The 230686-nt window shown below is 41.5% G+C and carries 264 protein-coding genes, 1 tRNA gene, 1 pseudogene, 4 riboswitches and 1 other annotated feature (2 of these 271 only partly in view); of the genes and pseudogenes, 224 read left to right on the top strand and 42 right to left on the bottom strand.

Going from position 1 to position 230686, the window contains the following annotated elements:
• On the top strand, window positions 1-81 hold the end of the coding sequence (locus NST39_RS12105) for a GNAT family N-acetyltransferase (RefSeq protein WP_065098407.1). Its footprint begins 465 nt before the window's first position; only the last 81 of its 546 coding nucleotides appear in the window; the start codon falls outside the window, past its left edge; the stop codon is at window positions 79-81.
• A gap of 55 nt (window positions 82-136) precedes the next feature.
• Here the strand turns inward: NST39_RS12105 and NST39_RS12100 are convergent, their stop codons facing one another.
• Entirely contained in the window at window positions 137-907 is a 771-nt protein-coding gene (locus tag NST39_RS12100) for a DUF1189 domain-containing protein (protein WP_003217320.1), read from the bottom strand.
• 143 nt (window positions 908-1050) lie between these two features.
• Here NST39_RS12100 and NST39_RS12095 point away from each other — a divergent pair, with 143 nt between their 5' ends.
• From NST39_RS12095 to pstB (NST39_RS12055), 9 genes are all read left to right on the top strand, one after another.
• A complete protein-coding gene (locus NST39_RS12095; RefSeq protein WP_003217408.1) occupies window positions 1051-1536 on the top strand; it encodes a DUF456 domain-containing protein in 486 nt (161 codons plus the stop codon).
• A gap of 187 nt (window positions 1537-1723) precedes the next feature.
• On the top strand, window positions 1724-2332 hold the full coding sequence (sodA, locus tag NST39_RS12090) for a superoxide dismutase SodA (protein WP_007501264.1): 609 nt from the start codon (window positions 1724-1726) through the stop codon (window positions 2330-2332).
• Window positions 2333-2454: 122 nt separating this feature from the next.
• A complete protein-coding gene (locus tag NST39_RS12085; protein WP_341028572.1) occupies window positions 2455-3741 on the top strand; it encodes an MFS transporter in 1287 nt (428 codons plus the stop codon).
• Between the two features lie 122 nt (window positions 3742-3863).
• A complete protein-coding gene (locus NST39_RS12080) occupies window positions 3864-5999 on the top strand; it encodes a peptidoglycan D,D-transpeptidase FtsI family protein (RefSeq protein ID WP_044140955.1) in 2136 nt (711 codons plus the stop codon).
• 214 nt (window positions 6000-6213) lie between these two features.
• On the top strand, window positions 6214-7131 hold the full coding sequence (locus tag NST39_RS12075; RefSeq protein WP_341028571.1) for a phosphate ABC transporter substrate-binding protein: 918 nt from the start codon (window positions 6214-6216) through the stop codon (window positions 7129-7131).
• A gap of 79 nt (window positions 7132-7210) precedes the next feature.
• Entirely contained in the window at window positions 7211-8137 is a 927-nt protein-coding gene (gene pstC / locus NST39_RS12070) for a phosphate ABC transporter permease subunit PstC (protein ID WP_003217329.1), read from the top strand.
• Complete coding sequence (gene pstA, locus NST39_RS12065) at window positions 8137-9021, top strand: phosphate ABC transporter permease PstA (protein ID WP_003217489.1); 885 nt, start codon at window positions 8137-8139, stop codon at window positions 9019-9021. Before pstC ends, pstA begins: the two co-directional genes overlap by 1 nt.
• A gap of 23 nt (window positions 9022-9044) precedes the next feature.
• Complete coding sequence (gene pstB / locus NST39_RS12060) at window positions 9045-9857, top strand: phosphate ABC transporter ATP-binding protein PstB (RefSeq protein ID WP_034661308.1); 813 nt, start codon at window positions 9045-9047, stop codon at window positions 9855-9857.
• 14 nt (window positions 9858-9871) lie between these two features.
• Window positions 9872-10654, top strand: a complete 783-nt coding sequence (gene pstB, locus NST39_RS12055) for a phosphate ABC transporter ATP-binding protein PstB (RefSeq protein WP_034620853.1) — start codon at window positions 9872-9874, stop codon at window positions 10652-10654.
• A gap of 43 nt (window positions 10655-10697) precedes the next feature.
• Here pstB (NST39_RS12055) and NST39_RS12050 read toward each other — a convergent pair whose 3' ends face one another.
• Together NST39_RS12050 and NST39_RS12045 are read right to left on the bottom strand one after the other, a co-directional pair.
• Window positions 10698-11198: an endolytic transglycosylase MltG gene (locus tag NST39_RS12050; protein WP_003217472.1), complete on the bottom strand. Its 501-nt coding sequence runs from the start codon at window positions 11196-11198 to the stop codon at window positions 10698-10700.
• Complete coding sequence (locus NST39_RS12045; protein ID WP_003217285.1) at window positions 11195-11542, bottom strand: hypothetical protein; 348 nt, start codon at window positions 11540-11542, stop codon at window positions 11195-11197. Before NST39_RS12045 ends, NST39_RS12050 begins: the two co-directional genes overlap by 4 nt.
• Before the next feature lie 420 nt (window positions 11543-11962).
• On the opposite strand from NST39_RS12045, the gene rpmG reads away from it, so the two are divergent.
• The 11 genes from rpmG (at window position 11963) to NST39_RS11990 (ending at window position 21539) form a co-directional block, all read left to right on the top strand.
• A complete protein-coding gene (gene rpmG, locus NST39_RS12040) occupies window positions 11963-12112 on the top strand; it encodes a 50S ribosomal protein L33 (protein WP_012010579.1) in 150 nt (49 codons plus the stop codon).
• A gap of 48 nt (window positions 12113-12160) precedes the next feature.
• Window positions 12161-12721 (top strand): 5-formyltetrahydrofolate cyclo-ligase, encoded by a 561-nt coding sequence (locus NST39_RS12035; RefSeq protein ID WP_341028569.1) that lies wholly within the window; start codon window positions 12161-12163, stop codon window positions 12719-12721.
• Between the two features lie 78 nt (window positions 12722-12799).
• The gene (locus NST39_RS12030) at window positions 12800-13264 is read left to right on the top strand and encodes a hypothetical protein (protein WP_341028567.1); all 465 of its coding nucleotides are present in this window, start codon (window positions 12800-12802) and stop codon (window positions 13262-13264) included.
• Window positions 13265-13353: 89 nt separating this feature from the next.
• A complete protein-coding gene (locus NST39_RS12025) occupies window positions 13354-13527 on the top strand; it encodes a hypothetical protein (protein WP_165840198.1) in 174 nt (57 codons plus the stop codon).
• Between the two features lie 86 nt (window positions 13528-13613).
• Complete coding sequence (locus NST39_RS12020; protein WP_341028565.1) at window positions 13614-15152, top strand: rhomboid family intramembrane serine protease; 1539 nt, start codon at window positions 13614-13616, stop codon at window positions 15150-15152.
• Between the two features lie 70 nt (window positions 15153-15222).
• Window positions 15223-15426: a YqgQ family protein gene (locus tag NST39_RS12015; protein ID WP_445662396.1), complete on the top strand. Its 204-nt coding sequence runs from the start codon at window positions 15223-15225 to the stop codon at window positions 15424-15426.
• A 13-nt stretch (window positions 15427-15439) separates the two neighbouring features.
• A complete protein-coding gene (locus NST39_RS12010; RefSeq protein ID WP_341028563.1) occupies window positions 15440-16393 on the top strand; it encodes an ROK family glucokinase in 954 nt (317 codons plus the stop codon).
• Between the two features lie 213 nt (window positions 16394-16606).
• Window positions 16607-18526 (top strand): LTA synthase family protein, encoded by a 1920-nt coding sequence (locus NST39_RS12005; protein WP_341028562.1) that lies wholly within the window; start codon window positions 16607-16609, stop codon window positions 18524-18526.
• A gap of 86 nt (window positions 18527-18612) precedes the next feature.
• A complete protein-coding gene (locus NST39_RS12000; protein WP_341028561.1) occupies window positions 18613-19737 on the top strand; it encodes a M14 family metallopeptidase in 1125 nt (374 codons plus the stop codon).
• 155 nt (window positions 19738-19892) lie between these two features.
• Entirely contained in the window at window positions 19893-21146 is a 1254-nt protein-coding gene (locus NST39_RS11995) for an MFS transporter (RefSeq protein ID WP_341028559.1), read from the top strand.
• A gap of 78 nt (window positions 21147-21224) precedes the next feature.
• Window positions 21225-21539, top strand: coding sequence for an MTH1187 family thiamine-binding protein (locus NST39_RS11990; RefSeq protein WP_034662003.1), 315 nt, complete (start codon window positions 21225-21227; stop codon window positions 21537-21539).
• Window positions 21540-21617: 78 nt separating this feature from the next.
• Here NST39_RS11990 and NST39_RS11985 read toward each other — a convergent pair whose 3' ends face one another.
• Window positions 21618-21791 carry a DUF2759 domain-containing protein gene (locus NST39_RS11985; protein ID WP_003217333.1) on the bottom strand — a complete coding sequence of 58 codons (174 nt, stop codon included), beginning with the start codon at window positions 21789-21791 and terminating at the stop codon, window positions 21618-21620.
• A 157-nt stretch (window positions 21792-21948) separates the two neighbouring features.
• Between NST39_RS11985 and NST39_RS11980 the strand changes: the two genes are divergently transcribed.
• Entirely contained in the window at window positions 21949-22587 is a 639-nt protein-coding gene (locus NST39_RS11980) for an MBL fold metallo-hydrolase (protein ID WP_003217463.1), read from the top strand.
• Window positions 22588-22631: 44 nt separating this feature from the next.
• Here NST39_RS11980 and NST39_RS11975 read toward each other — a convergent pair whose 3' ends face one another.
• Window positions 22632-22874: a DUF2626 domain-containing protein gene (locus tag NST39_RS11975; protein WP_003217440.1), complete on the bottom strand. Its 243-nt coding sequence runs from the start codon at window positions 22872-22874 to the stop codon at window positions 22632-22634.
• A 213-nt stretch (window positions 22875-23087) separates the two neighbouring features.
• On the opposite strand from NST39_RS11975, the gene NST39_RS11970 reads away from it, so the two are divergent.
• A complete protein-coding gene (locus tag NST39_RS11970; RefSeq protein WP_007501232.1) occupies window positions 23088-23468 on the top strand; it encodes a Spx/MgsR family RNA polymerase-binding regulatory protein in 381 nt (126 codons plus the stop codon).
• Between the two features lie 54 nt (window positions 23469-23522).
• Here NST39_RS11970 and NST39_RS11965 read toward each other — a convergent pair.
• A tRNA-Gln gene (locus NST39_RS11965) sits at window positions 23523-23593 on the bottom strand.
• Window positions 23594-23691: 98 nt separating this feature from the next.
• Here NST39_RS11965 and NST39_RS11960 point away from each other — a divergent pair.
• The 9 genes from NST39_RS11960 to NST39_RS11920 all read left to right on the top strand — a co-directional run bounded on the left by NST39_RS11960 (window position 23692) and on the right by NST39_RS11920 (window position 28956).
• Window positions 23692-24564: an STAS domain-containing protein gene (locus NST39_RS11960; protein ID WP_341028557.1), complete on the top strand. Its 873-nt coding sequence runs from the start codon at window positions 23692-23694 to the stop codon at window positions 24562-24564.
• A 177-nt stretch (window positions 24565-24741) separates the two neighbouring features.
• On the top strand, window positions 24742-25812 hold the full coding sequence (gene comGA / locus NST39_RS11955) for a competence type IV pilus ATPase ComGA (RefSeq protein ID WP_341028556.1): 1071 nt from the start codon (window positions 24742-24744) through the stop codon (window positions 25810-25812).
• Window positions 25754-26833, top strand: a complete 1080-nt coding sequence (gene comGB, locus NST39_RS11950) for a competence type IV pilus assembly protein ComGB (protein ID WP_341028555.1) — start codon at window positions 25754-25756, stop codon at window positions 26831-26833. The genes comGA and comGB overlap by 59 nt, the downstream gene beginning before the upstream one ends.
• Window positions 26834-26849: 16 nt before the next feature.
• Complete coding sequence (gene comGC, locus NST39_RS11945) at window positions 26850-27143, top strand: competence type IV pilus major pilin ComGC (protein WP_003217322.1); 294 nt, start codon at window positions 26850-26852, stop codon at window positions 27141-27143.
• A complete protein-coding gene (comGD, locus tag NST39_RS11940; RefSeq protein WP_341028554.1) occupies window positions 27136-27582 on the top strand; it encodes a competence type IV pilus minor pilin ComGD in 447 nt (148 codons plus the stop codon). Before comGC ends, comGD begins: the two co-directional genes overlap by 8 nt.
• Window positions 27566-27883, top strand: coding sequence for a competence type IV pilus minor pilin ComGE (gene comGE, locus NST39_RS11935; RefSeq protein ID WP_044140968.1), 318 nt, complete (start codon window positions 27566-27568; stop codon window positions 27881-27883). Before comGD ends, comGE begins: the two co-directional genes overlap by 17 nt.
• The gene (comGF, locus tag NST39_RS11930; RefSeq protein WP_044140971.1) at window positions 27822-28322 is read left to right on the top strand and encodes a competence type IV pilus minor pilin ComGF; all 501 of its coding nucleotides are present in this window, start codon (window positions 27822-27824) and stop codon (window positions 28320-28322) included. Before comGE ends, comGF begins: the two co-directional genes overlap by 62 nt.
• Window positions 28319-28702, top strand: coding sequence for a competence type IV pilus minor pilin ComGG (locus NST39_RS11925; RefSeq protein WP_341028553.1), 384 nt, complete (start codon window positions 28319-28321; stop codon window positions 28700-28702). The genes comGF and NST39_RS11925 overlap by 4 nt, the downstream gene beginning before the upstream one ends.
• Before the next feature lie 59 nt (window positions 28703-28761).
• Window positions 28762-28956 carry a YqzE family protein gene (locus NST39_RS11920; protein WP_044140973.1) on the top strand — a complete coding sequence of 65 codons (195 nt, stop codon included), beginning with the start codon at window positions 28762-28764 and terminating at the stop codon, window positions 28954-28956.
• 33 nt (window positions 28957-28989) lie between these two features.
• Here NST39_RS11920 and NST39_RS11915 read toward each other — a convergent pair whose 3' ends face one another.
• Window positions 28990-29268, bottom strand: coding sequence for a DUF3889 domain-containing protein (locus NST39_RS11915; protein WP_065098439.1), 279 nt, complete (start codon window positions 29266-29268; stop codon window positions 28990-28992).
• A gap of 299 nt (window positions 29269-29567) precedes the next feature.
• On the opposite strand from NST39_RS11915, the gene tapA reads away from it, so the two are divergent.
• From tapA to tasA, 3 genes are read left to right on the top strand one after another with little or no spacing between them, the layout of a single operon-like run.
• Entirely contained in the window at window positions 29568-30095 is a 528-nt protein-coding gene (gene tapA / locus NST39_RS11910) for an amyloid fiber anchoring/assembly protein TapA (protein WP_106065584.1), read from the top strand.
• A gap of 51 nt (window positions 30096-30146) precedes the next feature.
• Window positions 30147-30719, top strand: coding sequence for a signal peptidase I SipW (gene sipW, locus NST39_RS11905; RefSeq protein WP_341028552.1), 573 nt, complete (start codon window positions 30147-30149; stop codon window positions 30717-30719).
• A gap of 58 nt (window positions 30720-30777) precedes the next feature.
• Entirely contained in the window at window positions 30778-31578 is an 801-nt protein-coding gene (gene tasA, locus NST39_RS11900; RefSeq protein ID WP_341028551.1) for a biofilm matrix protein TasA, read from the top strand.
• Between the two features lie 67 nt (window positions 31579-31645).
• Here the strand turns inward: tasA and sinR are convergent, their stop codons facing one another.
• From sinR to NST39_RS11880, 4 genes are all read right to left on the bottom strand, one after another.
• A complete protein-coding gene (gene sinR / locus NST39_RS11895) occupies window positions 31646-31981 on the bottom strand; it encodes a transcriptional regulator SinR (RefSeq protein WP_106065581.1) in 336 nt (111 codons plus the stop codon).
• 33 nt (window positions 31982-32014) lie between these two features.
• Window positions 32015-32179, bottom strand: coding sequence for an anti-repressor SinI family protein (locus NST39_RS11890; RefSeq protein WP_003217357.1), 165 nt, complete (start codon window positions 32177-32179; stop codon window positions 32015-32017).
• A gap of 182 nt (window positions 32180-32361) precedes the next feature.
• On the bottom strand, window positions 32362-33159 hold the full coding sequence (locus NST39_RS11885) for a YqhG family protein (protein ID WP_341028548.1): 798 nt from the start codon (window positions 33157-33159) through the stop codon (window positions 32362-32364).
• A gap of 14 nt (window positions 33160-33173) precedes the next feature.
• Complete coding sequence (locus tag NST39_RS11880) at window positions 33174-34844, bottom strand: DEAD/DEAH box helicase (RefSeq protein ID WP_106065580.1); 1671 nt, start codon at window positions 34842-34844, stop codon at window positions 33174-33176.
• 250 nt (window positions 34845-35094) lie between these two features.
• Window positions 35095-35202, top strand: a riboswitch (glycine riboswitch).
• Window positions 35203-35205: 3 nt separating this feature from the next.
• Window positions 35206-35300, top strand: a riboswitch (glycine riboswitch).
• A 104-nt stretch (window positions 35301-35404) separates the two neighbouring features.
• Between NST39_RS11880 and gcvT the strand changes: the two genes are divergently transcribed.
• From gcvT to gcvPB, 3 genes are read left to right on the top strand one after another with little or no spacing between them, the layout of a single operon-like run.
• Window positions 35405-36502, top strand: coding sequence for a glycine cleavage system aminomethyltransferase GcvT (gene gcvT, locus NST39_RS11875; protein WP_003215703.1), 1098 nt, complete (start codon window positions 35405-35407; stop codon window positions 36500-36502).
• A gap of 16 nt (window positions 36503-36518) precedes the next feature.
• The gene (gene gcvPA / locus NST39_RS11870; protein WP_341028546.1) at window positions 36519-37865 is read left to right on the top strand and encodes an aminomethyl-transferring glycine dehydrogenase subunit GcvPA; all 1347 of its coding nucleotides are present in this window, start codon (window positions 36519-36521) and stop codon (window positions 37863-37865) included.
• Window positions 37858-39315 (top strand): aminomethyl-transferring glycine dehydrogenase subunit GcvPB, encoded by a 1458-nt coding sequence (gcvPB, locus tag NST39_RS11865; RefSeq protein WP_106065577.1) that lies wholly within the window; start codon window positions 37858-37860, stop codon window positions 39313-39315. The genes gcvPA and gcvPB overlap by 8 nt, the downstream gene beginning before the upstream one ends.
• A 43-nt stretch (window positions 39316-39358) precedes the next feature.
• Here gcvPB and NST39_RS11860 read toward each other — a convergent pair whose 3' ends face one another.
• Window positions 39359-39739 (bottom strand): rhodanese-like domain-containing protein, encoded by a 381-nt coding sequence (locus tag NST39_RS11860; protein WP_034620482.1) that lies wholly within the window; start codon window positions 39737-39739, stop codon window positions 39359-39361.
• 220 nt (window positions 39740-39959) lie between these two features.
• On the opposite strand from NST39_RS11860, the gene NST39_RS11855 reads away from it, so the two are divergent.
• From NST39_RS11855 to NST39_RS11845, 3 genes are all read left to right on the top strand, one after another.
• The gene (locus NST39_RS11855) at window positions 39960-40796 is read left to right on the top strand and encodes a lipoate--protein ligase family protein (RefSeq protein ID WP_341028544.1); all 837 of its coding nucleotides are present in this window, start codon (window positions 39960-39962) and stop codon (window positions 40794-40796) included.
• Between the two features lie 85 nt (window positions 40797-40881).
• Window positions 40882-41316, top strand: coding sequence for a transcriptional regulator MntR (gene mntR, locus NST39_RS11850; protein WP_003215946.1), 435 nt, complete (start codon window positions 40882-40884; stop codon window positions 41314-41316).
• Between the two features lie 103 nt (window positions 41317-41419).
• Window positions 41420-42295 carry a patatin-like phospholipase family protein gene (locus NST39_RS11845; RefSeq protein ID WP_044140985.1) on the top strand — a complete coding sequence of 292 codons (876 nt, stop codon included), beginning with the start codon at window positions 41420-41422 and terminating at the stop codon, window positions 42293-42295.
• Here the strand turns inward: NST39_RS11845 and NST39_RS11840 are convergent.
• Together NST39_RS11840 and NST39_RS11835 are read right to left on the bottom strand one after the other, a co-directional pair.
• A complete protein-coding gene (locus tag NST39_RS11840; protein WP_106065575.1) occupies window positions 42292-42687 on the bottom strand; it encodes an SA1362 family protein in 396 nt (131 codons plus the stop codon). The genes NST39_RS11845 and NST39_RS11840 overlap by 4 nt on opposite strands.
• A gap of 38 nt (window positions 42688-42725) precedes the next feature.
• Window positions 42726-43682, bottom strand: a complete 957-nt coding sequence (locus tag NST39_RS11835) for a DUF1385 domain-containing protein (protein WP_065098392.1) — start codon at window positions 43680-43682, stop codon at window positions 42726-42728.
• 222 nt (window positions 43683-43904) lie between these two features.
• On the opposite strand from NST39_RS11835, the gene NST39_RS11830 reads away from it, so the two are divergent.
• From NST39_RS11830 to NST39_RS11680, 31 genes are all read left to right on the top strand, one after another.
• Window positions 43905-44432: a YqhR family membrane protein gene (locus NST39_RS11830; protein WP_113767417.1), complete on the top strand. Its 528-nt coding sequence runs from the start codon at window positions 43905-43907 to the stop codon at window positions 44430-44432.
• Window positions 44433-44540: 108 nt separating this feature from the next.
• Window positions 44541-44984, top strand: coding sequence for a type II 3-dehydroquinate dehydratase (aroQ, locus tag NST39_RS11825; RefSeq protein ID WP_003215787.1), 444 nt, complete (start codon window positions 44541-44543; stop codon window positions 44982-44984).
• Window positions 44978-46042, top strand: a complete 1065-nt coding sequence (locus NST39_RS11820) for a M24 family metallopeptidase (RefSeq protein WP_170966016.1) — start codon at window positions 44978-44980, stop codon at window positions 46040-46042. Before aroQ ends, NST39_RS11820 begins: the two co-directional genes overlap by 7 nt.
• 25 nt (window positions 46043-46067) lie before the next feature.
• Window positions 46068-46625 carry an elongation factor P gene (gene efp, locus NST39_RS11815; protein ID WP_012010541.1) on the top strand — a complete coding sequence of 186 codons (558 nt, stop codon included), beginning with the start codon at window positions 46068-46070 and terminating at the stop codon, window positions 46623-46625.
• A gap of 177 nt (window positions 46626-46802) precedes the next feature.
• Window positions 46803-47084 carry a YqhV family protein gene (locus tag NST39_RS11810; RefSeq protein WP_050943774.1) on the top strand — a complete coding sequence of 94 codons (282 nt, stop codon included), beginning with the start codon at window positions 46803-46805 and terminating at the stop codon, window positions 47082-47084.
• A 66-nt stretch (window positions 47085-47150) separates the two neighbouring features.
• Complete coding sequence (gene spoIIIAA / locus NST39_RS11805) at window positions 47151-48074, top strand: stage III sporulation protein AA (RefSeq protein WP_265208164.1); 924 nt, start codon at window positions 47151-47153, stop codon at window positions 48072-48074.
• Complete coding sequence (gene spoIIIAB / locus NST39_RS11800) at window positions 48068-48583, top strand: stage III sporulation protein SpoIIIAB (protein WP_341028537.1); 516 nt, start codon at window positions 48068-48070, stop codon at window positions 48581-48583. The genes spoIIIAA and spoIIIAB overlap by 7 nt, the downstream gene beginning before the upstream one ends.
• Window positions 48584-48602: 19 nt before the next feature.
• Window positions 48603-48809 carry a stage III sporulation protein AC gene (spoIIIAC, locus tag NST39_RS11795; RefSeq protein ID WP_003153142.1) on the top strand — a complete coding sequence of 69 codons (207 nt, stop codon included), beginning with the start codon at window positions 48603-48605 and terminating at the stop codon, window positions 48807-48809.
• On the top strand, window positions 48806-49219 hold the full coding sequence (gene spoIIIAD / locus NST39_RS11790) for a stage III sporulation protein AD (protein ID WP_268507988.1): 414 nt from the start codon (window positions 48806-48808) through the stop codon (window positions 49217-49219). The genes spoIIIAC and spoIIIAD overlap by 4 nt, the downstream gene beginning before the upstream one ends.
• A gap of 19 nt (window positions 49220-49238) precedes the next feature.
• Window positions 49239-50432 carry a stage III sporulation protein AE gene (spoIIIAE, locus tag NST39_RS11785; RefSeq protein ID WP_341028536.1) on the top strand — a complete coding sequence of 398 codons (1194 nt, stop codon included), beginning with the start codon at window positions 49239-49241 and terminating at the stop codon, window positions 50430-50432.
• Window positions 50433-50445: 13 nt separating this feature from the next.
• On the top strand, window positions 50446-51078 hold the full coding sequence (gene spoIIIAF, locus NST39_RS11780; RefSeq protein WP_044140990.1) for a stage III sporulation protein AF: 633 nt from the start codon (window positions 50446-50448) through the stop codon (window positions 51076-51078).
• A complete protein-coding gene (spoIIIAG, locus tag NST39_RS11775; RefSeq protein ID WP_012010535.1) occupies window positions 51071-51742 on the top strand; it encodes a stage III sporulation protein AG in 672 nt (223 codons plus the stop codon). Before spoIIIAF ends, spoIIIAG begins: the two co-directional genes overlap by 8 nt.
• Window positions 51742-52386 carry a SpoIIIAH-like family protein gene (locus tag NST39_RS11770; RefSeq protein WP_185108582.1) on the top strand — a complete coding sequence of 215 codons (645 nt, stop codon included), beginning with the start codon at window positions 51742-51744 and terminating at the stop codon, window positions 52384-52386. Before spoIIIAG ends, NST39_RS11770 begins: the two co-directional genes overlap by 1 nt.
• Before the next feature lie 195 nt (window positions 52387-52581).
• Window positions 52582-53058 (top strand): acetyl-CoA carboxylase biotin carboxyl carrier protein, encoded by a 477-nt coding sequence (accB, locus tag NST39_RS11765; protein ID WP_044140993.1) that lies wholly within the window; start codon window positions 52582-52584, stop codon window positions 53056-53058.
• Between the two features lie 11 nt (window positions 53059-53069).
• A complete protein-coding gene (accC, locus tag NST39_RS11760; RefSeq protein ID WP_003215702.1) occupies window positions 53070-54419 on the top strand; it encodes an acetyl-CoA carboxylase biotin carboxylase subunit in 1350 nt (449 codons plus the stop codon).
• A 25-nt stretch (window positions 54420-54444) separates the two neighbouring features.
• Window positions 54445-54852, top strand: a complete 408-nt coding sequence (locus tag NST39_RS11755; RefSeq protein ID WP_065098385.1) for an Asp23/Gls24 family envelope stress response protein — start codon at window positions 54445-54447, stop codon at window positions 54850-54852.
• 211 nt (window positions 54853-55063) lie between these two features.
• Window positions 55064-55459: a transcription antitermination factor NusB gene (gene nusB, locus NST39_RS11750; RefSeq protein WP_003216031.1), complete on the top strand. Its 396-nt coding sequence runs from the start codon at window positions 55064-55066 to the stop codon at window positions 55457-55459.
• An 11-nt stretch (window positions 55460-55470) separates the two neighbouring features.
• Window positions 55471-56322 carry a bifunctional methylenetetrahydrofolate dehydrogenase/methenyltetrahydrofolate cyclohydrolase FolD gene (gene folD / locus NST39_RS11745; protein ID WP_065098384.1) on the top strand — a complete coding sequence of 284 codons (852 nt, stop codon included), beginning with the start codon at window positions 55471-55473 and terminating at the stop codon, window positions 56320-56322.
• 70 nt (window positions 56323-56392) lie between these two features.
• Window positions 56393-57739, top strand: coding sequence for an exodeoxyribonuclease VII large subunit (gene xseA / locus NST39_RS11740; protein WP_341028534.1), 1347 nt, complete (start codon window positions 56393-56395; stop codon window positions 57737-57739).
• Window positions 57736-57996: an exodeoxyribonuclease VII small subunit gene (locus NST39_RS11735; RefSeq protein ID WP_106029156.1), complete on the top strand. Its 261-nt coding sequence runs from the start codon at window positions 57736-57738 to the stop codon at window positions 57994-57996. The genes xseA and NST39_RS11735 overlap by 4 nt, the downstream gene beginning before the upstream one ends.
• Complete coding sequence (locus tag NST39_RS11730) at window positions 57980-58876, top strand: polyprenyl synthetase family protein (RefSeq protein ID WP_221450765.1); 897 nt, start codon at window positions 57980-57982, stop codon at window positions 58874-58876. The genes NST39_RS11735 and NST39_RS11730 overlap by 17 nt, the downstream gene beginning before the upstream one ends.
• Window positions 58877-59026: 150 nt before the next feature.
• Window positions 59027-60928 carry a 1-deoxy-D-xylulose-5-phosphate synthase gene (dxs, locus tag NST39_RS11725; protein ID WP_341028530.1) on the top strand — a complete coding sequence of 634 codons (1902 nt, stop codon included), beginning with the start codon at window positions 59027-59029 and terminating at the stop codon, window positions 60926-60928.
• Entirely contained in the window at window positions 60925-61779 is an 855-nt protein-coding gene (locus NST39_RS11720) for a TlyA family RNA methyltransferase (RefSeq protein ID WP_341028529.1), read from the top strand. The genes dxs and NST39_RS11720 overlap by 4 nt, the downstream gene beginning before the upstream one ends.
• 363 nt (window positions 61780-62142) lie before the next feature.
• Entirely contained in the window at window positions 62143-62592 is a 450-nt protein-coding gene (gene ahrC / locus NST39_RS11715) for a transcriptional regulator AhrC/ArgR (protein WP_012010523.1), read from the top strand.
• A gap of 33 nt (window positions 62593-62625) precedes the next feature.
• Window positions 62626-64362, top strand: coding sequence for a DNA repair protein RecN (gene recN, locus NST39_RS11710; RefSeq protein WP_341028528.1), 1737 nt, complete (start codon window positions 62626-62628; stop codon window positions 64360-64362).
• 198 nt (window positions 64363-64560) lie between these two features.
• Entirely contained in the window at window positions 64561-65838 is a 1278-nt protein-coding gene (spoIVB, locus tag NST39_RS11705; RefSeq protein WP_341028526.1) for a SpoIVB peptidase, read from the top strand.
• A gap of 285 nt (window positions 65839-66123) precedes the next feature.
• Window positions 66124-66927 carry a sporulation transcription factor Spo0A gene (spo0A, locus tag NST39_RS11700; RefSeq protein WP_003215740.1) on the top strand — a complete coding sequence of 268 codons (804 nt, stop codon included), beginning with the start codon at window positions 66124-66126 and terminating at the stop codon, window positions 66925-66927.
• Between the two features lie 229 nt (window positions 66928-67156).
• Window positions 67157-67921 carry a hypothetical protein gene (locus NST39_RS11695; protein ID WP_341028523.1) on the top strand — a complete coding sequence of 255 codons (765 nt, stop codon included), beginning with the start codon at window positions 67157-67159 and terminating at the stop codon, window positions 67919-67921.
• Between the two features lie 254 nt (window positions 67922-68175).
• Complete coding sequence (locus NST39_RS11690; protein WP_034661994.1) at window positions 68176-68373, top strand: hypothetical protein; 198 nt, start codon at window positions 68176-68178, stop codon at window positions 68371-68373.
• Window positions 68361-69461 (top strand): Rap family tetratricopeptide repeat protein, encoded by a 1101-nt coding sequence (locus NST39_RS11685; protein ID WP_044141003.1) that lies wholly within the window; start codon window positions 68361-68363, stop codon window positions 69459-69461. The genes NST39_RS11690 and NST39_RS11685 overlap by 13 nt, the downstream gene beginning before the upstream one ends.
• 225 nt (window positions 69462-69686) lie before the next feature.
• Window positions 69687-70424, top strand: coding sequence for a glycerophosphodiester phosphodiesterase (locus tag NST39_RS11680; RefSeq protein ID WP_044141004.1), 738 nt, complete (start codon window positions 69687-69689; stop codon window positions 70422-70424).
• 34 nt (window positions 70425-70458) lie between these two features.
• Here the strand turns inward: NST39_RS11680 and NST39_RS11675 are convergent, their stop codons facing one another.
• The gene (locus tag NST39_RS11675; protein ID WP_050943781.1) at window positions 70459-70695 is read right to left on the bottom strand and encodes a DUF2627 domain-containing protein; all 237 of its coding nucleotides are present in this window, start codon (window positions 70693-70695) and stop codon (window positions 70459-70461) included.
• A 149-nt stretch (window positions 70696-70844) separates the two neighbouring features.
• On the opposite strand from NST39_RS11675, the gene NST39_RS11670 reads away from it, so the two are divergent.
• From NST39_RS11670 to NST39_RS11630, 9 genes are all read left to right on the top strand, one after another.
• Entirely contained in the window at window positions 70845-72917 is a 2073-nt protein-coding gene (locus NST39_RS11670; protein ID WP_341028520.1) for a sigma-54-dependent Fis family transcriptional regulator, read from the top strand.
• Between the two features lie 42 nt (window positions 72918-72959).
• A complete protein-coding gene (gene yqiS, locus NST39_RS11665; RefSeq protein WP_341028518.1) occupies window positions 72960-73937 on the top strand; it encodes a phosphate butyryltransferase in 978 nt (325 codons plus the stop codon).
• A 25-nt stretch (window positions 73938-73962) separates the two neighbouring features.
• Window positions 73963-75057: a branched-chain amino acid dehydrogenase gene (bcd, locus tag NST39_RS11660; RefSeq protein ID WP_044141009.1), complete on the top strand. Its 1095-nt coding sequence runs from the start codon at window positions 73963-73965 to the stop codon at window positions 75055-75057.
• Window positions 75058-75090: 33 nt separating this feature from the next.
• On the top strand, window positions 75091-76212 hold the full coding sequence (buk, locus tag NST39_RS11655) for a butyrate kinase (protein ID WP_044141010.1): 1122 nt from the start codon (window positions 75091-75093) through the stop codon (window positions 76210-76212).
• On the top strand, window positions 76202-77626 hold the full coding sequence (gene lpdA, locus NST39_RS11650) for a dihydrolipoyl dehydrogenase (RefSeq protein WP_106065561.1): 1425 nt from the start codon (window positions 76202-76204) through the stop codon (window positions 77624-77626). Before buk ends, lpdA begins: the two co-directional genes overlap by 11 nt.
• 17 nt (window positions 77627-77643) lie before the next feature.
• Window positions 77644-78636: a thiamine pyrophosphate-dependent dehydrogenase E1 component subunit alpha gene (locus NST39_RS11645; protein WP_003215622.1), complete on the top strand. Its 993-nt coding sequence runs from the start codon at window positions 77644-77646 to the stop codon at window positions 78634-78636.
• A gap of 12 nt (window positions 78637-78648) precedes the next feature.
• Window positions 78649-79632 (top strand): alpha-ketoacid dehydrogenase subunit beta, encoded by a 984-nt coding sequence (locus NST39_RS11640; RefSeq protein WP_003215848.1) that lies wholly within the window; start codon window positions 78649-78651, stop codon window positions 79630-79632.
• Window positions 79633-79650: 18 nt separating this feature from the next.
• Window positions 79651-80907 carry a dihydrolipoamide acetyltransferase family protein gene (locus NST39_RS11635; RefSeq protein WP_341028515.1) on the top strand — a complete coding sequence of 419 codons (1257 nt, stop codon included), beginning with the start codon at window positions 79651-79653 and terminating at the stop codon, window positions 80905-80907.
• Between the two features lie 65 nt (window positions 80908-80972).
• A complete protein-coding gene (locus tag NST39_RS11630) occupies window positions 80973-81266 on the top strand; it encodes a YesK family protein (RefSeq protein ID WP_106029166.1) in 294 nt (97 codons plus the stop codon).
• 39 nt (window positions 81267-81305) lie between these two features.
• Here NST39_RS11630 and NST39_RS11625 read toward each other — a convergent pair.
• Together NST39_RS11625 and NST39_RS11620 are read right to left on the bottom strand one after the other, a co-directional pair.
• A protein-coding gene (locus NST39_RS11625) for an IS3 family transposase (RefSeq protein ID WP_341026768.1) occupies window positions 81306-82456 on the bottom strand; the annotation gives its coding sequence in 2 pieces (ribosomal slippage) (window positions 81306-82183 and window positions 82183-82456; 1152 coding nt in all).
• A 114-nt stretch (window positions 82457-82570) separates the two neighbouring features.
• Window positions 82571-83464 carry a YegS/Rv2252/BmrU family lipid kinase gene (locus NST39_RS11620; protein ID WP_065098370.1) on the bottom strand — a complete coding sequence of 298 codons (894 nt, stop codon included), beginning with the start codon at window positions 83462-83464 and terminating at the stop codon, window positions 82571-82573.
• Window positions 83465-83633: 169 nt separating this feature from the next.
• On the opposite strand from NST39_RS11620, the gene NST39_RS11615 reads away from it, so the two are divergent.
• The 6 genes from NST39_RS11615 to NST39_RS11590 all read left to right on the top strand — a co-directional run bounded on the left by NST39_RS11615 (window position 83634) and on the right by NST39_RS11590 (window position 88165).
• Complete coding sequence (locus NST39_RS11615) at window positions 83634-84071, top strand: BrxA/BrxB family bacilliredoxin (protein ID WP_003215907.1); 438 nt, start codon at window positions 83634-83636, stop codon at window positions 84069-84071.
• Window positions 84072-84266: 195 nt separating this feature from the next.
• Window positions 84267-85031, top strand: a complete 765-nt coding sequence (locus NST39_RS11610; RefSeq protein ID WP_012010505.1) for a transporter substrate-binding domain-containing protein — start codon at window positions 84267-84269, stop codon at window positions 85029-85031.
• A 126-nt stretch (window positions 85032-85157) separates the two neighbouring features.
• Complete coding sequence (locus NST39_RS11605) at window positions 85158-85814, top strand: amino acid ABC transporter permease (protein WP_003215691.1); 657 nt, start codon at window positions 85158-85160, stop codon at window positions 85812-85814.
• Window positions 85807-86529, top strand: a complete 723-nt coding sequence (locus NST39_RS11600) for an amino acid ABC transporter ATP-binding protein (protein WP_003215712.1) — start codon at window positions 85807-85809, stop codon at window positions 86527-86529. The genes NST39_RS11605 and NST39_RS11600 overlap by 8 nt, the downstream gene beginning before the upstream one ends.
• 120 nt (window positions 86530-86649) lie before the next feature.
• Window positions 86650-87603: an aromatic acid exporter family protein gene (locus tag NST39_RS11595; RefSeq protein ID WP_061408485.1), complete on the top strand. Its 954-nt coding sequence runs from the start codon at window positions 86650-86652 to the stop codon at window positions 87601-87603.
• Between the two features lie 52 nt (window positions 87604-87655).
• Window positions 87656-88165 (top strand): L,D-transpeptidase, encoded by a 510-nt coding sequence (locus NST39_RS11590; RefSeq protein WP_106065558.1) that lies wholly within the window; start codon window positions 87656-87658, stop codon window positions 88163-88165.
• A gap of 38 nt (window positions 88166-88203) precedes the next feature.
• Here the strand turns inward: NST39_RS11590 and NST39_RS11585 are convergent, their stop codons facing one another.
• The gene (locus tag NST39_RS11585; RefSeq protein WP_257736823.1) at window positions 88204-88284 is read right to left on the bottom strand and encodes a hypothetical protein; all 81 of its coding nucleotides are present in this window, start codon (window positions 88282-88284) and stop codon (window positions 88204-88206) included.
• Between the two features lie 114 nt (window positions 88285-88398).
• Here NST39_RS11585 and mce point away from each other — a divergent pair, with 114 nt between their 5' ends.
• The 4 genes from mce to NST39_RS11565 are packed head-to-tail and all read left to right on the top strand — an operon-like array spanning window position 88399 to window position 91894.
• Window positions 88399-88821: a methylmalonyl-CoA epimerase gene (gene mce / locus NST39_RS11580; protein ID WP_044141020.1), complete on the top strand. Its 423-nt coding sequence runs from the start codon at window positions 88399-88401 to the stop codon at window positions 88819-88821.
• On the top strand, window positions 88808-90277 hold the full coding sequence (locus NST39_RS11575) for an acyl-CoA carboxylase subunit beta (protein ID WP_341028510.1): 1470 nt from the start codon (window positions 88808-88810) through the stop codon (window positions 90275-90277). Before mce ends, NST39_RS11575 begins: the two co-directional genes overlap by 14 nt.
• Window positions 90278-90293: 16 nt before the next feature.
• On the top strand, window positions 90294-91415 hold the full coding sequence (locus NST39_RS11570; RefSeq protein WP_341028508.1) for a M20/M25/M40 family metallo-hydrolase: 1122 nt from the start codon (window positions 90294-90296) through the stop codon (window positions 91413-91415).
• Window positions 91416-91429: 14 nt separating this feature from the next.
• A complete protein-coding gene (locus tag NST39_RS11565; protein ID WP_341028507.1) occupies window positions 91430-91894 on the top strand; it encodes a chemotaxis protein CheW in 465 nt (154 codons plus the stop codon).
• Between the two features lie 239 nt (window positions 91895-92133).
• Here NST39_RS11565 and NST39_RS11560 read toward each other — a convergent pair whose 3' ends face one another.
• Together NST39_RS11560 and NST39_RS11555 are read right to left on the bottom strand one after the other, a co-directional pair.
• Window positions 92134-92952: a membrane protein insertase YidC gene (locus NST39_RS11560; protein ID WP_427847120.1), complete on the bottom strand. Its 819-nt coding sequence runs from the start codon at window positions 92950-92952 to the stop codon at window positions 92134-92136.
• 27 nt (window positions 92953-92979) lie between these two features.
• Window positions 92980-93261 (bottom strand): hypothetical protein, encoded by a 282-nt coding sequence (locus NST39_RS11555; RefSeq protein WP_003215677.1) that lies wholly within the window; start codon window positions 93259-93261, stop codon window positions 92980-92982.
• 180 nt (window positions 93262-93441) lie between these two features.
• Between NST39_RS11555 and NST39_RS11550 the strand changes: the two genes are divergently transcribed.
• The 10 genes from NST39_RS11550 to NST39_RS11505 all read left to right on the top strand — a co-directional run bounded on the left by NST39_RS11550 (window position 93442) and on the right by NST39_RS11505 (window position 103728).
• Entirely contained in the window at window positions 93442-94434 is a 993-nt protein-coding gene (locus tag NST39_RS11550) for a carbon-nitrogen hydrolase family protein (RefSeq protein ID WP_341028504.1), read from the top strand.
• A 348-nt stretch (window positions 94435-94782) separates the two neighbouring features.
• Entirely contained in the window at window positions 94783-96027 is a 1245-nt protein-coding gene (locus tag NST39_RS11545) for a DNA polymerase IV (protein ID WP_341028502.1), read from the top strand.
• A gap of 98 nt (window positions 96028-96125) precedes the next feature.
• Window positions 96126-97535, top strand: coding sequence for an NADP-dependent phosphogluconate dehydrogenase (gene gndA, locus NST39_RS11540; RefSeq protein WP_003215871.1), 1410 nt, complete (start codon window positions 96126-96128; stop codon window positions 97533-97535).
• A gap of 118 nt (window positions 97536-97653) precedes the next feature.
• Window positions 97654-98499: a GRP family sugar transporter gene (locus NST39_RS11535; RefSeq protein WP_185108580.1), complete on the top strand. Its 846-nt coding sequence runs from the start codon at window positions 97654-97656 to the stop codon at window positions 98497-98499.
• Window positions 98500-98511: 12 nt separating this feature from the next.
• Window positions 98512-99297, top strand: coding sequence for an SDR family oxidoreductase (locus NST39_RS11530; RefSeq protein WP_341028500.1), 786 nt, complete (start codon window positions 98512-98514; stop codon window positions 99295-99297).
• A gap of 144 nt (window positions 99298-99441) precedes the next feature.
• Window positions 99442-99753, top strand: a complete 312-nt coding sequence (locus tag NST39_RS11525; protein ID WP_044141029.1) for a PTS sugar transporter subunit IIB — start codon at window positions 99442-99444, stop codon at window positions 99751-99753.
• A gap of 3 nt (window positions 99754-99756) precedes the next feature.
• On the top strand, window positions 99757-100089 hold the full coding sequence (locus tag NST39_RS11520; RefSeq protein ID WP_341028498.1) for a PTS lactose/cellobiose transporter subunit IIA: 333 nt from the start codon (window positions 99757-99759) through the stop codon (window positions 100087-100089).
• A gap of 26 nt (window positions 100090-100115) precedes the next feature.
• A complete protein-coding gene (celB, locus tag NST39_RS11515; protein WP_341028496.1) occupies window positions 100116-101462 on the top strand; it encodes a PTS cellobiose transporter subunit IIC in 1347 nt (448 codons plus the stop codon).
• Window positions 101446-102852 (top strand): glycoside hydrolase family 1 protein, encoded by a 1407-nt coding sequence (locus tag NST39_RS11510; RefSeq protein WP_341028493.1) that lies wholly within the window; start codon window positions 101446-101448, stop codon window positions 102850-102852. Before celB ends, NST39_RS11510 begins: the two co-directional genes overlap by 17 nt.
• Window positions 102853-103005: 153 nt before the next feature.
• Window positions 103006-103728 (top strand): GntR family transcriptional regulator, encoded by a 723-nt coding sequence (locus NST39_RS11505; RefSeq protein ID WP_106067144.1) that lies wholly within the window; start codon window positions 103006-103008, stop codon window positions 103726-103728.
• Between the two features lie 46 nt (window positions 103729-103774).
• Here the strand turns inward: NST39_RS11505 and zwf are convergent, their stop codons facing one another.
• Window positions 103775-105250, bottom strand: coding sequence for a glucose-6-phosphate dehydrogenase (gene zwf, locus NST39_RS11500; protein ID WP_341028490.1), 1476 nt, complete (start codon window positions 105248-105250; stop codon window positions 103775-103777).
• 221 nt (window positions 105251-105471) lie between these two features.
• Here zwf and rnz point away from each other — a divergent pair, with 221 nt between their 5' ends.
• Window positions 105472-106401: a ribonuclease Z gene (gene rnz, locus NST39_RS11495; protein WP_137055003.1), complete on the top strand. Its 930-nt coding sequence runs from the start codon at window positions 105472-105474 to the stop codon at window positions 106399-106401.
• Between the two features lie 139 nt (window positions 106402-106540).
• Window positions 106541-107848, top strand: a complete 1308-nt coding sequence (locus NST39_RS11490; RefSeq protein ID WP_341028488.1) for an aminotransferase class I/II-fold pyridoxal phosphate-dependent enzyme — start codon at window positions 106541-106543, stop codon at window positions 107846-107848.
• A gap of 45 nt (window positions 107849-107893) precedes the next feature.
• Here NST39_RS11490 and NST39_RS11485 read toward each other — a convergent pair whose 3' ends face one another.
• Window positions 107894-108658: an alpha/beta fold hydrolase gene (locus NST39_RS11485; protein ID WP_284907026.1), complete on the bottom strand. Its 765-nt coding sequence runs from the start codon at window positions 108656-108658 to the stop codon at window positions 107894-107896.
• Between the two features lie 119 nt (window positions 108659-108777).
• Window positions 108778-109794 (bottom strand): NADPH dehydrogenase NamA, encoded by a 1017-nt coding sequence (namA, locus tag NST39_RS11480; RefSeq protein ID WP_310024690.1) that lies wholly within the window; start codon window positions 109792-109794, stop codon window positions 108778-108780.
• Between the two features lie 140 nt (window positions 109795-109934).
• Here namA and NST39_RS11475 point away from each other — a divergent pair, with 140 nt between their 5' ends.
• Complete coding sequence (locus NST39_RS11475; protein WP_341028486.1) at window positions 109935-111548, top strand: M20/M25/M40 family metallo-hydrolase; 1614 nt, start codon at window positions 109935-109937, stop codon at window positions 111546-111548.
• 158 nt (window positions 111549-111706) lie between these two features.
• Here the strand turns inward: NST39_RS11475 and NST39_RS11470 are convergent, their stop codons facing one another.
• Window positions 111707-111979, bottom strand: a complete 273-nt coding sequence (locus NST39_RS11470) for an antimicrobial peptide LCI (RefSeq protein WP_341028485.1) — start codon at window positions 111977-111979, stop codon at window positions 111707-111709.
• Window positions 111980-112131: 152 nt separating this feature from the next.
• Window positions 112132-112959, bottom strand: coding sequence for a pyrroline-5-carboxylate reductase (gene proC / locus NST39_RS11465; protein WP_058014745.1), 828 nt, complete (start codon window positions 112957-112959; stop codon window positions 112132-112134).
• A gap of 41 nt (window positions 112960-113000) precedes the next feature.
• Window positions 113001-113212, bottom strand: a binding site (T-box leader).
• 169 nt (window positions 113213-113381) lie between these two features.
• Between proC and NST39_RS11460 the strand changes: the two genes are divergently transcribed.
• Window positions 113382-114332, top strand: a complete 951-nt coding sequence (locus tag NST39_RS11460) for an MBL fold metallo-hydrolase (RefSeq protein WP_341028484.1) — start codon at window positions 113382-113384, stop codon at window positions 114330-114332.
• 12 nt (window positions 114333-114344) lie between these two features.
• The gene (locus NST39_RS11455; protein ID WP_137055009.1) at window positions 114345-115121 is read left to right on the top strand and encodes an SDR family NAD(P)-dependent oxidoreductase; all 777 of its coding nucleotides are present in this window, start codon (window positions 114345-114347) and stop codon (window positions 115119-115121) included.
• A gap of 66 nt (window positions 115122-115187) precedes the next feature.
• Here NST39_RS11455 and NST39_RS11450 read toward each other — a convergent pair whose 3' ends face one another.
• Window positions 115188-116516 carry a CoA-disulfide reductase gene (locus NST39_RS11450; protein WP_341028483.1) on the bottom strand — a complete coding sequence of 443 codons (1329 nt, stop codon included), beginning with the start codon at window positions 116514-116516 and terminating at the stop codon, window positions 115188-115190.
• Window positions 116517-116703: 187 nt separating this feature from the next.
• On the opposite strand from NST39_RS11450, the gene coaA reads away from it, so the two are divergent.
• On the top strand, window positions 116704-117663 hold the full coding sequence (gene coaA, locus NST39_RS11445; protein WP_034620396.1) for a type I pantothenate kinase: 960 nt from the start codon (window positions 116704-116706) through the stop codon (window positions 117661-117663).
• A gap of 30 nt (window positions 117664-117693) precedes the next feature.
• On the opposite strand, the gene NST39_RS11440 is transcribed toward coaA, so the two are convergent.
• The 4 genes from NST39_RS11440 to NST39_RS11425 all read right to left on the bottom strand — a co-directional run bounded on the left by NST39_RS11440 (window position 117694) and on the right by NST39_RS11425 (window position 121309).
• Window positions 117694-118929, bottom strand: coding sequence for an MDR family MFS transporter (locus NST39_RS11440; RefSeq protein WP_003215590.1), 1236 nt, complete (start codon window positions 118927-118929; stop codon window positions 117694-117696).
• 188 nt (window positions 118930-119117) lie between these two features.
• Window positions 119118-119462 (bottom strand): YolD-like family protein, encoded by a 345-nt coding sequence (locus NST39_RS11435; protein ID WP_003215746.1) that lies wholly within the window; start codon window positions 119460-119462, stop codon window positions 119118-119120.
• Between the two features lie 15 nt (window positions 119463-119477).
• The gene (locus tag NST39_RS11430) at window positions 119478-120710 is read right to left on the bottom strand and encodes a DNA polymerase IV (protein WP_341028480.1); all 1233 of its coding nucleotides are present in this window, start codon (window positions 120708-120710) and stop codon (window positions 119478-119480) included.
• A 149-nt stretch (window positions 120711-120859) separates the two neighbouring features.
• Complete coding sequence (locus NST39_RS11425; protein ID WP_061408447.1) at window positions 120860-121309, bottom strand: YfmQ family protein; 450 nt, start codon at window positions 121307-121309, stop codon at window positions 120860-120862.
• A 276-nt stretch (window positions 121310-121585) separates the two neighbouring features.
• Here NST39_RS11425 and NST39_RS11420 point away from each other — a divergent pair, with 276 nt between their 5' ends.
• Complete coding sequence (locus tag NST39_RS11420; protein ID WP_034661184.1) at window positions 121586-122065, top strand: GNAT family N-acetyltransferase; 480 nt, start codon at window positions 121586-121588, stop codon at window positions 122063-122065.
• Window positions 122062-123036 (top strand): bifunctional GNAT family N-acetyltransferase/GrpB family protein, encoded by a 975-nt coding sequence (locus tag NST39_RS11415; protein WP_065098345.1) that lies wholly within the window; start codon window positions 122062-122064, stop codon window positions 123034-123036. The genes NST39_RS11420 and NST39_RS11415 overlap by 4 nt, the downstream gene beginning before the upstream one ends.
• 17 nt (window positions 123037-123053) lie before the next feature.
• Here NST39_RS11415 and NST39_RS11410 read toward each other — a convergent pair whose 3' ends face one another.
• Complete coding sequence (locus NST39_RS11410; protein WP_044141052.1) at window positions 123054-123761, bottom strand: expansin EXLX1 family cellulose-binding protein; 708 nt, start codon at window positions 123759-123761, stop codon at window positions 123054-123056.
• 214 nt (window positions 123762-123975) lie between these two features.
• Here NST39_RS11410 and NST39_RS11405 point away from each other — a divergent pair, with 214 nt between their 5' ends.
• The 3 genes from NST39_RS11405 to NST39_RS11395 all read left to right on the top strand — a co-directional run bounded on the left by NST39_RS11405 (window position 123976) and on the right by NST39_RS11395 (window position 126122).
• A complete protein-coding gene (locus tag NST39_RS11405) occupies window positions 123976-124302 on the top strand; it encodes an iron-sulfur cluster biosynthesis family protein (RefSeq protein ID WP_044141053.1) in 327 nt (108 codons plus the stop codon).
• A gap of 12 nt (window positions 124303-124314) precedes the next feature.
• Window positions 124315-124554 carry a DUF2552 family protein gene (locus NST39_RS11400; RefSeq protein ID WP_106065538.1) on the top strand — a complete coding sequence of 80 codons (240 nt, stop codon included), beginning with the start codon at window positions 124315-124317 and terminating at the stop codon, window positions 124552-124554.
• Window positions 124555-124859: 305 nt separating this feature from the next.
• Window positions 124860-126122 (top strand): response regulator aspartate phosphatase, encoded by a 1263-nt coding sequence (locus tag NST39_RS11395; RefSeq protein WP_044141054.1) that lies wholly within the window; start codon window positions 124860-124862, stop codon window positions 126120-126122.
• Between the two features lie 26 nt (window positions 126123-126148).
• On the opposite strand, the gene NST39_RS11390 is transcribed toward NST39_RS11395, so the two are convergent.
• Window positions 126149-127081, bottom strand: coding sequence for an alpha/beta hydrolase (locus NST39_RS11390; protein WP_126741068.1), 933 nt, complete (start codon window positions 127079-127081; stop codon window positions 126149-126151).
• Between the two features lie 125 nt (window positions 127082-127206).
• Between NST39_RS11390 and NST39_RS11385 the strand changes: the two genes are divergently transcribed.
• On the top strand, window positions 127207-127428 hold the full coding sequence (locus tag NST39_RS11385) for a YqkE family protein (protein ID WP_044141056.1): 222 nt from the start codon (window positions 127207-127209) through the stop codon (window positions 127426-127428).
• A complete protein-coding gene (locus NST39_RS11380) occupies window positions 127391-127741 on the top strand; it encodes a hypothetical protein (protein WP_185108502.1) in 351 nt (116 codons plus the stop codon). Before NST39_RS11385 ends, NST39_RS11380 begins: the two co-directional genes overlap by 38 nt.
• Window positions 127742-127798: 57 nt before the next feature.
• Here NST39_RS11380 and NST39_RS11375 read toward each other — a convergent pair whose 3' ends face one another.
• Window positions 127799-128722 (bottom strand): aldo/keto reductase, encoded by a 924-nt coding sequence (locus NST39_RS11375; protein WP_111912929.1) that lies wholly within the window; start codon window positions 128720-128722, stop codon window positions 127799-127801.
• 167 nt (window positions 128723-128889) lie between these two features.
• Between NST39_RS11375 and NST39_RS11370 the strand changes: the two genes are divergently transcribed.
• The 23 genes from NST39_RS11370 to lysA all read left to right on the top strand — a co-directional run bounded on the left by NST39_RS11370 (window position 128890) and on the right by lysA (window position 147051).
• Window positions 128890-129447 (top strand): NUDIX hydrolase, encoded by a 558-nt coding sequence (locus NST39_RS11370; RefSeq protein ID WP_044141058.1) that lies wholly within the window; start codon window positions 128890-128892, stop codon window positions 129445-129447.
• Window positions 129444-130625 carry a TIGR00375 family protein gene (locus NST39_RS11365; RefSeq protein ID WP_278175542.1) on the top strand — a complete coding sequence of 394 codons (1182 nt, stop codon included), beginning with the start codon at window positions 129444-129446 and terminating at the stop codon, window positions 130623-130625. The genes NST39_RS11370 and NST39_RS11365 overlap by 4 nt, the downstream gene beginning before the upstream one ends.
• Window positions 130612-131064 carry a GNAT family N-acetyltransferase gene (locus tag NST39_RS11360; protein ID WP_106065532.1) on the top strand — a complete coding sequence of 151 codons (453 nt, stop codon included), beginning with the start codon at window positions 130612-130614 and terminating at the stop codon, window positions 131062-131064. Before NST39_RS11365 ends, NST39_RS11360 begins: the two co-directional genes overlap by 14 nt.
• Before the next feature lie 267 nt (window positions 131065-131331).
• Window positions 131332-131553: a hypothetical protein gene (locus NST39_RS11355; RefSeq protein ID WP_044141061.1), complete on the top strand. Its 222-nt coding sequence runs from the start codon at window positions 131332-131334 to the stop codon at window positions 131551-131553.
• A 109-nt stretch (window positions 131554-131662) separates the two neighbouring features.
• Window positions 131663-132793 (top strand): S8 family peptidase, encoded by a 1131-nt coding sequence (locus NST39_RS11350; RefSeq protein ID WP_341028474.1) that lies wholly within the window; start codon window positions 131663-131665, stop codon window positions 132791-132793.
• A gap of 116 nt (window positions 132794-132909) precedes the next feature.
• Window positions 132910-133557, top strand: coding sequence for a stage II sporulation protein M (spoIIM, locus tag NST39_RS11345; RefSeq protein ID WP_034661156.1), 648 nt, complete (start codon window positions 132910-132912; stop codon window positions 133555-133557).
• Window positions 133558-133675: 118 nt separating this feature from the next.
• Window positions 133676-134128, top strand: coding sequence for a ferric iron uptake transcriptional regulator (gene fur, locus NST39_RS11340; RefSeq protein WP_003215577.1), 453 nt, complete (start codon window positions 133676-133678; stop codon window positions 134126-134128).
• Between the two features lie 117 nt (window positions 134129-134245).
• A complete protein-coding gene (locus NST39_RS11335) occupies window positions 134246-134473 on the top strand; it encodes a YqzK family protein (protein WP_003215798.1) in 228 nt (75 codons plus the stop codon).
• 6 nt (window positions 134474-134479) lie between these two features.
• Window positions 134480-135370, top strand: coding sequence for a site-specific tyrosine recombinase XerD (xerD, locus tag NST39_RS11330; RefSeq protein ID WP_283923805.1), 891 nt, complete (start codon window positions 134480-134482; stop codon window positions 135368-135370).
• 151 nt (window positions 135371-135521) lie between these two features.
• Complete coding sequence (gene deoB / locus NST39_RS11325) at window positions 135522-136706, top strand: phosphopentomutase (protein WP_065098336.1); 1185 nt, start codon at window positions 135522-135524, stop codon at window positions 136704-136706.
• Between the two features lie 11 nt (window positions 136707-136717).
• A complete protein-coding gene (locus NST39_RS11320) occupies window positions 136718-137530 on the top strand; it encodes a purine-nucleoside phosphorylase (protein ID WP_065098335.1) in 813 nt (270 codons plus the stop codon).
• A 124-nt stretch (window positions 137531-137654) separates the two neighbouring features.
• The gene (locus NST39_RS11315; RefSeq protein ID WP_341028466.1) at window positions 137655-138842 is read left to right on the top strand and encodes a D-alanyl-D-alanine carboxypeptidase family protein; all 1188 of its coding nucleotides are present in this window, start codon (window positions 137655-137657) and stop codon (window positions 138840-138842) included.
• A 162-nt stretch (window positions 138843-139004) separates the two neighbouring features.
• On the top strand, window positions 139005-139358 hold the full coding sequence (gene spoIIAA, locus NST39_RS11310) for an anti-sigma F factor antagonist (RefSeq protein WP_012010448.1): 354 nt from the start codon (window positions 139005-139007) through the stop codon (window positions 139356-139358).
• A complete protein-coding gene (spoIIAB, locus tag NST39_RS11305) occupies window positions 139355-139795 on the top strand; it encodes an anti-sigma F factor (protein ID WP_012010447.1) in 441 nt (146 codons plus the stop codon). The genes spoIIAA and spoIIAB overlap by 4 nt, the downstream gene beginning before the upstream one ends.
• 13 nt (window positions 139796-139808) lie before the next feature.
• Complete coding sequence (gene sigF / locus NST39_RS11300; RefSeq protein WP_044141067.1) at window positions 139809-140576, top strand: RNA polymerase sporulation sigma factor SigF; 768 nt, start codon at window positions 139809-139811, stop codon at window positions 140574-140576.
• 114 nt (window positions 140577-140690) lie between these two features.
• Entirely contained in the window at window positions 140691-141311 is a 621-nt protein-coding gene (locus NST39_RS11295; RefSeq protein ID WP_034661143.1) for a stage V sporulation protein AA, read from the top strand.
• Window positions 141301-141717: a stage V sporulation protein AB gene (locus tag NST39_RS11290; protein ID WP_044141069.1), complete on the top strand. Its 417-nt coding sequence runs from the start codon at window positions 141301-141303 to the stop codon at window positions 141715-141717. Before NST39_RS11295 ends, NST39_RS11290 begins: the two co-directional genes overlap by 11 nt.
• 19 nt (window positions 141718-141736) lie before the next feature.
• Window positions 141737-142189, top strand: a complete 453-nt coding sequence (gene spoVAC, locus NST39_RS11285) for a stage V sporulation protein AC (RefSeq protein WP_065098331.1) — start codon at window positions 141737-141739, stop codon at window positions 142187-142189.
• A gap of 12 nt (window positions 142190-142201) precedes the next feature.
• Window positions 142202-143218 (top strand): stage V sporulation protein AD, encoded by a 1017-nt coding sequence (gene spoVAD / locus NST39_RS11280; protein WP_044141070.1) that lies wholly within the window; start codon window positions 142202-142204, stop codon window positions 143216-143218.
• Window positions 143218-143568 carry a stage V sporulation protein AE gene (gene spoVAE / locus NST39_RS11275; RefSeq protein WP_007501045.1) on the top strand — a complete coding sequence of 117 codons (351 nt, stop codon included), beginning with the start codon at window positions 143218-143220 and terminating at the stop codon, window positions 143566-143568. Before spoVAD ends, spoVAE begins: the two co-directional genes overlap by 1 nt.
• Window positions 143569-143574: 6 nt before the next feature.
• Complete coding sequence (locus NST39_RS11270) at window positions 143575-144183, top strand: stage V sporulation protein AE (RefSeq protein WP_341028462.1); 609 nt, start codon at window positions 143575-143577, stop codon at window positions 144181-144183.
• The gene (locus tag NST39_RS11265) at window positions 144137-145609 is read left to right on the top strand and encodes a spore germination protein (protein ID WP_341028461.1); all 1473 of its coding nucleotides are present in this window, start codon (window positions 144137-144139) and stop codon (window positions 145607-145609) included. The genes NST39_RS11270 and NST39_RS11265 overlap by 47 nt, the downstream gene beginning before the upstream one ends.
• 116 nt (window positions 145610-145725) lie before the next feature.
• Window positions 145726-147051, top strand: coding sequence for a diaminopimelate decarboxylase (gene lysA, locus NST39_RS11260; RefSeq protein ID WP_003215489.1), 1326 nt, complete (start codon window positions 145726-145728; stop codon window positions 147049-147051).
• 39 nt (window positions 147052-147090) lie between these two features.
• On the opposite strand, the gene NST39_RS11255 is transcribed toward lysA, so the two are convergent.
• Window positions 147091-147975, bottom strand: coding sequence for a DUF1002 domain-containing protein (locus NST39_RS11255; RefSeq protein ID WP_003215933.1), 885 nt, complete (start codon window positions 147973-147975; stop codon window positions 147091-147093).
• Between the two features lie 320 nt (window positions 147976-148295).
• On the opposite strand from NST39_RS11255, the gene NST39_RS11250 reads away from it, so the two are divergent.
• Window positions 148296-148733, top strand: a complete 438-nt coding sequence (locus NST39_RS11250; RefSeq protein WP_003215505.1) for a peptidylprolyl isomerase — start codon at window positions 148296-148298, stop codon at window positions 148731-148733.
• Between the two features lie 36 nt (window positions 148734-148769).
• Here NST39_RS11250 and NST39_RS11245 read toward each other — a convergent pair whose 3' ends face one another.
• Window positions 148770-150026: an MFS transporter gene (locus tag NST39_RS11245; protein ID WP_341028456.1), complete on the bottom strand. Its 1257-nt coding sequence runs from the start codon at window positions 150024-150026 to the stop codon at window positions 148770-148772.
• Between the two features lie 250 nt (window positions 150027-150276).
• Between NST39_RS11245 and NST39_RS11240 the strand changes: the two genes are divergently transcribed.
• The 7 genes and pseudogenes from NST39_RS11240 (at window position 150277) to NST39_RS11210 (ending at window position 154564) form a co-directional block, all read left to right on the top strand.
• Complete coding sequence (locus NST39_RS11240) at window positions 150277-150858, top strand: TetR/AcrR family transcriptional regulator (RefSeq protein ID WP_217012291.1); 582 nt, start codon at window positions 150277-150279, stop codon at window positions 150856-150858.
• Window positions 150859-151015: 157 nt separating this feature from the next.
• Complete coding sequence (locus NST39_RS11235; RefSeq protein ID WP_003215556.1) at window positions 151016-151249, top strand: DUF2164 domain-containing protein; 234 nt, start codon at window positions 151016-151018, stop codon at window positions 151247-151249.
• Between the two features lie 224 nt (window positions 151250-151473).
• Window positions 151474-151818: a hypothetical protein gene (locus NST39_RS11230; protein WP_003215701.1), complete on the top strand. Its 345-nt coding sequence runs from the start codon at window positions 151474-151476 to the stop codon at window positions 151816-151818.
• Window positions 151819-151921: 103 nt separating this feature from the next.
• Window positions 151922-152063: riboswitch (FMN riboswitch) on the top strand.
• A gap of 254 nt (window positions 152064-152317) precedes the next feature.
• Window positions 152318-152968, top strand: a complete 651-nt coding sequence (ribE, locus tag NST39_RS11225; RefSeq protein WP_113767377.1) for a riboflavin synthase — start codon at window positions 152318-152320, stop codon at window positions 152966-152968.
• Window positions 152969-152979: 11 nt separating this feature from the next.
• Window positions 152980-153585: pseudogene (gene ribB / locus NST39_RS11220) on the top strand (3,4-dihydroxy-2-butanone-4-phosphate synthase); the annotation flags it as partial.
• 47 nt (window positions 153586-153632) lie between these two features.
• On the top strand, window positions 153633-154097 hold the full coding sequence (gene ribH / locus NST39_RS11215) for a 6,7-dimethyl-8-ribityllumazine synthase (RefSeq protein WP_012010433.1): 465 nt from the start codon (window positions 153633-153635) through the stop codon (window positions 154095-154097).
• A gap of 113 nt (window positions 154098-154210) precedes the next feature.
• Window positions 154211-154564, top strand: a complete 354-nt coding sequence (locus tag NST39_RS11210; RefSeq protein ID WP_003215830.1) for a GNAT family N-acetyltransferase — start codon at window positions 154211-154213, stop codon at window positions 154562-154564.
• Window positions 154565-154588: 24 nt separating this feature from the next.
• Here NST39_RS11210 and NST39_RS11205 read toward each other — a convergent pair whose 3' ends face one another.
• Window positions 154589-155113, bottom strand: a complete 525-nt coding sequence (locus NST39_RS11205) for a DUF309 domain-containing protein (protein WP_044141077.1) — start codon at window positions 155111-155113, stop codon at window positions 154589-154591.
• An 87-nt stretch (window positions 155114-155200) separates the two neighbouring features.
• Entirely contained in the window at window positions 155201-155293 is a 93-nt protein-coding gene (locus tag NST39_RS11200) for a YjcZ family sporulation protein (protein ID WP_012010430.1), read from the bottom strand.
• A 208-nt stretch (window positions 155294-155501) separates the two neighbouring features.
• On the opposite strand from NST39_RS11200, the gene NST39_RS11195 reads away from it, so the two are divergent.
• From NST39_RS11195 to NST39_RS11125, 15 genes are all read left to right on the top strand, one after another.
• Complete coding sequence (locus NST39_RS11195) at window positions 155502-156260, top strand: segregation/condensation protein A (RefSeq protein WP_044141078.1); 759 nt, start codon at window positions 155502-155504, stop codon at window positions 156258-156260.
• Window positions 156250-156843, top strand: coding sequence for an SMC-Scp complex subunit ScpB (gene scpB / locus NST39_RS11190; protein WP_034661126.1), 594 nt, complete (start codon window positions 156250-156252; stop codon window positions 156841-156843). Before NST39_RS11195 ends, scpB begins: the two co-directional genes overlap by 11 nt.
• 113 nt (window positions 156844-156956) lie before the next feature.
• The gene (locus tag NST39_RS11185) at window positions 156957-157436 is read left to right on the top strand and encodes a YpuI family protein (protein WP_065098324.1); all 480 of its coding nucleotides are present in this window, start codon (window positions 156957-156959) and stop codon (window positions 157434-157436) included.
• Window positions 157437-157550: 114 nt separating this feature from the next.
• Complete coding sequence (locus NST39_RS11180; protein ID WP_044141080.1) at window positions 157551-158702, top strand: D-alanyl-D-alanine carboxypeptidase family protein; 1152 nt, start codon at window positions 157551-157553, stop codon at window positions 158700-158702.
• A complete protein-coding gene (locus NST39_RS11175) occupies window positions 158690-159277 on the top strand; it encodes a nucleoside recognition domain-containing protein (RefSeq protein ID WP_012010425.1) in 588 nt (195 codons plus the stop codon). The genes NST39_RS11180 and NST39_RS11175 overlap by 13 nt, the downstream gene beginning before the upstream one ends.
• 4 nt (window positions 159278-159281) lie before the next feature.
• Window positions 159282-159818 carry a spore maturation protein gene (locus NST39_RS11170; protein ID WP_003216139.1) on the top strand — a complete coding sequence of 179 codons (537 nt, stop codon included), beginning with the start codon at window positions 159282-159284 and terminating at the stop codon, window positions 159816-159818.
• 137 nt (window positions 159819-159955) lie between these two features.
• Entirely contained in the window at window positions 159956-160690 is a 735-nt protein-coding gene (gene rluB, locus NST39_RS11165; RefSeq protein ID WP_044141081.1) for a 23S rRNA pseudouridine(2605) synthase RluB, read from the top strand.
• A 90-nt stretch (window positions 160691-160780) separates the two neighbouring features.
• A complete protein-coding gene (gene resA, locus NST39_RS11160; RefSeq protein WP_044141082.1) occupies window positions 160781-161311 on the top strand; it encodes a thiol-disulfide oxidoreductase ResA in 531 nt (176 codons plus the stop codon).
• 1 nt (window position 161312) lies between these two features.
• Window positions 161313-162992, top strand: a complete 1680-nt coding sequence (gene resB, locus NST39_RS11155) for a cytochrome c biogenesis protein ResB (protein WP_340960821.1) — start codon at window positions 161313-161315, stop codon at window positions 162990-162992.
• The gene (ccsB, locus tag NST39_RS11150) at window positions 162976-164154 is read left to right on the top strand and encodes a c-type cytochrome biogenesis protein CcsB (protein WP_044141084.1); all 1179 of its coding nucleotides are present in this window, start codon (window positions 162976-162978) and stop codon (window positions 164152-164154) included. Before resB ends, ccsB begins: the two co-directional genes overlap by 17 nt.
• 87 nt (window positions 164155-164241) lie before the next feature.
• The gene (locus NST39_RS11145) at window positions 164242-164964 is read left to right on the top strand and encodes a response regulator transcription factor (protein ID WP_003215596.1); all 723 of its coding nucleotides are present in this window, start codon (window positions 164242-164244) and stop codon (window positions 164962-164964) included.
• Window positions 164961-166742: an ATP-binding protein gene (locus tag NST39_RS11140; RefSeq protein WP_003216141.1), complete on the top strand. Its 1782-nt coding sequence runs from the start codon at window positions 164961-164963 to the stop codon at window positions 166740-166742. The genes NST39_RS11145 and NST39_RS11140 overlap by 4 nt, the downstream gene beginning before the upstream one ends.
• A gap of 201 nt (window positions 166743-166943) precedes the next feature.
• The gene (gene sigX / locus NST39_RS11135) at window positions 166944-167552 is read left to right on the top strand and encodes an RNA polymerase sigma factor SigX (RefSeq protein ID WP_003215976.1); all 609 of its coding nucleotides are present in this window, start codon (window positions 166944-166946) and stop codon (window positions 167550-167552) included.
• Window positions 167464-168573, top strand: a complete 1110-nt coding sequence (locus NST39_RS11130; RefSeq protein WP_044141085.1) for a hypothetical protein — start codon at window positions 167464-167466, stop codon at window positions 168571-168573. The genes sigX and NST39_RS11130 overlap by 89 nt, the downstream gene beginning before the upstream one ends.
• Window positions 168574-168673: 100 nt before the next feature.
• The gene (locus tag NST39_RS11125) at window positions 168674-169318 is read left to right on the top strand and encodes a M23 family metallopeptidase (RefSeq protein WP_282061241.1); all 645 of its coding nucleotides are present in this window, start codon (window positions 168674-168676) and stop codon (window positions 169316-169318) included.
• Window positions 169319-169353: 35 nt separating this feature from the next.
• Here NST39_RS11125 and serA read toward each other — a convergent pair whose 3' ends face one another.
• Window positions 169354-170928 carry a phosphoglycerate dehydrogenase gene (gene serA / locus NST39_RS11120; protein WP_341028444.1) on the bottom strand — a complete coding sequence of 525 codons (1575 nt, stop codon included), beginning with the start codon at window positions 170926-170928 and terminating at the stop codon, window positions 169354-169356.
• A gap of 287 nt (window positions 170929-171215) precedes the next feature.
• A riboswitch (FMN riboswitch) is annotated at window positions 171216-171347 on the top strand.
• A gap of 144 nt (window positions 171348-171491) precedes the next feature.
• Here serA and NST39_RS11115 point away from each other — a divergent pair.
• A complete protein-coding gene (locus tag NST39_RS11115) occupies window positions 171492-172073 on the top strand; it encodes an ECF transporter S component (RefSeq protein WP_012010414.1) in 582 nt (193 codons plus the stop codon).
• Between the two features lie 34 nt (window positions 172074-172107).
• Here the strand turns inward: NST39_RS11115 and NST39_RS11110 are convergent, their stop codons facing one another.
• Entirely contained in the window at window positions 172108-172356 is a 249-nt protein-coding gene (locus NST39_RS11110) for a ferredoxin (protein ID WP_003215700.1), read from the bottom strand.
• A gap of 267 nt (window positions 172357-172623) precedes the next feature.
• Between NST39_RS11110 and NST39_RS11105 the strand changes: the two genes are divergently transcribed.
• From NST39_RS11105 to prsW, 10 genes are all read left to right on the top strand, one after another.
• A complete protein-coding gene (locus NST39_RS11105; protein WP_341028441.1) occupies window positions 172624-173676 on the top strand; it encodes a helix-turn-helix domain-containing protein in 1053 nt (350 codons plus the stop codon).
• On the top strand, window positions 173669-175177 hold the full coding sequence (locus tag NST39_RS11100; protein ID WP_341028440.1) for a RecQ family ATP-dependent DNA helicase: 1509 nt from the start codon (window positions 173669-173671) through the stop codon (window positions 175175-175177). The genes NST39_RS11105 and NST39_RS11100 overlap by 8 nt, the downstream gene beginning before the upstream one ends.
• Window positions 175174-175815, top strand: coding sequence for a CPBP family intramembrane glutamic endopeptidase (locus NST39_RS11095; RefSeq protein ID WP_044141090.1), 642 nt, complete (start codon window positions 175174-175176; stop codon window positions 175813-175815). Before NST39_RS11100 ends, NST39_RS11095 begins: the two co-directional genes overlap by 4 nt.
• Entirely contained in the window at window positions 175760-176521 is a 762-nt protein-coding gene (locus NST39_RS11090; RefSeq protein ID WP_341028439.1) for a LysM peptidoglycan-binding domain-containing protein, read from the top strand. Before NST39_RS11095 ends, NST39_RS11090 begins: the two co-directional genes overlap by 56 nt.
• A gap of 64 nt (window positions 176522-176585) precedes the next feature.
• Window positions 176586-177038, top strand: a complete 453-nt coding sequence (locus tag NST39_RS11085; protein WP_003215549.1) for a DUF2663 family protein — start codon at window positions 176586-176588, stop codon at window positions 177036-177038.
• Window positions 177039-177125: 87 nt separating this feature from the next.
• A complete protein-coding gene (locus NST39_RS11080; protein WP_050943977.1) occupies window positions 177126-177914 on the top strand; it encodes a metallophosphoesterase in 789 nt (262 codons plus the stop codon).
• Between the two features lie 165 nt (window positions 177915-178079).
• Window positions 178080-178661 carry a genetic competence negative regulator gene (locus NST39_RS11075; protein WP_341028436.1) on the top strand — a complete coding sequence of 194 codons (582 nt, stop codon included), beginning with the start codon at window positions 178080-178082 and terminating at the stop codon, window positions 178659-178661.
• 196 nt (window positions 178662-178857) lie between these two features.
• Window positions 178858-180132, top strand: a complete 1275-nt coding sequence (locus NST39_RS11070) for a Glu/Leu/Phe/Val family dehydrogenase (RefSeq protein WP_003215501.1) — start codon at window positions 178858-178860, stop codon at window positions 180130-180132.
• 124 nt (window positions 180133-180256) lie between these two features.
• The gene (locus NST39_RS11065; RefSeq protein ID WP_341028433.1) at window positions 180257-181228 is read left to right on the top strand and encodes a YpdA family putative bacillithiol disulfide reductase; all 972 of its coding nucleotides are present in this window, start codon (window positions 180257-180259) and stop codon (window positions 181226-181228) included.
• 155 nt (window positions 181229-181383) lie between these two features.
• Window positions 181384-182046 carry a glutamic-type intramembrane protease PrsW gene (gene prsW, locus NST39_RS11060; RefSeq protein ID WP_106067101.1) on the top strand — a complete coding sequence of 221 codons (663 nt, stop codon included), beginning with the start codon at window positions 181384-181386 and terminating at the stop codon, window positions 182044-182046.
• Between the two features lie 58 nt (window positions 182047-182104).
• Here the strand turns inward: prsW and NST39_RS11055 are convergent.
• A protein-coding gene (locus NST39_RS11055; RefSeq protein ID WP_341027986.1) for an IS3 family transposase occupies window positions 182105-183255 on the bottom strand; the annotation gives its coding sequence in 2 pieces (ribosomal slippage) (window positions 182105-182982 and window positions 182982-183255; 1152 coding nt in all).
• 208 nt (window positions 183256-183463) lie between these two features.
• On the opposite strand from NST39_RS11055, the gene sleB reads away from it, so the two are divergent.
• The 7 genes from sleB (at window position 183464) to fni (ending at window position 189943) form a co-directional block, all read left to right on the top strand.
• Window positions 183464-184375 (top strand): spore cortex-lytic enzyme, encoded by a 912-nt coding sequence (gene sleB / locus NST39_RS11050; protein WP_341028427.1) that lies wholly within the window; start codon window positions 183464-183466, stop codon window positions 184373-184375.
• Window positions 184376-184391: 16 nt separating this feature from the next.
• Entirely contained in the window at window positions 184392-185741 is a 1350-nt protein-coding gene (gene ypeB, locus NST39_RS11045) for a germination protein YpeB (RefSeq protein WP_044141095.1), read from the top strand.
• Between the two features lie 102 nt (window positions 185742-185843).
• The gene (locus NST39_RS11040) at window positions 185844-186491 is read left to right on the top strand and encodes a flagellar brake protein (RefSeq protein ID WP_341028424.1); all 648 of its coding nucleotides are present in this window, start codon (window positions 185844-185846) and stop codon (window positions 186489-186491) included.
• Between the two features lie 63 nt (window positions 186492-186554).
• Window positions 186555-186737, top strand: coding sequence for a YpfB family protein (locus tag NST39_RS11035; RefSeq protein WP_034661090.1), 183 nt, complete (start codon window positions 186555-186557; stop codon window positions 186735-186737).
• Window positions 186738-186808: 71 nt separating this feature from the next.
• Window positions 186809-187486, top strand: a complete 678-nt coding sequence (gene cmk, locus NST39_RS11030) for a (d)CMP kinase (RefSeq protein WP_341028421.1) — start codon at window positions 186809-186811, stop codon at window positions 187484-187486.
• Between the two features lie 223 nt (window positions 187487-187709).
• Window positions 187710-188861 (top strand): 30S ribosomal protein S1, encoded by a 1152-nt coding sequence (rpsA, locus tag NST39_RS11025; RefSeq protein WP_003215529.1) that lies wholly within the window; start codon window positions 187710-187712, stop codon window positions 188859-188861.
• A gap of 14 nt (window positions 188862-188875) precedes the next feature.
• Window positions 188876-189943 (top strand): type 2 isopentenyl-diphosphate Delta-isomerase, encoded by a 1068-nt coding sequence (gene fni, locus NST39_RS11020; protein WP_341028420.1) that lies wholly within the window; start codon window positions 188876-188878, stop codon window positions 189941-189943.
• Window positions 189944-189996: 53 nt separating this feature from the next.
• Here the strand turns inward: fni and NST39_RS11015 are convergent, their stop codons facing one another.
• On the bottom strand, window positions 189997-190128 hold the full coding sequence (locus NST39_RS11015) for a YpzI family protein (protein ID WP_003215762.1): 132 nt from the start codon (window positions 190126-190128) through the stop codon (window positions 189997-189999).
• 120 nt (window positions 190129-190248) lie between these two features.
• On the opposite strand from NST39_RS11015, the gene NST39_RS19995 reads away from it, so the two are divergent.
• The 36 genes from NST39_RS19995 (at window position 190249) to ypjB (ending at window position 222001) form a co-directional block, all read left to right on the top strand.
• On the top strand, window positions 190249-190851 hold the full coding sequence (locus NST39_RS19995; protein WP_236639003.1) for a YphA family membrane protein: 603 nt from the start codon (window positions 190249-190251) through the stop codon (window positions 190849-190851).
• Entirely contained in the window at window positions 190848-191732 is an 885-nt protein-coding gene (locus NST39_RS11005) for a YIEGIA family protein (protein WP_003215905.1), read from the top strand. Before NST39_RS19995 ends, NST39_RS11005 begins: the two co-directional genes overlap by 4 nt.
• A 6-nt stretch (window positions 191733-191738) precedes the next feature.
• On the top strand, window positions 191739-191933 hold the full coding sequence (locus tag NST39_RS11000) for a capping complex subunit for YIEGIA (RefSeq protein ID WP_003215794.1): 195 nt from the start codon (window positions 191739-191741) through the stop codon (window positions 191931-191933).
• A 159-nt stretch (window positions 191934-192092) separates the two neighbouring features.
• Window positions 192093-193403 carry a ribosome biogenesis GTPase Der gene (der, locus tag NST39_RS10995; protein WP_003215663.1) on the top strand — a complete coding sequence of 437 codons (1311 nt, stop codon included), beginning with the start codon at window positions 192093-192095 and terminating at the stop codon, window positions 193401-193403.
• Between the two features lie 14 nt (window positions 193404-193417).
• On the top strand, window positions 193418-194455 hold the full coding sequence (locus tag NST39_RS10990) for an NAD(P)H-dependent glycerol-3-phosphate dehydrogenase (RefSeq protein WP_003216041.1): 1038 nt from the start codon (window positions 193418-193420) through the stop codon (window positions 194453-194455).
• A 267-nt stretch (window positions 194456-194722) separates the two neighbouring features.
• The gene (locus tag NST39_RS10985) at window positions 194723-194926 is read left to right on the top strand and encodes a DUF2768 domain-containing protein (protein ID WP_034318888.1); all 204 of its coding nucleotides are present in this window, start codon (window positions 194723-194725) and stop codon (window positions 194924-194926) included.
• Between the two features lie 18 nt (window positions 194927-194944).
• Window positions 194945-195670 (top strand): hypothetical protein, encoded by a 726-nt coding sequence (locus tag NST39_RS10980; RefSeq protein WP_044141100.1) that lies wholly within the window; start codon window positions 194945-194947, stop codon window positions 195668-195670.
• 204 nt (window positions 195671-195874) lie between these two features.
• The gene (spoIVA, locus tag NST39_RS10975; protein WP_003215616.1) at window positions 195875-197353 is read left to right on the top strand and encodes a stage IV sporulation protein A; all 1479 of its coding nucleotides are present in this window, start codon (window positions 195875-195877) and stop codon (window positions 197351-197353) included.
• Window positions 197354-197727: 374 nt separating this feature from the next.
• On the top strand, window positions 197728-198006 hold the full coding sequence (hbs, locus tag NST39_RS10970; protein WP_003215863.1) for a non-specific DNA-binding protein Hbs: 279 nt from the start codon (window positions 197728-197730) through the stop codon (window positions 198004-198006).
• 190 nt (window positions 198007-198196) lie between these two features.
• Window positions 198197-198766, top strand: coding sequence for a GTP cyclohydrolase I FolE (folE, locus tag NST39_RS10965; protein WP_003215789.1), 570 nt, complete (start codon window positions 198197-198199; stop codon window positions 198764-198766).
• 24 nt (window positions 198767-198790) lie between these two features.
• Entirely contained in the window at window positions 198791-199021 is a 231-nt protein-coding gene (mtrB, locus tag NST39_RS10960; RefSeq protein ID WP_003216082.1) for a trp RNA-binding attenuation protein MtrB, read from the top strand.
• Between the two features lie 114 nt (window positions 199022-199135).
• Window positions 199136-199903 carry a heptaprenyl diphosphate synthase component 1 gene (locus tag NST39_RS10955; RefSeq protein WP_003215666.1) on the top strand — a complete coding sequence of 256 codons (768 nt, stop codon included), beginning with the start codon at window positions 199136-199138 and terminating at the stop codon, window positions 199901-199903.
• Window positions 199904-199906: 3 nt separating this feature from the next.
• Window positions 199907-200611, top strand: coding sequence for a demethylmenaquinone methyltransferase (locus tag NST39_RS10950; RefSeq protein WP_341028417.1), 705 nt, complete (start codon window positions 199907-199909; stop codon window positions 200609-200611).
• A gap of 24 nt (window positions 200612-200635) precedes the next feature.
• Window positions 200636-201598, top strand: coding sequence for a heptaprenyl diphosphate synthase component II (hepT, locus tag NST39_RS10945; RefSeq protein WP_282061285.1), 963 nt, complete (start codon window positions 200636-200638; stop codon window positions 201596-201598).
• A 130-nt stretch (window positions 201599-201728) separates the two neighbouring features.
• On the top strand, window positions 201729-202175 hold the full coding sequence (ndk, locus tag NST39_RS10940) for a nucleoside-diphosphate kinase (protein ID WP_003216015.1): 447 nt from the start codon (window positions 201729-201731) through the stop codon (window positions 202173-202175).
• Window positions 202176-202320: 145 nt separating this feature from the next.
• Complete coding sequence (locus NST39_RS10935; RefSeq protein WP_065098310.1) at window positions 202321-203100, top strand: CheR family methyltransferase; 780 nt, start codon at window positions 202321-202323, stop codon at window positions 203098-203100.
• Between the two features lie 73 nt (window positions 203101-203173).
• Window positions 203174-204346: a chorismate synthase gene (aroC, locus tag NST39_RS10930; RefSeq protein WP_012010383.1), complete on the top strand. Its 1173-nt coding sequence runs from the start codon at window positions 203174-203176 to the stop codon at window positions 204344-204346.
• Window positions 204346-205437 (top strand): 3-dehydroquinate synthase, encoded by a 1092-nt coding sequence (gene aroB / locus NST39_RS10925; protein ID WP_217012302.1) that lies wholly within the window; start codon window positions 204346-204348, stop codon window positions 205435-205437. Before aroC ends, aroB begins: the two co-directional genes overlap by 1 nt.
• Window positions 205434-205817, top strand: a complete 384-nt coding sequence (gene aroH, locus NST39_RS10920; RefSeq protein WP_034661065.1) for a chorismate mutase — start codon at window positions 205434-205436, stop codon at window positions 205815-205817. Before aroB ends, aroH begins: the two co-directional genes overlap by 4 nt.
• A gap of 231 nt (window positions 205818-206048) precedes the next feature.
• Complete coding sequence (gene trpE, locus NST39_RS10915; RefSeq protein ID WP_113767366.1) at window positions 206049-207596, top strand: anthranilate synthase component I; 1548 nt, start codon at window positions 206049-206051, stop codon at window positions 207594-207596.
• Entirely contained in the window at window positions 207568-208590 is a 1023-nt protein-coding gene (trpD, locus tag NST39_RS10910; protein WP_341028411.1) for an anthranilate phosphoribosyltransferase, read from the top strand. The genes trpE and trpD overlap by 29 nt, the downstream gene beginning before the upstream one ends.
• The gene (gene trpC / locus NST39_RS10905; RefSeq protein WP_268485814.1) at window positions 208583-209335 is read left to right on the top strand and encodes an indole-3-glycerol phosphate synthase TrpC; all 753 of its coding nucleotides are present in this window, start codon (window positions 208583-208585) and stop codon (window positions 209333-209335) included. The genes trpD and trpC overlap by 8 nt, the downstream gene beginning before the upstream one ends.
• Before the next feature lie 5 nt (window positions 209336-209340).
• Window positions 209341-210000, top strand: coding sequence for a phosphoribosylanthranilate isomerase (locus NST39_RS10900; protein WP_341028409.1), 660 nt, complete (start codon window positions 209341-209343; stop codon window positions 209998-210000).
• Window positions 209981-211180 (top strand): tryptophan synthase subunit beta, encoded by a 1200-nt coding sequence (gene trpB / locus NST39_RS10895; RefSeq protein ID WP_341028408.1) that lies wholly within the window; start codon window positions 209981-209983, stop codon window positions 211178-211180. Before NST39_RS10900 ends, trpB begins: the two co-directional genes overlap by 20 nt.
• On the top strand, window positions 211177-211980 hold the full coding sequence (gene trpA / locus NST39_RS10890; RefSeq protein WP_341028406.1) for a tryptophan synthase subunit alpha: 804 nt from the start codon (window positions 211177-211179) through the stop codon (window positions 211978-211980). Before trpB ends, trpA begins: the two co-directional genes overlap by 4 nt.
• Window positions 211981-211990: 10 nt before the next feature.
• The gene (hisC, locus tag NST39_RS10885; RefSeq protein ID WP_341028404.1) at window positions 211991-213088 is read left to right on the top strand and encodes a histidinol-phosphate transaminase; all 1098 of its coding nucleotides are present in this window, start codon (window positions 211991-211993) and stop codon (window positions 213086-213088) included.
• A gap of 113 nt (window positions 213089-213201) precedes the next feature.
• Entirely contained in the window at window positions 213202-214317 is a 1116-nt protein-coding gene (locus NST39_RS10880) for a prephenate dehydrogenase (RefSeq protein ID WP_341028403.1), read from the top strand.
• Window positions 214318-214327: 10 nt separating this feature from the next.
• The gene (gene aroA, locus NST39_RS10875) at window positions 214328-215614 is read left to right on the top strand and encodes a 3-phosphoshikimate 1-carboxyvinyltransferase (protein WP_341028402.1); all 1287 of its coding nucleotides are present in this window, start codon (window positions 214328-214330) and stop codon (window positions 215612-215614) included.
• A 291-nt stretch (window positions 215615-215905) separates the two neighbouring features.
• Window positions 215906-217177: a tetratricopeptide repeat protein gene (locus NST39_RS10870; RefSeq protein WP_341028401.1), complete on the top strand. Its 1272-nt coding sequence runs from the start codon at window positions 215906-215908 to the stop codon at window positions 217175-217177.
• A 75-nt stretch (window positions 217178-217252) separates the two neighbouring features.
• On the top strand, window positions 217253-217792 hold the full coding sequence (locus tag NST39_RS10865; protein ID WP_341028399.1) for a ReoY family proteolytic degradation factor: 540 nt from the start codon (window positions 217253-217255) through the stop codon (window positions 217790-217792).
• 61 nt (window positions 217793-217853) lie between these two features.
• A complete protein-coding gene (locus tag NST39_RS10860; RefSeq protein ID WP_044141115.1) occupies window positions 217854-218300 on the top strand; it encodes a YpiF family protein in 447 nt (148 codons plus the stop codon).
• Between the two features lie 144 nt (window positions 218301-218444).
• Window positions 218445-218951 (top strand): ubiquinol-cytochrome c reductase iron-sulfur subunit, encoded by a 507-nt coding sequence (locus NST39_RS10855; protein WP_007500911.1) that lies wholly within the window; start codon window positions 218445-218447, stop codon window positions 218949-218951.
• Between the two features lie 2 nt (window positions 218952-218953).
• The gene (gene qcrB, locus NST39_RS10850; RefSeq protein ID WP_003215804.1) at window positions 218954-219628 is read left to right on the top strand and encodes a menaquinol-cytochrome c reductase cytochrome b subunit; all 675 of its coding nucleotides are present in this window, start codon (window positions 218954-218956) and stop codon (window positions 219626-219628) included.
• Between the two features lie 42 nt (window positions 219629-219670).
• The gene (locus tag NST39_RS10845; protein ID WP_003215888.1) at window positions 219671-220438 is read left to right on the top strand and encodes a menaquinol-cytochrome c reductase cytochrome b/c subunit; all 768 of its coding nucleotides are present in this window, start codon (window positions 219671-219673) and stop codon (window positions 220436-220438) included.
• A gap of 100 nt (window positions 220439-220538) precedes the next feature.
• Window positions 220539-221132 carry a DUF1405 domain-containing protein gene (locus tag NST39_RS10840; RefSeq protein ID WP_058014824.1) on the top strand — a complete coding sequence of 198 codons (594 nt, stop codon included), beginning with the start codon at window positions 220539-220541 and terminating at the stop codon, window positions 221130-221132.
• Window positions 221133-221197: 65 nt separating this feature from the next.
• On the top strand, window positions 221198-222001 hold the full coding sequence (gene ypjB / locus NST39_RS10835; protein WP_106067089.1) for a sporulation protein YpjB: 804 nt from the start codon (window positions 221198-221200) through the stop codon (window positions 221999-222001).
• A 31-nt stretch (window positions 222002-222032) separates the two neighbouring features.
• Here the strand turns inward: ypjB and NST39_RS10830 are convergent, their stop codons facing one another.
• The gene (locus NST39_RS10830; protein WP_003215598.1) at window positions 222033-222905 is read right to left on the bottom strand and encodes a YitT family protein; all 873 of its coding nucleotides are present in this window, start codon (window positions 222903-222905) and stop codon (window positions 222033-222035) included.
• Window positions 222906-223042: 137 nt separating this feature from the next.
• On the opposite strand from NST39_RS10830, the gene NST39_RS10825 reads away from it, so the two are divergent.
• The 10 genes from NST39_RS10825 to panD all read left to right on the top strand — a co-directional run.
• A complete protein-coding gene (locus tag NST39_RS10825) occupies window positions 223043-223378 on the top strand; it encodes a nucleotide pyrophosphohydrolase (protein WP_003215805.1) in 336 nt (111 codons plus the stop codon).
• Between the two features lie 5 nt (window positions 223379-223383).
• Complete coding sequence (dapB, locus tag NST39_RS10820; RefSeq protein WP_058014826.1) at window positions 223384-224187, top strand: 4-hydroxy-tetrahydrodipicolinate reductase; 804 nt, start codon at window positions 223384-223386, stop codon at window positions 224185-224187.
• A 17-nt stretch (window positions 224188-224204) separates the two neighbouring features.
• The gene (gene mgsA, locus NST39_RS10815) at window positions 224205-224624 is read left to right on the top strand and encodes a methylglyoxal synthase (RefSeq protein ID WP_050943855.1); all 420 of its coding nucleotides are present in this window, start codon (window positions 224205-224207) and stop codon (window positions 224622-224624) included.
• The gene (bshB1, locus tag NST39_RS10810) at window positions 224611-225321 is read left to right on the top strand and encodes a bacillithiol biosynthesis deacetylase BshB1 (protein WP_341028395.1); all 711 of its coding nucleotides are present in this window, start codon (window positions 224611-224613) and stop codon (window positions 225319-225321) included. The genes mgsA and bshB1 overlap by 14 nt, the downstream gene beginning before the upstream one ends.
• On the top strand, window positions 225318-226463 hold the full coding sequence (bshA, locus tag NST39_RS10805; protein ID WP_341028394.1) for an N-acetyl-alpha-D-glucosaminyl L-malate synthase BshA: 1146 nt from the start codon (window positions 225318-225320) through the stop codon (window positions 226461-226463). Before bshB1 ends, bshA begins: the two co-directional genes overlap by 4 nt.
• Window positions 226456-227658 (top strand): CCA tRNA nucleotidyltransferase, encoded by a 1203-nt coding sequence (locus NST39_RS10800; RefSeq protein WP_341028393.1) that lies wholly within the window; start codon window positions 226456-226458, stop codon window positions 227656-227658. The genes bshA and NST39_RS10800 overlap by 8 nt, the downstream gene beginning before the upstream one ends.
• Window positions 227631-228614 (top strand): biotin--[acetyl-CoA-carboxylase] ligase, encoded by a 984-nt coding sequence (locus NST39_RS10795; protein ID WP_065098294.1) that lies wholly within the window; start codon window positions 227631-227633, stop codon window positions 228612-228614. Before NST39_RS10800 ends, NST39_RS10795 begins: the two co-directional genes overlap by 28 nt.
• Window positions 228615-228812: 198 nt before the next feature.
• Entirely contained in the window at window positions 228813-229652 is an 840-nt protein-coding gene (gene panB, locus NST39_RS10790) for a 3-methyl-2-oxobutanoate hydroxymethyltransferase (protein ID WP_341028392.1), read from the top strand.
• Window positions 229649-230515 (top strand): pantoate--beta-alanine ligase, encoded by an 867-nt coding sequence (gene panC, locus NST39_RS10785; RefSeq protein ID WP_106028768.1) that lies wholly within the window; start codon window positions 229649-229651, stop codon window positions 230513-230515. Before panB ends, panC begins: the two co-directional genes overlap by 4 nt.
• Window positions 230508-230686: the start of an aspartate 1-decarboxylase gene (gene panD, locus NST39_RS10780; protein WP_034620444.1), read on the top strand. Its footprint extends 205 nt past the window's final position; only the first 179 of its 384 coding nucleotides appear in the window; its start codon is at window positions 230508-230510; its stop codon lies off the right edge, out of view. Before panC ends, panD begins: the two co-directional genes overlap by 8 nt.

Here is a 230686-nt window from a genome sequence, read left to right as displayed (position 1 = left end):
CTCAATCGTAAAAAAGTGAAGATTAATGGCGTGTGGGAAGATCATTATTTGTTTGCGATCATTCATCCGGATGAATCATAGAGCACGCACATACATAAAAAGCTCCTCCAAGTTGGGGGAGCTTTCATATACTAAATTAATTTTTGACAAGTGGTTTATGTTTAGCGGGTATTTCCTTTACGACAAGGTATAAGAAGATAAAGTTAATGACCCAATTTAATAAAAATGAATTCGCAACAGGCGTGTTTAATGCACTCATGATGGCGAAAAAGACTGTTGTTAATGTGAGTGAGTAAGCAGAGAGCTTCCATAGCATTTGGAAGGACAGCTCTTTTTGCTGCATGCGTTTAATAAATGTACCAAGCATCGCAAGGAAAGTTGCGCTAATGAACATGAGAGCCGCAGTTGATAGATATAGCAGCACACAGATGACTGGGATAATAATCGCTTGATTCTGATTTGTAACGCGGGCGAGTTCGTCTTTTGTCAGCGTCCCACCAAGCAGCTGATACGGGATATCTGTCATTTGACCATCAATGGCAATCACAGCTTTTTCTTTTAATAATGCGATGGCTGTTTGCTTTGATTCAAGCTCACTTGCTTTTATTTTTTCAGCAGGATCAAAAATGATCGTAATGCCGTTTTCTTCTTTTTCTATCGGTTCACTTTGATCCGCTTGAAGCTTTCCTTTTTCGATTGAGAAATCAGGTAAATCTTTTTTGATCACATGCTGAAATCCTGACATCGCATTCGAGATCTCTTGACTCATATGATAACCCTGAGGAACTGCTGCGATGATCGAAAGGATAAAAATGAATAAAATCGCTTTGCCAATCCCTGTAAACCGTGCTTTAGCAATATCTTTTGGTGAATAAATGCCTTTTAACAATAGTTTAAATACGTTCAATCAATTCACTTCCTACATTCTTTTCTATTTCTCATATTGTATCAATGTCTATCTAACAAGTACAAGTATGGCCTTCATTGCTGGTTAAGATAGTGTGAATGAGGCATAATGTATACAGCAAATAAAAAGGAGGCGGCTGTGACTTGGACGTGCTGTATTGGATTCTGATCATTTGTGCATTTATCATTGCATTTGTTGGACTTGTTTATCCTATTATCCCTAGCGTGGTTTTTATGGTTCTCGGATTTATTCTATATGGTTTCTTTTTCAGCTTCGAGCCGCTGACACTGACGTTTTGGCTCATTCAAGCCGTATTTACCGCAGTATTATTTGCGGCAGATTATGTCTCAAACCTGATTGGGGTCAAGCGTTTTGGCGGCAGCCGTGCAGCTATTTGGGGAAGCACCATTGGGTTATTAGTCGGTCCTTTTGTGATTCCGATTGCAGGAATTATCATTGGTCCATTTATCGGAAGTGTTATAGCAGAGCTCCTTGTTCATCAAAAAGATGTGAAGACAAGTGTGAAAGTAGGATTAGGCTCGTTAATCGGATTCATATCAGGTGTATTTGCCAAAGGATTGATTCAAGCGCTGATGCTGGGCATCTTTTTATTTTATGTCCTTCGATAAATAGAAAAAGGGCGTTTAAAACTTTTTCTAAAGGGCTAAATACAAAATAAACACTGAAATGTTTCAGATCATGAGCAATAACATTGAAACAAGCCAATTCTTTTGATACTCTTTGAGTAGGGTGAATTGCTTGCTTACGACCTAAGGAAGCATTTCAGTACATACATTTCTAAGGAGGAATTTAACCATGGCTTTTAAACTTCCAGAATTACCATATGCTTACGATGCATTAGAACCACATATCGACAAGGAAACAATGACGATTCACCACACAAAACATCACAACACATACGTAACAAACTTAAACAAAGCAATCGAGGGTGTATCAGCTCTTGAAGATCAATCAATCGAAGAGCTAGTGGCTAACCTAAACTCTGTACCAGAAAACATCCGTACAGCTGTACGTAACAATGGCGGAGGACATGCTAACCACTCATTATTCTGGACGCTTCTTTCACCAAACGGTGGCGGCGCACCAACTGGTGAACTTGCAGATGCAATCGAAAAAGAATTAGGCGGATTTGAAAAATTCAAATCTGATTTCGCTGCAGCAGCTGCAGGACGCTTTGGTTCTGGTTGGGCATGGCTTGTTGTGAACAATGGCAAACTTGAAATCACAAGCACGCCAAACCAAGATTCTCCTTTAACTGAAGGAAAAACACCAATTCTAGGACTTGACGTTTGGGAGCATGCTTACTACCTAAACTACCAAAACCGTCGTCCTGATTACATTTCAGCTTTCTGGAATGTTGTGAACTGGGATGAAGTGGCTCGCCTTTACAGCGAAGCTAAATAAATTATTTGATTTGAAAAGACCTGCTCTTTAGAGAAGCAGGTCTTTTTATATTTTCCCTCCTTTTTTTACATATCTGCCTTTTGATGAGACAGACTATTGTGTAGAAAAGGAGAATGAAATATATGAGCAGATTAAAGAAAATGTTCGGGGACATGGATGTTACAAGAGATTTAATGCTCCTCCTCACGATTGGCGGATTATATGCACTTGCCATTGCGCTATCAAATACGTTTGTAAACGTGTATTTATGGAAACAGTCGGGGAAATTCACGGATCTTGCGATTTACAATCTGGCTATTGTTGTGCTTCAGCCCATTACATTTTTATTCGCAGGCCGGCTCGCTAAAAAAATAGACCGGGCGTTTGTCCTTCGTTTCGGCGTGATCTTCTTAGCCGCTTTTTACTTAATTGTCTTAATAGCAGGAGAGCACGCGGCCGCGCGGCTTGTTTTATTAGGGAGTGTCCTTGGGGTCGGCTATGGTTTTTACTGGCTTGCTTTTAACGTACTTACCTTTGAGATCACCGAGCCTGAAACAAGAGATTTCTTTAATGGATTTCTAGGAGTCCTCACCTCTACAGCTGGCATGATCGGTCCACTGATCGCGGGTATTGTCATTTCTCAATTAACAGATGATACGGGCTATACAGTGATTTTTACTTTATCGCTAATTTTGTTTTCATTAGCGGTTGTGATGAGTTTTTTCCTTAAGAGAAGGCAGTCAAAAGGAAAATTTATCATCAAGCAAATATGGAAAGAACGCCATGCCGACGAGAATTGGCGTAAGATTACAACAGCTCACTTTTTTCAAGGGCTTCGTGAAGGGGTCTTTGTCTTCTTAATCAGTGTCTTTGTGTTTATCGCAACAAACAGTGAACTTGCTCTTGGGACATTTGGTTTGGTGAACTCAGGTGTTGCCTTTTTCGCTTATTTCTTCGCTACGCGTTTGATTAAGAAAAAATGGCGTAAGAAAGCCATTATGCTTGGCGGGCTGATTTTATACGGTGCCTTGTTCTTAATCGTCTTTCACTTGTCCTATGTATCACTTCTCATGTATGCGGTAGCCATCGCGATAGGATATCCGCTTCTGCTTGTTCCATATGTATCCTTAACATACGATGTCATCGGTCATGCAAGGTATGCAAGGAAAGCCCGAATTGAATATATTGTGGTCAGAGAGCTGTTTTTAAATGCTGGCCGTATTTGTTCCATTGTGTTGTTTCTTCTGTCTGTCACTTTACTTGGTGATGAGCTCGGGATACCTGCATCTCTTGTTGTGCTTGGAGCGGGACATACCCTCATTTATTTCTTTGTAAAAGATATTCATTTGAAAGAAAAAACTGCTGATATGAAAGAGGCAGACGGTCAAAAGCCAGTTTCTCAGACGAACCTTATTAAGGGAGAAAGGTAAAATTTCTTACCAATGGAACATCAAATTTCTAGATAAATAATAGAAAAACCGCTAAAATGATGATGGCACCTTTTATACACAAAAAGGGGTGCCATTTCTTTCTTGATAGAAAAGGTGATGTGATGAGAAACAAGAAAAACAAAAAAGACGCGAAGGAAGGGCGCAAAACACTTCCAATCCGGCTGAATTTACTATTTTTAGCTGCGTTTATTATTTTTACAGGTGTTGTTGTAAGACTCGGATTTGTACAAATTGTCAATGGAGAAGATTATAAAAAGCAGGCAGAAAAACAAGAGGATGTAAATGTCAGCTCAGCTGCTCCGCGCGGGAAAATTTACGATCGAAACTATAATACGATTGTCAGCAATAAAGCGCTAAATGCCATTACATATACGAGAACCTCGACGACTTCACAAGAAGAGCGGCTCAAAGTGGCTACAAAATTAGCGGATATGATTCATGTGAGTACGAAAAAAATCACAGATCGTGACAAAAAAGATTTCTGGATCTTAACGCATCCGAACGAAGCGAAAAAGCTTGTTCAAAAGGAATCGGAATTAAAGGGTGACGATAAGATCGCTGATGATAAATTATATGAGCTTCAGCTGAAACGCATCACGGACAAGGAATTAAATCAACTGACGAAAAAAGACTTACAAGTGCTTGCGATTAAAAGACAAATGGATGCAGGCTATGCACTTACGCCTCAATTCATTAAAAATGATGATGTGAAGCCAAGCGAAATTGCTTACGTCTCTGAGCATTTGGACGAGCTGCCAGGTGTGGATGTGACAACAGACTGGTCACGCAGCTATCCTTATAAAGGACTGCTTCGCAGTATGCTCGGCAGTGTGTCCTCAAGTGATGAAGGACTTCCGCAGTCACTTCTTGAACATTATTTATCGCTCGGCTACAGCCGAAATGACCGTGTAGGAAAAAGCTATCTAGAATATCAATATGAAGATGTCCTGCAAGGCCAAAAGGAAAAAGAGCAGAGTACAACTGATAAAGAGGGCAATGTGACAAGCTCTAAAGTGCTAACAGAAGGAAAGAGCGGGAAAGACCTTGTGCTCACCATTGATATTCAGCTGCAAAAAGCGGTTGAAAAAATCATTGAAAAGAACTTGAGAAGTGCGAAACAAAGAGGCGGGACAGAGCTTCTCGATCGTGCCTTTGTTGTCATGATGGACCCGAGAAATGGAGAAGTTCTCTCCGTTTCGGGGAAACAGATTTCAAACAAAAACGGAAAATACAAATTTGATGACTATGCATTAGGAACAATGACATCATCCTATGCGATGGGCTCAGCCGTAAAAGGGGCCACTGTACTGACAGGCTATAAAACAGGCGTGATTCACATTGGAAGTACCCAGTACGATGAACCGCTATATATCGCGCAGTCACCGCCTAAGAAATCCTATCAAAATATGGGACTCATTAATGATTTAACGGCACTCGAGCGTTCATCTAACGTGTATATGTTTAAAACAGCGATTGCCGTTGGAAAAGGGGAGTATCGTAAGAACCAGCCGCTCCCAATCGATCCGAAAGCTTTTGATACATTCCGTTATAATTTTAGTAAATTTGGTCTTGGTGTCAAAACAGGGATTGACCTGCCAAACGAAGCGACAGGCTACCGGGGAACGTCTACACAATCTGGTCTCCTGCTTGACTATGCAATTGGACAGTATGATACGTTTACACCGCTGCAAATGGCGCAATACGTTTCAACGGTTGCAAATGGCGGATATCGTTTACGTCCGCAGCTTGTGAAAGAAGTGAGAGAGCCAGATCCGCAGCGCGGCATTGGTGCTGTAACAGAATCCGTCAAACCAGACGTATTGAATAAACTAGACATGACAAGTGATGAGATCAAGCGTGTTCAGCAAGGGTTCAAGCTTGTCATGCAGAACCCAAGAGGGACAGCCTACTCGAACTTTGGCAACAAAAAGTATAACCCAGCTGGCAAAACAGGAACCGCTCAATCATTCTATGACGGCCCAATTAAAAGCAAACGCGGCACACCAACATACAACACAACACTTGTGGCGTATGCGCCTGCTGATAATCCAGAAGTGGCTATTTCCGTCGTTGTACCATGGGTGTATCAAGACTACAATCAGCGCTATCCAATTACAAATGATATCGGTGAACAAGTATTAGACAAATACTTTGAGCTAAAATCAAAACAGGAAAGCAATGATACTCAAGCGAAGAACAAAAATAAAATTGAAAATGAAGCAGAAACAAATGACTAGACCTTTTCTAGGTAAAAACGCTCACTTTTTGTGGGCGTTTTTTTACGTTTTCTTCAAAATTTTCGAGATAAATTGACAAAATACATAAAAAACATCGCAAGATCTCTACAAAACTTCGACATTTACAAAACCTTAACATTCCATTTAAACGAAATTAATAAAGAACCTTTAATGTATTACTCGTAGGACAAATTATTCAGGGGGTATTCTTGAAATGAAAAAGAACAAATTATGGCTGCTTACTTTCCTTACTATCGCATTGTTAGCATTCGTCACAGCATGCGGAAACAGCAGCTCAAGCGGAGATTCAAAAGACAGTAAAGGAAATGCTTCAAACAAAGATGAGGCATCAGGTTCCATTACCATCTCAGGATCATCTGCGATGCAGCCTTTAGTTCTTGCGGCAGCAGAAAAATTCATGGATAAACATCCAAAAGCCGATATTCAAGTACAAGCCGGCGGTTCAGGAACAGGACTTTCTCAAGTGTCAGAAGGATCTGTACAAATTGGTAACTCAGATGTATTCGCAGAAGAGAAAGACGGAATCGACGCAAAAGCTTTAACAGACCACAAAGTAGCAGTTGTTGGAATGGCCGCAGCTGTAAACCCTGAAGTGGGTGTCAAAGACATCACAAAGGACGAATTGAAAAAAATCTTCACTGGTAAAACCAAAAACTGGAAAGAGCTTGGCGGGAAAGACCAAAAAATCACTCTTGTGAACAGACCTGACTCTTCAGGAACTCGTGCAACATTTGTGAAATATGCACTTGATGGTGCAACACCTGCAGAAGGAATCACAGAAGATTCTTCAAACACAGTGAAAAAACTGATTGCAGAAACACCAGGTGCGATTGGATACCTAGCATTCTCTTATTTAACAGATGACAAAATTACACCGCTTAGCATTGATGGTGTGAAACCGGAAGAAAGCAATGTAGAAAGCGGTAAATATACAATTTGGGCATACGAGCATTCTTATACAAAAGGTGAGCCAGATGGTCTAGCAAAACAATTCTTAGATTACCTTATGAGTGATGAAGTACAAAAAGAAATCGTCAAAGACCAAGGCTACATCTCAGTTTCTAATATGAAAGTAGAAAGAGACGCAACAGGCAAACAAACAGATAAGTAAGAGGTCTTGAATTGCTGATGAAGGAAAAGTGGAGCTTTTCACTTTTCCTTTTATGACATTCATAGGAGTGTAGAAAAAGATGAAGCAGATAGAACATACAGAAGCGAGCGATCGACTGATCAGCTCGAAGAAAAATAGGCAAATGGATGAAGTAAGAGGAAGTATTTTGGTGAGATTCTGCGCATTCTTAATGATTGCTGTATCAATCGCCATTACCATCTTCCTTGGCATTAAGGGTTTACAATCTTTCATTGTAAATGGTGTAAGCCCAATTGAGTTCTTAACCAGTATCAATTGGAACCCAACAGCAGAAAACCCGCAGTACGGCGCATTTCCTTTTATCTTCGGATCAATCGCCGTCACGCTCCTATCGGCACTCATTGCAGCGCCGCTAGGCATCGCAGGCGCAATCTTTATGACAGAAATTGCACCTGCTTGGGGACGTAAAATCCTCCAGCCAGTCATTGAATTGCTTGTAGGGATTCCATCCGTTGTTTACGGATTCATAGGTCTTACAGTATTGGTGCCGTTTATCGGACACTTCAAGTCAAGCGGCTCAGGGCATAGCGTGCTAGCAGGAACGATTGTCCTGTCTATTATGATCCTGCCAACCGTTACATCCATTGCGACTGATGCAATGGGTTCACTACCAAAAAGTTTACGTGAGGGATCGTACGCATTAGGCGCAACAAGATGGCAAACGATTAGACGTGTGCTTGTGCCAGCAGCACTGCCAACATTAATGACAGCGGTCGTTCTTGGCATGGCTAGAGCATTTGGAGAAGCCCTTGCTGTACAGATGGTCATTGGAAACACGCGTAATTTACCAGAGAGCATTATGGATACAGCTGGTACATTAACAACCATTATTACGTTAAACATGGGTCACACAACGTATGGAAGTGTTGAGAACAATACACTTTGGTCAATGGGACTTGTCCTTCTAGTTGTATCATTTATGTTCATACTCATTATCAGATACTTGTCGTCTAGGAGGAAAATTTAATGAATAGTAAAATGACCGATCGTTTTGCCACATTTATATTTGGATTATGTGCTGCCATTATTACGGCGATTCTCGTTGGTTTGTTTTCTTATATCATTTTCAACGGTGCAAAAGAATTAAATTTCGACTTTTTGACAACCCGCTCAAGTGCGATTGGCTCTGGCGGCGGCATCAGGGATCAGCTGTTTAACTCGTTTTATATTTTGTTTATTACGATGCTGATTACAGTACCGCTTGGCGTCGGCGGCGGAGTGTATATGGCAGAGTACGCACCTCAAAACAAAGTCACAGATTTTATTCGTACATGTATTGAAGTGCTGTCTTCACTTCCGTCTATCGTCATTGGTATGTTTGGTTTACTCATGTTTGTGAATTTAACAGGCTGGGGCTATACGATCATTGGAGGAGCTCTTGCGCTCACTGTGTTTAACTTGCCGGTGATGGTCAGGGTGACAGAAGATGCGCTGCGCTCTGTACCGAAGGATCAAAAGGAAGCATCACTAGCGCTTGGTGTAACGAAGTGGCACACAGTCAAAACGGTCCTTATTCCAGGTGCGCTTCCGTCTATTATCACTGGTGCGATTTTAGCATCAGGAAGAGTCTTTGGTGAGGCGGCTGCTCTTCTTTTTACAGCAGGTCTCTCCACACCGCGCCTTGATTTCACAAACTGGAGTCCTTTTTCTGATACGTCACCGCTGAATGTGTTTAGACCGGCAGAAACATTAGCCGTTCATATATGGAACGTCAATACACAAGGAATCATTCCAGATGCAGAAGCCATTGCAAATGGTGCATCAGCTGTACTTGTGCTTTCAGTCTTATTGTTCAATTTAGCAGCTAGATGGCTTGGTTCATTTATTCATAAAAAGCTTACGTCAAAATAATGTGAGAGAGGTGTGAAGGGGATATGGTTCAAATGCTAGCAGAAAAAAAAGAGATTGCAGCGAAAAAGGCTCCACTTCAAGCGGAACAGATTTTACAGGTGCAGGATTTAAGCATTTATTATGGTGAAAAAAGAGCGGTCAATCACATTTCATTCGAGATTGAGAAGAATGCGATCACCGCATTAATCGGTCCATCCGGCTGCGGGAAGTCTACCTTTTTACGCAGTATTAACCGTATGAACGACTTAATTCCAGGTGCGAGAAGTGAAGGGGCGATCATGTACGAAGGATTAAATATTTTGGATGACCGTATTAATGTGGTGAATTTAAGAAGAGAAATCGGCATGGTCTTCCAAAAACCAAATCCATTTCCTAAATCGATCTACAATAACATCACCCATGCGTTAAAGTATGCTGGGGAAAAAAGAAAATCTGTGCTTGATGATGCGGTTGAGGAAAGCTTAACAAAGGCGGCTCTATGGGATGAGGTCAAAGATCGTCTGCACCGATCTGCTTTGTCATTGTCAGGCGGTCAGCAGCAGCGCCTTTGTATTGCACGTACACTTGCGATGAAACCTAGTGTCTTGTTATTAGATGAACCGGCTTCTGCCCTAGACCCCATCTCAAATGCGAAAATTGAAGAGCTATTAGGCGAATTAAAAAATGATTATTCAATCGTCATTGTGACACACAACATGCAGCAAGCGCTCCGTGTATCAGATCGTACAGCCTTTTTCTTAAACGGAGATCTAGTAGAATATGATGCTACAGAACGTATCTTTACACGTCCTGCGCAGCAAAAAACAGAAGACTATATCAATGGTCGATTTGGATAAGGCGGGTGGATTTGATGAATGCAGTAGCAACTAAAGCAGCAAAAAAAGAAGTGTTTCGAGTGAATGATATGAATCTTTGGTATGGACAGCATCATGCATTGAAGCATATTGACTTAGCGATTAGAGAACATGAAGTCACAGCGATTATCGGCCCATCCGGCTGCGGGAAGTCAACGTTTATTAAAACGTTAAATCTTATGGTCAAAACAGTGCCAGGTGTGAAAATCACCGGGGATATGATGTATAAAGATGACAACATTTTAAAAGGCCGTGTTGATTTAGTGGAGTTGCGTAAAAATGTCGGCATGGTGTTTCAAAAAGGAAATCCATTCCCTCAGTCTATCTTTGATAATGTCGTTTACGGACCAAGAATTCACGGAGTAAAAAGCAAGCAGCAATTGAAAGAAATCGCGGAAAAAGCGCTTCGAGATGTTGCCCTATGGGATGAAGTGAAAGATCGATTAAGTGCTCCCGCTCTAGGCCTTTCCGGCGGTCAGCAGCAGCGTCTTTGTATCGCAAGAGCCATTGCTACAAGCCCAGACATCTTATTAATGGATGAACCAACATCAGCGCTTGATCCTGTCTCAACATTAAAGATTGAAGAATTGATTATGAAATTGAAAGAGAAATATACGATTGCCATTGTGACGCATAACATGCAGCAAGCGGCTCGGGTATCAGACCGAACGGCCTTCTTCTTAATGGGGGAGCTTGTTGAGGTCAATGATACGAATGTGATGTTTTCTGAGCCAAACGATCAAAGAACGAATGATTATATATCTGGTCGATTTGGATAAGAAAAACCCCCTGAAGGTCAGTGCCGTCAGGGGGTTTTTGTTGTTATTTTGTTAAGGCTTTGACAATCTGTTTGAACGTCATTCCTGTTTTTAAATTGAACTTGCCTGCACGAATTTCTTTATGGTAGCCGGCGTCAATTACGTAATCATTAAAGTCTTTAGACGAGTTGATAATGCCGTCCTTTTCAAGCATGTCTGAAACATCACTTGTACTCATACCGTTTTTAATCACAAATTTGATCGATTTGCCTTTAGGCTTGTCCTCTTTTTGTTGATCACTCTTAGAATCTCCGTCTTCATTTGCCTTCAGCGCTTTTTCCTTATAGTCAAGAAGCTGCTGGTACGTTTCGCGGCTGACAGTGACTTCTTTTTTGGAGTCTAAATAGTTTTTCACGTCAGTGTCTGTTACTTTCTGTGCGAGGGTTTCTTTTGTTGTTGTATCAGCTGCTGCCTCGTCTTTCCCAGTGAGGAAAAAGACAATCGCAAGAACCCCAGTTGCAAGAATCATACCTGCTGCAAACGTTTGGATGCTTTTTTTCGTCATACAAGCACCCTCTCGTTGTCTTTAATGATCATGTTGACATCTTCTACAGATACATGCTCAGCGCGCGCAATGGCCTCAGGAGACATGCCATTTTGGTGCTTTGAAATGATCTGTCTTGCGATGGATGGATCAATTTCTGAATGCTTGCGGACGACGATGTTTGTTTCAAGTAATTCTTCTTCAAGCACTTTCATTTTCTTTTTCAGTTTATAGATTTCTTGCATTGCAGATAGTTGAAGTGTTTCAAGTTCCTGCTCGACTTCTTTAATCGGCTCTCTTTGAAAATATGAGAATGCGATCAGTACAATACTGACAACAAGCAAACCGATAATTGCAATTTCCATGTTTCATCACCTTTTATTCATATTTTAATGCTGAAAGCCATAAAAGGCTTCCAAGATTGTTTCAGACAGTTTTCGACCCTTCTTTTTTATACCATAAAAAAGCTAGTTTCAAAAGGAATTGCTGAAGAAAATCACCTTTTTTTCATCTTTTTTCTTTTTATATGTAAAACGGGTATGAAAACCTTGCTTCGCTGTCAAAATAAATGAAAGCGGCGGGGAGAAGAGGAGTCTCATGTATACAGTACGACAAAGAATAAGGTTTTATAGGGGAGCAGACGATTTTTCATGACATAAGCATGCGATATGTAAGTGAATGCACTCAAATTGAAATTGGTGAAAAAACATTCTAGCATTCCTAAGCTAGAAGTGGTATTATAGTTAGGTCTGAATGTGAATTGATTTTAGTTTGGAGGGAAAAATATGCGCGTAAATATTACTCTAGCTTGCACTGAATGCGGTGAGCGTAACTATATTACTAAAAAGAATAAGCGAAACAATCCAGATCGCGTTGAATTCAAAAAGTATTGCTCACGTGATAAAAAACAAACTGTACATCGTGAAACAAAGTAAGCAGCAGGGAATTTTCCTGCTGTTTTTTTATGATGGGAGATGATCTGTATGAAAAAGGAGCTTCGCCTTCAAACATTAGCCAAGCTTGATCAAATAAGCGCTGAAGAATTTGAGCGCAGCACGGCTTTACTTCATGAACACTTATTGCAGCTGCCAGCATGGAAACAGGCGAAAACGATTGCTTTGACGATGTCTAGAGGAAAAGAGATACCGACAATGCCTCTAATTGAAAAAGCGTGGGAAGAAGGAAAAACAGTATGTATCCCTACCTGTTTTCCGAAAACAAAAGAGATGATGTTTTATGAATATACACTCGAAACAAAGATGACAACCAGCTACTTTGGGCTATTGGAACCAGACCCTCAAGTATCAACAGCTGTACATAAAGAAACCATTGATTTAATCATTGTGCCTGGGGTATGCTTCGATCAAAAAGGCTACCGGATTGGATTTGGGGGCGGCTATTATGACCGCTACTTAGCTGACTATCACGGGGTAACCATTGCACTTTGTCTGTCTTTACAGCAAATCAGGCATGTGCCGTCTGAAGCGCACGACATACCGGTGTCTATGATTGTCAGTGAAAAAGGCACGTTATATCAAAAGTAAAAGTCCGCTGATTGTCCAAAGAACGGGCTTTTTGTTGTTTCATAAGGTCATGGCATTTTAGCTGATAGGAGGTCCGTTTTGAAAAAATTTCGTGGAAAGAAAAGATACTTCCGTAATATGTGGGAGGAAGTGAATACTTGTGACCTAAAACTCGATCAGGATTCATGGTTTTATTTTTGGCATACACACCTTGATTTTTTTGGAGTCGGGGAAAATAGCTTGAAAATAAGAAGAGAGCATATCAAAGCTCATATTGCTTTATATCATAGGCTGCTAAAACAGCTTGAAGGCTTTGAAAAGCCATACCAAACATGGATTTGTATTCACGAACATGACTCTGGTTTAGACGCTGTATATGTTCATACACCAAATCCATATGACAGTTACTTCCCTCACAAGATGGAAGAGGTAGAGCGGAATTATAAGCTGCCTCATACGTTCAAGGATTTAATCGACCATCATCAATTTGACGTTTTTTATGATCAACCAGAGTGTGAAGAGGTCTATTATATTCAATCAAAAGAACAAGGGATTAGAGTGTGAAAGCAGAGAGTATTGTAAGCGATAAAAATGATGCTTCATGCATAAACACATCCTATTTAAGCCACGATACGAACATAGGAGGGAATATGATGAATAAAATGATTTGGAGCATTGTGTTCACATTGTTTGCATTCGTTCTCGTGCAAAATCGTTATCGGCTGATGAATTTGATCTTAGGTCAAAATCAAGTGCGTCACTTTTTTATTAAGTGGCTGATGAAAGTCCCGTATTTTCGGACGAAATTTATTCGCCAAGCATTCTAATCCCGCAGACGCCGGGATTTTTTTGTTCAGAAATGCGGATCAGAACAATTCTTGTTATAATAATGTAAAAAATGGAGCGCGAATGAATGAATGTCATAGATAGTTTATTTTGGCGAGTTGTTGATGAATTAAGACAAAAAGGGTACGAGATGATTCAAAGTCCGTATCCAGAAGATGAAATATTTTTTGAAGCACCACGAAACTCAGGGTATGATCTCATCCGTCTATATAGAAAAGATGTCAATTTTAAACAGGAGATCGTTCGAGAAATTGAAGAGCAGACGTATCGGATGGATCAGCTGAGAGAGGCCATGCGTAAACGTTCTCTTCATCTCTTGCAGCTCCAATTTACAGCTGACTACCCTGTAGATGATTGGGAGGACCTAAACGGTCAACCGCAAAAAAAGCAAAAGGTGACAGTTACACCTGTATTACTGAATGCAGACACTCTTCAACACGACGTTAACGAGTTGCAAAAATGGCTCAATACATCGCTGACAGTGGATGTAGAAGAGGCAAAAAGAGACACAGCTGAAGATGTCATCCAGCTTAAAGTGAGCGTACTTCAAGCATTTGATGATCAGGAAAAGCAGCGTGAACGAGAACGGGCCGTTTTTCAAAATGGCAGACCGATTTTCACCTACCTGTTCATCGCTGTTCAAGTGGTGATGTTTCTTTTACTTGAACTATTTGGCGGAAGTACCAATACGGCAACTTTGACAGCGTTTGGTGCTAAAAATAATGGGCTGATCTTAGATGGAGAATGGTGGCGCCTGATTACACCAATGTTTTTGCACATTGGCTTGACGCACTTACTCTTTAATACATTTGCTCTTTGGTCTGTCGGAGCGGCTGTTGAGAAAATTTATGGCTCATGGAGATTTTTGCTCATCTATTTCATTTCCGGCATTTTTGGTTCCATAGCGAGCTTTGTCTTTAATACGGCCATCGCAGCCGGTGCATCAGGCGCGATCTTTGGATGCTTAGGTGCACTATTATATTTGGCAATTTCCAACCGCAAGCTCTTCTTCCGGACGATGGGGACAAATATTATTGTGATCATCCTCATCAATTTAGGGATCGGCTTTACCGTATCAGGTATTGATAACGCAGGGCACCTTGGCGGTCTGGTTGGCGGTTTTTTAGCGGCTTTAGCTGTCCGGCTCCCTAAACAAGTGCAGCCTGTCAAAATGTTTCTTGCTAGTGTTGTTCTACTGTTGATTGGTGGTTTTGGATTGTATACAGGGTTTCATTCAGACGATCAAAAGGAAGCGGCAGCAGTAAGTGAGGCAGCAAGTTTATTTGATGACAAGAACTATAACGAAGCAAGTAAACGTTTAGAGGAATATGTACATCAAAAGGATGCATCAGCTGAGGCTCTCCATATATATGCTCTATCGGAAGCGCAGCTCGGCCACCTTGACAAAGCGATTGGATTTTTACAAAAGTCGCTTAAAAAAAATCCAGATGATCCAAATAAACTGTATCATTTATCGTTGTTGTACGTAGAAAAAGGAGAGACAGCGAAAGCAGAGGATCTAATAGAAAAAGGGTTAGACCAAGATCCAAAAAATGATCAATTTTTAAAGCTGAAACAATATATTGAAAACACGCAAACACATTGAATGACTTGACTGAAAGCGCATTTATGAATACGCTTATCCTATCTGTTGATGAGAAGAAATGGTGGAAACAATGAAAACGTTATATGATGTACAGCAGCTGCTCATGAGATTTGGAAATTATGTGTATTTCGGAGATCGTGAAGTGGAATTAGATTTTATGGCAGATGAACTGAAGGAAATGTATACATCGGGCATTATTGACCGGACACAATGGTCAAACGCAATGACGATTCTTCAAATGGAACTAGCCAAATTAAATCGAAAAACAATGTGAAGGTGGGGGGCATATGATCGGGGATTGGTTTGTAGGAGTTGATCTTGGCGGTACGACAATTAAGCTTGCGTTCATTAACTTATATGGTGAAATTCAGCATAAGTGGGAGATTCCTACGGATAAATCAGGGCAGACGATCACAGTCGATATTGCCAAATCAATTGACCACAAACTAGTCGAAATCAGTATGCCCAAATCAGCGCTGATTGGGATTGGAATGGGTGCACCTGGGCCTGTAGATAAAGTATCTGGGATTGTCTATAAAACAACGAATCTCGGCTGGACAAACTATCCACTCAAAGATCACCTAGAGGCAGAGACAGGACTTCCATCTGTCATCGAAAATGATGCGAATATTGCTGCACTCGGTGAAATGTGGAAGGGTGCAGGCGATGGGGCAAAAAACATCCTGATGGTCACACTTGGCACAGGTGTTGGCGGCGGCATTATTGTAAATGGTGAAGTTGTTCAAGGTGAGACAGGGGCTGGCGGAGAAATTGGCCATATTTGTGCCGTTCCATTCCAAGGAGCACCTTGTAATTGCGGGAGAACAGGCTGTATTGAAACCATTGCATCTGCGACTGGCATCGTCCGTCTTGCAAAGGATAAATTAGTAACAGACCAGCATACATCTTCACTTGGCACGCTCACTTCGCTGACTGCAAAGGATGTGTTTAAGGCTGCTGAAAGTGGAGATGATCTTGCCATGCGTGTCGTAGAAGAAGTGACGACTCATCTTGGGCTTGTGTTAGCGAATCTTGCCAGTGCGTTAAACCCAACAAAAATTGTGATTGGCGGTGGTGTTTCAAAAGCAGGTGAGCTCCTTCGCAGTAAAGTAGAACGCGTTGTTAAGCATCACGCATTTCCGCCTTGCGCTGATGATGTCGAAGTCGTGATTGCCTCTCTCGGAAACGATGCAGGAGTCATCGGCGGTGCATGGATGGCAAAAAACAAATGGTCGTCTTAAACAAAAAAGTCATCATGATGTCATTTTTATTAAAAAAAGCGATAGATGGGCATGAAATGAAATGTTTAGCATATTCATAAGTTTGTCATGAGGAAAAAGACATTGATTTTCCAGCACATACAGGATAAGATATAGTTTAGTTATTTTTGAAGAAGCACCAATAATTAGGGTGTATCCCTAGCTTGAGTGCTCGCTTAGCATAAGGAGGTTACAATGCGAAAGAAAAGATTAAAGGCGATTTCATTTTTACTGATTGCGACATTGCTCATGTGGGTCAAAACCTATGTTATCTATAAATCTAGCTTCAATATTAAAATAGAAAATTTCATGCAGGAGTTTATCCTGTTTATTAATCCACTTAGCTTTATCTTGTTTATCTTCGGTATCGGTTTATTTATGAAAGAAAAAAATCGCAATCGATATATCATCGTGACGAGTTTTATTCTGACATTTATTTTGTTAGCTAACATTGTGTTTTACCGATTCTATAGTGACTTTTTAACCATCCCCGTCCTATTTCAAACAAACAATATGGGTGACCTCGGGTCAAGTATTACCTCTTTAATTGAACCAGTCGATTTATTGATGTTCGTGGATATCATCATTTTAATGTGGCTCTATAAAAAGCAGCCTTCCTTTAGAACGGATATCACCATTTCACGAAAAGAACGAGTAGCCTATTATTTATTTGTGGCAGCGACTTTCTTCTTTAACCTTGGTTTGGCTGAAACAGAGAGACCAGAACTGCTCACTCGCTCTTTTGACCGTGAGATGCTGGTGAAAAATCTTAGCTTATATAATTTCCATATTTATGATGGAGTGCTGCAATCGAAACAGTCTGCTCAACGAGCCCTTGCTGACAGCAATAGCTTAACAGAAATTGAAAACTATGTAAGTGCAAATCAAACCGACCGTAATGAAAAGACGTTTGGTCAAGCAAAAGGACGAAATGTCATTCTTGTCTCACTTGAATCTACACAAAGTTTCGTGATCAATGAAAAACTAAACGGGAAAGAAATCACCCCGTTTTTAAACAAATTAATCAAGAAAAGCTACAACTTTACTAATTTCTATCATCAAACAGGTCAAGGGAAAACATCTGACTCAGAGTTTATTGTTGATAACTCTCTCTATCCACTTGGAAGAGGAGCTGTGTTCTTCACAAATCCAAGCAATGAGTTTACAGCCACACCTGAGCTGTTAAAGGATGAGGGGTACCATTCTTCTGTCATTCATGCGAATAACAAAAGTTTCTGGAACCGTGACCTGATCTACGATAGCTTTGGCTACGATAAGTTTTTTGATATTAAATCATTTGATGTAAATGAAGAAAATTCAGTTGGCTGGGGGCTGAAAGATGGTCCATTCTTCGAACAGTCAGCGGAATTGATGAAATCGATCCCGCAGCCTTTCTATACGAGATTGATTACATTAACGAATCACTTTCCTTTTGATCTAGATGAAGAAGATAAGCTCATTGATGAATATGATTCTAAGAGCAAAACGCTAAACAAGTTCTTTCCTACAGTGCGATATCAAGATGAGGCGCTGAAGATTTTCTTTGAAAAAATGAAGGAAACAGGTTTGTACGAAAATTCCATCTTTGTTTTATATGGGGATCACTATGGAATTTCAGAAAACCATAACGAAGCTATGGGGCAATTTTTAAATAAAGAGATTACGCCATTTGAAGAAGTACAGCTTCAAAAAGTCCCGTTTGTTGTACACATTCCAGGGATCACGGATCAACATCCAAAAGAAATTGATACGGTAGGTGGTCAGGTCGATCTCCGCCCAACTGTACTCAATCTATTAGGAATTGATACAAGTAAACAAATTCAATTTGGCCATGATCTTTTATCGAAAGATACGAATGATTTTACCGTGCTTCGTGATGGCAGTTTTATTACGAAGGACAGTGTTTTCACAGATGGTGTTTGCTACAATAAAAAAACGGGTGAGCCAAGAGATGATGAGACTGTGTGTCAGTCTTATGAAGAGAAGGCAAAGCAAGAGCTCCAATTCTCTGATCAAATCATCTATGGGGATCTCCTTAGATTTTATGGCCGGAATAGCCCGGACCATTCTCCATCCAAAAAAGAAGATGAAACGCAGCTGAAAAAGGCGTCCTAACATACGAGAAAACCTCTGTTATTTTTAAATGCAGAGGTTTTCTTTTTTTGTCTGCCGGCTCATATAGTATGAGAGGAGGGATGTAAATGAAGACAACGTCGTTTGGGAAAATTGAATGGCAGCTAGATGGAGAGGAAAAGGATCATGTAGCAAAGCAGTTAGGGATAGGAAATGCAGCTTTCCATTTATCCAATCAAATCAGCAATGAGTACCTCCTTTTACCGGGATATCGACTTCCGGAAGGTATCCATTCATTTTCTTCCATAGGTGAGCTGCAGAAATTTATTGCGCCTTACAGGCTGCAGCAATCCGATGATTGGATCAATGGAACCTTTGAATATGATAGTGCTCAATTAGAAGAAGAGCTGAGCCACTTGAAAGCCGCATTTCCTTTTCTTCAAATGAGCATCATAGGTCATTCAGTGCTTGATACACCTATTTATGAAATCCGAACAGAGCCTGTTCAGCATTTACATTCTATTCATTTGAATGCCTCTTTTCATGCAAATGAATGGATCACGACGTCTGTTTTAATAAAATGGCTGAAATCGCTGTGTTTGGCTGCATCTGACCCGGTGCAAGCAAGGCATCATGAAGCCGTTCATATTCTGCGAACCACAGCTCTCTCTATCGTACCAATGGTGAATCCAGATGGTGTGGACCTCGTACGAAATGGACCAGAGTCACTTGGTCTGAGCAGTGAAGAATTCACACCGCTATATGATGGATATGCTGATTATCAGGAGTGGAAAGCAAATATACGAGGGGTGGATTTGAACAATCAATTTCCTGCTTATTGGGAGATCGAATACTACCGTCATGAGACTAAGGCTCCGTCCAATCGAGGCTTTCCTGGGTATCAGCCGCTAACAGAACCAGAAGCGAAAGCGATGGCAAATCTAGCGTTACGAAAACGCTTTGACAGGCTTGTTGCTCTCCATACACAAGGAGAAGAGATATACTGGGGCTTTCTTGGTCATGAACCAGCCATCTCAAAAGAAACGGTCAAACGATTCGAACAAGTAAGCGGCTATAAACCGATTCAATATCTTGACAGCTATGCAGGCTATCGCGATTGGTTTATTTATCAATGTCACAATGAGGGCTATACAGTCGAGCTTGGCCTAGGAAAAAATCCTCTTTCCATGAATCAATTTGACACCATCTATGAGAAAACAAAGCGGTTGTTATGGGAAGCATGTAAGTGTTAAAAAGCACCTGTCAGGTGCTTTTTACATTTGAACATGAAGTAATTTCTTATTGTCAATAAAAATAATGTTAGGGCAATTGACGAAGGCCACCTTGTGAGCTATTGTGAAAGATATGGATGTAAAAAAAAGGATATGTTTTAGGGAGATGTCGATCATTGAGTGCTCAAAGCCTGTGGAAAAGGAATTTCACTTACTTATTTATTTCTAAAATGTGCAAAATAACAGCTGATAGTTTATCTTTCAACACCATCTTGTGGCTTTTAGTACTAGGCGGAAAAGGGGCAATTGGAACAGCCTTTTTTATTGCGGTCAGCTTTGTTCCGCAAGCCATTGTTGGGCCGCTAATTACCCCAATGATGAAGCCGCATCAATTGAAATTTTGGATGTGTTTTGCTGATTTAACAAGAGGAGCGATAATCCTTGTGATTGTGGTCAGTTACTTTTATGGTTTCACGCCATTAGCACTTGTTATTGGCTGTATGCTGCTTCATTCGGCAACTGGTGGCTCCTACGAACCGGCGTCTGTATCAATTATTCCAAAGCTTGTCCATGAGGACCTCATACAAAAAGCGAATGCAACTATTCAATCAGCAAGTCATGTAGTCAGGCTTGTGACGGTCACGGTTTGTGGTGTCATGATTGCGTTTGTAGGGGTAGGATATACAATGCTTGTGATTATTCCTCTTTATCTCTTGTCTGCTTTACTCGTATTAATCATTACATATGAAACAGAAATCATCATTGATAAAGCCAAAAAAGGGTTATCATACGGCAAAAGATTGATTCGGGGATTTTCACTTGTTAGAAGGCACCATATTTTGTTCCCATTGGCGATTTTTTGTGTTTGCTCGAACTTTGCTGCCGCACCATGGGAAGCATTGTCTGTTATTTATTTAACAGAGGATTTACATAGTGGACCAGTTATCTATTCATTTATTAAAGTCACAACGGCACTAGGTGCATTCTTGATGGGGTTTGTTTTGACAAAGGTAAAAGTGAACCGGTATGGGCTGCTGTTTATAGGTGCTGGGATTGTTGATGGAATCTCGTTCTTTATAACAGGCATGAACGCATTTTTACCACTTGTATTTATATCAGCTTTTGCATTAGGTGCCGCCATCAGTGCAGTCAACGTGCCTGAACATACAATGATTCAATTGTCAGTAAAAGCAGAGGATCAGCCGCAAGTGTATGCAATTATCAATATGATCTCCTTCTTCATGATCCCGTTAGGCGCTCTCATTGGCGGCTATATGGCAACACTATTTGGGTCAGGGTATGTCATTGCGGCTGGCGGCATCATTGAAGCTGTGTCAGGGATATGCCTGCTGCTATTCACAAAGATTGGGAAGGTAGAGAGGGCGGATTTGACGATAGAACGGGACAAACCTTCTTTAAATGCAACGTGAGCATGGCATGATGGATTGCGAATAGGTTACAATGAGGACGAGAAAACATGAGGATTTGAGTGGAAAGGGGCAATAAACATGGCCATAGCAGATGTCACTATCATTCCAATAGGCACGGAAACACCAAGTGTCAGTGCTTATGTAGCAGATGTACAAAGAATTTTAGAAGGCTTTCAAAAAGAAGGGAAAATTAATTATCAATTAACACCAATGAATACGTTAATTGAAGGTGAATTATCCGTTTTATTTGAAGTCATTCAGCGCATTCATGAAGCACCTTTTGAAAAGGGATTGCACCGCGTAGCGACCAATATTCGCATTGATGACAGGCGGGATCAAACCACAACGCTTACAAGCAAAATAGAAAGCGTGAATAAGCACTTGAATCAATAAAAAAAGAAGACAAAGGGCTAAAATCAAGATCATTTTAGCCCTTTGTCAATAATCTAAAAGCCTGCTAAATGCAGGCTTTTAATGTGCAGTTGGATAACCGCTATAGATGATGGTCATGACAGTAAACCAGCCAAAAACCAAAAATGTTGCGCCAGCAAAAGCGATGGCAAGTACGTTCACTTTTTTAAGTGAGCGATAGATCCCGAGTGCAGCTAAAATCGTGACTAGACCAAAAATAATGACGAGCATCATGTGAAAGTCCCCCTTTGTCATCAATCCCCTTGATTTCCTTTCTTTTCATTTTAACCGTTTTCATAAAGCTTGTCGAGTAGATTCCAGTTGACGATTGTTTGAATTTTTATTGTGTAGCCTTCATAATAAAAAAGAATGAATAAAGTAGGTGATGAAAATGAATTGGAGAAGAATGCCACTAGGCTATGTACAAGCGAATGCGTATATTTGGAAAAATGAGCACGGAGAATGTTTAATCTTTGATCCAGGCGGTGAAGCACAAAAGCTGATTTCCTATGTAAAAGAAAAACAGCTCACACCGCTTGCTGTCTTACTGACACATGCTCATTTTGATCATATCGGTGCCGCAGATGAGGTGCGCGCAGAGTGGGGAGTGCCACTCTATGTACACGAGAATGAAAAAGAATGGCTCACGAACGCTGAATTAAACGGTTCAGCTCGATTGATTGGAAATGGAATTACGGTCAAAGAAGCTGAAAAATTAATTACGTCAGAAGGAACTCTTCAAATTGGATCGTTTACATTAGAGATGTTCCACACTCCTGGGCATTCACCAGGCAGTGTATCTTACTATTCGGCGGAAGAAGGATTTGTGATTTCTGGTGACACGTTATTTGAAGGCGGCATCGGGAGAACAGATTTAGTAGGGGGCAGTCAAGAAGTGCTGCTTCAATCAATTCATAATAAATTATTGTCTTTACCAGAATCAACTCTTGTTTTAAGTGGACATGGCGGAGAAACCACTGTACTCACGGAGCAGGAACAAAATCCATTTATCAATGGCTTTTCTCTTTAAACGTATGAAAAAAGCATCTCTTTTTATTGAGATGCTTTTTTCAATTAATGTCCGGTACCGGGAACCATGATGAAAATCGAATAATATGTAAATCCGGCAAAGAAAATCGTCAAGTACGCTCCGAAAATGTAAATATACATTCTTTCGGATAAATTCAAGTAGGATAAAAATACAAAAAGAACGGTTTGACCGAAGAACAGCAACGATGCATCTTTCATATGCCCTAAATAGAACATGACAGCAAAAATACCCGTCCAAAAGCCAAGCACGCGGAACATGCGATTCATTTCTTTCCCTCCCCTTAAAAAAACCCCTTTGATTCATATTATAGCTGATCACCACTTGTTATGTAAACATTTACATTTTTGACAACGTGTGAACATTTATTTTACGAGTAGAAAAAATTTTTTTGAAAAAGTGATCAAAACGTGTTTATGCCGAAATACATGAGGGTACTTATTCCATAAGAGAAAAGGTTAACGACCTAAGGAGGAAGACTAATGAGTGACATTACTTTTTATTCGTACCCGAGCTGCACGTCTTGCCGAAAAACAAAACATTGGCTAAAGGCGAATCAAATTGATTTTAAAGAGCGTCACCTTTTCAGAGAAACGCCAACCCTAGATGAATTAAAAAAGATTCTTTCCTTAACAACAGAAGGAATGGATGAAATTTTAGCCACACGAAGCCAGGCTTTTAAAAGCTTAAATTTAAATATTAATGATTTAAAAGTAAACGAGGTTCTTCAGCTTCTTATTGAAAAACCAAAACTGCTCCGGAGACCAATTATCATTGATGGAAATAAATTAGTAGTAGGCTATAATCCCGGAGAACTCATGAAAATATCAAAAAAGAAAGCGATTCATCAATCAGTTTCCTAATAAAAACGAAGATCAGCTGAAACATGCTTCAGCCATCTTCGTTTTTGTGCTGAACTGGGCTAGCTGGGTTCGAACCAACGATCACGGAGTCAAAGTCCATTGCCTTACCACTTGGCTATAGCCCAATATCAAACGTGTAATGATATTGTTCACCATCTGCGGTCATTTATACATAAAAGTTGTATGTCACTAGTTTTAAGTGAAAAAGGAGCGGGAGAAGTAAATGAAAAATGAAAAATCGAAGCAATTATATGAATTTATCCTAAAAGAAGCCCCTGTCATGACCGAAGAATGGCTGAAAACAAGAACTGAAGAAGGCTCATTATATTCCAAACATGCTTCAGAGGAAACGGAAATGAAGCTGAAGGAACAGAACACAGCGTTTATTCAAACCATTGCAGCAACACTTGTGACACTGTCAGACAAAGTAGAAAATCATTTGAAAAAGTGGTCTGTTGATATCGCACGTGATCGAGCCGTTCACGAGGTGCCTTTATATGAAATCATTGGACAATTTAAGATATTTCGTCAGATTTTCTGTTCCAGAATCGAGAAATTCATACTAGAAACCGAGCTTGAAGTGACGCTCCAAGATGTATGCGGGTGGAATCAGCATTTTCATTCCACGTTTGATGATATGATCGAGCGTTTATCAGAAGAATACGACCGCGTGACACTGAGTCAGCTAAATGCACAAAGAGAGATGATTCAGGAACTGAGTGCTCCTGTTATTCCAGTTTCAAAGGAAATCGGAATTTTGCCGCTCATCGGAGAGATTGATACGTACCGGGCCAAAATTATTTTGGAATCCGTGCTAGAACAGGCTTCAAGACTGCGTCTAACGCATTTGTTTATTGATATATCAGGCGTACCGATCGTTGATACGATGGTTGCTTATCAGCTGTTTAAAGTGGTGGATAGTGCGAAGCTTCTAGGCATTGAGACGATTATTTCAGGCATCCGCCCAGAAATTGCTCAAACCGTTGTGAAACTCGGCATTGATTTCTCAAAAGTAAATACAGAACATAGCCTTGCAAAAGCCTTGGGGAAAAGAGGATTTCGTATTTTTGAAGAACAGCCGCAAGAAGCCACATGACCAAAAAACCTGCACTTGTAAAAGTCAGGTTTTTTTATATGCACTTTTTTAAAAAACCACGTTTTCCATCGCAAGCTGATGGTTTTTTCAATTGATTAGGCGTTAAAATGATAAATTGCTCTTTTGTCAGACAGGTTCCTCCGACTTACAATATAGTCAGAGAAGGGAGTGAACCATTTGTATGGGATTGAATATTTGGGACAAGAGCTGCTAGAAGAAGCATGCCGCATGAGAGCATCTGATGTGCACATTGTTCCAAAAGAAAAGGAAGCGTCGGTATCTTTCCGCGTAGACTCAGATTTAATTCAGCAGCGAACCATTGATAAAAAAAGCGGCGAGCGGCTCATTGCTCATTTTAAATTTTTATCATCCATGGATATTGGAGAAAAAAGGAGGCCGCAAAATGGGTCACTAGCTGTGATGCTAAGAAGCGGCCAGGTGTTTATTCGAATGTCTACCCTACCAACTGTAAATGATGAGAGTTTAGTGATTAGAATATTGCCGCAGGATCATGTTCCGAAAATAAAACATCTGTCACTATTTCCGAAAGCCTCCACCAGGTTATTATCATTTTTGAATCATTCGCATGGGCTCATTTTATTTACCGGTCCAACCAATTCAGGGAAAACAACAACCCTTTATTCATTGATCCAGTTTGCAAAAAAGAATTTCAACCGAAATATTATTACACTTGAAGATCCTGTGGAAACGAGAAATGAAGAAGTGCTGCAGGTTCAAGTAAATGAAAAAGCCGGCATCACATATGCCGCAGGATTACGCGCTATTTTAAGACATGATCCAGATATGATTGTGCTAGGAGAAATAAGAGATGCTGAAACGGCCCGAACGGCAATTAGAGCAGCACTAACAGGCCATTTAGTGATGAGTACACTCCATGCGAAAAATGCAAAAGGAGCCCTTTATCGTATGCTTGAATTTGGTGTCACGATGAATGAACTCGAACAAACGATGGTGGCGATTGCTGCGCAGCGATTAATCGAGCTCACCTGTCCTTTTTGCGGAGAAATATGCCAGCTTTACTGTAAATTAAATCGACCGGTCAGACGAACAAATGTATTTGAACTGCTGTTCGGAAAGGAGCTTGGTGAGTGTATCAAGGAGGCTAAAGGAGAATATGCTCACTCGTCATATGAAACACTGCAAAGATTAATTCGTAAAGGAGTGGCACTTGGCTATTTATCGAAAAACACCTATCATCGCTGGGTTTATGAAGAAGCAAGCCTCTAAAGTGTGGTCTAAAAAGGATCAAGCGGAATGTCTATCAAAACTTGCTCAATTGATTCAGGCTGGATATACATTGATTGAGGCATTAACGATGGTGAATATCCAGTTGTCGAATAAGCAGCAGCAACAATTGACACCAGGCATTCAGTGGCTGCTCGAAGGGGAGCCTTTTTATGTGGTGCTAGAAAGACTCCATTTTCAGCGGGAAGTCATTGCCATTTTAAGTTTCTCCGAAAAGCATGGAAGTCTAGCAAAAGCACTTGAACAAAGCGCACGGTTTTTAGAGAAAAAAATTAAACAGGTAGATACGTTTAAACGCATGTTACGTTACCCGATTTTCCTCATCTTTACGGTTTTGATCGTGCTCATACTCGTTCAGCAAATGATCATTCCTCAATTTTCTCTCTTGTACTCCTCGATGGATACCCGAATGTCATGGCTAATTCAAGGTATGTTTGGACTTTTTCAATTGCTGCATGTATCTCTCCTCCTTATCGGCTGTGTGTGTATCTGTCTGACTGGATACTATGCTTTCTTTTTTAGGAAAAAATCTACCCTTGAGAAGCTGAGGGTGATCAGCAGGTTTCCTTTTTTATATAAAGGAATGCGGCTGATGCATACGTATCTTTTCTCTCTACAGTTAAGCGGACTGCTTCAGGCTGGATTATCGATGTACGAGAGCTTGCTAGCTTTTAAGCAGCAAAGCTACTTACCCTTTCTTCAAGAAATATCAGAACAGATGATTGAAGAGTTAAGAAAAGGAGAGAGCATGGCACATCAAGTGAGCCTGTCTTCTTTTTTTGAAAAACATTTTGCAGCCGTCATCGAGCATGGTGAAGCGAGCGGGATGCTTGCAAGAGAAATGTACACGTACAGTCAATTTCTATTAGAGAATGCAGAGCTGAAAATTGAAAAATGGATATCGTGGCTGCAGCCGGTTATCTATGGTCTGACGGCCATTCTTATACTCGTTGTGTATTTATCTATTCTTTTACCAATGTATCAACTGATGGAGCAAGTGTAAGGAGGAGGGCAAAGATATGAATGATAAAGGATTTACTCTGTTAGAAATGTTAATTGTCATGCTTGTGATTTCGATTCTTTTACTTATTACCATTCCGAATATTACTCGTCACCACCAAACGATTCAAGCAAAGGGCTGTGAAGGGCTTAAATCAATGGTGAGCACTCAGGTGATGGCATATGAATTAGAGCACGATGGCAAGACACCTTCTTTAGCTGAATTAGAAAAAGAAGGCTATGTCAAAAAGGGATTAACGTGTCCTAATGGAAAAGCGATTGTCATTCAAAACGGCCATGTGAAGCATGAATAAATTAATTTTTCATGAAAAGGGTTTTACCCTCATAGAACAGCTAATGATCTTACTGGTTCTATCGATTCTATTGTCGATCATAGGAGTGAAAATCCCAAATTTAATAGAAGACGCTGAAGCCAAAAAACAAGTGAACATCATGAAACAAGATTTTCAATTGGCTGCTAATACTGCATTTGTCAAAAAAACACGTGTATATGTTGAATTCTATCCGCCACATGTATCGTATCAGGTAATCGATCAAAAGGATGGCGAAGTCATTGCTTCTTTTCAGCAACAAAAGGGACGCATTAAGGCATCTACATTTCCACAAGGTATCTATTTTAATGTTAACGGACATCCAAGCAGCGGCGGGTCTCTCATCATTCAATTTGGCAGTCAAACGTATAAGCTCACGATCTATTTAGGAAGCGGGCGAATCCATGTTCAAAAGCAATAGAGGGTTTAGTACGATTGAAGCGCTGTTTGCTTGTCATATCTTCCTATTTGCAGCCCTTGTGCTGATGCCGGCCTATGAAAAAATCATGATAGGGAAAAATGAAGTAAGAGCCAAACTTGAGGCTTACCAAATTTTGCATGAACAGATGAATGAATCGTTCATAGAGGGTACAAAATCTTCTGTCAAAAAGAAGCGAGGCGACATCACATATGTATTCAATTGGAGTAAAGAGAAGGGATGTGTATCATACAACTTACAAAAAAAGCAGACCATATGCTTTCACCAGGTTGCTGAACGGTGAACAAGGTTTTACCCTTGTCCAGGCTTTATGGCAATTGCAGCTATTTTTGTTCCTTTCTTTTGGCTGTGTACTGATCTTATCAACAGCTTCGAAAGCTCATCCTTTTGAGGAGATTAACCGATTTTCACAAATGGAGTGGAAACAGACTGTTCTGCAATTAGATGAGGAATTAAGCCGAGCAACGGCTGTTCGATCGGTGCAAGGAGGTAAAGCGTTAGAGTATGTGTCTGATCAAGGGCGAGTGGTAACGATTGAGCCATATCAAGAGATGCTTCGGAAGCGAATGGATCAAGCAGGCCATCTCCCTTTATTGCAAAAGGTGAAAGAATTTCGCGTGAGAACAAATCAGCATAGAGCTATCCTTAAAGTCACAGATGAGTCTGGTAAGGTGTATGAAGCCGTTTTTTTCATATATAAAGGGGTGGTTCCTGCATCGTGAAAAGGGAAGGAGGATTTATCTATCCGCATGTACTGGCTGCGATTCTATTTTTTCTCTTGATCCTAGGGGCAATGACGATGGGGTTTCAAAAAGAGCTGAGAAGTGCAGAGCTGACGATTTCGTTTTATAAAAAACAGCAGCTTTTCAGAGTGGGGGCGAGTGAAGCTGCCCGTACATTCCATCGTTTGTGTGAAAAGCAGCAAACCCCTATTGACACTGAAGATGGCCGCGTGACATTAAAGAAGATAACATGCGATCAAAAGAAAAAGCGTATCCACATGTTAGTCAGTGTGAAAACGAAGGATGGTTTATCAGATGAGCGGGAACTCGTGCTGGATTGGAAGACCCGTGAAATCATGAAATGGGCAAACCCTGAATAGCCAGTGTATAAAATGATCCTCTTCCTGGTAACACTTGAAGAAAGAAGAGGTGAATGTGCTTGAAAACCAATGACTATGTAAAATATATGACACAGGAAATCATTAAATATATGAATACACCACGTGACGAACGGAAGGAACATAAACAAGAGAAAATGGAAACGAAACCGCCATTTTCACAGCGTTTATTTGGGGTTCTGCCGTTTGGGTTTTCAATGATGCTAAAAAAACGTAAGCGACATCGACAAAAGTAAAAAGCCGCCAGCAGGCGGTTTTTTTATGCCCCTTTAGCTGTATTCTTCCACAACAATCACTTTATTGACCTTGTTTGAGTAAGGGTTATAAGAAATAGTGACAAATACCCCAAATTCTTTGGTGTGGTCTTTTAACGTAATATGATACTGTTTCACAGATTCCTTCTCACGATGACGGTCCCATACTTTTTGTTTGAATAAGACTTGCGTTAGTGGATATCGTTTCTTTGCTTCTTTGACTGCCCGTATTTCCCATTGATCTGCGGCGGAAGTGAAACCTCTCGCATCCGCAGGATTGGCGTCTTGTAACATAGGACCCAACAGTAAACTGAGCATGATTATCATCTTTCCATATTTCACTTCACATCACCTCACCTGCTATTATTCTGACCAAATGCTGTACTTTTATGTAAATTTTTAAGAAGTACAAATGTCACACAAAAAAATATTGAATACGGCAAAAGAATGAGAAAATGGAAGAATTTTCTCGCAATAGTTCTTGTTTAAGAACAAAATGGACTAATTTGACGTTTTGGGTTTTATAGGTATTTCCTTATACTGTATGTAATCGTTCTTATTAGAGAACAATCGTTCAAGGAGTTGGAGAATGAATGAAACAGTCGCTCTTTGTACTCTTTTGTGCCATTTGTTTGATTTTCACGTCTCTCTTGATCTCAACAACGAATGCTTCTTTTAACGATGTTGAGCACTCAAACTTTGTCATGAAAACATGCGAAAATTTTGAACAGACGGACCAGAATTGTCAGCCTTCCAAATGGGATAGAAGTCATTTGGAACTCATTGATCAAACGATGATCAAAGGAACAGTCTGCGCGCCTCAAAAGCTGAGCATGACACTAAAAAATAGTGGACAACCTATTGCACACTCTGAATGGAAATGGGAATTACATAAAATGGAAAGTGAGCAGAAGCCGTTACAAGATGGTCATATTCTCGAAAAAGGCTCTATACAGTCCCTTCTTTCTCAAGAAACAACGACTGTCACGACAGATAAAGCAAAAACGAATGGAATTTATGCGTTTAAAATCTATTATCCTAAAGGTTTTGAAGGATCTGAAGATGCATTTATATGGTCTAAACATATGCAGCTCGCAAAGTGTCAAGAAAATGTATCCTAAATGGAGCTGTCTTCTAAATGAAACAGTGATAGGCGAAGGGGAGAAGAGGTCATGAAAAAATGGATGAAAATGTCTGGAAGTATTCTTTATGTAGTGGTGTTCACGGTGATGATTGCATGTATTATTGTCGTATTGTCATCAAGAACTACTGGGGGAGATCCTCAAATTTTCGGTTATCAATTCAAGCAAGTATTATCTGGCTCAATGGAACCAGAATTTTCGACTGGCTCACTCATTGTCGTAAAAGAAGTGACTTCACCAGAGGCACTTAAAAAAGGGGATATTATCACGTTTCAAACGAAACAGGACAAGTCTTATGTGACCCACCGAATTGTTGGGGTGAAAGGAAAGGGACCAAATAAAGCCTTTGAGACGAAAGGTGACCACAATATGTATCAGGACGGCACGCTAGTAAAAGCGGATCAGGTGGCTGCGCAGTATACGGGTGTGACCATTCCATATGCAGGAAAGCTTCTTTCGTATGCAGGGACTTCGGCTGGAACTGCGTTGTTGCTCATTATACCAGGTGTGATGCTGCTCGTTTATTCGACTCTTCATTTTGTGGGCGCTGCAAAACACCGAAGACACACGGCTGATTTACATATGTCAGAGGAACAAGCTTAAATTTTCGTTTGTAACCTAATTAGGTTTCAATAAAACAAATTTATTAGGGGGTTCATTCATGACAAAGAAAAGATCAATTCGTTTAGGTGTATTATCAGGGGCTTTAGGCCTGGCATTAATCGGTGGGGGGACATGGGCGGCGTTTAACGATGTAGAAACGGCAAATGCGGTCTACTCGACAGGAGAGCTGGATTTATCTGCAAAAGAGAACTCCGGCGCCATCAACCTTTCGAACTTAAAACCTGGTGACCGCATCAAGAAAGAATTTAATTTTGAAAATAAAGGATCACTTGCGATCAATCAAGTGCTGATGAGTCTTGATTACAGCCAGTTTCAAGACGGATCTTCCGCGAAAAATGGCGGTAAGAATACAGCTGAAGAATTTCTTGGCCAGTTTCAGGTGAGTGTTCTGACGGTTGGAGCCGAAGGTGGAAATGGTTATCCGAAAAATATTATCTTAGACGCTGCAAACCTGCTTGACTTGCATCAACTAACGGTAAAACAGGATCAGACCGCATTTGAAAAGCTTCGTCATGCCGTTGATGAGAAGTTTTTACATGAAAGTGGGAAGATTAATGTAGCAACTGTTGATGGAACAGTGGCTCCAGAGTATGACGGCATACCAAAGAACCCGTTTGATTACGATAAAATGGAAATGATCATTGAATTTGTCAATGACCAGACGAAGGATAAAGCTGGTCACTATATCCAAAATAAATACCAAGGCGATGCGATTCAAATTGATCTTTCCTTCGAAGCGACTCAGTGGAATGGTTTAACGATCAATCCCAAAAAGCATACGGATGAAAAAGGCTACGTGAAAGAAAACGAAAAAGCACACAGCGAAGATAAAAAATAAAGCCAGTCTTTAGACTGATATCAAGTTCTGCATAGCAATTGGAGGAGTATGCGCTAAAATGTGCGCTTTACTCCTCTCTTTGCTTTTTTTTCCAGATTTGATAATCTAAAAATTCACGAAATTGCTTCTTCGAAACCCCTGATGTCATTGCATCTCGAACTAGTTTTTCCCATTCACTATCTAATTGACCATCGTATTCGGTTTCATCTTTTTCGTGTAACAGTGTATGAACCGAGACGTCCAGAACAGCGGAGACTTTTTCAAGAAATTGAATGGAGGGGTTTGTTTGCAAGTTTCTTTCTATTGAGCTTAAATAAGACTTCGCTACCCCAGCCTTTTCGGCCAGTTCTGATAGTGAGTAGCCTTTTTCATTGCGGTATTGTTTAATACGCTGGCCAATCAATGTCATCACCTTCCTTTCGATATTATAGCACATTCAGAAAGGTTTGATAGAATGACTTCTTACCAGAGGGTGAGACTCAGAGGACTTTTCACTTGATTTGAGGAATTGACGGACTTCTTCAACTGTTAGCCCTGCTTTACGAGCTTCAAGTAATAATTGAACCCATTCACTGTCTAATATGTTCGTTTTCTTTTCCATACAAATACCCTCCTAAAATACTGAATCATGTATTTCAGGCACTTAACGCATGAAATGGAAAGACATAGGTGGTAAGACCTCATAGTTTGCTTGCGTCATTTTTCCGCCCAATACAAACAGACAAACGTTGCTTTTGGCTGATCGAAAATTGTACGTCACATGAAAGGAAGGGGACCTATGGGTCAACCTCCTCTTTTGTGCTGTAAGTAAAAAAGTCCGCCATTTTCAATCGTTAGACTGATTTTTGGTTCATATAAAGTTTTGAGTGCTTGTCTTTCTATTTCATATTCTACAGACGTGTCTGAAGTCCCTTCATAAAATTGGTTTAAAAGTTCAGTGTCTTCTTGCCATTTTTGAACAGCTCTCACCGCCCAATCGTCTGGTTCATCATGGGCGTAACGCTCCATTAGACTGTAGAGCCGTTTGACTCCGCTTTCTGGCTTGATCATTGTACTCATCGTAAAGCAATAATCGGGAATTTGAGATGACAGCTCACGGGTTTCCAGCTTTTCTTGAAATTGTTCAACGACTTCTCCGCGTATTAGATGAAGTCCTAGTGATAAAAGCTTATCCTTCTTTCGATCTGCGAGATAAGAAATTTTCACATTGAGACCAAGCCAAGGCTCGAGTGCGATCTGGTTGTTCGTGAGCGGAGTGACTCGTTCATAGAGACGGATAAATCGGCCCTGCTGTTTGACAGCTTCAAAAATTTGAAATAAACGAGGGGAGCCGAAGTGGATAAATTCACCCTCAATGGTATCCTCCACTCTTTTTTGATCGGTGATGAGGGTCAATTGCCGCGGCTCCGGAACACCACCAGTTTTTTCAAGCCAGTGCCAATAAAAAGGGCGGTTCATAATCAATTTATCCATATCGATGGTCAGTTGTACGGTCATATGTCCTGCACTTTCTTCTAGTATGTCGCATTGATTTGCCTGAAAGAAACGGAGTAGAAAGGTATGTATGTCACGCTGCTTCATTGATCAACTCTCCTTTATGAGCCTTGCTGTCTTTTTTCTAAAAGCGGTGTTTTTGCTTGTGTTAAATAAGAAGCAAACTGAGTTAATTTCTTTTTCATGTCACCGTCTGATTCGTGCTGAAAGAGAATCTGATGCAGTTGGGTTTCGGCATCTTTGATATCGATTCGCGTTAAAATATCATCTAGATCGCCAATGACGTTTTCAAACAGCTGAATTTTTTCATATAAAAGCTTTAAGATGTGTTCCTCAACGGTACCGTTTGTGGACATATTGTAAATGTGGACATCTCGCTGTTGTCCAAGGCGATGGATACGTCCAATCCGCTGTTCTAAACGCATCGGGTTCCACGGAAGATCGTAGTTGATGATTTGGTTACAAAACTGAAGGTTGATTCCTTCGCCGCCGGCTTCTGTCGCAATTAACACTTGTGCCCGTTCTCTAAATAAATCTTTCATCCAATCCTTTTTGCCCCGCTTAAAGCCGCCCCGAAAAGGAACGGAGCTGATGCCATTTTGCTGAAGAAACCATTGTAAATAAATTTGTGTCGCGCGGTATTCGGTGAAAATAATGACCTTTTCATTTAACTGCTGAATAAGCTTGACGACTTCAAGCGCCTTTGTGTTTTGCTGCACTTGATTGATTTTCTCCATAATTTGCGCTATAGCAGAGGAACCAAGGATATGTTTTTCATCTTCCTGCATCTTTTTAATTGTCATATAGACCGCCTCGCGGCTTGAACAGCATTCTCGTTCCAAGGTCATGATGGAAAACATGTGTTTAGTATAAGACGGGTTCTCTTTCAGCTTGCAGATTTCATCATATAATGCTTGTTCCGTCGAAGAGAAATCAATGGAAATCGTTTTGACATGCCGTTTTGTCCACTCGATGCCCGTGTCTTGCCTTCGGTTACGAATCATCACTTTATTCACAAGCTGTTTTAAACGGTCATGGTCTTCTAACTGTAAATCCTTTTTGGCAAAGACATCTTTAAACTGATGTTCATTCCCTAGGTGACCTGGCTTCAGTAGGGAGACAAGATTAAATATTTCTCCGATACGGTTTTGGATAGGCGTCGCTGTCAGCAGCAAGCAGAATTTCTTATTTAGATTTCTCACAAATTCATAGTTTTTCGTTTTATTGTTTTTCAGTTTATGTGCTTCATCAATAATGACCATATCATAGGCAATTGATAAAATGGTGTCTCGATGCGGCTGTCTTTTGGCTGTATCAATGGAGGAAACCACGACGTCACACTGCTCCCATACATAGCTCTTTTTTTGTTCGACAGCATCAATATAAAATTTCGTCCGCAGCTCCTGTACCCATTGAGATACAAGGGAGGCGGGGACGAGTATGAGAATTTTTTTGGCAAGTCCACGAATCATGTATTCTTTGATAATAAGTCCTGCTTCTACGGTTTTTCCAAGTCCCACTTCATCTGCTAAAATGGCTTTTCCGTTCATCTCTTCTACGACTCTTCTGGCTACTTCTAGCTGATGTTTTAAAGGCGTGAATGCAGGCAGATGGGCAGGAGCTTGCAGTCCTTCAAATGAATCAATGGCTGTGACTTTTTGGACCTGCGTCGCTAAACGGTACATTTCCCAGTTCGCCCAGGGGCCGTCTGCTACAAGCCGCTGCTGAAATTCACTTGCCCAATCCTGATCAAAAATCGTTTGAATATTCAATGTGGTCGCCTGCCTTTCTAGTAGGTTGAGGATAAAATTGTTCTGTATTTAAACGCTTCATTTTTTAAGAGGTCTTGAAAAGACTAGATATTTGAATAAAAGCGAACGATAATGAATGGTTGTTTAAAAAATGTTAATGATTTTTCTGTTGCTCTTCATCCGTTTCTAATGGTAGGATGTTGGTAAGTGATCTAGCAAATAAGTCACCCATTTTGATAGTATGTCCAATAAATGTGAAGAATATGAGCGGATGATGGTATGGGGAGAGACTTGGCGGTTATTTAGCACTGGCAGGCGCCGAAGGAGCAAGCTGAATTGTTTCAGTGAATCTCTCAGGCAAAAGTACTCTTACCGGACGCAACTCTGGAGAGTGTTTGCTCATCGTTTTTAGCAAACCACCAAAGGGGAAAACGCACAATGATGTTGTGCTGTAAACTTTCAGGTGCAAGGACAGAGACTTCTTTTTGATAAAAGGGAGCGCTCTGTCCTTTTTTGCTGTGATTTTTTTCTGAAAATTCAGCTTGTGATCTGCACTGAAAGAAAAAAGGGGGAAACGATTGATGTTGAAACGAACACCGCTTTTTCATGCGTATGAAACGTTTGGCGCAAAAACCATTGACTTCGGGGGCTGGGAATTACCTGTCCAATTTTCTTCCATTAAAGAAGAGCACGAAGCTGTTCGAACAAAGGCAGGGCTTTTTGATGTGTCTCACATGGGTGAGGTGGAAATCAAAGGTCAAGATGCCCTTCCTTTTTTACAAAGGTTATTAACCAATGATGTGTCTAAGCTGACAGACGGCAAGGCACTATATACAGCCATGTGCTATGAAGATGGCGGGACAGTGGATGATCTGCTCGTCTACCAAAAAGAAAAGAACGATTATTTGCTTGTCATTAATGCATCAAATATCGAAAAAGATGTGGAGTGGCTGCTTCAGCATCAAGGTGAGAACGACGTATTGATCCAAAATGTCTCTGATCAAATCGCCTTGCTAGCCCTTCAAGGACCTCTTGCCGCTGACATCATGAAAGATGTGGCGGATGAAGAAGTGACATCGCTCAAGCCATTTACATTTTTATCAAGAGCTGAGGTTGCTCAAAAAGAGGTGCTTGTTTCAAGAACTGGCTACACAGGAGAAGACGGCTTTGAAATCTATTGCCAGTCAGAAGATGCGGTCCACATTTGGTCGGCTTTATTAAAAGCAGGCGCACCAAAAGGATTAATACCGTGCGGGCTCGGTGCACGTGACACCTTGAGATTTGAAGCAAGACTTCCGCTTTATGGGCAGGAGCTATCAAAGGATATCTCTCCATTAGAAGGCGGGATTGGCTTTGCTGTCAAAACGGATAAAGAAGCCAATTTTATTGGCAAAGAAGCGCTCAAGAAGCAAAAAGAAGAAGGGCCGAAGCGAAAGCTTGTCGGCATTGAAATGATAGATAAAGGGATTCCGCGCACAGACTATCCGGTCTTTTCAGGAGAAAAGCAGATTGGGGTAGTCACAACGGGCACACAGTCCCCAACATTAAAGAAAAATGTCGGGCTTGCTTTAATTGAATCTTCTCAGGCGCAGCTTGGAACAGAGATAGAAGTACAAGTTCGCAAAAAACGTCTAAAAGCGAAAATCGTCGCAACACCATTTTATAAAAGAGCCAAATAACGAGGGGGAATAGAGGATGAAGCATAGGTATTTGCCGCAAACCGAGCAAGATCAAAAAGAAATGCTGGATGTCATCGGCGTTCAGTCGATTGATGAGCTTTTTTCAGATATCCCAGAAAAAGTGAGATTTAAAGGAGCATACAACATTAAAGCAGCCGCATCTGAAACAGAGCTTGTAAGGGAATTATCCCGATTAGCTGCAAAGAATAAAGATACGGTCTCCTATGCATCGTTTCTTGGTGCCGGTGTATATGATCATTACCAGCCTGTCATTGTGGATCATGTCATCTCACGTTCTGAATTTTATACAGCATACACACCTTATCAGCCGGAGATTTCGCAAGGTGAACTACAAGCCATTTTTGAATTTCAAACAATGATTGCTGAGCTGACAGGTATGGATCTTGCTAACTCCTCGATGTATGATGGCGGGACAGCATTAGCTGAAGCGGCAATGCTAGCTGCTGGGCATACAAAAAAGAAAAAAGTGGTTGTTTCTGAAACGGTTCACCCTGAAGCAAGAGCCGTGCTAAAAACATATGCCAAAGGACAGCACATCGAAGTTGTTGAAGTGCCTGCGAAAAAAGGGCAGACGGACCTAGCAGCATTAGAAAAAGCTGTCTGCGAAGATACAGCAGCAGTTCTTGTGCAATATCCAAACTTTTTTGGTGTCGTCGAACCATTAAAAGACATTGAACCTATTGCCCATCAAGGGAAAAGTCTGTTCGTTGTCTCTAGTAATCCACTTGCACTCGGGTTACTGACGCCGCCAGGAAAACTTGGAGCAGACATTGTCGTTGGTGATGCACAGCCGTTTGGTATTCCAGCAGCGTTTGGCGGGCCGCATTGCGGATATTTTGCTGTGACGAAAAAGTTGATGCGAAAAGTGCCAGGTCGTTTAGTCGGGCAGACAGAAGACGAAAATGGTGTTCGTGGGTTTGTACTAACCCTTCAAGCGCGTGAGCAGCATATTCGGAGAGATAAAGCGACGTCCAATATTTGTTCGAATCAGGCATTAAATGCATTAGCCGCTTCCGTTGCCATGACAGCACTCGGAAAAACAGGCATCAAAGACATTGCGTATCAAAACGTACAAAAAGCCCACTATGCGAAGACGCAGGCAAAAGCATATGGACTGCTTGCTGATGTAGAAGGGGCCCATTTCAATGAATTTGTCATCAAATTACAAGAACCTGTGAAAGAAGCCAATAAACGTTTGCTTGAAAAAGGAATCATCGGCGGCTATGACTTAGGGAGAGACTACCCAGAGCTTCAACATCACATGCTTGTCGCCGTGACAGAGCTAAGAACGAAAGAAGAAATTGATACGTTCATGAAGGAATTGGGGGATCGCCATGAATAAACAAGATCAGCCGCTTATTTTTGAATTATCCAAAGAAGGAAGAATTGGTTATAGCCTGCCTGATTTAGATGTACCTGAACAGGAGATCCCGTCCTTATTTGATGAGGCGTACATCCGCCATGAGGATGCTGAGCTTCCTGAAGTATCTGAGCTTGATATCATGCGTCATTATACAGCATTATCAAGACGCAATCATGGGGTCGATTCCGGATTTTATCCTCTTGGCTCTTGTACGATGAAATATAATCCAAAGATTAATGAAAAGGTTGCACGTCTTGCAGGCTTCGCGCAAGTCCATCCACTACAAGAGGCAGACACTGTGCAGGGAGCATTAGAATTGCTGTATGACCTAGGTGATCATCTTGAAGAAATTACGGGGATGGATGCTGTGACATTACAACCTGCGGCAGGAGCACACGGAGAATGGACAGGACTCATGATGATCCGTGCGTACCATGAAGCAAGAGGAGATCTTAAGCGAACAAAAGTCATTGTGCCGGATTCTGCCCATGGAACGAACCCAGCATCTGCGACAGTGGCTGGATTTGAAACCATTACCGTCGCATCTGATGAGAATGGGCTTGTTGATTTAGAGGATCTGCGCCGTGTTGTCAATGAAGAAACTGCGGCTTTAATGCTGACGAATCCGAATACACTCGGCCTATTCGAAGAAAATATTTTAGAAATGGCTGAAGTCGTTCACGGAGCTGGTGGCAAACTTTATTATGACGGAGCCAACTTGAATGCCGTTTTGAGCAGAGCAAGACCGGGGGATATGGGCTTTGACGTTGTTCACTTAAATCTTCATAAAACCTTTACAGGTCCACATGGAGGCGGAGGCCCTGGTTCAGGTCCTGTAGGCGTAAAAAAAGATTTGATCCCGTACTTGCCAAAGCCGGTGCTTGTGAAGAAAGAAGGCCGCTTTTACTTCGATGATGATCGACCAGAATCAATTGGCCGCGTGAAGCCGTTCTATGGTAACTTCGGCATTAACGTCAGAGCATATGCGTATATTCGCTCTATGGGTCCAGACGGCTTAAAGGCTGTAACTGATAATGCCGTGTTAAATGCGAACTATATGATGCGCCGCTTAAGTACTCATTTCGATTTGCCATTTGACCGTCACTGTAAGCATGAATTTGTCCTTTCAGGTAAACGTCAGAAAAAATTAGGTGTGCGTACACTGGATATTGCCAAACGATTACTTGATTTTGGCTATCATCCGCCAACGATCTACTTCCCGCTCAATGTAGAGGAATGTATCATGATTGAACCAACTGAAACAGAATCAAAAGAAACTCTTGATGCCTTCATCGAAGCGATGATTCAGATTGCCAAAGAAGCAGAAGAGAATCCAGAAGTGGTACAGGAAGCGCCGCATACGACGGTTGTCAAACGAATGGACGAAACAAAGGCCGCGCGAAATCCAGTTCTCGTTTTTGAAAGATAAAGAAAAAAGACTCAGGGGGATCATGCTCCCAGAGTCTTTTTTGTTAGTTCTTCGTTTTGATGCGGCCGCCCCATTTTTTAAAGCCGCCTTTTAAATTATAAATCTCACGACAGCCGTTTTTACGTAAAGTTTGCGCTGCTTTTCCGCTTCTCAAATTGTTTTGGCAATAGAGATAAACAGGCTTGTCAGGACGAATTTCATTTTTGCGCTGTTTTAGCTGGGAAAGGGGGATGTTTCTTGCCCCTAAAATATGTCCGCCATCAAACTCGTTTGGCTCTCTCACATCAATGAGTTGAGCTTTGCGGTAACCTTTAATAAATTCTTCTTCCGTCAGCGTTTTCATAATGCGCTGCTGATAAATGTAGCTGCCGACAGAATAAAGAACGAAAAGTCCACAAAGTGAGAGGACGATATAGTTGAACATTGACAATACAACTCGACTCCTTCTTGAGCATCAGCACAGTGGCCTGTCTGATGGTACGTTTTAGACAAATACTATTATAGTAAAGCAAAAGAAACTTGTCATCATAAATGGTAAGAATTATTTTCAATTCGTTCCCTATTTGATAGACTGATGAAGAGAGAATATCGGTGGCCATGACCATCATCTAACATTGACTACGTAAAAGAGAAGGGATTTTTATATGCAAAAAGAGAAATGGTGTTTCATTGATACAGGAAATCAAGACCCTGCCTTTAACATGGCAATGGATGAAGCCTTGCTTTATTGGCATAGTGAGAAGCTTATCCCGCCTGTCATCCGCTTTTATGGATGGAATCCTGCGACATTGTCTGTTGGGTATTTTCAGCATGTTGAAAAAGAAATCAACATGGAAGCAGTCGAGCGCTATGGCCTTGGGTTTGTCCGCAGACCGACTGGAGGGCGGGGGGTTCTTCATGATCAGGAGCTGACCTACAGCGTCATTGTGTCAGAAGAACATCCAGAAATGCCGGAGACGGTGACAGAGGCGTACCGCGTCATTTCAGAAGGCATTTTAGAGGGCTTTAAAGAACTGGGACTCGATGCGTATTTTGCCATTCCTCGAACAGATAAAGAAAAAGAAAGCTTAAAAAATCCAAGATCGTCTGTATGCTTTGATGCCCCTTCCTGGTACGAGCTTGTCGTAGAAGGCAGAAAGGTAGCAGGCAGTGCTCAAACGAGACAAAAAGGAGTGATCCTCCAGCACGGCTCCATCTTAATTGACCTTGATGAGGACAAACTGTTCGATTTATTTCTATATCCAAACGACCGTGTGAGAGAGCGGATGCAGAGAAGCTTTAAAAACAAAGCGGTCGCCATCAATGAAATCTCAGACCGAACTTGTACAATAGACGATGCGCGTGTGGCGTTTAAACGAGGATTTGAAAAAGGATTAAATATTGAGCTTATACCTTATGAGCTGACAGATGAAGAGTTAGCATTTGTCCACCATCTTGCCAAAACGAAATATGCCTCAGACGAGTGGAATTACAAGCGTTAGGACAAAGGACACTCCTTGTTTTTTAATGGGCGATGGTGTAGAATTGTTATGATTATTAAGTAAAGGTGCATTATGGAGGGGTTTTATGACTACACCTAGTATGGAAGATTACATTGAACAAATATATATGCTGATAGAAGAAAAAGGATATGCTAGAGTCTCTGATATTGCAGAAGCACTCGCTGTCCATCCCTCCTCTGTAACAAAAATGGTTCAGAAGCTAGATAAAGATGAATACCTCATTTATGAGAAGTATCGTGGTCTAATTTTAACCCCGAAAGGCAAAAAAATTGGAAAACGTCTCGTATACAGACATGAACTGCTAGAGCAATTTTTAAGAATCATTGGTGTAGATGAAGAGAAAATTTATGATGATGTAGAAGGCATTGAACATCATCTCAGCTGGAACAGCATTGACCGCATCGGCGATCTCGTTCAATTCTTTGAAGAAAACGACGAGCGATCTGTTCAGCTGAAAGCGATTCAAAAGAAAAACGAACAAACAAATCAAGAATCTTAAGAAAAAGGACACCCATGCTGAGGGTGTCCTTTTTGATTAAAGTTCTAATTGAAAGCATATGCTCTTACACTATTAATAGCGTGATATCAAAGGGGGCTCCTTGATGAAGATAGATGGTGTGTTCTCAGGTGGAGGCATTAAAGGGGCAGCACTTGCGGGTGCCTATGAAGCGCTTGAAGCAAGAGGATTTCAATTTGTCCGCCTTGCTGGTACAAGTGCTGGAGCGATCATTGCTTCACTCATCGCAGCAGGCTTTACAAGTCAGGAGATTCGGGAGCTTTTAGATGAAATGGATGAACATCACTTGCTTGATAGGAGATGTCAATTCATTCCGTTTAAAATGCTTAGGTGGGTCTCCATTTACTGGCGCCTCGGTCTGTACAAAGGCGACCGGCTGGAAAAATGGCTGACAGATGTGTTGAAACGAAAGGGGGTCACCGTATTTGGGGATCTCAAAAAAGATTCGCTGAAAATTGTTGCCTCTGATTTAACAAATGGGAAAATCCTCGTTCTACCAGACGACCTTCCTTCATACGGCTTAAATTCAGAGCGCTTTTCTGTTGCAAGGGCAATCCGGATGAGTTGCAGTCTGCCGTATTTTTTCGAGCCTGTCAAACTAAAGTCATCAAAAGGCATTTGTACCATTGTGGATGGAGGCGTGCTTAGCAATTTTCCAATTTGGTTGTTTGCCGAAGAGAAAAAAAGACCATTCGTCGGTGTCACATTAACCCCAAACGAAAAAGAACGCCCTCAACACTCCATCCGCAATGCGTTTGAACTGTTTGGCGCTCTTTTTGAAACGATGCGTGGAGCTCATGACGAAAGACACATTGCCACAAAACACGAACGTCATGTTATTTTTATTCCTGTAGAACACGTCATTGCCACAGATTTTCAGCTAATGACAGAAAAGAAAAAGGCGCTCGTCGATCTAGGCAGACAGAAGGCCGAGCAATTTTTAAAAAGCTGGACATTTTAAAACAAAGCGCGATTCTTCTTTTTGTTTTTCTTGCCTTCAATCACAGTTAACTGTGTTTGGCTTTTCTTTTTGAGAAGGACGGGCTTAGACTTGTGGTCAGTCGGCACGCTTCGCAAATGAGTGACCCGATTTTTCATCTGGCTTTTCGTTTTTGGTTTAGGCTGCTGGTAGCGACGTTTCGATTGTTTGACTGCTTTACGATAAAGATTGCCTTCTGTTCCAGTTCTTCGATTCATCAGCCATCTAAATAGGAAGAACATAACCGCTCCAATGATCACAACTGATAGCAGCATTGTAAAAAGTCTGCCTGGATTCGTTGTGAGTAAATACACAAATCCCAAAATACCTAAAGCGAAAATAATGGTAAAAGCAGGATGTACTCGGCGATTCATAACTGTCCACCTCCGAAGGAATTTACCGGATTTATAAGTTAGATCACTTGATGAGCAGAATCTGACGCTTGTTTCTCAGACGCTTCCTCTAAACGAAGAAGTTCATTAAAACTTGCAATGGCTACCTCGACTTGATCGTCAGAGGGTTCTTTTGTTGTGAGCAATTGTAGCCAAAGACCAGGATAGCCAAGCACTTTCAGCACAGGCACTTCTCGGAGTTTGTTCGTAAGCTGAAGCACTTCAAATGAAATGCCGAGAACAACCGGAATGAGCGCCAAGCGATTCAGAATTCTCACCCATAAAGGATCTGTCGGTACGAGTAAATAGACGAACATTCCGACAATGACAGTGAATAAAATAAAGCTGCTACCGCATCGATAATGAAGCCGTGATTGTTTTTGGACATTTTCCACTGTGATGTCAAGATTCTGTTCATAGCAGTTTATGACTTTATGTTCTGCGCCATGATATTGAAATACCCTTTTAATTAAAGGGGTCATGGAAATAAAGTAAATATAGCCTAATAACAGGACCAGCTTAAAGAATGTTTCCACTGCAATTTGTGCGAAATTCCCTGAAAAGACGGGCCGCACAAGTTCAGCTAAAAAGACAGGTACTAGGGTAAAGACAAATTTACTAAAGAGAAGAGAGAGAACTCCGATCACAGCAATGCCGAAAATCATAGATAATTTCGAGCTTTTTTGTTCTTTTTCAAGAGTATGATCTTCTGAAGGATCTAAGTCATAGCGCTCGCTGGAGAAGTTTAAGTGCTTACTGCCATTTGCGCTTGCTTCAACAAGTGCAGCAACACCCCTGACAAAGGGGATTTTCTTGAGAAAGGCGGTTCGTTTATTGGAGGTCCGGGGAAGCTTCAAAAACTCAATGGACTGATCCTTTCGCCGAATCGCTGTCACATAGTTCTTTTTACCTCCGAACATGACACCTTCGACAACTGCCTGCCCTCCATATGCTGGAGGTTTTGTTTGATTGGACATATTTCATCAACCTGCCTGTTTCCTGTAATTTACATGCTTTTCCTTATACCTTTATTGTACAGGAAATGAGGGGAAATCACTAGCTCACAGGTCGATTATCTACTAGAATTCTATCTACCTCTTTTTAGCCAGTATACCCTGTTATAAAAATTTTACACTCACGGATGGAATCCTTTTTATTCATGACATTTTGGACATACTACTTGCTGGAGGTGTTCACAAATGAAACGTGATGAAAAGAAAAACCAAGAAGAAAAAAATCAGGCTGTACAAACGTCATCGCTGTTGGCAAGAGCAGCTGCGACAGGCTTTGTTGGCGGTGTTTTTTGGGGCTTTATCGGGTTTCTGACCCATATGTTTCATTTCTCAGAGGTGAGTCCCAATATGCTCCTTCAGCCTTTTGTGCTCGGAGAGTGGAAAAAGGGCGGACTTGGTACTTTTATCAGTATTGTACTTTTAGGGGTTTTATCGATCGGAGCAGCCTTTATTTATTATGGGCTTTTGAAACGGATCAAAGGCTATTGGATGGGGCTGATATATGGCGCAATTTTATGGCTGCTCGTTTTTTACGTATTTAATCCCATTTTCCCAGATGTAAAGCAAGTCCAGGATTTGCAGCAAAGCACCATCGTCACGACATTTTGTCTATATATTTTATACGGCATGTTTGTCGGGTACAGTATTTCGTTTGAATATAATGAATTAACGAGTCAAAAGCTTGCGAGGGCACTCGGGAAAAAGACAGAATAAAGTGTAAATCACCTATTCATATGATAAAATATTTTTGGAAACGAAAGGTTTCTAAGAAAAAAGAAACAGATCTCGATATAGATTGAATTAGGGTGAAGGAGTGGTTGTATGCCTCATTTTCTTGTGCTGAATGGGCCCAATTTAAATAGGCTTGGCAAAAGAGAGCCGGCTGTTTACGGAAGTAAGACGCTGACAGATTTAGAAACGGATTTGTTCCAGTTTGCAGAAAGAGCCAATATCCAGTTAACGTTCTTTCAATCGAATCACGAAGGAGATTTGATTGATGCGCTCCACGAGGCAGAAGATCAGTACGATGGAGTCGTGTTTAACCCGGGGGCTTTTACACACTACAGCTATGCCCTAAGAGATGCCATTGCAAGTATTTCTTTATCCGTTGTTGAAGTACATATCTCAAACGTTCATAAGAGAGAGGAATTCCGCCATCATTCTGTACTTGCTCCAGTATGCCAAGGGCAAATCGTTGGTCTTGGTTTAGAAGGGTATAAATTGGCGATTCGTTATTTAGTGAGTGAAGGGGGAGCAGTATCATGAAACTTGAAAAGTTAAGAACACTTTTATCTGAATTAGAGATCGATGGTCTAGTCATTACGAGCAGCTTTAATTTACAGTACATGACCAGCTTTACTGGCTCAGCCGGTCTCGCCGTTGTTTCAAAGGACCGGGCAGCTTTTATCACGGATTTCCGTTATACAGAGCAAGCGAAGGACCAAGTAAAAGGCTTCGACATTATTGAACATAAAGGAAACATCGTAGAAACAGCAGCTCAAACGGCAAAGGAATTTGGGATCAAACGCCTTGGGTTTGAACAAAACCATATGACATTTGCCACTTACCAGCAGTATGCAGGTAAAGCAGGTGATATTGAGCTTGTTCCGGTCTCAGAATCAGTTGAAAAGTTGCGCTTGATTAAGTCTAGTGAAGAGATTAAGATATTAGAGGAAGCTGCGAAGATTGCAGATCACGCCTTTGATCATATTCTCACTTACATCAAGCCGGGCTTGACGGAAATTGCTGTCATGAACGAGCTTGAATTTTTCATGAGAAAAGAAGGCGCTGAAGGATCTTCATTCGATATGATTGTCGCCTCAGGTGTTCGTTCAAGCCTGCCGCACGGAAGAGCGAGTGAAAAGGTGATTGAATCTGGTGATTTAGTCACACTCGATTTCGGTGCTTACTATAAAGGGTATTGTTCTGATATGACAAGAACGATTGCTGTTGGCACACCGAGCGATAAGCTAAAGGAAATTTATCATATCGTATTAGAAGCAGAAAACGCTGGTGTGGATAGAATCAAGCCAGGCTTAACAGGAAAAGAAGCTGATCGCATCACACGTGACATCATTGAAAAGTATGGCTATGGTCAATACTTCGGGCATTCAACTGGCCACGGGCTAGGGATGGAAGTACATGAAGCGCCAGGCCTTTCCTCACGATCAGAGGTCGTCTTAGAAAAAGGAATGGTCGTGACAGTTGAGCCGGGAATTTACTTGCCGGATGTCGGCGGCGTGAGAATTGAGGATGATATTGTCCTGACAGCTGACGGCAATAAACGATTGACCCACTCACCGAAAGAACTTATCATATTATGATGGTGAAATGTAGGAGGATGACAAAATGATTTCAGTAAACGATTTTCGTACAGGCCTGACAATTGAAGTGGACGGCGGTATTTGGCGTGTAGTGGATTTCCAACACGTAAAGCCAGGGAAAGGCGCAGCGTTTGTTCGTTCGAAACTGCGTAACCTACGTACTGGTGCTATTCAAGAAAAAACATTCCGTGCAGGCGAAAAAGTAGCGAAAGCTCAAATCGAAACAAAAACAATGCAATACTTGTACGCAAATGGCGATCAGCATGTCTTCATGGATACAAGTTCTTATGAGCAGCTTGAACTAAGTGAAACACAAATTAAAGATGAGCTGAAATATTTGCTAGAAAATATGTCGGTTCAAATTGTGATGTACGGTGCTGAAACACTTGGAGTAGAACTTCCAAACACGGTAGAACTAGAAGTAGTAGAAACAGAGCCTGGTATTAAAGGTGACACAACATCAGGCGGATCAAAACCTGCAAAAACAGAAACTGGTTTAATCGTCAACGTTCCTTTCTTTGTGAACCAAGGAGATAAACTAGTCATTAATACATCAGACGGTTCATACGTGTCAAGAGCGTAATGAATGAAGAAAGACTGTAAACCTCGTGTTTACAGTCTTTTTTTATTGTAAAACATGTAAGACTCCCCAAAAGGCAGGCCTTCTCTCAATTCTCTCATTCATCTCTTTTCCTTCCTGAAAAACAAGACTACTTCCAGCTAGACAAGCATATAGTGTAAAAAAAGCTGGAGGTTCTATATGAAACAATTTCTCCCAGGTCTACATCCATCAGTCGCTGCGATGGCAGGCATGAGGTTTTTATCGGCAGCGATTGAACTGACGGCCGCCATCCTCATTTTAGTCACAAATGACGTTCGAAAAGCGGTTGTCATCAATAGTATATTGGCGATCATTGGGCCGCTCATTTTTATTATCACGATGACGATTGGAATCTATCAAATCGCAGGGCAGTTATCCTATGCCAAGCTCGTCTTTATTTTCATTGGTGTCGTATTTATTCTTGTTGGGATCTATAAGTGAAACGGCTTGGCATAATTAACGGCTCCCATCATACATTTTAGAGAAGAAAAAAAGGAGGGGAATTCGTTGCGGAGTTTGTTGGATATTCTCCCGCACTCGATTGGACAAGAACTTAGACTGCTAAAAGAAGCAGAATGGGATCAAATAGAAGAAATCCGCATTCGCACGGATCGTCCTATTGAATTAATGCAAAGAGGAAAACCGCGCTTTCTTTCTTATCACACAACAGGAGAAGATGCGTCTCAGCTATTAGGCAGGCTGAGCAATTATAGTATGTACACACTTGAAGAGGAGCTAAAGCAAGGCTACATCACCATCTCAGGCGGACACCGGGTGGGACTTGCAGGAAAGGTGATCGTTGAAAACGGCATTGTCAAAGGATTAAGAGATATCTCTTCATTTAATATCCGCATCGCAAAAGAAAAAGTCGGGATTGCGCTTCCCTTTCTTCCCTATTTATATGACGAGCACTGGTGCAATACACTGATCATCGGTCCACCGCAAACAGGGAAAACAACATTATTGCGGGATATAGCAAGACTGGCTAGTACAGGCACAAAAGCAATTCCTCCTAAAAAAACAGGCATTATAGATGAGCGTTCAGAAATCGCTGGGTGTATAAGAGGGGTGCCGCAGCACCAGTTTGGACACCGAGTGGATGTGCTCGATGCGTGTCCAAAGGCTGAGGGGTTGATGATGATGATTCGGTCTATGAGTCCAGAGGTCATGATTGTCGATGAAATCGGAAAAAGCGAGGATGTGCAGGCACTATTAGAAGCGATTCATGCTGGGGTCACCATTATCGTTTCCGTTCATGGCTATTCACTTGAAGATGTGTATAAACGCCCATCATTGAAGCCGTTATGGGAGCTTCGAGTGTTTGAACGATATGTTGAATTAAATCGCAAGGACGGTCCCGGCACGATCGGGCGGATATATGACCAAGACGGACAAGAGATGAAATGGAGGCGGGGAGTGGACGTATGTTAAAGCTCATTGGCGCTATCTTGATTGTCGCGGCTACGACTTGGGGAGGGTTCGAGTTTGCCAAACGATATAGCGACCGGCCGAAACAAATTCGGCAGCTCCGGTTTGCGCTCCAGTCTCTTGAAGCTGAAATTATGTATGGTCAAACACCGCTAGCGCGTGCAGCAGAGCAAATTGCGTCGCAAGTAGGTCCTCCTGTGAATTGGTTATTTGAACAATTTGCAGAAAAGCTGAAAGTTGGAACCTTTTCTGCACGGCATGCATGGAATGAGAGTCTTGAGGATGTTTGGAAAAAAACCGTCTTGAAAAAAGGCGAATATGAGGCACTGAGGCACTTTGGAGAAACACTTGGCCAGCATGATGTCACGTCTCAGCAAAAATATATCAAGCTTGCTTTAGGTCATTTGGAATCGGAGGAGAAGGAAGCTGAAATCGCCCAAGCCAAAAATGAAAAAATGGTCAGAAGCCTCGGATTTTTAAGCGGATTACTACTGATTCTTTTATTGATGTGAGAGGAAGGGAGTCGAGAGCATGGGCGTTGATGTAAACGTCATTTTTCAAATTGCGGGAGTAGGCATCGTTGTGGCATTCCTCCATACGATTTTAGATCAAATGGGGAAAAAGGAGTACGCTCAGTGGGTCACACTGCTTGGGTTTATCTACATTTTGTTTATGGTGGCAACCATTGTAGATGATTTGTTTAAAAAGATTAAAGCCGTATTTCTATTCCAAGGATAGGGGAGGGCTTACAAATCGACATCATACAAATTGTTGGACTTGGTTTAATCGCTACTTTTTTAGCATTAATTGTCAAAGAACAAAAGCCAACCTTCGCCTTTATGCTTGTTGTATTTACAGGGTGTGTGATCTTTCTTTATTTAATAGATCAAATCTATGCCATTATCTCGATGATAGAAAAAATTGCGGCAAGTGCCGGCGTCAATATGAATTATGTTGAAACCATTTTAAAAATTATTGGCATTGCCTATATTGCGGAATTCGGCGCCCAGCTGACAAAAGATGCTGGACAAGGCGCCATTGCATCAAAAATAGAGCTTGGCGGCAAAATTCTCATCTTGGTCATGGCAGTCCCCATTTTAACAGTCATCATTGAGACCATCTTAGGTATGATCCCGTCCATGACTTAATTGAAAAGAGGTGATGACAATGAAACGGGTGACAGCTGTTATGGGACTGATGCTTTTCTTCTGGCTGATCGCTCCGCACGCAGGCGCAGAAGAAAAAGAGCCTTTATCAAATGAAGCACCAGCAGCAGAAGAAGTGGCGACTGGACAGGCTGATGCACTTGAGCTTCATTCCATCAGTGACTTTTGGGAAACCATATTGGACGAGTATGGCGGCTTTCTGCCAGAAAGCCAAAAAGGAACAGTGAAGGAAATGATTGATGGCGATAAAGAGCTGTCTCCCCAGACATGGCTGAAAGCCTTTGTTCATTATCTTTTTCACGAGGTCATCGCAAACGGAAAGCTCCTTGGCACACTGATTTTACTCACCATCTTTTGTTCGCTTTTACAGCTTTTGCAGAATGCATTTGAACAAAGCACTGTCAGTAAAGTCGCATACGCACTTGTTTATATGGTGCTGATCATTATTGCACTCAACAGCTTTCATGTGGCGATTTCTTATGCAACAGAAGCCATTCAAACGATGACCAGTTTTATTCTTGCTCTTATTCCTCTGTTATTAGCACTGATTGCTTCATCAGGCGGGCTTGTCTCAGCCGGATTCTTTCATCCCGTTATTTTATTTTTAATGAATACGAGCGGCGTTTTTATTCAATATGTCGTTCTTCCGCTTATTTTTTTATCAGCGATATTGAGCATTGTCAGTACGCTGACTGAACAATACAAGGTTACCCAGCTTGCCCAGCTGTTAAGAAATGCGGCGATAGGCGGGTTAGCCGTTTTTTTAACTGTCTTTCTTGGCGTCATTTCTGTGCAAGGTGCATCTGCTGCGGTTACGGATGGTATCGCACTTCGTACAGCCAAATTTATTACCGGAAATTTCATCCCCGTCCTTGGCAGAATGTTTACAGATGCGACGGATACCGTCATCAGTGCCTCTGTATTACTTAAAAATACGGTCGGACTTGTTGGCGTCGCTATTCTCATTTCAATTGCCGCTTTCCCTGCGATTAAAGTGCTCTCGCTAGCCCTTATATATAAGCTTGCCGCAGCCGTTCTTCAACCATTAGGAGGCGGACCGATTATCAGCTGCCTTGATGTCATTTCTAAAAGTGTGCTTTATATCTTTGCTGCACTTGCTGTCGTGTCGCTCATGTTCTTTTTAAGCATTACCGTCATTATTACTGCTGGCAACCTGACCATGATGATGAAGTAAGGAGGGACACCTTTTGAGTTTTCTCACGGAATGGATCACAAGTATTATTCTCTTTATCTTATTTGCGATTGTCATTGATCTTCTACTTCCCAATTCAAGCATGCAAAAATATGCCAAAATGGTCGTCAGCCTCCTGTTGATTGTGGTGATGCTCAATCCGATTTTTGCTTTATTTCGGGCAGACCCTGACCAAATTTTCTCAGAATTGATAAAGGGAAAGGAAGAAGCACAGTCAGAAGAAATAAAAAATCAGATGAATTTAGAAAAAAAAGAAATACAAGCCTCTCAGCGTGCATATATTTTAAAGCAAATGGCTGTCCAACTAGAAAAAAGCGCAAAGGAGCCACTGGAGAAGGAGAGCTATGAAATGAAACACGTAGAAGTGCTGGCAGATGAAGAGCACCTGGATCAGAATATGGAGGCGGATCAATTTCGCATCAAAGCAGTTCTTTCCCCGCTCACAGGTGATGCTGTAGAAACGGTGGCAAAGGTGGACATTGATCTCTCCAGGCAAAAGGAGGAAAGCGCTGGATCTTCTAGCAAAGAGATCAAGAGGGTGAAAGAGACGCTTGCTGATGTTTGGAATACGAGTCCTGAGCACATTGCGCTGAACATTGAGGGAGGTGACGCAGCAGATCATGAATAACAAGGACTGGAAACAAAAGCTGAAATCATTCTTGCAGCCGCCTGAAAAAGGTGAAGGGAAACCAAAATTAACGAAGCACCATTACTTGCTGCTTGTATTCATCATCGGCGTATCTTTCATGTTAGTCAGTCAGATCTTGTCACCGCCATCAAGCAAAGAACAAGCTGCTGTTCCTGCTTCTAAAAAAACAACCTCACAAGAGCAGGAGGTATTCAAGCCGGCATCGTCAAGTAAATCAAAGAATTCGATTGAAGATGTGGAGCAAGAATACGAAAATCAGCTGAAAGAAATTTTAGAGACCATTATTGGCGTTGAGGATGTATCGATTGTGGTCAATGTAGACGCAACTTCTTTAAAAGTGTTTGAAAAAAACAAATCCAATAAAAGCACAACGACCGAAGAAACAGATAAAGAAGGCGGCGTGCGAAGTGTCACCGATCAAACAAAAGAAGAAGAAATCGTCATCATCAAAAATGGCAATGAAGAAACGCCAGTCGTGGTGCAAACGAAAAAACCAGATATTCGAGGTGTCCTCGTTGTTGCTCAAGGAGTAGACAACGTTCAAATAAAGAAAACCATCATTGAAGCGGTTACACGAGTGCTTGACGTACCGAGCCATAGAGTGGCTGTTGCCCCTAAAAAAATCAAGGAGGATTCGGAATGATGTTAAAAAAACAAACGGTTTGGCTATTAACGATGCTAAGTTTAGTTGTCGTCTTAAGTGTGTACTATATCATGTCTCCACAAGGTGAAAATGCAGTGACAGTAGAAGAGATGAAATCAAAAGGAACGGAAGAGAAAAAGACTGAACCAGAAAAAGGAATGGACAAAGGAACGGAAAAAGGAACGGAAAAAGGCGCTGATGAGAAGTCCACTGACAAAGAAACAAATGGTAAACAAGAGGATATCGAAACAAGCGGTGAAGAAGGAAAGGCTGTGTCAGAGCAAACAGACGATGAGCTTTTTACAACATACAGATTAGAGCTTGAAGATAAACGAAGCAAACAGCGTGAAGAGTTCAACGAAATCGTATCCAGTGATGATGCAACAGCACAAGAAAAAAGCGAAGCTTATGACCAAATGACAGCGCTTAGTGAAGCAGAAGGAACGGAGCGTCAGCTCGAAACCTTAATTAAAACAAAAGGTTATAAAGATGCGCTAGTGAGTGCAGAGGGAGATAAAGTGAGCATCACAGTTCGTTCTGACAAAAAATCAAAGTCCCAAGCGGCCGATATTATTGATATGGTCACAAAAGAAATGAGAGGTCTTGATAACGTAGCGGTCACTTTTGAGCCCTCCAATGAATAAAAAATGAACAGGCGCCCTTTGCCGTAAAGGGCGTTTTTTGATGCGGTTTGGCGCCCTCTTCAAGGTGCTCTCGCAAAGCGCTTCGCCACAATATTAGTTGAATTCATTGAAATCCTCCTGTAAGATGGTTATAGTATGTACTTTTAGTACTAGCCTATAAGAAAAAGATAAATCCATACATAGGGGTGCAAATCCATGTTAAAAATTGAAGAAATTCATGAACTGATTAAATTAATTGACGAATCAACAATTGATGAATTTACGTACGAAAACGAAGGTGCAAAAATCAAACTAAAGAAAAATAAAGAAGTCGTTCAGCAAGTAGCGGCACCAGTGGCTCCTGTCCAAGCAGCTCCAGCTCAACAAGCTCCTAAAGCACAAGCTCCAGCTCAGACCGAAGCCCCTGCACAAGAGGTAGCTGCGTCTGAAAATCTGCATAAAATCACATCCCCAATGGTTGGCACATTTTATGCTTCATCTTCACCAGAAGCAGATCCATATGTGACATCAGGTTCTAAGGTGAAGGAAAACACAGTTGTGTGCATCGTAGAAGCGATGAAACTGTTTAATGAAATCGAAGCAGAAGTAAAAGGTGAAATCGTCGAAGTATTAGCTGAGAACGGTCAGCTTGTAGAATTCGGACAACCCCTCTTTCTAGTGAAAGCAGAGTAAGGAGTACGATCATGATTAAAAAGCTATTAATTGCAAACAGAGGAGAAATCGCAGTTAGAATTATCCGCGCTTGTAAAGAGCTTGGAATTGAAACAGTTGCGGTATTTTCTGAAGCGGATCGCGATGCGCTTCATGTTCAAATGGCTGATGAAGCATATTGCATCGGACCGACTGCTTCAAAAGATAGTTATTTAAATGTCACGAATATTGTCAGTGTAGCCAAATTAACAGGGACAGATGCCATCCATCCAGGATACGGCTTCCTTGCTGAAAATGCAGACTTCGCAGAGCTTTGCGAGGAATGCAATGTCATCTTTGTTGGGCCAACTGCATCAGCGATTTCCAAAATGGGAACGAAAGATGTCGCAAGGGAAACAATGAAAGATGCTGGCGTTCCGATTGTTCCTGGTTCTCAAGGAATTGTAAAAGATCTTGATGATGCTGTTTCAACAGCAGCAAGTATTGGGTATCCTGTGATTATAAAAGCAACTGCCGGCGGCGGTGGTAAAGGAATCCGTGTGGCTCGTACCGAAGAAGAGCTCATTAACGGTGTCACCATCACGCAGCAGGAAGCAGCGCAAAACTTTGGTAACCCTGGCGTCTATTTAGAAAAGTTCATTGAAGACTTTAGACACGTGGAAATCCAAGTGCTTGCAGATCAGCATGGCAATACCATTCATTTAGGAGAGCGTGATTGCTCGATTCAAAGAAGAATGCAAAAGCTTCTTGAAGAAACGCCATCACCAGCGCTGAATGCAGACATCCGTGAGCAAATGGGTGAAGCAGCCGTAAAAGCTGCAGAAGCTGTTGAATACACTGGTGCTGGAACAGTCGAATTCATTTATGATTATAATGAAGAGAAGTTCTACTTCATGGAAATGAATACCCGTATTCAAGTAGAGCATCCTGTAACAGAAATGGTCACAGGTGTTGACTTGATCAAAGAACAAATTAAAGTCGCATCAGGTGAGAAGCTTTCTCTTACACAAGAGGATGTCGTATATGAAGGATGGGCAATCGAATGCCGTATTAATGCAGAGAACCCAGAGAAAAACTTCATGCCTTCAGCTGGTGAAATTAAAATGTATCTTCCGCCAGGCGGTCTAGGAGTACGTGTTGATTCTGCCGCTTATCCGGGCTATGTAATTCCGCCATATTACGATAGTATGATTGCAAAGGTGATCACATATGGTAAGACGAGAGAAGAAGCGATTGCGAGAATGAAACGCTCGCTTCAAGAGTTCGTCATTGAAGGAGTCTACACAACGATCCCATTCCATCTAAGATTGCTTGAGCATGAAACATTTGTGAGTGGTAATTTTAATACGAAGTTTTTAGAAACATACCAAATCATGAAATAATCACAGCTTTCGGAGGTGAATGTTCGTGTCAGATAACAATTTGCTTGAAATGAACCTTGATGAAGATCAATTGGGAAAAGTGCAAATTGCACCAGAAGTGATTGAGGTCATTGCTGGGATCGCCGCTTCAGAAGTCGAAGGCATTGCCGAAATGCGCGGCAATTTCGCTGCTGATGTAGCAGAACGCTTTGGTAAGAAAAATCACCGTAAAGGTGTGAAAGTAGATGTCTCTGATGAAGGCATCACAATCGATGTATATTGTGTGGTTGAATTTGGCCTATCCATTCCAAAGGTATCCACTGCTGTACAAGAAAATATCCGTCAAACTCTTTTGAACATGACTGCTTTAACGATTAATGAAATCAATATTCATGTCGTTGGTATTCAATTTGATACTAAAGCATCTGAGGCTGAAGTAGATCAAGAAATATAAAAAAAGAGTTCAAGTGAAACCAAGGAGGCATTGCCTCTTTGGTTTTTTAAAGCCCATTTTTGGGTCATTTCCGAATAATAATGATCTCACACGTGAATTGATTCGTTTTTCGTGACAGCTCGCATGGATCTTGGTGCGACCATGGTCAAAATATGTTATGATCTCTGTATGGCTTAACGACAAGCGGATAAAGTGGTTAAAGGAGTAAATAATGAAAAGAAGAACTGCAAGAGAAAAGGCGCTACAAACATTATTTCAAATTGATGTGAGCAATATTGATCCGAAAGAGGCCATTACACATGCGCTGGATGAACAAGAATCAGATCCTTTTTTTGAGGAGCTGGTTTTCGGTGTGCTTGAACAAAAGGACAAGCTCGATGACATGATTTCACAGCATTTAGTGAATTGGAAACTCGATCGTATTGCAAACGTAGACAGAGCCATTTTAAGGCTGTCTGTGTACGAGATGGTGTATCAAGAAGATATCCCGGTTAGTGTCTCAATGAATGAAGCGATTGAACTGGCCAAATTATTCGGTGACGATAAAGCATCGAAATTTGTAAATGGAGTACTTTCAAACATTAAAAACGACCTAAAGCAGCAATAGGAGGATTCGACATGACAGCAACAATCATCGATGGGAAAGAAACAGCAAAAGAAAAGCGTGAGCAATTAGCAAAAGAAGTAGAAGAGCTAAAACAAAAAGGTGTCACACCTGGTCTTGCCGTTATTCTAATCGGTGATGATCCGGCTTCACTTTCTTACGTACGCGGGAAGAAAAAAGCAGCAGAAGCAATGGGGATGCATTTCCAGCTAGATCATTTAGATGCTTCTTTAACAGAAGAAGCATTGCTTCAGCTGATTGATCAGTACAATGCGAACGATCAATTCCACGGGATTCTTGTTCAGCTTCCACTGCCAAAACATATTTCTGAAAAAGCCGTGATTGAACGTATTTCACCTGAAAAAGATGTTGATGGTTTCCATCCATTGAATATCGGGAAAATGCTCCTTGGGGAAGACACATTCCTTCCATGCACACCAGCAGGCATTGTTGAATTACTAAATAAAACGGGCGTCAGTCTTTCTGGAAAAGAAGTCGTTGTTGTCGGACGCAGCAATATTGTCGGTAAACCAGTAGGACAATTGCTGTTAAACGAAAACGCAACGGTTACTTATTGCCATTCAAGAACAACGAATATTTCAGAACATACGTTGAAAGCGGATATTTTAGTTGTTGCCGTCGGTCGAGCAAACTTTATTAAAGCTGACCAAATTAAAGAAGGCGCTATTGTGATCGATGTAGGAGTCAATCGTTTGGATACTGGAAAGCTTGTTGGAGATGTTGATTTTGAAGAGGCAAAAGAAAAAGCTTCTTATATCACACCAGTCCCTGGCGGAGTCGGTCCAATGACGATTACGATGCTTGCACATAATACGGTTAAATCAGCAAAACGTACATTAGCATAAGCTTTATCCATTCATCCACCTGCATGCTGCTGGTGGATGAATGTGCGTTTTTGAAGAGGAGGAATACGTCATGAGTGAAAAAGCCTTTGTGACGGTCACAGCCCTTACAAAATACATAAAAAGAAAATTTGATGTTGATCCGCATTTAGAAGATATTTGGATCAAAGGTGAGCTATCCAATGTCAAGATTCATTCAAGAGGACATGTGTACTTCACCTTAAAAGACGAAAACGCACGCATGCAAGCTGTCATGTTTCAGCGCTCTGCAGCGAAGCTGCCTTTTTCACCTAAGAGTGGAATGAAGGTGTTTGTACGCGGCGGAATTCAAGTCTATGAACCAAGCGGCAACTATCAATTATATGCAAAAGAAATGCAGCCTGATGGTGTTGGTGCTCTTCATCTCGCTTATGAAGAGCTGAAGAAAAAGCTAGCAAGTGAAGGCTTATTTGATGCGCGCTATAAAAAGCCAATCCCTGAATATCCAGAGGTTGTTGGTGTCATTACGTCTCCAACAGGAGCGGCTGTTCGAGATGTCATTACGACCATTAATCGGCGCTATCAGCAGGCCAAAATCATTGTGCTTCCGGCGCTCGTTCAAGGTGAGCATGCGACCCGTTCCATCGTAGAGCGAATTAAGGAAGCGAATGAAAAACAGCTCTGTGATGTCTTGATTGTCGGAAGAGGAGGCGGTTCGATTGAAGAGCTTTGGGCTTTTAATGAAGAAGCTGTCGCAAGAGCCATCTTCGCATCAGACATTCCAATCATATCTGCAGTTGGACACGAAACAGACTTTACGATCAGTGATTTCACTGCAGATATGAGAGCACCCACACCAACAGGAGCAGCCGAACTTGCTGTTCCAAGCACGACCGATTTAATTGAACGAATCAAATCAATCGATATACGGCTAACAAGAGCGGTAAAGAATCGAACCTCACAAGCGAAGGATCGTCTTGTGGCGCTGCAATCCTCTTATGCCTTCCGTTTTCCAAAACGATTACAGGAGCAAAAAGAGCAGCAATTCGATTTGGTATTTGACCGTTTTCAAAAACAGCTATCGAGGCAAATTGAGCTAAAACGCAGTCAGCTAGACCGCCAGACATACAGGCTGAAGCCGCTTCACCCTAAAGAGCAGCTGCTTCAAGCTAAAAAACGCCACGCCAATGAAACAGAACAGCTCGTTCGCAGTATGAATGTGCAAATGAAAACAATTCATTCGCAGTTCCAATCGGTTCTTGGTAAACTAAATGCATTAAATCCACTTCAAGTGATGGAAAGAGGCTACAGCTTAGCCTATAAAGAAGAAGAACTAATAAAAAGTGTGAACCAAGTAGAGCCGAAGGATCAGCTGACCATCACGATGAAGGATGGACGTCTGATTTGTGAGGTTATTGAGAAGGAGGGGCAATCAACATGACAGAATCCAATAAACCAAAAGAAGAACAAATGACATTTGAAGAGGCGATGAAAGGTCTTGAGGAGATTGTGGGAAAGCTCGAAGAAGGAGATGTACCACTTGAGCAGGCCATTCATTATTTCCAAGAAGGGATGACCCTTTCGAAGCTTTGTCATGAAAAATTACAGCATGTTGAAAAGCAAATGGATTTCATTTTAAAAGAGGACGGTGAGCTAGCTCCCTTCTCAGTGAAGGAGGCCGATGCTGGTGACAAGTAATTTAAATGAATTTTTAACAACACGAAAACAGGCCATTGAAGATTATTTATTTACATATGTTCAGGAATTGACGATTCCTGAAGACCTGAAATCTTCTATGCTCTATTCTCTTAAAGCGGGCGGGAAAAGGCTTCGACCTGTTCTCGTTCTTGCTCTTCTAAATGCCTACGGTAAAAACGAAGAAGACGGTATACCTGTCGGCTGTGCGGTTGAGATGATTCATACGTATTCATTGATACATGACGACCTTCCTTGCATGGACGACGATGACCTTCGCAGAGGAAAACCGACGAATCATAAAGTGTACGGAGAAGCAACAGCGGTTCTTGCAGGTGATGCCCTTTTAACAGAAAGCTTCCGCCTGATTACATCTCAGCTGTCTAGCGGCGTCTCAGCTGACAAAAAGCTCAGAATTGTGGATGAGCTTGTAAAGTCAGCAGGTGCACTAGGAATGGTTGGCGGTCAATTTGACGACATGGAAGCAGAGCAAAAACAAGTATCGCTTGCTGAACTAGAATCCATTCACGCCCGTAAAACAGGAAAGCTTCTCACATTCAGTGTCGCAGCAGGTGCAATGCTGGCAGGAGCATCAGATGACGATATCGAAAAGCTAAGGGAATTCAGCTATCATATTGGCATTGCGTTTCAAATCCGTGATGATATTTTAGATCTCGAAGGAAGCGAAGAAAAAATCGGAAAACGGGTCGGCTCTGATACAGCAAATGAAAAGTCGACATATCCTTCTTTATTAACGCTTTCAGGAGCAAAAGAAAAGCTGCATGAGCACATCACACGTGCAAAAGAAATTGTCTCAAATCTTCAATTAGAGCAGCAATTGCTGCATGATTTATGTGATCTAATTGCCTCAAGAGATCATTAAAAACAGCCTAGATTTGAGGGTCCTCGAGCAATTGTGGTAAACTGTAAACAGTTTATTATGATGAGACAACTCTTATTCCCTATTGGTTTTCAAAGGAATAAGGCATTATAGATGTATATAGAAATTTTGTTGAAAGCGAGTTGATCCTAATTGGATCTTTTATCAATAAAAAATCCAACGTTTCTAAAAGGAATGTCAAATGCAGAATTAGAGGAGCTTAGTGCTGACATTCGCATGTTTTTAATTGAGTCCTTAGCTAACTCTGGTGGGCATATCGGTCCGAACCTGGGAGTCGTTGAACTGACTGTTGCGCTTCATAAAGTATTTGACAGCCCAAAAGACAAATTCCTCTGGGATGTTGGACATCAGTCTTACGTTCATAAGCTGTTAACGGGAAGAGGATCGGAGTTTGATACACTTCGTCAATATAAAGGGCTTTGCGGTTTTCCTAAACGAAATGAAAGCGAGCATGATGTGTGGGAGACAGGTCACAGTTCAACCTCGTTATCTGGCGCGATGGGTATGGCGGCAGCGCGTGATATCAAAGGGACAGATGAATATATCCTGCCGATTATCGGAGATGGTGCACTAACCGGAGGTATGGCGCTAGAAGCTTTGAATCATATCGGTGATGAAAAGAAAGATATGATTGTCATATTAAACGACAATGAAATGAGTATTGCACCAAACGTCGGTGCGATTCACACAATGCTTGGCAGATTACGTACAGCTGGCAAATACCAATGGGTAAAAGACGAGCTTGAATATTTATTCAAGCGCATTCCAGCTGTTGGTGGTAAGCTTGCTGCCACAGCAGAGCGTATCAAAGACAGCCTCAAATATTTACTTGTATCTGGCATGTTTTTTGAGGAAATGGGATTTACCTACTTAGGTCCTGTCGACGGACATTCGTATGAAGATCTTTTTGAAAATCTTGAATATGCAAAGAAAACAAAAGGTCCTGTTCTTCTGCATGTCATCACGAAAAAAGGAAAAGGCTATCAGCCGGCAGAATCCGATAAAGTCGGGACTTGGCACGGTACGGGTCCATACAAAATTGATACAGGGGATTTTGTAAAACCGGCAGCAGCAGCTCCGTCTTGGAGTGGTCTCGTTAGTGAAACGGTCAGAAAGCTGGCACGGGAAGATGAGCGGATTGTTGCGATCACGCCTGCGATGCCTGTTGGTTCAAAGCTTGAAGGCTTTGCGAAGGAATTTCCAGAGCGGATGTTTGATGTAGGAATTGCTGAGCAGCATGCAGCCACAATGGCAGCTGGGCTTGCGACGCAGGACATGAAGCCATTTTTAGCGATTTATTCAACGTTCCTACAAAGAGCCTATGACCAAGTGCTACATGATATTTGTCGTCAGAACCTTAACGTATTTATTGGCATTGACCGTGCTGGACTTGTCGGTGCAGATGGAGAAACCCATCAAGGTGTGTTTGATATTGCCTTTATGCGTCATATGCCGAATATGGTACTCATGATGCCAAAAGATGAAAATGAAGGACAGCACATGGTCAATACAGCTATTCAGTACGATGACGGTCCTATTGCTATGCGCTTCCCGCGCGGTAATGGGCTTGGTGTCAAAATGGATGAACAGCTGAAAACCATTCCAATTGGGTCCTGGGAGATTCTTCGTCCAGGGAAGGATGCCGTGATTTTAACATTTGGTACGACGATTAAAATGGCACTCCAAGCAGCAGAAGAACTTCAAAAAGAAGGGAAATCGGTTCGTGTTGTCAATGCTCGTTTTATTAAGCCTCTTGATGAAGCGATGTTAAATGACATTTTTTCTGAAGGTATTCCGATTTTAACGATTGAAGAAGCTGTGCTCCAAGGCGGATTTGGCAGCAGCGTTTTAGAATATATACACGATAAGAAAGCATCTCATATTAAAGTAGAACGTATGGGCATTCCAGATGAATTTATTGAGCATGGAAGTGTTGATGCCCTGCTTGAAGAAATTGGTTTGACGAAAGCACAGGTTGCTGACACTTTACGTGACCTGCTTCCCGCAGCACCAAGAAAAGGAATTGGATCATGACATCAAAGAAAGAACGACTTGACGTTTTATTAGTTGAACAAGGACTAATGGAAACGAGAGAGAAAGCAAAGCGTGCCATTATGGCTGGGATCGTTTACTCAAATGAAAACCGTTTGGATAAACCAGGAGAGAAAATCGCTCGTGATACACCGCTCACTGTGAAAGGGAACCCTCTGAAATATGTGAGCCGCGGCGGATTAAAGCTGGAAAAAGCGCTAAAAGAATTCGACTTAACCGTTGAAGGAAAATTGCTAATTGATATCGGTTCATCAACAGGTGGATTTACAGATTGTGCGCTTCAAAATGGAGCGGTCAAATCATATGCTGTTGATGTTGGCTACAATCAGCTTGCGTGGAAATTAAGGCAGGATGACAGGGTCATCGTCATGGAGCGCACCAATTTCCGTCATTCCGTCCCAGCAGATTTTACTGAAGGATTGCCAGAAGTGGCGTCAATTGATGTCTCTTTTATTTCACTTAAGCTTATCCTGCCGGCTTTAAAGCACATTCTTGTCCCAGGCGGAGACTGTATTGCACTCGTCAAGCCTCAATTTGAAGCAGGCAGAGAGCTTGTTGGGAAAAAAGGCATCGTGCGAGATCCATCGGTCCACCTTGGTGTACTGGAAGAGATGAATCAATTTGCTGCAAAAGAAGGCTATGATGTGAAGGATGTATCATTTTCGCCTATTACTGGCGGAGACGGGAATATTGAGTTCCTTCTCCATTTAATGCTTCATCCCGATCGAGAAGAGAATGCGGCACTACCGATTTCAGAGCTTGAAAAGATCGTCAAGGAAGCCCATTCTGTATTGAAAGAAAAGAAAAACAGTCCTGAGCCGGCTGACACATGAGGTTGAAACAAAAGGAATAATAGCTCGCTATTATTCCTTTTAGATTGTTGGCAAAGGGCTAAAATGATCTTTATTTTAGCCCTTTGTCTTCTTTACAGCGTGATAGAAAACCTTTGAAGTCTAGGAAGGACGAGCATCGGAGAGGAGCGAATTTAACATTCGTGAGCACCGAAGCGCAGACCTGACACCGAATGCGAGGGTTTGTCTACACGCTGAAGGAATAATAGCTCGCTATTATTCCTTTTTACATGGTCAAAAGATGAGAATTGGCCGTTTCTCACGTAACGCTTGTTTTTTAAACTGTGATTCATATAACATAGAACGTAAAGACAAACTGAGATCAAACGCCTAGGGGGGTCAAAAATGACTAAAGGTCAAAGGCATATCAAGATTAGAGAAATCATCGCGAGCCAAGAGATTGAAACACAAGATGAACTAGTCGATATTTTAAAAGCCGATGGATATAACATTACACAAGCGACTGTTTCAAGAGATATTAAAGAATTGCATTTAGTGAAAGTGCCAACGAACAATGGAACATATAAATACAGCCTTCCTGCGGATCAGCGGTTTAATCCGCTGTCTAAACTAAAGCGATCCTTAATGGATGCATTTATTAAAATGGATGCTGCCAGTCATTTAATTGTCCTCAAAACCATGCCGGGTAATGCACAGGCGATTGGGGCTTTAATGGATAATTTAGATTGGGAAGAAATCATGGGAACCATTTGCGGAGATGACACCATTTTGATCATTTGCCGCACTCCAGATGATACGGAAACAGTTTCAAGCAAAATTTTAGAGCTTCTATAAAGAATCAGGTTTACAAAAAGAGGTGTCAAATGAGTGTTAGCAGAACTAACCATTAAAAACTTTGCAATCATTGAAGAGTTAACGGTTTCATTTGAAAAAGGACTCACAGTCCTAACAGGGGAAACAGGTGCAGGGAAATCTATCATGATTGACGCTGTCTCACTTCTTGTGGGAGGTAGAGGGTCGTCTGAATTTGTTCGTTATGGTGAGAAAAAGGCTGAGCTGGAGGGGCTTTTTCTTGTACCAGCAGCTGACCATCCTGTATTTGCTTTATGCGAAGATCAGGGAATTGACGCAACGGATGAAATGATGATTCTTCGCCGTGATATTAACAATAACGGGAAAAGCATTTGCCGTATCAATGGCAAGCTCGTTACAATCTCACTTTTACGCGAAGTAGGACGCCTTTTGCTCGATATACATGGACAGCACGATAACCAGTTATTGATGGAGGATGAAAATCATCTGCATTTACTCGATCAATTTGGAGCAGAAGAAATTGCACCTGCTTTGTCACAGTATCAAGAAGCATATGAGCAATATACAAAGACAGCCCAAAAGCTAAAACAGCTCTCTGAGAATGAGCAGGAAATGGTGCACCGGTTAGATTTACTGCAATTTCAGCTAGAAGAGATTGAAGCGGCACAATTAGAGCCGGGAGAAGATGAGAAGCTTCAAGAAGAGCGCCATCAGATCAGCAACTACGAAAAAATCTTTTCCTCACTCCAAAACGCCTATAATGCCTTGCGCAATGAGCAGGGGGGACTTGATTGGGTTGGTATGTCATCAAGCGAGCTCGAGCAGGTTTCTGAGATCAACGACGATCTGAAAAAGCTATCCGAACAAGTGTCGAACTCTTACTATTTATTAGAGGATTCGACGTTCCAAATCCGAAACATGCTGGATCAATTAGAGTTCGACCCAGCACGACTTGATTTTATTGAGTCTAGGCTGAATGAAATGAAGCAGTTAAAACGAAAGTACGGGACAACGGTTGAGGAAATTTTGGAGTATGCGGCGAAGATTGAAGAAGAAATCGATCAAATTCAAAATCGAGACAGTCACCTGCAGACGCTTAAAAACAAACTGGATGCAATGAGCCGTGACGCTCTGCTTGAAGCACTTAACGTTTCGGAGCTTCGTAAAAAATGGGCCAAAAAGCTAGCGAAGCAAATTCAAACAGAACTAAAGGATTTGTATATGGAGAAGTCAACGTTTGATACATCCTTTTCCATTCGGTATGCGCCTTTTAGCAGCACGGATAATCCGCTGCTAGATGGAAAGCCCGTCCAGCTTGGAAAAAACGGAATCGACCAAGCTCAATTTGTGATTTCTACTAATCCTGGCGAACCGATGAAATCTTTATCAAAAGTTGCCTCGGGTGGAGAAATTTCACGTGTTATGCTCGCCGTGAAAAGTATCTTCTCAGCCAAACAAGAAGTCACTTCCATTATTTTCGATGAGGTCGATACGGGCGTAAGCGGCAGAGTTGCACAGGCGATTGCCGAAAAAATCTACAAAGTGGCGGCTGGCTCACAAGTGCTCTGCATTACGCACCTCCCGCAAGTAGCAGCAATGGCTGACACGCACCTCTTCATTTCTAAACGCTCTAAAGCAGGCAGAACACTGACAAGCGTCAAACCATTAAGTCATGAAGAAAAAGTGAGTGAAATTGGCAGAATGATTGCGGGTGTGGAAGTCACTGAGCTGACAAAACAGCACGCAAAAGAATTGCTGCATCAAGCAAATGATGTCAAAACAACAGGGTAGCTGAAAAATCAGCTGCCTTTTTTATATTGTGTCAAAATCGCTGTATATACCCACGAAATCGTCTTTTTCTTTTATCAATTTATCCAATCATTTTCTATAGCTACCGGTTATAAATCAAAGCGAAGAAGGCAAAAGTAAAGATGTAGCCAAAACATGAGTGTTCTGGTGTGGGTAAGGAGCGAGGAGAGTGAAAAATGAATGCCCGAAAAGATGAGAAAAGCCATTGGTGTGATTCTCCTTGTTTCTTTAATCAGTACAGGGTTTATGAGCATAGTGAAGGAATACATCAGCATTCCAACAAATGTTGCTGTATTTGAAAAACAGAAGCACTCAATTGACACATCAATAGAAGCGTCAGCCAATGCTTCTTCACAAGCCTTTAGTCTTTCAGAGAAAAAGAATCAGCTTGAAGTAACAGGACAAAAGGCGGGAAAAGCCGAAATTGTTTATGATTTTAAAGGATTCCCTATTAAGAAAACAAAAGTCGACGTTCTCCCTGAATTAAAAGTCGTTCCTGGAGGACAATCCATTGGCGTCAAGCTCCACTCTGTAGGAGTTCTTGTTGTAGGTTTCCATCAAATCACAACAGCAGACGGCAAAAAATCACCAGGCGAAGCCGCAGGCATTCAATCAGGGGATATGATCATTGAAATCAATGGTCAAAAGATGGAGAAAATGAATGACCTCACCCCATTTATCCAGAAAGCAGGGAAAACAGGTGAAACGCTTCGTTTACTCATAAAAAGAGACCATAAAACCTTTCAAACAACATTAACACCCGCAAAAGATGCAAGTGAAGGCACCTATCTAATTGGTCTTTACATTCGAGATTCCGCAGCAGGAATTGGCACGATGACCTTCTTTGAACCATCTTCTAAAAAATATGGTGCCCTAGGGCATGTCATTTCTGACATGGATACAAAAAAACCAATTGTTGTCGACAATGGTGAAATTGTCAGATCAACCGTAACATCGATTGAAAAAGGCACAGGTGGCAATCCTGGAGAAAAATTGGCGAGATTCTCTTCCGAACGAAAAACGATCGGGGATATCTCCCGCAACAGCCCATTTGGTATCTTTGGTACGTTAACCGAAAAGCTTGAAAATCATGTATCAGACAAACCACTTCCAGTTGCTTTATCAAATGAAGTAAAAGAAGGTCCAGCAGAAATTTTAACCGTTGTGGATCATGATAAAGTGGAAAAGTTTGATATTAAAATCGTCAGCACGACTCCGCAGAAATTCCCGGCAACAAAAGGGATGGTATTGAAGGTAACAGATGAGCGTCTTTTAAGTAAAACGGGCGGTATCGTCCAAGGTATGAGTGGAAGCCCTATCATCCAAAACGGAAAAGTCATCGGTGCGGTCACTCACGTTTTCGTCAATGACCCGACAAGCGGCTACGGCGTACACATTGAATGGATGCTGTCAGAAGCAGGCATCGATCTTTATCAAAAAAACAAAAAAGCAAGCTGATCATCAAACTGCCGCGAATCTTCCGGCAGTTTTTTTCTCCCCTTTCTTTCTCTGCCATCATGTTATAAAATGAGGAAAAAGAGATTTTTCGACAAAATGGAAAATGGTATGTTGTCAAATTGCAATAATCGTCGATTCGTTAAGAAAAACGTAGAAAAAGCTAGATAATGCTCTATTATTCGGAAAATTAAAGTTTTTTAAAGGGGATAGCATGGTTTTGTCGAATTGAACACTCAGAAGAGAAATACAAAAGACTAAAGGAATCGACATTGGGGAGGAAAGAACGTGGAGAAAATTAAAGTGTGTGTAGCTGATGACAATCGAGAGCTTGTTGGCCTTTTGACAGAGTATATTGAGGGACAGGAAGATATGGAAGTGCTTGGCGTGGCGTATAATGGCCAGGAATGTCTGACATTATTTAAAGATAAAGAGCCCGACGTTCTCCTCTTAGATATTATCATGCCTCATTTAGATGGCCTTGCTGTACTGGAACGCCTCCGTGAAAACAATGACATGACCAAACAACCAAGTGTGATTATGCTAACGGCGTTTGGACAAGAAGATGTCACGAAAAAAGCAGTTGATTTGGGCGCATCTTATTTCATCTTAAAGCCATTTGATATGGAAAACCTAGTCGGTCATATTCGTCAAGTCAGTGGAAACGGCACACAAGTCACCCATCGATCTTCATCTATCCAAAACAGTGTCCTTCGAAACAAACCTGAACCGAAACGCAGAAACTTAGATGCGAGCATTACAACGATTATTCATGAGATTGGCGTCCCGGCTCATATTAAAGGTTACTTATACTTAAGAGAGGCCATTTCAATGGTGTACAATGACATCGAGCTTCTCGGAAGCATCACAAAAGTGTTGTATCCAGACATCGCGAAGAAATTTAACACGACCGCGAGCAGAGTAGAACGAGCGATTCGTCATGCGATTGAAGTGGCTTGGAGCAGAGGAAACATCGATTCCATTTCCTCACTCTTTGGTTATACAGTCAGCATGTCTAAAGCAAAACCAACCAATTCTGAATTTATCGCAATGGTAGCTGATCGTCTGCGCTTGGAGCATAGAGCAAGCTGATTTTGGGAAGTGAAAGGTTCTAATTTAACTTAAGGCATATATTGAATAAAATTTAAAAATAAAGCACTTTTTTCGGTAGCTAGTATGTTCTAGTCTTCCTAAAAGAGTGCTTTTTAAAAATTAATAACGTATAAATTTTTTAGTGAAATTATAATATTTTTTATTTGCTCATGAAGTTTCTTTAAAACAGGAATTTCCTCATAATTAATTCATCTCGAGGTGAAACACAATGTTTAATTGGAGAAATATCAAAGAAAACTTATTGTTAAAATTGAAAAAAAATTTTTTGCCGTCTAAAAATTTGTCATCCTTCTTGGCTCAATTACTTTTTTATCTGTTTTTTATTGGTTTTGTTCTTTATTGGATAATAATTCTGATGATTGACAAGTTTGGAATTTATGTAGGAGGTATAGAATGGATATCTTTGATTATGGTGCTCTTTACAAACACTTTCCATTTTTCTATCATGTTTTGGTTCCTTAAATTTTATAGAGATTGGAATTCGAAAAGAGATATTTTATTTATGGATCCTGATAATCAAGCTACATTTGCGCATAATTCGCCCCAAATTGATGAAATGATAAATGAGATTAAATCATATGAGGAATCAATATATAACTGGGCAAATGAAAAAAATGGAACTCCATTAGAAGAAGTAGAATATTTAAAAATATATTCTGAAATTGAGTCAGGAAAGAAGATACTAAAATTTCAATTTACATCAATTATTGTAGCGCTACTTGGGATATTAGGTAGTATCATAACCAATAAAGAGATAATAGAAGTTTGGACAAATAGGTATGGACTAATTCTGGAGTATGTGGATATTAAAATCGTTACTCTAATAGATATTGGAACAATTTTAATGGTAAGTATATTAATTATTAATACCTTGTTAATAACTTATCATAAAATAATTAGAAAAATTGAGCTCTACGAGAGATTATTGGATAGAGTCATTTTAAAATTTCAAAAAAAGAAAATGAATAACTAAAAATAAATTTCCTGAAAAATACTTTTTTGGGTGTTTTCTAGGAAAAAGGATTACATATTTACAGGTTGAAATATTTTGATTAAGTTTGACAACTCAGCTTGATTTATTTTCAGAATAAAATGAAAAATAAAGCATGAAAGAAATGGGTATGACATAAATTAGTGGTAATCAGCTACGCCAATCAATTGTTTGGTCTTCAAAATAGAAGAAGGAAACGCTCATTCGTAAGAAAAAGGATGAGAGGAAAAGGTCTGATGGATTTGGTAAATAAAGCAAATGAGATCGAAAGTTCTATTTCTATTGACCTGATTGGTTGGCGTTTTAAAGTCACTGGCTTCTTAGAGATTGTGCCATTTGAACTGAATATTCCCATTGTCGAATTTAATAATTTTCACATTCTTTTACTATGCTATAATAATGAAAAGAAGAGGGTGAGGTTATGGGAAAGCTGAAAATCCACTCTGCTGAGGTAGCGAACGAAATTAGCAAGTGGACGAGGGTCATTTCTCAAAATGACCTAGAAAAATCTGCTATCTATAAAGAGAAAATTCAGAATTTGCTAAAAAATACAGATGAAGACCGCGAAGTTCTCCTTTATTATCAGCTTGTTAATGGCCGACATGAAATGTTACTTGGAAATATTGAAAAAGCCAATCACATTATGAAGAGTGTCGGAACGCTTGATGAGAAAGTAGATGACATTATTAATTTTTATTTTTACTTTTACAAAGGCCAATATGCTGCATATGTGAAAAAGTATGATGAAGCCATCAGCTTTTACAAAATTGCAGAACAACGACTAAAACGTGTGAATGAGGACCTTGAAGTAGGAACTTTTCATCATAAGGTTGCTTCAATCTATTACGAACTGAAACAAAACTTCATCTCCATTAATCATATCAAAAAAGCCATCGATACGTTCAAAGCGCATGAAGAGTATACAGCGCAGGCGATTGACAGCTTGATTTTACATGCAAGTAATTGTATCGATTTGATCCAATTTGACGAAGCAGAGGAAAAATACCAAGAAGCACTTGAGAAAAGTAAACGCATTAACAATGAAGTGCTGATTGGGAAATGCTATCACAATTTAGCCGTTCTCTATTATGCGAAGCATGATTACGAAAAAAGCGCACAATATGCCAAAAAAGGGATGGGCATTCAAATGCACCGTGACAATAGCCATTATTACATCCAATCTTTATATGTTCTGGCAAATGCCTTGGTTCATCTAGGAAATCAAGAGGCGAAGGAATATATTAAAGAGGGCATTCAGTATAGCTGCGACATCCAAAATAATGAATATATAGTAAAATTTGAAATTTTAGATTTAATGTGCGAAAATAGTGGAGCAGCAGACGTATTCTCTGAAAAATTAGACTACATAGAAAAAAATAGATTATATGTGGAGCTTGAGGATTTGTCTGAACAAATATCGAAATACTTCAAGGAACGAAATGACTATCAAAATGCCATTCGTTTTCTTGAAAAGAAATTCGATGCACAAATACTTCAAAAGAAAGTGGAGGTTATCTTATGAAAAAGTTGTTGTTAGGTTTAACCGTCGTTACAGCAGTCGCAGTTGTTTCTTCCCTTTTTGCTCTTGACGCCGAGACGACAGAGCAAGCCATCAGAGCGATTACGTGATCGAATTTATACAGAACCTCTTCGTACGAATCAGAAGAGGTTTTTTTATGTGCTCAAACTGGAAAAATGAAAAGAGACACGTCATAATGAAAGGAAGCATCATACTTAGAGGTGACATATGACGAAAATTTTTGCACACAGAGGTTTTAAAGGAATCTACCCTGAAAATACCATGATAGCCTTTGAGCATGCACTCCATTCTGGAGCTGACGGAATTGAGCTGGATGTTCAGCTGACGAAAGATGGCAGGCTTGCTGTCATTCACGATGAGAAGCTGAACAGAACAACGAATATGAAAGGCTTAGTGAAAGACTATACATATGAAGAGTTAAAAGCAGGAGATGCGAGTCATTCTTTTTATGAAGAAACCGGTGCTGTATCCATTCCTCTTTTGGAGGAAGTATTGGAGCTCGTGACGCAGCAATCATCACTCATCATCAATATTGAACTGAAAAACTCCATTTATCGATATCCTGGTATTGAAGAGAAAGTAAAGGAGCAAATTGAACACTTTCAAATAGAAGATCGTGTACTTGTCTCATCGTTTCATCACGGCAGTTTAGCTCTTTTTCACAAGCTGATGCCCCATGTTGAGCTTGCTGTTCTCACAATGGATGTCATTCATCAGCCAGAGATGTACATAAAAACAGTACCTGCAAGAGGTTATCATCCGAATATAAAAGGCGCAGGGGTAACAAAAGAAGTTGTATCGGCTCTCCATGCCGCCCAGCAAGTCATCAGGCCATTTACAGTAAACAGTGAAAAACAAATGAAAAACATGTTTTCCTTAGGTGTCGACGGAATCTTCACTGATTTCCCTGATAGAGCCGTCAAAATAAGAGAAGAAATGAAATAAAGACCTGCGATCAATAGCGGGTCTTTTTTCATGTTTATCTCTGTTTAAAGCGGGTGGTCACTTTATTTCGTTTGCGGTCTCGATATAAAATAAAGCCAGCGACTACGTAAAGACCTCCCCCTAAAAAAAACAACCCTGCAATTCCTTGCAGCCATAAAAATGGAAATGGTGCAATGATGATACCGAAAACAGTGTCACGCAGCAGCTTAATCCCAAGTGCAGCAAGCGCGCCAGGTATTAAAATAATGACTAATGCAAGTATTCTCCCCATCAAATGTCCCCTTAAACGTCATTTGCTTCCATTGTCTAATTCAAAAAATATTTTGTCAAGAAAGGAAAACGTGGTAATATAAGAGTTGTGCAATTTTTTGCAACGGAAAAATATGGTGTGCAAATTTTTTCATATAAAGGGGTAACGGGATGCAGAGAGTCTTGATTGTCGGTGCAGGACAGGGTGGATCAGCATTGCTTGAAACACTGCTGAAAACAAATATGATTCAAATCGTTGCAATCGCCGACCTTGATCTTGGGGCACCGGGGATGGTAGAAGCGAAAAAGAATGGAATTGATACGACAACGGATTGGAAAGAATACATAAAAGATGACATTGATATCATCATTGAAACAACGGGCAGTTCAGCTGTGCTCAAAGAACTGATAGAAGAAAAAACAGAGCAGTCTGTCATTGTTCCAAGTTCAATGGCATACGTCATATCAGAATTAATGTCAGAAAAGCATCAGCTCATTCAAATATTAAAAGAACAAACCTATAAACATGACCGCATTTTTAATGCAACGAACGATGGCATGATTTTTATTAATATGGATGAGGAAATCGTTCTGTTTAATCGATCGGCTGCCAAAATGGTTGGACGTTCGCAAAAAGATGCGATTGGTCGGCACATACGTGAAGTGATCCCAAATACAAAACTCCCCGATATTTTAAGGTCGAGGGAGCCAGAATTTCATCAAAAACAATTTCTGAATCAGCAAATACAAATTGTCACAACGCGTTTGCCGATTATTGATGACGCAGGAAGAATGCTAGGCGCTCTATCCATTTTTAAAGATATTACAGATGCAGTGGAGCTTGCAGAAGAAGTCACAAACCTCAAAGAAGTGCGCACGATGCTTGAGGCTATCATTCAATCATCAGATGAAGCGATATCCGTCGTAGATGAGCAGGGGAAAGGAATTTTAATTAACCGAGCTTATACGAAAATGACGGGATTAACAGACAAAGAGGTTGTGGGCAAGCCTGCGGGTGCGGATATTTCTGAAGGGGAAAGCATGCATTTGAAGGTGCTTGAAACAAGAAGGCCGGTTCGAGGCGTCAGAATGAAAGTCGGACCTAATAAGAAGGATGTGATCGTCAACGTAGCGCCAGTGATTGTTGATGGTATTTTAAAAGGCAGTGTCGGCGTCATTCATGACGTATCAGAAATTCAATCACTCACGAATGAATTAAATAAAGCAAGACAGCTCATCCGGACACTTGAGGCAAAGTACACTTTTGAAGACATTATTGGAGAAAGTGAGCAAATGCTTGTGGCGCTTGAGCAGGCAAAGCTAGGGGCTAAAACACCAGCCACTATTTTACTCAGGGGAGAATCAGGTACTGGGAAAGAGCTATTTGCGCACGCTATACACAATGAAAGTGACCGAAAATATAATCGCTTCGTAAGAGTCAACTGTGCGGCCTTATCAGAATCCCTCTTAGAGTCAGAGCTTTTTGGCTACGAGGAAGGCGCATTTTCTGGTGCAAGGCGCGGCGGGAAGAAAGGGCTGTTTGAAGAAGCGAATCACGGCAGTATCTTTTTAGATGAAATTGGTGAAATGACGCCAAGTACACAAGCGAAATTATTACGCGTGATGCAGGAGAAAGAAATTGTTAGAGTAGGCGGAACAAAAGCGATACCAGTTGACGTGCGTGTGATTACCGCAACAAATGTCAATATTGAAAAAGCGATGTCGGAAGGAAAGTTCAGAGAGGACTTATATTATCGGATGAACAGATATCCGATTTCGATTCCGCCACTAAGGCAGCGACTTGAAGATATTGACTCCTTGAGCAAACGGCTTATTCAGAAAATCAATTTAGACTATGGTCGAAATGTGAGCGGCTTAACGGAAGGTGCGCTCGATAGACTTCGATCCTACAGCTGGCCTGGGAACGTAAGAGAACTGGAAAATGTCCTTGGACGAGCCATGATCTTTTTGAATCCGCAAGAAGAATGGATCGATGAAGATCATATTTCCTTCATGGAATCAGAAGAGCAGGAAGAAAAAGAGCAGCAGGAACTGGCTGTCAGTCAATTTGAGGGAGAAACCCTTTCGGATGCTGTTGAAGCGTTTGAAGCGCAGCTGATTAAACAAACCCTTGAAAAGCATCAATTCAACCGCACGAAAACAGCGAAAACGTTAGGGATTAGCATTCGAAATCTTTACTATAAAATGGATAAATATCAACTTGCAAAAGATAGCATGCAATAAAATGCACGTTACCTGCAAAAAGTTGCATACATTTCATGCGAAATGCCTTATTTCGCTGCGTTTCAAGCTGGCACAGAACTTGCATATGAAAACCATGAACCCGAGCATAAGGAAAGGTGGGCATATATGAAGCTTGACGATCTGATTATGAAAGCCGCCCAGCTGCAGAATAAAACTGCTGCTGTGGCTCATGCAGAAGACGAAGAAGTGCTTCATGCCATCAAGATGGCAATTGAACGAAAGGTCGCTCGCTTCCTGCTGGTTGGAAACAAACGTAACCTGAAGGAGCTGGTGAAACAGCATGAGATCAATGAAGACTGGATAGATATTATTCATTCGGATTCTCCTGAAGAATCAGCCAAAATTGCTGTGCAGGCAGTGAGTGAGAAGCATGCAGATATATTGATGAAGGGGCATGTCACGACAGCCGTTCTTTTAAAAGCGGTACTGAATAAAGAGTACGGGTTGCGGACGGCGAGTGTTCTATCACATGTCGCGGCATTCGAAGTGCCGGGCTTTGATCGTTTTATTTATGTCACGGATTCTGCGATGAACATCGCGCCCGATTTAAACATGTTCAAAGAGATTACGATCAATGCTGTTCAAGTAGCACAAGCTGTTGGCAACGACATGCCAAAGGTGGCCGTGTTATCTGCGGTAGAGGTCGTGAACCCGGCAATGGATTCCACTTTGACAGCGGCAAGCTTGGCGCAAATGAATAGGCGAGGTCAAATTTCTGGTTGCCTCATTGACGGGCCGCTTGCTTTAGACAATGCCATTTCTCAAACAGCAGCTTCTCATAAAAATATTACGAGTGATGTCGCCGGTCATGCAGATATTTTGCTTGTACCAACAATTGAAGCAGGGAACATTCTTTATAAATCTCTCATTTACTTTGCACATGCAAAGGTGGGAGCTGTGGTGGCAGGAGCGAAGGCACCGATTGCTTTAACAAGCCGGTCGGATACAGCCGAAAGTAAGCTTTATTCAATTGCACTTGCCATCTGTACATCAAATTAAGCGAAAGTCATAGGAGGAATAAACAATGGAACTTTTTAAATATATGGAACGATACGATTATGAGCAGCTAGTATTTTGTCAGGATGAACAATCTGGCTTAAAAGCGATTATTGCCATTCATGATACAACACTTGGCCCAGCACTAGGCGGGACAAGAATGTGGACGTATGAAAACGAAGAAGCAGCAATCGAAGATGCACTTCGTCTAGCAAGAGGGATGACTTATAAAAACGCAGCAGCAGGCCTGAATCTTGGCGGCGGGAAAACAGTCATCATCGGTGACCCGAGAAAAGATAAAAACGAAGAAATGTTCCGTGCGTTTGGCCGCTACATACAAGGATTAAATGGCCGCTATATCACAGCGGAGGATGTCGGTACAACGGTAGAAGACATGGATCTGATTCATGAAGAAACAGACTTTGTGACAGGTATTTCTCCTGCATTTGGTTCATCCGGAAACCCGTCTCCTGTTACGGCTTACGGTGTATATAAAGGGATGAAAGCCGCTGCCAAAGCTGCATTCGGTACCGATTCACTAGAAGGGAAAACGATTGCTGTCCAAGGTGTTGGGAATGTGGCCTACAATTTGTGTAAACATCTGAATGAAGAAGGCGCACAGCTGATTGTCACAGATATCAACAAAGACTCTGTAAAACGAGCTGTAGAAGACTTTGGCGCAAAAGCTGTAGATCCTGACGATATTTATGATCAAGCATGTGATATTTATGCCCCTTGTGCACTTGGTGCAACGATTAATGATGTAACGATTCCTAAGCTGAAAGCAAAGGTTATCGCAGGTGCAGCGAATAACCAGCTGAGAGAAACGCATCACGGCGATCTGATTCATGAAATGGGCATTGTGTATGCACCTGATTATGTGATCAATGCAGGCGGCGTGATTAACGTTGCTGATGAGCTTTATGGCTATAATGCAGATCGTGCGATGAAAAAGGTAGAAGGTATTTACCAAAACATTGAACGCGTGATTGAAATTTCAAACCGTGATGCCATTCCAACTTATAAAGCGGCAGACCGATTGGCGGAGGAGCGAATTGAAAGAATGCGCAAATCAAGAAGTCAATTCCTGCAAAATGGCCAACATATTTTAAGTCGTCGCTAATTTGAAGAATGAGTTGAAACGGAGGTTTTGTTTTTGCTGACAAAAGAATGGCGTATTCTCACAATTAATCCTGGCTCTACTTCAACAAAAATCGGTGTGTTTCACAATGAACGATCTATTTTTGAAACGACACTCAGACATACAGATGAGGAGTTAAAACAATTCCCTCATATCATTGATCAGTTTTCATTTCGTCAAGAAACAATCCTGAAGACGCTGCATGAACAAGGGATGAACATCTCAAAGTTTGATGCAGTTTGTGCGCGCGGCGGTCTTCTTCGTCCGATTGAAGGTGGCACATATGAAGTCAATGAGCAAATGGTGCAAGACCTGAAAGAAGGATATGCTGGCCAGCATGCATCAAATCTCGGCGGTATCATTGCACGAGAAATTGCACTTGGTTTGAACATCCCAGCTTTTATTGTCGATCCAGTTGTAGTGGATGAGCTAAAACCAATTGCTCGTATTTCAGGGCTGCCAACGATTGAAAGAAAAAGCATCTTCCATGCATTAAACCAAAAAGCAGTCGCAAGAAAAACAGCTGCATCTTTTGGGAAGCGCTACGAAGATTTGAACATGATTATTACACATATGGGCGGCGGCATCACCATTGGTGTCCATGAAAAAGGTAAAGTCATTGATGTCAATAACGGACTGCATGGCGAAGGACCTTTCAGCCCAGAGCGAGCGGGGACCTTGCCAACAGGTGACCTCGTCAATCTTTGCTTTTCTGGTGAGTACAGCCAAGAGGAAATGCTGAAACGCATTATTGGTGAGGGTGGTCTTGCGGGCTACCTTGGTACGACAGATGCTGTGAAAGTTGAGCGCATGATTGAAGCAGGCGATGAACGGGCGGCGCTGATTTATGAAGCGATGTGCTATCAAATTGCCAAGGAAATCGGTGCGGCTAGTGCTGTCTTAAAAGGCGCAGTTGACGTCATTGTGTTAACAGGCGGACTTGCGTACAGCAAACAAATTACATCAAGTATTAGAGGTCACATTGACTGGATTTCAGATGTTGTCGTGTATCCAGGTGAAAATGAACTGCAATCCTTAGCAGAAGGTGCACTTCGTATTTTAAAAGAAGAAGAATCTCCGAAAGAATACCCAAATGATCAACGGATGAAGAAAGGAGTGACAAGTCATGGCAACTGAATATGACCTCGTCATTCTTGGTGGAGGCACAGGCGGCTACGTAGCGGCCATCCGTGCCTCACAGCTTGGATTGAAAACAGCAGTTGTAGAAAAAGAAAAGCTTGGCGGTACTTGTCTCCATAAAGGATGCATTCCGTCTAAAGCGCTGCTTAGAAGTGCTGAAGTCTATCAAACCGTCAAACGTGCTGCTGATTTTGGCGTTGAGGCAAATGGCATCGCCTTGCAATTTGCCAATGTGCAGAAAAGAAAAGCAGAGATTGTAGAGAAGCTAGCAGGCGGCGTTAAACACTTAATGAAACAAGGGAAAATAGATGTTTATGAAGGGATCGGCCGTATTCTTGGTCCATCTATCTTTTCGCCTATGCCAGGAACCATCTCCGTAGAAATGGCAAATGGAGATGAAAATGAAATGCTTATTCCAAAGCAGGTCATCGTTGCGACAGGTTCAAGACCGCGTGTGCTGCCTGGACTTGAAGCAGATGGGACGCATATTCTAACATCAGATGATGCACTAGAACTGCCAGAGCTTCCGCAGTCGATGCTCATTGTCGGTGGCGGGGTAATCGGAATCGAGTGGGCTTCTATGCTCAATGATTTTGGTGTGAAGGTGACAGTGATTGAATTTGCAGACCGCATATTGCCAACAGAGGATCATGACATTTCTAAAGAAATGGAAAAGCTTTTATCTAAAAAAGGCATCACCTTTGTGACAAATGCGAAAGTACTGCCAGATACCGTCAAAAAGCAGGAGAATCTCGTGACGATTCAAGCAGAAAAGGATGGAGACATTCAGACGTTTGAAGCGGAAAAGCTTCTTCTATCAGTCGGCAGAGTACCAAATATTGAAGGCATTGGTCTTGAAAACACGGACATCCAAACAGAAAAACAAGGCATTGTCGTGAATGAACATTATCAAACGAAAGAATCGCATATTTATGCAATAGGAGATGTCATTGGCGGGCTTCAGCTGGCACATGTGGCTTCACACGAAGGCATGATTGCTGTGGAGCATATGGCTGGGCAAGATCCGAAGCCGCTCGATGAAACACTCGTTTCTAAATGTGTTTACTCTCACCCGGAAACCGCTAGCGTTGGACTCACTGAACAGGCGGCAAAAGAGCAAGGCTTCGAAGTCAAAATGGGGAAATTTCCATTTATGGCGATCGGAAAAGCACTTGTGTACGGCGAGTCAGATGGATTCGTCAAAATCATTGCTGATCAAAAGACAGATGATATTTTAGGGATTCATATGATTGGTCCTCATGTCACAGATATGATATCTGAAGCTGGATTAGCCAAAGTACTTGATGCAACGCCGTGGGAAGTCGGGCAAACAATTCACCCGCACCCAACCTTATCAGAGGCGATTGGCGAGGCTGCCCTTGCTGTTGACGGGAAAGCGATCCATTTTTAATCAAGGAGGGAAATAAGATGAGTAACATGCGTCATCATGAATTAGGATTATCAGATGAACAAGCAATTGATATATACAGAACAATGCTTCTAGCAAGAAAAATTGATGAACGGATGTGGCTTTTAAACCGTTCTGGTAAAATTCCATTCGTCATTTCTTGTCAAGGGCAGGAAGCGCAGCAAGTCGGTGCTGCTTTCGCTCTCAATAGAGAAGAGGATTACGTCTTGCCTTACTACCGTGATATGGGGGTTGTCCTCGCATTTGGGATGACAGCAAAAGATTTAATGATGTCAGGTTTCGCAAAACAAGACGATCCAAGCTCAGGCGGAAGACAGATGCCAGGGCATTTTGGACAGAAATCAAATCGAATTGTGACAGGATCTTCACCTGTTACAACGCAGGTTCCTCATGCAGTTGGCATCGCACTTGCTGGACGTCTAGATCAGAAAAACTTTGTCAGCTTTGTCACGTTCGGTGAGGGCTCTTCAAACCAAGGTGATTTCCACGAAGGCGCTAACTTCGCTGCTGTGCATAAGCTGCCTGTTATTTTCATGTGTGAAAACAATAAGTACGCGATTTCCGTACCGTATGACAAACAAGTAGCATGTGAACGAATTTCAGATCGTGCGATTGGATACGGAATGCCTGGCGTAACCGTTGATGGCAATGATCCGCTTGAAGTATATGCCGCTGTCAAAGAAGCGAGAGACCGTGCAGCAAAAGGCGAAGGACCAACGTTGATTGAAACGATCTCTTACCGTTTAACTGCGCATTCAAGTGATGACGATGATTCAAGCTATCGAGAAAAAGAAGAAGTGCTCGAAGCGAGAAAGAAAGATCCGCTCATCCAATATGAAACGTATTTAACCGAAGGAAACATCATGACTTCAGAAATGAAAGAAGAGATGACAAAAGAAATCATGCAAATCGTAAACGAAGCCACTGATGAAGCGGAAAACGCTGCTTATGCTGATGCTGAAAGCGCACTTCGTTACGTGTATGCGGAGTAAGGGGGAAGAAAAATGCCTGTTATGTCATATATAGACGCCATTACACTGGCGATGAAAGAAGAAATGGAGCGAGATCCGAAAGTGTTTGTGCTCGGAGAGGATGTCGGGAAAAAGGGCGGCGTATTTAAAGCGACAGCGGGTCTTTATGAGCAATTCGGAGAAGCGCGCGTCATGGATACACCTCTTGCAGAATCAGCCATTGCTGGTGTAGGGATTGGAGCAGCGATGTATGGAATGCGCCCAATTGCTGAAATGCAATTTGCGGATTTTATCATGCCTGCTATTAACCAAATCATTTCAGAGGCTGCGAAAATTAGATACCGCTCAAATAACGATTGGAGCTGTCCAATGGTCATCCGCGCACCTTATGGGGGCGGAGTTCACGGGGCGCTTTATCATTCACAATCAGTTGAAGCGATTTTTGCCAACCAGCCTGGTTTGAAGATTGTCATGCCTTCTACGCCTTATGATGTAAAAGGTCTTTTAAAAGCTGCGGTGCGTGATCCAGATCCTGTATTGTTCTTTGAACACAAACGTGCCTACCGTCTGATTAAAGGAGAAGTACCTGAAGAGGATTACACACTCCCTATTGGAAAAGCAGATGTGAAACGTGAAGGCGATGATATCACGGTCATTACATATGGCCTCTGCGTCCATTTTGCATTGCAAGCAGCAGACCGCCTTGCGAAAGACGGCATTTCTGCGCATATTCTCGATTTGAGAACAGTGTACCCGCTTGATCAGGAAGCCATTATTGAAGCGGCATCAAAAACAGGCAAAGTGCTTCTTCTAACGGAAGATACAAAAGAAGGTAGCATCATGAGTGAGGTAGCGGCGATCATATCAGAGCATTGCTTATTTGATTTAGACGCACCAATCAAACGTCTAGCCGGACCAGAAATCCCGGCAATGCCTTATGCACCGACGATGGAAAAATTCTTCATGGTCAACCCAGATAAGGTAGAAGCTGAAATGAGAGAGCTAGCGGCATTTTAAGAACGAGGAGGGTTTCAAGTGGCAATTGAACAAATGAAAATGCCTCAGTTAGGTGAAAGTGTAACAGAAGGAACCATCAGCAAATGGCTCGTTTCACCTGGCGATCATGTGAATAAATACGATCCAATTGCGGAAGTCATGACGGATAAAGTGAACGCAGAAGTCCCGTCATCTTTTACAGGAACGATAACAAAGCTATCAGCTGAAGAAGGCGATACACTGCAAGTAGGAGAAGTGTTCTGTGAAATTGAAGTAGAAGGCAGCTCGCAGCAAAGTGCGAAAGAAGAAGCCGCACCTGAGCAAAGTGAAGCACCTGAAGCAGATCAAACAAAAGAGAATCAAAGTCAAAAGAAACGCTACTCTCCAGCAGTCCTTCGTTTAGCAGATGAGCACAGCATTGATTTAGCGGCAGTGCAAGGAACGGGAGCAGGCGGACGAATCACAAGAAAAGATTTACTTCAGCTCATTGAAAAGGGCGGCATGCAAGAGAAGACAGCACCTGTCACTGAACAGGCGGTCAAGCCAGAGCCTGTGCAGTCATCAAAATCAAAAGCGGCGCCTTCCATCTCTACAATGCCTGGTGATGTTGAACTGCCAGTCACGCCAATCAGGCAGGCGATTGCGGCAAATATGCTGAGAAGCAAACATGAAATTCCGCATGCATGGACGATGATGGAAGTCGATGTGACAAACCTTGTGACTAGAAGAAATCAGCTCAAGGACCAATTTAAAGCAAAAGAAGGCTTTAATTTGACGTTCTTTGCGTTCTTTGTCAAAGCAGTGGCTCAAGGCTTGAAGGAATTCCCAGAAATGAACAGCATGTGGGCTGGAGATAAAATTGTGCAAAAGAAAGCGATCAATGTCTCGATTGCTGTTGCGACTGATGACGCTCTTTTTGTTCCAGTGATTAAGGATGCAGATGAAAAAACGATTAAAGGCATCGCCAAGGAAATTCATGAGCTTGCTTCCAAGGTGAGACAAGGTACGCTGAAGCAAAGTGACATGGAAGGTGGCACCTTTACTGTAAACAACACGGGATCATTTGGTTCTGTACAATCTATGGGAATCATTAATTATCCGCAAGCGGCGATTTTACAAGTAGAATCGATCGTGAAGCGTCCGGTGATTGTAAATGGTATGATTGCAGCAAGAGACATGGTCAACCTTTGTCTCTCATTAGATCACAGAGTTCTTGATGGTCTTGTATGTGGCAGATTCCTTCAACGGATTAAACAAATCCTTGAAGGCATTGACGAGCAGACATCAGTTTACTAAAACAAGAATGTCCCCCTCCCGCTAAGGAGAGGGGGATTTCCACATGATGAGAAAGGAGCGATGGTATGTCTGGACTAGACTTTTTTGCATTTTTAACGATTGGACTCATGTTTATCACAGCAATTGCGTTCGCTTTTCTTCGGTATATTTCTAAATCACGCAATCATCCTGAAAGATTACTACTGATCATATCAATCGTTTCAATTATTCAAGTTTTGTATTGCTTGCTGATTGTCAGTGGATTTAAAGGAGCAGCGAATAGCCTCTTAGGAATTTCTCTTCTTGCCGGGACGCTGCTTGGCTATGCACTTGAATATTTATACAGACGCTATATCAAAAAAACGCCCGAAAAAGAATAGGGACTGACCCCCGTTTTTGAGACAGGGATCAAAACACCTTTATACAGCCAATTGCCGATAGTTTATCGGTGATTGGTTGTTTAGTTTCGTTTGAATACGAATGTTGTTATAATAATAAATGTATTCTTTGACAGTGCGTTCTACGATGTTGGTCGTAGTGCGGTCAATCCTGTTAAGATAGAACGTTTCAGACTTTAGTGAGGAATGAAACGATTCGATGGAGGCATTATCAGCGGGCGTCCCTTTACGGGACATGCTCATGGTAATGCCTTTTATATGAACAGCTTTCTGATACTCGTAAGATGTATACACAGAACCTTGATCGCTATGTAACACGCAATTCTCAGGCAGTGCTGGGAGCTGATTAAGTGTGTTTAAGATAAAGTCTGTGTCCTGCTTATCACCAATCGTAAAAGCAATCACTTCTCCATTATATAAATCCAATATACTGGAAAGGTACAATTGTTTCTGTCCATAAGGCAAATACGTGATGTCCGTTACTAGTTTTTCAAGAGGGCGATCAGACTGAAAGTTCCGATCCAGTATATTACCGGCCACGGCATAGGGCTGCCCATTCTTCTTACGCTTTTTCATTTTAACCCGGCATTGCCACTGGTTTTTCTGCATGATACGTTGAACAGTTTTATGGTTAATATGCATTCTCCTTTTTAGTATGGCTGTGATTTTTCGATAACCATATCGATATTTGTGCTTTCGGCACAACGTGCCGATCTGTTTCTCTAGTTGTCTTTTAGAATGATTCTGAGTCAGATTCTTTTTCCATCTATAATACGAAGCGCGTGAGACGCCTAAATGGACACAGATGTCCAGTACCGTCATCGTTTTGTGAAATTCTTCTACCAGTTTGATTGACGTTTCCTTATCAACTTCCTTTCCAATTCGTTGTACTTTTTTAAAACTTCATTCTGTTGACTCAAATAGCGATTTTCTGCCTGCAGTCTCTCTAATTCGGAAGAGTACTCGGGACCCTTTCCATAGGTATATTGTTTTCCAACAGGCTGTTCGAACCGGTGTGTATCCCCAGCTTTATGCCACCTCACCCATGTCTGAACCTGCGTCTTATTCTTGATATTCAATTTCTGCATGATCTCTTTCATAGGTACGCCTGCCAATCTCATTTCTACAGCCTTCTGTTTGACTTCAACCGGATAACTCACTCTTGTCCCCATAGAAAAAACACCTCCATGTTTTATTTCGGATCACAACGATCCATTTTCAAACTTGAAGGTGTTTTTTATTTGTCTCATCTTACGGGGTCAGTTCCATAATCTCGGGCGTTTTCTTTATTTTGCTGGAACAATAAAGGTCAAATGTTGTTTTAACACTTCTAAAGAAGCTGGGGCTGTCATGTACACTTCGCCATCTGTATCAGCATCCATTTCCTCTTTTGTGTGGATCTGAATATTGGATGCTTGAATGAGGGAGAGGTCTCCGGTGAAATCCTCCAGCTCTTCCCGGTTCATAGAAAAGATTTCTTTTAGAGCAGAGAAACTCGTATTTCTGCATATTAAGATTTCTGCTTTCCCATCATCAATCGTTGCACTCGGCAAATCAATTTTATTTGTCCCGATGAAATGTCCATTCATGACAAGAACGATGACGGCCTCTTCTTCCCAGGTCTCCTCCTCTGTTTCAATTCGTACATGAAAAGGATCTGTTTGCTGTAAGGTGCGCAGGGCACTTGTGAAGTAGCTGATTTTGCCGAGTACAGCTTTTTCCTTGTCATTAATATTGTTGGATGTGTCTGCAATCAGCCCAATTCCCCAAAAGTTTAACAAGTATCGATCTCCTGCTTTGATTAAGTCGACCTTTTTTTCTACGCCGTCTACAATCATTTGAGCGGCTTTCTGCATTTGTTGCGGAATACCAAGCGTTCTAGAAAAGTCATTGCATGTCCCGCCTGGTAATATCGCTACAGCTGGCCTTTTTTCTAAACCACCGATGCCATTCATGCATTCATGCACGGTTCCATCTCCGCCTAATATGATCAGTAATTCTATCGTCTCATCAATTGTGCGACAGAATTCATAAGCATCATTTGGCTGCTTTGTTGGTTTAAGAATGAGTTCATCAATATGTAGAGAAAGAAGAGGTACTGTTTGTCCGAGAACTTTTTCCATGTTTTTTTGTCCAGCATTTCCATTATAAATGAGCATCGCTTTTTTGAATTGTGCCATCACGCAGTTCTCCCTTTCATCTCTTTATCATCACTTTTCCCCAATTTCGCGGCGTATAAACGATGTTCAGAAAAGTGTGGAATGAAAAGACAACACATTTGCCCGCAGGCGTTTTCCTTGATATGATGTTGTTAAAATGGTTTTGGCATGCTAAAGGAGTGGACGGACAATGAATATTGATTTTAATTTATTTATGAATGATATTGTGAAACAAGCGAGAGAAGAGATCAAACAGGCTGGCTATAATGAGCTTACATCAGCTGAAGAAGTGGATGAAGCCCTGTCTAAAGAAGGCACGGCACTTGTGATGGTGAATTCAGTATGCGGATGTGCTGGCGGTATTGCAAGACCAGCTGCAGGCTATTCTGTTCATTATGATAAGCGTCCAGATCAATTGCTGACAGTGTTTGCTGGACAAGACAAAGAGGCAACGGCAAGAGCCCGTGAATACTTTGAAGGCTTCCCGCCATCTTCACCATCCTTTGCATTATTAAAAGATGGAAAGATCATTAAAATGGTCGAACGTCATGAAATTGAAGGGCACGAACCAATGGAAGTCGTGTCAAAGCTTCAAGCTGCATTCGATGAGCATTGCAAAGAAATTTAACATGTGACGTTTGAATGATGACATATAAAGCAGTCCGGTCTTTAGATCGGTCTGCTTTTTGTTTTATAAGACCATTGAATCAAAATAATTTTAGCAAAATACTATTGCATCTTAAAAAGAAAGTGTTTAAAATACATTATAGTGAATAAATATTCAAAACAATACATGATTTTAAATACTGGGAGGCATTATCTTATGAAAAAGTGGTTATTATTACTTATGACAGCTGGTCTTGCAGCTGCACTCGCAGCTTGCGGAACTTCTTCTAATAATTCAAACGCATCAGGAGATGACAAAACACTCGTTATGGCGACATCAGCAGATTATCCGCCATTTGAATCAAAAGATGGAGATAAAATTGTCGGTTTTGATGTTGATCTTGCAACAGCACTAGCGAAAAAGAACGGCTACAAGCTAGAAATTCAAGATATGGATTTCGCAAGCCTTGTATCCGCCCTTAAAACAAATAAAGCTGATATTGTCCTTGCAGGCATGACCCCTACAGAAAAACGTAAAAAACAATTAGATTTCTCTGATGTTTATTACAATGCTAAAAACTTAGTTGTCTCAAAGAAATCTAGCGGAATGAAAACAGAAAAAGACTTAAAAGATAAAACAGTCGGCGTTCAATTAGGTTCAATCCAGCAGGATGAAGCAAACGGTTTGCAAAAGAAATATAACTTAAAAGTGGAAGACCGTAATAAAATCTCTGATATCATTCAAGAAATCAAAGCAGGTCGTTTTGATGCAGCCATTATTGAAGATAAAGTAGCTGCTGGTTATTTGAAAAAAGAAAAAGACTTCCAAGCATTTGGATTGAATAGTTCAAACGAAGGTTCAGCCATTGCATTCAAGAAAAATAGCGACTTAACAGCTAAATTTAATAAATCATTAAAAGAAATGCAAGACAATGGCGAACTTGATAAATTAATTAAAAAATGGTTTGCTGATGAAAAATAAGTCAGGAAAAGGATCAGCGTCATTCATGAAAATTCAGTAGAAAGCGCTGAAAAGTTCAACTCATGTTGAACTTTTTTCCTGTTTTATTATTTGATTTCGTATGAAGGCATAAAAAAGGAGACTGTCATGTTAGATTTTAAAGATGTAATACCTCAGATGCCCTTTATTTTAGAAGGGCTTAAGGTCACACTTTCTATTGTAGTGGTATCACTTTTTCTTGGATTTATTTTAGGGATTTTATTAACGCTTTGCAAAATTAGTGTATTTAAGCCGCTCATTTGGCTTGCAGATTTTTATACATCCATCTTCAGAGGCACACCGCTTGTGCTTCAATTGCTCATTATTTATTTCGGTCTGCCTCAGCTACTCGGGTTTCAAATCGATCAATACTGGGCTGCTGTAGCGGCATTTTCACTAAACTCTGCGGCTTACGTATCTGAAATTATTCGTGCTGGTATTAATGCCATTGATAAAGGTCAAAAAGAAGCAGCCGTTGCTTTAGGCATCCCTTATGCTAAAATGATGAAGGACTTATTGCTTCCGCAGGCATTTAAAAATATTTCACCTGCACTTGTGAACGAAACGATTACACTGACAAAAGAATCAGCTATTGTGACAGTCATTGGACTGGGAGATGTCATGAGACGAGCCTATCAAGCAGGTGCCGTCACGTATAATTATCTTGAACCGCTTATTTTTGCGGGTCTCATCTATTATGTCATCGTGCTTGTTCTCACCTTTGTCGGCAAATCGGTGGAAAGGAAGTTAAAATCAAATGATTAACATAGAGAAACTCACAAAATCTTTTGGCAAAAATGAAGTATTAAAAGGGATCGACACCACCATTAAAGAAGGGGAAGTTGTCGCAGTCATTGGACCATCTGGTTCAGGAAAATCGACGTTTCTTCGCTGCATCAACTTGCTTGAAAAACCGACTTCTGGTGTTATTACGATTCAGGATACCGAAATCACAAACCCAAAAACCAATGCACTCAAAGTGCGTGAGAACATCGGAATGGTGTTTCAGCATTTTCACCTGTTCCCGCATAAAACGGTGCTGGAAAATATCACATATGCGCCAATGAATGTGAAGAATCAATCGAAGGAAGACAGCATCAAACAAGCTGAAGATCTGCTGAAAAAAGTAGGGCTTTTAGAGAAAAAAGATGATTTTCCGAACCGCTTGTCAGGTGGTCAAAAGCAGCGTGTCGCAATTGCACGTGCGCTTGCGATGACACCAGACATCATGCTGTTTGACGAACCAACATCTGCACTAGATCCAGAAATGGTCAAGGAAGTGCTAGAGGTCATGAAAGAGCTGGCTCAATCTGGTATGACACTTGTGATCGTCACACATGAAATGGGCTTTGCAAAAGAAGTGGCTGACCGCGTGATCTTTATGGACGATGGGAAAATTGTAGAGGATGCAAACCCTGTGCAATTCTTTGAATCACCGTCGTCACAACGCGCGAAAGACTTCTTACAAAAAATATTATAAAGAAAAAAGAGAGGGAGACTTAACATCTCCTTCTTTTTTTGATTATAATGGGGAAAGTAAAAAAGTTCATCATTTCACAATTAGTGAATAGAAACAAGACAGAAAAGAGTGACTCACATCATGTTTAAAATCGGCTACCGAACGCTGAAAACAGCATTAGGAACAGCGATCGCCATTTATATTGCGCAACTGCTTGGCCTTCAAAATTATTCCGCTGCCGGGATTATTACGATTCTGTGTATTCAGGTGACAAAGAAACGGTCGCTTCTAGCATCAGGCGCCCGCTTTGCCGCATGCAGTCTTGCCATTTTATTTTCTTATCTATTTTTCGATCTGATTGGGTATCATCCTTTTGTGATTGGTCTGATGCTGCTTGTCTTTATTCCGACAACCGTATTGCTCCGCATTAAAGAAGGGATTGTCACAAGTTCAGTCATCATCCTCCATTTATACATGTCGGGCGGGATTACCCTTCACCTCATCTGGAATGAGCTGCTGCTGATTACGATTGGTGTTGGCGTGGCACTTATCATGAACCTGTATATGCCAAGTGTCGATAAAAAGCTCAAACGCTACAGCGAACAGATTGAAGCCAACTTTGCAAAAATTTTTGAGGAAATCGAACAATACTTAATGACAGGGAAACAAGACTGGACAGGCAAAGAGATACCAGAGACACATCAATTGATTAAAGAAGCAAAAGCTCTTGCATATCGTGATGTTGAAAACCATGTCTTAAGACATGAAAACCTGTATTATCATTATTTCAATATGAGGCAAAAGCAATTCGAAATCATCGAGCGTGTGCTTCCGAAGATCACATCCATTTCCATTACAACAGAGCATGGACAAATCATTGCAGAATACATTAGAGACTTACGCGAACATATTCACCCAGGGAACACGGCGCATAAGTTTTTAAGGCGCCTCATTGATATGAAAGAAGAGTTCGATAAGCTCCCGCTGCCGCAAACAAGAGAAGAGTTTGAGGCAAGAGCTGCACTGTTTCATTTCCTCGGAGAAATGGAACAATATTTAGTACTGAAAAGCTATTTTAAAGGGATGAAAGAATAGAGACGCATGAGTTCCTCCTTCATTGGTCAATCTAATGAAAAAGGAGGAGCCTATGCGTCTTTTATTTTATACCGTATTGACCATGTCCCTTTCACCTATCTGGCCGCTCGGACAAAACCCGCTTCCAGGAGACCCTTATGTCATTATTAATAAACAAACCAATGAACTTGCCTATATTGATCAAGGACAAATCCAAAAAATATATCCTGCTTCTACAGGGAAAACTTCAGATTTAACGCCAGAAGGGGAATTTACCATTATGATCAAAGCGAAAGATCCCTATTACAGAAAAAAGAATATCGAAGGCGGTGCGAAGAATAACCCTCTTGGCAGAAGATGGATCGGATTTGATGCACGAGGAACAGATGGTAGAATATACGGAATTCATGGGACGAGTGACGAAACATCGATAGGGAAATTTATCACGGCAGGCTGTGTGAGACTGCATAATCAAGATGTAGAGCTTCTATTTGACCAGCTTCCGGTTGGGACAAAAGTTTGGATTACAACATCAACCGATTCATTTGAAAAGCTTGCCAAAGACAAACAGGCCATTCGTTGATTGAACGAATCACCTGCTTGTCTGCTTTTATTGAAACCTTATAAAAAGGTTGCGGCTCCTGCTAAAAGTGAAGATATTAGCAACAGGCTAATCATGAGCAATACCATGAATTTCATCATTTTCTGAGACATATCGCACCCCTATAATCGAAGATTTTTTGCGACGAACGCACCTTTCTTTATTCTAGCTCGTTTTTTCAAATGCGACAAGTGATCAACAAAGGAAGTGAACGGATGAATCAAATCGACCATATTGCCATTGCGGTCTTTTCTATAAAAAACACATCTCGAATTCTTCAACAGCTGTTTAACTGGCATTTTTCAGACATACAAGAGATTCCTGAGCAGGAGATTAAAGCGTCCTTCGTTTCACTTGATCATGTGCACATTGAATTAATTGAACCGATGTCCGGCAGCAGCAAACTACATACCTTTTTAACAAAAAGAGGAGAGGGACTCCATCATATTGCGCTAAAATCAGGTGACATACAGGCGGACCTTAACCGTCTTGATCATCTTGGCGTGGAGCTTCTCCAACAATCAGCACAGATAGGCGCGAGCGGGAAGCGGATTGCATTTATTTCACCGAAAGAAACGTCCGGTGTGTTATTCGAATTGTGCGAGCCCTTGAAAGGAGAGGAACATGGCAATGAATGAATCGTTCAATGACTTGGCTAAATGGCGCGAAAAAGCATTCATGGGTGGCGGCGTGAAACGTGCAGCTGCGCACCGGAACAAAGGGAAACTAACGGTTCGTCAGCGGTTACATGAACTTCTTGACGGGGGCAGTTTCATGGAAATTCAAGGATTTGCAACAGGCCGCATGTCAGAGCATGTCGGTGATGGCGTCGTCACTGGAACTGGACTCATTCATGGAAAGCCGGTATGTGTTTATGCACAAGATGCAACAGTGCATGGAGGGTCTTTAGGCGAAATACATGCCAAAAAAATTGCTTCTCTAATGGATCTCGCAGCTAAAAATGAGATGCCGGTCATCGGTCTAAAAGACTCAGGTGGTGCGAGAATTCAAGAGGGTGTGGTATCATTAGAAGGATACGGACAGATTTTTAAACGGAATGTGCTGTACTCAGGTCAAATCCCGCAAATATCCGTTATTTTAGGCTCTTGTGCTGGAGGAGCAGTCTATTCTCCTGCCTTGACTGATTTTGTGTTCATGACAGAACAGACAGCTCATATGTTTTTAACAGGTCCGAAAGTCATAGAAAAGGCAACAGGAGAAACGGTCTGTCCTGACCGTCTTGGCGGTGCAAGTGTTCAGCATCAGACAAGCGGGAATGTACACTATACTGGCAAAGATGAGAAAGACGTGTTAAAAGCGGTTCGAACACTTTTAACGTACATACCAACGAAACAACAGACTGTCATGGACGCTGAAACGAGTAAGCAAGACGCAGCTGATCCAGGCAACATCTTGCCGAAGGATCCATCACGCACCTATGACGTCAAACAAGTGGTGACAGCGATCATCGATTCAGACTCATTCTTTGAGACGCAGCCTTGTTTCTCAAAAAATATCGTCACAGGGTTTGCCAGATTACAAGGGGCTTCAATTGGTATAGTTGCCAATCAGCCAAAGGTGCTGGCAGGAAGCCTTGACCTTGATGCTGCTGATAAAGCGGCCAGGTTTATTCGATTTTGCGATGCGTTTCATATTCCGCTCTTAACACTTGTAGACGTCCCTGGCTTTTTACCAGGTGAGAAAGCCGAGCATGCGGGAATTATCCGTCACGGCGCAAAGCTTTTATATGCGTACGCTGAAGCGACCGTTCCAAAAATCACGGTGATTTTAAGAAAGGCGTATGGCGGTGCGTATGTCGCAATGAATAGCAAGGGATTAGGCGCTGATTTTGTTTATGCATGGCCAGCGGCAGAAATTGATGTCATGGGGAAAACGTTCGCTGACGAAATCGTTCATCCTGCTTCGCGCAAGGTTGAAACGGAGCCAAGTGTATTCAAAGCGGCTCAGGCAGGGCTAATAGACGATATTTTCATGCCGGCTGAAACGAGAGAGCGATTGATTCGCTCATTTGATTTGCTTCGCAGGAAGGAAGAAGATAGACCGTTAAAAAAGCATGGCAACATGCCGCTATAAGAGGAGGAGCATCATCATGATCAATGAAAAACGTTTACTAGACGAATTTTTAGAACTAGTTCAGATTGATTCGGAAACAAAACACGAAGAGAAAATTGTGGAAGTCTTAAAAGAAAAATTCTCACAGCTTGGACTAAAAGTGGTGGAAGACGACTCAAAAGCGAAAACAGGCCACGGTGCAGGCAACCTCATCTGTACACTGGAAGGCAATCAAGAGGCTGATACCATCTATTTCACGTCTCATATGGATACAGTTGTTCCGGGCAATGGCGTAAAACCAGTCATTGAAGACGGCTATGTGAAAACAGATGGAACAACCATTCTTGGTGCTGACGATAAGACAGGACTTGCGGCAATGTTTGAAGCAATCCGTGTGCTGAAAGAGAAGAATTTACCGCATGGAACGATTGAATTTGTTATCACAGCAGGTGAGGAATCAGGACTTGTCGGAGCAAAAGCGTTAGATCCGAAGTTGATGACAGCGGCATATGGCTATGCCCTTGATTCAGATGGCAAGGTCGGAACCATTATCGTTGCAGCGCCAACACAGGCAAAAGTACGCGCAACCATTTACGGGAAAACAGCTCACGCAGGTGTCGCGCCTGAAAAAGGTGTGTCTGCGATTACCATTGCATCAAAAGCCATTGCTAGTATGCCGCTTGGCCGAATTGATGAAGAAACAACGGCGAATATCGGTCGTTTTGAAGGCGGAACGCAAACGAATATTGTGTGCGATCAAGTCGATATCCTTGCGGAAGCACGCTCTTTAGAACCTGCAAAAATGGAAGCACAAGTAGCGAAGATGAAAGAAGCCTTTGAAAAAACCGCTAAAGAAATGGGCGGAAGTGCCGATGTACACATTGTCATCATGTATCCAGGCTTCAAATTCTCTCACGGCGATCAAGTCGTAGAAGTGGCGAAAAAAGCGGCTGCGAAAATTGGCCGTCCATCAGAACTACAGACGAGCGGCGGTGGCAGTGATGCAAACGTCATTGCAGGAAACGGCGTCCCAACTGTCAACTTAGCTGTTGGATATGAAGATATTCATACGAAAAATGAGAAAATGCCGATTGAAGAATTAGTCAAAACAGCTGAAATGGTTCTCGCCATTATCGAAGAAACGACAAATCCATCGTAAAGGCAGGAGACTCTGTGAGCACGCAAAAGATCATTATTTTCCAAGTGGGGCAAGAGGATTTTGGCATTAGTGTAGAGCATATTCGTTCGATTGAGAAGGTCCCTTATTTACAAGAAGTATCGAACCTTCCTAAAGAAATAAAAGGACTCATGTCTTTAAGGGGAGAGGTCATTCCAGTCAGTGACACAGGCGTGATGCTTCACGGAAAGCCTCTTGATGTGAGTGAACAATCCAAGGTGTTGCTATTTGAATTAAACGGACAAATGGTAGGCTGTCTTGTCTCGGATGCAAAAGATATTATCGATATCGAGCTAAGCGAGATCAAGCCATTTCATATGAACACGAAAGCCTCTGAATATTTCTTCGGCGTTGTGGAGAGAGAGAACAAGATGATTTTACAAGTGGACCCGAATAAGTTCCTTGGGAGAATTGAGGATCTCGATCAATTGCCAGCGCGGTTAAAAGAAGAATTGGCATAAAGAAGATCCCCTTATCTGATGATAAGGGGATTCAGCATGTAGACAAACCCTCGCATTCGTTGTCAGTCCTGTGCGCCGGTGCTCACGAATGTCAAATTCGCTCCGCTCCGGTACTCGCCCTTCCTAGACTGCAAAGGTTTTCTATCACGCTGAAAAGAAGACAAAGGGCTAAAATCAAGATCATTTTAGCCCTTTGTCAACAATCTGGATCCCCTTATCTGATGATAAGGGGATTATTTTTATTCAGCAGCTGGGCTAGCTTGGTCGTTTGCCTCAGCTTTTGATTTTGATTTTTGGTACATGACATTTAAAATAATGGTTTGGATTGTGAGTAATAATCCGCTTGTCATCCAGTATAAAGGAAGGGCAGCGGGTGCATTGATTGAAATAAACAGCATCATGATTGGGAAAATCATGCCCATCACTTTGGCTTGTTTCAGCGCAGCCTCTGTCTGGGTGCCTGATTGCTTCGCAAACCTTTGCGTAACATAAAATTGCAAGAAATACATAGCGCCTGCAAAGATCGCGACCAATAGATCGGTTTGTCCTAAGTTAAACCATAGGAACGAATGTGTTGCGATCTCAGGTGTTGAGCGGATCGCTGAGTAAAAGCCAAGAACAATTGGAATTTGAATCAGCATAGGCAGACAGCCCATTGCCAGCGGGTTCACATTGTTCTCTTTGTATACTTTCATCATTTCCATTTGTAGTTCTTTTTGTTTTTCAGGTTCTTTCGTTTTCTTCAATTTGCTTTGAATTTCATCAATTTGAGGCTTTACTAGTGCCATTTTCTCCTGCATGACTCTTTGCTTCTTAAATTGGTTCGCAAAAAGAGGGAAAATCAGCAGACGGACGATCAAGGTCACGAACATAATCGATAAACCATAATCATCATGGAAGAAGTTCGCAAGCCAAATGATCAGCTCAGAAAAAGGCTGGACAAAATAATGATGGAAAAACCCATCAGAGCTCGTATTCGTTTGCCCACTCGCTGCAAAAGCAGGTGAGGCAATCATCATTAAACATAAAGTCGTACAAATCGTTAATAAACGTTTCAATTCGTTTCCTCCTCATTTTTTAAAAAATTAATTAGAGAGAGGAAGCGAATGGTCTTCATCATCGTTTGATGATCGTTTCATTCGAATGACTTTACTAATCCAAGTTGTAATGCGATCATATATGATAAACAGAAAGTCTGTTCGATTCAATAAAGATGCGTCCAACTCTTCCAAACGATGTCCACCGAGGTGTTCGTTCATACGGCAGTCTTTTAATAAAAACGCAATACCGATGGCCGTCAGCGCTGGAAGAATAATCGTAAAGAATTCAACAAGGAAAAAGACTTCATTGAATGTATCAATAATCATGATTATCACATCCATTTCATTACTCACAGTGTACTATACACATTGTGAAATGTCTAACAGGACCACGTGTTTTCTCTACCGAGTATAAATCCTTATTTTGTATAAAATAGTATTTGTCATCCAAACTTCATAATTCCTATCTTATAATGAGGGGGAATAGAAGAAATGGAGGTTTTGAATATGACAAGTATTTACCCGAAGTTTCGAGCAGCTGCGGTACAAGCAGCACCTGTCTACTTAAATTTGGAGGCAACCGTTCAGAAATCATGTGAACTGATCGACGAGGCAGCTTCAAATGGTGCAAAACTTGTAGCATTCCCAGAAGCATTTTTACCTGGTTATCCTTGGTTTGCTTTTATTGGTCATCCAGAATATACAAGAAAGTTCTATCACGAATTATATAAAAATGCAGTCGAAATCCCTAGCTTAGCTATTCAAAAAATAAGCGAGGCAGCAAAAAGGAATGAAACGTACGTTTGTATATCATGCAGTGAAAAAGATGGCGGCTCTCTCTATTTAGCTCAACTTTGGTTTAACCCAAATGGGGATTTAATAGGAAAACATCGGAAAATGAGAGCTTCTGTAGCAGAAAGACTGATTTGGGGAGATGGAAGTGGAAGCATGATGCCAGTTTTTCAAACTGAAATTGGCAACCTTGGCGGATTGATGTGCTGGGAGCATCAAGTGCCACTAGATCTGATGGCGATGAATGCTCAAAATGAACAGGTTCATGTAGCGTCCTGGCCAGGTTATTTTGATGATGAAATTTCAAGTAGATATTATGCCATCGCGACACAAACTTTTGTGCTGATGACTTCTTCTATCTATACGGAAGAAATGAAAGAGATGATTTGTTTAACGCAGGAGCAAAGAGATTACTTTGAAACATTTAAGAGTGGGCATACGTGCATTTACGGTCCAGATGGAGAACCGATCAGTGATATGGTTCCAGCTGAAACAGAGGGAATTGCTTATGCAGACATTGATGTGGAAAGAGTTATTGATTACAAGTATTATATTGATCCAGCTGGCCACTATTCCAATCAAAGCTTGAGTATGAATTTTAATCAGCAGCCTACTCCGGTTGTGAAACATTTGAATGACAATAAAAATGAAGTGTTAACATACGAGGCTATTCAATATCAAAATGGTATGCTTGAAGAAAAAGTGTAATTCGTGAAACCTTCTCTTTTTTAGAGAAGGTTTTAGCGTGTAGACAAACCCTCGCATTCGTTGTCAGATCTGCGCGCTGGTGCTCACGAATGTTAAATTCGCTCCGCTCCAGTGCTCAATCTTCCTAGACTTCAAGGGTTTTCAATTCACGCTGAAAAGAAGACAAAGGGCTAAAATAAAAATCATTTTAGCCCTTTGTCAACAATCTGAAACCTTCTCTTTTTTAGAGAAGGTTTTTTTGAGGAAAGATGAAATAAATCAATGTATAATTGAGCATAAAAGAGATTCATCATATTTGATCGATTCGGAACTTCTGATCAAAATATAGGGATTTAAGAAAATGGGGTTATGCCAATGTCAAATATTATTTTTCATATAGACATGAATGCGTTCTATGCGAATGTAGAAATGGCGTATGATCCTTCTTTGAGAGGGAAACCTTTAGCCATTAGCGGAAATGCGAAAGAGCGTAAAGGGATTGTGGTGACGTGTAGCTACGAGGCAAGAGCGCTAGGTGTAAAGCCCCCGATGCCGTTATGGGAAGCGAAGCGGCTTTGTCCGGGGCTGATTGTCCGTACACCAAACTTTGACCGGTACCGAAGCTCCTCACAAGAGATGTTTACGATACTAAGAGAATACAGCGATTTAGTCGAGCCTGTATCCATTGACGAGGGCTATATTGATTTAACGCATACGCCATATGCCGAGCATGCGGTGAAAACGGCTCATGATATTCAAACGAGGCTTGTAGAGGAGCTCATGCTTCCTTCAAGTATTGGCATTGCACCGAATAAATTTTTAGCGAAAATGGCGTCTAATTGGAAAAAACCAATGGGCATCACCATTTTGCGTAAACGAGATGTACCCCAAATGCTATGGCCGCTGCCAGCGGGTGACATGCACGGAGTTGGACAAAAAACGGCAGATAAATTGAAAACGATTGGCATTCATACCATTGAAGATTTAGCGAAAGCAAATGAGTATACACTAAAGGAATTACTGGGCATCAATGGACCGAGATTAAAGCAAAAGGCGAATGGTGAACATGACGGCATCGTGGACCCAGAAAGGATATACGAATTTAAATCCGTCGGTAATTCGTCAACCCTTCCTCATGATTCTGACGATCCAGATGAACTTGTCGCGTTAATTGATAAGTTGTCACAATCTGTGAGTGCAAGGTTAAGGAGAAAAGAAGTGATGGCCAATCGGCTGCTCATCATGATTCGGTACGCAAGCTGGAAAAATATCACGCGAAGTGTCACCCTCACGAATCCGACGGATCGGAAGGAAGACTTATTTGAGGCAGCAAGGCAGTTATTCCTTAAACATTGGAATGACCAGCCGGTGAGGCTCTTGGGTGTGACGGGGACAGACCTTGTAGAACGAAAAGCAGCTGTTAAACAGCTTGATTTATTTTCCTATACAGAAGATGCAAAAGAAGAGCCTCTTCAAACTATTTTAGAAGGACTGAAAGAAAAGTATGGAAAATCAGTCGTTCAAAGAGGGATGACCATCAAGGAAAAAGAGAGCAAAACAAGTGGAACAAGTTTTAATAAAGACTTTTTTCAGGACGAAAAAGGAAATGACTAGCCTGAAAACTTGATAAAAGAGGTGGTGTTGTGGTAATTTCAAAGGGTACATCATTTCAGCAGTAATCAATATAGTGTGTTAGAAGGGACGTCAGAATTATGTCAAAACAACAAATCGGTGTGGTTGGACTAGCCGTTATGGGGAAAAACCTTGCCCTTAATATTGAAAGCCGCGGGTTCTCCGTGTCCGTTTATAACAGATCTAGCAGCAAAACGGAAGAATTTCTTCAAGAATCAAAAGGGAAAAACGTTGTAGGCACATACAGCATCGAAGAATTTGTTCAGTCGCTTGAAACACCGCGTAAAATTCTTTTAATGGTAAAAGCTGGTGCAGCAACGGATGCAACCATTCAATCATTACTTCCTCACCTAGAGAAAGGTGACATCTTAATTGATGGTGGAAATACATATTACAAGGATACGCAAAGACGTAATCAAGAGCTTGCGGAAAGTGGTATCCACTTCATTGGTACAGGTGTTTCCGGCGGTGAAGAAGGTGCACTAAAAGGTCCATCGATCATGCCTGGCGGTCAAAAAGAAGCGCATGAGCTAGTGAAACCAATTTTAGAAGCGATCTCTGCGAAAGTAGATGGCGAGCCATGTACAACGTATATCGGCCCAGATGGAGCAGGACATTATGTCAAAATGGTCCATAATGGCATCGAGTACGGAGACATGCAGTTGATTTCTGAATCATACTTTATCTTGAAGCATGTGGCTGGATTGTCAGCAGAGGAGCTTCATGAAGTATTCTCAGAATGGAATAAAGGCGAGCTTGACAGCTATTTAATCGAAATTACAGCTGATATTTTCACAAAAGTGGATGAAGAAACAAACCAGCCGCTTGTGGATGTCATCTTAGATAAAGCTGGACAAAAAGGAACTGGAAAATGGACGAGCCAAAGTTCTCTTGATCTAGGTGTTCCGCTTCCAATCATTACTGAGTCTGTTTTCGCGCGCTATATTTCAGCAATGAAAGATGAGCGTGTTGAAGCAAGTCAATTAATCGAAGGTCCTAAGCCAGCGCAATCAGCAGAGAATAAACAAGAGCTGATCGAAGCGGTTAGAAAAGCTCTATTCATGAGTAAAATCTGCTCGTATGCACAAGGTTTTGCGCAAATGAAAGCAGCATCTGATGAGTATAACTGGGATTTAAAATACGGTGAAATTGCAATGATCTTCCGCGGTGGATGTATCATTCGTGCAGCCTTCTTACAACAGATTAAAGAAGCGTATGACCGTAACCCTGAACTGAAAAACCTATTGCTTGATCCTTACTTTAAGGATATTGCTCAAAGCTATCAATCATCTCTTCGTAAAGTCATTTCGCTTGCAGTGGAGCAAGGAGTTCCTGTTCCTTCATTGTCAAGTGCACTTGCTTACTTTGATAGCTATCGCACAGCTGTCCTGCCAGCGAACTTAATTCAAGCGCAGCGTGACTATTTCGGTGCCCATACGTATGAGCGCACAGATAAAGAAGGCATCTTCCATACGGAATGGATGAAATAAACAAAGAACGACTGAAAAACCTTACCCTTTGGTAAGGTTTTTTTGTGTTTGCATCTTTCGGCTAAAAATGCGAAAAAGAGGGATGCTATGTAAAAAAGAAAAGAAAGTAGGGATCGAAGTGGGCATCTTATATGCACTTCTCCCAGCGATATTTTGGGGAAGTATTGTTCTCATCAGTGTCAAACTTGGCGGGAATGCTTACCAGCAAACCCTTGGTATTACGCTTGGCGCATTTATATTTTCAATTGCAGCCTTCTTCATCAAAATGCCAGAGCTGACACCGCTTATTTTTGCGGTTTCTGTGATTTCAGGCATCTTTTGGAGCATTGGACAAATGAATCAGCTTTCAAGTGTTGCGTTTCTCGGAGTCTCGAAGGCGGTTCCTTTGTCAACGGGCATGCAGCTTGTGAGCACTACTTTATTTGGCGTCATGGTCTTCAAAGAATGGCAAACGATGACGGTCATACTCATTGGTTCTTGTGCTATTTTACTGATTATTGCAGGTGTTGTGCTGACATCGCTCGGCCAAAAAAAGAATGGTGGCGGGAACGGTGGCAATTTCAAAAAAGGAATCATGATTCTGCTCATCTCAACGGTTGGTTATGTCGGATATGTTGTCATTTTGAGATGGTTTCATATTGATGGCTGGTCTGCGCTCGTTCCGCAATCGGTCGGCATGCTGCTTTCATCCTTGGCGATTAGTCTTAAGCAGAACCCGTTTAGTAAATATACGTTTAAAAATATCATTGCCGGCCTTGTGTGGTCGACAGGAAATCTCGGACTTCTTTTGGCTATTCCGCTCATTGGTGTTGCCGTAAGTTTTTCGATGTCACAGACAGGGATAGTCATCTCAACATTAGGCGGCATTTACTTATTAAAAGAGAAAGCATCCAGAACAAGCTTTGTCATTGCAGGCTGCTTGATGATCATTGCAGGCGGCGTGCTGCTAGGCTTTACAAAATAGGAGGGTAAACGAATGTATCCAGATTTAGAAGGGAAAACAGTCCTGATTACAGGAGCTGGTACAGGAATAGGTCAAGCGATGGCGCGCCGGTTTGGACAAGAAAAAGCCAATGTGGTGATCAATTATTTCTCAGATCAAGAAAATCCAGATGACACCATTGCGGATATTCAAAAAAATGGCGGACAGGCTGTGAAAATCAAGGGAGATGTCTCAAAGGAAGAGGATATGCAGGCAATGATTGATAAAGCCGTTCATACGTACGGAAGCCTTGATGTCGTGATCAATAACGCAGGCATTGAAAACGAAGTGCCTTCCACAGAAATGACGCTGGATAATTGGAACAAAGTCATGTCGACCAATTTAACAGGTATGTTTCTCGGCTGCCGTGATGCATTGAAGTATATGACAGATCACGGAATAGAAGGATCGATCATCAATATGTCGTCGGTTCACCAGCAAATCCCTTGGCCTCATTTCGTACATTATGCAGCAAGTAAAGGGGGCGCCAAGCTGCTGACAGAAACGCTGGCACTAGAATATGCCCCTAAAAAAATCCGTGTAAACAGTATTGCACCAGGCGCCATCGATACCCCGATCAATAAGGAAAAATTCGATGATCCCGCATTGAAAAAAGGCGTGATTGAACTGATCCCCATTGGCTATATTGGAAAGCCGGAAGAAGTGGCAGCATGTGCTGTCTGGCTGGCATCAAAAGAGGCAAGCTATGTCACAGGCTTGACACTTTATGTGGACGGTGGCATGACAAAATATCCTGGCTTCCAAGCAGGAAAAGGATAAGAAGAAAGAAAAAGAGCGTACACACACAAACGCTCTTTTTTTATATAAAATACAGACAAATAAAATGAAATGTCTAGACATTTAAAAATAAAAATATATAATATTAAATGGAAGCGCTTTTATTACAACAATGGGGTGAGAGAAATGAAACGTATTTTATTAGCATGCAGTTCAGGAATGTCTACGAGTTTACTAGTTACAAAGATGAAGGCTCATGCCGACTCAATAGGGGACGAGGCAGAAATTTGGGCAGTTGGGCAAGATCAAGCAAAAAAAGAAATGGCGAATGCGGATGTTGTGTTAATTGGACCGCAAATGAGCTTTTTAAAAGGGGATCTTCAAAAAGAAGCAACAAAATATGGAATTGCAGTAGAGGTCATCGATATGCAGGCGTACGGGCTTGCCGATGGACAAAAAGCGTACGAACAAGCCGTTACATTGATGGAGGAATCGTAAAGAATGGAAAAGAAAACACTCGAAGGGCTCACGGAGGAACAAGTCAGTTTCCAATTGATCTTACACAGCGGTAATGCACGCAGCAAATTGCTTCAATCTCTTAAACAATTTCGAGAAGGTCAAGAAGATGAGGCATTTGGTCTCATGAAAGAAGCAGAAGAAGATTTACGTCATGCACATGGCATCCATTTTCAACTCGTGCAGCAAGAGGCAGGCGGGGAGAAAACGTCTTTCTCCTTATTGCTCATGCACGCCGAAGACCACTTAATGTCGACTATTACGATCAAGGAGCTTGTGGGAGAGCTCCTGCCAATTTTCCAAACGCTTAAACAATAAAAGGTGTAAACAAGGGGGGGAAACCAATGTTTGATAAAATAAGTGCTATTTTGGTTCCAATTGCTGGGAGACTGAACAACAACCGCTATTTAGGCGTATTACGGGATGCCTTTATGCTTGCGTTCCCACTCACCATTTTTGGTTCTATTATGGTTGTGCTAATGAATTTGCCATTTTTAGATAAAATCATGAGTCAAACCGCACTGGAAGGCGTCCAGTCTGCACTGAATATCGCGCCAAGTGCGACCATCAGCATTATGAGTGTGTTTGTTGTATTTGGGATTGGCTACTATTTATCGAAAAGCTATGATGTGGAAGCTGTATTTGGCGGCGTGATTGCATTAGCCTCTTTCTTACTTCTGACGCCATTTCTACTAGAACAAGAAGGCGGTGCATCTATTGCAGGCGTAATACCAGTCGATCGTTTAGGAGCAAAGGGGATGTTCCTTGGAATGATCACAGGCTTTTTGTCTGCTGAAATTTATCGTTATTTTGTCCAAAAGAAATTTGTCATCAATATGCCGCAGGGGGTTCCGCCAGCTGTTGCTAAGTCTTTTGCTGCACTGATCCCGGCTACTTTGACACTCACAGCCTTTTTACTGATCAATATCATCATTACACAAGGCTTCAAAACAAATATGCATGACTTGATTTATCATGCGATTCAGGCACCGCTTGTCGGACTTGGAAGCGGTATCATTCCGACCTTGATCGCTATTTTCTTTATACAAATTCTTTGGTTCTTTGGGCTTCACGGCCAAATTATTATCAACTCTGTCATGGACCCCATTTGGAATACGTTGTCCATTCAAAACCTAGAGAGCTATACAAAAACTGGTGAGGTTCCGAATATCATCAGTAAGCAGTTTATCGAAATTTATACGGTTGGCATGGGCGGAACCGGTATGACGCTGGCTGTTGTGTTTACGATTTTAATTTTCCTGAAAAGTAAGCAATTAAAACAAGTAGCAAAGCTCGGCTTAGGACCGGGATTATTTAACGTCAATGAACCGATTATCTTCGGTTTACCGATTGTCATGAACCCGCTTATTCTCATTCCATGGATTTTGGCGCCAATGGTTATTACATGTATTTCTTATTTTGCGATGGCATCAGGTATTGTACCACCGCCGACTGGCGTGAATATTCCCTGGACGGTGCCGATCTTTATTAGCGGAATAATGGCAACCAATTCACTGGCGGGCGGCCTGCTTCAGCTGTTTAACCTGATGATCGTGTTTGTCATTTGGTTCCCGTTCCTGAAATTTATTGACCGTATGAATGTGAAAAATGAAAAAATAACCACAACGGAAAAAACAAAAACAACCAACATCAAAGGTGAAGGAGACTCAATACATGTCGATGGAAAATAACAAGCAATCATATACATTTCCAGAAGGTTTCTGGTGGGGATCTTCTGCCTCTGCCACGCAAACAGAAGGCAGCGTCCCTGGTGATGGAAAAGGACCGAATATTTGGGATCATTGGTTTGAGCAAGAGCCGACTCGTTTTTTTGATGGCGTAGGACCGAACGTGACATCCCAATTTTACCGAAAATATAAAGAGGATATTCGTCTGATGAAAGAAATTGGGCACAATTCATTCCGGTTATCCATTTCCTGGTCACGTCTTTTGCCTGAAGGGAAAGGTGCGGTCAATGAAGAAGCAGTATCTTTTTACAATGATGTGATCAACGAACTGATTGCACATGATATTGAGCCGTTTGTGAACCTGTACCATTTCGATATGCCAATGGCGCTACAGGAAAAAGGCGGCTGGGTCAACAGACAGGTAGTAGATGATTATGTGAGCTATGCGGAATTATGCTTTCAATTATTTGGCGATCGGGTGAAAAAATGGTTTACCCATAATGAACCGATCGTTCCTGTAGAAGGCGGATATATGTATAGCTTTCATTATCCAAATGAAGTGGATTTCCAAAAGGCTGTACAGGTCGGTTATCATGAACTTTTATCAAATGCGAAGGCGATTGCGGCTTATAAAAAACTGCAGCAAGGCGGGAAGATTGGCATCATCCTCAATCTTACCCCATCTTATCCGAGAAGCCAGAATCCGCGCGATTTAGAAGCAGCTGAGATGGCGGATGCTTTCTTTAACCGTTCCTTCCTAGATCCTGCGGTGAAGGGGCATTTCCCAGAGAAACTAGTAGAGGTGTTAAAGAAAGAAGGCTTTATGCCTAGTATGCAAGAAGGAGACCTTGAGCTCATTCAAGAGAATACCGTCGACCTCCTTGGAATCAACTATTATCAGCCAAGAAGAGTGAAAGCGAAAGAGCATATGCCGCATCCAAATGCACCATTTATGCCAAATCATTATTTTGATGCGTTTGACATGCCGGGAAGAAAAATGAATGTGTATCGCGGTTGGGAAATCTATGAAAAAGGCATTTATGATATATTGAAAAAAGTCCAAACAGACTATGATAATATTGAATGCTTTATTTCTGAAAATGGAATGGGTGTCGAAGGAGAAGAGCGGTTTAAGGATGAAGAAGGAATGATTCATGACGATTACCGCATTGACTTTATTTCTGAGCATCTTAAATGGGTGCATCAAGCCATTCAAGAAGGAAGTAATGTAAAAGGCTATCATCTGTGGACGTTTATGGATAATTGGTCATGGTCGAATGCCTATAAGAATCGCTATGGATTTGTCTCAGTTGATCTTCAAGAAGACGGAAAACGTACGATTAAGAAAAGCGGATACTGGTTTCAATCGGTATCAGAAAATAACGGTTTTTAATCAAAATACTTGCTCTTTCCTTGAAAAGGGCAAGTATTTTTCTTATGTGACGGTAAGTGGATGAAACAAAAATGGCTCGTACCTTTTAAGCTCACTAGGCTTAGTGTAGAATGAGAGGAAGCTATGAAAAAACAAGTCAGTTGGTGGTGTGAGATGAAAAAGTACGAACTCATTTCAGAAGAAATCAGAAAACGAATAGGAACAGCATATTATCCAGAAGATCAACCCATTCCAGATGAAAACTCGCTTGCCGCTGAATTTCAATGCAGCCGAATGACGATGAAGCGTGCGCTCGATCTTCTCGTAGCAGAAGGTCTGCTCTTTAGAAAAAGAGGACACGGTACATTTATTGTGAAGGCAGCGCTCAATCAAGGGGCAATCAATGTGTCAGGACATGAAAATAAAGGGTTCACAAAAGTCATGGCGGATAAAAACGTCACGACTCAAATCATTCACTTTGATGTCCATTTTCCAAGCAAAGAGGTGGCAGCCCACCTATCCATAGACTCCACCACACCCATTTATGACATCATCCGTCTTCGTCTTGTGGACGAGGAGCCATATGTATTAGAAAAAACGTTTATGCCCGTCAATCTCATTAAGGGAATAGATGAAGAGGTTCTATTGGGATCAATCTATGGCTACATATCAAATGATTTGAAATTAAAAGTGGCAGGAGCGCATAAGAAAATTAGAGCGGCTAAATCAGATGAGCTTGACCAGCAATATTTAGGCTGTGACCCAACGGATCCTGTGCTAGAGGTCGAACAGGTTGCTTATTTAAACACAGGCCGGCCGTTTGAGTACTCCTTTAGTCATCACCGCTATGATAAGTTCGACTTTTCAACAGTTGAAATTACGAAAACAGGACGTTAAAAAAAGAGCAGAACCCCCAAGGGAGACTGCTCTTTTTTATATTATTTTATATATTCCACCAATGATACCCATCTTTTTCTAGAAGCTGATCTGCTTCTTCCGGTCCCATAGAACCAGCAGGATAATTTGGTTTTAATGTTTTGTTTTCTGCCCATTTCTCAGAAATCGGATCCACAAAGTTCCAAGAAAGCGCCACTTCATCCCAGTGAGCAAAGTTCGTAGCATCGCCTAGCAAGCAGTCATGAATCAGCTTTTCATAGGCTTCTGGTGTGTTCATGATGTCGTTATAGTTTGTTTGGTAGTCGAGCTTAATCGGCTTTGCAAATGTACCGCCATCAAGCTTGCGAGCGTTCAGGTGAAGGGTAATGCCTTCATCTGGCTGAATGTGAATGACGAGTAAGTTTGGATGCATGGAATTTCCGTTACCATAGTACAGGTTCATTGGAATGTCTTTAAATTGAACAACAATTTGAGTAGATTTCTTTTCTAAACGTTTTCCAGTACGAATGTAAAATGGCACGCCGGCCCATCTAAAGTTATCAATGAGCAGTTTCCCTGCAACGAATGTTTCCGTGTTTGAGTTCGGGTCAACATTTTGCTCTTCAAGATACGAAGGAACCATGCCGCCATCAACCGTACCAGCATCATACTGTCCGCGGACAAAGAATTGATCGACCTCATCTTTAGAGAAAGGACGAAGAGCGCGTAATGCTTTCCGTTTTTCACTACGGATTTCCTCGGTATTCAGCTTAATTGGCGGCTCCATTGCTAAAAGTGCAACCATTTGAAGCATATGGTTTTGGACCATGTCTCTTAGTGCACCTGAACTTTCGTAATAGCGGGCCCGGTCTTCAACCCCTAATGATTCACTAGATGTAATTTGAATGTTTGAGATATATCGGTTTGTCCAAAGTGGTTCAAAGATGGCATTTGCAAAACGGATGACCTCAATGTTTTGAACCATTTGTTTACCGAGATAGTGGTCAATACGATAAATTTGATCTTCAGAGAATGCATCTCGAATTTCTTCATTTAACTTTTTCGCACTTGGCAAGTCATGACCAAATGGTTTTTCGATGACAAGTCTTGACCAGCCAGTTGTTTTTGATACACCTTCACTTTTTAGGAACTTTGCAATCGTTCCGAAGAATTCCGGTGCCATCGCTAAATAGAACATCCGGTTGTTTGGGATACTGTACGTATCTTCAAGGCCTGCTAGAAGTGTGTTAAGCGATTGATAGGAAGCAGGGCTTGATACGTCAAAGTCGTGATAATAAAAATGTGAACTGAATTCCTCTATTTTCGCTTCTGCATCATCAGAAGAAACAGATTCTTTCACCACAGCTCTTAGATCCTCATGAGACCACGGACGGCGTCCAACACCGACCACGGCGAATTGATCGCCAAGTTTTCCGCTATGATAAAGTCTATGTATAGAAGGGTAGAGCTTGCGTTTGGCAAGATCTCCTGTTGCGCCAAAAATGACAATGACTGCTTTTGGATTGTTAGTTTCTGTATTCACGAAAAGTACCTCACTTTATTCGTAGCATTGTTGTAAAAACCGAGAATGTATGTACATTTTCTTTATTTTAAAGGTTCATTGTTCGTAAAGCAAACATTTGATTCGACTTTTTCTGCTCTCGTTTGACTTTTTTCGAAAATTCCGCTGAATTCACATTTACCTTGTCTTCATGTATTCTATATGAATAAAGATATTGTATACCGGCTTTAGGAGGAAAAGTAATGGAACTGCTCTTTTTAGGAACTGGTGCAGGCATTCCTGCGAAAACTAGAAACGTCACTTGCACTGCGCTAAAGCTTTTAGAAGAAAGAAAAGCAGTGTGGCTTTTTGATTGCGGAGAAGCGACGCAGCATCAAATATTACATACAACGATTAAACCGAGAAAAATTGAGAAAATATTTATCACTCATATGCATGGTGATCATGTATACGGTCTCCCAGGACTGCTCGGCAGCAGATCCTTCCAAGGCGGAGAGGATGAACTAACGATCTATGGACCTAAGGGCATCAAAGCGTTTGTGAGCGCAACACTTTCAGCTACACAAACGCATTTGACATATCCGCTGCATATTATAGAGATAGATGAAGGGATCGTATTTGAAGATGATACCTTTCAAGTAGAAGCAAGACGAGTATCTCACGGTATTCCAGCTTACGGCTATCGGGTAGTGGAAAAAGATGTACCAGGTGCATTAAAAGCCGAAGACCTAAAAGAAATCGGTGTAAAACCTGGACCTTTGTATCAGAAGTTAAAAAATGGGGAAACCGTGACACTCGAAGATGGAAGAATCATTGATGGAACCGATTATTTGGAACCCCCTAAAAAAGGGAGAATCGTTGCATTTTCAGGAGATACCCGTTTATGCGAGAATATAACAAGGCTTGCCAAGGATGCGGATGTGTTAGTCCATGAAGCAACATTCGGTAAAGAAGATGCTGATCTAGCCTACAATTATTATCACAGCACAACAGAACAAGCAGCGAAAACAGCGCAGGAAGCAAGCGCAAAAAGATTAATTTTGACCCATATTAGTGCACGTTACCAAGGAGAAGAGGCACTAAAACAACTATTGAAAGAGGCCCGCGATATATTCCCGCTGACAGAAGCTGCGCAGGATTTCTCTTCTTATTCCATTGACCGCACCCTGTAAAAATTGGATGAATCGTCAAAAAAAGTTGTGTGATTTTTTTGATATTTATAATGACTCTCTTTTTCAGGTAGTGGTAAAATGGTGAAGAAAAAACAAATGACGAATGAAACTATGAAGAATACGGGAGGCACAATCAAAGATGAGCGGTTTTACAGCGTTAAGTGAAGCAGAATTAAATGACCTATATGCAGCACTACAAAATGAATACGAAACGTATAAAAGTAAAAACTTACACTTAGACATGTCTAGAGGAAAACCTTCACCAAAACAGCTCGATTTGTCTATGGGCATGCTCGATGTTGTGACATCAAAGGATGCGATGACGGCTGAAGATGGCACAGATGTGCGTAACTATGGCGGTTTGACAGGACTTCCTGAAACGAAGACATTTTTTGCAGATGTACTCAATCTGAAGCCAGAACAAATCATCATCGGCGGTAATTCCAGCCTTAATATGATGCATGATACCATTGCCCGTGCCATGACCCACGGCGTATATGACAGCAAAACACCTTGGGGAAAGCTGCCAAAGGTAAAATTCCTTGCACCAAGCCCAGGATATGATCGTCACTTTTCCATTTGTGAGCTATTTAACATAGAGATGATCACGGTAGATATGAAAGCTGATGGACCTGATATGGATCAGGTCGAAAAATTGGTCGCAGAGGATGAAGCGATTAAAGGCATTTGGTGTGTACCAAAATATAGCAACCCAGATGGCATTACGTATTCAGATGAGGTGGTTGACCGCCTTGCTTCGATGAAAACAAAAGCAGACGACTTCCGCATTTTTTGGGATGATGCATACGCAGTCCATCACCTAACTGATACGCCTGATACGTTAAAAGATATTTTTCAAGCAGTAGAGGAAGCAGGGCATCCAAATCGTGTGTTTATGTTTGCGTCTACTTCTAAAATTACATTCCCAGGCTCAGGTATTGCACTCATGGCATCTAGCCCGGATAATGTGAGCTTTACTCAAAAACAATTATCGATTCAAACGATTGGACCAGACAAAATCAATCAATTAAGACACCTTCGTTTCTTCAAGAATCCAGATGGCTTGAAGGAACATATGAGAAAACATGCTGCGATCATTAAGCCAAAGTTTGACCTCGTTCTTTCTATTCTTGATGAAACACTTGGCGGGAAGGACATTGCAGAATGGCACAAGCCAAATGGCGGATATTTTATTAGTTTAAATACGCTCGATCATTGTGCAAAAGCTGTTGTGCAAAAGGCAAAAGAAGCTGGTGTGACCATGACAGGTGCAGGCGCGACTTATCCTTATGGAAAAGACCCGCTTGATCGTAACATTCGCATTGCGCCAACGTTCCCATCACTTGAAGAACTAGAGCAAGCGATTGACATCTTTACATTATGTGTTCAGCTTGTCAGCATTGAAAAGCTGCTGTCTAAAAAAAGCCAGTCAGCTCCAACGGCATAAAGAAAAAAACTCCTTGACGCAAAACTAGTCAAGGAGTTTTTGTTTTTAATTGGCTGTTTGATAATAGGAAACAGGTTGTTTGGCTGCGCACCATACATCATAGATTGCAAGCTGCACAATATGCGGTTCATCATGATGAATATAGTGCGAGCTGTTCTGCGCTTGAATCCATCCGCTTTGGGATGACAACGACAGCATCCGTTTATGAAGTCTGAGCCAAGCCTCGTGCGCTGGATGAAACAATCGGCTCTTACCTGATGAAATGACAAGAAGCGGCATCATCCCATAATGGGTTTGTTCCTCTTTTATTGTGCTGAGCATTTGCTGAAAGTCCTCATGCGTACATTCTGCTGTAAATTGCGCCATATATGAAGAGCGTTCTTCCTTTGATAAAAGCGGCAGGATGACCTGTTCTTGCTCCTCACTTGCCGGGTCTAACAGCACCATGCCAATGACCTCATCTCCTCTGCGGCTTGCCCATAACCGGCTGACAAGAGAGCCAAATGAGTGAGCCACAATGAGAAAGGGCGGCTGAATATTGGCTTCTTCTAGCAGTGCATCTAAATCATCTGCAAGATCATGCAATGTTCTTCCTTCACTACTGTCACTGCTTTTTCCATTTCCTAATCGATCATATAAGAAAACCCCAAGCTCAGGATCAATATCACGGGCCATATTCGACCACGTATCACCCGAAATGCCGTAGCCTGCTTCAAAGATAATGGTGGCTTGCCTTTTGCCCTGACGATGTTTTGTATAAAAATGATGTCCATCTATATGATACATTCTTTCAATCATTGCCGAGTTCATTCTTCCATCTCCTCTAAGTGGTTCTTTAGCTAAAAGACGGCACAAAAGGCAGATATGTTTCTCTTAAAAACAAAAAAGATGCCTATTTCAAAAAATAGACACCTTTTTCCTATGCATTTTTACCAAGCGCGGTCATATTGACGCGGGCCTTCGATGGATGTACGAAGCTCTTGGGCAGCTGTTTTTGGAAAGTATGGATCCCGTAAAAATTCTCTGCCTATAAAAATTAAGTCTGCACGCTGATTTCGTAAAATCTCCTCTGCCTGTACACCAGATGTGATCAGACCGACAGCACCTGTTTGGATACCGGCACCTGCTTTGATTTTTTCTGCGAAGGTGACTTGGTAGCCAGGGAATGTGCTGATTTTTGCCTGTACGACAGCGCCTGAGCTGACATCGATTAAGTCGACACCTTGTTCCTTCAGCCATGTAGCAATGCCAATGTAATCGGCAATATCAAGTCCTTTTGTCGTGTAGTCAGAGGCAGACACACGGACAAATAATGGTCCGTTCCATACTTCATTGACTGCATCGACGACTTCTCTTAAGAAACGATAACGGTTCTCTGGTGAACCGCCATAATCATCTGTTCGGTGATTTGCCAGCGGTGAAAGAAATTCATTAATCAAATAGCCATGCGCCCCATGAATTTCAATGATGTCAAAGCCGGCTTTTTTTGCCCGGACAGCTGCATCCTGAAACGCCTGAACGGTATCTTTGATTTGATCGACGGACATCTGGGTAGGGATTTTAGACTGTTCATCAAATGGAAGGCTAGATGGTGCCAGGATGTCACCATCTAGTTCAGCTTTACGTCCTGCATGAGCCAGCTGGATGGCTGTCTTGGTTCCGTATGCTTTGATTTGTTCGTTTAATGAAGCGAAGCCTTCAATGTGCTCATCACTCCAAATGCCGAGGTCTTGATCACTAATTCTTCCCTCGGGGGAAACGGCACTTGCCTCCACCATGATCAGGCCAGCTTGACCTTGGGCACGGGAAATATAATGTGTAAAGTGGAAAGGCTGTAATTTCCCATCACGATCATAGGATGAATACATACACATCGGGGACATTACGATGCGGTTTTTCAGCGTAACACCTTTTAATGTCCAAGGTGAAAAGAGTTTTGTTTCCAAATACCTTCGCCTCCTCATAGAATTGTATAGCCGATTATAACAGCCATTCAAACTTTCGTCATAAAAGGTGCTCAAAGAATATAGCTTTTATACACGTTTTTGTATAATGGAGAAATAGAGAAAGCAAAGGGGGAGAACGAATGAAATGGCAAACAGAGAGTGAACGAAAGGAACTGCTCACAGCTCTTATGCAGTATGAAAGCATATCGGGTACAACTGGAGAAGTGGCGTTAGCTGAATATTTATATTATTTACTGAGGGAGCGGCCTTATTACAAGCAGAATCCTGATCATTTGGCTTTGCATCCGATGAAAGATGGCCGGTATTATTTAACGGCGCTTGTAAAGCGCAGTTCGCTTTCTCGTACCGTTTTGCTGCTTAGTCATTTCGATGTCGTCGATACAGAAGATTACGGTGAATTTCAAAACATGGCATGCAAGCCTGAAGAGTTAATGGCATCATTTTCTCAAAAAAGTGCGCTTCTCCCAAAAAGAGCAAGAGAAGATCTAGCTTCAGGTGACTGGTTATTTGGAAGAGGTGCCATGGATATGAAGGCAGGTCTTACGGTACAGCTGTCCATGCTGGAAAGAGCGATGGCAGAGACATTTGATGGAAATGTCCTACTCGTCACAGTCCCGGATGAAGAAGTGAATTCTCAAGGAATGCTTGAAGCTGTTCCAAAACTAAAGGAGCTTAAGGAAAAGCATGACCTTGACTATACCGCGTGCTTAAACAGTGAGCCTATGTTTGAAAAGTATCCAGGTGATGAACATTATTATATGTATACAGGCAGTATAGGGAAGGTGCTGGCCGGATTTTTCTGCAAAGGAATTGAAACACATGTAGGAGAGCCGTTCTCAGGCTTAAATGCGAATTTTATGGTATCTGCATTAAATCGGCTGTTAGAGCTGAATAGTGATTATTGTGAGGAAGTAGATGGTGAAGTCACGCCGCCCCCAACCAACTTAATGCAAAAGGATTTAAAAGAAGCCTATTCCGTTCAAACACCTCACACAGCTGTTTCTTTATTTAATGTGCTGATGAAGAATCGTTCAAGTGAAGAACTGCACGGACTTCTTTATGACACGGCGAAACAAGCAGCAGACCAAATCGAAGCTGATATTAAACAAAAAACAGCAGAATTTCAGCGCTTTAAACCTTTTACACCGATTGATACGAGGATTACCGTTCTCACGTATCATGAGCTGTATCAAAAAGCTGCTGAACGCTCAGGTAAACAGGAGGTTGAACGCATTGTAAACTATGCGTTCGCCAATCGAGGTGAGCTTGGAGATCGTGATTTTTCAACCAAAATCGTCTCTGAGCTGACGACGCTTTGTAAGGAAGATGGGCCGCTCATTGTTCTATTTTATAGTCCACCATTTTATCCAGCGGTTTCCTCAACGGAAGATCCGCATATCCAAGCAACCTTAAAGAGGATTCAAATAGAGGCAAAGAAGAGTTATGGACTTGAAATAGAAGAAGTGAAATATTTCCCGGGATTATCTGATTTAAGTTACTTACAGCTCGAAAAACAGGAAGTAGGTCATTACACGACCAATATGCCGCTTTACCAAAAAGGCTATTCTTTACCAGAAGGAGAAAAGGGAGCACTTTACGTTCCAGTTATTAACGTGGGTCCATTAGGAAAGGACCCGCACAAATGGACAGAGCGGCTGCACATCCCGTTCTCATTCGGCATTTTGCCAGAATTACTAGAATCAGCGATTCATGCTTTGTTAGAGAAAAAGTAAGTCTTGTTTATGTATGAGGTTTCTAGAGTCTTTGAAAGCTTATGTGCTTTTGAGTGAAGGATGTAGAGTAAATGAAGGTTAATGAGAAAAGAAGAAGGGGGGGAAGAATGTTTTATTACTTTAAAATAGTAAGGGGAGCCGTAGGCTCCCAATTAGGATTATACTCGTCTACCCTCATAATGAGCTGTCCAAGTTCCATCAGAATTTTTAGTGATGCCTTTTAGGTACCATTTAATCCCATCTTGTTCGAACGAATTGGCAAAAATACCAGTAGAGTTGGTAATATCCCATGTGTAAAGTTGAGCTTTAAAATCACTTGTAACACGGACATCCTCTGCATTAGTATGTGCACTTGTAGCAAATGCCGGTGCTGCGGAAAAAAGTAAAGCGAGTGACAATGCGGATCCAGTAAGAACCTTAACTAATTTCATTTAAAACACTCCTCTTCCTCATTTTGTGGTACATATAAGTAATTCTACATAAGGTAATATATTCCTTGTTAATATTTGTTAATTATTTGTGAAAAATCACTCATTAGATAAAAATAAAAAGCACCTGTCATCAAAACAGGTACTTTTCTCTATCATTTATACGTGCTTGCTGAAAACATTTCGTTTAATTCTGCTGCACGTTTTGTTGCGGTTTTGACACAATCGACAACGGCTTCTTCAAATTGATAGGCAGCAAGTGTGTTCAGGCCGGCTTCTGTCGTTCCGCCTTCACTTGTGATTTCTTTGCGCAGTTCAGCAGGTTCTTTACCGCTGCTTTGAAGCATGTTTGCGGCGCCCGCAATCATTTGGCAGATGAGCAGCTTCGCTGTTGCTTGGTCCATCCCAAGTTCCGAAGCGCCTCGCTCCATTCCTTCAATCAAATGATAAATGAAGGCTGGACCGCTTCCTGCAATAGCTGTAACAGCATTTAGCTGTGATTCATCTAATACCGTCACATGACCGATCGTTTCAAACAGCTCGATTGCTTTATTCTTTTGATCCTCTGTCACTTCTTGACTGACAGAAATGCCTGTTGCTGATTGCTGAATGGCGGCTGATGTATTTGGCATCGCGCGAACCACCGCAGTCTTCTCGCCAGCATAGTGTTGAATCGTTTCAATAGAGATGCCCGCTAAAATCGAAATGATCAGCTGCCCTTGTAAATGAGGCCGAACTTCAGATATCCCGCTTTCAGCATCTTTCGGTTTTAAAGCAAATACGAGAATATCCGCTTCTTCATAAATAAAAGAACGAGAGAAATCCGTTTTGACCCCATAACGCACCTTTAATTCTTCTAGACGTTTTTCATTCGTTTTGTTTGTAACAATAATATCTTCGTTTGACATGATGCCGCTTTTTAATAAACCTTTCATCATCGACTCTGCCATTGAGCCTGCACCAATAAATCCAATTTTACTCATAAGCCGCTCCTCCTTGTAGAAAATAAAAAAACCTCTCGCCTGAAAAGGACGAAAGGTTTTTCGCGGTACCACCCTCAATTAGCATGCAAATATGCATACTCAGCTCTAGTCCCTTAACGCGGGAAACGTTTAGGTTTGCCTAACAGCTCAAAGGGCAGGTTCAGCAAATAAGAGGATGGTGAGGTCTTACAGCCGGTGGACCTCACTCTCTTGCATCATTATTTTGCTTACTAATCCTTGTCATCACGCATTTTATATTTGTTGTTCATTATGCAACGATGGACAAGTTTGTGTCAATAGGGACAGATAAAAAAATTGACCGCCTAAACCGCATGACAGTCTGCCCTTTGCAGGATACAATGAATAAAGAAGACGAAGTGACAATGAATCATGAGTCAAAAAGCAGGAGATGACATAAAAAAGTGAAAGAAGACATCATTCAATTATCTATCCCGACCCCTTTTGCTGTTGGGGATGTACATGCATATATTTTAAAAGGAGAAGCTTTGACCTTAGTGGACTGCGGGCCGATGACAGAAGAGGCGGAGCACGCCTTTGTCACGCAATTACATGAGCATCGTTTATCAATTGACGATATTGATCAAGTGGTGTTGACCCATCATCATGCAGATCATGTCGGTCTTTTAAATTTGATGAAACCTCATGTCCGTGTGATCGGACATGAGTTAAATGAGCCGTATATTAGCCAGGACCCTGTGTTTAAAGAGCGTCAAATTGCTTTTATGGAACGATTTTTTCAGCAGTTAGGTGTGCCGCTTCGCCGAGGTGAGTGTGAAAGAATCGTGAAGCAATCTTATACATATTCTTGTACTGCACATGTAGATGACGTCATCAAAGAAGGCGATCGATTGAAAGGGCATGAACACTTCTTTGTGATGGAAACACCGGGACATGCACAATCTCATCTTTCCTTTCTAGATGAAACAACGGGCCATTTCATTGGTGGAGACCTACTTTTGACGACTATTTCTTCAAACCCGTTAATGGAAGCGCCGTATGAAGGGGAGGAGCGCCAAAAATCGCTGCTTCAATATAAAGCATCACTCAATCGATTACTTCATCTGCCGATCAAGACGATTTATCCAGGACACGGGCAGCTCATCACGTCTCATCATGAATTGATCGAAGAAAGATTTAAGAAACAAGAAAAGCGGGCAAATACGATGTATCAGCTGCTTAAACGAAAAGAAATGACTGCCTTTCATCTTTGCCGCAAGCTATTTCCAGTGCTGTATGAAGAGGCCTTGTTTTTAACGATGTCAGAGACAGTAGGGCAGCTTGATGTCCTCTTAGAGGCTGGACAAATTGAAGAAGTGCAAAAAGATGGAATTCTCTACTACAGGGCAAACTAAGGAGTGAAACGCATGGGGCGATTAACAGGAAAGAGAATATGGATTACTGGCGCATCTGGTGGCATTGGTGAAAAAATGGCGTATTTGGCAGCAGAAGAAGGCGCAGAGATCATGATTTCAGCAAGACGAATTGAAAAGCTGACGGGTGTAAAAGAAAAGATTATGAGTGCTGGCGGGGTGTGTCACATCGTGGAGCTAGATGTCAGTCACCTTGAGGACATTGATCGCGCATATGAAGAAGTGGGGGCTGTTGATATTTTGGTTAACAATGCCGGTTTCGGTGCGTTCGATCTCGTTGAAGATGCGTCCATTGAGGAAATGGTGTCGATGTTTGAAGTAAACGTGTTTGGTTTAATCGCTTGCACGAAAAAGGTCATTCCAGAGATGAAACAAAGAGGACATGGACATATTATCAATATTGCCTCTCAGGCAGGAAAGATTGCCACCCCGAAATCAGCCATTTATTCCGCATCCAAGCATGCCGTCCTTGGCTTTTCAAACAGCCTCAGAATGGAGCTGTCAGACATCGGCATTCACGTCACCACAGTGAATCCAGGCCCGATTGCCACTGACTTCTTTACCATCGCCGATCGCAGCGGTGAATATGTGAAGAATGTGGAATTCATGATGCTTAGTGCGGACAAGGTGGCTGGGAAGGTCGTATCCGCTATGATGACGAAAAAAAGAGAGATTAATCTGCCTGGATGGATGAACGCTGGCAGTAAATTGTATCAATTATTCCCATTTTTATTTGAAAAAGTAGCACGCAAAGCGATGATGAAAAAATAACAAAAAAGAAACCGGTTGTGAACTGGTTTCTTTTTTTTGAAGTAAGCTGCCATTGTGACCGTCTTTTTATCTCCGCCTTGCTGCTTGCTGAAGCGGGTCCCACACACTGTTAAAAGGCGGTGCATAGCTAATATCTAAATCTTCAAGATCTGCCATGGTTAGCTGTTGGTAAAGAGCAGTTGCCATCACATCGATCCGTTTATCTACACCGTTTCTTCCGATGATTTGGGCACCGAGCAAGGTGTAGTCATCACTTCTGTAAATCAGTTTGATTTTCATTTTCTGCGCATCTGGATAATATCCAGCGTGATCCGTACTGTCAATGGTGATGGAGGAAAAAGGAATGTCAGCTGCTTGTGCCTCCTTTTCTGATAAGCCCGTTCGTCCCGCTGTCACGCTCATAAATTTCATCACTGCTGTTCCAGTCACGCCTTGAAACGCCCGGTTTGTTCCCGTCATATGAAAACCAGCGATTCTTCCTTGTTTATTCGCCGTTGTGCCGAGCGGGATATAATCAAGTGATTGTTTGATGCGGTGATAAGTGGCTGCGCAATCCCCGGCAGCATAGATGTCTTTTACATTGGTTTGCATGTATTCATTTACAACAATGGCGCCATTTGAAAGACGTTTGATTCCTGTTTTGTCTAAAAAAGAGGTTTGCGGGGTGACGCCGATGGCCATGATGACCATATCTGTTTTTATGGTTTGTTTGTCTGTTTGAACAGCTGTGACATGTGATTCGCCCTCTAATGTCTGCACGGTTTCCCCGAGTGTCACGTGAATGCCTTGGGCACCCGCCTCTTCTTTCAGGTGCTTTGCCATATCGGGGTCAAAGCCCGGACCAAGTGTTGAACCCCGCTGAATGATATGTACCTTTTTTCCCAGCGCTTTTAAATTTTCAGCCATCTCTAAGCCGATATATCCACCGCCAATGATCGTGACATGTGTGATATCTTGTTTTAAGTGGTCTAAAATGGACAGCGCATGCGGAATGGTTTTTAATACGTGTACGCCTTCTAGCGGCTGATTGTTTAAATCCAGTTTAACAGGGCTTGCTCCTGTCGCAATTAAGAGGCGGTCATAGCTTTCGGTAAAGGGTTCTTTTGTTTTCGTATGATGACCTGACACCGTTTTTTGTTTTGGATCAATGGAGGTCACTTCGTGTAAGCATCGAGCATCAATTCCGTATTTGTCGCGAAATGTTTCAGCGCTGCGTGCAATCAGCTTGCTGTGGTGATCAATGAGACCGCCGATCAAGTAGGGGAGGCCGCACTGTCCATATGAGAAAATCTCTCCTTTTTCAAAAGCGACAATATGTGCATCTGGATCCTCTCGATATATTTGCATAGCACAGCTCATTCCTGCTGCATCTCCGCCAATGATCACATATTTCATTTGGTGTGCTCCCTTCTATCTATCGAACTGAATACTCTTATTTACCCTCATTTTCCTTTTTTTAATGCTTTTTTTCGCAAAAGAAGCAAACTTTAGTGGAAAAATAAAGACAGCGCCTTCATTTTAAGCTACAATCGGATTATCGTCTTTTTGGTTACGAGTTTAGTGAAGATTGGTGGGAAAGACTTTGAGTGACACGCGACTAGATTTTAATACTTTATATACACGTCATACAAGAGAGGCTTGGTCTGCTCTTGGAGAATATATGCCGGTATCTGTTTCAGAAGAGGAAGCAAGAGCACTTCAAGGATTAAATGACTATTTATCGCTTGAAGAAGTTCAGGATATTTACATACCACTTATTCGTTTTCTGACATTGCATGTCTTTGCAGAAAAACAAAAAAATCAGCATGTGAATGCCTTTTTAAACTACCCGCATCATGCGAAAATTCCTTTTCTCATTGGGATTGCTGGAAGTGTGGCTGTCGGGAAAAGCACAACGGCCCGTATCATCGAAACGCTTTTATCGAGGCTTGGAGATGGACTGAAAGTGAGTCTTGTGACAACCGATGGCTTTTTGTATCCTCAAAAAGAATTAAAGGATCGAGGACTCATGGAAAAGAAAGGCTTCCCAGAAAGCTACGATGTCAAAGCCTTGTTGTCTTTTTTAAACGAATTAAAATCAGGTAAACAAACTGTGCATGCCCCGGTATATTCGCATCTGACCTATGACCGGCTTGATGGTGTGTATGAAACGGTGGAGGATGCCGATATTGTTATTATTGAAGGAATCAATGTGCTGCAATCCCCAGCGCTGGATGATCTGAAGGATGAACCGCGTGTGTTTGTATCAGATTTCTTTGATTTTTCGATTTATGTAGATGCTGCTGAAACGCAAATTCAATCATGGTATAAAGAACGGTTCCGTTTGCTGAGGGAAACAGCTTTCCAAGATCCTGAATCCTTCTTTCATCAATACAAAGATTTGACGGATGAAGAGGCAGATCACATGGCAAGCACAATTTGGAATACCGTCAATCGCCCTAATTTATATCAAAATATTTTACCGACAAAATATCGAGCTGATCTCATTTTGAAAAAAGGTGATCAGCATAAGGTGGAAGAGATTGCTATCCGCCGAGTATAAAGAAAAACCGCTCAAACGAGAGCGGTTTTTTTAATGATCTCCACTGACTTTCACAGCGATGGCAGCTGCGGATCGCTTTTTCAGGCGGTAGTATCCAATGAGTAAGAACGGAACACCTGCGATGGTGATAATCGACAAGACTGAAAAAATGGAGAAGGGATGGGCTGCGCCAAAATAGTCAATGCACAGTCCGCCGACAAATGGTCCGATGACGCTGCCGAGCTGAGAAAATCCCATCGCGCCAAAGTACGATCCCTTTACTTCTGGCTTTGCCACATTGTCTACAAATAGATCCATCATCGCAAACAGCAGAACCTCTCCAATTGTAAACACGACAATGATGAAAGCAAGCATGCCGAGACTCTGTGAAAAAGCAATGGCAAACAAACTGCCCGCAAGAAGAATATTCCCAGTGGTGAGCGACAAAATGGTGGAGTAGCGTTTGGCGATCATGATGAGCGGATATTGTACGACAATGACAACAACTGCATTTAAAGATAAAAGGTATCCAAACAGTTTCGGACCATCCTCAATCATAGGCGAAGCGGATAAATATTGAGGCAGCGTTGAGCTCAAATGCGAATACCCGAACGAACATAAGGTAACGCCGATGAGGATAATGCTAAAGACCGTATCTTTTTGGATAATGGAAAGGGCTTTTTTGACCCCAATTTGTTTCGTGTTTTCTGGAGCAGCAACTGGATGTTTCTGAAATTGCCAGGCCAGCGTTAATCCGTATAACAAATAAATGAAGGCAGCGACGAGAAATGGAAAGGTTGTTTTCGATGACCCGAGATATAAGCCAAGCAGCGGACCGAAGATGACCCCTATGTTAATGGCTGTATATCGTAAATTAAACACAAACAACCGAATACTTGACGGGGTGACATCAGATAAGAGCGCCTTAGATGTTGGTTCAAACAGTGCCCGGCACAGTCCGTTTAAAGCGTTCATGATAAAGAAGACCCAAATGGCATCTGCAAATGCAAAGCCAACAAAGACAAGTGTCCAACCGAAGATTGATAGAAGCATGACCTTTTTTCTTCCGATACGATCAGAAATATATCCACCGTAAAAACTCGCAACGATCCCAATCAGAGAGCTAACGGCAATGATTAATCCAGCAGAAGAAGCTGAGGCGCCTTTGACTTGTGTTAAATAAACGGCCAAAAAAGGAATGCTCATGGACGTCGCCATTCGGCCAAATATGGTGCCGATGATGATCGTCCAACTAAGCGGATGTAGCGTACGTAAGTTATTTTTCATGCTGTTTCTCCCCTGAGTTTGTAAGATGTTCCAATCATACATGAAAAATTGTGCAAATTAAATACACAATTTGATGGAGGGGACATCCGCCATATGGCAGAGAAGTTTGATTGGCTCGTATTTGGAGACGCGTGCTTTTTTCTGCTGGTGCTTTTATGCCACTGATTCGCGCGGTCATTTGACCCCATTTAATCAAGGTCGATCGCGACGATTTGCTGCAAGGACAGGTTGAGAACATCTTCATCATTGACGATTTTTATGCGCTGCGTTTCATAATGAATGGCTTTGACCCAGCCCCAAAACTGCTCTTTTCTACCTGCTGCGGCATATGTCACGCAAATCGCTTGATCCTCAGTAATCGACTGTGTGATCAAAAAATTCATTTCTTCCAGTTGATCGGTGCTCAGCGGGGGAGGGGTGTATTTTTTTTTCTGCCGTTTTTGAGCAAGCAGCTGCTCCCGGTGCTCTGGAAGCATCATTCGGCTTGATTCCCACATGAGGTTGTATCCAGGTGTTAATTTATTGGGATTCATGGCTGTTCGCCTCCGTTATTTGTAATGTCCGCCAATTTTTTCGGCGCGATGATACGCCTGCCCTGCGCTTGTCAGTGACGAAGCGTGCAGCAGGGCAGCAGGTCCATACTTTATGTGGATCGCATCAAATACTTTGCTGAGTTTGTCTTTTTGAACATGATGATCAAATAAAGTTAGCTGATACTGGCTGTCAGACTGCAGCTGTGAGAGAGTAATACCGACACTGCGAATGGGCTGACCATCCCAGTGCTGCTGGCATAGCTGAATGGCTGCCTCTGCAATATCTGTCCCGTACTGTGTAGGTGAATGAAGCTTGATTTGTCTATGAAATCCGGTCGGGTGAGAAAAATCAGCGCCTCTCACGCCAACAGACACTGTTTGCCCAAGATAATGCTTAAAGCGTGCACGTCTTGCCACCTCTTCGCTCAATTCAAGAAGAGCGACTTTGATATCCTCAAAAGACGCATAATCATGGGGGAGAGTCATATGATGTCCCACCGCTTTTTGCTCATTATGTGTGTGAACGGTGACCGGAGAGGGATCATGTCCTAAAGCTGTTCGCTGCAAAAGCTCTCCGTTGATTCCCCAGCGTTTTTTAAGCCGGTCTAACGGATAAGCAGCAAGCGTCCCAATGGTACTGATACCCATTCGTTTTAAATGGCGCTCCATTCGTTTACCAACGCCAAATAATTTTCCAATCGGAAGCGGCCATAAATCAGCCGCAACACTGTCTGCGCGAAGTTCATAGATGCCAGATGTGTTTTTTTTAGCAAAATGGTCACAGGCCATTTTAGCGAGCACTTTATTAGGACCGATGCCAACACGTGCGTAAATACCCGTCTGGTTCATAATGGTTGTTTGTATATTTTGAGCGATCTCACGGGGAGAACCGAGTAGTGTCAGGCTGCCTGTAATATCGAGAAATTGTTCATCAATTGAATATGGTTCGACAAGATCTGTGTATTGTTCAAGCAGCTCTGTGATCATGACAGAGATATCAAGATAGCGCTGCATACGAGGGCGTACGACGACAGCTTCAGGGCATTTCTCCTGCGCTTCCCATAATCTGGATGCATTTTGGACGCCCCGTTTTTTAGCGAGCGGGCAGGCGGCAAGTACGACTCCGCTCCGCCGCTCAGGATCTCCAGAGACGATGAGCGGCACATTCTTCAAGTGGGGAGCCTCCACTTTTTCGACTGACGCATAAAACGATTGCATATCCACAAGCAGAATGGCTCGTTCATTCATTATGTTCACCTCTTGGAACGTATGTTCCGTTATTATTGTAACCGTCAGGAGGCGAAATTGATACTGGTAAATCATTCAAAGAAAAGAGTGTAAAACCATACAAAAAAGACGAAGTGTCTTCCACTTCGTCTCATTTGATACAACATATTTTAAGCATGTGCTAAATTGTAAGATGTTTGGAGCGGCTCAGAACGCAAACGATAGGCCGTCAGTTTTTTCTTAGGCTTATGAGTAAATTGCCGCACCACATCCACGTGGTCATCGTAATGATACAGATAAAGGGTCACATCATGCTTGCCGAGCTTTGTTTGCATAGTAAGCGGCGCAGGCCCTTCCTGCGGACGAAGAAAGCGTTCTTCATCACCAGGATAAATATAATAGCGTTCAATAAAGATCGCATCATTAAAATGTTGAATAATTTCAGATGCTTGCTGATCATCGAGCGGACGATCTTCAAACATGATCGTTGTTTGATCACTTGTTACTTTTGCATGCACTGCATAACGACTAAAAAGGCGTTCCACAACACCAGAAGGCAGCGAAGTGACAAGAAGCTTTAAAAGACTAAACACAACAAGTGAAGTAACAATCCAAACCAATATCATCATCTCCAATAAACATTTGTTACATTTCCTATATGAACCATCTTAACATACCAAAAGAATGAAACTTTCGCACAAAAAGTGAACTTTTTGAAATAAGTGTGAAGATTTAAAAGGAGATGACCGCGAAAGAACGAAATCAACAAAGCTGAAAGGAAAAAGGCTGACACGTGATCTTTACAAACAATAAATCGGACAGGTAGACTATTGAAACAACAGTTTTTTGTGAAAAAAGAGAGCGGCAAGCTAAAAATGAAAAGGGGCGAGGTCATCATGATACGTCAAGTGAAGCCGTCAGATTTTTACGCCGTCACATCCGTCATCCAAAGCTGGTGGGGAGGTAGAGATTTACGCGCAAAATTGCCGAAGTTATTTTTTGAACATTTTCAGCAAACAAGTTTTGTCGTCGTTGAAAAAGGTGAACTGATTGGCTTTTTAGTCGGTTTTCTATCACAATCTCATTCAGATGAAGCCTACATTCATTTTGTAGGTGTACATCCAGACCATCGGAAATTAAAGATAGGAAAAATCCTATATCAAGCCTTTTATGATGTGGCAAAACAGGAAGGAAGAACAACCATTAAAGCGGTAACAGCACCTGTAAATAAAGTATCAATTGCCTATCATGCAAAATTGGGCTTTCAAATTGAAAAAGGGGATAAAACTGTAGAAGGAATCTCCGTGTTTTCAGACTATGATGGAATAAATGAAGATCGTGTTTTATTTGTGAAAAAATTAGAGGCAATGCAATGATTGTCAATTTAGATCAAACAATAGGAGATGTAGCAAAGCAGATCTTACATATTCAACTAGCTGCATACCAACAAGAAGCTGAACAAATTGGCTATGCCGATCTTCCGCCATTAAAAGAGACCATTCAAGATGTAATGAAAGCAAAAGAGCAATTTATTGGTTTTGAGCAAAAGGGAATCTTACTAGGTGTTGCCTCTTATGAAGAGCAGAAAGATTATTTGATCATTAGTCGATTGGCTGTGCATCCCAAAGCGCTAAAGCAGGGTATTGGAACAAGACTTATGTCTACAATTATGGAGAAAAATGTCCCTATAGAACTGACCACAGGGCAAAAAAACACCCCTGCAAAAAGGCTATACGAAAAATTAGGATTTCTTGAAACAAATGTAATTCATGTTGCAAAAGAGCTCACCTTATCAAAAATGAAATGGACACCGAGGCGAAAGGTTGAGGTTGTCGAATTCAAAAAAGAATGGCATGAAGAATTCCATCAAGAAAAGCAGCGACTCAAGCAAATCATTCAAAAGAGCTGGATAGAAGGACATCATATTGGTAGTACGTCAGTTGAAGGACTTGTTGCCAAACCCATTATTGATATCTTAATAGAAGTAAGTCATCTAAAAGAGATCGATAGAAAAAGAGAGAGTTTTGAACATCTTGGATATCAAGCGCTCGGTGAAAATGGCATAAAAGGGAGACGTTTTTTTCAAAAGGGTGGCTTGAATCGTACGCATCATGTCCATATTTATGAGAGAAATCATCCTGATGTGAAAAGGCATTTATTGTTTCGAGATTACTTAAGGGCCCATCCAGAACGAGCTGTAGCGTATGCGTCTGTCAAGGAACAATTAGCAAATCAGTATCGGGAAGATATACAAAGCTATATGGCAGGAAAGAATGAAATCATAAAAGTAATAGAAAATGAGGCATATCGCTGGGATAGAGAAGGAGGAGAGGAAGCTCTTAAATAAGCTACCTCTTTTCCTCGTTAATTAGGAAGCTGAACATTGCCCTTTACAGTATAGGCCTGTGAAGCAGCAGTAGATGGAAGAGCGGGTAATTTATCCTTTACGATGACCCCGCGGATATCTGTGATTCGAACAGGAAGAGATTTAGACCCCATATTAAATCCAAGGAAATGGTTGTAGTCTGTCTTTTCCATGTTCACCCATTGTCCATCTTTGTAATATTCCATTTTCATAATCGGATATTTATGATTGCGCACTTGAATCGCAGCCCACCACTTACTGCTACCTTCTTTTATTCTGTAAACTACATTTCCGCTAATCGGTGCTTTTACAATTTTCCAACTAATTGGGATTTTCCCATCTGCCATATTACCGATTTTGGCAAAGGCATTATGAGAAAGATCAAGAGCTCCTTTCGCTCCTTCTGGATATTTATCGGTTACATACACAACGGTTTTTCCTTTTGGACCCTTTACTTCAAGGTAAGCCCCTGCAAGTGCCGCATTTATCCCTTTATAGTTATAGTCATGGGGATTTAAAGCCGTAATTTTCATGTCAGATGGAATAGGATCTAATAATGCGGCGCCCCCTGAGTAACCAGATCCCGTATAAGTCGCATAGCTTTCTCGTACTTCATCGAGGACAGATGCCGCTTTCATGTTTGGCACAGCGAAACTCAACATCAATATCAGTGCCCCGATGAAGCAGAGAGATAATCTTTTTTTCACGATCTAAAACCTCCTGTTTATTCTTTTTTAAAATTGGTAGCGTCATAAGTATAATTCTAAAAAACAAGAAGGAAAAAGAGCCAATAGATAGATATAATCATAGTGAGAAGAGCGTGTATTTCAAAGAATATGACTTTCGGATTTAGTCGTGTGTCATGTTTTATGGTGTTTTATGTGTTACAATGTAAGCATCAATTTAAAAAGGATGTTCGCCATGTATATTCACATCACAGAACAGGCTAAAACATATATAGAAAAACAGCAAACAGGAAACGAAACTAAGGAATTACTGCTTCGCTACGATTCAGAAGGTTGTGGCTGTGCAGTGAGTGGCGTACCAATGCTTTGGTTAACAAGTGAAAGAACAGGTGAATGGGAACAACTTAATAATAGCCAACATTTAAAACTATATATACACATTGCACAGAAGGTATTCTTTGATGAGGAAATGACCATCGATTTTAATGAAAAAGCTAATACATTGATGCTGAAAAGTCCTCAGCAAATACTCAGTCCAAGAATGGGCATACTTGTAAAGTAAGGTGGAAACGTAGTGGATCAGAAGCTTAGCGTGATACAAAACACGGCACAAAATAAAACATGGGTGTCGTTTTTAAATAACAATCATCCCTATACCCTTTTGCACTGGTCAATAGGTGGAATGGATTCGGTGAAAAAGGATGTTTGGCTTCTTCAGGATGAAGTCACATTTGAAACGGAAGAATTCCCAACGCTCGAATTAGCTGTCAATTGGATCAAAGAGAATATGGAACAGGTAACAGATGTATTATAAAAGCCCTTTTTGACAAAAGGGTTTTTTTCATGCCTTCATCATCTCATTAAACAACAGGGAACGTCTAATCTGAAAAATGATCTTTTGCAACGCAAAAAAACTGTTTTATAACAACCAATTCGACAAAATGAGAAAAATAGAAATGAAAAAATCGTGGATATAAATGCCGGAAAATAGGCAATGGAAGCGGTTATTGCGGGATACCGAAAACTTTGCGAAAAATGACATTTCATATTTCTTCCATTCGAGGAAATATGATAGAATACAACATGTATCGTATATGAGAAGGGAGGTGCTAAAGTGAATTGAAGCTCAAGCTGTCATCGCCTCAGGTTGGAATTAAAATAAACGAATGGTATAGGCAGATTTGCGGATTTCATGTCATGAAAGCAGAGAAGCTGAAGGCCGAGATCGAGCAGGAAATTCTGGAGATGGAGCAGGATCAAAACTTGTTGCTGTTTTACCAGCTGATGGATTTTCGCCATAAGGTGATGCTTGAATATTTTGAACCGGCAAAGAAAGCCTCAAATGATGAAGAAATTAAAAACCTGTTAGAAACGATCGAACATTCGCAAACGAAATTAACGGACATGCTTGAATACTATGTTCATTTTTTCACAGGAATGTTTGAGTTTGAACAGCAAAACTATTTAAGTGCCATTGCCTATTACCGTTCAGCAGAAAAAAAGCTCAATCTCATATCAGATGATATAGAAAGAGCAGAATTTTACTTTAAATTAGCTGAAATATACTACCACATGAAACAAACCCACTTTTCGATGCACTATGCCTTGCAAGCGTTAAATACGTACTCTGCCTACAGAACGTACACGCTGAGAATCATCCACTGTGAATTTGTCATCGGTGCAAACTATGATGATTTGAAATGCTATGAACATGCATTGCCCTACTTTAAAAATGCTCTAAATCGAGCACGCTCGATTGGAAACCCTCGAGTCATAGGTTCGGCCCTTTTCAACTTAGGTAACTGTTATTACCAAATGAACGATCTTGCGGAAGCAAGCCGTTATCTGAAAGACTCTCTTGAAGTGTTTGAAAAGGAGAATTTAACCCATCTTAATCGCTCTCTAGACCCACTATTTATGCTCACCCAAATCCTGTTTAAACAAAAACAAATAGAAGAGTCGTTAACCCTCTATCAAAAAGGTATTATGAAAGCCTGTGAATTAGAAGATGAAATTTACATCTGCAAATTTCAGTTCTTAAAAGCATTATACGTTGATGCAGAAATAACGATCATAGACGATACATTAGACCTACTCGAGGACAAGCGCTTATACCCAGACATTGAGGAATTGGCACTTGATGCGGCTCATTATTACAATGAGCTTGGACTGTATGAAGCATCGACACGGTTTTACGAACGGAAGATTCAAGCCATATCAAAAATTCAAAATGGGGGTCATTTATATGAAAACGAGTTTGATAGTTCTTTTATTGGCAGCAACTGCAGGATTATCGGTCATGAGTCAGCAGCAATCGGAAGAGAGTCATATGGAACTGGCGGGCAGACACCATACAACAGTGGTGACTATCGCATAAGTTAGCTCAAAAAGAGGAGACGAACCGCTGTTCAATCTCCTCTTTTATCTTCATTTGATTCAAATGGTTGAAGGAATGCTTGAACTTCTTGTTCGTAAGCTTCTTTATTTTCACTAAAAGACATCGCGTGTGCCCCGTGCGGCGCTATAAATAGCTGTTTATCACCTTTTTTTCGAGCATATAGCTGCTGACTCTGCTCGCATGGAATATAGTCATCATGAAGACTATGGATAAAAAGCACAGGTTCTCTCACCTGATCGATCACATCAAACGGTGACACTTGCCGAATGCTGTATCCATCCCGCCATTTTAACACTCGATCACTTAGTGGAAGAATCCATTGCCCTGAAAGACGAAAATCTGTTTTTAATCGATAGAGAAGCTGATCCTCAAAAGAAGCAAAAGGACAGTCAGCTATGTAAAAATTGGCGCTTGCTTCCGGCTTTGCGGCATATAACAAAGTCGTGACTGCCCCCATTGATTCTCCATGTATACCGATAATGGCATTTTCCCCGAGTCTTTGTCTAAGCCACTTCACGACCTGCGCTAAATCTTCTTTTTCGTAGTATCCATAACTCGTGGTTTTTCCGCCACTCATTCCATGTCGTCTATGATCATAAAGCATCACATTCCACCCAAGCTTTTGGAATGATTTCATATACTTAACGGAATTTATTAAACTGACTGTGACGCCATGACAAAGTACGATAGTGCGTGTTGTATGCGGATGTGAGTGCGGCACAAAATAGCCATGAAGCTCATAACCAAATGCTGAAGGAATACACACTTTCTCTTTGTTAAGCTGTTGAAACTCTTCATGATGATAATGACCTTCATCTGATTCTCGCTTGATGAGCTCTTCATCTGTTAATTTTCGAATATACATCATTTTATTGGTGAAAAAAATGCCGATTGCAACGAGCGGACATAATATGAAGGCAAGTATGGCGATCCATTTTTTCATCTAGCTGATTCTTCCTTTCCGAGGTTTTTCCTATGATGATCATACCACATGTTGGGAGAATGGCGTGACTCTTGCTCAGGAAATAAAACGGATGATACACTTAGAGGCAAAAGGAGAGAGGCACAATGAAAAAGAACAATGATCAAGCGAAATTAAAGGACGGCATAAACGAGGATCTCAAACAGCAGCTCCTTCAAATGAAGCAGAATCTGGCCGCCGAGACAGAAAAAAGAGAAGAACAAAAACGACAAGACCTCCTTCGGCAGCAGAAAGAAAAAGAAAAAAACAAAAGCTTCTCCGAGTTGCTAGATGAAAGTCATTTGGACTGGAGAAAATATAAAAGCTAAAAAAGGGAGCACTGATGCTTCTTTTTTTATGTCATCATTGAGATTGATCAACACACAAGTGCTCCCGACTTCTTCGATTCTTACTTCATTTAAATCCCTTTTTATAACAAATATAGTTTTTAAGACCCTTTTGAAAGAAGGTCGTCGTACTACTTGTAATGACGGTGTATTACAATATTTAGGAATGGAGATGATTTACATGAAAGTGAGAAAAACAATGGCTGGAGTCGCTTTATCTTTAGGATTGCTTTTACCTGTTAAATATGAAAAAGAGTTTACTCATCATACATACGATAAAATAGAAAAATTGTAGAAAAACTTGAGTTTCTCTACAATCATCAGAGATCACATCAGGTGATCTCTTTTTATCTCATTTAAACCGGTGCGCCTCGTACACAGATGGTTTTGTATAGTAAGTCAATGCTTTTGCTTCTTGGTCACTTAAAGAACGTGCATTGGCCGCTGCCGCATTTTCTTTTAACTGTTCCACCGAGCTTGCGCCAAAAACAACGGAACTAACCGCAGAATTCTTAAGCAAATATTGAATGGACAGCTCTGTGAGTGATAGGTCATAAGCGACTTTCTTTAAAGAAGGAATGACTTGCTGAAGCTCGTCAAATGAATATTGAAGATAGCCGTTTTTTTGAATCGAGGCACTTGCTTGCGAAAGTGGTTTTTCGGTTAAAAGCCCTTTTGCTAAAGGTCCTCTTGCCACGACACTAATGCCTTGTTCTTCAAGAAGAGAGAACCATTCCTCTGGACGGCGGTCGAGTAAACTATATTGCATCATTACACTGACGATGTTTGATTTTTTGGCGTATTCTTTAATGACGTTTGGACGGATAGAAGAGATGCCATAATAGCGAATAACGCCTTCTTCCACTAATTCTTCAAAAGCCTCAATCGTCTCATCGATAGGATCATTGATCGTGCCTCCGTGCAATTGGTATAAATCAATATAATCTGTTTGCAGCCGCTTGAGGCTTTGTTTTACGGCTTCTTTTATGTATGCCTTTGAAGGGTCCCAGTCCCAGCCAGATTTGCCTTTTTCAAAGCGGTTGCCGCCTTTTGTGGCCAAAATTAAATCTTGCCGCCTGTTTTTAATCGCTTCCCCGACAATTTCCTCATTTGTCCCAAAATCATATAAATCGGCTGTATCCAAATAGTTAATTCCAAGATCAATGGCTTCATCTAATAAAGAGAGCGCTTTTCCTTTTTCTGTTCCTAGGGACATACATCCTAGAGCCGCTTCGCTCACCAAAAGATCCGATGTACCAATTCGTCTTTTTTTCAATTCCATCACACTCCTATTCCTTCACATTAAGTGAAAAAAATCTGGAATTCAAGCTAGGTGACTTCAAATGGCGCATTGAAGCAAGCGTCCGCATTTCGCTTCTCTTAAATCATCTATGTTAAAATGAATGAAGTAAAAAGTGAAAGTAGAACGAGGAGCTGACAAAATTGAAGGACTTTGAAGAAAAAACATTATCGACTAAAGAATTATACAACGGAAAAATCATTGATTTGGTTCTTGAAGATGTACAATTGCCAAATGGAAAACAAGGCAAACGCGAAATCATCAAACATCCTGGTGCAGTAGCCGTCATTGCTCGGACAGACGAAAATAAAATCATCTTGGTCAAGCAATACCGTAAAGCACTAGAGAGAGCCATCGTTGAAATTCCGGCTGGTAAATTAGAGCCAGGGGAAGAGCCGGCACATACAGCACTGCGAGAATTAGAAGAAGAAACAGGATACACCACTCAGAAGCTTCAAAAGCTGACAGCCTTTTATACATCACCAGGTTTTGCAGATGAAATCGTCCACATGTATCTTGCAGATCAGCTAGTTCCGCTTGAAGAAAAAAGAGAGCTGGATGAAGATGAATTCGTTGAAGTGATGGAAGTTTCATTAGAAGAAGCCTTGCACCTCATTGAAAAGCAGCATATTTATGATGCAAAAACAGCCTATGCCATTCAGTACTTACAACTGCAAGAGGTACTTAAGTCAACAAAATGAGGGAGTTTTTTGCAGACATCCATATTCATATTGGCAGAACAAGAACAGGCAGAGCTGTTAAAATTACAGGTGCAAGGTCACTGACAATTGACCAAATTCTCATTGAAGCAACGCAAAGTAAAGGGATGGGGATGATTGGTGTGATTGATGCACAATCTCCAGAAGTCCTAGAAGAATTAATAGAAGGTGTAGAGGAAGGCAAATACACTGAACTAAGTGATGGCGGTCTATCATTTGAACAGACCGTGCTGCTTTTAGGCAGTGAATTAGAAATTAACGATAACCATTCAAAAGGTCCGATTCACGTGCTTGCATTTATGCCCACACTGCGCAAAATGACTGAGTTCTCCGCATGGCTCGCGCTACATATGAAAAATGTGCATTTGAGTTCACAGCGCCTCTATGTGGATGGGAAAATACTTCAGCATAAGGTCAAGGAGCTAGGAGGCTTATTTATTCCTGCTCATATTTTCACCCCGCATAAAAGCTTATTTGGCAAAGGAGTCAGCACGTCTTTAACGGAAGTGTTCGATCCGGACCTCATTGATGCTGTTGAACTAGGACTTAGCTGCGATACGTCAATGGCGTCCCAGTTAAGCGAACTGAACCGTTATCCCTTTTTAACGAATTCAGACGCTCATTCCTTAGGGAAAATCGCGCGAGAATATACAAAAATCCGCATGGATCATGCCTCTTTTGCCGAATTTAAACTAGCCCTTGAAGGGAAAGAGGGGAGAGCCATCACAGGAAATTATGGGCTCGCCCCGCGGCTTGGGAAGTACTATCATACAACCTGCGAGAAGTGCGGATTAAGACCTCGCGCGCTAGATCAAGAAAAGTGTCACGCATGCGGACATACCCGGATGACAAAAGGAGTGAGTGAGCGTTTAAAGGAGCTTGCTGACCAGGAGAGTGACAAAGGAACAAGACCTCCTTATGTTCATCAGCTTCCGCTTCAATTTATTCCGGGTGTTGGAGCCAAAACGCTGGAGAAGCTAAAAGCCGTGTTCCACACAGAGATGAATATCCTTCATCAAGCAACAGAACAAGAACTAAAAGCTGTCCTGCCAGAAAAAACAGCCAATTACATCATCAAAGCAAGAAAAGGTGAAGTCGAACTGATCGCTGGCGGCGGCGGAGTGTACGGTAAGGTGGATATCAATCATGAATCAAGTTAACTGGACATGTGAAACGTTTGAACAATTGACAAAAGAGGATCTTTACCTGATCTTAATGGAAAGAGTCAATGTGTTTGTTGTTGAACAAACATGCCCTTACCCTGAAATTGATCACCGGGATCAAGAAGCCTTTCATCTGATGGCAAAAGAGGACGGCACGATTGTGGCTTATTGCCGAATTTTTCAAAGCGGAATCATGTACGAAGAGGCGTCCATTGGCCGTGTTCTTGTGACGCAGGCAGGCCGAAAAAAAGGCTATGGAAAAATCCTTCTCAGCAAGGCTTTGAAAAAGCTGAATGACTTAGGTGAAACAAGTGTCAAAATTCAGGCGCAGGCCTACCTGAAATCGTTTTACGAATCCTTTGGTTTTAAGGCCGTTTCAGATTGTTATGATGAAGATGGAATTCCCCATCTTGATATGGTGAAAACAGAAAGATAGGCGTGTAGACGTCTATCTCAGATTGTTGACAAAGGGCTAAAATGATCTTTATTTTAGCCCTTTGTCTTCTTTTCAGCGTGATAGAAAACCTTTGAAGTCTAGGAAGGACGAGTACTGGAGCGGAGCGAATTTGACATTCGTGAGCACCAGCACGCAGGACTGACACCGAATGCGAGGGTTTGTCTACACGCTGAGATAGGCGTGTAGACGTCTATCTTTTTTATGTCGCATCGTGTATCATAACGTCAACGAAAGGGGTTTTGCCAAATGGGAAAAAGCAATGCAAAGAAAAAACGAGAACATATTGAAAGGCAGCACAGCCGAAACCCGGAACTGTCGAGAGGAAACATGGCGCACTTTAGTACACATGAAAGAAAGACAAAAACAAAACAAGAAGCCTTGCAGCACATGATGAAAAAACATAAAAGAAGGAATGCTTATGATCACTATCAAGAGGATCATAAGCATTTTTATTTTGCTTTTTTGTGACAAATAGTTCAAATAAATGGAAAAATTTTAAAAAATAGGACAAACGGTCGTTTCTTTTTGTCTAAAAATGTAGTTAAATGACAAAAAGATGAAAGGGAGAGTGAGTATTGTGAACGTCAAGTCAATTGGAGCAGGGCTTTGTATGGCAAGTATGATGCTGGCATCGGTCACGTTCGGCGCCTCACATATTTCTGCAAAGGAGCAAGCGAAAAAAGAGTACATGATCGGCTTTTCTTCTTCCGTTCAAGATCATACACAAAAACAGCTTGTTGAAGAAGCTGGTGGACATGTAAAAGAATCCATAGAGCAGATAGATATGATGAAAGTTTCCTTAAATGAGGCATCGAAAAAGAAACTAAATCAGGCAAAAGAAGTGACCTTCATTGAGGAGGACCAAAAGGCAAAAACAAGCGGTCAAACGATCCCATATGGCATCAAAAACATCAAAGCACAAAAGGTACATAAACGGGGATACGCTGGACAAAATGTCAAAGTAGCCGTTCTTGACAGCGGCATTGATGGCAAACATGAAGATCTACATGTCACCGGCGGAGTCAGCTTTGTTCCAACAGAGTCAGATCCGCTTGTTGACCCGCATGAACACGGGACGCATGTGGCGGGCACAATTGCAGCGTTAGATAATAAGGTAGGTGTCGTTGGTGTTGCACCAAAAGCTTCTATCTATGCGGTCAAGGTGGCAGATGAAAATGGTGATGGCTACTATAGCTGGATTATTAAAGGAATTGAATGGGCCATTGAGAATGACATGGATGTCATCAATATTAGTATGGGAGGAGCAAGTGAATCTGAAGCGCTGAAAGAAGCGGTAGATCGAGCATATGACAAGGGTATTCTCATTGTGGCTTCTGCTGGGAATGCAGGAAGTTATGGCTCTCTCAACACGGTTGACTATCCAGCTAAATACAGCTCAGTGATAGCGGTTGCGTCTGTTGACCAAAGAAAACAAAGAGCTTTTGATTCATCTGTAGGTGAAGAAGTGGAAGTTTCAGCACCAGGCGTTTCAACGCTCAGCACTATTCCCCATAATGAATATGGCTACAAGAGCGGAACATCCATGGCATCACCGCATGTAGCAGGAGCTGCGGCTGTCATTCTATCAAAACATCCGAATCTGACAAACGATGAAGTACGCGAGAGACTTTCAAAAACGGCTAAACAGCTTGGAGATCCTTTTTACTATGGTGCCGGGCTTGTGAACGTACAAAAAGCGGCACGATAAATGAGAAGAGAGAGCAGTGTTTAGGCTGCTTTCTCTTTTTTCTTTCAATAAAACTGTCATGTTTCGTAATCTCTCTCATAGAATCTAGTAACCTTTACTATTTGGGAGGAAGACGCATGCGGAAAAAGTCTTGGAAGGAACATCTTCTTCAGCACGTAAAAGACCATCTATCGATTTATTTGTTTGTCTCTGTACTCTTTTTAATGGGCGTGATTTTTGGGGCCATCATCGTCAATAGTATGACAATTAGTCAGAAAGAGGATTTATTCTATTATTTAAATCAATTTTTTGGTCAGCTGACAAATGAGAAAGCAGCAGAATCAAAAGAAATGTTTTTGCAAAGCTTTTTGCATCATATGAAATATTTAGGTCTTATGTGGATACTAGGAATATCTATCATTGGCCTGCCGCTCATCTTTCTCATGATCTTTTTAAAAGGAATTGTCGTTGGGTTTACAGTTGGTTTTCTAGTGAATCAAATGGGGCTGAGTGGTTTCTTCCTTTCGTTCGTATCGGTTCTTCCGCAAAACATATTGCTTATTCCAGCCTATTTAGTGATTGGGACATGTGCGATTGCGTTTTCCATTCGTCTCATTGGGCAGCTGTTCATGAAAAAAACCATCAGTCAAGCACCTGTTCAGTGGTTCGCCCGTTATGCATCTGTTCTTCTGATGATCTTAGCGCTTGCTGCACTTTCGTCCTTTTTTGAATCGTATGTCTCCTTCATGCTCATGAAAAAGCTGGCAGGTGTTCTTTTCTCATAAATTTATAATTATTATTAAATAATAATCAATTTATTTATTAATTTAAAATGATTATAGTTGGCTCCCAGCACATCATTTGATATAATGATCAAGTAATGTGGCGTAGGAGGGAAAGTCAATGGAAAATCGGATTGATCGAATTAAGAAACAGCTTCATTCTTCCAGCTATAAGCTCACGCCACAGCGTGAAGCAACAGTCAGAGTACTGCTTGAGAATGAAGAAGACCATTTAAGTGCAGAAGATGTATACCTCCTCGTAAAAGAGAAGTCTCCTGAAATTGGTCTTGCTACTGTTTATCGGACGTTAGAATTGCTAACTGAACTGAAAGTTGTTGATAAAATTAACTTTGGAGACGGCGTTTCGCGATATGATCTTCGCAAAGAAGGAGCCGCCCACTTCCATCACCATCTTGTCTGCATGGAATGCGGGACAGTCGATGAGATAGAAGATGATTTATTAGAAGACGTTGAAGAGATTATTGAACGTGACTGGAAATTTAAAATTAAGGATCATAGATTGACATTCCATGGCATTTGCCACCGGTGTCATGATGATGAATCCGGCAAATAATCCGAATTGGAACCTTTTCATTTAAGATGAAGAGGTTTTTTGCATTTTCGCTGTATATTCCTTGTCCCACCTGGCATATGCTGAAGTAATGAGAAGCTGAGAAAGGACATGAGAATCATGCGAAAATGGCTCAAAACAACAGGTGAAGTGATGAAGGTATTTATCTTGTTCACTGGTTTTACCGTCCTGTTCTATTATGCTATGATATGGATAAATTCAGAATATGAAAGCTACCATCGTTATGATAAACCAGAGGGTGCAGCAATTAAAGTGATGGAAATGGATCAGCCGAATCAAGACAACTGGCAAGACCGATTGATTTATTTTTATCAAAACGGGGAGTAGAAATCATTGAACGATCAATTATCCGACTTTATTCATTTTATGACAGTAGAGAGAGGACTCTCTGAAAATACCATTGTTTCTTATAAACGAGATTTACAGAACTACTTGTCTTTTTTAATGACACATGAGCAGCTGACAAATATAAAAGATGTCACTCGCCTGCATATCATTCATTATTTAAAACAGCTAAAAGAGGAAGGGAAATCGAGCAAAACGTCAGTACGGCATCTCTCCTCGATCCGTTCCTTCCACCAATTTCTGCTCCGGGAAAAAGTGACAACAGATGATCCGTCATGGAACATTGAAACGCAAAAAACAGAGCGGAAATTACCGAAAGTTCTATCACTAGAGGAAGTCGAAAAGCTGCTTGATACACCAAATCAGCACACTCCATTTGACTACCGCGACAAAGCGATGCTCGAGCTCTTATATGCAACAGGCATTCGCGTCAGTGAAATGCTGGACCTGACCCTTGCTGATGTTCACCTCACAATGGGCTTTATCCGTTGTTTTGGAAAAGGAAGAAAAGAGCGGATTGTGCCAATCGGTGAAGCTTGCGCAAGTGCGATTGAAGAATATCTCGAAAAGGGAAGAAGCAAGCTGCTAAAAAAACAGCCGGCAGATGCCTTATTTCTCAATCATCACGGGAAAAAAATGTCGCGGCAAGGCTTCTGGAAGAATCTGAAAAAAAGAGCTCTTGAAGCAGGGATTCAAAAAGAACTCACCCCCCATACACTCAGGCATTCATTTGCAACACATCTGCTTGAAAACGGTGCAGACCTAAGAGCTGTGCAGGAGATGCTCGGACATGCCGATATCTCGACAACACAAATTTATACACATGTGACGAAAACAAGACTGAAAGATGTGTATCACAAATTCCATCCAAGGGCATAAGTAAAGCATGACACGGTGAACGTGTGTCATGCTTTTTCATGTTTGCACCGTTTATAGTTGTCAACCGGCTTGTAAACGGTTTATACTTGAGATGTCAGACCTCTCTTTTTGAAAGGTTAAAAGACAAGAATATTGAAGGAGGCGCTTTTTAATGCCTGATTATCAGTATAAACGCATTTTCCTCGTCGTAATGGATTCAGTAGGAATTGGGGAAGCACCTGATGCTGCTGAATTTAATGATGTAGGTGCAGATACACTAGGACATATTGCTGAAAAAATGAACGGGCTTCATATGCCGAATATGGCGAAGCTTGGGCTGAGTCATATTAAAGAAATCAAAGGAATTCCAGCGGATGAAAAACCGCTTGCGTATTATGGAAAAATGCAAGAGGCATCAAATGGTAAAGACACAATGACAGGACACTGGGAAATCATGGGTCTTTACATAGACACACCGTTCAGAGTTTTTCCAGACGGATTCCCAGATGAACTACTAAATGAACTAAAAGAAAAAACAGGCAGAGGCATTATTGGAAATAAACCTGCGTCTGGTACTGAAATTTTAGACGAGCTTGGCGAAGAGCACATGAAAACAGGCGATCTAATCGTTTATACATCTGCGGATTCTGTGTTGCAAATTGCTGCGCACGAAGAAGTGGTGCCATTAGATGAACTTTATCGTATTTGTGAAATTGCACGTGAGCTCACATTAGATGAAAAATATATGGTTGGCCGCGTTATCGCTCGTCCATTTGTCGGGGAGCCTCGGGCATTTGTCAGAACACCAAACCGTCATGACTATGCTCTAAAACCATTTGACCGTACAGTCATGAATGAGCTGAAAGATGATGGGCTCGATGTGATTGCGATCGGCAAAATCTCTGATATTTATGATGGAGAAGGAATCACCTCTTCTCTCAGAACAAAATCGAACATGGACGGAATGGACAAGCTGGTCGATACACTTAAAACAGACTTTACGGGACTCAGCTTTTTAAACCTTGTTGACTTTGACGCCCTTTACGGACATAGAAGAGATCCAGAGGGTTACGGAAAAGCACTAGAGGAATTTGACGCCCGTCTTCCTGAAGTATTTGACCTGTTAAAAGAGGATGATCTTCTTGTCATTACAGCAGATCATGGAAATGACCCGGTTCATCACGGAACAGATCATACAAGAGAATATGTTCCGCTCATTGCTTACAGCAAAAAGCATCAAGGAGCAAATGAACTGCCAACTTCAAAAACCTTTGCTGATCTTGGAGCAACGGTCGCAGACAATTTCAAGACAACGATGCCAAAATACGGCACAAGCTTTTTATCTAAACTCAAATAGGGGGAAATCTCGTGGGAGCACAGTTTTCAGAAGCGGCGGCATACATTAAACAAGCATCGACATACGTACCAACAGTTGGATTGATCTTAGGTTCAGGACTTGGCATTTTAGCAGATGAGATTGAAAATCCAATCAAATTGAAATATGAAGATATTCCTGGATTTCCTGTTTCAACAGTAGAAGGTCATGCAGGACAGCTCGTCATCGGGACGCTGAAAGGCACTGTCGTATGTGCGATGCAAGGACGTTTTCACTTCTATGAAGGATATGATATGAAGCAAGTGACGTTTCCAGTCCGTGTGATGAAAGAAATTGGCATTGGGACATGCATTGTGACAAATGCAGCCGGCGGTGTGAATACTTCATTCCATCCAGGCGATCTCATGCTGATTACAGATCATATCAATATGATGGGGACCAATCCATTAATTGGACCAAATGACAGTCAAGGCGTTCGTTTTCCTGATATGTCTGCCCCATACGATAAAGATTTGCTGGCACTTGCAGAAGAAACAGCTCAGCGCTTAGGCATATCTGTACAGCAGGGTGTTTATGCAGGGATGACAGGTCCTTCATATGAAACACCGGCTGAAGTTCGTTTCCTCAGAACACTTGGCGCAGATGCTGTAGGCATGTCGACGGTCCCAGAGGTGATTGTTGCGCGTCATGCAGGAATCAAAGTGCTAGGTATTTCTTGTATTTCTAATGCGGCATCAGGTATTTTAGATCAGCCGCTGTCTCATGATGAAGTCATTGAAGTAACCGAAAAAGTGAAAGCGAGTTTCCTTGATTTAGTAAAAGACATTGTCAAACAACTCTCATAGCATGTTTTAAGAAGCCTTCTGTTTATCGACAGAAGGCTTTTTTTATGTCAATCATATGATCTCTGAATAAAACAGCCTCGATGAGGAAAAAATAGAAAGGATTACGATAATGGAGGTCTGCCACTTGAAACGTCATATATGTGCATTGTTTATTTTAATGATCATTATCTCAATGGTTTCACCATCAGCGATAGCAAAAGAAAAGATTGAAAAACAAGAAGAAAAACAAACATCAGAATTGGTGCACGAAGCCAAATCAGCCATCTTAATAGAACGTGACACGGGAAAAGTGCTTTACAACAAAAACAGCGATGAAAAGCTGGCACCCGCAAGTATGACCAAAATCATGACGATGCTTCTCATCATGGAAGCCATTGATCAAGGAAAACTGAAAATGACTGACAAGGTAAGAACAAGTGACTATGCAGCTTCAATGGGAGGGTCACAAATCTTCCTTGAACCTGGAGAAGAAATGACCGTGAAAGAAATGCTGAAAGGCATTGCGATTGCATCTGGAAATGATGCTTCAGTTGCCATGGCAGAGCATATTGCCGGATCTGAAGAACAGTTTGTCGAGCAAATGAACAAAAAGGCAAAAGAACTCGGTCTCACCTCTACGGTCTTTCAAAACCCAACAGGACTTCCTGAAAAAGACCATTACAGTACAGCTCATGATATGGCAAAAATGGCAAAAGAGCTGTTGAAATATGAACAAATCACCAAATTCACAGGTGTCTACGAAGACTATCTCCGTCAAAACACGGATAAAAAATTCTGGCTTGTGAATACGAACCGATTGATTAAATTTTATCCAGGTGTCGATGGGTTGAAAACAGGTTTTACAGGAGAAGCCAAATACTGTTTGACCGCATCCGCTAAAAAAGGAAACATGCGCGTCATTGCAGTTGTCTTCGGCGCAAGTACACCAAAAGACAGAAACGCTCAAGTGGTCAAAATGTTAGACTATGCATTTAGTCAATACACCACACACCCGCTTTACAAACGAGGACAAGATGTAGCCGAAATCAAGGTAAGCAAAGGGATAAAGAAAAACATTAAGCTTGTCACCTCTGAACCAATCTCCCTTTTAACGAAAAAAGGCGAAAATGTGGATCAGATTAAAAAAGAAATCAAACTGTCTCAGGATGTTACGGCCCCATTCTCAAAAGGAACGGAACTTGGAACCATTGTCTTGAAAAAAGACGGAAAAGTGTTGCATGAAAGCCCTGTTCAAGCCAAAGAAGGAATGGAAAAAGCGGGCGTTTGGACATTCTTCAAACGAGCGATGGCTGAATTTGTAAAATGGAAATAAAAAGGAGAAGGCTGCTGAAACAGGCAGTCTTTTTGCTATGAGAAAGAAGAAAAGAACATCTAAATGTGACGAATGGTCACTAGTTTTGTCATGGTGAAGGATTTACTTGATAAAAAAGAGAAACAATCTTTATCCGAAATTAGAGCAAGGAGGAATAAAAAGATGAGCCTTGATATTGATTTTCAAGTAAAAGAGAGCGTACTTTGCATTCGATTAACAGGAGAGCTCGATCATCACTCCGCAGAAACATTGAGACAAAAGGTGACGAATTATTTGGAAACAGAGGACATTCGCCACATTGTGCTCAATTTGGCTGATTTAACGTTTATGGACAGCTCAGGTCTCGGAGTGATTTTAGGAAGATATAAAGAAATTAAGCAGCTTGGCGGAGAAATGGTCGTCTGTGCTATTTCGCCAGCAGTGAACCGGTTATTTGATATGTCTGGCTTATTTAAAATCATCCGTATGGAGCCTTCAGAGCAAACGGCATTGCAAACATTGGGGGTGGCATCATGAGGAATGAAATGAACCTGACCTTCTCTGCATTAAGTCAAAATGAATCCTTTGCGAGGGTGACAGTCGCGGCGTTTATCGCTCAGCTTGATCCGACATTAGATGAATTAACAGAAATCAAAACCGTTGTGTCAGAGGCGGTGACAAACTCCATTATCCATGGCTATGATGGAAATCCAGATGGCAAGGTGCATATCGAAGTCACACTTGATGATCATGTTGTGTACCTCACCATTCGTGACGAAGGAATGGGCATTACAGATCTTGAGGAAGCAAGACAGCCGCTTTTCACGACAAAACCAGACTTAGAACGCTCTGGAATGGGTTTTACCATTATGGAGAATTTTATGGATGATGTCATGATAGACTCATCTCCAGAAATGGGCACAACCATCCGTTTAACAAAGCATCTATCAAAAAGCAAAGCGCTTTGTAATTAAAGGAGCTGCTCATATGGATGTGGAGGTAAAAAAGCAAGCAAAAAAAGCCCAGCTGTCAAATGATGAAGTCAAAGAGCTCATCAAAAAAAGCCAAGACGGTGATCAGCAAGCAAGAGACCTCCTCGTAGAAAAAAACATGCGTCTTGTTTGGTCCGTTGTTCAGCGCTTTTTAAATAGAGGATATGAACCAGATGATTTGTTTCAAATTGGCTGTATTGGACTGCTAAAATCTGTTGATAAATTTGATTTGTCATATGATGTGAAGTTTTCGACCTATGCTGTCCCAATGATCATTGGTGAAATCCAGCGATTCATTCGAGATGATGGAACAGTCAAAGTCAGCCGGTCACTAAAGGAACTTGGTAATAAAATCCGGCGGGCAAGAGATGAATTGTCTAAGTCTCACGGAAGAATGCCGACCGTCCTGGAAATAGCCGAATATCTAGATATCACACCAGAGGATGTCGTCCTCGCCCAAGAAGCGGTCCGAACGCCGTCGTCGATTCATGAAACGGTGTATGAAAATGACGGGGACCCGATTACATTACTTGATCAAATTGCCGATCATTCAGAAGAAAGATGGTTTGATAAAATCGCGCTGAAAGAAGCGATCAAGGAATTAGAAGAACGAGAAAAACTCATTGTGTACTTAAGATATTATAAAGACCAAACACAATCTGAGGTAGCGGAGAGACTCGGCATTTCACAAGTACAAGTCTCGCGGCTTGAAAAGAAAATTTTAAAACAAATCCAAATGCAAATGGATCAAAAAGAGAGCTAGCCAATTCGGCTGGCTTTTTTCGTGTGGTAATTACCGGTAAATCAAGTTCTCTCGGTATGAGAACCATTTTTCACCACATACTATTTTTAACCCATCGTATAGGAAGTGACTTGGATGGACGGACAAATCTTTCTTCGGCTGCGCCATCGCATTAAGACCGGTAATGATCAGCTCATTTATTTAGAAGATATCGCCCAAATCACTGGTGATGAGTTTGCTGTGCAAAAGCTTAGCAAGATGCCGATATATCATGTCAGTAAAAAGGATCGTCACATCGCCGTTCTTGATATCATGCATGTGGTCAAAACGATCAAAAAAACATGGCCAGACATCGACATTCAAACCGTCGGAGGCGCTGAAGCCATTGTTGAAATTGATACAGGCAAACGCCAGCTTTCTCCCGTTTTATTTGTGTTCGTGTGGCTCCTATTATTTGTCGGAGCGGCGCTTGCCATTATGAATTTCCACGAGGATGTCAGTATGCGGCTCGTTCATATCCGCCTATATGAAATGATCACAGGAAAAACGGTTGAGCATCCTTATTTATTGCAAATTCCATATAGCTTCGGTCTAGGCTTTGGCATGATTTTATTTTTCAATCATGTATTTAAAAAGCGTTTAAATGAAGAACCAAGTCCGCTTGAAGTGGAGATGTTTAAATATCAGCTCGATCTCGATCATTATGTCGCCCTTAAAGAAAATAAAGAGACAATGAAAGATATCCATGATCGGTAAGTGGCTTTTTGTCGCGTTAGTTGGACTTGGCGGAGGTTTAACAGTAGGTGCAGGGTTTGTGGCATTTCTCACAGTGCTTGGCATCATCCCTCGTTTAATGCAATTAACGAAAACGCAGCGCTTCATACAAGGATACGAGGCAGCTGTTATCACCGGGGCGGTCGTTGGCGGCTGGGCAACCTTGAGCGAGGTGCATTTGCATTTATCCAAATGGCTGGCGCTCCCGATCGGTCTTTTGGCTGGCATTTTCGTCGGCATGCTTGCAGCTGCGCTGACTGAAGTATTAAATGTACTTCCTATATTAACGAAAAGAATTGGAATGGACGGGAAAATTGTTTTGCTTCTCATGGCCATTGTCTTAGGCAAAGTATTTGGTTCACTATTCCATTGGCTGATTTATATTTAAAAATTTGGAGGGAACAACCGTGTCGAGTTTAAAAGAGAACTATCCATCTAAGGTGAAAACGTATCAGCCCAAACCTCCTTATGTCCTCAACTGCATCAAGGCTTTTCTTGTTGGTGGATTGATCTGTGCCATAGGCGAGGGGCTGCAAAATTTCTATATTCACTTTTTTGATTTTAATGAAAAAACAGCAGGGAACCCAACAGTGGCGACCCTCATTTTAATTTCTTCTATATTAACTGGTATCGGTATTTATGATAGAATCGGCCAGTTTGCCGGAGCGGGATCGGCTGTTCCGGTGACAGGATTTGCAAACAGTATGACAAGTGCTGCCCTTGAGCATAGAAGTGAAGGGCTTGTTTTAGGGGTTGCCACCAATATGTTTAAGCTTGCTGGGAACGTCATTGTATTTGGTGTCGTTTCGGCATATGTCGTAGGGATCATTCGATACGTCTTGGAAAAGATGTTTTCGTAGGAGGAATGAAACGTGAAACTAACAGGTAAACAATCTTGGGTTTTTGAGCACAAGCTTTACGTCAATGCAGAGGGAACAGCTGCAGGGCCGAAAGAAAAAGAAGGACCGATTGGTCATTTAATTGATAAAACGTATGACGAAATCCATTGTGATCAAAAGAACTGGGAAATGGCTGAAAGAAAACTGATGGAAGATGCGATATCCAGTGCTTTATCAAAAGCAAATTTGCAAAAAAGCGATATTGATCTATTGCTGGCAGGAGATTTACTCAATCAAAACGTCACAGCAAACTATGTGGCGAGAGAACTGAAAATCCCGTTTCTATGTTTGTTTGGGGCATGCTCAACCTCAATGGAATCGGTCGCCATTGCGTCAGCACTCATTGATGGCGGTTTTGCCAATAGAGCTATTGCAGCGACAAGCAGTCATAATGCAACGGCAGAACGCCAATTTCGTAATCCAACAGAATACGGGGGACAAAAACCAGATACAGCCACAAGTACCGTCACTGGGAGCGGGGCCGTTATTATTAGCCAAGAGCCCTCTCCAATTCAAATTACAAGCGCTACAGTAGGCAGGGTGATGGATCTTGGAATTACAGATCCATTTGACATGGGATCGGCCATGGCTCCGGCAGCGGCAGATACCATCAAGCAGCATTTAGAAGACCTCGGAAGAACGGTGGACGATTACGATCTGATTTTAACAGGGGATTTATCTGGTATTGGTTCACCAATTTTAAAGGATCTTCTGAAGGAAGAAGGCATTCAGCTTGGGAGGAAGCATGATGATTGCGGTTTAATCATCTATACACCCGATCAAAATGTATTCGCTGGTGGGAGCGGCTGTGCTTGTTCAGCTGTTGTGACATTTAGTCACATTTTTCAAGAAATGAAAGCAGGGAATCTGCAAAGAGTACTCGTTGTGGCAACCGGAGCGCTTCTAAGTCCAATGATGGTCCAGCAAAAAGAGACCATTCCAACCATTGCGCACGGTGTCGTATTTGAGCGTGCAGGAGGAGAGAGCTAATGGATTATCTTATCGCTTTTGTTGCAGGCGGACTTATCTGCGTCATTGGCCAGCTTTTACTAGACGTACTCAAACTTACGCCTGCACATGTCATGACCACCTTTGTTGTGGCGGGTACCATCTTAGACGGATTCGGTATTTATGATAAATTTATTGAATTTGCAGGTGCGGGCGCAACCGTACCAATCGTCAGCTTTGGTCATAGCTTGCTTCATGGGGCGATGCATCAGGCAGATGTACACGGGTTCATCGGAATCGGGATCGGTATTTTTGAATTAACTTCTGCTGGAATTTCAGCTGCAATTTTATTCTCATTTATTATCGCTCTTATCTTTAAACCGAAAGGATAACCTAATATGGGGCAAAGACGGAAAGTCATTTTAGTGACAGACGGAGATATATATGCTGCCAAAACCATTGAGCTTGCTGCTAAAAATGTCGGTGGGCGATGTATTTCCAGCTCAAAAGGAAATCCAAGCAAACGAACAGGACCTGAACTTGTGCAGATGATTTTAAAAGCGCCGAATGATCCAGTGTTTGTCATGTTTGATGATTCTGGCCTGACAGGTGAAGGAACAGGGGAGATAGCGATGAAGCATGTGGCGCGTCATCCTGAAATTGAAGTCATTGGGGCGATCGCCGTTGCATCCAAAACGCATCAAGCTGAATGGACAAAGGTTCATGTTTCCATTGACCGGGAGGGTGAACTGACAGAATACGGTGTCGACAAGCATGGTCTTCCCGAAATGGAGCCTCATAAAATGAGCGGAGATACCGTGTATTGTCTTGACTCGCTTGATCTTCCGTTTGTTGTTGGAATTGGAGATATTGGCAAAATGGGGCGGAAAGATGATCTGAGCAAAGGATCTCCGATCACAATGAAAGCAGTTGAATTAATTTTAGAAAGGAGTGGTTTCCATGAAGAAAGACACGGTAAACGTGTACCGAGATCCGAAGAAAAATGAAGATTACTTTAAAGAAAATGTCGGAATGGGTCTCAGCTTTGACCTTGGCGTGCGGAAAATTTATATACACGATCAGGAAATCCAACTTTACTATGTAAATGGACTGTGTGACACACAGTATGTCATCTACTTATTAAAAGAGCTAGTTGAAATCAATGACAATGAACCTGAATCAGATGACATGGCCCGTGTGATTGAGAATCGTCTTGTCAATCAGCAGGTCTCAAAGGTTGAAACACTTGATGAAGCGGTAGATCAAGTGCTGTCGGGCCTTGTGGCAGTTGTAGTTGAAGGTGAAAACTACGCATTTATCATTGATGTCAGAAGCTATCCTGGCAGAATGCCAGAGGAGCCGGATACAGAAAAGGTTGTCCGGGGCGCAAGAGACGGTTTTGTTGAAAACATTATTGTCAATACAGCACTCATACGAAGACGGGTGCGAGATGAAAAACTGAGATACAAAATGCTCAAAGTAGGCGAACGTTCGAAAGCAGATGTATGTGTTTGCTACATTGAAGATATTGCGGACCCAGATCTTGTCGATATCATAGAGAAAGAAGTGTCAGGAATCAAAGTCGACGGGCTGACGATGTCTGATAAAACAATTGAAGAATTCATTATTAAACAAGGATACAATCCCTTTCCCCTTGTACGTTACACCGAGCGTCCAGATGTCGCCGCTAACCATATACTAGAAGGGCATGTCATCATCATTACGGATACATCTCCTAGTGTCATCATTACGCCAACCACCATTTTTCATCACGTTCAACATGCAGAAGAATATCGCCAAGCACCCGCAGTTGGTACGTTCCTAAGATGGGTACGCTTTTTAGGCATTTTATGTTCAACGTTTCTTTTACCAATTTGGTTTCTGTTTATCCTTGAACCAAGTCTTCTGCCAGATCATTTAAGCTATATTGGCTTTAACAAACCGTCCCATATTCCAGTGATTTTACAAGTATTTCTAGCTGATTTTGGGGTGGAATTTTTAAGGATGGCTGCGATTCATACGCCAACTGCATTGTCGACCGCCATGGGGCTGATTGCGGCTGTTTTAATTGGGCAAATTGCCATTGATGTCGGTTTATTTACACCAGAGGTTATTTTATACGTCTCACTAGCGGCAATTGGTACATTTACAACCCCAAGCTATGAGCTGAGTGTCGCCAATAAGATTGTACGACTCATCATATTAGCGCTCGTGGCGATCTTTAAGCTGAATGGACTCATCATTGGTTTTACGTTGTTACTCATCTACTTAACATCCATTCGTTCATTGCAGACGCCTTATATGTGGCCATTTATTCCTTTTAATGGGAAGGCTTTGTGGCAAGTGCTGATTCGGACGTCTGTTCCTGGCTCAAAAGTAAGGCCAAGCATTGTTCACCCTCAAAACAGATCAAAAATTCCGCCAAATTCTTAACGCTCATTGAAAGTGGCTGAAGATTGTGATATTGTATTTTTAACTTTGAGAAACGGCAAAAAGGCAGCTCACGCAGCTGTCTTTTTTCAGCCGAGGCGGAGAAAGAGGGAATGACATTGTATTTACACGGCACTTGCAGACAAAATGAACTCGGTCATTTAGAAATTGGTGGTGTTGATGCCGTTTCTTTAGCTGAAACGTATGGGACACCACTTTATGTATATGATGTGGCTTTAATACGGGAGCGTGCAAAAAGCTTTCAAAAAGCATTTATAGAAGAAGAGTTAAAAGCGCAGGTAGCATATGCGAGTAAAGCATTTTCCTCCATCGCGATGTTTCAGCTTGCCAAGGAAGAAGGATTATCTCTTGATGTCGTATCAGGCGGGGAGCTTCACACAGCCATTTGCGCTGGGTTTCCGGTAGAAAAAATTCATTTCCATGGCAACAATAAAAGTAGAGATGAATTAAAAATGGCGTTAGAGCACGAGATCGGCTGTATCGTTGTAGATAATTTTTACGAAATGAAGCTCATTGAAGAGCTTGGTCAAGAGCTGTCAAAACAGGTGAAAGTGCTGCTGCGTATCACACCAGGTGTCGAAGCGCATACGCATGATTACATTACAACAGGCCAAGAGGATTCCAAATTTGGCTTTGACCTTCACAATGGACAAGCAGATGAAGCGGTGAAACAAGTACTTGGATCAGAAGTGATCGAGCTGTTAGGCGTTCATTGCCATATTGGTTCACAAATATTTGATACAGCTGGTTTTGTCCTTGCAGCAGACAAGATCTTTTTGAAGCTGGATGAATGGAGAGAATCATTTGGTTTTATTTCGACCGTGTTAAACTTAGGCGGCGGCTTTGGCATCCGTTATACAGAAGAAGATGAACCACTTCCTGCGACAGAATACGTCGAGAAAATTATCCAAGCTGTAAAAGAGAACGTGACACGCTATGAGTTTGATATGCCGGAGATTTGGATTGAGCCAGGCCGCTCTCTTGTTGGTGACGCAGGGACAACGCTTTATACGATCGGTTCATCAAAACACGTACCTGGCATTCGCGATTATGTTGCGGTAGATGGGGGAATGAGTGACAACATTCGTCCAGCTTTATATCAAGCGAAATATGAAGCGGCAAGTGCCAACAAAATGAGCCAATCGCACAATCAAACAGTTTCTATTGCAGGGAAATGCTGTGAAAGCGGAGATATGCTTATTTGGGATATCGATCTGCCAGAGTTATCACAAGGAGATTTATTAGCTGTCTTTTGTACCGGAGCTTACGGCTACAGTATGTCAAATAACTATAACCGCATCCCGCGCCCGGCTGTTGTATTTGTAGAAGACGGGGAAGCGCAGCTTGTGGTTGAACGTGAAACATATGCGGATATTGTCAAACTTGATTTACCGTATCAATCAAAAGTGAAATCATCTACGTAAAAAAAGCTGCCTGTACATCAGGCAGCTTTTTATAATGACTTATTTTCCTCCAGTAAATACAGAGACGATCGCGTTCCAAATGGAGACAAAGAAATCCCAAATCTTTTGAAGTAGGTTTTTCCCTTCATCTGATTCTATGAATTTCGTAATCTTGTCTTTTGCTTTATCGATTTGAGATCCTACCTGGTTCCAATCGATATTGATGTTCTTCATTTTATCGAATAGAGAAATAAGCTGATCCTTTTGATCTTGCGTTAGATTTAAGTTTAAATCAGAAGCAGCCTGATCCACTTTTTCTTCTACTTCTTTTGTTGTTTTAGGGACACCATTTTTCGCAATGTCATCCTTGATTTTTGCGATAAGGGCAGAAGCATTGTCTTTCCCGATGGAGTCACCCAATTTAGACGTTGTCACAAGCTCTTCGTTTGCTACCTGCTTCACATCTTCTGGAATGGCTTTGTCGCTAGACACTTCATAGGCTTTTAATAAACCCGTCAGTGCGGCTGTACCAGAAACTTCAAACGGTGCAGTCACAACAACTTTGGCATCCTTGACACCGGCTGTCATTAAAGCATTTAAATACATCTCATCTGTAATGGTCTTGATGTTATGTGTATCCACAGTCAGACCAGTACCTGATTTTTCAATGGTGATAGATGAAGATGATAATGCTCTCGTCCCGATAGAAGAACGAGGGATATACTTTCCTAAATATTCATGCTCTTCTTTATTGGTTACTTCAATTTTTGTCGCATTTTCAGGTGGATTCAACTCGTCAAGCACCTTCTGGCGATCAGCCGGAGTTAAGTCTTGCCCAAGTGTGACGATGACATCGCCGACAGCTGCATCCGCTAAGCTGACTTTTGGCGCACCAATGAGGAAAAGGAGCGCTGCCATCATACTAAGCATTGATTTTTTAAACATGTTGACCTCCTTCAAGTCGAAAGGGTTCCTCTTTCAAGAGAAACTCATCTTTTGAGTACACGTAAAGAAATGTACTCCATCATATAGACGTAACAAATCGATTCGACGTTTCAATTTTCTTTTTAAGATGTTTTCCTTTTCCAAAAAATAAAGACATGTTGCTCATTCTGTCACCAATTTAATAGGAAAAAAGGATCAAGCTCTTCTATTGTATCAATCCTAAGAAAAGAGGTAAATCACAATCAAGAGCAGGGGATGTTTAACATGACCGAAAATGTGCTATAATGAGCGTTGTTTAACCTGAAAGGAGAATGTGAAAAATGGCGAAAAAAGGATACATACAACTAACGAATGGTAAGAAACTTGAGTTTGAACTTTACCCAGAGGCTGCTCCAGGTACAGTAGCAAACTTTGAAAAATTAGCGAATGAAGGCTTCTACGATGGATTGAAATTCCACCGCGTTATCCCAGGCTTCGTAAGCCAAGGTGGCGATCCAAACGGTAATGGAACTGGTGGTCCTGGTTACACAATTAAATGTGAAACAGAAGGGAATCCACATCAACACGAAAGAGGTTCATTATCAATGGCGCATGCTGGTAAAGACACGGGCGGTAGCCAATTCTTTATCGTCCATGACCCGCAGCCGCACTTAAACGGTGTTCACACTGTTTTTGGCAAAGTAACATCTGGTATCGAGGCTGTTCTAGATATGGAACAAGGCCAAGGAATGGAAAAAGTCGAAGTTTTCGATGCTTAATCCAAAACACCGCTTAAACGCGGTGTTTTTTTATTATCAATCTGATTTTACGGTTATTTGTTCCGTGAGGCGGTAGGTGATGAACCAATATAAAAGGGCAATGGCGCTAATAGAGGCGCCAAATAAACATACTCCGCTCCAGCCATTGTTTGCGTATATGCTAGTGGAAGCAATGGAACCAGTCGCACTGCCGATGGAGTAAAAAATCATATAAGCAGCAGTGAGCCGGCTTCTCGCCTCAGGCAGCACTGTGAAAATCATACTTTGGTTGGTCACATGTACAGCCTGCACAGATAGGTCAAGAATAATAATACCGATGATTAATAAAATAAGTGAATATTCAGTGAAAAAGATAAAAAACCATGAAACAAGTAATAGGACAAGGGCTATACAAGTTGTTAATTGTCCTAAGCCTCGATCAGCAAGGCCTCCAGCCCGAGCAGCGCCTAATGCACCAGCAACTCCGGCAAGACCAAATGCACCAATCGCCGTATGTGAAAGATTGTATGGCGAGCTGCTGAGAGGCAGCACGAGCGAAGTCCACAACGTGCCAAACACGATAAAGATCAGTAAACCCAGTATGCCTCGGATGCGAAGAATTCGTTCTTGTCTGAACAATGTAAACATTGAAGCAAGCAGCTTCATATAGGATATAGACGCTCTCTTGCTGGCAGTGCGTGGGAGATACCGGTATAACACGGCGGTTATGATGAGCATCATAACGGCAGACACGAGATAGACTGACCTCCAGCCGGCGAGATCAGTTAGTACACCAGCAAACGTTCGTGCGAGAAGAATACCAATCACAATGCCACTTTGAACCAAGCCCACGATACGGCCTCGTTCTTCAGGAGCAGCCCATGTCGCTGCGAACGCTACGAGTACCTGAGTGACCACAGCAAGCATGCCGACGGCAGCCAGCCCTATGAACAGGACGGTGGCAGTAGGGGCGATGCCGACTAGAATCAGAGATAATACGGATACAAGCATCTGAGTCATGATGAGCCGCCTTTGATTGAACAGATCACCAAGTGGTACGATCAGTAGCAGTCCTAGTGCATAACAAAGCTGAGTAATCGTAATGACGATGCCAATGGATGAATAGGTGATGCCAAACTCGGATGCGAGGGAGTCTAATAACGGTTGTGCAAAGTATATGTTTGCAACTGCCATCCCGCAGGCTGACGCAAAAAGCAGAGCCATATAGCGAGTCATCGCTTGTTTCGGTTTGTTTTGTAAATGAGTCGTTTCCAAATCAAGATGTTCTATGGAAGTGATTTTTTCTTTCACCATGCATGTCGTCGTCTCCTTTTGTACTAAAAAGTATAATATACTGATCGGTATATTATGATTCCTGTTAAGGATAACCAACAAAACATTTTAAAGTCAATACTTTCATCTTGAAAGAGGAAGGCAATTTGACAATCATACGTCGATAAAATAAAATTATAATATACCGATTGGTAATCAAATAGAGAATAATATCAAAAAATAGATGCCTGACTTTGTGAAGAAATTTTAATGTTGAAATGAGGAATTGCTGATGGTTCGACAACGGGAATTTGACAAGGAAAAAGCGTTGGATGAGGCAATGGTGCTTTTTTGGGAAAAGGGGTATAGGGCCACTACATTAAGTGATTTGACTGAAAAAATGGGAATACAGCGGCCAAGTTTATACTCAGCGTTTGGAGATAAAGAGGAATTATTTGAGGCCGCATTACGCAAATACACAAAGCAGCATGCTGCCCATATTCGAACAAAACTTCAAAACAATCTTTCTGTCAAGGAAGCATTTCATGCATTATTTGCAGATTTAGTAGAAGAGGAGTATAGAGATGGTCCGAGTAAAGGGTGTTTTTGCATCAATACAATAGTGGAACTTGCGCCACACGAAGAGAAATTTGAAATTCTTACAAGAGAGCATCAGATGTATCTTTCCGTCATTTTCGAAGAAAGAATTGTTCAAGGTATTCGCTCGGGTGAGCTCAAAAGAAGCCTGAATGCTAAAGCTTTAGCACAAACACTGGTCGTTTCTTTCATTGGACTGACCGTCCTCATGAAATCTCGTCCAGAGCGTTCATTTGTAGATCATTCTGTAGCGACGATACTTTCCATATTAAAATAATGACAACATGCTATGGCATCCTCCTACTATAAGAGTGATGGACAAAATTCGATTTTGTGATATGATAAGAGAACAAACATTCGTATTTGTGGGTGTCGCCACATTGTCAGTACAAATCTAAAAACCGTGGTCATGCTGAAAGAAAGCAGGAGATAATTTGAAACCATTAACAAAAGAAGAAAAAAATCAAATGATGATTGCCATTCAGCGTTATTTTGCCGAAGAACGAGAAGAAGAAATTGGTGAATTAGCAGCCATCAATATACTAGAATTTATCACAAAAAACCTTGGAAGCTATTATTATAATCAAGGGGTTCGTGACAGCCGGAACATCGCTGTTCAGAGATCGCAATTGTTAGAGGAAGATTTATTCGCACTCGAAAAAAGATGATCATTAATGATGTGTACCTTGCTAACTGATAAAGAGGAAAGAGACCCCCTTAATAAAGAACGCATATTCGTATCATATGTAATGATGAAAAGGTGGAACCAAAGGTCCATCTCAATCGTTATATAAGTAACCATTAATGGGAATCAGCTTTTTTGGTTTTATTTCATCAAAAGAAGGAATAAAACATACAAATAGGCGAAGTGCAGATGATGGAGGTTCTAAATATGGGGAAAATTAAATTGAAAATGGCCATCTTATTTGTTTTACTGCTTTGTTTAGGTGCAGGTTATTTATACATGAATGGCATGAAAATTGAAGATGTGCCAACAGCCATTGGTGAAAGCTTAACAAATAATGATAAAGATTATACCATCTATGAATATACCATTACGAAAATTGACGGAGATGAATATTACGGTCAAGCAAAAAACGGCACAAAAATCATTTTTAGTGGAAAGAAATTCGAAGATGATGTGGCCGACTTGAAGAAAGGTGATCGTATTAAAGCCTACTTTAGTAATGAAAAGAGAATAGATGGTCTTATAAAAGTAGTAAAAGTCGTTAATTAACAAGTCTCCTTTCCTATAAGGAGGCTTTTTTGTGAGAAATCTTGATTGTTGCATTTGACAACAAGGATCGCTATAATAGCCCCAAGGACAGCTAAATATCGATTGTATCCTTCGGGGCAGGGTGAAAATCCCGACCGACGGTAATAAAGCAAATGCTTTACAGCCCGTGACCCGTTAATTTATTAACGGTTGATTCAGTGAAAAGCTGAAGCCGACAGTGAAAGTCTGGATGGGAGAAGGATAAAGAAAGCTATGAACAAAAAATATTTGTTGATCATAGTTTTATTTCTGATGCAAAAAAGCCACAGCCCCGGAATTTTTTCCGGGGCTTTCTGTATGTACATGTAATTAATAGACCGGCATGCAGTGTTTATTAGGTGATCCCTCATCTACCTTGTATGGACCATAAAAAGCGACGAAGGTGCTCAATCGATCACATGTCCCTAACATCGCTTTTTTATAAAGTGAGAAATACAAATGAAAAGAAAGGGAGGATCACATGTTTACGGGGATAATTGAAGAAGTAGGCACCGTTCAGTCATTAAGCAAAAAGTCAGCAGATGCCATGGAAATTGTCATTCAGTGCAGCCGTGTGCTAGAAGATGTTCACCTTGGAGACAGTATTGCGATCAATGGTGTATGTCTTACAGTCACAAGCTTTACAAAAGCACAGTTCGCAGCAGATGTGATGCCAGAGACGGTCAAAGCGACATCACTGGATCAGCTGACATCAGGCAGTCCAGTGAATTTAGAGCGGGCCATGTCCTCGAATGGACGATTCGGCGGTCATTTTGTCTCAGGACATGTTGACGGGACAGCAGTCATTACCCGAATAGAAAAGAAAAGTAATGCCATTTACTATGATTTAGAGATGGAAAAGACCCTCACAGATATGCTCACGCAAAAGGGTTCGATCGCAATAGATGGTGTCAGCTTAACCATTTTCGATTTGCAAGATTCACACGTCACAGTCTCTATTATTCCCCATACGCTTGAAGGAACTATTTTCCCGACTAAATCTATGGGAGAGATCGTGAATATAGAGTGTGACATGATCGGTAAATATATTTATCGCTTTTTAACAAAAGAACAAGGCGAAAAGCAGCCATCCCGATTGACCCCATCATTTTTAAAAGAGCACGGATTCTAGGAGGCGATTGTATGTATCATTCAGTAGAAGAAGCAGTAAATGCTCTAAAAGAAGGAGAAATCATTATCGTTGTGGATGATGAAGACAGAGAAAACGAAGGAGATTTTGTGGCACTTGCTGAGCATGCCACGCCTGAAGTGATTAACTTTATGGCTTTACATGGAAGAGGCCTCATTTGTACACCGGTCCATGCGTCGATTGCCAAACACCTGAACCTGCATCCAATGGTAGAAGAAAATACAGATGCTCACCATACAGCATTTACAGTGAGCATTGATCATGTAAAAACGACGACTGGTATTAGTGCTTTTGAGCGCTCTACGACTATGCTAGCCATGTTAAATAAAGACGCAACACCAGAAGAATTTGCCCGCCCAGGTCATGTATTTCCGCTCATTGCAAAAGAAGGCGGTGTACTAGAAAGACCAGGTCATACGGAGGCGGCAGTAGATCTTGCGAAACTGGCAGGTTCAGAGCCAGCGGGTGTCATATGTGAAATTATGAATGTAGATGGCTCAATGGCGCGCGTTCCAGAACTAAAAGAGATCCAAAAACAGCACGGTTTAAAAATGCTGACAATAGAAGCATTGCAGACCTATTTAAATAATAAAGAAACAGCAACGATCGAAACAAAATAAAAATCACAAAAAAGGATGATCAACATATGAATACAATACAAGGGCATGTAGTAGCAGAAGGACTAAAATTTGCAATTGTCGTCGCAAGATTTAATGACTTTATTACAAGTAAACTGCTTGATGGAGCAGAAGATACATTGCTCAGACACGGAGCAAACGGTGACGATATTGATGTCGTGTGGGTACCGGGTGCTTTTGAAATTCCGTACATGGCAAAAAAACTCGCTGAAACAGAGAAATACGATGCCGTCATTACACTTGGAACTGTAATCCGGGGCGCAACAACTCACTACGATTATGTTTGTAATGAAGCCGCTAAAGGAATTGCTCAAAGTGCCATGTCAACAGGGGTACCGATTATCTTTGGTGTACTAACAACAGAATCCATTGAACAAGCTATCGAAAGAGCCGGTACAAAAGCTGGAAATAAAGGCAGCGAATCGGCTGCAGCTGCCATTGAAATGGCGAATCTCAACCGTACCTTTCGTTAATTTAGTGAAAAAGAGTTTAAAAACGGTATAAAAATGTTTATAATGTGTGATGAGCAAATGATTCGTGAGACATTTGCTGGACATAAGGATAATTTGAATATTGAGGGGTATATATGTTAATTCGTTATAAGAGGTCTTTTGAAAAAATTGCCATGGGGCTACTCTCCTTCATGCCGGGTGAGAAAGACGTCAAACAGCTTCAGCAGACGATGAAGTCATATGAAATGGATGAAAATCGGCAGCTGTTCCTTTGGAAAGATGGCGAGGATATTGTAGGTGCTATTGGTGTGTTGAAAACAGACGACCAAGTACAAATCGAGCATATTAGTGTGAATCCATCCCATCGAGATCAAGGAATCGGCAAGGAAATGGTTTTAGCCGTGGAAGAGGTATTCAAAACCAAAACACTCATTCCAAATGAATTAACGCAAGGCTTCTTTCATAAGTGTCACAGCGAAACAAACTAAATATCACACATGTAAAAGCAGAGGCTACAGTCCTCTGCTTTTTTTACGTTCGATTTGCTTTTTTCGTTCAAGCAATACATCTGTCCGGTCACGCAGTCTATGTTTTTCGATCAAAAATGTGTGGGATAAGTTGCTCTCCTGACCAAAGATCAGTCCTTCTTTTTGAGCCGTTTCTTGGCATAGAGACAGGAGCGCTTCATCTTTAATCGGGAGCATCACACTTTCGTAGGGCATGTCTTCAGCCATTTTCTTCTTCAGCGTTCTCAGAAGTTTGAGAAACGCCTCATCATCCAGACCGAGGTTCGATAATACGGGCCGGTTTGCTTCCAGCAAGTGGAGGCTATTTGAAATGAGCCGTTTTGCACCTTTTCCATTTCCCCGTCTTTGATGATACAAAGCAACGGCAAGCTGAATGAAGCCAACCCAATATTCTTTGCGCTGCTCAGGCGGGTCTTCCTTCCAATACTCCTCAAGAATTTCATGACACTCAAAATAATCTCTTGTCGTATGAAATTCATGTAAAAAAGCCACGTACGCTTCAGGATACACAGTGGTCATCTCCTTTTCCACTCTCAGTCTAACATATTGAAAAGAAAAGAAGAAAGAGCGCCCTTCTTGAAAGGACGCTCTGTTTCTTTAATAAACCCAAGCCGCGCCAACGATGATCAGCAAGATGAAAAGCACGACAATAAGCGCGAAACCTCCGCCAAAGTTATAGCCATCTCCCATAATGATACGGCCTCCTTTTTTATCAGTTCTGTTTACAATGGTATTCTATGTATAAATGCCCTGAGTGGTATGGGCGAAACCACTGTTTTTCTTATTTCGCCTAGGACATCATGGTCGAAATTATATTGGACGAGAGCTTTATCCTGTCTTATACTAAAGGTTAGCCGGTGAAACGGTACTTAGAAGACAGTAGAAATGGTGAGAAAAAATGCTGGAATATCAGGTGAAAATAGATTCGTTTGAAGGTCCTTTGGACTTGCTTTTACATTTAATCAACCGGTTGGAAATTGATATTTATGATATTCCCGTTGCTAAAATTACGGAGCAGTATTTATTATATGTGCATACCATGAGGGAGCTTGAACTTGATGTGGCAAGTGAATATTTGGTGATGGCTGCAACCCTCCTGAGTATTAAAAGCAGAATGCTCCTTCCGAAACAAGAGGAAGAGCTATTTGATGAAGACCTGCTTGAAGAGGAAGAGGACCCTCGAGAAGAGCTGATTGGCAAACTGATTGAATACCGAAAGTATAAAGATGCAGCACAAGAACTAAAGGAACGCGAGGAAGAAAGGCAAAATGCCTTTACAAAACCTCCGAGTGATTTAAGCGAATTTGCAAAAGAATCGGAAGCGAAGGACACAAACCTGCATGTCACGGTGTATGATATGTTAGGTGCGTTCCAAAAGGTATTGAACCGAAAAAAAATAACGAAACCAGCACCATCTAGGATTACAAGACAAGAAACCCCGATTGAAGACAGAATGAATGAGATTATGAAACATTTAAGAAAAACGAAAAAGCGGACCAATTTCATGACTCTATTTCAACATGATCAAAAGGAGCACCTTGTCGTGACGTTTCTTGCTGTTCTTGAATTGATGAAAAGTCATCAAATCATGTTAGAGCAGGAAGGAAACTTTGAAGACATTTATATAATAGGGAGTGAAACGATTCATGACGCTTGATATCGTGAATTGGAAAGCCATCATAGAAGCGCTGCTTTATGCAGCAGGTGACGAAGGTTTAACAAAAAAACAGCTCATGTCTGTTCTTGAAGTAGAAGAGGCAGCGTTACTCGACATGATGTCTGCCGTAAAGGAAGAATATCAAAAACAAGAACGAGGAATTGAGCTCATTGAATATGCAGATTCTTATATGCTGCTGACGAAAAAGGAATACAGCATTTATTTGAAAAAATTAGTCGAGACCCCATCCAAAGGTTTGTCTCAAGCAGCACTTGAAGTACTCGCAATCGTTTCTTATAAACAGCCGATCACACGCAGTGAGGTAGAAGAAATCAGAGGAGTCAAATCAGAGCGGGTGCTTCATAGTTTAGTAGCCAAAGCGCTGCTCTGTGAAGTTGGACGTGCCGATGGCCCTGGGCGAGCAATTCTTTATGGGACAACACCTACCTTTTTAGAGCAGTTTGGCTTAAAGGCATTGGATGAATTACCGCCGCTTCCAGAGAATGTGGAAGCAGATGGTGTACAAGAAGAAGCTGATCTATTTTTTGAAAACTTCAATCAAACATTTGAAGAGATAAAATAGTTCAAAAGAATGAAAAATGTATGGTAAAATATAAAAAAGATTTTAGGTCTAACATCTATTGATGTCAGATAAAATGGTCATAAAGCCATGAGGGGAAGGTAAACACAAAACAAATGGCACATATGAATGTAAAGGCTCAAGTTGATCAAGCAGGCGTCTTTTTATCAAAGGTTGCAACTGAAATGAATGGTTTTCTGAACGAAGCTACCTTATCAAGTATGAAACGATTAAACCCTGAAGCGGAAGCCTATTATTGTGACATATTGAATACATTACGGAAGCTTGCAGTGTACAGCGAGGATGCAGCGGCAATTTGCAGGAAAATCAGCCAGCAACAGACATTCCCGCAGCAAGCCGCGCAGCAGACGCTTCACCGTATTTATCATCAATGTATTGAAGAGTTTTTCACGCCGAAAAAGGATACATGGTATGAAGACAGCCGTTCCGCATATACAGGAAAGAGCAGCATTGTTTTCCACCATGAAGTATCCGCTGAGATCAAACGATTATTTTCTTCATTAGAAAAAGATTTTTTAGCGATGAGAGAAGAGCTAGAATATACGACATCTCATCAGCAAATGAAAATGGTATAAGCAAGAGGAAAAAGCGTCTCTGCATTATAGAGACGCTTTTTTTTATGGACGAGGCATCATAACTTTTTCAGCCGCGCATACACTTGTACAAAACGGACAAGGACGTGAATGAACATGCCCTATTTAAAAATTGGAACAGCAGTCCTTCTTCTATTTACACTCTTACTGCCTTTTTCCTCACATGCCAAAGCAGATATGTCATTATCGGTGAGTGCAAGAAGCGCCATTTTAATAGATGGACAGTCAGGCAGAGTCCTATTTGGAAAGGACGAGCATGAAAAAAGAAGAATCGCCAGTATTACGAAAATTATGACGGCAGTATTAGCCATTGAATCAGGAAAAATGAAAGACACCGTCAAAGTATCAAAGCGCGCGATTCAAGCAGAGGGCTCATCGATTTATTTAAAAGAAGGGCAGAAGGTGAGCCTAGAAGACTTGACATACGGACTTATGCTGCGTTCTGGAAATGATGCAGCTGTTGCCATTGCAGAGCATGTGGGCGGCAGCTTAGAAGGATTTATTTTTATGATGAATCAAAAAGCATCTGAACTAGGAATGGAGAATACGAATTTTCAAAATCCGCATGGACTCGATGATCATAAACATCATTATTCATCAGCCTATGACATGGCTATCTTAACAAAATACGCCATGGAGCATAAACAATATCAAAAAATTGCGGGCACGACTTTCTATAAAGCGAAAACGATGGAAGGCTATTGGAAAAATAAAAACAAGCTAGTCACCGGATTATACAAATATTCAACTGGTGGGAAAACGGGGTATACGAAGCTTGCAAAACGGACACTTGTCTCTACTGCGGCAAAAGGGGATGCGGCGCTGATCGCTGTGACCATTAATGCGCCAGATGATTGGAAGGATCATATCTCTATGTTTGAATATGCATTTGATCACTATAAAACATACGAACTTGCTGAAAAAGGAAGACTCGCTTCATTAAAAGGAACCTTTTACGAAAAAAAGGCATTTATCAAACGTGATGTGGACTATTTTTTAAATGAAGATGAGAAAAAACTAGTAGAAATTGAAACGAAAATGCTTACTCCTCAAAAGAAGTGGAAAAAAAACGCCGAAGCCATCCCGGATGTTGTAGGGCAAATGACGTTTTTATTAGATGGTCAGGTGATCGAGCAAGTACCGATTTTTTATGAAAATAAACGAAATCGAATGCCTCAAAAAAGCTTCCAAGAAATGTTTAAGTCTGTCTTTCAGACATCTATAGGCGGATCTTCATGGTCAATCTAATTTGGGTATTCCTCACTGTCATCGGTCTTGTGTATGCGATGTTCAACGGAACGATGGAGGAAGTAAACGAAGCTGTATTTAAGGGCTCAAAAGAAGCAGTGACCATTTCAATTGGTTTGATTAGTGTCCTCGTTTTTTGGCTCGGACTGATGAAGATTGCAGAAGAGGCTGGTCTGTTAAATTTCTTTAGTAAATTGTGCCGTCCCTTTATTTCAAAGCTATTTCCGGATATTCCGCCTAACCATCCCGCGATGGGATATATTTTGTCGAATCTGATGGCGAATTTCTTTGGGCTCGGGAATGCCGCTACACCGCTTGGGATTAAGGCGATGGAGCAGATGAAAGCATTAAACGGCGGGAAAAATGAAGCAAGCCGGTCCATGATTACATTTTTAGCGGTTAACACATCCTCTATCACACTCGTGCCAACAACCGTCATTGCAATTAGAATGACCTATGGTGCAGATCAGCCAACAGACATTGTAGGGCCAACCATTTTGGCGACACTCATTTCAGGCATTGGTGCCATTCTCATTGATCGCTATTTCCACTATCGCAGAAGCAGGCGGGGGTGATCTCGTGTCATTTATTAACTGGCTGTCACTTGCTTTGATCCCACTGATCATCGCAGGAATTTTAATTGCGGGAACCATTAAAAAGGTACCGACCTATGAAACATTTGTCGAGGGCGGGAAAGAAGGTATTCAAATTGCCTTTTCAATCATTCCTTATTTAGTCGGCATGCTCGTGGCCATTACGATATTCCGCGCGTCTGGTGCGCTTGATTTTGTCATGGGACTGTTAAAACCCGTGTTTACAGCGATCGGCTTCCCGGCAGAAGTGGTGCCGCTTGCGTTTATTCGTCCGATATCTGGCACAGCTGCACTCGGGATGACATCAGACCTCATTGCGACATATGGACCAGATTCTTTTATCGGACAGCTCGCAGCTGTCATGCAAGGGTCAACTGATACCACTCTCTACATTTTAACAGTCTATTTTGGGGCAGTCGGTATTAAAAAAATGGGAGATGCGCTGAAAGTAGGTCTGTTAGCGGACCTCATTGGAATCATTGCATCTGTCATCATCGTCAGTTTATTATTTAGCGGCGCCTAAAGAGGCGCTTTTTTGTCTTTCAATGGATGGGAAATTGCTTTTTAGCTGAAATTAAACAGACGAATCGCTTATTTTTCCACGAATGCTTGTTTGTTTTAAGTCAAGCAAGTAAGATAGTACATGAGGTGAAAGACAAAATGGAACGTTTACAGAAAGTAATTGCACATGCCGGCGTCGCTTCTAGACGAAAGGCAGAAGAATTAATTAAAGAAGGACGAGTTACCGTTAATGGTCAAACAGTGACAGAGCTCGGAGTAAAAGTGGGCTCTTCAGATAAAATTGAAGTCAACGGATTAAAGCTTGAAAGAGAAGAACCGGTTTACTTTATGCTTTATAAACCGCGCGGCGTCATTTCAGCTGCCGAGGATGATAAAGGACGTAAGGTTGTCACAGATTTCTTTGATGACATCCCGCAGCGCCTTTATCCAATCGGCCGGTTAGATTATGATACGAGCGGTTTGATTTTAATTACAAATGACGGGGAATTTGCCCATAAGCTCATGCATCCGAAATACGAAATTGATAAAACATATGCAGCGAAGCTAAAAGGCATCCCATCAAAGGAATTGCTTAGAAAGCTAGAAAAAGGGATTATGTTAGATCATAAAAAGACTGCACGTGCTCGTGCCAAGATGCTTTCTATCGATAAACGAAAGCAGACATCTATTGTTCAATTAACCATTCATGAAGGCAGAAACAGACAAGTGCGCCGCATGTTTGAAGCGATCGGTCATGATGTGTTAAAGCTAAAAAGAGAGCAATATGCGTTCCTTCATATTGAAGGCATGAGACCAGGAGACCGCAGAGAATTAACACCGCATGAAGTAAAGCGCCTGAGAGCAATTGCAGATCACGGGAAAAGCGCTTTTTAATTTTCACATAAACTTCAAAAAATGAAGAAGCATCAAAAGAAGGAGAATGCTATAATTTACCTGAATGTCTATGGGGAAGGGGTACTTCAGATGAAAAAAAGACGGTTTTTCATACGGACGGGCATTCTCCTCGTGATGCTTGCTGCACTATGTTATACCATGTATAACTCAGTATTTGCCAAACAGGATCGGGTCAAAGAAGGATCTATTGCGCCAAACTTTGTCCTTCAATCTGTGGATGGGGAACGGATTGAACTAAAGGACTTAAAAGGCAAAGGCGTCTTTCTTAATTTTTGGGGGACATGGTGTGGTCCGTGTAAACAAGAATTTCCTTACATGGCAAATCAATATGAAGTGTTCAAGGATCGCGGTGTGGAAATTGTTGCTGTCAATGTTGCAGAATCCAAGATTGCCGTGAAAAATTTTATGGAATCCTATGGCGTGAATTTTCCTATTGCCATGGACAAAGATCGTCAAGTAACAGAGGCATATGATATTACGCCGCTGCCAACCACATTTTTAGTTAATCCTGAAGGCAAGGTAATCAAAGTCATAAAGGGAACCATGACAGAACGTCAAATCTATGATTATATGAATTTGATTAAACCAAAGGGGTCATAGAATGAAAGAGGTAAAATGCGAGTGTGGACATATTAATCCAATCGGTACTGTTTTATGTGAATCTTGCGGGAATCCTATTGCGGCTAAAGAGAAAAACTCTTCAAAGCTGCTTGATATGAGATATGACGGCAGTGCGAGACGCTCGCAAACATACAACAAAACGATTGTTGATAAAGTATGGAACTTTTTTTCTTCCGTTAAGGTGGGTGTGTGGCTGATTGTCATCACACTGCTTGCTTCCTCATTAGGAACGATTTTTCCGCAGGAGCGATTTATTCCGCCAGGTGCATCTGCTTCCACCTATTATGAAGAGCAATATGGGTCGTTTGGCAAGCTGTATTACACACTTGGATTCCATGATCTTTATAATTCTTGGTGGTTTTTAGCTTTAGTTGCATCCATCGGAATCTCCCTTGTCATTTGCAGTCTCGATCGGGTTATTCCTCTTTATCGAGCACTCAAAAACCAAGGGGTTATCAAAAAAGAAGGCTTTATGAGAAGACAGCGTCTGTTCAGTGAGACAGATAAAACGTTAGATCAGCATACATATGAAGGCATCAAGAAAGCAATGAAACAAAAGCGTTACCGCGTGCGAGAAGAAAACGGACATATTTTAGCGGAAAAAGGCCGCTTCTCACGCTGGGGCCCTTACGTCAATCACATTGGACTAATCATTTTTCTCATTGGATCAATGCTCCGGTTTGTCCCAGGCATGTATGTGGATGAAACGCTGTGGGTAAGAGAGGGTGAAACTGCCCCAATTCCAGGCACAGATGGTCAATATTTTTTGAAAAATAATGCGTTTTCAATTGACCGCTATGAAACTGGAAATGAAAAAGAAGTGTTTGAGAATGCGATTGAAAGAGCTGGCGACGGTCAAGTAGTGAAAAGTTATAAAACCGATGCCACTTTATACAAACGTGAAGGGGAAGTTGTGTTTGGTGAAAAGCCCAAGCTGAAGCAGGTATCAGAACACGATATTAAAGTGAACGAACCGCTCAAGTTTGATCAATTCTCACTATATCAAGTGGATTTTAAACAAAATGAACTCGATCAAATGGTCTTTCAGCTGATTCGTAAAGATACAGAAAAATCTTTCGGAACAGTGAAGATTAATTTGCTGGAGCCTAAGTCAGAATATGATCTTGGTAGCGGTTACAAAGTCAAAGTGATGAGCTATCTCCCTGATTTTTATTTTGACGATGATGGAACACCGAGTACGAAAACAAGGAATCCAAATAATCCTGCTTTCGTGTTTGAAATGGTTTCTCCTGAAAAGCCTAAAGGTGAAAAAAGCTTTGTGGCGATTCAAGAGACAGTAGAGGGCTCTGATAATAACCTCTATAAAATGAAGTTTGATCGAGTGGAAACGAAAAACGTCACGGGATTGACGGTGAGAAAAGATTTAACTCTTGGGGTACTCATCGTAGGCGGGATCATCTTCATGATTGGTGTCGTGCAGGGGATGTATTGGCAGCATAGAAGAATTTGGCTGTCTGCAAAGGATGGAAAAGTATTTGTGGCAGGACACACAAACAAAAACTGGTTTGGTTTAAAGTCTGATCTTGACGTGTTACTAAGTGACAGTGGCATCAAACAGCCAGTTGATCAAAAAGAACTGCCTGATACAACAAGTATCAGCAAAAGCAAGGGGGAAGGATTAGATGGCAGCAGTCAGTGAAAACCTGTTATTTGCAGCTTTTCTATTGTATTTAGCGGCAGTTCCTTTTTTTGGTGGTGCCATTAAAGGAAAAAAGAAAGTTGATGGACCGCGCAGGAATAAGGCGGCACTTATCGGCATTACGCTCACCATCATCGGTTTTTTAAGTCAATTTGGCTACTTTATTTCAAGGTGGATGGCGTCTGGTCATGCACCAGTCAGTAACTTGTTTGAATTCACAACGGCTTTTGGCATGATGCTTGTGCTCGCATTCATCATTTTATATTTTGTGTATCAAGTGTCGGTACTTGGTTTATTTACACTTCCAATCGCTTTATTGATTATTGCCTATGCAAGTATGTTCCCGTCTGATATATCACCGCTAATTCCTTCATTACAAAGTAATTGGCTTTATATTCACGTGACAACAGCAGCACTAGGGCAAGCCATTTTAGCGATCAGCTTTGTGGCAGGTGTCATCTTCTTATTAAAGCATGTCGATCAAACAAAGTCAGGGAAGAAGACATTTGGTTTGGAGCTCGTCATGTTTATGATTGTTGTTACACTTGCATTTATCGCAGTCACGTCCATCTTTAGAATGACAGGATACGAAGCAAAATTTAATTGGGTCGATAAAAATAAAGAGGAAAGTGTGATGGTCTATGAGCTGCCAGCTCTAGTTGGACCTCATAAAGGAGAGCTTGTGACGCAAGATCGTTTGGAACCGTTTGTTGATTTGCCACCTGTTTTTTCAGGAAGAAAGGTCAATACGGTGTTATGGTCATTCGGCACGGGGCTGATTTTGTATGGACTGATTCGCTTGATCATTCGCAAACGACTGAGCGCTCTGCTTCAACCGCTCGTGAAACAAGTGAACCTAGATTTAGTCGATGAAATTGGATACAGAGCTGTTTCCATTGGTTTCCCTGTATTTGCGTTAGGCGGGCTCATTTTTGCAATGATTTGGGCACAAATTGCATGGACTCGGTTCTGGGGCTGGGACCCGAAGGAAGTATGGGCTTTGATTACGTTTCTCTTTTATGCAGCCTACCTTCATCTTCGCTTATCCAGGGGCTGGCATGGCGAAAAGTCCGCTTGGTTAGCTGTCATCGGATTCGCCATCATTATGTTTAATCTCATCTTTGTCAATCTTGTGATTGCAGGGCTTCATTCTTACGCGTAATCACATGAAAAAGGCCAACTTTTTATGAATCGATTCGGCTTTTTGTTAAAATGAATGTAACAACGGAGAAAGCAGGAGGATTGTCTAATGGAACACACAACTCAAACGAAAATATTAGTCGTAGATGATGAGGCAAGAATTCGCCGCCTTTTAAAAATGTATTTAGAACGTGAAAATTATGAAATCGATGAAGCTGAAAATGGAGATGAGGCTATTCAAAAAGGACTCCAAACAGATTATGACCTCATTTTGCTCGATTTAATGATGCCTGGCACAGATGGGATCGAAGTGTGTAATCAAATTCGAGACAAAAAAGCGACTCCAATCATTATGCTGACGGCAAAAGGAGAAGAAGCCAACCGCGTGCAAGGGTTTGAAGCAGGTACGGATGACTACATTGTCAAACCTTTTAGCCCACGTGAAGTTGTTTTACGTGTGAAGGCATTGCTCAGAAGGTCTTCTCAAACGTCTTATCTCAATACTGGGACAACAACAAAAGATGTACTTGTGTTTTCTCATCTTTCAATTGACCACGACGCGCATAGAGTGACAGCTGATGGCAAAGAAGTCAGTCTCACGCCGAAGGAATATGAGCTTTTATATTTCCTTGCGAAAACACCGGATAAGGTTTATGACAGAGAGAAGCTGTTAAAAGAAGTATGGCAGTATGAATTCTTTGGAGACTTGAGAACAGTCGATACTCACGTCAAACGACTTCGTGAAAAGCTGAATAAAGTGTCACCAGAAGCTGCGAAAAAAATCGTGACGGTATGGGGTGTCGGGTACAAATTTGAGGTCGGCGCTGAATGAAACTGTGGAAAAGTGTCGTTGGAAAGCTATGGTTAACCATTCTCTTCCTCGTCCTAATCGTTTTATCTATTTTAACCGTGCTTCTTTTAGAGTTTATTGAAAATTACCATGTAGAAGAAGCAAAGTCAGATTTAACGCAAATGGCAAATAAAGTGGCGGTCATTTTAGAAAGCCACGACGATCAATCGCTCGCAAGGTCGATTACATCAGAGCTTGCTGACAAATTGACGAGTATTGCGATTATCCAAGAGGACGGGCTAGAGTGGTATTCGTCTGAAAAAGACGGGAAGCTTCCTGCGATTACAAAGAAACAAATTGAAGCAGACGGTGATTTGAATCAAGCACTAAAAGATCGTAAAAAAATCAGTAAACGTGCAGAACCAAATGCAGGCAATCATAAAGATGAACGAATTGTCGTCGGTGTTCCATTTGAGGCAAACGGAAAAAAAGGCATGGTCTTTCTTTCTCAATCATTACTCGCTGTAGAGCAAACAACAAAACATACGACGCGTTATATCTTCCTAGCAGCCGGAATTGCCATTGTTCTGACCACTATTTTCGCGTTCTTCTTATCAACACGTGTCACCTATCCTCTTAGAAAGATGAAAGAGGGAGCGCAGGATCTGGCGAAAGGGAAATTTGATACAAAGATTCCTATATTAACGCAAGATGAAATTGGAGAACTGGCCATCGCCTTTAATCAAATGGGCAAGCAGCTTAAGTTTCATATCACAGCCTTAAATCAAGAAAAAGAACATTTGTCCAATATTTTAAGCAGTATGGCCGATGGTGTGATCACCATCAATATTGATGGAACGATCCTCATGACGAATCCTCCTGCAGAACGATTCTTGCAGGCATGGTATTACGAGCAAAATATGAAGATCAAAGATGGAGATGAACTGCCTCCAGAAGCGAGAGAACTATTTCATACAGCCGTCAGTACGGAAAAAGAGCAAATGATTGAAGTCACATTGCAAGGACGTACTTGGGTTCTTCTCATGTCTCCGCTTTATAATCAGCAGGACGTTAGGGGAGCAGTTGCGGTCCTTCGTGATATGACAGAGGAACGAAGACTTGATAAGCTGAGAAAAGACTTCATTGCCAATGTCAGTCATGAACTTCGTACTCCAATTGCTATGCTGCAAGGATATAGTGAGGCGATTGTAGATGATATTGCTGGCTCAGAAGAGGAAAAGAAAGAGATTGCGCAAATTATTTACGACGAATCACTTCGGATGGGACGTCTTGTGAACGATCTTCTAGACCTAGCGAGAATGGAAGCTGGCCATATTACACTTAATCTTGAATCAACAGATACAGAAGAGCTGACCGAGAAGATTTACCGCAAGTTTCTTGGCATAGCAAAAGAAAAGCAAGTTGATCTCACATATGACATTCAAGTGGATGAACCGTACTTTGTACTCGATCCGGATAAGATTGAACAGGTGTTTACGAATCTCATTGATAACGCGATTCGTCATACACCAGAGGGCGGAGAGGTTCACTTTTCGGTTCAATCGGTGGAAAGCGGTTTGAAAATGGATGTGAAAGATTCAGGAAGCGGAATCCCAGAAGAGGATCTGCCATTTATTTTCGAACGTTTCTATAAAGCGGATAAGGCAAGAACAAGAGGGCGTTCTGGTACTGGACTTGGCCTTGCGATTGTGAAGAACATCGTAGAAGCACATCAAGGTTCCATTCATGCACATAGCAAAGCGGGTACAGGTACACACTTTACCTTTTATATTCCGAGAAAAAAGCAGGAACTCGTCTAATCCTGACGAAGAATCTTGTTACATGAGAAACACTTCTTTTCGAAAGAAAAAGAAGTGTTTTTTTATTTTCATATTTTTAAGGAGAAGTTAAACAAAAAGCCCTTTCCAAATTGTCGAACTTGTAATATATTTGTCATAAAGTTGTAATGTAACGTTTTGTAAGAGTCACTCGACAAAAATAAGTGAACGGAGGGGTTTCCTATGCATGAAACCTTTCAAAAAATATATGATTCGTACCATCAAGATTTGTACCAGTTTTTATTTTATATGGTTAAAGATAAAAATCAGGCAGAGGATCTCGTTCAGGAGGTTTACATCCGGGTACTTCACTCATATAAAACTTTTGAAGGAAGAAGCAGCGAGAAAACATGGCTGTTTTCAATTGCAAGGCATGTGGCAATTGATTGGTTTCGCAAACAGCAAACCATTAGACAACGGGTACTCGGCACGTTTGATTGGGATAAGCAGGATGTTAAGGACCCAGACTTGCTCCCAGACGAACTGGCTGTACAAGATGAAAATGTAAAAGAAATCTATGCCGCACTTGATCAGTGCACGATTGATCAACGAGCTGTCATCATTTTAAGATTTATCCAGGGCTACTCAATCATGGAGACGGCAAAGGCGCTAAAGTTCTCGGAAAGCAAAGTCAAAACAACGCAGCACCGAGGCCTGAAAGTGCTCCGAAAACATATGGAGCTTTTGAAGGAGGAGCTAGTGAATGAAAACGAACAGGTCCGATTGGAGCGAAGAACGAATCAAGGTGTTACTAAGTCAGCTTCCAAAGGTGGAGGACAACCGTTCATCTAAGCAAATATACCAGCAGATGCTGATGGCAAGCGGGCAGAAAAAGAAAAGTGCCAAATGGATCGGTCCAGCGGTCGCAACCGTTGTGGTTTTATTTATGGCGTTTTTAATTTCTCCTCATTTATTTCAGCAGGCTGCTCAAGATCATCATCAGCAAATGAAAATGGATTCAAGTGCTGACAAAAGTCAGGTGAACGCCACATTAGAGGCGGTCAAACAGACAGATGGGCCCTCACACGTTGTGTCTCGTAAGCAGCAGCAAAAGTATATGACCATCGCATACATAGATGAATCAACCTCTCAAGTGGTTCCAATTAGCATTGAAAAAGAGGATGAGTATGATCATTTGCAGGATATGGTGAACACATATGAGCAGGTGCAGCTGCCTGAAATGACAAAACCTCTTCAATCTTATATGGATATGGTGGACCTTCGCGAAAAAGGAGATACACTTATTTTTCAATTAAAAAGTGATTTGTCCCTTGATACGTTAAAAGAAGCCAACCGGTTTAAAGATATGGTAAAAGAAACGCTAAAATGGAGCAGGTATAAGCAGGTGCAAGTCAAGACAGCCAAAGGGTCTCACCTTCAATTAGGAGCAAATGGACGCGCTGGAACAATATCGATTGAAAAACAAACAAAGCACGCTTATTATGTTTTAGAGAATAAGAGCGGGACTTTTTTGGTGCCTTCAAAAACGCATTATTCATCGTATGAAGATGCGGTAGAAGCTATGAAGCGTACAAGCGATGCAGGACTTGATCCACTAATTAAAGACGAACCGATTAAAGAAGTGACGTCTAAAGGAAAACATGTGACCATTACGTTTGGAGCATCAGCGCAATTATCGGACTCAAATGATCATATTTTACTCATTGAAGGTCTGCTGCTCTCAGCGAAAGATTTTGGTTTTACAGAGGTCACCATTCAACAGGCGGGAACAGATCAAGTTGGTCCGTATGAATTAGAAGAACCGATAGAGGTGCCGGCTCTGCCGAATCCAGTTGTCATAAAAGACCGTTAAAGGACGCGAGAAATTGCGTTCTTTTTTGATGTATAGAAAATAGCTTCCTTGCTGTATACTAAGCTGTCATAAAAAGAACCTCAAAGAAGGGGAGTCACTGATGAAAAGGTATTGCTTCATATGTGCCAGCTGTTTTTTGATGATCTTTTCGCCTGTTGCTCATGCACAGGAAACAAGCGAATGGGTGGAGCCGATAAAAGGAGAAGTCACAGATTTGTTTGGGACAAGAGGCGGCTCGCACATGGGATTAGATATAGCTGCGCCAGAAGGAGAATCCATCTTTGCTGCAAGTGAAGGTGTGGTCTCGCGTTCGTATGTATCTGCTACATATGGCGAGGTTGTGTTTATTCAGCATCCAAATGGATATGAAACCGTCTATGCACATTTACACGAGCGTTTTGTTAAAAAGGATGACCATGTAGAAGCAGGACAGCCGATCGGCATTATCGGCAACACAGGGGCGTCTAGAGGCACTCATTTGCATTTTGAGGTGCACAGGGGTCATTGGTCAGTCAGCAAAGAAGATGCGGTAGATCCACTCACAATCATTGCAGTGGATCGCTTCCAAGAGCCGGCTCTACATGTAAACGGACAAGAGAACAATACATATCTCATTAAACAAGGAGATACCCTTTGGTCGATTGCAAAGGCGCATGAGATGACTGTGGAACAATTGAAGCAGATGAATGAGCTGACCACTCATCTCATCCGAACGGGAGATCGTTTAATGGTTTCAAAAAAATAAACCTCATGCATGTGCATGAGGTTTATCATGATTTTTTATAGGTCGATCAGACGGACAGAAAGTATATCTTGCACTTCGGTTAATTCTTTGACAATTTCGTCCTCGAGATGCTTGTCGAAAGAAAGCATCATGATGGCTTCGCCGCCTTTTTCTTTACGTCCTACCTGCATTGTCGCAATGTTAACATCATGATCGCCTAAAATTTGTCCAACCTTTCCAATTACACCAGGTGCATCAGTATGCTGGATGTAGACAAGGTGTCCATCTGGATAAAAATCAATATTAAATCCATTAATGGAAACAACGCGTTCTCCTAAATGCGGGATATAGGTTGCTTTTAGAGTAAAGGTTGAAATTTCGCCTTTGACTTCAATAGAAATGCTGTTTTCGTAACCAGATTCGCTAGAAGAAATCTTTTCACTAAAGCTAATGCCGCGTTCTTTTGCCACCATTCCAGCATTGACTTCATTTACGGTCGAATCAACACGCTCTTTTAAAAAGCCTGACAGAAGACTTTTTGTAATAAAGGATGTTTCGAGTTTTGAAATAGAGCCTTCGTAAGAGATGCCTACTTCTTTTACCGGTTCTCTCATTGATTGAGAGACAAGACGTCCGAGCTTCCCTGCAAACTGATGATAAGGCTGAATTTTTTTGAACTCGTCTTTTGTCATCGCTGGTAGATTAATAGATGACATAACAGGGAGTCCTTTTGCAAATTGAAGTACTTCTTCAGATACTTGCGCCGCTACATTTAATTGTGCTTCCTTCGTCGATGCGCCAAGATGCGGAGTCGCAATGACGAGCGGATGGTCTACAAGCGGATTATCAGTAGGAGGTTCTACTTCAAATACATCGAGTGCAGCTCCTGCAACATGGCCGCTTTCAAGCGCTTCAAGAAGGTCACGCTCGTCAATAATACCACCGCGTGCACAGTTCACTAGGCGAACGCCTTTTTTCGTTTTTGCAATTGTTTCTTTATTGAGAAGTCCTCTTGTTTCTTTTGTTAACGGGGTATGTACAGTGATAATATCTGATACTTCGAGTACTTCATCAAGTGATTTGGCGTTAACACCGATTTTTTCTGCACGTTCCTTTGTCAGAAATGGGTCAAATACGTTGACTGTCATGCCAAATGCTCTTGCGCGTTGGGCGATTTCGCTTCCGATTCTGCCAAGTCCAACAATCCCAAGAGATTTTCCATAAAGCTCAGCACCAACATATGCACCTCTGTTCCATTCTTTTGATTTCACAGAAATGTTGGCTTGTGGAATATGACGCATGAGTGAAGAGATCATCGCAAAAGTATGCTCAGCTGTGGAGATCGTATTACCGTTTGGTGCATTGATCACAATGACGCCATGTTTGGTTGCTTCATCAATATCAATATTGTCTACTCCCACACCGGCACGGCCGACAATTTTTAATGAAGTCATTTTTTCATAAAGCTCTTTGGTCACTTTCGTAGCACTTCTGACTAGTAAGGCATCAAATGTGTGTAATTCATCTTCTGCTTCTGTTACATTTTTTTGGACAATTTCAACAAAATCTGATTCTAAAAGTGGTAAAAGACCATCATTGCTCATCTTATCTGAGACTAATACTCGAAACATCGTAAGATTTCCTCCTAAAATAAACGTCATAAATATCTGATAATTTACCATATTCCTTTTCACTGTGTCAATCAAATTAAAGCAGTAAAGCGAAAAAGAAAACACGAACATTTCTTGGTGTCTTTATAAAGAATGGACACCTTTAAACAAAAGATAACCAATTTTTTCGTATTTGTCATTATAATTTTTAAGTTTTTTACGTTTTCTTAAAACTGATCAAATTGCTCAGGATTTTTATCTGTACAAATGCTCATATATCATATATAATGATGTCGAATTGAATAATGATCAATCTTCGGGGCAGGGTGCAATTCCCTACCGGCGGTGATGAGCATAGTCTCTAAGCCCGCGAGCCTTTTTTGGCAGGATTCGGTGTGATTCCGAAGCCGACAGTATAGTCTGGATGGGAGAAGATGGAGGTTCGTAAACGTTGAAAACTTGGTTTTTCACACGTTTATTTGTCTAGCCTAAATTCCCCGCTCCTGTTTTCATGAGCGGTTTTTTTGTGGCTGAAATTGAACAATCCTCTTTTCGAAAGATTTGATCGAAAAGGAGAGAGAATATTGAATCAAAGTAAAGTAAAACGTTTAGTCGTCACCAGTATGCTTAGCAGTATTTCGTTTGTGTTAATTTTATTGGATTTCCCTTTCCCAGGGCTTCCAGCGTATTTGAAAATTGATTTCAGCGATATCCCAGCGATTATTGCGATTTTAATTTATGGGCCAGGTGCAGGAATTGCCGTTGAGGCATTAAAAAATGTTCTGCATTATCTCATTCAAGGCAGTATGTCCGGCGTTCCAGTTGGGCAAGTCGCGAACTTCATTGCAGGCACACTATTCATCTTGCCAGTCGCCTTTATGTTCAAAAAAATTAAATCAGCAAAAGGAATGGCTTGGTCAATGATCATGGGTACATTACTTATGACTGTGATGATGAGTATTTTAAATTACTTCTTATTCCTGCCAGCTTACACATGGTTTTTAAACGCACCTGAGCTATCAGATCATGCGCTCAAGACGACCATTACAGCAGGGATTTTACCTTTTAACTTTATTAAAGGAATCATCATTACCATCGTATTTAGCTTCATTTTTGTGAAAATGCGTCCATGGTTTGAAAATAAACGCCGACTTCAAAATAGTTAATATAAAAAAAGCCCCTGCTTAAGGGGCTTTTATACTATTCATGCTTAAGTGGATCACCTTCGAAAGATTCGTCCGCAACCTTGATTGAGTCAGTTGGACATCCTTCAAATGCATCAAGCATATCTTCTTCAAGTACTTCTGGAACTTCTACAGTCCCTTGGTTGTCGTCAAGCGTAACAAATGCAATGCCTTCATCATCATAATCATAAATGTCTGGAGCAGCTGCACCGCATGCGCCGCAAGCAATACATGTGTCTTTGTCTACAATTGTATATTTTGCCATGTTAAAAAAATACCTCCCAAATAGTTCGATGGAACACATGGTTTAACCTTTTTAGTTTCACCGATAAAAAACAATTTCCTCAAACCTTATTGTAATGATTTTAAATTCACATTTCAACTGTAAAGTGATTGAGAATGCTTATCACATAAGGGTTTGTTCATAACTTTCCCCTATAAATTGAGTTTAAACATTTCTTCTTGTATGAAATCTGTTAAAATAAAGGGAGAAAATATTCGAATTTTGTCAGGAAGACAGGTGCTTTGATGAATGACTCTTCATTATTTGGATGTCATGTTAATGGACAGCGTATATAAATTGAACGGCGAACGCTCCATTAGTGCTGTCTACCATCTTTTTAAAGGAAAAAAATCATCTCAAACCATACAGGATGCCAGCTTGTTTGAGCTTTCCAGGTACTTCGGCTGTTACCCGGGGTTTACGAGGGATCAGCTGAATCGTTCTGCTTTAAAGCTTGAAGAGAAGCACTATATTAGAAAAACCGATGAGACACTGAGTATCACTGAAGCAGGGCAGCGAATGCTACACCAGCATTTTTCTGAAAAACCGATGCCTGCTTATTTTCATGGTGCAAAATATCATGATAAAGCAAAGATGCTATGGATGAGGCTCTCTTTACTTGTACAAGTGCTTTCTCACCATATGGCTGGATCACATCAATATGTTCCAATACAAAGAGATGTCTCGGTTCAAAGCTGGACGAAATCTTTTTTGAAACAGCATCAGCAGAAAAGCAAGCTTTCAGAAGAGCTGCATCATGAACTAGAAAAACTCCTAATGAGCCTAAGTCATCAAGAGGCACTGATTTTTGTTTACTCATTGACCTCACATGAACGAATCGGGCGTACGTATCAGCAAATGGCGGAGTGGATGAAAGAGGATGTGTGGTATGTGTACTTGCTTTTTTGGAATGTACTCCATTATTTTATTCAATCTGCCCAAAAAGGTGAGTCGCCGATTTTGCAGCAGCTCGTAGGTGACCTTGAATTTAAACGCGTGTTAACAACTTCTACTCACAAAACACTTGAGCTTGTCCAAAAAGGATTTGATATTGAGCAAATTGCTCACATTCGTTCATTAAAAAAGGCAACGATTGAAGATCATATCGTGGAGCTGTCGATACATGAGCCAAGCTTTTCAATAGATCCCTATGTGAGTATAAAAGAGCAGCGGGAGATCCTTGCTGTAGCCAGAGAGCTGCAAACAAATAAAATGAAGCTGATTAAAGAAAAGCTCGAGCATCCATTTACTTATTTTCAAATACGATTGGCACTGACAAGGATGGTGAAAGCAAATGGATAAGCTTCATCAGACGCTCATGCGATACTTTGGCCACGACACATTTAAAGCAGGTCAAGAGGACATTATTCGAAGTGTACTGCATCAAAAAGATACGGTTGCCATGCTGCCTACTGGTGGAGGAAAGTCGCTTTGCTATCAAATTCCCGGTTATATGACAGACGGGTTGGTTCTGATTATTTCGCCGCTTTTATCGCTTATGGAGGACCAAGTCGAACGAATGAAAATGCGCGGAGAAAAACGAGTGGCGGCGCTTAATAGCACATTGTCTTTTCAGGAGAGGCGACATATCATTCGGCATTTGCCATCATATAAATTTCTATTCGTCGCACCTGAGGCATTAATGTCAGAAGTGCTGCTTGAACAGCTCAAATCGATGCGTATTGGTCTGTTTGTCGTCGATGAAGCGCATTGTATATCAGAATGGGGGCATGATTTCCGTCCTGAATATTCGAAGCTTGGAGAATGGAGAGAAGCGTTAGGTCATCCTGTGGCTTTAGCTCTTACAGCTACAGCAACGAAACAAACGCTAAAAGATACTGTGCAAACGCTAAGATTGCAGCATCCAGACTTTCATATTCATTCCGTCAACCGCCCGAACATTGCCTTAGTCAAAGAAATGCACGAAACGAAAGAAGCAAAAGAGAAACGGGCTATTGAGCTTGCGGATTTCCTGCAAGGACCAGGCATTATTTATTGCCCGACCCGGCAAATGACAGAAGAGCTTGCTCTCTGTATGAAACAAAAAACCAATCAGCGTGTTGAGTTTTATCATGGCGGAATGGATGCAGGAGACCGTATGCTCATTCAGCAGCAATTTATCAGCGGTCAGCTTGATCTCATTTGCTGTACGAGTGCTTTTGGCATGGGAATTGATAAAGCAAATATCCGATTTGTCATTCATATGAGCCCTCCGCAATCGATTGAAGCATTTATGCAAGAGATTGGAAGAGCGGGAAGGGACGGGAAAAATAGTGTGAGCATTCTTTTATATACAGAAGAGGATGCAGATATTCAGCTACACTTGATCCAAGCAGAAGGATTTGACGAACCAGAAATTGATTTCTATTTAGCACAACTGACTCAAATGCAGACAAATGATGAAAAAAAATTACGTGCACGATTGATGGAAACAGGGCTTCAGGAGACGCGTGCAAGAATGCTGACGCACTATTACATGATGCATGTGTCCGAACAGCGCCCGGCAATTCTGATGAATCTAAAAGAAAAATTGCAGGACAGGCAAACAGAAAAGCTGAGAAAAGTGTGGCAATTTAAAGAGCGGGTCATGGATCATGACTGCTTTAGACAATCTCTGTTATCATACTTTCACGAACAGCTTGATCAAACAGAGCGCGCGTCCTCTGATGATTGCTGCTCTTCTTGCGGACTGAACCTGTCTGATTATGAAAAAAAAGAACAATCATTGGAGCTGAATGAAATGAAACACTGGAAGACTGTGCTGGATCGCATGTTTCATCTGACAAAAGAGGCGCAGCATTGATTGAACAACATCGCCGAATCATTGAAAAATTAACCGATCGACAAGTCGTAGAACAGTTGTATTTCACGCAGCTGCTCATGCTTATCGTTTCTTTTTTACTAGGCATATTTATGTTCGATCAATGGACGGATTTTACAGCCCTTTGGCAGATTCAGGATATGCGCATTCTAACATATGGAATTGGCGGTGCATTGCTCGTCATTATTATAGATGCAATTGTCATGAAGGTGTTTCCCGCTCATATGTATGATGATGGCGGTTTAAATGAAAAGATGTTCAAAAACCGAAGCATCCCGCATATTGTTTGGTTAGCACTTCTCATTGCCTTTTCAGAGGAAATACTATTTCGCGGAATTGTTCAACAGCAATTTGGGCTTGAGATTGCCAGCATCGTGTTTGCGCTTCTTCACTTTCGCTATTTATCAAAAATACTCTTGTTTATCCTCGTGGTTTCCATTAGTATTTTTTTAGGACTTTTATACGAGTGGACGGGGAATTTATTTGTTCCTGTCATGACACATTTTGTCATTGACTTAGTCTTTGCTTGTCAAATTCGTTTGAAATATAAGGGGAGGGATGAACATGGAAGAAATGTCGAGAATGCAGAGAAAGAAGGAGCAGCTGACAAACAACCATGACGACAATGTAGAGGAAATTCTTGAAGAAAAAGTACATCCTTCTGATGACTCTCACTTTCCTACGCGAGAAGACTTTCATGAATATAAGAAGCAGCGTACGAAAAAAGTGCGCAATCCTTTGTTTACGACATTGGCTATTATCTTTCCTATCATCGTCATCACTGTTTTCTTTCTATTGATCTACTACACTTCAAAGGAAATTAACGATAATAACAATCAGGGTGTATACATTGATAAAACCTCAAGTGCTGACACAGACCCAGTTCCGTCAGCACTAGACAAAACAAAAAATGACGCAAACGCTGATAAAGCGGATGCGTCTGATGAAGAGAAGAAAAAGAAAGATGAAGAAAAAGAAAAGAAGCGATCAAAAGAAAAAGCAGAGCAGAAGAAAAAAGAAAAAGCTGCTAAAGAGAAACAAGAGCGTGAAAAAGCCGCAGCTGCGAAAAAGCGTGAACAGCAGCAGCTAGCCCTCCAAAAACAGCAAGAAGAGAAAAAACGAAAAGAAGCCGAAGAGAAAAAGAAGCAGGAAGAAAAGCCAGTTCGTGTCGTGCAGCATACTGTTGGACCAGAGGAAAACCTGTATCGAATCTCGATGAAATATTACAAAAGCCGATCGGGTGAAGAGAAAATAAAAGCTTATAATCATTTAAATGGGAACAGTGTATACAGTGGTCAAGTACTCAACATTCCACTGGAAAACTAATTACCTGACATGAACGAATGAAAAAGCACATACATATGTAGAAAAAAGGGACAGGGTGTATGTGATGACTTTGCACGCAATCAGCCGCTATATGGATCAGCCGACACAGAAAATGATGGAAACGTTGATCAAAAGAAAGCACAAATATGAGGGCTTTGCCAAGCAGTGCAAAAGATGGCAATGGACAGCCCTTTTGTCGCTGGCGATTCTTTTGTTTTATTTTGTGATAACGGCAAATAAGGGAGGCTCGCTTCAGCCGGAAGCGATGATTGCAACGCTGCTCGGTCATGAGGTCTTTCTATTTTGGATAATGGCTGAGGTGTTTGCTTTTTATGCTTCTTATTATTATAAGAAAAAAGAAGAAAAGGCTGAGGATGAATATCATCGCCTCAGATGTGAGATTATACAAAAAAGCACAGACTTATGGCCGCAATCAGACCAGTGGAAAGAGCGTGAAGCGGTTTTTCGCTATATGCAGCAGCAATATGACATTAATCTCTATTATGAAAGTAAATAAATGTGTAAAAAGACGTTTTAATAGTTGAAACGTCTTTTTTCATTCAAGCGTCTTATGAACGACACATATGCAAGGGAGCCATTTATGATGAAATATGCCATCGGATTTACTGCCGCCATTGCGGCTGTTACAACAGGTGTGTGTGTAACGGCAAAAATGGTGAAAACGGCAAAACAAAACAACATCAAAAAGCATTACTTTACAATAGAAGCACTTCAATCAGATCGACCAGCAGTGATTTTCTTTATTTCTGATACACACCGGCGGCTGATTAGTGACTCATTATTAGCTGAGGTCACACAAGAAAAACCGGATGTCATTATGATAGGCGGGGACTTAGCAGAAAAAGGTGTACCCTACGCCAGAATTGAAGAAAATGTGAAACGTTTATCAAGAATTGCGCCCGTTTATTTTGTTTGGGGAAATAATGATCACGAGCTGCACCAGCAAAAGCTTAAAGAGATTCTTCATGCTTACGATGTGACGACTCTGCAAAATGAAACAGCTGTGTGGGATTTCGAAGGCCAGTCAATCAAAATTGGAGGCATCGATGATATTCGGCTTGAAAAGGCGGATTATGAAGCGATACGACCTGAGTTTGTGAAAGATGACGTAAATATTCTCTTATCACACAACCCAGATGTACATCATTTAATGAGTGAAGATGAGGGGATCGACCTTGTTCTGAGTGGTCATACGCATGGAGGTCAGATTCGAATTGGGAAATTTGGTCCGTATGAAAAAGGAAGAACAGGTCAGGTCAAAGGCGCATTTTTTCTCATTAGTAATGGCTATGGAACAACAAAGATTCCAATGCGTCTCGGGGCAGAACCGGAAACGCATCTGATCTATTTAATGCCTGTCAAAACGCGATGACTTGCTGCGCCCTCAATATTTTCCATAAAAGTCACCGTAAGCATAGCTTCATGCTTGTCTTCCGTCTTGACACAGTGTAAACTGAATACAAAATTAAGAACCTATGACTCATCATCTCATATACTACAGTATGATGTGTGTTTAGAAGAGGCAGGAGGGAACGTTATGCGACTGGAGCGTCTGAATTATAATAAAATCAAAATTTTTCTCACACTAGATGACCTGACAGACCGGGGTCTTACGAAAGAAGACCTTTGGAAAGATTCGTTCAAAGTCCATCAGCTGTTTAAAGACATGATGAACGAAGCGAATCAGGAGCTCGGTTTTGAAGCGAGTGGACCGATTGCTGTTGAAGTATTTTCACTTCAGGCGCAGGGGATGGTCGTCATTGTCACAAAGAGTCAGCAGGATGCTGATGATGATGATGAGTTTGATGAAGATTACATTGAGATGCAAGTCAAGCTCGACGAGAGTCATCATGTGCTCTATCAATTTGCCTCGTTTGAAGATGTGATTCAACTGTCCCATAGTTTAAGTCGTATTGGACTTTTAGGGGGTACAGTTTACCATTATGAAGGTCAATATTTTCTCAGCCTAGATGATTTTGAAGAACTGTCTGCTGATACGGTTATTTCCATTTTAGCGGAGTTCGGTTCACCTACGACATTAACGATTCATCGGCTAAAAGAATACGGAAAAGTGATCATGCAAGATGATGCAGTGAAAACGATTCAAATGTATTTTTAATCACTTTTTTCTATTATATTTAATACTGTTGTGATGAAACAACAGTATTTTTTTATATCCTTTTTATATTTATAAACGCTGATATTTTATTTTGATAAAAAACGTTTTTTTACCTTTGCTTTACCAGTACGAAGGTGTATACTATTGCTTGAAAGGGAGCAGTAGATCATGAAAGATTTCTAGGGGGTTTATTTTAATGGCAGCCGATCAAAACGCCGCTCATAACGCAGAAGATAAGCTAGATGTTTTAAAGTCAACTCAAACCGTCATACATAAAGCGCTAGACAAATTAGGGTATCCGCAAGAAGTGTATGAATTGCTGAAGGAGCCAATTCGTCTATTAACTGTGAAAATTCCAGTACGAATGGATGATGGATCAGTGAAAATTTTCACTGGTTACCGCGCGCAGCACAATGATGCTGTCGGACCGACAAAAGGCGGTATTCGTTTCCACCCGAACGTTACTGAAAAAGAAGTAAAAGCGCTTTCAATTTGGATGAGTTTAAAATGTGGTATTGTGGATCTTCCTTATGGCGGAGGAAAAGGCGGTATTATCTGTGATCCAAGAGAAATGTCATTTAGAGAGCTTGAAAAACTAAGCCGCGGCTATGTGCGTGCAATCAGTCAAATCGTTGGTCCAACGAAAGATGTACCAGCACCAGATGTGTTTACAAACTCTCAAATTATGGCATGGATGATGGACGAATATTCTAGAATGGATGAATTTAACTCGCCAGGATTTATTACCGGAAAACCAATTGTTCTTGGAGGATCACACGGACGTGATACTGCAACAGCAAAAGGTGTGACGATCTGCATCAAAGAAGCGGCGAAGAAAAAAGGAATTGACATTAACGGGGCACGTGTTGTCGTACAGGGATTCGGAAATGCAGGAAGCTACTTGGCTAAATTCATGTATGATGCCGGAGCGAAAATCGTAGGGATTTCAGATGCTTACGGCGGGTTATACGATGAAGATGGTCTTGATATTGACTACTTGCTTGACAGACGTGACAGCTTTGGAACGGTTACTAAATTATTTAACGATACCATCACAAACCAAGAGCTGCTTGAGCTCGATTGTGATATCTTAGTACCTGCAGCCATTGAGAACCAAATCACTGAAGATAATGCGGCAAACATTAAAGCTAAAATTGTCGTAGAAGCAGCGAATGGTCCAACGACACTTGAAGGAACAAAAATTCTTTCAGATCGTGGAGTACTGCTTGTCCCAGACGTACTTGCGAGTGCGGGTGGTGTAACGGTTTCTTACTTTGAATGGGTGCAGAATAACCAAGGGTTCTACTGGACTGAAGAGGAAGTCGAAACTCGTTTAGAAGATATGATGGTGAAATCATTTAATAATATTTATGAAATGGCGCAAAATCGCCGCATCGATATGCGTCTTGCAGCATATATGGTCGGCGTACGTAAAATGGCTGAAGCTTCTCGATTCAGAGGCTGGATTTAAGCGGCTCATTTGCATCGTGCCTTAAAATCTCCTATCCTTAAATAGGAGATTTTTTTTATGGAATGGAACAACTCATGAAACAGCTAGCAATTGTTATTGCATTGAAACGACAGGAGTGGAACAAATGAAACAAGAAAAAGCGATCATAATAGGAGGCGGCCCATGCGGGTTATCAGCTGCCATCGCATTCAAGCAAATTGGAATTGATGCACTTGTCATTGAAAAGGGGAATGTCGTCAACAGTATTTATCATTACCCAACACATCAAACCTTTTTCAGTTCAAGTGAAAAGCTTGAGATTGGTGATGTCGCGTTTATTACTGAAAATCGCAAGCCCGTTCGTATCCAGGCACTTTCTTATTATCGAGAAGTAGTCAGACGAAAAAGCCTGCGTGTACATGCCTTTGAAAAAGTGAACGCTGTGACGAAAAAAGACGGTCATTTTACCGTGAGCACATCAAAAGACGACTATGTATGTGATTATGTCGTGATTGCTACTGGCTACTATGACCATCCAAACTATATGAATGTCAAAGGGGAAGACCTTCCACATGTGTATCATTATTTTAAAGAAGGACACCCATACTTTGATAAAGATGTAACGGTGATCGGCGGGAAAAACTCAAGTGTCGATGCTGCGCTAGAACTTGTGAAATGCGGAAGTAGAGTCACTGTACTTTATCGAGGAACTGAATATTCATCTAGCATCAAACCTTGGATTTTGCCAGAGTTTGAAGCACTTGTGCGGAATGGGACGATTCGAATGGAGTTTGGAGCGCAGGTGAAGGAAATTACAGAAGAAGAAGTGATTTTTACTAACCAACAAGAGCAAACGGAGCGAGTGAAAAGTGATTATGTTTTTGCCATGACAGGCTATCATCCAGATCATTCTTTCTTAGAAAAAATGGGTGTGACAATTGATCAAGAATCAGGCCGACCAGCATTTGATGAACAGACGATGGAGACAAACGTAGAAGGTATTTTCATCGCAGGAGTGATTGCAGCTGGAAATAATGCCAATGAAATTTTCATTGAAAACGGGAGATTTCATGGGGAGCTAATTGCAGAAGAAATCAACAAAAGAATGAACGGATAAAAAAAGAACTGGATCCTTCTAAGGGATTCGGTTCTTTTTGATATAAAATGGGATTATATAGAAGGATATTTTCATAAAAATGGGCTCGAGTCATATAAAAAAAGGGTAAATCATGGTACGATAATGAAGGATAATGTAGGGAAAGAGGTCTGGTTATGATCGCAATTATCTCAGCAGGTTTAGCTCCCGGCATCGCACTTTTAAGTTATTTTTATTTGAAAGATCAGTACGACAATGAGCCGGTACACATGGTCATCAGATCTTTTATGCTAGGTGTTATACTTGTGTTTCCAACCATGTTTATTCAATATGTCCTTCAAGAGGAGCATATCACAACGAACCCTATCTTGATTTCATTTGTGACGTCGGGCTTCTTAGAGGAATCTTTAAAATGGTTTATTTTAATGGTCAGCGTCTATGCGCATGCCCAATTTGACGAACACTATGATGGAATTGTATATGGAACCAGTGTTTCACTTGGTTTCGCAACACTTGAAAATATTCTTTATTTGGTCGGTCACGGAGTTGAATATGCATTCACCCGTGCTTTATTACCCGTCTCAAGTCATGCTTTATTCGGTGTTGTGATGGGATTTTATATCGGCAAAGCCCGCTTCTCTGATAAAAAGGAGCAGTACAAATGGCTGATCCTTTCTTTAACGCTTCCTGTGCTTTTTCACGGCCTATATGATTTCATATTGTTAGGAATGAAAAATTGGGGATATATCATGCTGCCATTCATGATTTTTTTGTGGTGGTTTGGCCTGCGAAAAGCAAAAAAAGCTCGTTCAGTGAAAATGGTGCAAAATTTAATGTAGAAAACGTCTTATCAAGTTGGGACTGACCCCCGTTTTTGAGACAGGGATCAAAACACCTTTATACAGCCAATTGCCGATAGTTTATCGGTGATTGGTTGTTTAGTTTCGTTTGAATACGAATGTTGTTATAATAATAAATGTATTCTTTGACAGTGCGTTCTACGATGCTGGTCGTAGTGCGGTCAATCCTGTTAAGATAGAACGTTTCAGACTTTAGTGAGGAATGAAACGATTCGATGGAGGCATTATCAGCGGGCGTCCCTTTACGGGACATGCTCATGGTAATGCCTTTTATATGAACAGCTTTCTGATACTCGTAAGATGTATACACAGAACCTTGATCGCTATGTAACACGCAATTCTCAGGCAGTGCTGGGAGCTGATTAAGTGTGTTTAAGATAAAGTCTGTGTCCTGCTTATCACCAATCGTAAAAGCAATCACTTCTCCATTATATAAATCCAATATACTGGAAAGGTACAATTGTTTCTGTCCATAAGGCAAATACGTGATGTCCGTTACTAGTTTTTCAAGAGGGCGATCAGACTGAAAGTTCCGATCCAGTATATTACCGGCCACGGCATAGGGCTGCCCATTCTTCTTACGCTTTTTCATTTTAACCCGGCATTGCCACTGGTTTTTCTGCATGATACGTTGAACAGTTTTATGGTTAATACGCATTCTCCTTTTTAGTATGGCTGTGATTTTTCGGTATCCATATCGATACTTGTTCTCTCGGCACAACGTGCCGATCTGTTTCTCTAGTTGTCTTTTAGAATGATTCTGAGTCAGATTCTTTTTCCATCTATAATACGAAGCGCGTGAGACGCCTAAATGGACACAGATGTCCTGTACCGTCATCGTTTTGTGAAATTCTTCTACCAGTTTGATTGACGTTTCCTTATCAACTTCCTTTCCAATTCGTTGTACTTTTTTAAAACTTCATTCTGTTGACTCAAATAGCGATTTTCTGCCTGCAGTCTCTCTAATTCGGAAGAGTACTCGGGACCCTTTCCGTAGGTATATTGTTTTCCAACAGGCTGTTCGAACCGGTGTGTATCCCCAGCCTTATGCCACCTCACCCATGTCTGAACCTGCGTCTTATTCTTGATATTCAATTTCTGCATGATCTCTTTCATAGGTACGCCTGCCAATCTCATTTCTACAGCCTTCTGTTTGACTTCAACCGGATAACTCACTCTTGTCCCCATAGAAAAAACACCTCCATGTTTTATTTCGGATCACAACGATCCATTTTCAAACTTGAAGGTGTTTTTTATTTGTCTCATCTTATGGGGTCAGTTCCGTTGATAGGGCGTTTTTTTGTCTTTTCATCCATTTCTCTCCTGTGATGAATGTATAAAAATAGGGATTGGAAGAAATATATATTCAAACATCAAAAGTACAGGAGGATCAAATATGGACAAAGCTCGTTTCATGAAACAAATCGTCCTTATCTTCTCAATCGTTCTACTCGCAACCTCACTGATGACAACTGAAAAAAGTGAAGCCTTCACCAGTCAAGTCATCCAGCGTGGTGCGACAGGAGAAGATGTAGTCGAGCTGCAAGCACGGCTCCAATACAATGGCTTTTACAATGGCAAAATTGATGGTGTATATGGCTGGGGGACGTACTGGGCCGTTCGCAACTTTCAAAGCCAATATGGTGTAAAAAAGGTCGACGGGCTTGTAGGTAAACAAACAAAAAGCCTATTAGTTCAAAAGACAAAATACTATAAAGACTTTGTTCAGCAGCAGCTGCAAAAGGGGAATGAGTTTACCCATTATGGCGGGAAACCTCTTGATCAGCAAACAAAAGCTCCTGCGAAAAGAAGCTCACAAAAAAAGACTGCTCAAGGTGCAAAAGAGAATCAAAAAAGTCAAAGCGGAGCATCTGGAAAGTCTGCGAAACAGTCAGGCAATCAGCAAGCTAATCAAACACCGAAACAAACGGCAGCCAACATGCCAGGTGGTTTTTCTAGTAATGATATTCAGCTCTTATCACAAGCGGTTTATAGCGAAGCAAGGGGCGAGCCGTATGAAGGACAGGTGGCGATCGCTGCCGTCATCTTAAACCGTTTGAACAACCCGACTTTTCCAAATACAATCGCAGGAGTTATTTTTGAACCGCTTGCGTTTACAGCTGTGGCGGATGGTCAATTTTATATGTCACCAAATGAAACTGCAAAAAAGGCTGTGTTTGATGCCATTAACGGCTGGGACCCGTCTGAGAGCGCCGTCTATTACTTTAATCCTGATACAGCAACAAGTCCATGGATTTGGGGAAGACCACAAATTAAACGAATTGGGAAACATATTTTCTGCGAATAGAAAGAGGTGTAAATAAATGATCAGAGGAATATTGATTGCCATTTTAGGAATTGCTGTCATCTCAACAGGTTATTGGGGCTATAAAGAGCATCAAGAAAAAGACGCAGTGCTGCTGCACGCAGAGAACAACTATCAGAGGGCCTTCCACGATTTAACGTACCAAGTGGATCAGCTGCACGACAAACTTGGGGCAACGCTTGCGATGAACAGCCAATCGTCGATTTCACCGGCACTTGCAGATGTATGGAGAATGTCATCAGAAGCACATAACAATGTGAGTCAGCTTCCGCTCACATTAATGCCTTTTAACAAAACGGAAGAATTTTTGGCGAATGTCGGAGACTTTAGCTACAAATCATCAGTCAAATCCTTATCAGATGAACCATTAAACAAAAATACGCACAAAACCATTTCGTCCTTATATCAACAAGCATCTGATATCCAAAACGAACTGAGACAAGTGCAGCATCTCGTCCTCAACAAAAATTTAAAATGGATGGATGTTGAAATGGCACTTGCTGATGGTGACCGAAAGAATGATAACACCATCATTGACGGGTTGAAAACAGTCGAGAGAAATGCAGATGCATTTGCAGATGTCGATCTCGGACCGACAAATGTGTCCACAGAAGCAGAAACACGCGGCTACAATCATTTAAAGGGTAAAAAGATTTCAAAGAAAGAAGCGATACGCATTGCCCAGCAATTCGCGCCTGATCATAATCAGCATTTTAAGGTGAGAAAAAGCGGAAGCAAAACCAATCGAGATGTGTACAGCTTATCGATGTCAGATCCTGATAGTAAAGCGAATTTCTATTTAGACTTAACTGAAAAAGGAGGACATCCAGTCTACCTTCTTCAAAATCGAGATGTGAAAAAACAGAAAATCAGTTTAAATCAAGCATCAGAAAAAGCACTCAGCTTCTTAAAGAAGCAAGGATTTGATGCAGAGTCATTCCATTTAGATGAGAGTGCGCAATTTGATAATATCGGTGTATTTACCTATGTACCTCTTCAAAAAAATGTACTGCTGTATCCAGATAGTATACGCATGAAGGTCGCACTAGACGATGGTGAAGTGGTTGGATTTTCAGCGAAAGACTATTTAACGAATCATAAAACAAGAGACATCAAAGCACCTAAAATCTCGCAAAAAGAAGCGAAGAAAACGCTCAATCAGCATGTGAAAATCGAAGATACTCATGTAGCGATTGTTCAAAACGATATGTCAGAGGAAGTTTTATGCTATGAGTTCCTTGGAACGATAAAAAATGATACGTACCGAATGTTCATTAATGCGGATACTGGAAAAGAAGAACGAGTAGATAAACTAAAAAACGCAGAACCTATATATAAAGACCTATAGAAAAGGAAGCGAGGAAAAGGCGAATAAGCCTTTTCCTTTTGTTTTATACATGGTTTAATATAGGAGAGGATATGATTTCACAGATGAAAAGAGTGATGAGGAATGTTACAAATAGGGGATGCAATCACAATTGAATATGTCAATGAGAACAAAGAAGTGAAAACTGCAAAATCGAAAGTTTTGGAAAATAATAACGATTATATTTGCATTAATTATCCAGCTGATAAAGAAACGGGACGCACGATCTATTTAAACCAGCAAACAGAAATCACCGTTTTCTTTTTCGATGAAAATCAAATTCCATACAAATGCACAAGCGAAGTCATTGGCAAGAGGAAAGAAGATATTCCGATGATCGTCATTTCCATTCCGCCAAAAGAAGAAATGATTCGGCTTCAGCGTAGAGAATACCTGAGAGTCGATACAATGGTCAAGGCCGCGATCACGCAAACAGGTGAAGAATCCTTTGACACGTTTATTGTCAATATGAGTGCTGGCGGCTTAGCAATTGCTGTTCCTGAAGGTGTCTCATTGAAAGAATACGGAGAAGTGATCACAGAGTTTGAACTTCCGCTGAAAGAGCCTGTTAAAATTAAAGCGGTTGCAGAGATGAGCCGAGTTTATCAAGATGAGCAGACTGGCAAAACAAGAGCGATCATGGAGTTTTCTGAGATCACAAATGATCAGCAGCAGCACATTATGAAGTACTGCTTCCAGCAGCAGCTTTTAACACGTGTAAAAAAAGCATAAGAATAAAGGATGTTAAAAGCTTCCATACTAGAGGTAATAGAATCTAGCGTGGAGGCTTTTTGTATGAAGACAATGGAAAGATGGTTATTGAAAGCGGTGCTCATTCAGCTTGTCTTATTATTAGCCGTTCAGATCACACTTCATTTGACAAAAGGAGAACTATTTTTGTCAAAAGTCGTGCAATACGAGGGTGTAAATAACATGAGCATTGAAGATTGGATCGAGACGTTTAAGCAGAAGGATTGATAGAAAATTCCCCCGTTTGACCGGTGATCGTGTTACAATTCATAAGGGAGATTCAATCAAGGAGAGGTATTATGAAAAAGAAATTATCTATCGCAATTGACGGTCCTGCTGCAGCAGGAAAAAGCACTGTGGCAAAAATTGTCGCAGCAAAAAAATCATATATTTATATCGATACAGGTGCCATGTACCGTGCGATTACGCTTGCGGCACTTCATCATGGTGTAGATCTTGAAGACGAGCAAGCACTTGATGCATTACTGAAAAAAACGGTGATTGAACTTGTCTCAACAGACGAGGGTCAAAAAGTTCATCTAGACAATACCGATGTGACAGAGGAGATTCGCACTGACCGAGTGAGCAACCAAGTATCGGTTGTCGCAAAGCACAGAGCTGTTCGGGAAGAAATGGTCCGCAGGCAGCAAGAGCTTGGTAAAAAAGGCGGTGTCGTGATGGACGGAAGAGACATAGGTACGCACGTTCTTCCAGATGCCGAAGTGAAAATTTTCTTGCTTGCATCTGTAGAAGAAAGAGCAAAACGCCGTTTTGAAGAGAATCAGAAAAAAGGCTACGATGTCAATTACGATCAGCTGATCGAAGAGATTGCAAGACGTGACAAGCTTGACTCTGAGCGCGAAGTTTCGCCGCTAAAGAAAGCGGATGACGCCATTGAGATTGACACCACTTCTCTTACCATTCAAGAGGTAGCAGGTAAAATTTTAGATGCAGCAGACCGTGTGGAGAAACTGTAAGAAATTTTAGAAAACTTTTATAAGTTAGAGGTTTATCTCTTGACAAACAAGGTCTTTTATTAGAAGTTTATACTAATACTATTTTTATTGATCATTCAAGCAATTCTGTTGATTTGAATGTTTCTATAATACATACTCGGCTGGCAATCATCATGCTTAAGACACATATTCACCCAGTCGTTTTAACTAAGCTGTGTAGGTTTGGACCAAGGAGGTTATCGAAATGACAGAGGAAATGAATCAAATCGATGTTCAGGTACCAGAGGTTGGAGATGTAGTGAAAGGGATTGTTTCTAAAGTTGAGGACAAGCATGTCAATGTAGATATCGTCAATGTGAAACAACCTGGGATCATCCCAATCAGTGAATTATCAAGTCTTCACGTTGAAAAAGCATCAGATGTCGTGAAAGATGGCGACGAATTAGAGCTTAAAGTAACAAAAGTCGAAGACGATGCTTTGATTTTATCGAAACGTGCTGTTGATGCAGACCGCGCTTGGGAAGACCTAGAGAAAAAGTTTGAAACAAAAGAAGTATTTGAAGCTGAAGTAAAAGACGTTGTAAAAGGTGGTCTTGTCGTAGACATTGGTGTGCGTGGATTTATTCCTGCATCTCTTGTAGAAGCGCACTATGTTGAGGACTTTTCAGACTACAAAGGTAAAACACTCTCACTTGTCGTGGTCGAACTTGACCGCGAAAAAAATCGTGTGATTCTCTCTCACCGTGCAGTAGTGGAGCAAGAGCAATTAGACAAAAAGCAAGACTTCCTGCAAAAGCTTGAGGTAGGCAGTGTGATTGATGGTAAAGTGCAACGCCTTACTGATTTTGGTGCATTTGTAGACATTGGCGGCATTGATGGATTGGTTCACATTTCTCAACTATCCCATGCGCATGTTGAAAAGCCATCTGACGTAGTGGAAGAAGGCCAGGAAGTCCAGGTCAAAGTACTTGCTGTTGATCGTGATAACGAACGTATCTCACTATCTATTAAAGAAACATTACCAGGACCTTGGAGCCAGATTGGCGAAAAGGTAAAACAAGGTGATGTGCTTGAAGGAACTGTTCAACGTCTAGTGAGCTTTGGTGCATTTGTTGAAATTCTGCCAGGCGTCGAAGGACTTGTGCATATTTCCCAAATCTCTCATAAACATATCGGTACGCCGCATGAAGTCCTTGAAGAAGGGCAGACTGTGAAAGTAAAAGTGCTTGATGTGAATGAAGATGAAGAACGCATTTCACTAAGCATCCGTGATTTAGAAGAAAATCCTGAAAAACAAATCGAAGAGAATTATCGTCAATATCAGGCGAAAGAAGAAAACACAAGTGGGTTCCAGCTTGGTGACCTGATCGGAGATAAGCTCAATAAATTAAAATAATTTGGTGATCAAAATTGACGCGAGCAGAAAGAAAGAAGCAGCATATTGAACATGCCTTGTCCACTGGACAGCATGCAGCAACAGGTTTAAAAGATGTTTCCTTCGTTCACGCCAGTTTACCAGATCTTGCAACATCACAAATTGATACACATTCAACAATTGGCGGACTGACTTTCGGTTCGCCAATTTTTATCAATGCAATGACTGGCGGAGGCGGAAAATCGACCTATGAGATTAATCGCTCATTATCGATCGCAGCGAAGGAAACCAATATTCCGGTGGCAGTTGGATCGCAAATGGCTGCACTGAAAGATAAAGAAGAAAGACGTACGTATGAAGTTGTTCGTAAAGTGAATCCAGATGGAATTGTCTTTGCGAACTTAGGCAGTGAGGCAACGATGAAGCAAGCGAAGGAAGCCGTTGAGATGCTGGAGGCCAATATGCTCCAGATTCATTTAAATGTGATTCAAGAGATTGTCATGCCTGAAGGAGACCGTGATTTCAGGGGGGCGCTTGAGCGCATCACAGCCATCAATGAATCAGTTGGTGTGCCTGTTGTCGTAAAAGAAGTTGGATTTGGCATGAGCAAGGAAACGGCCAAAAAGTTATTTCATGCTGGGGTTGCGGCCGTTGATGTAGGCGGATTTGGTGGTACGAACTTTTCTAAGATCGAAAATCTTCGCCGCCAAAAAGCACTTTATTATTTTGATCAATGGGGGATTCCAACTGCAGCGAGTCTTGCTGAAGTACATACAAGTTTTCCAGATCAAACGGTTTTAGCCTCCGGAGGTATACAAGACGCCCTTGACGTAACAAAATCAATTGCTCTTGGCGCATCCGCTGCTGGTCTAGCTGGCTTTTTCTTAAAATCACTGACTGACGGAGGGGAGAGCGGTCTCATCGCGAATATCATAGATCTTCAAGAAGATGTGAAGATGATGATGACAGTTCTTGGCGTGAAGACCATTGAAGAGCTGAGACAAACCCAACTTGTCATTTCAGGTGAAACAAGTCATTGGCTCAAAGAAAGAGGCATCGACACAACGTACTATAGTTTAAGATCAAATAAGAAAAAGGACTAAAAGCAAGTTTAGCCCTTAAACATCTAAGGCATGTGGTCATCACATGCTTTTTTTTATTGATTTCTTTTTCGCGCACTATCTGGACCTTCTAATGCTGTTGCCCCTTTATAATGAATGGATTGATCACGGTCAGATTCCACTCTTTTTGATGCCTTTAAGCGTTTTTCCTGTCTATCTTTTCCCATCATACATCCCTCCTCAACCATTAGGGTGTCACCTCTTGTTTATTTCATACAATGCCCAAAGCGATCCCTTACGTTTAAAAATTGGGGATTTTCCCATAATGTAATTGAGGTGATGAGACGTTGGAGGCTTTGTACTATTATTGGTCCATATGGTTCGTTTGGATTATCGTGACATTTATTATGGAAAAAAGCTCATGGCGCAATGTGCTAGGCGTCTTTGTCCTTGTCCATATTATATGTAGTCATTTCATGATATCCATATTTGATATGAGCCTAAATGCAGGATACTTGATGACCTTTTTATATGCATGTGCGGGTTTCGTTATATTCCGGTCTGGGCATCAAATAATGAGAATCATACAATTAGGTTCTATGGTGAGCGCATATGCCTTTTTTATGATTTTTGCATTATATGATCCGGTTTGGTTCACGCTAATAAAAGTGGATTGGGTCGTATTTGCCTTGCTGATCTTGATGTCTTTGACATATGGACATCATTTTACAGAACGAGTCACCCTATGGATGATGGCTGTATGTCTTGGCGAAGCCCTTTATGCGCTCACAATTCACCGCCTGACATCATCGATTGTCATTGGAGATCTCTCTTTTCTGTCCCTTGTTGTTCAAGGGTCCATCTTCCTATTAGGGGTCGATCAGCTTGAAAAGCTCTTGAACGCCCGTTCATCAAGAAAACCAGTAAAAGGGGCTGCAAAATCAACATGACGGATTATACGTTTCCTGTGATTATTGGTGTCATCTTTGGGATGGCGGCCAGGCTTTATATGTTAAGAACAGATTACCGGCAATACCCTACGTATATTCATGGACAAGTGATTCACATTGCGCTTGGTTTTATCGCTTCAGGACTTGGTGCGATCATTATGCCTGCACTCATTCAGGAGGAATTTACGGCGATTACCTTTCTCACGCTGGCGGCCACGCAATTCCGAGATGTCCGCAATATGGAAAGAAATACGTTAACTCAAATGGATTCATATGAGCTAGTCTCAAGAGGCAGTACATATATAGAAGGCATTGCTATCGCCTTTGAAAGCCGAAATTATATTGCGATTCTCACGGCACTGATTACGACCACAGCCTGTATTTTCTTCTCGCTCGTTATTGGGACAGTGGTCGGCATTCTTTGTTTTTTCTTGGCAAAGCTATTAATGTCTGGCAGCCAATTAAAGGATATTGTCAACATACAAAAAGGAGAGCTTCGCTTTGATGGGGCAGGGCTGTATGTGAACGATATTTACATCATGAATATCGGACTGCCCGAAAAGCAAAAGCTCATATTAGAGCATGGGATGGGCTTTATTTTGACACCGAAAAATTTCAACGCAGCCACAACGATTGCCAACCTTGGGCAGCGGCAAGCCATTTTATTTGATTTATCCAATGTACTTGGTGTGTATCGCGACTCTGGTGAACCATCACTCTGTCCGCTCGCAAAGCGTGATTTGAATAACGGCACACTTGGCGTGTTCATTTTACCGCAATGGTATCGTGAAGATCTCGCTGTCCGTGTATTAGAAGAAGTACCCATTTTAGAAAATGCCATCAGAATGCCGACAGAGTTCATAAAAAAGAAAGTGAGGTAATAGGGCATGGCGAACACCATTGAACAATTTATACTCGCTGTGGCTACAACAAATAAAGAGCGGGTCATGGGCGGAACAGCCGTTTTTTTCTGTGAAAATAAAGAAGAACTCGACATGTACGCCATGAATTTAGAGGCCATTTTAGATGGAATTGCACACGGAATTGGAGAAGATCTTTACTTGATTGTCAAACATTTTTAAGTTATTCATTGTGGTCTGATTAAAAATTGATATAATATATAAGTTGAACCCTTCATGTTTGAAGGGTTTATTTCATAAAACTGAATGAAAATTTTAAATCCCGGTTGAAACATGATGATGAACATATTGAATCGCGGCTGGATTGAAAGGAAGGGTACTATGGGTAAACCTGTCGTAGCCATTGTTGGAAGGCCCAACGTTGGAAAATCTACAATTTTTAATCGAATCGCAGGCGAAAGAATATCGATTGTAGAAGACACACCTGGTGTAACAAGAGATCGTATTTATAGCTCTGCTGAATGGTTAAATTATGACTTTAACTTAATAGATACTGGTGGAATTGATATTGGAGATGAGCCATTTTTAGCGCAAATTCGCCATCAAGCAGAAATTGCAATGGATGAAGCGGATGTCATTATCTTTATGGTGAATGGCCGAGATGGTGTGACATCAGCGGATGAAGAAGTCGCAAAAATTTTATATCGCACGAAAAAGCCAGTTGTACTTGCTGTCAATAAACTGGACAACCCTGAAATGAGAAGTGACGTGTATGACTTTTATGCACTAGGGTTTGGCGAGCCATATCCGATTTCTGGAACGCACGGATTAGGTCTTGGTGATCTACTTGATGCTGTTGCAGAACACTTTAAGAACTTACCAGATACGCAGTATGACGAACAAGTTGTCCAGTTCTGCTTAATCGGTCGCCCGAATGTAGGGAAATCTTCTTTAGTGAATGCGATGCTCGGAGAAGACCGCGTCATTGTCAGCAACATCGCTGGTACAACAAGAGATGCTGTCGATACGATGTTTACGTACAATCAGCGTGATTTTGTCATTGTTGATACAGCAGGTATGAGAAAAAAAGGAAAAGTATACGAAACAACAGAGAAATACAGTGTGCTTCGTGCATTAAAAGCCATTGATCGTTCTGATGTTGTCGCTGTTGTTCTAGACGGTGAAGAAGGCATTATTGAGCAGGATAAACGTATTGCAGGCTATGCACACGAAGCTGGTAAAGCCGTTGTGATCGTTGTGAACAAATGGGACGCTGTTGAAAAAGATGAGCGTACGATGAAGGAATTTGAGCAAAACATTCGTGAGCATTTTCAATTCTTAGATTATGCACCTGTCTTGTTTATGTCTGCTCTCACGAAAAAGAGAATTCATACGTTAATGCCGTCCATTATTACAGCTAGTGAAAATCATGCGATGCGCGTTCAAACGAATATTTTGAACGATATCATCATGGATGCAGTAGCCATGAATCCAACGCCGACTCATAATGGACAGCGCCTGAAGATTTATTATGCGACACAGGTGGCAATTAAGCCTCCGTCCTTTGTTGTGTTTGTAAACGATCCAGAGCTTATGCACTTTTCCTATGAACGTTTCCTAGAAAACCGCATTCGAGATGCGTTTGGTTTTGAAGGAACACCGATTAAAATATTTGCGAGAGCTAGAAAATAAAAAGGGTGAGCAGAATGAAGAAAATTTCAGTACTTGGAGCAGGAAGCTGGGGAACAGCTCTTGCTCTTGTATTAGCTGATAATCATCATGATGTACACATGTGGGGACATAGACAAGAGCTCATTGACCAAATCAATGAGAAACATGAAAATCATGATTACTTGCCAAATGTCGCACTGCCAGCGTCTATCCAGGCGACGACAGACATGAAGCAGGCGTTAGAGGGGACAGACGCTATTATTGTCGCTGTGCCAACAAAGGCCATTCGTGAAGTGTTGAAGCAGGCAAATGAGCTGATCACATCGAAAGTACCGTTTGTCCATGTCAGTAAAGGGATTGAACCAGATACACTTCTTAGAATATCTCAAATGATTGAACAAGAAGTCCCAGATGAGAAAAGAGAAGCTGTCGTCGTCTTATCAGGACCGAGCCACGCTGAGGAAGTAGGCTTGCGTCATCCGACAACTGTCACTGTCTCATCAGAAAATATTGAAGCCGCTCAATTTGTTCAAGATTTGTTCATGAACAACAACTTTAGAGTATACACAAACCCTGATGTGATTGGTGTAGAAATTGGCGGCGCACTGAAAAATATCATTGCTCTTGCGGCAGGGATCACAGACGGGCTTGGGTATGGTGACAATGCGAAAGCGGCGCTCATCACTAGAGGACTCGCTGAAATCGCACGTCTCGGTACAAAAATGGGAGGGAATCCTCTGACATTTGCCGGCTTAACGGGCGTTGGAGATTTGATCGTGACATGTACAAGTGTTCATTCACGTAACTGGCGCTGCGGAAATCTGCTTGGTAAAGGGTATAAGCTTGAAGAAGTGCTTGAAAAAATGGGGATGGTTGTCGAAGGCGTCCGTACAACAAAAGGCGCTTATCAGCTCTCCAAAGAATACAAGGTCAGCATGCCGATTACAGAGGCGCTTTACCACGTCCTGTTTGAAGGGAAAAAGGTCGACGATGCGGTCGAATCATTGATGGCACGTGTGAAAACACATGAAATGGAAGACCTTGTGAACATGTTTGAGAATCAAACAAAATAAATGGAAGACTGAACTTAGGCATGTAGAGGATGCAAGAAGGGGAAGACCTGCATAACATAGCAATGAAGTTTGAATAGAGCTTTGCCTCTACAGAATGAGGAAAAATAGTCGACCTAATGACTGAAGCAGAGTCCCCCTCTTTGCTTCAGTTTTTTTTATGTGCTTTTTTCTGAATGATTGGAAAAATGATTGATATTTACCTTATTTTTGGTTTAGAATGAAATATAAACGCTTACAATTTGTTCGTTTTAAAGGGGGACAGGCACGATGAGTTTTGCTTTAATCAAGATGTGGTTTGCACTTGGTTCAATGGGGCTCATGTTTTTAGCTGTAGTAACCATTTATTTCAGTCGATTTAAGCTGAAGAGCCGGTTTCTTAAAATAACAGCCTCGACCGTCGCATACAGCTTGATGCTGATATCAGGTATCATTGTGTTTTTAGTTGTATTTAGCGGGCCGGTCAATGAATAAAGAAAAAGGAAGAATGTGATGATCAAAGCAAAAGTCAGTGTCACGTTGTTAGCACTTATTTTACTAACAGGATGTCTGTATCCAGAAAATCGCAAAACTGAAAACCGTGTGCCATATGAAGAGCAGCTGCAAAGCGTTCAGACAGCAATTGAGGAATTTCAAAAAGCAACAAATGGTCTTTTGCCGATTGAAACGAAAGAAGCAGACACGCCGGTTTATCAAAAGTACGTCATCGACTTTAAGCGCTTGTCACCAAGATATTTACACGATGTACCGTCGACATCTTTTGAAGGCGGGGGGGAATATATGTATGTCCTCACAGACGTCGAAAAAAAACCAACTGTGAAACTGCTTGATGTCAAAATGACGCAAACCATCAGTGAATTACGGCTTAGAATCAAAATATATCAAGATGAACATACATATCCGCCATACGGCAAAGTAGTATCAAACAATTTATATACGTTAAATGAAAAAAAGCTAGGCTTAAAATCGCCGCCTACGGTCATGAGCCCGGTGACAGGGAATTCCCTCCCATTACTGATTTCATCAAATGGCGAAATCTATGTGGACTACCGCAGTGACTTTGCTCATATTTTGAAGAATACGAAACGAAAGCTGAAACCAGGTGAAAACATTCAAGATGTCTATTGGCAGGAAACCCCGTTTGTACCCGCGTTTTCTGTCCCATATACCATCAACAAAAAAGGTGAGCCTGACTTTTTAGAAAAAAAGACGTCATAAACAAGAATGAACCTTTTTCCTCTGCATATAAATGAGGAGAAAGGTTTTTTTATGGCTAAACATACTCTCAAAACAAAAAAGGTGTCATATTCAAATAGGACAACGTCATACACATATATTGTCCAGACACCTTTCAAGCAAGTTTGATTGAAGAATAGAGTATTTTATTTGAAAACGAGGATAGCAAGTCCGGGAGGGGATCACTTGGAAAAAGTCGATATTTTCAAGGATATCGCTGAACGAACAGGAGGCGATATATATTTAGGAGTCGTTGGCGCTGTTCGTACAGGGAAATCTACGTTTATTAAAAAGTTTATGGAGCTCGTGGTGCTCCCGAATATCAATAATGAGGCAGATCGTGCAAGAGCACAGGATGAATTGCCGCAAAGCGCAGCAGGAAAAACCATTATGACCACTGAGCCAAAATTTGTACCGAATCAAGCGGCATCGATTCATGTGAGTGACGGTCTTGATGTCAACATCAGGCTTGTCGATTGTGTAGGATACACAGTCCCTGGTGCGCGCGGATATGAAGATGAAAATGGTCCAAGAATGATCAACACGCCGTGGTATGAAGAGCCAATCCCGTTCCATGAAGCAGCGGAAATTGGCACACGCAAGGTCATTCAAGAGCATTCTACCATTGGTGTTGTGATTACAACGGATGGTTCTATTGGAGAAATTCCAAGACATGATTATATTGAATCTGAAGAACGTGTGATTGATGAACTCAAAGAGGTTGGAAAGCCGTTTATTATGGTGATCAACTCTGTGAGACCCTATCATCCTGAAACAGAGGCGCTGCGGCAGGAACTGAGCCAAAAATATGATATTCCAGTACTCTCCATGAGTGTAGAAAGTATGAGAGAGCAAGACGTCCTTAGTGTGCTTCGTGAAGCATTATATGAATTCCCAGTCCTAGAGGTGAATGTCAACCTTCCAAGCTGGGTCATGGTGCTGAAAGAAGATCATTGGCTGAGAGAAAGCTATCAGGACTCAGTGAAGGAAACCGTAAAGGATATTAAAAGATTAAGAGATGTTGACCGTGTTGTTGGCCAGTTCAGTGAATTTGACTTTATTGAAAGAGCGGGCTTAGCAGGGATTGAAATGGGTCAAGGGATTGCGGAGATTGACCTGTACGCCCCAGATGATCTATATGACCATATTCTAAAAGAAGTGGTTGGTGTAGAAATTAGAGGGAAAGACCATCTCCTAGAGCTCATGCAAGATTTTGCGCATGCGAAGACAGAATATGATCAAGTATCAGACGCCTTAAAAATGGTGAAGCAGACGGGATACGGAATTGCGGCCCCGGCCTTGTCAGATATGAGTTTAGATGAGCCAGAAATCATAAGACAGGGATCGAGATTCGGCGTAAGACTAAAGGCGGTTGCACCATCGATTCATATGATTAAGGTAGATGTAGAAAGTGAATTTGCACCGATTATCGGAACAGAGAAACAAAGTGAAGAGCTCGTCCGCTACTTAATGCAAGACTTTGAAGATGATCCGCTTTCGATTTGGAATTCAGATATATTTGGGCGCTCACTCAGCTCCCTTGTCAGAGAAGGCATTCAAGCTAAGCTGTCGCTGATGCCAGAAAATGCAAGATATAAACTGAAAGAAACACTTGAAAGAATCATCAACGAAGGATCAGGTGGTTTGATCGCGATTATTCTATAGCATGTGAGACCTCTCATTGACAGGGGTCTTTTTTTGCGTAAGGAATGAGTCATAAAAAGACAATTGTATAAAGATTAGTCAGATTCAGGCTGAAATTAGGAATATTCGTTCGTAAAAGTGCCCTTAATCCTTGACGAATAAGGATTCTTCCCTTTAAAATGCTTGATATGGTATTTCATATGTGTTAATCTACTTACAGAAAATCTTCACTTTGTTGGACAAACATTCCTTCAAAGAGTTGTTTTCTAATGAAAAGCCATGTATACCGCTTTCTAGTCGCTCTTTTTTTCGAAAAAAGTGTATAGAAAGAAGATGAATTGTGAAGAAATGATAACAATCTACTGAATGCATATTTTTGGGAGGAGGTGAAAGGCATGAACAAGACAGAACTTATTAACGCGGTTGCTGAAGCAAGCGAGTTATCTAAAAAAGACGCGACAAAAGCAGTTGATTCTGTTTTTGATACAATTTTAGATGCACTTAAAAATGGTGACAAAATCCAACTTATCGGTTTTGGTAACTTTGAAGTACGTGAGCGTTCAGCTCGTAAAGGACGTAACCCACAAACTGGTGCAGAGATCGAAATCCCTGCAAGCAAAGTACCTGCTTTCAAACCAGGTAAAGCACTTAAAGACGCGGTGGCAGGTAAATAATCGTTATGTGTAATGATCCTATTGTAGGAGTTATACATATACAGTTTCACACTGGTCTAGAAAAGCCCCTTTCATAAGGGGCTTTTCCTTTTGAATCAAAAGGTTCGTTTAGAACGCTCTCCTTTGCTTTTAGGATCTGAAGTGTGCTAGAATCTGATTGAAATGTAATCGCCTTTGGAGGATATAATACATGAGTGAAATAAATAAAGAACTAATCGAACACGCAGTACGCGATATATTAAAAGCCATCGGAGAAGATCCAGATCGTGAAGGACTTCTTGATACCCCTAAACGAGTAGCAAAAATGTATGAAGAAGTGTTCTCGGGATTAAATGAAGATCCAAAAGAACATTTTAAAACCATTTTTGGTGAAGACCACGAAGAACTCGTTCTTGTAAAAGATATTGCTTTCCATTCAATGTGTGAACACCACCTTGTACCTTTTTACGGAAAAGCTCATGTCGCTTATATTCCGCGCGGCGGAAAAGTGACAGGACTTAGCAAGCTTGCAAGAGCTGTAGAGGCTGTTGCCAAACGCCCGCAGCTTCAGGAACGCATCACATCAACCATTGCAGATAGTATGGTGGAAACACTCAATCCGCATGGCGTGATGATTGTCGTTGAAGCAGAGCATATGTGTATGACGATGCGCGGAGTGAAAAAGCCAGGCGCAAAAACAGTGACTTCAGCAGTACGCGGTACATTTGCAAATGATGCAGCAGCAAGAGCAGAAGTGCTTTCCTTTATTAAAAACGACTAATTCAATAGATGGAAGGTGAACAGATTGAGTGAAAATAAAGCATCTGATTTTGTAGTGATTAAAGCCAATGAAAATGGTGTAAATGTCATCGGCTTAACTAGAGGCTCTGATACAAGATTTCACCATTCCGAAAAGCTCGATAAAGGTGAAGTCATCATTGCACAATTTACTGAGCATACGTCAGCGATCAAAGTAAGAGGCGATGCTGTCATTCAAACAAGCTTCGGGGAAATTCAAAGCGAAGCAAAGAAATAAATACTTGAATGCACTTGATAGCATAAAAGTGAGAGCTGATATGGTATAATAAATCTCTATACAATGTGCAGGGCTACATATGAAACTGTAATTTTTGGGACAAGGGTGATATCTTTGCAAGACATCTACGGAATTTTATCTAATCTAAATATAAAATTAAATAAAAAGCTTTCTCATCCTTATTTGGCGAAACATTTACGTGCGCCACTCATCGATGAAGATAAGCTCCTTCTTTTTCATGCAATGTTTGATGAAGCTCAAATTGATGCAGAGAAAAAAGAAAATTATATTTTAACGGCGATGCTTGTGCAAATTGCCCTTGATACCCATGACGAAGTCACAACTGCTGCAGCGATCAAACAAGACGAATTCAAAAATCGTCAGCTGACGATCCTGGCAGGAGACTATTTCAGCGGTCTCTATTATTCTCTTCTCTCTGACATGAAAGACATCTACATGATTCGCACGCTCGCAACGGCGATCAAAGAAATTAATGAACATAAAATTAGACTGTATGATCGATCCATTCAAGATGCGGCGCACTTTTACAAAAGTGTAGCAACGGTTGAGTCTGCGTTATTCCAAAGGGTTTCAGAGCATTTTCAATTAACGCATTGGAATGAGATTGCAAGTCGTTTCCTTGTTTATAAGCGTTTCATGAAACAAGCAGAAGATGACAAACATTTAAAACTTTTTTTGAACGATAGCTATACGGACGCCTATACATGTTTTGACAACTTTGAGAATGAAGGCTATGAAAAGGCCAAACGATCAATCAAGGAGCATCTTGTTTCATCTCCGGTCGTTCAAAAAGAGCTATTAAATCGCCTGGATCATATGAAAAATGAACCTGCGTATCATCAGAAAGTGGAAGAAGGGTAAGTCATGCAGCAATCAAAAGAACAGCGAGTACACGGTGTATTTGAAAAAATTTATAAAAACTATGATCAAATGAACTCCGTCATCAGCTTTAAGCAGCATAAAAAGTGGCGCGATAAAACAATGAAACTGATGAATGTTCAAAAAGGAGCCAAAGCATTAGACGTATGCTGCGGAACAGCCGATTGGACCATTGCGCTTGCTGATGCTGTAGGCGAAAAAGGTGAAGTCAAAGGCCTTGATTTTAGTAAAAATATGTTAAGTGTTGGAGAAACGAAGGTGAAGACTGGGGGCTATAATCAAATTGAATTGCTTCACGGCAATGCGATGGAGCTTCCTTTTGAGGATAACACATTTGATTATGTAACGATCGGTTTTGGCCTACGGAACGTCCCTGATTACTTAACAGTGCTAAAAGAAATGACAAGAGTCGTGAAGCCTGGTGGAATGGTTGTCTGTCTAGAGACATCACAACCTGAAATGATTGGGTTTAAACAAGGCTACTATGTCTATTTCAAATACATCATGCCGCTCTTTGGTAAACTGTTTGCCAAAAGCTATCAGGAGTATTCATGGCTCCAAGAATCAGCCAAATCGTTCCCTGGCATGAAAGAACTGGCGGCTCTTTTCGAAGAGGCGGGTCTGTCTGATGTCTCGTATCATCCATTTACGGGCGGTGTAGCAGCAACACATATCGGAAAGAAACTTTGAATAAACGATATTTGGGTGAAAATAATGAAACTAAAAGCAATGATCTCTTTTTTAAATCATGATATCGATATTATTGAAAAAGAGCTTGAACAAACAGTTCGCTCTGATTATGCATTATTAAGTGAAGCGGGTCTTCATTTGCTGCAAGCGGGCGGAAAACGAATCCGCCCCGTTTTTGTTCTCCTTTCAGGTATGTTTGGCGACTATGACATTAATAAAATTAAATATGTTGCCGTTGCGCTTGAGCTCATTCATATGGCATCGCTCGTTCACGATGATGTCATTGATGATGCAGAGCTGAGAAGAGGCAAGCCAACGATTAAGGCAAAATGGGACAATCGAATTGCCATGTACACAGGGGATTATATGTTTGCAAGATCTCTTGAGTATATGACAAAGATTAATCAACCAATGGCGCATGAAATTTTGTCAAAGATGGTCGTCGAGCTCTGTCTTGGTGAAATCGAGCAAGTGAAAGACAAATACAATATGGATCAAAACCTGCGTACATATTTAAGAAGAATCAAACGAAAAACAGCCTTGCTCATTGCAGGCAGCTGTCAGTTAGGTGCGATAGCAGCAGGTACAGATGAGAAAACACATAAAGCCCTTTACTGGTTTGGCTACTATGTCGGTATGTCCTATCAGATCATTGATGATGTGCTTGATTTCACATCAACTGAAGAAGAGCTTGGTAAGCCTGTTGGAGGAGACCTTTTACAAGGAAATGTCACACTCCCGGTCTTATATGCACTGAAGAATCCTACACTCGAAGGACAATTAAAGCTGATTAATAGTGAAACAACAGAAATGCAGCTAAAGCCTGTGATTGAACACCTCAAACAAACAGATGCGATCGACCGCTCGATTCGAGTGAGTGAAATGTATTTGAAAAAGGCATTCGAACAGCTAGACAAACTTCCTCGAGGACGAGCGAAAACGTCACTCGCTTCCATTGCCAAATATATTGGAAAACGAAAATTCTAATCAACATATTGTTGATTGGTTTTTTTGTGAAATTTTTTGTCAAAAATTGATTATTATATAAAAAAATGATACGATCACTTTGTAACAATGTAAGCCTATACATACATAAACGACGGGGTGGAGAACGTATATGGACAAAACATTTCTTATGGTCAAACCTGATGGTGTGGAAAGACAATTAATCGGTGAAATTGTGTCAAGATTCGAAAAAAAAGGGCTTCAGCTTGTTGGTGCAAAACTAATGAGTATTCCAAAAGAAGTAGCAGAAACACATTACGGAGAACATAAAGAAAAACCATTCTTCGGGGAATTGGTTGACTTTATTACGTCAGGACCAGTATTTGCAATGGTATGGCAAGGTGAGCAGGTAGTAGATGTCACAAGACAGATTATCGGCAAAACAAACCCGAAGGAAGCGCTTCCGGGCACAATAAGAGGAGACTATGGATTGACGGTTGGAAAAAACATTATCCATGGCTCAGACTCACCAGAAAGTGCTGAAAGAGAAATCAACTTATTCTTCAAACAAGAAGAACTCACAAACTGGGATCAAACCATCTCAAGCTGGATTTATTAAAATTTAAGCCAAGGTGTTCATCAAATGAGCACTTTGGCTTTTTTTATATGAATATTTCTACACGAAATTTCGCATGAGATGATACAAATTTTCGATAAAAACAGCTATACTAGGACAAAGATAGATGAGACAGGAGAGGACTTTGATGGATCAATATCAAGTATTTGTCGGGAAATGGAAAAAACTAACTGGGGTGGATCTGAATTTATATAAAGAAGCACAAATGAAACGAAGATTAACGTCACTTTATGATAAAAAAGGATATAGAGATTTTGAAGCGTTCGCGGCTGCCCTTGAAAAGGATAGAGCACTATTAGACGAGACGATGGATCGAATGACGATCAATGTGTCAGAATTTTACCGAAACTATCAGCGCTGGGAAGTGCTTGATCAAAAAATTCTTCCGCTGCTTTTGAAAAACAGCGGGACCCTAAAAATATGGAGTGCAGCATGTTCGACAGGAGAGGAGCCGTATACACTCTCAATGCTTCTATCAAGCCATCCGCTTGTGAAGGACTTCCAAATTATTGCAACTGATATTGATGATAAAGTGCTGCAATCAGCTCAAAAAGGAAGATATCATGAACGATCACTGCAAGAGGTACCAGATCAAATCAAGCAAAAATATTTCACAAAAGAAGATTCTTCATTTTACACTGTGAAGGATGAGGTGCGAAAGCACATACAATTTAAAAAACACAACCTGTTAGCAGATCCTTATGAAAAACAGCTGGATCTTATCGTGTGCCGAAATGTCCTTATCTACTTTACAGAAGAGGCAAAAGAAGAGATTTACATGAAAATGAGCAGCAGTTTAAAACCAAATGGCGTATTATTTGTTGGTTCAACTGAACAAATTTTTCACCCAGAAAAGTTTGGACTGACATCTGCCGATACTTTCTTTTATCAAAAGAAGGGGTTGTAGCTGACTTTTTAGTAGTAAGTGTGTTATCATAGTTTTACTTAAAAGCGTTAATGCGATGAAGGGAGATCGAGTCATGAGATACTTAACAGCAGGTGAATCACATGGTCCACAATTGACCACAATTATTGAAGGCGTTCCAGCGGGACTTTACATAGAGCAGGATGACATCAACTATGAATTGGCTAGAAGACAAAAAGGCCACGGCCGCGGCAGAAGAATGCAGATTGAAAAAGACCAAGCAAAAGTGTTAAGTGGTGTTCGCCACGGGAAAACATTAGGTTCTCCTATTGCACTTGTCGTTGAAAACAACGACTGGAAGCATTGGACAAAGGTGATGGGGGCAGAGCCGATCACAGAAGAAGAAGAGAGTGAAATGAAGCGTCAAATTTCACGCCCTAGACCAGGACATGCGGATTTAAATGGTGCGATTAAATATGGACATCGTGATATGCGAAACGTATTAGAGCGTTCATCAGCCCGTGAGACAACCGTTCGCGTAGCAGCAGGCGCAGTCGCTAAACAAATCTTGGCTCATTTAGGAATCAAGGTAGCTGGCCACGTTCTTGAAATTGGCGGAGTGAAAGCAGCTCATACGGCATATGAATCGATTGAAGATTTGCAAAAGGTAACGGAAGAGTCACCTGTTCGCTGCTACGACAGTGAAGCAGGCCAAAAAATGATGGATGCCATTGATGAAGCGAAGAAAAACGGTGATTCAATTGGCGGTATTGTGGAAGTCATCGTTGAAGGAATGCCGGTTGGAGTCGGAAGCTATGTTCACTATGACCGCAAATTAGACAGCAAGCTTGCAGGTGCTGTTCTGAGTATCAATGCTTTTAAAGGGGTCGAATTTGGTATTGGCTTCGAGGCGGCTTCTAAAAATGGTAGTGAGGTCCATGATGAAATCATCTGGGATGAAGAAAAGGGCTATACGAGAAAAACAAATCGCTTAGGTGGTCTTGAAGGCGGAATGTCAACTGGTATGCCAATTGTCGTAAGAGGGGTCATGAAACCAATCCCAACGCTTTACAAACCGCTTCAAAGCGTTGACATTGAAACAAAAGAACCTTTCTCCGCAAGCATTGAGCGTTCTGATAGCTGTGCTGTTCCTGCCGCAAGTGTTGTCGCAGAAGCAGTTGTGGCTTGGGAAATCGCCAATGCTGTAGTGGAGCAGTTTGGCCTTGATCAAATTGACCGCATTAAAGAAAATGTTGAAAAAATGCGCCAGCTTCAGAGGGAATTTTAATGAAAACACTGGAAGTTAAGACGTCTTCAGCCACTTATCCTGTATACATCGGTGATGGGATTAAATGCAATATCGTCGACTTGATGACTTCCACGGGGCATTCCTATACGAAGCTCTTAATCGTGACAGATACAGCGGTTGATGCCATTTACGGCGATGAAATGGTTCGATTACTTAAGCAGAAGTGGTCTGTGCATAAAGTGGTTGTGCCAAGCGGAGAGCAGTCGAAATCTTTTGCTGAGTTTGAGCATATTCATACGAAGGCTATTCAGTTTCAGCTGGATCGCTCCTCGTGCATCATTGCGCTTGGAGGCGGCGTAATTGGCGATTTGGCTGGCTTTGTTGCTGCTAGTTATATGAGAGGCATTGATTTTATTCAAGTACCGACGACACTACTGGCGCATGACAGTGCAGTTGGCGGGAAAACGGGGATTAACCACCCGCTCGGTAAGAATTTAATCGGTGCGTTTCATCAGCCGAAAGCCGTGATCTATGATACGAGCATGCTTGAGACTCTATCTCAAACTGAAATGAGGTCAGGCTTTGCTGAGGTCATCAAACACGCCCTCATTTCAAGTGAAGACTTTTTATCAGAACTGATGTCTATTCGTTCTTTGGCGGAATGTTCAAAGAGCGAGCTGGCACATATGCTGTATCAAGGGATTGAGGTCAAAGCGTCGATTGTTCAAAAAGACGAAAGAGAACAAGGCGTGCGTGCATTTTTGAATTTAGGTCATACACTTGGGCATGCCATTGAAGCAGAGTATGGATACGGCGTTATTACGCACGGAGATGCTATTGCAATCGGCATGCAGTTTGCGCTATATGTGAGCGAAAAGAAGCTGGGACTCAGCCTCAATCGGACGGAACTAAAAGAGTGGATGAAAGAACTCGGATTTCCGGTACAAGTCACTCAAGATATTTCCACGAAAACATTTGTTGACCGGATGATTGGTGATAAAAAGGCAAGAGGCGGAACCGTTCAATTTGTTTTATTAAAGCAGGTTGGGGAGGCTGTCTTGCAGTCTTTCACAAAAGATGATCTGCATCAATGGCTCGAAGAATGGAAACGGGAGGAGGGATGTCTATGATGTTTCGCGGGATACGTGGGGCTACAACTGTGACAGAAGATACAGAAACAGAAGTGTTAAATAAAACGAAACAGCTGCTAGAAGCGATTATTTCAAGAAATCAAGTAGATCCAGAACGTGTCGTGCAGATCTTAATTTCAGCTACACAAGATATTCACTCCGTTTTTCCGGCAAAAGCCCTTCGTCAGTTTGAAGGGTGGACGTATGTGCCTGTTACTTGTATGCAGGAGCTGGACATTCAAGGCGGTCTAAAGCATTGTATTCGCGTTTTAATGACGGTCCAAACAGACACAAAGCAGGAAGATGTGCAACATGTGTACTTGGAAGAAGCTGTGACGCTTCGCCCTGATTTACAGTTGACAAAAAACAAGGAATTATAATACGATATGAACAGCCGAAGTTTACACACAGGTGTAAACGGCATTGCAAGTTTAGAGAAGATGAGAATGAGACTAGGGTAGTTGAGATGAGTAGAGTTGAGCAGAGATACGATACGTCTATTTCATCATACTGCCTAAAAGAGCACCCCTCTTTTAGGCTTATTTCGTATACTCATACAAACCCTCTATATGTCCCCTCATTCTCCTTAATCCCATTTAAGGAGTGTGCTTATGAATTCCCAATCAAATTTGACCCAATTTTTAAGGGACAGTGAGTCCCACAAAACGATTCCAATTGTTGAAACCATTACAGTTGATACGCTCTCACCGATTCAAATTGTCGAAAAACTCAAGGCAGATATTGTGTATCTACTAGAAAGCAAAGATGAGTCTTCTAGCTGGTCGAGATATTCCTTCATCGGATTACATCCTTTTTTAACCTTACACGATGACCAAAACGAATATATTGCACGTGACGCTGCTGGGCAGGAGGTCATGAAAAAACAAGAACTGAAAGACTTATTAGACTGGATGAAAGAGCAATATCAAATCAAGACACCGGATGTTGACATCCCGTTTACAGGCGGGGCAGTTGGGTACTTAAGTTACGATCTTATTCCAAGCATTGAACCCTCTGTCAGGCCTCACCTAAGCGCACCAACGACAGACAATTGTACTCTATTTGTCTGCCAAACGATGATTGCCTTTGATCATGAAACGAATCATGTTCATTTTATCCAATACACCCAGCTAACCGGAAATGAAACAGAAGACGAAAAAATACGAGCTTACAAAGAAAATCAAAAGCGGCTTGAACAGATGATTCACAAGCTCCATACAAAGGTCGATATGAAAGAACTGATTTTATCAGGGAATATGAACGAATCACCGTCCTTTGAACATGTGACATCAACCTATGAAAAAACACAATTTCTAAAGGACGTAGAAAAAATCAAAGAATACATTCGAGCGGGTGATATTTTTCAAGGCGTACTCTCACAGCGCTTTGATATCCCAGTGTCAGTGAGTTCATTTGAATTATACCGTGTGCTTCGCATTGTGAATCCATCTCCATACATGTATTTTATGAAATTAAAAGACCGTGATTTAGTCGGAAGCTCACCAGAACGATTAATTCATGCCAAAAATGGGCACCTAGAAATTCATCCAATTGCAGGCACTAGAAAAAGAGGAGCAACAAAAGAAGAGGACGCCGCACTGGCAAGAGAGCTGCTAGAAGATGAGAAAGAAAAAGCAGAACATTACATGTTAGTAGATCTAGCCAGAAATGATGTCGGCCGCGTAGCAGAATATGGCAGCGTGTCCGTACCGACCTTTACAAAAGTTGTGAACTTTTCACATGTTATGCACATCATCTCCATTGTGACAGGGAAGTTAAAGCAGGATACACACCCAGTTGATGCACTCATGTCCGCATTTCCAGCAGGCACATTAACAGGGGCACCGAAAATAAGAGCGATGCAATTATTAAATCAAATGGAGCCTGAGCCAAGGGAAACGTATGGCGGCTGTATTGCCTATATTGGATTCGATGGTAATATCGACTCTTGTATTACCATTCGCACCATGAGCGTCAAAGATCAGACCGCTTCCATACAAGCAGGCGCTGGCATTGTCGCAGATTCTGTTCCAGAAAATGAATGGGAAGAGACGTGTAACAAGGCAGGAGCGCTTCTGAGGGCCATTCAGCTTGCTGAACATATTTTCTCAGAAAAGGAGAGTGTGCAGGATGAATCAGCGACTATCAGCTCTTGTTAACGGAGGCTTCCTATCAGAAAATGAAGCACATAGACTAATGTATGATATGATGAGCGGCTCTTTAACAGATGCTGAAGTCGCTGCAAGTCTATCGATTTTAGCGCATAGAGGAGAAACCGCTGAAGAAATGACAGGCTTCGTGAGGGCCATGCGTCAAAAATCAGAACCAGCGGAAAGATCGCTTGATGTCGTTGACACATGCGGCACAGGAGGCGATGGACTCTCCACATTTAATATATCAACTGCAGCTGCTATTGTAGCTTCTGCCGCTGGTGCTAAAATCGCAAAACACGGAAATCGCTCAGTCTCTTCTAAAAGCGGAAGTGCCGACGTGCTAGAGTGTCTTGGGATTCACATTCAATCCACTCCAGAAGAAACAAGAAGGCAAATACAAGAAAAAAACATGGGCTTTTTATTTGCACCACTGTACCATTCATCTATGAAACAAGTAGCAGCAGTCCGCAAGCAGCTTGGTTTCAGGACGGTATTTAATCTATTAGGACCGCTTTGTCACCCGATGCAAGCCAAAAAGCAAATCATCGGTGTGTATGCAAAGGAAAAGGCAAAATTAATGGCGGAAGCCCTTGCTCCATTAGAGCCAGAGCATGTCCTGTTTGTATGCGGGGAAGACGGGCTGGATGAATTAACGATTACAGCCAATTCATATGTGATTGAACTCAAAAAAGGTGCCATGACAGAATATACGCTAAACCCAGAAGACTTTGGACTGGAAAAAGGATACTTATCAGATATTCAGGTCCAATCACCGGAAGAGAGCGCGAAATTGATTCAGAATATATTGAATCATCAAACAGAAGGGGCGCCGCTTCATATTACAGCTCTGAATGCAGGCGCGGCTTTATATATCGCAGGCAAGTCAGAAAGCCTCATGGCAGGAACATTAAAAGCGTTAGAAACGATTAAAAACGGTGCAGCCAAAGAACAATTGGCTCGTTTAAAACAAAAAAAGAAAGAGGATGAGATCTATGCTTAATCAAATCATTGCACGCAAAAAAGAACATATCCAAACGTTGCAGTTACCTCATGATGGACACTTTGAAAGACGATCATTTAAAGAAGCACTCATGAACCCTCACCGCTCGATTGGGCTGATTGCTGAGGTGAAAAAGGCATCTCCTTCTAAAGGAATCATTCAGCCGAATTTTGATCCTTTGCAAACAGCAAAAGCATACGAAAAATCGAATGCTGATTGCTTATCAGTCTTAACAGATGAACCATATTTTCAAGGGAAGAACGAGTATCTTTCATTAATTAAAGAACACGTCGCACGTCCAATTTTAAGAAAAGACTTTATCATCGATTCCATACAAATAGAAGAGTCAAGACGTATCGGTGCAGATGCCATTTTATTAATTGGAGAAGTACTTGAACCGCAACAGCTGTATGAATTCTATGCTGAAGCGAAGGAAAAAGGACTAGATATTCTTGTTGAAGTTCATGCAGCAGATACACTGGAACATATCTTAAACCTATTCACCCCCGAAATCATTGGCGTGAATAACCGAAATTTAAAGACATTTAAAACAACAGTTGAGCAAACAAAAGAGATTGCACCACTTGTTCCAAAGGATGTCTTACTAGTAAGTGAAAGCGGTATTCAGACATTTGATGATCTAACCTTTGTCAAAAAACATGGAGCGAGTGCTGTCCTTGTAGGTGAATCATTAATGAGAGAACCCTCACAAGAAAAAGCCGTTCAGACGTTATTTGGAGAATGACCACGATGAAGCCTTTTTTAAAATATTGCGGGGCGGTCTCACTAGAAGATGTAGAATGCATTGCGCAATCTCAAGCAGATGCGATCGGATTTATTTTTGCTCCAAGTAAAAGACAAGTCGATCCAGATCAAGTGAAACAATGGCTCACCGATTCGCAGTGCAGGAAAAAGATTACTGGTGTATTTGTAAATGAAAAAATCCAAAAAGTGTGCGACATCACAAAGCATATTCCTTTAGATATCGTGCAGCTGCATGGAGATGAAACACGGGAGGATGCAAAAGAAATAAAACAACAAACAGGGGCGGTAGTGTGGAAAGTCTTTCATTACGATCGTGATATAAAAGAAACACTTGATCAAATGACGGCATTTGCGCCGTTTGTCGATGGTTTTCTCATTGATGCGAATGTAAAAGGGATGAGAGGCGGTTCTGGCACAGCTTTTACATGGGAAGCGGTACCTGTATACAATCAGCAAGCGAAACGACTGGAGAAGACATGCATCATTGCAGGCGGAATAACACCAGAAACACTGCCAGAGCTTCTTGCCTATGGCCCAAAAGCGATCGATCTTTCAAGCGGCATAGAAGAAAACGGGAAGAAAAGCAGCGCTATGATCAAAGCGCTCGAAGAAAGGATGTTAAACGATGTACGCATATCCAAATGAGCTTGGCAGATATGGAGAATTCGGAGGGAAATTTGTTCCCGAGACGCTCATGCAGCCACTCAAAGAAATAGAACAAGCATTTAACGAATTAAAAGAAGACCCAGCTTTTAAGCAAGAATATCTTTCTCTATTGCAAAACTATTCAGGCAGACCGACTGCGCTGACATATGCTGATCAATTATCTGCATACCTCGGCGGCGCAAAAATCTATTTAAAAAGAGAAGATTTAAACCATACAGGTGCTCATAAGATCAACAATGCACTTGGTCAGGCACTGCTTGCAAAAAAAATGGGGAAATCAAACATCATCGCGGAAACAGGCGCTGGACAGCACGGAGTAGCAGCTGCAACGGTGGCCGCCAAGTTTGGATTATCGTGCACGGTATTTATGGGAAAAGAGGATGTGGAGAGACAATCTCTCAATGTATTCCGAATGAAACTACTTGGCGCTGAAGTCATACCTGTCACAAGCGGAAACGGCACATTAAAAGATGCAACGAACGAAGCGATCCGTTATTGGGTCCAGCACTGTAGTGATCATTTCTATATGATCGGTTCAGTTGTAGGACCTCATCCATATCCCCAAATCGTCAGTGAGTTCCAGCGGATGATTGGTGATGAAGCAAAAGAGCAGATGCTTAAAAAAGAAGGCAGGCTCCCACATAAAGTCATTGCTTGTGTCGGCGGCGGAAGTAATGCGATTGGAATGTACCGAGCGTTTTTGGATGATGAAATTGATTTGATTGGTGTAGAAGCCGCTGGAAAAGGAATCGATACCCCGCTTCATGCAGCAACCATTACGAAGGGGACAAAAGGGGTCATTCATGGATCTATGACCTATTTAATCCAAGACGAATTTGGTCAGATTATTGAGCCCTATTCCATTTCAGCTGGTTTAGATTATCCCGGGATCGGACCAGAGCACGCATATTTACATGCAAGCGGCCGGGTTCAATATGTGAGTGCTACAGATCAAGAAGCATTGGATGCACTAAAGCTGCTGACAGAAAAGGAAGGAATCCTACCAGCGATTGAATCAGCACACGCTTTAGCCAAGGCGTTTGAGATGAGCAGGACGATGAGTGAAGATGAAATCATCCTTGTCTGCCTGTCAGGAAGAGGAGATAAGGATGTGCATACATTAATGAATGTGCTTGAAAGTGAGGGCAAAATCAAATGATCACATTTCAATTAGAGCAAGGCGAGAAATTATTCATCCCATTTATTACGGCAGGGGATCCGTCAGAAGAAATCACGATCGATTTAGCTTTGTCCCTTCAAGCAGCCGGTGCACATGCGATTGAGCTAGGTGTTCCTTATTCCGATCCGCTAGCAGACGGTCCTGTCATTCAAAGAGCCTCCAAAAGAGCTCTAAATCATGGCATGAATATCGTAAAAGCGATAGAATTAGCAGGGAAGATGAAAAAAAACGGTGTAAAAATTCCTGTAATTCTATTTACGTATTATAATCCTGTGTTACAATTAGACACAGAATACTTTTTCGCTTTACTGCGCAAAAATCATATTTCGGGACTCTTAACACCCGACTTGCCTTTTGAAGAAAGCAGTGAGCTGCAAAAGAACTGTCAAACATATGACATTTCATATATTTCGCTCGTTGCACCAACCAGTAAGGAACGATTAGTAAATATAGTAGAGCAGGCAGAAGGTTTTGTGTATTGTGTTTCATCTCTTGGTGTAACAGGTGTCAGACAAACCTTTGACGAATCGATTACTGATTTTATTCAACAAGTGAAACAGCTGAGTCACATACCGGTTGCGGTCGGTTTTGGCATCTCAACAAGAGAGCAGGTAGACTCAATGAATAAACTGAGTGACGGCGTCGTTGTAGGAAGTGCACTTGTGAAAAAAATTGAAGAACTTCAGCATCAATTGTTAGCAAGTGATACTCGTCAAGACGCTTTAAGAGAATTTGAAACCTATGCAAAAACATTTAGTCCCCTCTATTCATTCAAATGAGGTGAAACTTTTGCAAATCAAAGATCAATTAAAACAACTAAAACCGTATCAACCTGGGAAACCAATTGAAGAGGTCAAAAAAGAATATCAATTAGACAAAATTGTGAAATTGGCTTCAAATGAAAACCCTTTTGGATGTTCCGCACATGCAAGAGAGGCGATACAAGCTGAGCTTGAACATTTAGCGATTTATCCAGATGGATACAGCGCAAGTTTAAGGACAGAGCTTGCTGAGTTTCTTCAAGTAAATGAAAAACAATTAATATTCGGGAATGGCTCAGATGAACTTGTGCAAATTATTGCTAGGGCATTCCTTGACCAACATACAAATACCGTCATCCCAGCTCCGTCTTTTCCGCAATATCGTCACAATGCAATCATTGAGCGGGCAGAGATTCGAGAGGTGCCGCTTTTAGACGGAGGAGCTCACGATCTGAAGGGCATGCTGGATGCGATTGATGAGAACACGAAGGTCGTCTGGGTATGCAACCCGAATAACCCGACGGGAAATCATTTGTCAGAATCTGAGCTTGTGGCGTTTTTAGATCAAGTACCAGCTCATGTGCTTGTAGTACTAGATGAAGCATATGTCGAATACGTTCGTGCGGAAGACTTTCCGAACAGCTTATCTTTATTACACAACTATCAAAATGTTATCGTACTCCGTACGTTTTCTAAAGCGTATGGACTGGCCGCGCTTCGAGTAGGCTATGGCATTGCATCAGAAGAGTTGATTACTGCGATTGAACCAGCGAGAGAGCCGTTTAATACGAGTCGTATCGCTCAGGCAGCAGCTCGTGCAGCGATAAAAGATCAGGACTTCATTCAATCATGCAGACAAAAAAATGGAGCAGGTCTCAAGCAATATCAAGAATTTGCTGACCGTTTTGGACTATTTATTTATCCGTCTCAAACAAACTTCGTGCTGATTGATTTTAAAAGAGATGCAGATGAATTATTCAATGCATTATTGAAAAAAGGCTACATTGTTCGTTCTGGTAAAGCACTTGGTTTTCCAACGTCTTTACGTATTACGGTCGGAACAATGGAGCAAAATGCAGAAATTCTAAGTACACTTGCTGATTTAATGCAAGGCATTCGTGCGTAGCATAACCATAAAGTCATATCCTTTTACAGGATATGGCTTTCATTGTACCAACCTCATACATATAAGCTGTTGAAATGGCTTTTTTAATTTTCGCGAAAAAACAGGTGATGAACATGAATGATGCAAATGAAACAATATTAATCGCTGGACTTGGTTTAATTGGAGGTTCCATCGCACTGTCGATTAAAAAAGAGTATCCTCATAAAAAAATTATTGGATACGATGTGTCCAAAGAACAAATGGTTGCAGCAACAAAGCTGGGTATCATTGATTTAGCAGCTGATTCATTTGCGGCAGGTTTGGCTGAATCTGCGACTATTATTTTGGCAACACCAGTTCAGCAAACAGTCAAGATGCTTCGTGATATTGCAAACTCTGGAATTGAGAGAGAGCTCACAATTACCGATGTTGGCAGCACAAAGCAAAAGGTCGTCGATTTTGCTGAAAAAACGCTTCCTAAGCACTATCAATTTATTGGTGGACATCCAATGGCAGGCTCTCACAAGTCAGGTGTTATAGCAGCGAAAGACTTTTTATTTGAAAATGCGTTCTACATTTTAACGCCGGCAAAGGAAACAAACCGAGAGGCTGTTGATCGTTTGAAGGGCTTGTTAAAGGGGACAAATGCTCATTTCATTGAGATGACCCCAGAAGAACATGATGGTGTAACAAGTGTGATTAGTCATTTCCCTCATATTGTTGCAGCCAGCCTTGTGCATCAAGCACATCATTTTGAAGAACAATTCCCACTTGTCAAACGGTTTGCTGCTGGAGGCTTTCGTGACATTACACGTATTGCGTCAAGCAACCCTGCAATGTGGCGAGATATCCTTCTGCACAACAAAAACAAGATTTTAGACCGGTTCCATGAATGGAAAAAAGAGATCGACCGCATTGAGACCTTTGTACAGCAAGAAGACGCTGAAGGCTTGTTCTCTTATTTTCAAGAGGCAAAGGAATATCGTGATGGACTTCCTCTGAGGAAAAAAGGTGCCATTCCTGCTTTTTATGACCTTTATGTGGACGTTCCAGATCACCCTGGGGTCATTTCGGAGATTACAGGACATTTAGCAAATGAGAGCATCAGTATTACGAATATCCGTATTATTGAAACGCGGGAAGACATTAATGGGATTTTACGCATTAGTTTTCAAACAGAAGACGACCGTAAACGTGCAGAGATCTGTATAAAAAATAGAGCGAATTACGATACATTTTATGCTGACTGAGGTGACAAAGATGAAAATTCATAAACATGCTCCTATGAATGGAGTCATTCATATTCCAGGTGATAAATCCATTTCTCATCGATCAGTGATGTTTGGAGCAATTGCTGATGGGACGACAGTGGTGAAAAACTTTCTCCCTGGAGCTGACTGTTTAAGTACGATTGATTGTTTTAGAAAAATGGGCGTTGAAATTGAACAAAAAGGGACAGATGTTGTGATCCGTGGGAAGGGGCTGAAAGAGCTCAAGGAGCCGTCTGACGTCCTCGATGTCGGGAATTCTGGTACAACCATTCGATTAATGATGGGAATATTAGCTGGTTGTGAGTTTCACAGTACACTGATCGGTGATGAGAGTATTGCTAAAAGACCAATGCAGCGAGTAACAGGCCCACTTAAACAACTAGGAGCGAAAATAGATGGCAGAGCAAACGGCGAGTATACGCCGCTTTCTATTCGTGGCGGCCATTTAAAAGGTGTCTCATATGAGTCTCCGGTGGCAAGCGCCCAAATTAAGTCCGCTGTCCTTTTAGCAGGTCTTCAAGCAGAAGGAACAACAACATTAACTGAACCGCATAAATCAAGAGATCATACAGAAAGAATGCTCTCTATGTTTGGTGTGAAACTAGACGAAGATGAACAAAGTGTTTCCATTGTAGGCGGTCAAACATTAAAAGCAACAGATATATTTGTTCCTGGAGACATCTCCTCAGCTGCATTTTTCCTTGTTGCTGGATCTATTGTTCCTAACAGCCGAATTGTCTTAAAAAATGTCGGGCTAAACAAAACAAGAACGGGTATTATTGATGTTCTGAAACAAATGGGTGCGAATCTTGAGATCAATGAAGTAGATGCAAAAGGCGGAGAGCCATATGGCGATTTAACGATCTCTACCTCTTCATTAAAAGGCATCGAAATTTCTGGTGATATGATTTCAAGACTTATCGACGAGATTCCAATTATAGCGCTTCTAGCGACACAAGCAGAGGGAACAACGATCATTAAAGATGCTGCTGAGTTAAAAGTAAAAGAGACCAATCGAATTGATACAGTCGTGTCAGAACTTAAAAAACTCGGTGCTGATATTGAAGCAACAGATGATGGTATGAAGATTCATGGTAAAACCACGCTTCAAGGCGGCGCTGTCGTGTCAAGTTACGGAGATCACCGAATCGGTATGATGCTTGGGATTGCCGCATGTATCACAAAGCAAGCGGTTGAGATTGAAGATACAGATGCTGTACGCGTCTCATACCCGAATTTCTTTGAACACATTGAATACTTAACCAAAACAGTCTGAGGATGTCCTCAGGCTTTTTCTTTCCTTTTGCATATTTGTAAGGAATATAGCATAGCTTGTCTCAAGATGAAACCTGGAAAAAAATCATTTTATCTGATCAAAAAATGAATTTCAGGTGTTTTCAGTTTACAAAACTTCCGTTTCGTAAAGGATGAAATGAAAACCAGTCTTTAAAACACAAAAATGGGTTCATTTTAAAAGTGCAACATATTTGCTGGATGAGTACCTGTCGATTATGATATGAAGTAACAATAGTTTAGGTTTTTGGAAAACAGAAAGGAACGGTTTGATTTGAATAGTTCATTACAAGAAGCCATAAAATTAGTTGAGGCGGGTGAGACTGAAAAAGGACTTCAAACACTTGCTCAGGCAGAAAAGCATTTGCATGATGAAGAAAAGGCGCAGGCAGCTCAGTTATATTATGATTGGGGAGATATCGATAAAGCGAGAAATCTCATCAGTGATTTACATGATTTATATCCAGAGGAAACAGGGTTAACATGTTTTTATGCAGAACTGCTGATTGACTCTGATGAAGAAGAAAAGGCGATTTCGGTATTAGAGACGATTCCTGAAGATGATGATGCCTATCCAGAGAGCCTACTGTTAATGGCAGATTTGTATCAAATGCAAGGACTATTTGAAGTCAGTGAACAAAAGCTCTTAAAAGCAAAAGAGTTGCTTCCGAATGAAGCCATTATTGATTTTGCGTTAGGTGAATTGTATTTTTCTCAAGGTCTTTCAAAGAAAGCGGCCGACTATTTCTACAAGGTCGCAGATCAACAACATGAGGTTGGCGGCGTCAATGTTTATCAGAGGCTCGCTGAATCACTCAGCACAGCTGGAGAATTTGAAGATGCGCTTGAATGGTACGAAAAGGCAGTGAAAGGTCAAACAGATCCGAATACACTTTTCGGCTACGGATTTACAGCGATGAGGGCTGGCCGAACGAAAACAGCCATTCAGCAGCTTTCAGAACTAAAAGATATTGATCCATCTTATTCGTCTCTATACATGCCTTTAGCGAAAAGTTATGAGGAAGAAGGACTATATCACGAGGCTTTAGAGGTAGTAAAAGAGGGTATTAAAATTGATGAGTATAACAAAGAATTATATTTATATGGTGCAAAGATTGACTTGAAAAATGGGGATTCAGAAGATGCGAAAAAGCTACTTCAAGAAGCACTTGCTCTTGATCCAGGATATATTGAAGCGATTCAAACATTGCTCGCGATCTATTTAAATGAAGAGCTTTTTGATGAAATTCTGGATGTCATAAAAGAGGTTAAAAGCTTTGGGGAAGATGATCCAAAATGGAATTGGTATGCTGCATCTGCATCTGTTGGACGAGAAGAATACAAAGAAGCAGCTGAGTACTTCAAGCTGGCTCTGCCTGATTTTGATGAAGAACGTGACTTTTTATATGAATACGCATCGTTCCTTTTAGAAGAAGGCAGACAAAAAGAAGCATTGCCGTTATTACGCAAAGTTCTTCAGAAAGATGGCACGAATGAAGAAATCGAAGAAACGATTTTAAGAATTGAAGACGAAATTTCCTTATAGTTTGCAGGAATGAAGAACTGGTTTGTTGAATAATTCATGTATAGCAATTTAATTTACGATAGAGGAGGGAATAACATGCAGACCCCTGTTTCTGTCAATGAAAAGAAGGAATTCATCCGGTGGTTTTTAAACCATTATCAGTTAAAGCGAAGAGAGTGTGTTTGGATATTAAATTATTTAATGAGTCACGACTCTTTGATGGAAAAGGTTCATTTTGTAGAGCAAGCAGAATTTTGCCCAAGGGGAATCATTATGTCAACACACTGTGTTGATGAAGTTCCCTTTAGATTTTATAAAGAGAATATCATGACGACAGATGCTGAAAAGTCATTCCATGATATTCGTTTGAATAAACAGCAAGATTTGTTTATTCAATTGAATTTCCGTTCTGCTTATCGTTCGCCGGAATATGCAGCTGTGCTTGAAACAAATCCTCATATTCCAAAGGATCTTTCTGAGAACGAAAAAGATAAGGATCTGGCGGAGAAAGTGCTTGAACACTCGATTGCAACTTTCCAAAAAGAACGGCTTATGAAAGAGATAGATGAAGCACTTGACCGTCATGATCAAGAAACATTTAATAAGTTAGCAAGAGAATTAAGCCTATTGTCATAAACTGAACGAATAAGCCTTGCCCTATCCAGGCAGGGCTTATGTCATGAAAGAGGGGAAATTGATGAAGTTTCAAGCGGAGGATGCAGATCGCTTTTTGCAATCTAGAGATTACATTGATACCGCTATCATTCCATTAGTTGGAATAGATGTGAATCAAATCAAACAAACCGTATCTTTAGGGGAGTTTACCATTCTTGTAACAGAGGAACTTGAAAGACAGCTGAAAGGGCGGGTCTTTCTTTTTCCACCACATACATATGTAGAAGCCAATGACCGAAAACTAGAAGACATCTTCACGATGAAGCAGTCGCTAGAAGATCATTTTCAGCATGTTGTGTTGATCTCATCTGATCACCAATGGAAAGAGCATGCGGCGGTTAGTGAATCACTATTTTTGTTAAAGCCAGTTCCACTTGAGCATTTAAAGGTAGAATTAAAGCAAAAAATTGTTCAAGACAGTGTAGAACAAATTTTGAACTTTTTGTTACAAAAGTGGAACCCTTCATAAAAACCCTTACATTTGCATTGTACATAGCTTTTTAGGATGTTGACCTTGTGAATAGATTGATATATTATGAGGGTGTCCTAGTTTTATGAAATTTTTTCTAATTCAGTTATAAAGTAGCTGACGACCTGAGGGGGGGAGAAAAAAATGAGCGAGAAGAGACATGGAGTGTCCAGACGTCAATTTTTGAATTACACGTTGACCGGCGTGGGGGGATTTATGGCCGCTGGAATGCTCATGCCTATGGTTCGCTTTGCGCTTGACCCTGTGCTAAAAGGAACAGAGGATCAGGATATGGTTCAAGTTGTCAGTGTAGATGAACTGACGAAGGAACCGAAGCGCTTTGACTTTAAAATTGATCAAGTAGATGCATGGTATGAGTCAAAGGAATCTAGGTCAGCATGGGTGTACAAAGAAGGGGATGAAATTGTCGCTTTATCGCCTATCTGTAAACATTTAGGATGTACAGTGAACTGGAACAGTGATCCAAAAAATCCAAACAAATTTTTCTGCCCATGCCACTATGGGCTGTACGACAAGGATGGTACAAACGTACCCGGAACTCCGCCACTTGCACCGCTTGACCATTATAAGCAGCAAGTGAAGGACGGATACCTCTATCTTGGAAAAGCTGTGCCGAAAGGGGAAGGGTAACGATGCTTAACAAGATTTATGATTGGGTAGATGAGCGGCTAGACATTACACCAATATGGAGAGATATTGCGGATCATGAGGTGCCAGAGCATGTCAATCCAGCACATCATTTCTCCGCTTTTGTGTACTGTTTTGGCGGTTTAACGTTTTTTGTGACAGTCATTCAAGTCCTTTCGGGCATGTTTTTAACGATGTATTACGTGCCGGATATTAAAAACGCCTGGGAATCTGTCTATTATTTACAAAATGAAGTGGCATTTGGTCAGATTGTCAGAGGGATGCACCACTGGGGTGCGAGTTTAGTTATTGTCATGATGTTTTTACATACGCTAAGGGTCTTTTTCCAAGGGGCGTATAAAAAGCCTAGAGAGCTCAACTGGATTGTTGGTGTGCTCATTTTCTTTGTGATGCTTGGACTTGGTTTTACAGGTTATCTCTTGCCATGGGATATGAAGGCGCTATTTGCAACGAAGGTTGGTCTTCAAATTGCAGAAGCGACGCCTTTCATTGGTAAAGAGATCAAAACGCTGCTTGCAGGTCATCCTGACATTGTAGGGGCACAAACGCTGACGAGATTTTTCGCTATCCATGTCTTTTTCTTGCCAGCGGCATTATTTGGGCTGATGGCTGCCCACTTTATTATGATTCGTAAGCAAGGAATTTCTGGACCGCTATAAAAAATTTGCGTTTGATGAATGTTCAATGAGGAGGGGATGACTTTGCATAGGGGAAAAGGGATGAAGTTTGTCGGAGACTCTAGAATTCCGGCAGAAAGAAAACCTAACATACCTAAAGACTATTCCGAATATCCGGGAAAAACAGAAGCCTTTTGGCCGAACTTTCTTTTAAAGGAATGGCTTGTAGGTGCCGTTTTTTTAATTGGATTTCTTGTCCTAACTGTGGTTCATGCACCTCCGCTTGAGCGGATGGCTGATCCAACAGATACCGGCTATATTCCGCTGCCAGACTGGTATTTCTTATTCTTGTACCAGTTATTAAAATATGAATTTGCTGCAGGTGGCTATACGGTAGTTGGTGCGATGATTATGCCTGGGATTGCGTTTGGTGCACTGTTGCTGGCACCATTTCTTGATTCTGGTCCTGAACGCAGACCGTATAGAAGACCGGTTGCAGTGGGGATGATGATCCTTGCAGTCGGCGCAGCAACATATTTAACGTGGGAGTCTGTTGCTACTCATGATTGGGAAGCAGCGGCAAAACAAGGTGAAATTAAGAAAGAAGCAGAGATTGATACCTCAGCGGAAGAGTATAAAATTTATCAGGAGCAGACATGTATCTCCTGTCACGGGGATAACATGCAGGGCGGAGCAGCCGGACCGTCACTTGTTGACAATGGTCTTGCACCTGAGGAGATCGCTAAAATCGCTGTTGAAGGTAAAGGCAACATGCCTAAGGGTATCTTTAAAGGCAGCGATGAAGAACTTGAAAAGCTGTCTAAATATTTATCTGAGGTCAAATCTAAATAATTCAGTTGTTTAAATGCAAGTACAAGGATATACTCAAAAGAGAAAAAGCTGGCGCTGTCAGCTTTTTTCTGATTTTAATAGATCGTGAGTGAAGAGACGTATGAGATGGATTCAATATCTGCTAGCCACGCGCTATATGCTTGTGCTAGTCTTGATGATCAATTTCCTTGGCACTGTGTACGGCTACTATTGGTATATTCCACAGCTTGTAGAGACGCCGGCTATCTTTTTAGCTTTTGTTCCAGACAGTCCAACGGCAAGCTTTTTCTTTTTATTTGTTCTACTTGCGTTTTTGATGAAACGAAACGCTCCTTATTTTGAAGCACTTGCCCTCGTGACCTTAATTAAGTATGGGTTATGGGCTGTAGGAATGAATATCTTTGTCCTTTTATCTGTGGATGATTTTCCGTGGGAAGGGTACATGCTGATTGGGTCCCACTTTGCGATGGCGGTTCAAGCCGTATTGTTTGCACCGTATTATCGTTTTAAAATGCGTCATTTGGTGGTAGCTGGCATATGGATTTTACATAACGATGTGATTGATTATGTATTTGGTATGATGCCTCGTTATTCTATGCTGTCTGCCTATACAAACGAGATCGGCTACGTCACGTTTTGGTTAAGCATTGCCGTTCTTCTTGTTTCATATTATCTCGTCCTATCGAAAAAATCGATCAAGCTCGAACTCCCTTAACAATCTTGGTCTAACCTTGTCCTTTTCTTCATACGCTGTATGGAGAAAGGCTAGGAGGGACTTGCATGAAACGAAAGCCAATCGCGATGATTCTATTATTTTTTCTCGTATTACAGCCATCTGTTGCCAAAGGCGAGGAAACAGCCGCTAGTGTGCTGCAAGAATTAACGGAACTATCAGATTCAATCTTTCAATTAACGAGACAAGCCAAATATGATGAGGCGTTACAGGTCGCATTGTATGTTGAAAAGACATTTAAAGCTGAGAATTGGCGCGGAACGCTGACAAATACGCAGATTCGGCAAATTACAGTTGGCTATCAAGATATCATAAAAGGGCTGCCGCAGGAAGAATTGAATGAGCGCGAAAAGCTTCGTTATGCCTCTCAGTTTAGAATGCTGCTCGATGCGATCCAGTCAGACTCTGAGCCTCTTTGGGGTTCGCTGGAGAAGCCCATTATGGGGTCTTTTCCTACGTTGAAAAAAGAAGTGAAGGATCCGGAGTCAACGACGTTTTATGAAACTTGGAATGAGCTGGTTTCTTTATACGATATGATCTATCCGAGTTTAACCATTGATGTTTCGCCTGAAAAGCTGCAAACGATTAAGCAGCATATGGAAGTGATTGAGCAAGGTGAATTTTTAAAAGCATCAAGTGGGACAAAGCTTGAGCGCCTCACGAAGCTTGAAGAGGATTTATCGAGTGTGTTTGCCCACGTTGATCAAGATGAGGCTGACCCATCGCTTTTATGGGTCATTTTAACAACAGGAAGCATCATTTTATTAACGTTAACGTATGTTGGATTTCGGAAATACCGTGCTGAAAAAGAGAAGAAGCAAAAGCGACAAGTTGATTATCCGAAATCATAAAAAAAGAAGCACCATTTTTGGGCTTCTTTTTTTAATGCGGATTGAGCGGCTTTTTGTGTTCATCTAATGTGAAGCCTTCACCAAGCACATCATGCACGTCACTGACGGATACAAACGCATGAGGATCGACTGAGGTCACGACGCTTTTGAGATGGACAAGCTCGTTTTTTGGGACGACGCAATAAAGAACGTTGCGCTCCTGTTTTGTATAGGAACCGACCCCTTTTAAAATGGTGACACCCCGCTCCATTTCCTCTGTGATTTTCTTTTGAATGATGTCATCTTTTTCAGATATGATCATGGCGCCTTTGGCTGCGTAAGCGCCTTCTTGCATGAAGTCAATGACTTTCGCAGCAACAAATACTGCGACGAGTGTATACATGGCTTCTTTGTAATTTAAATAAGTAAGAGAAATCGTAATGACGCAAGCGTCGAAGATGAACATTGTTCGTCCCATAGCTACCTGATAATGCTTGTTGATGAGTCTTGCGATGATGTCCACACCGCCGGTAGTACCGCCGAACTTAAAGATGATCCCGAGGCCTGTTCCGATAAACACACCAGCAAAGAGCGCGGCTAGGGCCAAATCGTGCTGGAGAGGCATATGTATTTGAAAGCGCTGGAAAATGGCAAGAAAGACAGAAAGACTGACGGTCCCTACAATTGTATAAGTAAACATGGTTCTGCCGAGCATTTTCCAGCCGATAAAAAAGATCGGAATGTTTAAGACAAGGTTTGAAATGGATGGGTCAATGTGGAATAGAAAATATAAAAGCAGTGTAATACCTGTAAATCCGCCTTCCGCCAAGTTGTTCTGCATATTAAAATGAACAAGACCGAAAGAAAAAATCGCAGATCCTATTAAAATAAAGACGATATTTTTAAGACGAATTTCTTTTAGCAAGAGACCACTCCTTTTTTTGCTTAGACAGCGATAATATTATATGGTATGGGAGAGAAACAAGCAAACTGAGTTTTAAACATTTGTCAAATATTTATGATTTCGCTAACATGTAAGAGATGGATAGGAGGATGAGCTTCATGACGAATGAAAAAACGCTGCGTCACGTGCAGCAAGAAGTAGATGATTACATAGGACAATTTAAAGAAGGCTATTTCAGCCCGCTTGCCATGATGGCCCGTCTGACAGAAGAATTAGGTGAGCTAGCAAGAGAGGTCAACCATTACTATGGAGAAAAGCCGAAAAAAACAACGGAAACAGAAAAAAGCATGGAAGAAGAAATTGGTGATGTTTTGTTTGTGTTAACATGTCTCGCTAATTCACTAGATATATCACTAGAGGAAGCACATGATCGTGTGATGCATAAATTCAATACAAGAGACAAAGACCGCTGGACGAAAAAAGAGGGGAAGTAGAGACGATGACGAACCAAACCATCAAAGTAGTAATCGCTGGAGCAAGAGGAAGAATGGGGATAGAAGCTGTGAAGCTGGCAGAAGAAACGAGCCATTTTGAGCTTGTGGCAGCCCTTGATCACGCGCACGAAGGAAAAAAATTATCTGATGTGATTCATACGACATCTGAGGCGCCGATTTATACAGATATTGATGTGTGTCTTTCAGAGACAGCACCTGATGTATTAATTGATTTGACGACACCAGAAATCGGGAAAGTACATACAAAAAAGGCGCTTGAACATGGCGTGCGTCCAGTTGTCGGAACCACTGGTTTTTCTGAAGCTGACCTGAAAGAGCTACAGCAATTAACAGAAGAAAAGGGCATAGGCTGTATTATTGCGCCAAACTTTGCTGTCGGTGCGGTCTTAATGATGAAGTTTGCCAAAATGGCAGCGAATTACTTTCCTGACGTTGAAATCATTGAGCTTCATCATGATAAAAAACTAGATGCTCCGAGCGGTACTGGGCTTAAAACAGCTGAAATGATTGCAGAAGTCAGAGAAAGCAAAAAGCAAGGACATCCAGAAGAAAAAGAATTAATCGAAGGTGCACGAGGCGCAGATTATGACGGTATCCGTCTGCACAGCGTAAGACTTCCGGGTATGATCGCACATCAAGAAGTACTGTTTGGAATGGACGGACAGACGCTCACCATTCGTCATGATTCTTATAATCGTGCCTCATTTATGTCAGGTGTAAAGCTTTCAGTTGAACAGGTTATGCACATTGATCAGCTCGTCTATGGTTTAGAAAATATCATCGACTAATAAGGAGTGGATTCCTGATGAACATTGCTTTAATCGCTCACGATAAGAAAAAAAGTGACATGATCCAATTTGCCATTGCGTACCGTGATATATTGGCAAATCATACACTTTACGCAACAGGGACAACAGGTTTGAGAGTGAAAGAAGCGACGGGGCTTCCCATTCATCGTTTCCAGTCAGGGCCGCTTGGAGGAGATCAGCAGATTGGTGCTTTAATTGCTGATAATGCAATGGACCTTGTACTCTTTTTTAGAGACCCGCTTACCGCGCAGCCGCATGAACCAGATGTATCTGCACTCATTCGGCTTTGCGATGTGTATACCATTCCACTTGCCACCAATATGGGGACCGCTGAAATTTTAGTCAGGAATTTAAATAAAGGTACGTTTGATTTTCGAGATGTAGCAAAAAACGGAGGAACAAATGAAACGACTTGATATCCTTGCATTCGGAGCCCATAGCGATGATGTAGAGATCGGTATGGGCGGAACGATTGCAAAATACGTAAAAAAAGGGGCGCGTGTCGGAATTTGCGACTTGACCCAGGCTGAATTATCCTCGAATGGAACGGTAGAGAGCCGTAAAGAGGAAGCAAAAGCGGCTGCCGCCATTTTAGGCGTGTCAACGCGAATCCAGCTTACACTGCCAGACAGAGGGCTTTATTTAAATCAAGAAGCAATGAAGGACATTGCGGGCGTGATTCGTACATACAAACCGAAGCTAATTTTTGCTCCGCATCACCAAGATCGGCATCCAGATCATGGTCATGCGGGTTCACTTGTAGAAGAGGCTGCTTTTTCGGCAGGAATACATAAATTTGAAGATTCATACAAGCAGCCAGCGCATAAAATAAGTCAGATGTATTATTACATGATAAACGGCCATCATCGTCCAGATTTTGTGATTGATATTTCTGAGGAAATGCACCAAAAAATTGATAGCTTGCATGCGTATCAAAGCCAATTTGTGAAATCGGCGAATTCGGTTGAGACACCTCTTGTGAACGGCTATATTGATTTTGTCAAAATGAGAGAGTCTATGTATGGAAGGGAAGTCAATAAAGCTTATGCAGAAGGGTTTATCACAAAGAAACCACTTTTGATCGATGACGACTTACTTGGGGGGGAATTATGAAAAAACTGAAGGTCGGAATCACTTGTTATCCAAGTGTCGGCGGCTCGGGCATTATTGCGACGGAACTTGGAAAACGTTTAGCTGAAAAAGGGCACGATGTTCATTTCATTACCTCAAGTATTCCGTTTAGGCTCAATAAAGTGTATCCGAATATTTATTTTCATGAGGTGAATGTCAATCAATACGCTGTTTTCCAATATCCGCCTTATGACCTTGCATTAGCAAGTAAATTGGCAGAAGTCGCAAAACGAGAGAAGCTTGATATTATTCACGCGCATTATGCGGTGCCTCACGCCGTCTGTGCGTACTTAGCGAAGCAAATGACGGGACACACAGTGAAAGTCGTTACCACGCTTCATGGGACGGATATTACGGTTTTAGGCTATGATCCATCTTTAAAGGAAGTGATTCGGTTTGCCATCGAATCATCAGACCGGGTAACAGCTGTGTCACATTCATTAGCTGCACAGACGTATGATCTGATTAAACCGGATAAAAAAATTGATACGATCCATAATTTCGTCGATGAGCGTGTGTATTTGCGTGAAGATCATGAAGTGCTGAAGAAACATTATGGTCTCATGCAGGACGAAAAGGTCATCATCCATGTATCGAACTTCCGAAAGGTAAAGCGGGTGTATGACGTGATTCATGTCTTTAAAAAGATTTCTGACCAGGTGCATGCAAAGCTGCTGCTGATTGGTGATGGTCCTGAAAAGTCGGTCGTATGTGATCTTGTGAAAAAGCTGGAACTAACTGATCGTGTGTTGTTTTTAGGAAAGCAAGAGAAGGTAGAGGAGCTTTATTCAATTAGTGATTTGAAGCTGCTGCTTTCTGAGAAGGAGAGCTTTGGGCTTGTACTTCTTGAAGCAATGGCCTGCGGTGTCCCTTGTATTGCAACAGATGTTGGCGGAATACCAGAGGTCATTGCACATGGAGAGACAGGATTTCTTGTCCCGCTCGGTGATATAGACGGGGCAGCAAATCATGCGGTGTCGTTACTCAAAGACAAAGCGCTTCATGAGCAAGTGTCAGCGGCGGCCCAGTCTAGCGTTCAAGCCCATTTCTCTTCTGAAAAAATAGTGAGTGAATATGAAGAGCTTTACCTAGAATTGATCGAAGGTGATGATGAACATGAATGAACCATTCACACATGCGATCCCTATTTTACATACACTGCACGAACATGGGCATCAGGCTTACTTTGTCGGCGGAGCAGTGAGAGATGTCCTTTTAGGCAGGGAAATCGGAGATATCGATATAGCAACCGATGCAACGCCTGATATGGTCGAGTCTTTGTTTGAAAAAACAGTTGATGTTGGCAAAGAGCATGGCACTGTCATTGTGTTACATGATGGGATCAGTTATGAGGTGACGACGTTTCGAACTGAATCAGAATATGAAGATTTTCGCAGACCGAAAGAAGTGGCGTTTATCACATCCTTGAAGGAAGATCTTTTAAGAAGAGATTTAACGATCAATGCGATGGCCATGGATATAAATGGGGAGATCATTGACCATGTAGGAGGCAAACAGGATATTGAGCGGAAACGAATTCAAACCGTAGGAGATCCTGCGTGCCGCTTTCAGGAAGATGCGCTTCGTATGATGAGAGCGGTCCGTTTTTTAAGCCAGCTTGGCTTTGAGCTCGCTGCAGAAACGGCTGAAGCAATGGAAAAAGATAAGCACCTCCTTGCTAACATATCCGTTGAACGTAAAAAGATTGAAATGGAAAAGCTTTTAAAAGGCCGTTATTGTGAGCGGGCGATCAAAGTGCTCATTTCTACCAAATTGTATGAAGAATTGCCGGGTCTCAAAAAGGATTGTCTGCAAGAATCCTTTCAGTCATTTCCGTATTATTTACTGGATGGACTGGAAGAAGTATGGGGGGCTGTCATCCATTTGCTTGGCTTAGATGAAGCGGAGGCTGTGCTCTTCTTAAAAGAATGGAAGCTGTCAACAAAGCTTTTGAAAGACGCTGTGGCTATTAGTCAATACGTCGATTGTGACTGGGATGCGGAGAAGATGTTTGAGGCTGGTGAACACGTACTCTTATCTAGCTTGAAGATCTCACAGCTAATACATGAGCGCCGCATTTTCTTTGACGAGCTGGAGGCAGCGAAGCGTTCTTATGATGCACTGCCGATTAAAACGCTTCAAGACCTCGCTGTTTCAGGAAAAGATTTAATGGCCTTTCGGCAAAAGACATCAGGAAAATGGATCGCAGAAGAGCTTGATTTGGTGAAAAAAGGCGTTCTGCAAAATCATTTAGAAAACCGAAAAGAAGCCATAGAGGAGTGGCTTACAGCATGCGATCAGCAATTAGAAAACGATTAATTGAACTATTTACAGCATCTAGCCAGGATTTTGTCTCGAGTCAGCAAATTTGTGATGAGCTTGGCTGTTCTCGAACGGCTGTCTGGAAGCATATAGAGGACCTCAGAAAAGAGGGGTATGAGGTAGAAGCCGTCAGAAGAAAGGGATATCGCCTGCTACGTAAACCGGACAAAATCAGTGAGGACGAAATTCTGTTTGGTCTAGAAACAGAGAGCTTTGGCAGGCACATTTATTTTCAGAAAGAAGTCGCCTCCACCCAGCTGATTGCCCATGATCTTGTAAATGAAGGTGCGCCCCACGGCACGATCGTGGTCAGTGATCATCAGACAAACGGGAAAGGCCGCCTTCAAAGAACGTGGCATTCACCAAATGGGACAGGCATTTCGATGAGTCTCATTCTACGCCCTGAAATTCCGCTGCACAAAGCGCCGCAGATGACGCTTTTGGCATCTGTAGCCATCGCAGAAGCCATTGCAGAGCAAACAGGACTCAGTCCCTCTATTAAATGGCCAAATGATATTTTGTTAAAAGGGAAAAAAGTTGTTGGCATTTTGACTGAATTAAAAGCAGAGGCGGACCAGGTTCATGCGGTGATTATTGGACCGGGCATAAATGTGAACCAAACGGCAGATGACTTTCCGGATGAACTAAAGGATGTCGCCACGAGCCTGCGAATGGAACTGAATGAAAAAGTGGACCGTGCTGCGCTCATCCAACAGATCATGTCCACATTTGAAAAAAGGTATGCTGATTATATGAAGCATGGATTTGCGCCCATTAAACAATTATGGGAATCGTTTGCGATGACGATTGGTCAGCATATTGTAGCCCGCACCGTCAATGGGCAATACACTGGAAAAGCGCTCGGAATCAATGAAGAAGGTGTTTTATTGCTTGAAACGGAGGAAGGGATCCAAAAAATCTACTCCGCAGACATCGAGATCAAGTCAACTTAAGTGGAACACCCGGCACATTTTTGATATACTTCGTGTGGACAGTATCTGAAAAAGAGCTGTACCTGTTAGAAACAAAAATTTGATAAATTTCTGCCTTGATCCTAAGGGACTTGGACAGAGGGATGATTCGCCGCGCATGAGAGTTCAAAACATGTGATGTGAGGCAAGCCATTTCCTCTCCAGAATGAGGAGGAACAAATGAAGACAAAGCTAGATTTTTTCAAAATGAAAGAACAAAATGAACCGATTGTAATGCTGACAGCATACGACTATCCATCTGCAAAGCAAGCAGAAAAAGCGGAAGTCGACATGATCTTAGTCGGTGATTCACTTGGGATGGTTGTACTTGGACTCGATTCGACAGTACAAGTCACGATCGATGACATGATTCATCACACAAAAGCAGTGAAAAGAGGCGCAAAAGACACATTTATTGTGACGGATATGCCATTTATGTCTTACCATTATTCATTAGCAGAAACATTGAAAAACGCAGCACGCATCATGCAAGAAAGCGGTGCGGATGCCTTAAAGCTAGAAGGCGGAGAAGGAGTTTTTGAATCCATTCAAGCTCTCACAAGAGGCGGGATTCCTGTCGTCAGTCATTTAGGCCTCACACCTCAGTCAGTTGGAGTACTTGGCGGGTATAAAGTGCAAGGAAAAGACCACGAAAGTGCGCAGAAATTGATTGAAGACAGCTTGAAATGTGAGGAAGCTGGTGCGATTGCACTTGTGCTTGAATGCGTACCTGGTGAACTGACAACACGAATTACCGACATGCTGAAAATTCCTGTGATCGGGATTGGTGCAGGGGCTGAGGCAGACGGACAAGTTCTCGTTTACCATGATGTGGTAGGATACGGGGTGTCTAGAACACCTAAGTTTGTGAAACAATACGCGCAAATTGATACTGTATTAGAAGAAGCGCTTATTCAATATACGAAAGAAGTAAAAGCATACACATTTCCAGAAGACAAGCATACATTTCATATCAAAGAAGAAGTCCTTGATGGTTTATATGGGGGTATCAAAAAATGAACATTGTCACCCATATTCACGAGTTGAAGGAATTGATCAAACTGCATCAAGAAAAACAGCATTCCATCGGCTTTGTCCCAACGATGGGCTTTCTTCATGAAGGACATCTGACGCTTGCGAAAGAAGCAAGGGATCAAAATGACATTGTGGTAATGAGCATCTTTGTCAATCCTTTGCAGTTTGGACCGAACGAAGACTTTGAATCCTATCCAAGGGATATGGAAAGAGATCAGCGCCTTGCAGAAGAAGCAGGGGTAGATATTTTATTTACACCTGATGTGAAAGAAATGTATCCAAATGAACCATCAATCACGATGACGGTTCAAAAGCGGACTGATGTCTTATGCGGGAAAAAACGCCCAGGACATTTCGACGGCGTTGTGACTGTGCTTACAAAGCTATTTCATCTTGTAGCACCAACAAATGTATACTTTGGTTTAAAGGATGCACAGCAAGTCGCTGTGATCGATGCGATGATCAAGGATTTCTTCTTTGATCTTCATCTTGTCTCAGTGCCGACAGTTAGGGAAGAAGACGGTTTAGCGAAAAGTTCAAGAAATGTGTACTTGTCTGATAAAGAAAGACAAGAAGCTCCTGCTTTGTACCGCGCATTGAAAAAAGGACAGTCAGCGGTTGAAAAAGGTGAACGTGACGTCAGTCGCATTTATCAGTTGGTAGAAGAAGAAATTCTTCAAACGAGCGGGGAAATTGATTATATTGAGATTTACTCCTATCCAGAGCTTGAGCCGCTTCAGCAGTTAGCAGGTCAGGTCATCATTGCGATTGCGGTGAAATTCTCACGGGCAAGACTGATTGATAATGTGATATTCCATGTTCCTGAAAGCGGTGAAAAGCATGTATAGAACCTTTATGACTTCTAAACTTCATAAAGCGACAGTAACAGAAGCAAACTTACATTATGTAGGAAGCATCACCATTGACGAAGATTTACTTGATGCGGCAGGTATGATGGCAAATGAGAAAGTACAGATTGTCAATAATCATAATGGCGCGAGACTTGAAACATATATTAT

Origin of the sequence: Bacillus sp. FSL W8-0645, from assembly GCF_038007905.1 — a bacterium.
GTDB lineage: Bacteria > Bacillota > Bacilli > Bacillales > Bacillaceae > Bacillus > Bacillus pumilus.
The sequence above is the reverse complement of the archived record's forward strand: the minus strand, read 5'-3'. Positions and strand labels throughout refer to the sequence as shown.

Excerpts from the sequence above, each read along its gene's own strand:
- efp (WP_012010541.1), top strand. The coding sequence starts at position 46,068 with ATGATTTCAGTAAACGATTTTCGTACAGGCCTGACAATTGAAGTGGAC.
- spoIVB (WP_341028526.1), top strand. The coding sequence starts at position 64,561 with ATGCCCGAAAAGATGAGAAAAGCCATTGGTGTGATTCTCCTTGTTTCT.
- NST39_RS11125 (WP_282061241.1), top strand. The coding sequence starts at position 168,674 with ATGAAAAGGTATTGCTTCATATGTGCCAGCTGTTTTTTGATGATCTTT.
- NST39_RS11575 (WP_341028510.1), top strand. The coding sequence starts at position 88,808 with ATGGCAATGAATGAATCGTTCAATGACTTGGCTAAATGGCGCGAAAAA.
- mgsA (WP_050943855.1), top strand. The coding sequence starts at position 224,205 with ATGAACATTGCTTTAATCGCTCACGATAAGAAAAAAAGTGACATGATC.
- NST39_RS11470 (WP_341028485.1), bottom strand. The coding sequence starts at position 111,979 with ATGAAATTAGTTAAGGTTCTTACTGGATCCGCATTGTCACTCGCTTTA.
- NST39_RS11530 (WP_341028500.1), top strand. The coding sequence starts at position 98,512 with ATGTATCCAGATTTAGAAGGGAAAACAGTCCTGATTACAGGAGCTGGT.
- NST39_RS11430 (WP_341028480.1), bottom strand. The coding sequence starts at position 120,710 with ATGAATGAACGAGCCATTCTGCTTGTGGATATGCAATCGTTTTATGCG.
- NST39_RS12010 (WP_341028563.1), top strand. The coding sequence starts at position 15,440 with ATGATCGGGGATTGGTTTGTAGGAGTTGATCTTGGCGGTACGACAATT.
- gcvT (WP_003215703.1), top strand. The coding sequence starts at position 35,405 with ATGTTGAAACGAACACCGCTTTTTCATGCGTATGAAACGTTTGGCGCA.
- NST39_RS11100 (WP_341028440.1), top strand. The coding sequence starts at position 173,669 with ATGGATAAGCTTCATCAGACGCTCATGCGATACTTTGGCCACGACACA.
- NST39_RS10795 (WP_065098294.1), top strand. The coding sequence starts at position 227,631 with ATGCGATCAGCAATTAGAAAACGATTAATTGAACTATTTACAGCATCT.
- NST39_RS11915 (WP_065098439.1), bottom strand. The coding sequence starts at position 29,268 with ATGTTACAAGACGCCAATCCTGCGGATGCGAGAGGTTTCACTTCCGCC.
- NST39_RS11585 (WP_257736823.1), bottom strand. The coding sequence starts at position 88,284 with ATGATGAAATTCATGGTATTGCTCATGATTAGCCTGTTGCTAATATCT.
- NST39_RS10985 (WP_034318888.1), top strand. The coding sequence starts at position 194,723 with ATGAGTTTTGCTTTAATCAAGATGTGGTTTGCACTTGGTTCAATGGGG.
- NST39_RS11365 (WP_278175542.1), top strand. The coding sequence starts at position 129,444 with ATGAGGGAGTTTTTTGCAGACATCCATATTCATATTGGCAGAACAAGA.
- NST39_RS11015 (WP_003215762.1), bottom strand. The coding sequence starts at position 190,128 with ATGGGAAAAGATAGACAGGAAAAACGCTTAAAGGCATCAAAAAGAGTG.
- dapB (WP_058014826.1), top strand. The coding sequence starts at position 223,384 with ATGACGAACCAAACCATCAAAGTAGTAATCGCTGGAGCAAGAGGAAGA.
- spoIIM (WP_034661156.1), top strand. The coding sequence starts at position 132,910 with ATGCGGAAAAAGTCTTGGAAGGAACATCTTCTTCAGCACGTAAAAGAC.
- NST39_RS11615 (WP_003215907.1), top strand. The coding sequence starts at position 83,634 with ATGAATATTGATTTTAATTTATTTATGAATGATATTGTGAAACAAGCG.
- spoIIIAG (WP_012010535.1), top strand. The coding sequence starts at position 51,071 with ATGAATAACAAGGACTGGAAACAAAAGCTGAAATCATTCTTGCAGCCG.
- NST39_RS11355 (WP_044141061.1), top strand. The coding sequence starts at position 131,332 with ATGGGAAAAAGCAATGCAAAGAAAAAACGAGAACATATTGAAAGGCAG.
- fur (WP_003215577.1), top strand. The coding sequence starts at position 133,676 with ATGGAAAATCGGATTGATCGAATTAAGAAACAGCTTCATTCTTCCAGC.
- NST39_RS11265 (WP_341028461.1), top strand. The coding sequence starts at position 144,137 with ATGAAGAAAGACACGGTAAACGTGTACCGAGATCCGAAGAAAAATGAA.
- aroC (WP_012010383.1), top strand. The coding sequence starts at position 203,174 with ATGAGATACTTAACAGCAGGTGAATCACATGGTCCACAATTGACCACA.
- serA (WP_341028444.1), bottom strand. The coding sequence starts at position 170,928 with ATGTTTCGAGTATTAGTCTCAGATAAGATGAGCAATGATGGTCTTTTA.
- der (WP_003215663.1), top strand. The coding sequence starts at position 192,093 with ATGGGTAAACCTGTCGTAGCCATTGTTGGAAGGCCCAACGTTGGAAAA.
- NST39_RS11035 (WP_034661090.1), top strand. The coding sequence starts at position 186,555 with ATGAAGACAATGGAAAGATGGTTATTGAAAGCGGTGCTCATTCAGCTT.
- NST39_RS10825 (WP_003215805.1), top strand. The coding sequence starts at position 223,043 with ATGACGAATGAAAAAACGCTGCGTCACGTGCAGCAAGAAGTAGATGAT.
- NST39_RS11180 (WP_044141080.1), top strand. The coding sequence starts at position 157,551 with ATGCCCTATTTAAAAATTGGAACAGCAGTCCTTCTTCTATTTACACTC.
- rpmG (WP_012010579.1), top strand. The coding sequence starts at position 11,963 with ATGCGCGTAAATATTACTCTAGCTTGCACTGAATGCGGTGAGCGTAAC.
- NST39_RS10840 (WP_058014824.1), top strand. The coding sequence starts at position 220,539 with ATGAGATGGATTCAATATCTGCTAGCCACGCGCTATATGCTTGTGCTA.
- folD (WP_065098384.1), top strand. The coding sequence starts at position 55,471 with ATGACAGCAACAATCATCGATGGGAAAGAAACAGCAAAAGAAAAGCGT.
- tapA (WP_106065584.1), top strand. The coding sequence starts at position 29,568 with ATGAAACAGTCGCTCTTTGTACTCTTTTGTGCCATTTGTTTGATTTTC.
- trpD (WP_341028411.1), top strand. The coding sequence starts at position 207,568 with ATGAATCAGCGACTATCAGCTCTTGTTAACGGAGGCTTCCTATCAGAA.
- NST39_RS11105 (WP_341028441.1), top strand. The coding sequence starts at position 172,624 with ATGACTCTTCATTATTTGGATGTCATGTTAATGGACAGCGTATATAAA.
- NST39_RS11890 (WP_003217357.1), bottom strand. The coding sequence starts at position 32,179 with ATGGAAAAGAAAACGAACATATTAGACAGTGAATGGGTTCAATTATTA.
- NST39_RS12005 (WP_341028562.1), top strand. The coding sequence starts at position 16,607 with ATGCGAAAGAAAAGATTAAAGGCGATTTCATTTTTACTGATTGCGACA.
- NST39_RS10800 (WP_341028393.1), top strand. The coding sequence starts at position 226,456 with ATGAATGAACCATTCACACATGCGATCCCTATTTTACATACACTGCAC.
- hbs (WP_003215863.1), top strand. The coding sequence starts at position 197,728 with ATGAACAAGACAGAACTTATTAACGCGGTTGCTGAAGCAAGCGAGTTA.
- NST39_RS11840 (WP_106065575.1), bottom strand. The coding sequence starts at position 42,687 with ATGAATCGCCGAGTACATCCTGCTTTTACCATTATTTTCGCTTTAGGT.
- NST39_RS11810 (WP_050943774.1), top strand. The coding sequence starts at position 46,803 with ATGAAACAATTTCTCCCAGGTCTACATCCATCAGTCGCTGCGATGGCA.
- NST39_RS11245 (WP_341028456.1), bottom strand. The coding sequence starts at position 150,026 with ATGGTGAAAGAAAAAATCACTTCCATAGAACATCTTGATTTGGAAACG.
- ahrC (WP_012010523.1), top strand. The coding sequence starts at position 62,143 with ATGACTAAAGGTCAAAGGCATATCAAGATTAGAGAAATCATCGCGAGC.
- ribE (WP_113767377.1), top strand. The coding sequence starts at position 152,318 with ATGTTTACGGGGATAATTGAAGAAGTAGGCACCGTTCAGTCATTAAGC.
- NST39_RS12085 (WP_341028572.1), top strand. The coding sequence starts at position 2,455 with ATGAGCAGATTAAAGAAAATGTTCGGGGACATGGATGTTACAAGAGAT.
- NST39_RS11040 (WP_341028424.1), top strand. The coding sequence starts at position 185,844 with ATGTTACAAATAGGGGATGCAATCACAATTGAATATGTCAATGAGAAC.
- resB (WP_340960821.1), top strand. The coding sequence starts at position 161,313 with ATGAAAGAGGTAAAATGCGAGTGTGGACATATTAATCCAATCGGTACT.
- NST39_RS11695 (WP_341028523.1), top strand. The coding sequence starts at position 67,157 with ATGTTTAATTGGAGAAATATCAAAGAAAACTTATTGTTAAAATTGAAA.
- NST39_RS11415 (WP_065098345.1), top strand. The coding sequence starts at position 122,062 with ATGATTGTCAATTTAGATCAAACAATAGGAGATGTAGCAAAGCAGATC.
- trpE (WP_113767366.1), top strand. The coding sequence starts at position 206,049 with ATGAATTCCCAATCAAATTTGACCCAATTTTTAAGGGACAGTGAGTCC.
- NST39_RS11080 (WP_050943977.1), top strand. The coding sequence starts at position 177,126 with ATGAAATATGCCATCGGATTTACTGCCGCCATTGCGGCTGTTACAACA.
- NST39_RS11975 (WP_003217440.1), bottom strand. The coding sequence starts at position 22,874 with ATGAATCGCATGTTCCGCGTGCTTGGCTTTTGGACGGGTATTTTTGCT.
- NST39_RS11520 (WP_341028498.1), top strand. The coding sequence starts at position 99,757 with ATGGAAAAGAAAACACTCGAAGGGCTCACGGAGGAACAAGTCAGTTTC.
- NST39_RS11065 (WP_341028433.1), top strand. The coding sequence starts at position 180,257 with ATGAAACAAGAAAAAGCGATCATAATAGGAGGCGGCCCATGCGGGTTA.
- NST39_RS11405 (WP_044141053.1), top strand. The coding sequence starts at position 123,976 with ATGTATATTCACATCACAGAACAGGCTAAAACATATATAGAAAAACAG.
- NST39_RS10860 (WP_044141115.1), top strand. The coding sequence starts at position 217,854 with ATGAAGTTTCAAGCGGAGGATGCAGATCGCTTTTTGCAATCTAGAGAT.
- NST39_RS12080 (WP_044140955.1), top strand. The coding sequence starts at position 3,864 with ATGAGAAACAAGAAAAACAAAAAAGACGCGAAGGAAGGGCGCAAAACA.
- comGE (WP_044140968.1), top strand. The coding sequence starts at position 27,566 with ATGTTCAAAAGCAATAGAGGGTTTAGTACGATTGAAGCGCTGTTTGCT.
- NST39_RS11985 (WP_003217333.1), bottom strand. The coding sequence starts at position 21,791 with ATGATGCTCGTCATTATTTTTGGTCTAGTCACGATTTTAGCTGCACTC.
- scpB (WP_034661126.1), top strand. The coding sequence starts at position 156,250 with ATGACGCTTGATATCGTGAATTGGAAAGCCATCATAGAAGCGCTGCTT.
- hepT (WP_282061285.1), top strand. The coding sequence starts at position 200,636 with ATGAAACTAAAAGCAATGATCTCTTTTTTAAATCATGATATCGATATT.
- lpdA (WP_106065561.1), top strand. The coding sequence starts at position 76,202 with ATGGCAACTGAATATGACCTCGTCATTCTTGGTGGAGGCACAGGCGGC.
- yqiS (WP_341028518.1), top strand. The coding sequence starts at position 72,960 with ATGCCTTATTTCGCTGCGTTTCAAGCTGGCACAGAACTTGCATATGAA.
- NST39_RS12020 (WP_341028565.1), top strand. The coding sequence starts at position 13,614 with ATGAATGTCATAGATAGTTTATTTTGGCGAGTTGTTGATGAATTAAGA.
- sipW (WP_341028552.1), top strand. The coding sequence starts at position 30,147 with ATGAAAAAATGGATGAAAATGTCTGGAAGTATTCTTTATGTAGTGGTG.
- NST39_RS11440 (WP_003215590.1), bottom strand. The coding sequence starts at position 118,929 with ATGAAAAATAACTTACGTACGCTACATCCGCTTAGTTGGACGATCATC.
- mce (WP_044141020.1), top strand. The coding sequence starts at position 88,399 with ATGAATCAAATCGACCATATTGCCATTGCGGTCTTTTCTATAAAAAAC.
- NST39_RS11130 (WP_044141085.1), top strand. The coding sequence starts at position 167,464 with ATGAAAACGAACAGGTCCGATTGGAGCGAAGAACGAATCAAGGTGTTA.
- NST39_RS11555 (WP_003215677.1), bottom strand. The coding sequence starts at position 93,261 with ATGATTATTGATACATTCAATGAAGTCTTTTTCCTTGTTGAATTCTTT.
- NST39_RS11855 (WP_341028544.1), top strand. The coding sequence starts at position 39,960 with ATGCAAAAAGAGAAATGGTGTTTCATTGATACAGGAAATCAAGACCCT.
- folE (WP_003215789.1), top strand. The coding sequence starts at position 198,197 with ATGAGTGAAATAAATAAAGAACTAATCGAACACGCAGTACGCGATATA.
- sigX (WP_003215976.1), top strand. The coding sequence starts at position 166,944 with ATGCATGAAACCTTTCAAAAAATATATGATTCGTACCATCAAGATTTG.
- NST39_RS12000 (WP_341028561.1), top strand. The coding sequence starts at position 18,613 with ATGAAGACAACGTCGTTTGGGAAAATTGAATGGCAGCTAGATGGAGAG.
- NST39_RS11090 (WP_341028439.1), top strand. The coding sequence starts at position 175,760 with ATGGAAGAAATGTCGAGAATGCAGAGAAAGAAGGAGCAGCTGACAAAC.
- NST39_RS11770 (WP_185108582.1), top strand. The coding sequence starts at position 51,742 with ATGTTAAAAAAACAAACGGTTTGGCTATTAACGATGCTAAGTTTAGTT.
- panC (WP_106028768.1), top strand. The coding sequence starts at position 229,649 with ATGAACATTGTCACCCATATTCACGAGTTGAAGGAATTGATCAAACTG.
- NST39_RS11335 (WP_003215798.1), top strand. The coding sequence starts at position 134,246 with ATGCGAAAATGGCTCAAAACAACAGGTGAAGTGATGAAGGTATTTATC.
- deoB (WP_065098336.1), top strand. The coding sequence starts at position 135,522 with ATGCCTGATTATCAGTATAAACGCATTTTCCTCGTCGTAATGGATTCA.
- panB (WP_341028392.1), top strand. The coding sequence starts at position 228,813 with ATGAAGACAAAGCTAGATTTTTTCAAAATGAAAGAACAAAATGAACCG.
- aroA (WP_341028402.1), top strand. The coding sequence starts at position 214,328 with ATGAAAATTCATAAACATGCTCCTATGAATGGAGTCATTCATATTCCA.
- NST39_RS11845 (WP_044140985.1), top strand. The coding sequence starts at position 41,420 with ATGAAGATAGATGGTGTGTTCTCAGGTGGAGGCATTAAAGGGGCAGCA.
- aroH (WP_034661065.1), top strand. The coding sequence starts at position 205,434 with ATGATGTTTCGCGGGATACGTGGGGCTACAACTGTGACAGAAGATACA.
- NST39_RS11450 (WP_341028483.1), bottom strand. The coding sequence starts at position 116,516 with ATGAAATATGTGATCATTGGCGGAGATGCAGCAGGAATGAGCTGTGCT.
- NST39_RS12025 (WP_165840198.1), top strand. The coding sequence starts at position 13,354 with ATGAATAAAATGATTTGGAGCATTGTGTTCACATTGTTTGCATTCGTT.
- NST39_RS11210 (WP_003215830.1), top strand. The coding sequence starts at position 154,211 with ATGTTAATTCGTTATAAGAGGTCTTTTGAAAAAATTGCCATGGGGCTA.
- comGD (WP_341028554.1), top strand. The coding sequence starts at position 27,136 with ATGAATAAATTAATTTTTCATGAAAAGGGTTTTACCCTCATAGAACAG.
- NST39_RS11610 (WP_012010505.1), top strand. The coding sequence starts at position 84,267 with ATGAAAAAGTGGTTATTATTACTTATGACAGCTGGTCTTGCAGCTGCA.
- NST39_RS11070 (WP_003215501.1), top strand. The coding sequence starts at position 178,858 with ATGGCAGCCGATCAAAACGCCGCTCATAACGCAGAAGATAAGCTAGAT.
- NST39_RS11420 (WP_034661184.1), top strand. The coding sequence starts at position 121,586 with ATGATACGTCAAGTGAAGCCGTCAGATTTTTACGCCGTCACATCCGTC.
- NST39_RS11505 (WP_106067144.1), top strand. The coding sequence starts at position 103,006 with ATGAAAAAGTACGAACTCATTTCAGAAGAAATCAGAAAACGAATAGGA.
- NST39_RS11385 (WP_044141056.1), top strand. The coding sequence starts at position 127,207 with ATGAAAAAGAACAATGATCAAGCGAAATTAAAGGACGGCATAAACGAG.
- comGC (WP_003217322.1), top strand. The coding sequence starts at position 26,850 with ATGAATGATAAAGGATTTACTCTGTTAGAAATGTTAATTGTCATGCTT.
- NST39_RS11255 (WP_003215933.1), bottom strand. The coding sequence starts at position 147,975 with ATGTTTAAAAAATCAATGCTTAGTATGATGGCAGCGCTCCTTTTCCTC.
- NST39_RS11270 (WP_341028462.1), top strand. The coding sequence starts at position 143,575 with ATGGGGCAAAGACGGAAAGTCATTTTAGTGACAGACGGAGATATATAT.
- NST39_RS11075 (WP_341028436.1), top strand. The coding sequence starts at position 178,080 with ATGCGACTGGAGCGTCTGAATTATAATAAAATCAAAATTTTTCTCACA.
- NST39_RS11595 (WP_061408485.1), top strand. The coding sequence starts at position 86,650 with ATGTTTAAAATCGGCTACCGAACGCTGAAAACAGCATTAGGAACAGCG.
- NST39_RS11250 (WP_003215505.1), top strand. The coding sequence starts at position 148,296 with ATGGCGAAAAAAGGATACATACAACTAACGAATGGTAAGAAACTTGAG.
- NST39_RS11590 (WP_106065558.1), top strand. The coding sequence starts at position 87,656 with ATGCGTCTTTTATTTTATACCGTATTGACCATGTCCCTTTCACCTATC.
- NST39_RS11145 (WP_003215596.1), top strand. The coding sequence starts at position 164,242 with ATGGAACACACAACTCAAACGAAAATATTAGTCGTAGATGATGAGGCA.
- prsW (WP_106067101.1), top strand. The coding sequence starts at position 181,384 with ATGATCGCAATTATCTCAGCAGGTTTAGCTCCCGGCATCGCACTTTTA.
- mntR (WP_003215946.1), top strand. The coding sequence starts at position 40,882 with ATGACTACACCTAGTATGGAAGATTACATTGAACAAATATATATGCTG.
- aroQ (WP_003215787.1), top strand. The coding sequence starts at position 44,541 with ATGCCTCATTTTCTTGTGCTGAATGGGCCCAATTTAAATAGGCTTGGC.
- NST39_RS11605 (WP_003215691.1), top strand. The coding sequence starts at position 85,158 with ATGTTAGATTTTAAAGATGTAATACCTCAGATGCCCTTTATTTTAGAA.
- NST39_RS12035 (WP_341028569.1), top strand. The coding sequence starts at position 12,161 with ATGAAAAAGGAGCTTCGCCTTCAAACATTAGCCAAGCTTGATCAAATA.
- NST39_RS11885 (WP_341028548.1), bottom strand. The coding sequence starts at position 33,159 with ATGAAGCAGCGTGACATACATACCTTTCTACTCCGTTTCTTTCAGGCA.
- NST39_RS10990 (WP_003216041.1), top strand. The coding sequence starts at position 193,418 with ATGAAGAAAATTTCAGTACTTGGAGCAGGAAGCTGGGGAACAGCTCTT.
- NST39_RS10880 (WP_341028403.1), top strand. The coding sequence starts at position 213,202 with ATGAATGATGCAAATGAAACAATATTAATCGCTGGACTTGGTTTAATT.
- NST39_RS11290 (WP_044141069.1), top strand. The coding sequence starts at position 141,301 with ATGATCGGTAAGTGGCTTTTTGTCGCGTTAGTTGGACTTGGCGGAGGT.
- rnz (WP_137055003.1), top strand. The coding sequence starts at position 105,472 with ATGGAACTGCTCTTTTTAGGAACTGGTGCAGGCATTCCTGCGAAAACT.
- ndk (WP_003216015.1), top strand. The coding sequence starts at position 201,729 with ATGGACAAAACATTTCTTATGGTCAAACCTGATGGTGTGGAAAGACAA.
- nusB (WP_003216031.1), top strand. The coding sequence starts at position 55,064 with ATGAAAAGAAGAACTGCAAGAGAAAAGGCGCTACAAACATTATTTCAA.
- NST39_RS11960 (WP_341028557.1), top strand. The coding sequence starts at position 23,692 with ATGAAAAATGAAAAATCGAAGCAATTATATGAATTTATCCTAAAAGAA.
- NST39_RS11200 (WP_012010430.1), bottom strand. The coding sequence starts at position 155,293 with ATGGGAGATGGCTATAACTTTGGCGGAGGTTTCGCGCTTATTGTCGTG.
- NST39_RS11380 (WP_185108502.1), top strand. The coding sequence starts at position 127,391 with ATGAAAGTCATTTGGACTGGAGAAAATATAAAAGCTAAAAAAGGGAGC.
- NST39_RS11730 (WP_221450765.1), top strand. The coding sequence starts at position 57,980 with ATGCTGGTGACAAGTAATTTAAATGAATTTTTAACAACACGAAAACAG.
- gcvPA (WP_341028546.1), top strand. The coding sequence starts at position 36,519 with ATGAAGCATAGGTATTTGCCGCAAACCGAGCAAGATCAAAAAGAAATG.
- NST39_RS11645 (WP_003215622.1), top strand. The coding sequence starts at position 77,644 with ATGAGTAACATGCGTCATCATGAATTAGGATTATCAGATGAACAAGCA.
- NST39_RS12015 (WP_445662396.1), top strand. The coding sequence starts at position 15,223 with ATGAAAACGTTATATGATGTACAGCAGCTGCTCATGAGATTTGGAAAT.
- gcvPB (WP_106065577.1), top strand. The coding sequence starts at position 37,858 with ATGAATAAACAAGATCAGCCGCTTATTTTTGAATTATCCAAAGAAGGA.
- sodA (WP_007501264.1), top strand. The coding sequence starts at position 1,724 with ATGGCTTTTAAACTTCCAGAATTACCATATGCTTACGATGCATTAGAA.
- NST39_RS11860 (WP_034620482.1), bottom strand. The coding sequence starts at position 39,739 with ATGTTCAACTATATCGTCCTCTCACTTTGTGGACTTTTCGTTCTTTAT.
- NST39_RS11690 (WP_034661994.1), top strand. The coding sequence starts at position 68,176 with ATGGATTTGGTAAATAAAGCAAATGAGATCGAAAGTTCTATTTCTATT.
- NST39_RS11670 (WP_341028520.1), top strand. The coding sequence starts at position 70,845 with ATGCAGAGAGTCTTGATTGTCGGTGCAGGACAGGGTGGATCAGCATTG.
- sleB (WP_341028427.1), top strand. The coding sequence starts at position 183,464 with ATGGACAAAGCTCGTTTCATGAAACAAATCGTCCTTATCTTCTCAATC.
- spoIIAB (WP_012010447.1), top strand. The coding sequence starts at position 139,355 with ATGAGGAATGAAATGAACCTGACCTTCTCTGCATTAAGTCAAAATGAA.
- pstC (WP_003217329.1), top strand. The coding sequence starts at position 7,211 with ATGAAGCAGATAGAACATACAGAAGCGAGCGATCGACTGATCAGCTCG.
- NST39_RS11185 (WP_065098324.1), top strand. The coding sequence starts at position 156,957 with ATGGCACATATGAATGTAAAGGCTCAAGTTGATCAAGCAGGCGTCTTT.
- NST39_RS10980 (WP_044141100.1), top strand. The coding sequence starts at position 194,945 with ATGATCAAAGCAAAAGTCAGTGTCACGTTGTTAGCACTTATTTTACTA.
- cmk (WP_341028421.1), top strand. The coding sequence starts at position 186,809 with ATGAAAAAGAAATTATCTATCGCAATTGACGGTCCTGCTGCAGCAGGA.
- NST39_RS11600 (WP_003215712.1), top strand. The coding sequence starts at position 85,807 with ATGATTAACATAGAGAAACTCACAAAATCTTTTGGCAAAAATGAAGTA.
- ribH (WP_012010433.1), top strand. The coding sequence starts at position 153,633 with ATGAATACAATACAAGGGCATGTAGTAGCAGAAGGACTAAAATTTGCA.
- NST39_RS11005 (WP_003215905.1), top strand. The coding sequence starts at position 190,848 with ATGACGGATTATACGTTTCCTGTGATTATTGGTGTCATCTTTGGGATG.
- trpA (WP_341028406.1), top strand. The coding sequence starts at position 211,177 with ATGATCACATTTCAATTAGAGCAAGGCGAGAAATTATTCATCCCATTT.
- pstB (WP_034620853.1), top strand. The coding sequence starts at position 9,872 with ATGAATGCAGTAGCAACTAAAGCAGCAAAAAAAGAAGTGTTTCGAGTG.
- NST39_RS11550 (WP_341028504.1), top strand. The coding sequence starts at position 93,442 with ATGACAAGTATTTACCCGAAGTTTCGAGCAGCTGCGGTACAAGCAGCA.
- NST39_RS10950 (WP_341028417.1), top strand. The coding sequence starts at position 199,907 with ATGCAGCAATCAAAAGAACAGCGAGTACACGGTGTATTTGAAAAAATT.
- rluB (WP_044141081.1), top strand. The coding sequence starts at position 159,956 with ATGGAACGTTTACAGAAAGTAATTGCACATGCCGGCGTCGCTTCTAGA.
- NST39_RS11140 (WP_003216141.1), top strand. The coding sequence starts at position 164,961 with ATGAAACTGTGGAAAAGTGTCGTTGGAAAGCTATGGTTAACCATTCTC.
- ypeB (WP_044141095.1), top strand. The coding sequence starts at position 184,392 with ATGATCAGAGGAATATTGATTGCCATTTTAGGAATTGCTGTCATCTCA.
- NST39_RS11720 (WP_341028529.1), top strand. The coding sequence starts at position 60,925 with ATGACATCAAAGAAAGAACGACTTGACGTTTTATTAGTTGAACAAGGA.
- gndA (WP_003215871.1), top strand. The coding sequence starts at position 96,126 with ATGTCAAAACAACAAATCGGTGTGGTTGGACTAGCCGTTATGGGGAAA.
- trpC (WP_268485814.1), top strand. The coding sequence starts at position 208,583 with ATGCTTAATCAAATCATTGCACGCAAAAAAGAACATATCCAAACGTTG.
- NST39_RS11485 (WP_284907026.1), bottom strand. The coding sequence starts at position 108,658 with ATGAACTCGGCAATGATTGAAAGAATGTATCATATAGATGGACATCAT.
- NST39_RS11685 (WP_044141003.1), top strand. The coding sequence starts at position 68,361 with ATGGGAAAGCTGAAAATCCACTCTGCTGAGGTAGCGAACGAAATTAGC.
- NST39_RS11545 (WP_341028502.1), top strand. The coding sequence starts at position 94,783 with ATGCCAATGTCAAATATTATTTTTCATATAGACATGAATGCGTTCTAT.
- NST39_RS12045 (WP_003217285.1), bottom strand. The coding sequence starts at position 11,542 with ATGGAAATTGCAATTATCGGTTTGCTTGTTGTCAGTATTGTACTGATC.
- accB (WP_044140993.1), top strand. The coding sequence starts at position 52,582 with ATGTTAAAAATTGAAGAAATTCATGAACTGATTAAATTAATTGACGAA.
- NST39_RS11475 (WP_341028486.1), top strand. The coding sequence starts at position 109,935 with ATGAAATGGCAAACAGAGAGTGAACGAAAGGAACTGCTCACAGCTCTT.
- NST39_RS11980 (WP_003217463.1), top strand. The coding sequence starts at position 21,949 with ATGAATTGGAGAAGAATGCCACTAGGCTATGTACAAGCGAATGCGTAT.
- NST39_RS11620 (WP_065098370.1), bottom strand. The coding sequence starts at position 83,464 with ATGGCACAATTCAAAAAAGCGATGCTCATTTATAATGGAAATGCTGGA.
- NST39_RS11735 (WP_106029156.1), top strand. The coding sequence starts at position 57,736 with ATGACAGAATCCAATAAACCAAAAGAAGAACAAATGACATTTGAAGAG.
- spoIIIAE (WP_341028536.1), top strand. The coding sequence starts at position 49,239 with ATGAAACGGGTGACAGCTGTTATGGGACTGATGCTTTTCTTCTGGCTG.
- NST39_RS12050 (WP_003217472.1), bottom strand. The coding sequence starts at position 11,198 with ATGACGAAAAAAAGCATCCAAACGTTTGCAGCAGGTATGATTCTTGCA.
- NST39_RS11175 (WP_012010425.1), top strand. The coding sequence starts at position 158,690 with ATGGTCAATCTAATTTGGGTATTCCTCACTGTCATCGGTCTTGTGTAT.
- NST39_RS11680 (WP_044141004.1), top strand. The coding sequence starts at position 69,687 with ATGACGAAAATTTTTGCACACAGAGGTTTTAAAGGAATCTACCCTGAA.
- NST39_RS11570 (WP_341028508.1), top strand. The coding sequence starts at position 90,294 with ATGATCAATGAAAAACGTTTACTAGACGAATTTTTAGAACTAGTTCAG.
- NST39_RS11990 (WP_034662003.1), top strand. The coding sequence starts at position 21,225 with ATGGCCATAGCAGATGTCACTATCATTCCAATAGGCACGGAAACACCA.
- NST39_RS11000 (WP_003215794.1), top strand. The coding sequence starts at position 191,739 with ATGGCGAACACCATTGAACAATTTATACTCGCTGTGGCTACAACAAAT.
- celB (WP_341028496.1), top strand. The coding sequence starts at position 100,116 with ATGTTTGATAAAATAAGTGCTATTTTGGTTCCAATTGCTGGGAGACTG.
- NST39_RS11830 (WP_113767417.1), top strand. The coding sequence starts at position 43,905 with ATGAAACGTGATGAAAAGAAAAACCAAGAAGAAAAAAATCAGGCTGTA.
- ccsB (WP_044141084.1), top strand. The coding sequence starts at position 162,976 with ATGGCAGCAGTCAGTGAAAACCTGTTATTTGCAGCTTTTCTATTGTAT.
- proC (WP_058014745.1), bottom strand. The coding sequence starts at position 112,959 with ATGAGTAAAATTGGATTTATTGGTGCAGGCTCAATGGCAGAGTCGATG.
- trpB (WP_341028408.1), top strand. The coding sequence starts at position 209,981 with ATGTACGCATATCCAAATGAGCTTGGCAGATATGGAGAATTCGGAGGG.
- NST39_RS11085 (WP_003215549.1), top strand. The coding sequence starts at position 176,586 with ATGACTTTGCACGCAATCAGCCGCTATATGGATCAGCCGACACAGAAA.
- bshB1 (WP_341028395.1), top strand. The coding sequence starts at position 224,611 with ATGAAACGACTTGATATCCTTGCATTCGGAGCCCATAGCGATGATGTA.
- bcd (WP_044141009.1), top strand. The coding sequence starts at position 73,963 with ATGGAACTTTTTAAATATATGGAACGATACGATTATGAGCAGCTAGTA.
- spoIIIAB (WP_341028537.1), top strand. The coding sequence starts at position 48,068 with ATGTTAAAGCTCATTGGCGCTATCTTGATTGTCGCGGCTACGACTTGG.
- NST39_RS11390 (WP_126741068.1), bottom strand. The coding sequence starts at position 127,081 with ATGAAAAAATGGATCGCCATACTTGCCTTCATATTATGTCCGCTCGTT.
- NST39_RS11360 (WP_106065532.1), top strand. The coding sequence starts at position 130,612 with ATGAATCAAGTTAACTGGACATGTGAAACGTTTGAACAATTGACAAAA.
- NST39_RS11525 (WP_044141029.1), top strand. The coding sequence starts at position 99,442 with ATGAAACGTATTTTATTAGCATGCAGTTCAGGAATGTCTACGAGTTTA.
- spoIIIAC (WP_003153142.1), top strand. The coding sequence starts at position 48,603 with ATGGGCGTTGATGTAAACGTCATTTTTCAAATTGCGGGAGTAGGCATC.
- pstB (WP_034661308.1), top strand. The coding sequence starts at position 9,045 with ATGGTTCAAATGCTAGCAGAAAAAAAAGAGATTGCAGCGAAAAAGGCT.
- NST39_RS11675 (WP_050943781.1), bottom strand. The coding sequence starts at position 70,695 with ATGGGGAGAATACTTGCATTAGTCATTATTTTAATACCTGGCGCGCTT.
- NST39_RS11110 (WP_003215700.1), bottom strand. The coding sequence starts at position 172,356 with ATGGCAAAATATACAATTGTAGACAAAGACACATGTATTGCTTGCGGC.
- NST39_RS11630 (WP_106029166.1), top strand. The coding sequence starts at position 80,973 with ATGTCTGGACTAGACTTTTTTGCATTTTTAACGATTGGACTCATGTTT.
- NST39_RS11435 (WP_003215746.1), bottom strand. The coding sequence starts at position 119,462 with ATGAATCCCAATAAATTAACACCTGGATACAACCTCATGTGGGAATCA.
- spoIIAA (WP_012010448.1), top strand. The coding sequence starts at position 139,005 with ATGAGCCTTGATATTGATTTTCAAGTAAAAGAGAGCGTACTTTGCATT.
- NST39_RS11455 (WP_137055009.1), top strand. The coding sequence starts at position 114,345 with ATGGGGCGATTAACAGGAAAGAGAATATGGATTACTGGCGCATCTGGT.
- resA (WP_044141082.1), top strand. The coding sequence starts at position 160,781 with ATGAAAAAAAGACGGTTTTTCATACGGACGGGCATTCTCCTCGTGATG.
- NST39_RS12075 (WP_341028571.1), top strand. The coding sequence starts at position 6,214 with ATGAAAAAGAACAAATTATGGCTGCTTACTTTCCTTACTATCGCATTG.
- aroB (WP_217012302.1), top strand. The coding sequence starts at position 204,346 with ATGAAAACACTGGAAGTTAAGACGTCTTCAGCCACTTATCCTGTATAC.
- ypjB (WP_106067089.1), top strand. The coding sequence starts at position 221,198 with ATGAAACGAAAGCCAATCGCGATGATTCTATTATTTTTTCTCGTATTA.
- sigF (WP_044141067.1), top strand. The coding sequence starts at position 139,809 with ATGGATGTGGAGGTAAAAAAGCAAGCAAAAAAAGCCCAGCTGTCAAAT.
- NST39_RS10935 (WP_065098310.1), top strand. The coding sequence starts at position 202,321 with ATGGATCAATATCAAGTATTTGTCGGGAAATGGAAAAAACTAACTGGG.
- NST39_RS11295 (WP_034661143.1), top strand. The coding sequence starts at position 140,691 with ATGGACGGACAAATCTTTCTTCGGCTGCGCCATCGCATTAAGACCGGT.
- NST39_RS11510 (WP_341028493.1), top strand. The coding sequence starts at position 101,446 with ATGTCGATGGAAAATAACAAGCAATCATATACATTTCCAGAAGGTTTC.
- accC (WP_003215702.1), top strand. The coding sequence starts at position 53,070 with ATGATTAAAAAGCTATTAATTGCAAACAGAGGAGAAATCGCAGTTAGA.
- NST39_RS11195 (WP_044141078.1), top strand. The coding sequence starts at position 155,502 with ATGCTGGAATATCAGGTGAAAATAGATTCGTTTGAAGGTCCTTTGGAC.
- NST39_RS10855 (WP_007500911.1), top strand. The coding sequence starts at position 218,445 with ATGAGCGAGAAGAGACATGGAGTGTCCAGACGTCAATTTTTGAATTAC.
- xseA (WP_341028534.1), top strand. The coding sequence starts at position 56,393 with ATGAGTGAAAAAGCCTTTGTGACGGTCACAGCCCTTACAAAATACATA.
- NST39_RS11970 (WP_007501232.1), top strand. The coding sequence starts at position 23,088 with ATGAGTGACATTACTTTTTATTCGTACCCGAGCTGCACGTCTTGCCGA.
- NST39_RS10865 (WP_341028399.1), top strand. The coding sequence starts at position 217,253 with ATGCAGACCCCTGTTTCTGTCAATGAAAAGAAGGAATTCATCCGGTGG.
- NST39_RS11835 (WP_065098392.1), bottom strand. The coding sequence starts at position 43,682 with ATGTCCAATCAAACAAAACCTCCAGCATATGGAGGGCAGGCAGTTGTC.
- NST39_RS11640 (WP_003215848.1), top strand. The coding sequence starts at position 78,649 with ATGCCTGTTATGTCATATATAGACGCCATTACACTGGCGATGAAAGAA.
- NST39_RS11490 (WP_341028488.1), top strand. The coding sequence starts at position 106,541 with ATGAGCGGTTTTACAGCGTTAAGTGAAGCAGAATTAAATGACCTATAT.
- bshA (WP_341028394.1), top strand. The coding sequence starts at position 225,318 with ATGAAAAAACTGAAGGTCGGAATCACTTGTTATCCAAGTGTCGGCGGC.
- tasA (WP_341028551.1), top strand. The coding sequence starts at position 30,778 with ATGACAAAGAAAAGATCAATTCGTTTAGGTGTATTATCAGGGGCTTTA.
- pstA (WP_003217489.1), top strand. The coding sequence starts at position 8,137 with ATGAATAGTAAAATGACCGATCGTTTTGCCACATTTATATTTGGATTA.
- NST39_RS10900 (WP_341028409.1), top strand. The coding sequence starts at position 209,341 with ATGAAGCCTTTTTTAAAATATTGCGGGGCGGTCTCACTAGAAGATGTA.
- NST39_RS11230 (WP_003215701.1), top strand. The coding sequence starts at position 151,474 with ATGGGGAAAATTAAATTGAAAATGGCCATCTTATTTGTTTTACTGCTT.
- NST39_RS11240 (WP_217012291.1), top strand. The coding sequence starts at position 150,277 with ATGGTTCGACAACGGGAATTTGACAAGGAAAAAGCGTTGGATGAGGCA.
- qcrB (WP_003215804.1), top strand. The coding sequence starts at position 218,954 with ATGCTTAACAAGATTTATGATTGGGTAGATGAGCGGCTAGACATTACA.
- spoVAE (WP_007501045.1), top strand. The coding sequence starts at position 143,218 with ATGGATTATCTTATCGCTTTTGTTGCAGGCGGACTTATCTGCGTCATT.
- rpsA (WP_003215529.1), top strand. The coding sequence starts at position 187,710 with ATGACAGAGGAAATGAATCAAATCGATGTTCAGGTACCAGAGGTTGGA.